Source organism: Endozoicomonas sp. 2B-B (genome assembly GCF_053470045.1).
Window position 1 is genome coordinate 4529448 of record NZ_JBLZMU010000001.1, and the last position, 230686, is coordinate 4760133.

Here is a 230686-nt window from a genome sequence, read left to right on the forward strand (position 1 = left end):
TTCATTATCGCAGCGTCTGCAATCCGCTTGACGCCCCGTGAATTCATATCTGCTGAGAATTCAGCGTCACGGAATACAGTGAAGCCTTCTTTAAGGCTCAGCTGAAACCAGTCACGACAGGTGACTCTGTTGCCAGACCAATTATGGAAATACTCATGGGCAACAATCGCTTCTATACGCTGGTAACTGGCGTCAGTAGCCGTATCAGGGCTTGCCAGTACGCAGGAAGAATTGAAAATGTTCAAACCCTTGTTTTCCATCGCCCCCATGTTGAAATGATCTACCGCTACGATCATGAAGATATCCAGATCGTACTCACGGCCATACACCTCTTCGTCCCACTTCATGGACTTTTTCAGAGAAAGCATGGCGTGGTCGCACTTGTCGATATTGTGAGACTCGGTGAAAATACGCAGTGCCACTTCCCTGCCGTTCATGGTGGTGAAACTATCTTCCACCATTTCCAGATCACCGCCTACCAGGGCAAACAGATAGCTGGGCTTTTTGAACGGGTCTTCCCAGGTCACCCAGTGTCGTCCACCTTCAAACTCGCCACGGGCAATATCATTACCATTGGACAGCAGTACCGGGTAACGGCCTCTGTCGGCAATCACCTTGGTAGTGAATTTGGACATAACATCCGGACGATCCAGATAGTAGGTAATTTTGCGGAAGCCTTCTGCTTCGCATTGGGTGCAGAACATGCCGTTGGATTTATACAGTCCTTCCAGAGAAGTGTTTTCCTGAGGACGAATACGGGTCACAACCGTCAGAGAGAATGAGAGACGGGTGACCGGTACAGTCAGGCTTTCAGAACCGAGGATGTACTGATCAGAGGTCAGTTCGGAACCGTCAATAAAGACACTGACCAGCTCCAGGTCGATACCAACCAGAGTCAGGTCGGGGGTATCTTGTCCACGATCTTCATTACGGCGCAAGCCGAGTACCGAGGTCACCAGTGCGTGATCTTCGAACAGGTCGAAGGTCAGGTCGGTGGTATCAATCCAATAATCCGGAGCCTGATAATCTTTCAGGTAAATAGCTCTGGGTTGGGCGTCTTTCATTTTCAACCTTCCTTTACCATGGTCGTGCTTTTGTTGTTAGAGCTTTTGGCTCAATTTGCGGAGAGGTATATTTCCTCTCCATGCCGATCAGGCTGCAACTGATACGTTGACTTGATAAGAAGTGTGCTTGCGAATATTGATAACACCGGTATCAAGGATCAGGTATTGCCCCTTGATACCCATCAGTACGCCTTCAATAAGCGGTTTTTTATCAAAGGACATGGAAGTCACTTTGACAGGATATTGCTCGACGGGATAGCGAATATCGACGACTTCCGGATCGACCACCGGTGTTATGGCCTGTAATCCAAACTGTTCCTGAAGCGCTTCCAGCCGTGAAGCGTTCATCTCCAGCAGATCACTGGCCTGTGTTTTGAGATCCAGAGGTTCTGCCGTCCCTTTCAACATGGCACGCCAGTTGGTTCGATCATTCACAAACGCCTTGAACAGGGTTTCGATCAAACCGGACTGCTGTCGTGTAGAGACTCTGACAAAAGGCAGGGCCTGGGTCGCCCCCTGATCCACCCAGCGGGTGGGTACCTGAGTTGCGCGGGTGATACCGACCTTCAGACCCGAGGAGTTGGCGAGATAGACGACATGATCGGTCATACAGAACTTTTCACCCCAGGCGGCATCGCGACAGGTGCCTTCGTGATAATGGCACTTTTCGGGACTCATAATACAGCTGTCACACTGGGGCAGCTTTTTGAAACAGGGATAACAGAAACCCTGGCTGAAACTTTTCCTGGTCTTGCGGCCACAGTGGCAGCAGTTGATTGCGCCTTGGTATTCAAGGGTCAGCTTTTTTCCCATCAGTTCATTCAGGGGCAGCCGATCATCGCCCACAGGCAGCTGGTACTCCACCGGCTGGCCTTCTTTCAGTAGCGATTCCATTTTGCGCAGTGCGCCACTCAGACGTTGAGTCAAGTTCTATACCTCAGTCTTTAAAGCGCAGAATGGTGGTTTCAGACTCATCCTGTCTGGATGCACTTTTGCAATTCACAGGCATGTAACCAATGCGCTCTTCTTCGGGCAGGTTATCGTGCTCCCAGGCGATCAGAGCCTCCAGGATGCCTTCTCTCTGGTCTGGTGTCAGCTTGTCACCATTGGGCCAGCGGCTCAGCTCCAGTGACTGTTTCATGTTCTGGTAAATTTCTGGCGTCATCTGAGCCAGAAAGTCTTTAAGCTGCATCAAATCCACTTATCCTCATCTGAATAGTTCCTGGTGGACAGTTAGCAATCCAGGAAAAGAATTTTGCCTTTCAGGCTTTTTAGCCCGTTACAAGGCAAAACAAATATGGAAGGATAATACTATCAAATCGCCACAAGCGAAAAAACGCAGTCTGCATCACCTTACCGGGATGTTTGCTGTAATTTCCGATAAAAAAAGCCTTAAGCGGAAGGTGCCACCAGCTCTGTATCACGAAGTCGGGGCATTTTCTTAATAAAGAGGACACACTCATGACTAACCAGATTCCTGTTATGCAGCGTTTGTCACCCATTCGCAACACTACCCGGGCTCAGGATGCCGATGCGCTGGCCGCTGAGCAGCTTCAACATTTTGGTATTCAACCTGACACGCCCTTTGGCCAATCCTTACTCAGCGCCGCCAGCAGTCTTTATCAGGCAGGTTCCGATATCAGCCAGTTCGAGAGCCTTTGTCAGGCCATAGCCTCACTGCCTGAGTCGGACAAAATCAGTCATTTTAATGCCAAAAAGTTTCTCTGTTTCCAGCTGGCCAAGCTGATCGACATGCTGCAACCCAGCATGAAGCAGGATTATCATGCCCTGGGAATGGATGTCAGTAGCCGGGTTGTCAAAGGTGACTACCCTCTGTTTGCTAATGTCGGCGCCCTGTTCTCGGCCACGCCCGCCGTTGTAAAGACTGCCACTTATCTCTATGCCTGTACCGAGTGGGTCGAAGATGCCTTTCACGGCAAGGAAAGCACTCACCCGATCTACAGCCGCCTGCTCAACCCTACATCGATCTCTCTGGCCAACACCCTGACCGCTCTGGAAGCAGGAGAAAATGCCGGTGAATACATGACCTGGAACTTCAACAGCGGTATGGCTGCGATTGATGCCCTGCTGGCAAACCAGCTCAGGCATGGCGACATTCTGCTCAGTTCCCGCAATGTTTATGGCGGTACTTTCCAGCTGATGCAGGATTTCTATGCCCGCCCTGACCGCATGGCCGTCAAGCTGGAATGGTTTGACGGATTTTCTGGCGAGGCATTCAGTGAGAAGCTCAAGCAGGTCGAAGAGAAATATAAGTCAGCCCTGAAAGATGGCAAAAAAATCCTGGTTTATCTGGAATCCCCCTGCAATCCCCACGGCAATGTGATTGATGTCGCCAGCATCTGTAAAAAAAGTCATGAGAAAGGTTATCTGGTGGCTCTCGATTCAACTCTGGCCACGCCCTTCCTTCATCGCCCACTGCGCAATAAGGACAAGAGCAAGCGACCTGACTGGGTCATCCACAGTTACACCAAAGACATCTCCGGCTCTGGCAGCGCCACTGCAGGTGGTATCGTTGCTGAAAGCCGTCGTATGTTCCTGCCCAAGAACACTGAGCATGAAGGCGTAAGCTGGCATGAAACCCTGTTCTGGGACGTTTACTACATCAAGGGCGCTTTCCTGGATGCCGATAAATCTCTGGACATTATCAATGGTCTGAAAACCCTGGAAAACCGAATGCTATCCAAGTGCATTAATACTCTGGTGTTCAGTCACTATCTTAATGCCCACGATCAGATCCAGGTCAACAGCCATGCCCTGAGCAGCCACCCTAACTCAGACTTGCGGGAACAGCAGCTCTATCTCGGCCTGCCCAGCCCGCTGTTCAGTATTGATATGGAGAAAGCCCGGATTCCGAGAGAAGCTTTCATCCGTTTCTTTGATGCCCTGGAACCGGCTTTTGGTCATATGGTCAGCCTTGGTCAGAGCAATACTTTGGTACTCTGTCCGGCCTTAACGTCTCATTCAGAAATGGACGAATCCGCCCAGAGAGAAGCGGGCATTTTTCTGACCACCATTCGTGTCGCCATGGGCGATGAAAACCCGAGAGATCTGATAAGACAGTTCAAGGCGTGTGCAAAACTTCATCTGGACCCGGTGATGCCGGGATTCTCCGAACAGTTTATGTCAGACGAAGAACTGGATAAAACGATACGGGAGACCCATCTGGATGTGCATTCCAGACATCTGGAATTCATGAGCAAAGAATAAAGACGACGATTCATTTATATCTGAAGGAACGGAGAACAATGCTGGATGAAAAGGCGATGATGGATTCTTTTCATCCTGTTCCTGAACTGTTGAAGCAGCGTGGAGCATTGACATGACGTCATGGCCTGATGCTCATCGACCAGGGTGCCTCCGGGCTGACCTGCCGGTTCGTTCAACAAGCCCTCATCGTAGCGTTGCAGCCAGAGAAAGGTCTGAGTATAACGACTGACGATTCCAACCAGCCCCCTGCCTGCCTCTGCTTCCAGTTCCGGCGTTGCTGCTGCTTTGCGAATCAGCGCTAAAGCAGCTTCCAACTCTTTGGCGTTTTCTTCAAAACGTTGCTGGTTGATGGAGAAACCGTGAGTGAGATGGTTATTCAGAACACCGGTTGCCCATCTACGGAATTGAACCGCCCTTTTTGAATTGACTCGATAACCAACAGAAATAATGACATCAAGATCGTAATGTTTTAGGTTTCGGCGTACCTCTCTTTTGCCCTCCTTTTGAACAACTAAGAAATCCTTAGAAGTTAATTTCTCCTCAAGCTCCTGATTTTTATAAATATTTTTCAGGTGCATTAAAATATTTTCTGCTGTTGTTCCAAATACCTCACCCATTTGACGTTGGGTTAGCCAAACGCTTTTTTGAGCAAGCTGAACATGGATGCTTCCTGAATCAGTGGTAAAGATCTGAACCTCATTAGAGTCCGAGTTCATTGATTATCCTCTTTTTTGATTGTTAGAGTTGCATCAAGAATAGTCATTAATTGCTCATGAGGTTAAGTACCTGGCCAGGTACTTATGCCATTTCCTTTTGCTGTTCGGCTTACTGACTGATCAGCTTATCCAGATCATCACACACCGACGCTGGATCATGGAAGCAGGGAAAGAATGGTTTGTATCCTGCCATCCCGGATCGGGTCTTTTCCATAAAGCATAATCTGAATACATTGCCGGTCAGGCTGCTAGCAAAAACACCAGAGTGTCCTAGAATACTCACTGTCGTTATACGGCAGTAGGTTCGATTATGTTGAAGCAAAAGACAAGCCAAAGCTTTCTACACGCGCTATTGGTAGCTGTGTTCTTGCTCTCTGCCCCGGATGCTTCTTCCGATGGTTTCGGGCACATAGAATTCTTACAGAAAGTCGGGACCGATAAAGATGTTTACATAGCTAAGCCAGTGCAGGATCCATCGGATGCATGCGTTGATTGGGTCTCACCGGCCTCTGTGCAAACGGTTCCGGGTTATGAGAACGGACAAACTATGAATATTCATTACGTTGATACGGGGATCTGTGACAGGTCCTGGGCTTCCGTGCTGTTCAAGGTAAAAAGTGAAAATCATTTTGGAAGATCAGCCCAACTTTTGTGGTTTAAAGATTTGCATCAGGATCCGTATGCAACGATAGGCGAAGATGCAGATCCAGACGGATTGTTATGGATTGACAATAGCGATAGCAGCAAGATTAAAGTCTGGGTCAGTTATGATCACTAGCAGCCTGACCAAGAATAGCGCCCTTAGCGAGGACGGCAGAAACACGATGGTCCTGCCCACTTTGCAGAGGGGACCTGTCATCATTGGCACAATCACCGGATTTTGTAGCGGGCATGGAGGCACAGCAGGACTTGGCAGATTCTTATAACGAGGCCCCGGATATCAGTTCCTCACAAACGACTTATTTCGGGGAGGTCTCAGAAACAATCATCGAACCTGCAGCTTCTTTCACCAGCCTTCTGCATACGAGTTCTGCCGACGGCAACCGACAGCACCCAGGCCAGCCCTCCTTAACCATTAAGTCTTAATTCTGGACTTGAACATCAAAGCGGCCAGCCCACCCAATAAAGCCCCGGATACCAGTCCTCCGAGGTGTGCAGCGTTTGCCATCTGTCCCAGCAATGGCCCCAGAACACCGGTATAACCAATCACCAGCCAGACAAGCATAAAGCCGTAGATCGCCGGTGGCAGTCCCATATAAAAACTTTTGTCCAGCCTTTCACGTACCATGCTGTAACCCATCAGACCGTACACCACACCGGAAAGACCACCAAACAGCACAGAACCCTCTGACATGGCATATTGGGCAAAATTTGACAGAACCCCGGTCAGCAAAACCAGCCCCAGCAAATGGATACCACCCTGATGCATTTCGATTCTGCCACCCAGCACGTAGAACATCAGGGCATTGAACACCAGGTGTAGAATCCCGAAATGAATGAAGATCGGAGTGATCAGACGCCAGTATTGATGACTCTCCAGAGTATGTTCCAGAGTGGCATAATAGATGTAGCCATTAGCTAGCTTGAAGTCTACGAAGGTGAAACTGGAAATAGCCTGAATATTCTCGCCCAGATGAGTCAGGACAGCCACCAGCAGACAAACCGCAAGAATCAGGAAGGTGAAGGGAAAGCGTTTCCAGGGAATGTTTTTGAAAAAGTTTCCCACTTCAGGTCCTCTTCGGGGAGGCGCCACTTCCAGCTCAAGTTCTCCGGACTGCCAGTCCCGGTAAAACTTTTCTACCGCTTCTCCCTGCTGCTCATTCTGGGTCCACAGTACCTGCTTCCCGGATTCCTCGGTAATTCTGTGGGGCACTCCCTGCCGGTAAAGAAAGTGGGACAATGCACTCAAATCCTTATGTGCAGAAAGCTCAAGCGCCCTATACATAGTCAACTCTTGTAATACTCAAACGAGTAATTGTAGACAAAAATGTCACTCTGCATCCTCATTGGGATACCATCTTAATTTGGATCGACAGGCTTCGTAAAAATTGTGATTTAAAGGATGCAACAATCTCAGGCTTTGCTTCTTTTTACGAATCAGGATGACATCATCAGGCATCAGCTCGATATCCACCTGCCCGTCAAAGCTGATGCGTGGATGGATTTCATTGCCTTCATGAATCACAAGCTTCAACTGACTGTTACCATCCACAACCAGGGGCCGGTTAGTCAACATATGAGGATACATGGGGACCAGCACAATAGCATCCAGCTTTGGATGCATGATGGGTCCACCACCCGACAGAGCATAAGCTGTTGAGCCTGTAGGCGTTGCCATAATCAGACCGTCAGAACGCTGGCGATAGACAAACTGGTCTTCAATAAACAATTCAAACTCTATGATCTTGGTGGACACCCCCGGATGCAGCACCACATCATTGAGAGCATCGCCACAACCAATGGTTTGACCCTGGCGCTCAACCTTGGCTTCCAGCAGAAACCGCTTCTCCATTCGGTAATGGCCATTGAGCATTTCGCCAATACAGGTTTCCAGCTCATCGGGTGAAACATCGGTCAGAAAGCCCAAACGTCCAAGGTTGACACCCACTACCGGAACATCATGGACAGAAAGCTCTCTGCCTGCCCCTAATAAACTGCCGTCACCTCCGATGACTACCACCAGATCACAGGTTTTACCCATGCTCGCCCGGTCGCAGATCTGAAAACCATGCCCCGGCAAAAGATCCGACAATTGCTCATCCAGAGAAACAGTCACTCCCTGCAACTGCAGAAAATCGGTCAGACGCTTCAAGGTGTCTTCGATATGGGCCTTACCCTGACGCCCGGTAATCCCAACCTGCTTGAATTCTTCCATCGGTCTAAATCACTTATCGTTGGTGAATTTATCCTGCCCGGATGACACCACACCCAGAATTGGGTGACCGTTGTTATCCTTTGAATGTAAACACACCGATTTGAATCTGTTACTCTTAGTCATCACCTGTCGGCTTCTCACAGTCGGCAATGATCAGCCATCATTTTATTATTCAAAGCCATCGTTCGGACACCATGAACTGCCAAAAATGATTCGCCTCTCTCATCAGCAGATAGCCCGGGATGTGCAATGGTTACTCAGCAGCCCTTCCATCATTAACCCTGATTATGATGCGAGGTTTATCTGCCCGGCAACCTGCCCGGTGCATAATGCCCAGATTACAGGCTCTGGCTATTCAGAGCTAGTAGAGATTCTGCGTCAGCGACGGAGTCATCTGCTGGGTATCTATTATGAATCACTCTGGCAATACATCCTCAGACATTCAGAAAACTATCAGCTGATTGCCTGCAATCTTCAGATTCAGAATAATCACCAGACACTGGGTGAGTTCGACCTGATTCTCAAGTCCCTCAAGGACGAGGTTTTTATTCACCGGGAACTCGCCGTCAAGTACTACCTGGGTCTTCCCTCCCACACTCACTCGGCCAGCCCGTGGCACCATTGGATTGGACCAGGTCTGCACGACCGCATGGACAAGAAGCTCAACCATATGTTGCACCATCAGATCAGGCTTTCACAGACGCTGGCTGGACAACGTGCACTCAACGCTCTGGATATCTCAGGGATAGAGACGGAAATACTTTTTCAGGGATACCTTTTTTATCCGGTCACAGGCATCTGCCCACCCCCTGAAGATTGCTCTGTTTATCATCCGAGAGGACACTGGCTACCCTTTAATCAGCTGTCGTCCTGGCTGGAACTCGAGGAAGGCGAAGTCTGCTACCTGCCTCTGCCAAAATCGCTCTGGCTATCGTCCTACAGAGGCCTGTCTGATGCAGCGACTCATCTCTCCGGAGACGAACTGATCAAGCGCATGCAACTGCAACTATCCAACAGTGCCCGCCCTCAAATGGTGGTTCGATGCCATGAAAAAGAGGGTGAATTGTGTGAAAACAGTCGTTTTTTTGTGGTGCCCGATGACTGGGAAGCCAGGGCAAGAATAGCCGCTGAAATATAAACGACTCTTGTTAAACAATCATTTTTATATAACAATTTGTAACAACTATTTATCGGCATTGATAAATAATTAAAGGATTACTTTTGCTAATAGGGTATTGTTTTATGAAACGCCGGAGCTTTTTCATTAACCGTTTCTGCAGTAGACTGTTCTTTCTTCTTGCCACTCTTTTTATTCTGCAATCACCGGCCGGTCATGCCATGGGGTTGATTGATACCCTGACCAGCCAACTCAATGTCAGCAAGATCCAGGCCGAAGGAGGTGCAGGCGCCCTTCTGCAGTTAGCCAACGCCCAATTATCAAAAGAAGACTTCAGTGTAATCAAGGAAGCTCTACCGGAAACATCGGACTTATTAAAGGCAGCTCCGCAATTGACCCCTGACAAAAACTCATCGTCGCTTTTAGGCAGTACCAGTTTACTGGGCCATTTCGACACCCTGAGTCAGCAGTTTACAAAACTGGGTCTGAAGGACGAGATGATTTCAAAGTTTTCAACCATACTGATCGATTATCTCAAGGCTAGCCCCAGTGGCGAAGCCGCCGGGCTGTTAAGTTCGGCTCTTCCTTCAGGGTTAACCGATACCGTGGGCTCGCTGATTAATAAATTCAAGTAGCCCACTCCCTGAAGCCACGACGCCCCTGGAGGCCGCCGGTATGAATGAGCAGCAGCCTGCTGATCCCCGACAGTCCTCCCGACCGGGCCATCTTTTTCAGAGCGAAAAATAGTTTACCCGTATAAACAGGGTCCAGAGGGACTCCGGTTTCCCGCTCGAATTCCAGAATAAACTGAATAAGACCGGGGGTGGTTTTGCCATAGCCGCCACAATGGTAATCGAGTTCAAGATTCCATCGTGTTGCGGCCGGGGAGAGATACTGCTGAATATCATCCTTCAGAAAGCCTGCTCCCCTGAGCACGGCAACCCCCCTCACGCGGGTGTCACTGCCTGCACTGCGAATAATGCCGGCCATGGTGGCTCCGGTACCACAGGCGAGCCAGATCTCATCATATTCCGAAGCCCGGATGGAGCCTGCGTCAAGAATATCCTCACATCCCCTGACACCCTCTTCGCCCGAGCCTCCTTCGGGAACAATCATCAGCTGATCCAGGGAGAGCGACAGTTGTTTTAAAAGCGCCTGCTGATATTCAGTCTCGTATCGCTTCTTATAGTCAGCACGACTGACATAGATCAGTCTCATACCCCAGCGTTCTGCATCCTGCAACATGGCAGAAGGTTTAGCCGGTTTCTCACCGCGAATAATGCCTATTGTCTGAAAGCCAAAACGATGACCTGCCGCCGCCATAGCATGAAGATGATTAGACCAGGCGCCACCAAAACTTAAAAGTGTTCTGATCTTTCTTGAATGCGCCTCAATGAGAAAGTATTTAAGCTTGAACCACTTGTTACCGCTGATTAGCGGATCAACTTGATCAAGGCGAAGGATATCAACAGCAATAGGGCAATTACCTACGAGATAAGTATTTATTCTTTCAACAGGTACACTATTACCAATAAAATTTAAAAAACACATAACCCTGTTTGCTCTTCTGGTTTAACTCTGAGTAAACGAAGATGGCGCAATATGCCAGTGATACAAACGATATCAGTAATAAATAATAAATATAACAAGCCTTCATTCCACTGATCTACGTGCTACAATGGAATCTCACTTAAACATTGTACTCTTACCTGATACCCGAAAAGACAGTGTCTCTAACGACACTTGGTGCTTTGAAAGGTCGCAGAAAAGCAGCTACAGCGTCCCCGGAGATAGAGGAAAAATGGCAAACAAACTGTTCGTTGGTAACCTGGCCTTCGCCGCAACAGAACAAGATCTGGAAGAGGCTTTTGGTGCCTTCGGCGAAATCGAGGAGGCGAAAATTATCCTTGATCGTGAAACCGGTCGTTCTCGTGGCTTTGCTTTCGTAACTTTCAGTTCCGCAGATGCTGCAGAAGCAGCTCTTGCTCTGGATGGTCAGGATGTGGCGGGTCGCAGCATCCGCGTCAGTATCGCAACCGAACGTCCCCGCAACAACAACGGCGGCGCTCGTCGTGGCTTTGGTGGTAATCGTGAAGGCGGTCGTCGCTTTTGACAAAAAGCACGTTCCGCTTCCAAAAAAGCTGGTTCAGTACTAGCTTTTTTTTTCGCCTGAAACCTGGCCATCTGTCAATAAAAAAAACGACTGCCCAAAGATAATCGTTTTTATGTATGGCGGTGGGTGGGGAGCCGGTGGCACAATTTTTTGATAACTTACCACCCTATCCACTATCTCAAAACCATCATGCCATATCATTTTCCTTGGCCGATAGGATCTTCTCTAAAATCAAATAAACTCGCGTACCCAGTTCGTTAGGCCAGCGAGATGCTGGGTCTTTATCCAGCTTTTTCGCGTGATCAATCGCCTGCTCTGTCAAAACCCAAAAATCATCTACCGAATTCCTTCTTGTAGGTATTCATCTGTTGCAAGACGTATTTAGGAGCACTGAGATTAGCCTCCCGAGGGGGTAAAACCTTCAGTTTGAGACGCGAACCCAAGGCATCAGACTTATCCGCAACTCCCCGGAAATAGACCGGCTCAGTTGCTGCACCTTCGCAGGCGATGACAATTAAAGAGGGATCACGAACACCGCTAATGCGTGTAAAAGAGCGGGATTCTCTAGCCATTGCTTAACCCTTTAACCAGATTATTCAAGCCATCTTTAATCACAGGGACACCACCAAAACGCCCTATCAGGTAATCTTTTCGAATGTCTTTATCCGGTCTGGACTGGTACTCTTCCAGCGAGTAAAAACTGGATACGCCTTCTGCATTTTTTTGCGCGAACCATATCTCATCCCGCCGTATAAGGTTCACATCCAGAAGGTTGGACTCATGAGTTGTGACAATTAGCTGGCTATGTTTTCCGGTAGTTAACGATAGAAAGTGGCTCAGAATCGCCATTGTTATTTCTGAGTGTAAACTTCTATCTATTTCATCGATTACATAAACCTTGTCTTGCGAAAAAAGCTCTAATAATCCGGGAGCAATATCCAAAATACGTTGGCTGCCATCGGACTCCTGATTGATATCAAAATCGACGGAGTCACCCTGGTGATTTTTATGAGATGTCATCAGTTTAAAAGTACTGATTTCACCTTCTTGATTTTTCAAAATCTGGTAACGGGTACTATCAGGCGTTGACACCAAAGAAGCCTCACCTGCTTCTATGGTTGACACAATATCCTGTTTAATGTGGTCAGGAACATCATAAACATCTTTCATCAAATCGACCTGTTTTAACGACAGATCATTGATACCTGTATCTAAGCTTCTAAGTATACTGGCCAGAAGGTTGCTAACGGTATCATCAGAATGAACCGCCATTTCCAGACCATGATACTTTGAATTAGGAAACACAATATTAAGCCTGTGATGAAACCAATCATTAACCTCCGTCAATGGCCTAATATAATCTAATGACTTGGTTACATTACGATCCTGGCATTCAAACAGAAACAGGCGATGCTGCGGAGTTGCTTTGGCAGTAAATGATAAAAACTGCTTATCTTCCTTACTCTCGAACTTAAGGGCAGGAAATGAAATCCGCTGTTCATTCGTTCGAACAAATACAGGGGACTCACCCTTTTTATCGATTTTGTACAGCCATTCCTCCTGAATGGATTTGCTATCTGCCATAAAACCATAGGCATAATTATTCTTGCCACATTTGATCTCAAACTCAAAGCGCGATGGCTGTTGAGAGCACGCCTTATCCAGCAGGAATGGGTCATAGTGTAGATTTTTTCCCTGTGGGCTGCCCTGGGTAATCATTAGCCGGGCAAAATGCATCGCCTTAATCAGATTGGATTTGCCTGACGCATTGGCCCCATAGATAACAGCGGCTTTGAGAGCACCGATATCTTTTGAGCTGCCAGGGGGGATAACATGACCAGGATGGGTGCGTACCCGGCTTGGAACCATGGATAGCTCCACCCTATCCCTGAAGGATCGATAGTTTTCAACAGAGAATCGCAAGAGCATAATAAGTTCTTTAGGTGATATTTTCTCCCAAGATTAGCACGACTATCATAAAAAAATAGTTTTTTGAGCTTTATAAGACTGATTTTCGCACAAAAAAACATACCAAACAAAACCATCAGAAATTGGAACATCTCTCTGATACTTCCTGCTTAACAGCGAGGAGCTGTGTCGCATGCAAGCCACAAAACAGCTTGTGGAGCACAGAATCGATATAGGCTCCATAAAGTCTTTTGATTTGAGGAGCCTGCAGACTCCTCAAAAATTGGCACAGCTTCACCACTATTACCGATAGCCTTGCTTACCGGTAGTAGCCAATTAAGGCCATCGCTCCCTCACCGGAGCGGCTTGCCTACCCGAGTCACATGATCAAAGGTATAAACGTGCTCCACCGGGTTTTCATTGCAGCGTCCCACCAGTCGTCCGGGAAAATGCCAGCCACCCTTTCCAACCGTGACTTCACCTGAACACACCTTACAGTCTGCAATATAATGAACCAGCGCTATTTTTCGGTGACTGTATTCTCCAGCATCATTTTTCGTTGGCCGGTATTCCAACAACCAATATTCCGGACTCAGTGAAATCCAATCTGGTAGCATGGCCACTCGTTTATCCACCAGCCTGAATATAAAACCAAAAAAAGCGAAAAATGCCCCAAGAAACATGGCTCCCCAAATCGAAAAAGTAAACATGATCTCTTTAAGAGAGGGAAAGAAAATTGAAAGCAATGGCGTGAGCATCAAACCAGAGAATATCAGCAATGGGAGGATGACCATTGACAGAAATAAGAAAAGTCGCCAGCCTTTCATACCGACACCATCGAGTACTCGCGCCAGAAATGGACCTTTCTTCCTTTTCTGCTCCTTATAACAGATGTAAGCCTCTGGTATTTCTGCATGCTGCTCCAATTGACGGCTTTGTCTAGCTTCCTCAGAAATAGGCCTTAGCTCCAGATAATATTGATTCTTGTTGTATTGCCCACCCCCTTCAACCTTGCAGGGAAAACCATAGCCTTGCAGCTCGTGCTTCAAAGCAATTGTTTCAAGGCGAACATCATCCTGGAGCGTTTTTTTCATCAAATCTCGATATTGCTTGCTGATGTATTGAGTCTCATTCTCTGGTTGTATATCCCTTTCAATATTGTCCTGCATCCAATGGATCAGCTCCTTTGCTTCGTAGATCAACTTATCGTGAGATATGCCTTTCAGGGCCTGCTCTTTCGTGAGCGTGGCCAGCGATTTAAAAAACAACAAAGGCAGTGAAAGGCTCCTTCTCTCCTCCCTCTCTGCAATAAACAGCAAAACACTCTCAGCCGCATGAAGACTAGCCTGACAGACAGTATCCGTAACCATTTCCTTACCCCTACCAACCCCTTTAAGTGGGGTTTATCTCTGTTTGGGACGACTATGCCATACCAGTATTAACCTCACCAGCACTCGCTGGCTCAATGATCAGAATAGATACAAGAGGATTGGATCATGGATATCGAAAGCACACTGAACAAGCACCAGGCTGAGTTAAAATTCGGAGAACAAAACGGCCAGCTTCTCCACATTTCAGAAGTTAAAAGCGGACTGGACTGTGACTGCATTTGCCCGGGCTGCAAAACGCCCCTGATTGCCAGAAAAGGTGAAGTCAGGACGCACCATTTTGCTCACCACCAGGGTCAGGAGAGCGAAAGCTGCATAGAAACCACCCTTCACCGCTTTGCCAAACAGGTCATTGCATCTCATAAAAAAGTTCGCATACCTGAAGATCATATTTCTGCCAGTTCAGTGGATAAAGCGGGAAAAATTCACACAGCCAGAGAACGGGTCACCAGTGAAATGATCGATTTTGAAGAGGTAGGACTCGAGGTACTGAAACCCGGTTACCGATCTGATGCAACCGGCTATCCCTATGAACAACAGGATCTGGATATAGAAATCCGGGTCACCCATGAGGTAGATGGCATCAAAAAACAAAAAGTGCAGGAAGCCAATACCTGCATGATGGAAATTGATCTCTCTGGTCTGGACAGGGACGCATCTCCAGAGGCCATTGCAATAGCTGTAATCTCAGAAGCGCCCAGGAAATGGATTCACAACCCTGTCCACCTGCAGCTCCAAAAACAGTTACAACAAAAAGCCGACTTTATGATGATGGAGGCAAATCAGGCAATGGAAGAACATGAACGACAGAATGATGCCCCCTTAACCCCGAGCCATCCAGATCACTTTATCTTGCTCGGCTATAAGACAGGCCACGGCTATTCACCCAGATATCAGAAGAACTTCGAACTTTCCAAGCTTTATACTGTACGACAGGTGGTTTCGACTAATACCCGTAATTTCACTGTAACTGGCTCAGGCGGTTACGAGATGGAAGAGTTTGATCTGGATGAAAGCTGTATCAGAAAGTTGGAAAGCCTCGACTAACCCGTTGAGGTGAGCTTGACTATGGGTAGTAAACTTCAGGGTAGGAAATTTGTGCCCGTAGTCCTGGATGTAAAAGCCCGCTGACGCGCAAGGCCCCTGTTATCTCAGGGGCTACTAACGCCCACTCACTCTGATCCGCAAACATAACTAAATTTATTCACGTTTAAATTCAATCATCTATTGAGCTTACAATCAGTCTCCCAAGCTACCGTGTCAAATATAAGGGTGTCCTATTATTTTGTTCTCCTATCTTGTAGGCCATGGGTTAATCATGGGAGGGTTTTACATGTTAGAAATGCTGTTTGAACAGCTCAATGTGCTTGGTAGACATTTAGAGGTTTGTTGTCAGAGTCCAATGACTGGCTTCTTTCGGAACGGATATTGCCATACCTGTCCACAGGACGCCGGCAGTCATACAGTCTGTGCCCGGATGACCGATGAGTTCCTGCAATTTTCCCTGTCCAAAGGTAACGACCTCATCACACCTAATCCTGCGTTTGGCTTTCCCGGCCTGAAAGCCGGTGACCGTTGGTGTCTGTGTGTAAGTCGCTGGGTGGAGGCTCATAAGGCAGGTGTTGCTCCGCCGGTTTACCTGGCCGCGACCAATATGGCAGCGCTTGAAATGGTTGACTTGGCGACGCTGGAGCAGATGGCATTGGATTGCTATTAAACGACGACTTCAATATGTAGCTGCAAGTCAGCAAACGAAAAATGGGCATTGCTTGGGGCAATATCAAACCGGGTTTCACTGAAGCTGATATTTCGGGCTTCTGGAGTGAAGCGTTGCCCGGTGGTGAATAGCTCACGGATAGCAGTATTGGTGCCAACCAATGTCAGGTAGACCCCTTTCATGTTTTTGGTTTTGGGAAATGTGGCGATAGGTTTGCCTGCCTGAGATGAACCCTTAACTGGCATTTCATCGATCATCGGAGCAATGCGCTGCTTGGAGGCTCGCTTTTCCATATCCAGCGTGGGCAGCACATACATCATCGGACCCGACGTATGGTCAATCACATAGCCAAGCCAGTTATTGCCACATTCAGTGCCGTCTACCTGAGCACCTTTCATAAATACCACCTGCTCAACAGGTGACGATGGTGAGAGACAATCCATGATCTCTTTCAGATACGGTGTGCGGGAAGTTCGCCAGCGTCCTGCTTCTTTGGTGGCTTTTGCTGGAAGAATCCGCTTTTGATCAGCCCATTCGGAAACGGTCAGGCGAGTGTCTGGTCTCAGCCTTTGAAGAAATCTATTAATAGGTCTATTGTTTGATCTTTCAATGAACCGTAAAAGGAGCTTGCTATGGCATCAGTCCATCCTATTCTCGCTGACGTCAGTGCCGGGATATCCGAACTAAAAAAGAACCCGATGGCCGTTCTGAAAGAAGCCAATGGTGAAACCGTGGCCATCCTGAATCGCAATCAACCCGTGTTTTATGCAGTACCAGCCCATCTTTATGAAGCCATGCTCGATGCTTTGGACGACCTGGAACTCGCTGCCATCGTCGAAGAACGCAAAAATGATGAGCGGATTCGGGTAAATATTGATGACCTATGAGCTGGATTTTTCTGCACTGGCGTGGAAAGAATGGCAGAAACTCAACTCCACGATGAGAGAACAGTTCAAAGCCAAGCTGCATAAACGCTTGGAGAACTCCAGAGTCCCCAAAGATAAGCTGTCCGGCTAAAGGTGGGGTATGAAAACTCGGGCAGGAGTGAAAAAACCGTATTTTTTAAGGCTGAACAACAAAAAAAACCTAGCGACAGAAATCACCAGGTTTTTGATGTATGGCGGACCGGACGGGACTCGAACCCGCGACCTCCGGCGTGACAGGCCGGCATTCTAACCAACTGAACTACCGGTCCGCGTTCTTTTTAATAAAGAACAGTATTTAATCACTGCTCTCTATAAATCTGGTGGGTGATGACGGGATCGAACCGCCGACCCTCTGCTTGTAAGGCAGAAGCTCTCCCAGCTGAGCTAATCACCCTGATCTGAAGCTTTTGGCTTCAGAAATCGATTGCGCCTGTCGTGCAATCTTTGCTTTCAATCAAGAAACCTGGCGGACCGGACGGGACTCGAACCCGCGACCTCCGGCGTGACAGGCCGGCATTCTAACCAACTGAACTACCGGTCCGCATTCTTTTTAATAAAGAACAGTATTTAATCACTGTTCTCTATAAATCTGGTGGGTGATGACGGGATCGAACCGCCGACCCTCTGCTTGTAAGGCAGATGCTCTCCCAGCTGAGCTAATCACCCTGATCTGAAGCTTTTCGCTTCAGAGATCGATTGCGCCTGTCGTACAATCTTTGCTTTCAATCAAGAAACCTGGCGGACCGGACGGGACTCGAACCCGCGACCTCCGGCGTGACAGGCCGGCATTCTAACCAACTGAACTACCGGTCCGCATTCATTTAATAAAGAGCACATTTAATCACTGCTCTCTATAAAAACTGGTGGGTGATGACGGGATCGAACCGCCGACCCTCTGCTTGTAAGGCAGATGCTCTCCCAGCTGAGCTAATCACCCAAAGTATTTTTTAACGACCCCTGGCTGACGAGTCGGTACCGACTATACATGAAGACATTTGTCGTTCAAGTCCTGATTGAGAGAAGTAATGAAAAAGAAATCATCGACTACTGCATCCTGAATCAGATGGCGGACCGGACGGGACTCGAACCCGCGACCTCCGGCGTGACAGGCCGGCATTCTAACCAACTGAACTACCGGTCCGCTATACAGCTCAATTAACCTGCCACTTTGCGTCTTAACATTCAAAGTGGTGGGTGATGACGGGATCGAACCGCCGACCCTCTGCTTGTAAGGCAGATGCTCTCCCAGCTGAGCTAATCACCCTTCGGTCATGGCCGTGTGTCTCTCAACAACGCGGCGCATTATAAGCAGCGAACCGAACCTCACGCAACCGCCTTTAGACACTTTTTTTATAAGTATCGATAACATAGCATTGCAAAAGGATATTCAGGCTACAAGAAACCTTCCCGGTTAAAGCAGCTTTATGAATACTCAATACCGGAAACAACACACATTCTCTCACTTAGCGTAAGCCTGATGCGTATAATGCAGACACTCAATTTTGCATGGACTCAATCATGTGGTTTAAAAACCTGATTTTCTATCGTTTCACCAAACCCATTGCATGGAACAGCGAAGAGCTGGAAGAAAAGCTCTCTGAAAAACGCTTTCGTGGCTGCAACAGTCAGGACATCAGCTCTTATGGCTGGGTGCCACCTTTGGGTCGCCATGGAGATATGCTGACTCACACCAGTGGTGATTTTGTCATGATCTGCGCCAAGAAAGAGGAAAAGATTCTTCCCGCCAGTGTTATCAAAGATGCCCTGGAAGAAAAAATAGAAACGATAGAACAGGAAGAACAACGGGAAGTGTTCAGTAAGGAAAAAAAAGCGCTCAAGGACGACATTATGATGGAGCTGCTGCCCAGAGCTTTCACCAAACATCAGAAAACGTTCGCTTACATGGATACAAGAGAGGGCTGGCTGGTTGTGGACGCTTCTTCTTTCAAGAAAGCAGAAGAACTGACCAGTTGTCTGAGAGAATGCCTCGGTAGCCTGCCGGTTATTAACCCCCCCTTAAAGAACCTGCCCTCAGCGTCCATGACACAATGGCTTTCAGAAAACCCTGCTGTCCCAGCTCCCTTTATGCTGGGTGACGAATGCGACCTGCGAGAGCCTGGTGATGAGGGTGGGCAAATCAATGTCCGTCGGCAGGCATTGATCACAGAAGAAATTCAGGCTCACCTGGAGGGCGGCATGCAGGTGAGCAAATTGTCCCTGCAATGGGATGAAGCACAAACTTTTGTGCTCAGTGATGATCTGATTGTACGAAAGCTGAAGTTCACTGAAGTGATCCAGGATCAACTGGACGAAGTAGAAGCAGAAACTGCGGCGGAACAATTCGATGCCGATTTCGCAGTCATGAGCCTTTCCCTGAGAAAGCTGATCAATGACCTGGCAGAGGCGCTAGGCGGACTTACAGAAGGGACAACTGAATCTTAAGCGACGGTTCAGGTAAGAAAACCCGCCACCGGGCTTCCCTTTCACAGGAAGCCCAACTCATACCAACTCACTAATCCGTCAATGCATCAACCCAAACAGCTTGCCACGATAACGCTTGGCCAGTGGGTCTCCAGCCCCCAGCTGATCAAAAACCTTTAGCATTAGCAGTCTGGCTCCGTCTTCACGGAAGGTACGGTCTGTTCTGACAATCAACAGAAGGTTTTCCAGGGCCTGCTCATTGTCATCGGCAATCACCTGACGGATAGCAAGCTGATAACGAGCCTCATGATCGTTTTCATCATCATGAAGGCGAACTTCCAGTTCTGCCATTTGCGGTGCCCGGACCACCATCTCATAGAAAGCCAGTTTCGCCCTGGGCTGGGCAATGCCTGCGGCATCGGCAGGCAGTGCAGCCATCAAGGCTTTGGCATCGTCAACACGATCCAGTTCCAGCAGAAGGTTAACCTGAAGTACCTGAAGCGCCTGATTTTCCGGCTCTTCCTGTAAAATCTGCTGCAACAGCAGCAGCGCCTGCTCGTGCTGCCCTTCGTCAATCAACTGATCGACCTGCAAACGGATACGCTCCACAGGGCTCATTGTCAAAGGATCCAGCACTTCTTTCAGAGCCACCTCAGTCTGTAAACCGGACAACACCTGCACAGGTTGTCCCTGATGGAAGAAAACCAGTGTCGGGACACTGCGGACACCCAGCTGAGCCATTAACTGCTGACCCAGAGGTTGATCTGCATCCAGTTTGGCCAACAAAAACTTACCCTGATAGCTCTCTACCAGATTGGCCAGAATCGGTAGCTGACTTTTGCAGGGCTCACACCACTCAGCCCAGATATCCAGTAGCACCGGTCGCTGGGCCGACTGTTCAACTAATACTTCTCGAACATTTTCTTCTGTCAGATCAACAATATTCGGCAATTCGTTCATACTCAGATTCTCTAGCCGCCTCGTCAGGAGCGCAGCATTCTTTAATAAAAAGTTGTCATAAAGGGCGTTAAAGGCAGCTCATATGACTTGTTAGTGAAGCATTACTGCAATCTTACCCACAAAATCTGTGGATAACTTTGTGGAAGAACCTGCCAAATCATTCAGAAAGACTGATTCTTACTGCCTCACATACAAATCGATCACTTTTTGATCAATTATTTTTCTTTAATTTTCAATAAGTTACAACTCATCCTTATAAAATCAATTACTTAGACCCGATGCGTTTTTTTGACGTCAAGGGCTTGACATTTGTGCATAAAAAACAGATGACGTAAGCCTTATTCAGATCATCTATTGAAAAAAGAGGGCAAATTACCGTCATGCCGCAGGTTTTCGCTAATAACCAATCGCTATTAAGCGGCCACCCCCCGTCAACCGGCTCAAACGACTGAAGAACGCCCGACTAAAACCCTTAATCAATCAAACCATATTGATCCTTGAGAATGGCTACAATTTCAGCTTTGGGGCTGTCTGAGAGTTGAACAGGCTCGCCTGTAATGCGCTCAGCAATATCCAGATAGGTTCTGGATACAGCCATCATAATGGATTGAGGCAGCTCGTTTTCTTCGGCCAAGGCCCGTCGCTCGTCCATTCTGTCCTTGTTGAGCAGAATGTCAGGGTCAGGAAAATAATTCAGCAACTGTTGGCGAAAACCTTCCTTGGAGTTTTCCACCACCTTACCCACTCTGTATGACGCGCCGTCCCAGATTCTGGATGAATCCGGTGTTCCTACTTCATCCATGTAAATTAGCCTGTCCTGACCACTGGCAGTGGTGACATACCCAAACTCAAACTTGGTATCCACAAACACCTGATCCAGCTTGCCAAGGGCTTCGGAAATGACATCAAAGCCTTCTTTAAGAAGCCTTTCATAACGATCAATATCTTCAGGCTTGTGAAAGTTAAAAGACCTGTAATTTGCCTCAAGGTCAGCACGAGTGATATTAACATCATCCACTTCCGGCACACCGGGAATCCCTTTCAGAATACCCTTGGTGGAAGGTGTTATCAGCAACTCCGGTAATTTCTGATCCTTCTCAAGACCATCCGGAAGCCGGATACCACAGAAATCACGCTCACCCTTGCTGTAGGCACGCCACATGGATCCTGTAATGTATTGACGACAGATCGCTTCAATCATCACTGGCCGGGCTTTTTGAACGATCCAGACGAAGGGATGGGGAATATCCAGTATGTGGCTGTCAGCCAGCCCCGATTCCCTGAACAATTTGAACCAGTGATTGGAGATCGCATTCAGGGCAGCCCCTTTTCCGGGTACACCCTGCATGTTTCTTTCACCCTTCCAGATGCAGTCAAAGGCACTCATCCGGTCAGAAATCACCATGATAGCCAGAGGCGTATCACCGGCTACATCATAGCCCTTTTCCCTGATCAGACGACGGCTGTCCGCCTCTGTCAACCAATAAACAGAACGGACCTTACCTGAGTGCACGGGAAGCTCTGTTCGAATAGGAAGGTCGTTATTTACGGCCAGTACTTTATCAGCAAAGCTCATTGCCAACATCCTGCATTCTACTAATGGACAATCAACTGAAGCGAATAGGAGCCGCTCCATGGAACTGTTTCGTTGCCTGGCAAACAAAACAAAAAAGCCAGTCATGGAGACTGGCTTTTACAATGCGATTCTACCCTATTTGAGGTTTTCCTTCACAAGATTCAGCAACTTACGACTGATCTCGGCAGGTGCTGAGGTATTGGCATCCTTTTCTACCGAGACCCTGACGACCCCATTCAATTCTGAAACTCTCATTAACAGAACATCCTTGGGTGCCTCTTTCTTTTCATCGCCGCCAAACCAACCACTGAACCAGCCACTGGATTCTTTGTCTTTTTTGACCACTCCTTCAGGATCTACCTGCAGGTAGAAAATACCTGCGGTGCGGTTCTTATCGGTGACATCCACCCCAGCCTGTTGCAGTGCAGCATCAACAGCAGACCAGCTACGGGCATAGGAGAGCTGATCCATTCTCAGTAGCGGATTACCAGCACCGTCCTGCTCCATAACAGCCAGGTTGCCCAGATTCAGATCCTGAGCCAGATAAGAGACGGATTTTTCACTGCCATCACGCACCATAAACAGCAGCAGTTCATTCAATATACTGTCAACCATCTTCTGACTGCGCCCAGCAAAGTTGTTCCACCCTGGCTCAGTGGTGATTCTCTGGCCTTCTTCAGGAACGGCGCGAGACTTGATCTTCAAACGCACCTCAGAGGAATCTGGTTTCACACCCTGGCGCACTTCGAACTGGAAACGATCTTCAACAGGACCGGTCACCTCAGCACCCATCAACTTACTGAAGGCACGGGAGACATAACCTTTTTCCGGGTCTTTGCCCAGATCAGTCCACTCTGTTTCAAGAACGCCCTGTTTGACATCCCGGGATCTGGCCGGAATGTTGTTTTCTTCCAGGAAAGCCAGAACTTTTGGCCAGACTTCACCGGGCGAATGCCCTACCAGCAACCACTCTTCATCACCTGCCCTTTCGATGGTATAGACGCCACCTGCTTCCTGAGTCAGGCGCTGGTCAGGTCTGGGCACATCAAAATCGGATTCCAGTTGCGAGTGGTCCGCAGAAATGGGCGGAATAGACAAGGATTCCACCATGGGCTCTGCATTCATCTGCTCAGGTATTTCCAGCGACCTGGTCACCCGTGCCTGAGTATAATCACCGGATTTATCCCGGAAATAACCCTCCTTGCCGAATGGATTGGAACAACCTGCCAGTGCCAAAGCACAGGCCATAACCGGCAAGGTTTTCATCGCTCGCGACATACGATCTCCATTCTGAAAAGTGCCATAACAATCCCCCGGATGATACCTTTCGTTTCCCGGGTTCAGTCATAATCAGGTGCCGGGATCAGGCTCAACGCCTGGTCCCTTGAATAATTAAATCAGTTCAGCCTGCTTCAAGGCTTCACGCAGAACCGGGTGGCAACCTTCGGACAAGGGCGTCAGTGGCAGGCGTATACCCTCTCCAATCAGTCCCATTTCCGACAGCGCCCATTTCACAGGAATCGGATTCGCCTCAACAAACAGATTCTGATGCAATCCGTCCAGTTTAGCGTTAATCGCCTCGGCTGTAGCGCGATCTCCATTAAGAGCCGCTACACACATTTCATGCATTTTCCGAGGAGCCAGATTATTGGTTACAGAAATAACACCGTTAGCGCCCTGCAACATCATCTCCATGCCAGTAGCGTCATCACCGGAGTATATAGCAAAGTCATTACCGCACAGTTCACGAATCTGGATGCCACGCTCGACAATGCCGGTGGCTTCTTTTATACCCACGATATTTTCGTGACCGGAAAGACGCGCCACAGTTTCAGGCAACATATCCACGGCGGTACGACCGGGTACATTATAGAGAATCTGAGGAATGGCCACAGAGTCAGCAATGGTTTTGTAATGCAGGTACAAACCTTCCTGGGTTGGCTTGTTGTAATAAGGAGTCACCAGCAGGCAGGCATCAGCCCCCAGGATTTTTGCCTCTGCTGTCAATAAAACAGCTTCCTGGGTAGAATTTCCTCCGGTACCGGCAATCACCGGAATACGGCCACTAACCTGTCTGACAATCCGTTTAATCACTTCGCAGTGTTCCTGCACGGTCAGAGTAGCAGATTCTCCGGTAGTACCCACTGCCACGATGCCATCAGTACCTTCCTCTATATGAAATTCAACCAGTTTCTGGAGACGTTCCCAGTCCGGCTCTCCATCGTCCTGCATCGGGGTCACAAGCGCTACAAGGCTACCGGTAATCATCTATCCACTCCAAGAGATCAGTCATAAGCTGTGCATAATGTTACTGACGCGCACCGGCATTAACAAGAGCAGCGTTGACATTCTGCCCGACTCAGTCCAGCTTTATAGACCATTGTCAGTCATTCGCACTATGCTACAGGTTCGCTGCATCTGAAAACAATCTGTTGATCTGGCCGTTTTTGTGGCTGAATATAAAATTCTGACATCTATTAAAGCCAGCTGAAGCAGAAACAACCGTTTACTATTCAGACTTACTATCAAAGACAAGAGAATCGAAGGAAGAACAATGAGTTTTACCCTAGGCCAACCCGTTACGGAATTCACCGCCCAGGCAACCAATAACACCACCGTCACCCTGTCCGAACTGAAAGGCAAGAAGGTCGTCATCTATTTCTACCCCAAAGACAACACTCCGGGCTGCATCAGTGAAGGCCAGACTTTCCGGGATCTGTTCCAGGAATTTCAGGAAGCTGACACCCTGATTTTCGGTGTCTCCCGTGACAGCCTGAAATCTCACGAAAATTTCAAGGCTAAACATGAGTTCCCGTTCGAGCTGATCTCCGATCCGGACGAAGAACTCTGCAAACTGTTTGATGTCATCAAGTTAAAGAATATGTACGGCAAAGAGTACATGGGAATTGAGCGCAGCACGTTCCTCATTGATCGTGAGGGCACCCTGCAACACGAGTGGCGTAAGGTACGGATCAAAAACCATGTAGAAGACGTTCTACAGGCTACTCAGGCACTGGGTTAATCATCCAAACGGGCCATCTATCCGTGATGGCCCTCAAAGAAATATTCCAATGATAATCAGATGGACCGGTTTCGTTGTATTGATGAAAGGCTAGCTGACCTTTTCCACATCATGCACACTGGGCCAGGCATTCATCACTGCCTTTAGCAGGGTCGCCAGCGGAATAGCAAAGAATATTCCCCAGAAGCCCCAGACTCCCCCAAACACCAGAACCGCAACAATAATAGCAACCGGGTGCAGGTTAACCGCCTCGGAAAACAGCAGGGGAACCAGAACATTGCCATCCAGAGCCTGAATGATGCCGTACACAATCATCAGCATCATGAACTCATGTCCCACACCCCATTGAAACAGACCAATCAGGGCAATAGGAATGGTAACCACAGTGGCACCGATATAGGGAACCACTACTGAAAAGCCCACCAGTACAGACAGCAGAACGGCATAGTTCAACCCCAGCCAGGCAAAAGCCACAAAACTGACTCCACCAACAATCAAAATTTCAATAACCTTACCCCGTATGTAGTTGGCAATCTGGTCATTCATTTCGTCCGCCACCTGAATAATCAGGCGACGTCGCATAGGTAAGCGGTTACCAATCCAGCCGAGCAGTTCAGTTTTATCCTTAAGAAAAAAGAATACCAGGATGGGCACCAGAATCAGATAAACCAGGATACCCAGGGCACCAGGCAACCTGGAGATAGAGAACGACAACGCCCAGGGTCCGAACTTGGCCAGATGCATATTGATAGCACTACTGAGAGCCGCTGTCTGGGATTCCGAAATAAAGGCTGGATAGAGCTCTGGCAATTCTTTCAGAATCATCTGTCCCTGCCTCACCATATTCGGCAGCTCATTCAGTAAGCCGGTGACTTGCTGCCAGATCAATGGAATCAACAGGAATATTGAAATAAGCAGAACCGCCATAAAGAGAGTGAAAATGAGGCTGACGGCCAGGAGATGGGGTACCCCCCATTTTTCGAGTAAGTTCACCACACCTTGCATCAAAAATGCCAATACCATTGCCGCCAGCAGCGGGGCCAACATATTCCCCATAAAGATGATGACCAAAAACCCGGTCACCAGCATCAACAGCAGCACCAGAGCCTCATGATCTGACAGGTAACGGTTCAGCCAATCCCTGATGATATCCAGCATATTTTCTTCCTTATGACTTACTCAGAAAACTGACCAGGTTGTCTATTGTCAGTCAGGCTCGGGATATTAACAATCCGATCTTATTTATGCTCGAGAGTAAAGATAAATACCCCTGAAGCTTCATCACTGGCCAACAGTTTATGCCCACTGATGCAGGCAAAGCTGGCAAAATCCCGAACCGAGCCCGGATCTGTGGCCTGAATCCGCAACACTTCGCCCTGATCCATTTTACTGAGCGCCTGCTTGGCTTTGAGCAGAGGGAGCGGACAACTCATTCCCTTCAGATCCAGTTCAACATCCACTTCTATCATAATGAAACTCATTCTCCCTCAGCGAAGCTGAAATTCAGCTGTACAGGAACTCTGCTGCCAATGTTATGCTGCACTGACTGATAATTAATAAACCAGTAAAGCGCTTACAGTGTAAAAATGTTTCCAAGTGCCATGCATACACTTGCCCAAAAACGGCAGGCAAGTTGTTACCACACCCGACTCTCACTAAAAGGCTCTGGTGCAAACGTCGCTGACCTGTAGAATAGAGAGATGACTGCTCTTTCCATCGCCAGAAGTTGCCAGTCATGATAAACGCACTACCGGCCTCACCCGAAAGGTAAGGAGGCCGTAAAATGCTGTGTTTTTTTTCACGGCTGTTTGAGCCAGCACCTCTATGACGATACAGTGTACCGCAGATTATACGAGTATGGATATTCTATGAAGCAACCGGGTTTCCTGATGGCAGCCCTGCTAAGCACCTGGCTCGGAACTTCTTCCGCAGTGGTAAGCGCGGCCCCAATTGAACTGCCCAGACTGGGGGACAGCACCTCCGCAGTCGTCTCGCCTCAACAGGAGTATGAGCTGGGACAGACTTATCTGAAATATATACGTAGCCGAACCCGTACGGTGAGTGACCCCGAGGTCAAGGAATACCTCGAAAGACTCACCTATCGCCTGGCTGAATTCAGTGAGATTAAAGATCACCGATTAAACACCATAGTGATAGACAGTAGCGTATTGAACGCTTTTGCAGCACCGGGCGGAATCATCGGCGTCAACTCCGGACTGTTCTTCAACGCGGACACAGAAGCTCAATTTGCTGCCGTACTCGCTCACGAATTAGCACACCTGAGCCAGCGCCATTACGCCCGAAATGTTGAAGACGCCAAAAACAAGAGCCTGCCGACCGCTGCCGCTGTTCTTGCATCGGTTGTCCTGATGGCAACAGCAGGAACTGAAGTAGGTGCCGCAGCACTATCAACAACGATGGCCGGCATCCAGTCCAGTCGTTTACGCTTCAGCAGACAATTTGAGCGCGAGGCAGACAATATTGGCATTCTGACTCTTGCCAGGGCGGGCTTTGATCCTCAAGCCATGCCTGAAATATTTGAGAACATGAACAAGTCCAGGCGTTATCAAAGCAGACCTCCGGAGTTTCTATTGACGCACCCTGTTACCGACAACCGTATTTCAGACTCCAGAGCCAGAGCTGCACAATTGCCTTCCAAGGGTTCCCAGGGCAGCAGCCTTGATTATTCTTTAATTCGAATGAGACTGTTCGTACTCAGCACCGAAGATCCGGCCCGTTACGCACATCAGTTACAGAAGGAGCTGGAGTCCAGTCATACCAGCTCGGAAGACATTACCCGCTATGGTCTTGCACTGGCGAGCATTGAAGCACGAGATTACAAAACAGCAGAAAAAGAACTGACTGCGCTGCTGAAGAAACACCCTCGCAACCTGCATTTGATTATGGCTCAGGCCAGACTCGAATCAGTTACCGGAAAATCCGATGAAGCGATTAAACGACTGGATGCGGCGCTTTCAATTCATCTGGATAACTATCCGTTGATGGCGACCAAAGCGGATATTCTGATTCAGGCAAAAAAATTCAGCGAAGCCAGAGACCTTCTTCTGAAACTGAGTCGCAGTCGACCCGACGACCCGGATATCTGGTATGAACTGGCGGAAGCCCAGGGTCAGTCCGATGACATTCTGGGCTTACATCAGGCTCGGGCAGAGTACTTCTTCTTAACAGGCAATCTTGACGATGCCATCAAGCACCTTCAGTTTGCTCGAAAAATGGTGGGAGATAATTACGCCCTGAGAGCCAAGATCGACAAAAAGCTAAACGACATATTCGAATATCGTAAGAAACTTGAAAAAAGCTGATCAGAAAAGGCCGTCATTGTCGGCGGCCATACCTCAGGCTGATAGTGATGCCGTGAAGTCGAGCATACGATTCAGAGGAATCAGAGACTTCTTTCGCAACTCATCATCGACATTCACCAGATTCAACTTGCCTGGTTTTTCCAGACACTGAACCAGTGCTTCCAGAGAGTTCATTGCCATCCACGGACAATGGGCACAACTCTTGCAGGTAGCACCGCTACCCGCAGTTGGAGCTTCTACAAAAGACTTGTCTGGGGAAGCCTGTTGCATTTTGTAGAAAATACCTCGATCCGTTGCCACGATAAAGGTTGAGTTTGGCATTTCCTGAGAAGCTTTCAGCAATTGGCTGGTAGAACCAACGACGTCTGCCACCTGGACAACAGAGTCTGGTGATTCAGGGTGCACAAGAATCGCAGCATCCGGGTAAACCCGTTTGAGGTCTTCAATACCCCTGGCCTTGAACTCTTCATGAACGATACAGCTACTGTTCCAGAGCAGCATGTCTGCCCCGGTGTTCTTTTGGATGTAACTGCCCAGATATTTATCCGGCCCCCAGATGATTTTTTTGCCCTGATCCATCAGATGCTCAACGATGTCCACAGCACAACTGGAAGTCACAACCCAGTCAGCCCGTGCTTTCACCGCCGCAGATGTATTGGCATAGACAACCACTTCACGATCGGGGTGCTGATCACAAAAAGCCGAAAACTCATCGACCGGACAACCAAGATCAAGAGAGCACTCTGCCTCCAGCGTTGGCATCAGAACACGTTTTTGAGGGCTGAGAATCTTGGAAGTCTCACCCATAAAGCGAACGCCAGCAACGACCAGAGTATCCGCAAAGTGATCACGTCCAAAGCGAGCCATTTCCAGGGAGTCCGCTACATAACCACCGGTTTCTTCGGCCAGCGCCTGAACGACAGGGTCAGTGTAATAATGAGCAACAAGAACAGCGTTTTCCTGTTCCAGAAGCTCTCGCACTTTCTGCTTCAGTGCTTGCTCTTTTGCTTCGTCCAGGCCCTGAACGGGTGCGCTACCGAGATGCTCCTGAACAAATGCTCTATCACTAAGTACACTCATAAAAATTGTTCTGAAAGTCTCTAGAAGACATTATTAGGCAAATCCACGCGATTTTAACACAAATGAAAGATTCAGACAGCCGGGAAAAAGAGAAGTGGAGTTGGTGGGTCGTGTAGGATTCGAACCTACGACCAATTGGTTAAAAGCCAACTGCTCTACCAACTGAGCTAACGACCCGACGCGGCGCCATATTACTCAGTCGGTTAAATCTTGCAAGTTTTTTCTTCAGCCTTCCCTGCCTGTCAGGTATCAGGCGCTAACGCATCTGTTTAGTCACTGAATACTCATCTGCGAATGATTCCAACCCTGAAGTATTCCACTAAAACTGACCAGTTGACCCTCCGGTAACGTCCTGAATTTAGACTAGGATTATACCAGTTTCTATAAACCTCCTTTAACTAAGGTAGCCTCATGTCATCCAAAGGATTATGGCCTCTCTCCCTTTTTTTTACCTACGCTTTGTTATCCTCTGAAGCTGCCATTGCCAGCCAGAACGGAGTAATGCTTCTCGGCAGTAAAAAGCTGGATTACAGTGAAGATCAGCCAATCCTGGGAATTTCTTCCATCCGTTACGACAAAGCCTACAATCAATTCATTCTGCTTTCAGATGATACCGGGGCCATTCCCAACTATTACAACAAAAACGGCTTGCCCCGATACTATCTCATCCCGGAAGAAACCCTGATTACCAGGAAAGGCATTCCAAAAAGCAAAGGTACTTTCCTGCAAGAGTCTGGCAGACGGGTCAGAGAAGTTGTCATTGAACCTAATGACTCTGTTTTTTGGACAACCCATGGGCATATTGATACAGAAGGCTTTGACTTTCTTGGCGACAGTGCTTTTCTGGTCGCTTCGGAACAAAACGCGACCTTTCTGTTCAACCTGGTCTGCCCCTGGATTCGATTCCCTGGATGGAATATTCACAGCTCTCTTCTGAAAGTAGGAAGAGACGGATCTCTTCTGGGCGCATACCAATACCCCAGAGAATTTTCCAATATCGGCTGGCGCTTTGACTGGAAGATACCTCACTGGGTACCCGGCATCTATGACACTCAGTTCAACTGGCACAGTGAAGACCCCAATAAAAAGGGGGTCAAGCGAAACCGGGGCTTCGAAACTGTCATCCACCTTCCGGGAACCCCTGATTATCTTGCTATATCTGAACAGGGGATTCTTCAGGATGAACAACATCATAAAGGCCCTGTACCTGGTCGGGTATTGCGTTTCTCAATGGCTGAAGCGGTCCATCAGGTTTCAGCTTCTGTGAAACCAGACATTCAATACCACTATCAGCCCACTTCTGTTCCTGCAGAGCTTTACAACCCCGAGGTAGACGTCATTGTACAGAGCATCAGCGACGCCCAGGCCGTCAACAATCACCAGTTTCTTGTCATCGAAAAAAATTTCATCAGGAAAGCCGACAGAAAAACCGTAAACTATACATACACGGAAGTTTATCTGGTTGATCTGGATAACCCTCTTCCCCCAACCCAAGGCAATAAATGCACCTGTCCAGAAGAGCAACCGAAAGAGACTGCTAATACGTCTCTGCCTTTACTGAGAAAGAAGCGTCTGCTGAGCACCCGGGACTTTGAAAAAACCTTCCCGGACTTTAAAAGAATCAATATCGAAGGGGTGACGATTGGACCTCACGGGACTGACGACAGCAGGCTACTGGTTCTGGTTGGCGATAATGGTGCCAATTTTCCCAAGCCAAGAAGCACTGATGTTATCTTCTTCAGAGTGCCTGAAAAACTGTTCAAGATGCAATAGATCTCCTGACTGCCGTACTCAGGACTGGCTTGAGAACGACAGTATGAACTTGAACAGACCTGCAAACGTTCAGCGGTCAGGTTGGATCACTCAAGATTCTACATAAGGCGTTGGGTCGGCGACAGAGGCTTCGGCAAAGCCCTTTTTACGATAGCGGCAGCTGTCACAGACACCACAGGCGCGACCTTGTTCGTCAGCCTGATAACAAGAAACGGTCATCCCGTAATCAACCCCCAGACGACTGCCTTCCTTTATGATCTCAGCCTTGGTCAGCTCCAGCAGTGGAGCGCGGATATGAAAGTGATCCCCTTCAACTCCCGCTTTGGTGGCCAGGTTAGCCATTTTCTCGAAAGCCTCGAGGTACTCAGGACGACAATCCGGATAGCCGGAATAATCTACATCATTAGCGCCAATGAAAATGTCCCGGGCACCGAGAATTTCAGCCCAACCCAGTGCCAGTGAAAGAAATACAGTATTTCGTGCTGGTACATAAGTTACAGGGATACCCTCGCCCAGATCCTCAGGGACATCAATATCATCATCTGTCAAAGCAGAGCCACCAAGATCACGCAAGTCCAGTTTCAGGGTTTTATGATCCCTGGCACCCAATGCCTCAGAAACACGAATAGAGGCTTCGAGTTCTGCTCTGTGTCGCTGACCGTAATCAAAGCTGACGGTATAGCACTCATATCCCTGATCTCTGGCAATGGCGAGTACTGTGGAAGAATCCAGACCACCGGACAGTAAAATGACTGCTTTTTTTGTCATGCTCTTTATTCCTATTTTTCTTCGCTCATGGCCTGCTTTTCTATAAATGCGGCCAAGTCGAGGGTTACAGCGACGCTCGCGACAATCGACGATCCAGCGCTGACCAGACTGTTATAAAACGCTTACGAGTTAACTTAAATAGCTTGCAGCCTACCTGATTAGGATTTTGACTCAAACACCGGCTTTGTCGCCCCAGATCACGCGATGTAATTGCACCTGAAACCGAACCGGAAGCTTGTCTGAGATGATCCAGTCAGCCAGCCGATCAGGAGCCAACTGGTCGTTGACGGGAGAAAACAGTACATCTGACACCCGGCCCGCAAGGTTGTACTGCAACATTTTACTGACCGACCACTCATAATCTTCCCGATTGGCAATGACGAACTTAACCTGGTCATTAGCGGTAAGGTGTTCAATATTCTCGTACAGATTCCTGTGACTTTCACCAGATGCCGGTGGCTTGAGGTCGAGCACTTTGACCACTCGCTCATCCACCAGGGAAACATCCAGAGCACCACTGGTTTCCAGTGATACTTCATAGCCTTTGTCTACCAGCTGCTCAAGCAGAGGCAGACAATTTGGCTGCCCAAGAGGTTCACCGCCTGTTACACAGACATATTTAGCGCCATAGTCGTCTACCTCCTTTATGATCTCGTCGAGAGACATACGGGTGCCACCGTGAAATGAGTACTCGGTATCACACCAGACACAACGAAGTGGACAGCCCGTCAGCCGGACAAACACTGTAGGCAGGCCCGAGGTACGGGACTCTCCCTGCAGGGAGTGAAAAATTTCAGTAATTCTGAGGGTATCAGCAGTCATTGAGCTCTCACCAGACATTCAGGTCGGCAATACTAGGAGCCCATCCTACTTAAGTCAATTTTGGTTTAACTGCCCGAGCAGAATGCAAGATCCCCTCAAGGGAGAAAACAGGAAATGGATGAAATACCCAAACAGAGTCGACGCCCACCCGGAGGCAGGCAGAATTAATCAGGAATCGGACATATTCCTGAGATAGGTATCTGACAATCGGGCAGCAGCACTGCCGGGGTATTGACTGATCACTGATTCAAGGTGTTTCCTGGCAGCGTCTTTTTCGCCTTGCAAATCAAGAATACGACCCAGCTTGTAGGTAGCGTCAGATACTTTCGGACTGTCCGGATAATTGTCAATCAGAGACTGAAAGTCGCCCAGAGCTTCCTTGTATTTGCCCTGAGCCATCTGAACTTCACCTAACCAGTATTGGGCATTATCCGAAAACTGACCTTTGGGATAGTCTTTCAACAACTTTTTCAAGGCCGTAATAGCCTCATCAAAACGCTTGTCCTTGATCAGGGAGAAAGCAGCCTGATAAGCAGCTTCCTCGCGGGCACCAGTCTCAGACACTGAAGGCTTGTTACCGATAGCAGGTAAAGTCACCGGGGAGTTTGAAGCGCCTCCTGCGGCAGCAGGCGCCTCACCAGAAGAGTCACCCAGACGAGAAATGCGCTGATCAAGATCCAGGTAACGCTCCCGGTTCTCTTTCTGCAGCTGCCTGATCTGATAAGCCTGCTCTTCCAACTGCCCTCTGAGGGTCATGGTCTCCTGACGAAGCTCATCCACCAGGTTCAATAAGTGGGCAGTACCTCCTGCCGATGATGCCACTGAAGTCGATTCACGAGTTTGTGAACTCTTGACAGAATAAGCATTTCCAGAAGGCTGGGAGTCCACCACCGGCACCTCTGCCTGAACATAAGAGGCCAGGCCGACAACAACAAAAGCAGAGCAAACAGATCGTTTCAGAGGCATTCAGTCTCATTCCCTGTCGGGCAGCCATGAGTCTGAAATGCTGCCCACCCAAGGGCTTTGCACCAGTGAATGGGCCATGGCTGCATTATGAAATCAATATTTTTCTAAAACTATGGGCATCAGTTGATCACAATGTGAGCACGACGATTCATAGCCCAGGCAGTTGCATTGTGAGCCGGGTCCAGAGGCTTCTCAAAACCAAAGCTAATCACTTCAATACGGCTTGGAGATACACCCTTGCTAACCAGGTAGTTCTTAACTGCATTAGCACGACGCTCGCCCAGAGCCAGGTTATATGTGCGAGTTCCGCGCTCATCCGTATTACCCTGAATGGTGATTTTCTTGCCACGGCCTTCAGAGGAATTCAGATAAATAGCCTGTACGTCCAGAGCCTTATAATCGCTCTCTTTCAGCTTGGAGCTGTCAAAAGCAAAGTGATAAGTTTTATGCGCCAGCAATTGTTCGATCTCTTCAGGGGTAGCCTGAATCTCACCGCTATCAATTACGGCTTGAACAGCAGGGCTATAAGCAGGGAAGGTTTCAATCACAACTTCTTCAGTCGCGAAGTCAGTGTTAGATTCAACATCAGAAGTACTCTGACCACCTGTAGAGGCACAACCAGCCAGCCAGAGTGCAGTGGCAGTGAGTGCGGTGGCTTTGACAAAATTGGCAAAACGCATGACAAGCTCCAATTGTTCGTTCAATGTTGGTAAATCAAAATCAATGTATTGATTGATGCAGTACAGTATCAGAACTGCAGACTCCGGACTAGCCCGAATACCAAGGGGGTCAGCTGAACTTGCAACTTCTTCGGCCTGAAATCCGGAAAGAGCGTCCAGCGCTACAGATGAATTTGATTGAATAAATTAACTATTCGCACAAGACCATTTGAAGAGCTGGCTCACTCTACTGAATTTTATGCTCGAATGCCAAGTTCGACTGACTCCAGCGAACCAATCCAACCCGATTTAGCGCTGTGTAGCTATTGATGGTCCCCAAACCGGCTCTCTGACATCACCCTCGGCCGATGGCAAGCGATATTTTACCCGACCATCCGCTGTAACAATGCCAAGCTCCCCGTTTTTGCCTCCCGATACCGCATAGATTAGACGACGGCCCCCAGGGGAAACACTGGGCGAATCTTCCAACCGGGCAGACGTAAGCTGACGCAGTCGTCCAGTATCAAGATCCAGAATGGCGATGTTAAATTCTGTGGCTCCCTGACCTTTATGGACTAGTGCCAGAGATTTACCATCAGGGAATACTTTAGCACGGGCATTGAATTTACCAGTAAACGTCAGCCGTTTAGGTTTGCCTTCAGCAACCACAGTACCGTTCGACAACCTGTCAAGCCCGATCTGATAAATCTGGGCACTGCCTCCCCGGTTAGATGTAAAGATCAGACTTTTCCCATCTGGCATCCAGTCTGGCTCAGTATCAATCGAGAAATGTGATGTAATCTGACTGAGTTTGTCAGTGGCCAGATCCATCACATAAATGTCCGGATTCTGCTCCTTGGACAGAACCAGTGCCAACTGCCTGCCATCAGGAGAAAATACCGGAGAGCTGTTCAACCCTTTGAAGTCAGTTATCTTCTGACGTTTACCGGTAGCCAGTTCCTGAATATAGATAGCCGGACGACCGGTTTCAAAAGAAGCATAGGCAACACGACTGCCGTCGGGTGACCAGCTCGGTGACAGTATAGGCTCTCTTGAACGAAGTATCTCGCGCTGGCGCTGACCATCGGCATCGGCATAGTTTAGACTGTAATCCGTATGTTCAGCACTTTTACGATCAGCAGTGACATACATGATTCGGGTCGAGAAATCGCCGGGAATACCGGTGATCTTTTCGTATATCGCATCACTGATATGATGAGCCAACCCGCGCAGCTGACTTTCATCGCCTCGAACCCTGCCTTTCATAATGCTTTTCTGGCGAACAATATCAAACAGCTGATAGTCCACTTCAAACGTATTGCCTTCCTGTTTAACCTCTCCGGTAACCAGGTAGGAAGCACCCAGTATATTCCAGTCACGGTAAACAACATCTTTGGCACTGGATGGAAAGCTGAGCATATCCTTTCTGGGCAAAGCTGCAAACAGGCCGCTGAAATGAAGGTTATCTTCTACAACAGAAGCCATATCTTCGGGCAGAATTTTCTTACCATTCCAGCTGAAGGGTGGTACTGCCACCTTGACGGCCTTGTCATTACCCTGGGTTACTTCGATTGTGAGAATGGCCTGAGCACTCTGCATTGATAACAGCAGGGCAACAAACAGAGATGAGACCAAAACGCTCCTACTTCGGAACCATGAAAATATTGCAGAAGAGATTAATAGGTAAACACGACGACAGGTGTCTTCCCTGAAGACAGTCTGCTTACTTTTAAAGCTGCCCGACAATCCGGCAGAAAACCATTGCAGTTGTTGCTTCATCTCACCAGATCCTCTGGCCTGAACCTAAAGTTAATGCGCTTGAATTTATTATCGAACACACGCCGTTCCAGCTTTTTCAATTCAGGAAAAGGCGCCGCCCTCTGTATCGCCTGTACGACAGAACGATCATAGGCATCATTACCACTGCCTTCAAGCAACCTTACTTCCAGCAAGTCACCAAAAGGCGACAGACTGAGCTGAACCAGAGCCACCATATTGTTACGGGCACTGGGCGGTCGGTTCCAGTTCCGGGCAATAAGGTTTTTCAGCAGTTCGGAGTAGTAAGCTACTTCTCCAGCCTCTTGTTCTGCCTGCTCGGCAGCAACTGCCTGAGCCTGTTCGCGGGCAACCCGCTCCTGCTCAAGCTGTCTGAGTAACGCTTCCTGTTGCTTTTTCTTCCTGTTTTCTTCAGCCAGACGCTGCTGTCGCTCTTGCTCTTTACGAGCTGCTTTTTCCTTTTTTGCTTTCTCTTTGGCTGCATGCTCTTTTTTCAGAGCCAGCTCTTTCTGTTTTTTAATTTCTGCCTGTCGGCGGGCTTCTTCTTTGCGCTTCTGAGCAGCAAGCTCACGAGCTTTTTGTGCCGAGTTGTCTACAACAGGCTTGGGCGCTGGCGGTATTGGCTTTGGCTGGGCAATTTCAACGACACTGGCTTTGATACTTTTTGGCGCTACAATCCTCAACTCATCTGCAGTTGACCAGTCCCAGGACACCAGACCCAGTATCAGAACGTGCAGCAGTAAGGAAAACACCACTGCAAACCCGTAACCCTGAAAAAGCTTATGATTCAATAAAGCACCGATCAATGGAATTTTCTTCATTACAGCCCTGCGTTCCACAACACCATGATCATGATTTGTTCTGACTGACAGTCAAACCAGCGGATAACACTTTCTATCATCAGCGCTTCGTCCGTTCATTGAGCAACGCAGGATCTGTAATCAATCCCACATCATTAACACCCACTCCCTGTAATCTGGCCATCAGCTCAACCACTGAGCCATAGTCAACTTTACGATCCCCCTTTATCAACACCCGGGTCTCGGGACTGGCAGAAAGAACCTTACCTACCTTCTCACTGATTTCATCCATTCCTTTGGCACTTTCCTGATGACCGCCCAGATCAATAAAGAACTTGCCATCGGACTGGACAGAGATAATCAGAGTCTTGGCATCATCAGGCAGTGGCATCGGATTACTGGTTGCCTTCGGAAGTTCTACCTTTACCCCCTGAGTCAGCATCGGGGCACTGACCATAAAGGCCACCAGCATGACCATCATGATGTCGATAAACGGCACCATGTTGATTTCTGACATCGGCTTGCGCCGGGTTCTGGATCGAGCCATGATTTTTTACTCGCTCCCTTAGCCTGCACTGTGACGACTGTGAACCTTGCGATGAAGAATACTGGAAAATTCATCCGCAAAGGTCTCGTAGTTCGACAGCAGGGCTTCCACTCTGGATGCGTAACGGTTATAAGCTACCACCGCAGGAATCGCAGCTACCAGACCAACCGCTGTCGTCATCAGAGCTTCAGCAATACCAGGAGCAACCGATGCCAGAGTGGCCTGCTGCACATTTGCCAGCCCACGGAAAGAGTTCATAATGCCGACTACGGTACCGAACAGGCCAACATAAGGACAGGTCGAACCGACACTGGCCAGAAAGGGCAGATGCGTTTCCAGTTTTTCCTGCTCACGGGAGATGGCCACTCTCATGGCTCTCTGTGTGGCTTCCATGACAGCATCAGCCTCTCCAGTACCCTGAGAACGCATGCGGGAAAACTCACTAAAGCCTGAACGGAAAACCAATTCCAGACCACCCAGGTCTTCTTCTTTGTCCAGCTCTTTATAGAGCTGGGTCAGATCCATCCCCGACCAGAAGCGATCTTCAAAGGCCATCATATTGCGTTGAGCGGAACGAATGAGTACGCCACGCTGAACGATCATCACCCAGGAAACAACAGATGCCACCACCAGCAGTATCAGCACCAGTAAAACGATCCAACTGGCATTGCCTACCAGTGACCAAATGGACATGCTATCTGCCACTGAAAACCTCGCTTTTAATTTGATTAATACTTGTTAGAGAAATGATCATCGACAATCATTCTGGAATCGGGCCAGACGCTGTGACTGCATTTTCATGATAAACAGGCAGTTATGGATAGTACCACCAATCTCAGGGCGAATTGCTGTCAGGACTTAATTTATTCCGTAAGGATTCTGTAATCGCTGTGGGTTTTCTGCTCTGACTGTTCAGGCAAGCCACCACAAACCGACCTTCACATATCAAAAGACCTTCACGAAAACACTGTTGCAGAAAAACCATCCTGGCTTTACCCATACTTTCAACTGCGACAGTCACGTTAAGAGAGTCATCCAACCGGGCAATGTGTTTGAACTGAACAGAAGCATCAACCACTACCAGCTGCTTCTTTTCCTTCAACAACTTCTGGTGGTCATAACCGGTAGTTCGCAGATATTCGGTTCTGGCTCGCTCCATAAACTTCAGGTAATTGACGTGATATACGATGCCGCCGGCATCGGTATCTTCATAATAGACTCGAATGGAAATAGAAAAGGTATCAGTCACAGAGCAGTTCACATAACATTAAACCAGATCAGAGACTGCCAGAGACGCCGATACCCTGGCAAGTTAATAACACGATGAACGACCACAATGAGGGAAATTATGAGGCGGAGGATAGGAGCCTTTATTGAGTTTTTCCTCATCCAGTCTCTGCTTGTTCAGGCGTTGCTCCTGCTCTGTTCTGCGTTGCAGCAAATCAGGAGCTGGAACGGGTTTGTGCAAACGTTTCAAGGCTTGGGTGGCTTCCGGAATCCCCCATCGAGCCGCCATGGAGTAACGCTCAACAGCCTGGGCTAAGGAAGCTGTTGTACCCACTCCCTGCTCGAAGCAGACTCCGGCATGATACAGATCAATCGGCAGCTGGCTGGAACCATGAAGCACCTGCGAGCAACTTGCTGCCGAGACAGAGAAAGGTGCAGAGTAGAACCCTGGACGCATTGGCGTCGCTTCCGTAGTAATAGTCTGACAACCACTCAGAGGAGTGAGCGACAGAACAAATAGACAGTAGATTCCTAAAATTCTCATGAGCATCAGCGTTTCCTTAGCCACTCGTTTTTCAAAAGAACGATCCAGATATTAAACCGGAAAGACTTATTCTTCTATCCGGTAGTCAAGCCCAAAATGCAAGTATGCGTGCTTGGTGACCATCCGCCCTCTGGGGGTTCTCATCATATAGCCCTGTTGAATAAGATAAGGCTCCAGGACATCTTCGATGGTATCCCTCTCCTCACTGATGGCAGCCGCCAGACTGTCTACCCCGACCGGCCCACCATCAAACTTTTCGATCATGGCTAACAGCAGCCGTCTGTCCATATGATCAAAACCGCTGGCATCAACATCCAGCATATTCAATGCGGCATCGGCCGTCTCCTTGTGGATCACACCATTCCCCTTTACTTCGGCAAAATCACGCACCCTTCTCAGCAATCGGTTGGCAATTCTGGGCGTTCCTCTGGAGCGTCGGGCAATCTCTCCTGCACCTTCCTTATCAATCCCCACCCCGAGAATTCCGGCAGAACGTTCTACGATATGAGTCAGGTCCTCAATATTATAAAACTCCAGCCTCTGTACAATACCAAAACGATCCCGGAGCGGAGACGTCAGCAGACCCGCCCTGGTTGTAGCTCCCACCAGGGTAAAGGGAGGCAGGTCCAGCTTGATAGATCGCGCAGCAGGGCCTTCACCGATCATGATGTCCAGCTGATAATCTTCCATCGCCGGATACAATACTTCTTCAACTACCGGACTGAGGCGGTGAATTTCATCAATAAACAGAATGTCATTGGGCTCAAGATTGGTCAGAAGAGCTGCCAGGTCACCCGCTTTTTCCAGCACCGGGCCAGAAGTCGTTCGAATATTGCTGCCCATCTCATTGGCAAGGATGTGGGAAAGCGTGGTTTTACCCAGCCCCGGAGGTCCGAATATAAGGGTATGATCAAGGGCATCATTACGAAGTCTTGCAGCCTGGATAAAAATTTCCATCTGCTCCCTGACTTTTGGCTGTCCCACATAATCAGCCAGTTTTACCGGGCGAATAGCCCGATCCAGCACCTCTTCCAGAGGGCGTTCTGAGGAGGATATCAATCGATCTGCTTCAATCATGTTCTAGCTCGTCTACCATTACTCTCAGCGTACCATCTCCAGTCTGTTAAAAAAATAATCCAGCTTTGGGAACAAAACGCTACATTTAATCGTCCAAGCACTCTGAACGTAAAAAGAGCACTTGCGAGCACTTAGCTGCCCGGGGGTGCATTACCTTTTAAACTTCGGAGTCATCGGACTCCTACACTCTCTGTTTTAAATTCTGATTAAAGGAAGTACTCAGAATGAATACACATTTGGTTTCTGGAAAAGGCCTGACTAACTCGGTCATGGCCTCCGTGATGTTCGGGCTTGTGCCCATTTATGTACAGTTTATTAAGCTGTCCGGAAATACCCTGTTCTGGAACAGGGTCATTTTCAGCGCTCTCTGCCTGACAATGGTCTGCTATCGCATGGACCGGCTTCGGGGCTTCAGGGCGGTTTTTCTCTGCCGGAAAACTGTGCTGATGCTATCCCTGGGTGGTTTGATTGTTGGCTTTCAGTGGTGGCTGTTTGTCTGGGGCCCCGTGAATGATAAAACACAGGATCTCTCCCTTGGCTACTTTTTGCTGCCACTCACCCTGGCATTAACCGGCAAGCTGGTATTTAACGAGAGACTGAACAAGGCTCATTACTTTGCCATGGGGTCTGCGTCATTGGGCGTGCTTGCCATGATTTGGCAACAGGGCTCATTACCCTGGGTCAGTCTGGCAGTGGCCGGACTTTATCCGGTGTATTTCATCATCCGTAAACCTTTGCAGGTCGATACCTTGCCAGCCCTGCTTTTTGAGCACCTGTTGTTCCTTCCGGCTGGTATTTTCATACTGATGAGTGATCAGAGTTTTATGCAAAACCTGACCCATTCCGTCACTCTTTGGTATCTGCTGCCAGGTCTGGGGCTTCTCTGCAGCCTGTCACTGATCTGCTACATCAACGCCTCCAGGCATCTGTCTGTCAGTTTGTTTGGCCTGTTGAGCTACCTGGAGCCTGCTTTGATATTTGTGGTGGCTGTCACCGTTCTCGGAGAAGTCTTCACCTTACAGCAGTGGCTCAGCTATAGCTTTATCTGGCTGGCAACGGCAGCCATCTGCGTCGACTCGGTCAGGAAGTTCATCCGGTAAACTACAAAGCAGACAAGCAGGTGAGACTCAATCATCTCACCTTTTAAAGTAAGACGCGGTGTTATCAGATCATACTTTTCAGAGCCTGACGAATCAGCTCTTCACTGGTCATGCCATCCTTGAGCAACTTACCAATGACTTTGCCGGCTTCCTGGGGCTTATAACCCAGGGCCACCAGAGCACTGACGGCTTCCTGTTCAATATCTTTTGCTCCGGCAGCCATTTCGCCACCGACAACCAGAGGCTTACCTTCCAGCAGAGGTGCTGACTGCCAACGATCCAGCTTATCTTTCATTTCAACAATCAGCCGCTCGGCTGTTTTTTTACCCACACCCGGCAACTTCACCAAAGTGGCACTATCACCTTCCTGCACACAGCGCACAAAAGCATCAGCTTCTATACCGGACAACAGGGTCAGTCCGAGCTTGGGACCAACCCCATTGACCTTGATCAGAGTTCTAAACAACTCCCGCTCATCACGATTGCTAAAACCGTATAGGAGCTGAGCATCTTCGCGCACTACAAAGTGGGTATATAACACGACCTCCTGACCAACGTCCGGCAGTTTATAAAAAACCGACATCGGAGCTTCCACTTCATACCCGATACCATGGGTCTCTATCAGCAAATGAGGGGGCTGTTTGTCAGCCAGAAGGCCCCGAATTCTTCCAATCATCCTGTTTTCCAAATCTTTTATTTTCTGACTATAAGGTCAGAACGCCTAACAATACGACGAGGGCGTAGAACTCCTGAGAATTGTCACTCTCTAATCACTAAGAGAAGTTCAATTCGATGATCTGAAGGAGCTGCCCCCTTGAAGAAACTTCGCACATTTCTGGGATCACTCTGGCAGATCCTGCCCGAGGCTGGCCTGGCCAGTGAATACCACCCAGCTGTACCCGGTGGCCCTATTCCCATCCCTTTCATCAAGTCACAAAAATCTTTGTTAAAGGAAGATTTCCCGGGACGCCCGGCAAACTCACCTGAGCTTGATAAGCCTGCTCGCAGCTTCATCAGTTATATACAAGGCTACAGCAGCCTCCCGATGAGAGATCGCGCTCTGGTTGCCCTGAGAAGTGCGTACATTTGCAATACCAGACACCTGATCCCGGATATTGCTCAATGCGCACTGGATACGGGACTGAAAGCCAGTGATGTACAAATGGTTTCCCGTGGCCATCTGGCACCGGGCTGGGACAACAAACAACGCCTGTTACTGAAAACCACTGAAGAACTCTACAAAGAACAGATCATAAGTCCGGAGAACTGGAAAGAACTGAAGAAAATCTACACGCCACAACAGATCCTGGATCTGGTGTTTTGCATTGCTTCCTTTCACCTTTGTGTCCACCCAAACTAAGGAGGCTGACCGGGAATAGACTGCCCTACTGCGGCGGCAGCAAATTGGTCTAAAAATCCGCTTTTGTTCGTCAAATAGCTCGCTATTCTCCTCACAAAACCGAATTTTCATCCTCAATTTTCTGCCGTCCTCGCTACGGGCGCTATTCTCGGTCAGCCTCCTGACTGCCCCGTAAGACGACGACGTCGAGTACCCGTAGCACCCGCCATCCTGACCAGACTGGAACGAGTATGAGCATGACAAAGAGCAACCGCCAGAGCGTCCGCAGCATCGCCCTGAGGGGTATCATTCAAGTCAAGGATCGACTTCACCATGTGCTTTACCTGGTACTTATCCGCAGAGCCTTTACCAACCACAGCCTGCTTGACCTGCCGGGCAGAGTATTCCGACACTTCAATATTGTGATTAACCACAGCCACAATGGCCGCAGCCCTGGCCTGACCCAGTTTCAGTGCCGAATCAGCATTTCTGGACATGAACACTTGCTCCACACCGACGGACTGCGGGATGTAACGTTCGATCAAAGTGCTGATGCCTTCATAAATCTGCTGCAACCGCTCAGGTAGAGGCGCCTCCCGGATGCGAATACAACCGGACGCCACATAATGTGTTTTATTGCCTACTTCTTCAATTAATCCATAGCCGGTAATTCTTGAGCCCGGATCTATCCCCATCAGGATGGCCATTCAGAATGTATTCTCAAGTCAGATATCGCTATTTTCAATGACAGCGTTTGATGCCCCCCGGGGTCAATGAGTGTGACAGCTTCTGCCAAAAAAATCTGACAGGCGAGGGTTCAAAGTCATGGTTATGTCAAAAGGATACTGTACACCCATACAATATACCAGCGGTGCCGGTGGGTATCAGAAACTTACAATTCAAGAACACTGAATTACCAAATTTGCCTGTGAGTAACGATAGAAGCAGCTTAGTATTTCTCTGGTAATACTTTCGTGGCGAGAACCGCAAAGATCATTGTTCTTGCTCAAGACTGTTTTACTCCACAAGATGATCCGGAAACGATTAATGTCCGACCTGCTAAAAACATTAATGATTATCACAGGCATCATTATTCTATTGTTTATGCTGCTGGTAGGCTTCAATGTCTGGGCGTTCACAGATGTTCCAGCCGGGCTGGTATCTCCGGAACAGAAACAAAAAACCCCGACACTTTCGTTATCGAGGCTCTTCACACCGACAGAACAACTTAGTCCAGCTGCGCCATCACTTCGGCAGGAATGTCAGCGTTAGTGTAAACATTTTGCACATCGTCCAGGTCTTCGAGACGATCCACCAGCTTCATGATTTTTTCCGCACCGTCTTTGTCCAGTTCAGTCCGGGTAGAAGCGATCATCGCTACTTCGCCGCCCGCTGGTTTCAAACCTGCAGCTTCAATAGCTTCTTTTACCGCCATGAACTCAGTCCACTCAGTGACCACTTCAATGGAGCCATCGTCGTTAGTCAGTACATCTTCAGCACCGGCTTCCAGAGCAGCTTCCATGACAGTGTCTTCATCCAGACCCGGTTCGAAGAAGATTTGCCCCTTACGCTCAAACAGGTAGGCTACAGAACCGTCAGTACCCAGATTACCACCATGCTTGGAGAAAGCATGGCGTACTTCTGCAACGGTACGGTTACGGTTGTCTGTCAGACATTCCACCAGCACCGCGATACCGCCAGCACCATAACCTTCGTAGGTCACTTCTTCCATGTTGGAATCGTCATCACCACCGGCACCACGAGCAATCGCCCTGTTGATGGTGTCACGGGTCATATTGGCACCCAGAGCCTTGTCAACCACCTGACGCAGCTTGGGGTTATCCTCGATATTCCCACCGCCCTGCTTGGCCGCCACCACCAACTCACGAATGATCTTGGTGAAGATTTTGCCACGCTTGGCGTCCTGAGCCGCCTTACGGTGTTTGATATTGGCCCATTTACTATGACCTGCCATAGAAAATACCCTTTATCTCTTCTTGAACAGGCCGGTAAAAACCGGCCTCAGCAATTTATAAAATGGTCGCAGACGTTTTCTGGAACAGCCGCAGACGCTCAGTGACTGGTTGCAGACGCCGGATCACGACGAATACGGATATTCAGATCGCGTAGCTGGGTAGCATCCACTTCGCCCGGAGCCTGAGTCAGCAGACAGGCTGCGGACTGAGTTTTCGGGAAGGCAATAACGTCACGAATATTATCGGTCCTGCACAGCAGCATAACCAGACGGTCAAGCCCAAACGCCAGACCACCATGGGGAGGTGCACCGTATTTAAGAGCGTCCAGCAGGAAGCCAAACTTTTCCTGCTGCTCTGCTTCCTCAATTTTCAGGATACGAAATACTGTCTGCTGCATTTCCTGGTTGTGAATACGAACAGAACCACCACCAACTTCATAACCATTGATAACCATGTCATAGGCACGGGAAAGTGCTTCAGCAGGATTTGCTTCAAGCTCTTCAGGTGAGGTCGTTGGCGCTGTGAATGGATGGTGCAGTGCGGTCAGTTCACCGTCGTCTGTTTCTTCAAACATTGGAAAGTCAACAACCCACAGTGGCGCCCACTCTTTCGTATACAAATTCAGGTCAGCACCGACTTTACAACGCAATGCACCCAGAGCTTCGTTGACTACCTTCTCTTTGTCTGCACCAAAGAAGACGATATCGCCATTGCTGGCATCCAGACGCTTCATAATCTTCATGGTGACATCGTCGCCCAGGAACTTGATGATCGGAGACTGTAGACCGTTTGCGCCGTTTTCGATTTCGTTGACCTTGATCCAGGCCAGACCCTTGGCACCGTAGATGCTGACAAACCGGGTGTAGTCATCAATCTGCTTACGGGAAAGTTCAGCTCCACCGGGTACTTTCAGCGCGGCTACACGCCCCTTCGGATCTTCAGCCGGTCCTTTGAAGACCTTGAATTCAACTCCGGCCATCAGATCAGCAACGTCCACCAGCTCCAGAGGGATACGCAGGTCTGGCTTGTCAGAACCATAAAGGTTCATGGCTTGTGCAAAAGTCATGTGCGGGAATTCACCCAGCTCAACACCACCTACCTTTTTAAAAGTGGTCTTAACCAGGTCTTCAGCCATACCCATGATCCGGGACTCGTCCATGAAGGAGGTTTCGATATCGATCTGAGTAAATTCTGGTTGACGGTCAGCACGCAGATCTTCGTCACGGAAGCATTTTACAATTTGATAGTAACGATCAAAACCTGCCACCATCAGCATTTGCTTGAACAGCTGGGGAGACTGTGGCAGCGCAAAGAACTTACCTTCGTGAGTTCGACTGGGTACCAGGTAATCGCGGGCACCTTCCGGGGTCGCACGGGTCAGAACAGGGGTTTCAACATCCAGATAACCCTGCTCATCCATAAAGCTGCGAACAGCACTGGTCAGCTTGCTGCGAAGGATCATTTTTTCCTGCATTTCCGGACGACGCAGGTCAATAACACGGTTTTTCAGACGAACTTCTTCACCTACATCGGTGTAGCCTTCGATCTGGAAAGGCGGTGTCTGGGCTTCATTCAGGATTTCTACCTGCTTACCCAACACCTCAATTTCACCGGTGCCCATATTGGTGTTTACAGTGCCTTGGGGACGGGGGCGTACAAATCCGGTGATTTTCAGCACATATTCACTGCGTGCTTTATCAGCGAGAGCAAACGCCTCTTCGGTGTCAGGATCAATAACAACCTGGGCGATACCTTCACGGTCTCGCATATCCAGGAAGATCACACCACCATGGTCGCGACGTCGGTGTACCCATCCACACAGGGTAACCTCATGCCCGTCATGGGAGAGATTCAGTTCGCCGCAATAATGGCTGCGCATAACATACCTCGAAACTGGGGGGCTGTTCAGGTTCAGCACAGAATTATCTGAAATTTTGTGCCTGAATTTATGGTTTTGAGTCACTCCGGGTGAAGCACAACCTCAGCGCTCAAATGACCGAATTATTCACTGGCGGCTGCAGCGCCGCCCGAGCCCTTGGCAGGGCCCTGATTATCATTGCAGGACAGATTCTTCTTATTGCCACTCTTGAAGTCTGTTTCATACCAGCCGCCACCTTTCAGCCTGAAGGCCGGGGCACTCAACATTTTTTTCAATTCAGGCTCACCACAGACACCACAGTCAGTCAGAGGTGCATCGCTGAACGCTTGAATCACTTCCTGCACACCACCGCAACTTCCGCACTGATATTCGTAGATCGGCATTGAATCTGTCTATCCTTTGTTTGCCATTGTCAGAACTGGGGCATTATACCTGAACCCTTGATTTTCACCAGATAGTGTCCAGACCAATAATCAGAAAATAGAGACGGGATCAGGGATATTTTCGATGACTGTGCAGACTTTACGAAAGACGAGGAAGGGAGCCCCTCCCCGCTGCTCTCAAACTCGATTACTTTTGCTGATTTGAACAGCTGCCTCCTGCTGCTTTTCCAGCGACTCAGCGACTTCCAGTAGAATCGACTCAAAATCCTGCAAATGCTCAGCAACACTCTTGCGTTGAGCATCCACATTCTCAGCCACTTCATCGAGGTGATCTTCTTTCACATCCTGAGTTTCCTGACCTTCTTCCAGCTTTGATTCCATCCAGAGGCGGGCAAAAACCTGAGGACTGCTTGCACCTTCAAAACTGAGATTATCACCCCGGTGAGTCTCCGCTGCAGGGTTGACTGCATCCTCCAGCGCCTTTTCTGAGGGGACGCTATGCAAAGCAATAGCGAACCCTTCTTCCACTGCAGGAGAGTTTCTTGCCTGAGGTTTATCGTCAAGGAGCTGAACAGCACTTCTCAGCTCTGCAGGGTCAGAGGGAGAGAATACCTGTTGCAGAGTCTCCAGATCCTCAGTGGCAAGAAACTGGTTAGCACCCTCCTCAAGCTCAATCCGGTCATCCTCTGACCGGATTTCACCTTCTTTGTGCTCTTTATCCAGCGACTTTACTCCGTCCTCGTTCTGCTCCCTTCTTCTGAACTCCCTTACCTGCTCTTTCTGAGCCCTCTGTTCGAGCTCTTTTACGGCTTGCACACCTTCTTCACCGGTTTTCATAGCAGCAGGATCGAACCGCTGACGAATTCGCCCCAGCAGACTGTTAACACGCACAAACTCTGAGGTCACTGTATTCAGCTGCCTGTTAGCTTTGAGTAATGCGGCATGATCTGCGGTATTACTGGCTTCCAATGTCTTCATCTGCTGGCTCAGAGCACTGATTTCTGTGGCAACACCTGCAATTTGATACTCGAGCGCTGTAATTTCATTCATCAACCGGTTTATTTGACCACCGCTGCTATTGTTACCGGCTTGATTAGACTGAGCACTGGCCAATTCAGCCTCTTTCAGGGTTTTATGAAGATTTTTGCTGGCCAGGAGTTCTACATAGACGTCCCGCTGAGCCGCTATGTCATTTAAATCCCTGGTTCTGGATCGAATAGTTTCTCTTAGATTAAGGGCATTGACTGCACTATCCTCCCTCCTGCTTTGCTGATAGAGCCGATTGCTGAAATTCTGATCGATAGAAGCAGCACTCACCATAGCCTGAGCATCACTGATCATCCCTTTAACAATAAGAATGAGTGACTGAGTGTCACTAATATCTATATCCTCAGCATTGAAGCGACGATTGAATTCATGCACTGCTGCCCTGAAGCCATCCAGTCTGGCGTCAAAAGCTCTTTGGAGAAAGTCACGGCTGTCGGCATTGGAGACGCCTGGCTGATCTGGACTGACACTGACCGCCTGTCCGCTATTGCTATTTTGCGAGCTGGAAATCGAATTCGAATGACTGAATCCCTGGCTCACCTGCGCCTGTGCTGGAGTTTGAGATACCTGCCCACTCTGTTGCACAGGAGTCTGGGATATTCCGGAATTGGGATCGACTGGATTCATAGTCACTTCCTCCCTGAAGGTTCTATAAGATAGTGCTTTAGTTGTTTGGCCTGTTTTCGCTCTTCTTCCCACCCTTTGGATGATTTCAGAATTTTCGCTGCATTTGACAGTGCTTTCACCGCCAATTTTCGATTTTTCAGACGAATAAAGCACTCCGTCATACAAATTGAAGGACGAGGATCTTCATTATCCAACCTTTCGGCATAACTCAGTGCGGGGATTGCAGCTGCATCCTGGTTTAAATGATGAAGTGCCAGCCCTATTCCCAGATAGTAACGAGAACTGCGATGATCCAGAAGAGCCAGATAACGGAAGACTTTAAGAGCTTCTGCATAGTGACCAATACCAAAATGACTGAATCCGAGCTGATAGATGGCTTCCATCTGGCCCTGATCCAGCCCTCTTAATTCACGTATCGTTCCGCCCCGTCTTAAATAAGTCAGCCAAAGGTCTTTTCCTGCTTCAGCATTTTGCTGCAAGCTGTTCATATTTCATCCCTGAAAAATAAATGATCTCAATTCATTATAAACATTCATTTTTTTCTGACTTTCATTCATTAATCCTGTCAAACCAACAAAAAGAAATTAAAAGAACTAATTTTTATTCATTAAGATAATTTGCAAAATATCAGATCGCTGTTTTACTCAAGTACTCATATTGCCTAAACACTTAATCAAAAAGGGCTGGGCCTGATAATTTCAAGTTTCATGTCTTCTTACGTTTGAAACTTGTCGTTATAACTACGATGAGTGCTGCTCTAATGTTGGCATTCGTTTAGCTGGCAAGTCGGCTGATGGAGATAGTTGTGGCATATTAGGTCTGGAAAATATCATAGGCGTTGCCAGAATTGAGCAAGACACTGTTCATGTTCGGTTCTGCGGCACTTCTATGAGTACGAGGACATGACTGTTATTCACCTCGATGTCGGTTATACAGTCGGTGCCTTTAGGGGCGGGATTGCTGGATAGCTTTATCATACAAGGATGCGGCCCCGCTAAACGCTTGTACAAAAGATGTGAGATTTTTCTAAACCCTGTTGCATCCTGTTAAGGATTGTATAAGAATCACTCTTAGCCCTATGGGGAGGTTTCGCAGTACATTCCGTCCGAGCAGTACAAGGATTTTTGAAACCAGGGCTAGAACACACATCGAATGCAGCAAGGAGCTGAACACTAATGAAACTCGCACAAATCAGTGCACTGAGTGCTGCCATTTTTATGGCTACCTCTGCTCAGGCTAACGCCTTCCTGGACGAATCAAGCCTGAATCTGGAGTTGCGCAACTTCTATCAAACCAAAACCAAGGATGACGGCTCGACCGACTCCTCCAACTCTCAGTGGGCTCAAGGCGTTCGTCTTGACTTCTCCTCTGGCTACTTTCAGAATATAGTCGGACTGGACTTGGGTGGTTACTACTCTCTGAAGCTTGGCGCTTCCGATATTGACGATTTTGTTGGCAACCCTGGCTTGCTCAGAGTGGATAGCGACGGCGATTCCCACAGCTACGGCAAAACATCCTACGCAATTAAATTCAATCTTGCTGACATGGGTGTAGCGAAATACGGACGCATGTTCCTGGATACACCTCTGGTCAACGACTCTGACAGCCGTGTTCTGCCAAGCCTGAGCGAAGGCTTCTATGCAGACATCACCTTATCCGGCTTGTCTGCTCATACAGCCTGGATTACAAAAGGCAATGGTAAAACCGAGTCAGGCTTTGAAGATTACGAGGTAGGCGACGACAGTGAAGCAGTAATGACACTGGGTGGTGCCTACGACTTTGGTAACGGTCTGGAATTAAGCGCAGACTATGCCAGCCAGAGCAACTATGCCAAGAAATACTTGGGCGAAGCCAGCTTCTCTACAGAAGTTGAAGGTGTTGAAGTGGGTGTGGCTGGTCAGTACGGGCAAGTCGAACTTACTGGCGACAGCAAGCCAGCGACTGGAGACAAGAGTCAGTACACTTATGGCCTGAAAGTGGCCGCTGGTGTAGGCCATGCCGACTTTGGCATTGCGTACACAAAAGTTGAAAGCACAGACTTGGGCCCATACAAAATTGGCTGGGCTGGCGGTGACGATGACACCGGTTACTTTGGCTATAACTCTATCCAGATCTCTGACTTCAACAGCAATGGCCAAAAAGCCTGGGGCTTCTCTGCAGGATATGATTTTGAAGGCGTCGTTGACGGCCTGAGTGTCAAGGGTATTTACGTCATGGGTGAAGTTAAGTCTGAGGACGAAACTGAATACAACCTGGACATCAATTATGCAATTCCTCAGGTTGAGGGTCTGACTGCCCGCCTGAGATACGCAAATAATACTGTTGAAGCCAAAGGTGCAGACGATGTTGTCAAGACCGACACACGTGTCATCCTGAAGTACAACGTCGCTGTATTCTGATCTAACCATCAGAAGAGCAATCTTATGAAGCCTCTGCACATGCAGGGGCTTTTTTATTGCCGAAAGCAGCAAACCGACTTAAACAGCACCCCATCAAAAGGCAATCATTGCTAAACAAATACACCAGACACTAAAAAGGGAGGCTGAATACCTCCCTTGAAGGACTGAGAAGAACTCAAAGAGTCAACACCAGCGTCATCACGAAGCGGCGTATTCCTTAAGCTTTTTCAAAGGACGCACCTTGACCTGAATACTGGCCGGCTTGGCGGGCACATCCATTAACTCGCCAGGCTTGAATGGATTGGGTACGCCTTTCTTGGCTTTCTGAGCAGGTTTTTTCCTGGTCACGATCTTGAGCAGTCCCGGAAGAGTGAACTCGCCACAGCCCCGCTTCTTGATATGACGTTCTACCAGTATTCCCAACTCTTCCAGCACAGCGCCCACTTCTTTCCGACTCAAACCGGTACTCTCTGAAATATCAGCAAGAATCTGGGTTTTACTGTACTTATCCTTGATAGCTGTGGCTTTCTTCGCTGCCATACAATTACTCTCCTGATGGATTTTCCCTGTAGGTTACCTTCCGCACCAACGGATTGTGATCTGCCACTTCACCAGGCTGATTTAATGTTTCACGAGGCAAGTCCGAAAAATCGGACATTAAACTTCCCTAACCTCAGAGAGCCTGCAAAACCAGACTTTTGAAACATCTGAAATCACTATAACAAGTGATTTTTTACAGTGGTAGTCTTTTTTACACCCTTTTAAGCATTGCAATAGCCCACTATATAAGGGGCATAGAAAGAGTTTGAGATAGAGGCACAATGACGTTACATTAATCCTTACAGCAGTGTTACGCTGTGGCTTTTTGTTGCCCGTTTGTTTGCGCGCTGAATTGACCGCATTACTGATTTCAAAGCATTCCCATAATTTCGGGAGGCAGTCACTTCATAGAGAGCTTGCAGCAAGGAGCTTTATTGATGTTTAACCGGTTTAAGGCGCTTTTTAATGCAGTAATGCCTGAAATCGGCATATTTTTACAGTCACACACATAACAACCAAAAGGACTCAGCACTTGAAACATCTTAAATTTATCCACATGATCTTAGGCATCCTTTCACTGGCAGCATTAATTGTGGAGGGGTCTGTCCTCAATGTGCTGCTGGGTGGCGCACTGGCTATCGCCTCAGCTACCATGCTGCTGCTCACTGCCGCACTGATTCACCTCTGCCTTGGCTGCTATCTGACAGTCTATCGTGGCAAGAAATCCTTTTTGCAGGCAATGGCTTCAGTTATGCTGATTGCAGCGACTGCACTCAGTGGCTGGGCAATATTTTCTCACCAGACACCTGAGATTCCATCCTCACTACTCCTTGTTGCCGGGGTTCTGCTGCACGTCGTAATCAACCTGAGATCCTTCAACCCCACAAGCCCAATGGAAATCGTAGATTCCGATAGAGAAACAGGCACCGTCAAGTGGTTCAACGTTTCAAAAGGCTTCGGCTTTATTACCCGGGATAGTGGTGAAGATGTCTTCGTCCACTACCGCACGATACGTGGAGAGGGTCACCGGACACTGTCTGAAGGGCAAAGGGTAGAATTTATCGTGGTGGAAAAAGATAAGGGACTGCAGGCAGAAGACGTGATTGCTGCACCCAAAGGCCGCTAACATCAATACTTTTAATGAATGGGGCTCTTTCCGGCCCCGTTAAGGCTTCTGACCCTTATTAATAATGAGGAGGAGCAGTCTCCTTCTGTTCTTCCAACCGAGAGCTGGACATAGCCATTAATTGCTTCTTCAGCTGAATCATTTCCTGCTTCAAACGATCAATCTCCTGCTGCTGACGGGTGACCACCTCATTAAGCTGGGCAACGGTATCTTCCTGAAAACTGAGCTGGGTCTGCAGCTCAATCAATTCCTCTTTCATTTCACTCCCCCCACTCATTCAAAGCAGCTGAACAATGATTCCAGCTTCTTTTTGATCTCAGCGACCTGCGCCTGCCCGTATGGCTTGGCTGGCAACCTGCCCCAAACAGGGTTTGGCCAGGCAACATCACTTTCATAACGGACAATATGATGAACATGCAACTGTTTCACAATATTACCCAGAGCCGCCACATTCATTTTATCCGCCTCAAAGACATCATTCAGAATGGCTGCCGTCAATGACGACTCACAGGCCAGCTGTAGCTGCTGCTCTTCATCAAGATGAAAAGACTCATAAACCCCTGCCACCCTGGGCACCAGAATAAACCAGGGATACTGACTGTCATTCATCAGCAAAACCCGGCAGAGGGGCAGATCCCCCATGACAAAGCAGTCCTTATCCAGTCTGTTATCCAGCTGAAATTCGCTCATAATTACTCCGATTAAGCCGAGTTGCCAGTAATAATTTGCAGCACTATAGCTAACCTGCCGGTGAAATTCGACTGTGTTTCACTCAGTAGCCATGACGTCTCTGCACAACCGTAGTAATATGCAGCTTTTGCGTTTTGATAATCGGATAACTGAGCACATGCGTACTAGTCAATCCTTGATCTCCACCCTCAAGGAAACACCTTCTGATGCCGTCGTCGTCAGCCACCAGCTGATGCTGCGAGCAGGCATGATCCGTAAACTGGCATCCGGTCTCTACAGCTGGATGCCGATGGGTCTGCGCGTTCTCCAGAAGGTAGAGAACATTGTTCGTGAAGAGATGAACCGCTCTGGCGCGCAGGAAGTCCTGCTGCCTGCCGTGCAACCGGCTGAACTCTGGCAGGAAACCGGACGTTGGGATCAATTTGGCCCCGAACTGCTTAGATTTAAAGACCGTCATCAGCGCGATTTCGTCATTGGTCCTACTCATGAAGAAGTCATCACCGATATGGTTCGAGACACTATCAGCAGCTACAAACAGCTGCCCATGAATTTGTACCAGATCCAAACCAAATTCCGTGATGAAATCCGCCCCCGTTTTGGCCTGATGCGTGGTCGAGAGTTCATTATGAAGGATGCCTATTCATTCCATTCCAATGACCAATGCCTCGGTCGTGAATACGAAAACATGCACGATACCTACAACCGTATCTTTACTCGTCTGGGCCTCAATTTCAGGGCTGTAGAAGCGGATACGGGCTCCATCGGTGGCAGCGCCTCACACGAAATTCATGTCCTGGCCGAATCTGGAGAAGACGCCATCGTCTTCAGCAACCAGAGCGAATACGCAGCCAACATTGAAAAAGCAGAAGCTGTGGCACCTGCTCACGAGAGAGCAGCTCCGTCTGAAGAAATACGCCTGGTTGATACCCCCGAAGCAAAAACCATTGCAGACCTGGTTGCGCAATTTGATCTACCCATTGAGAAGACGGTCAAGACTCTGATTGTTGCAGCAGACGAAGAATCAGAAGCGGACTTTGTTGCCCTGATGGTTCGTGGCGATCATGAACTGAATGAAATAAAAGCGGAAAAACTGCCTGAAGTTGCAGCACCTCTGCGCTTTGCAACAGAAGAAGAGATCAAGCCCGTCATGGGAGCCGGACCCGGCTCTCTGGGCCCTGTTGGCATCAGTATCCCATGTATTGTTGACCGCACAGTTGCGGTCATGTCTGACTTTGGGGCTGGCGCCAACACAGATGGCAAACATCAATTAGGTATCAACTGGGAGAGAGACGCATCTTTCGACCGCATCGCCGATTTGAGAAATATTGTAGAAGGCGATCCCAGCCCATGCGGTAAGGGCACCCTGGAAATCAAGCGCGGCATCGAAGTGGGCCATATTTTCCAGCTGGGCACCAAATACTCTGAGTCAATGAACGCGACCGTTCTGGATGAAAACGGAAAAGCCGTGACTATGGCAATGGGTTGCTACGGGCTGGGCGTTTCCCGGGTCGTCGCAGCCGCCATTGAGCAAAATCATGACGATCGGGGAATCATCTGGCCCGCAAGCATTGCGCCTTTCCAGATCGCCATTATTGGTCTGAAGATTGAGAAGTCTGAAGCCGTTCGGGAAGCCGCCGAGAACCTCTATAAGGAACTGACTGAAGCGGGCTACGACGTCCTTCTGGATGATCGTAAAGCCAGTCCGGGCGTCAAGTTTGCCGACATGGAACTGATCGGTATTCCACACCGGGTGGTCCTGAGTGATAGAGGGCTGGCAAACGGTCAGGTAGAATACAAATATCGCAGGGCAGCAGATCGCGAAGACGTGGCACTCAGTGAAATTTCCGACTTTCTTAAGGAACGTCTGGCCTGAACCGTTTATCAAACGGCCGTCGTTTTATAATAAAAACAGCCTGATTACAGGTTTCACCCTCGCACTTTTGTTGACTCCGACAACCGGCTGGAGTCAGCAAAAAGTGGATGAAGGGCTTCGGATCTATCTTGAAGAGGCTCTCAGCACCACTGAGAGCTTTTCAGATCGTTTCGAGGCAGAAGTCTGGCTGGTCGATATGTCCAGCCGGCTAACGCCGTTCATGAAACATCAGAGTCCTCGACAGCGCCTGGAGCTGCTCAAAAAAATTCACAAAAAGGCCACTGCCGCTAAACTCTCCCCCGAACTGGTGCTGGCATTAATTCAGACAGAATCCTCTTTTGACCGATTTGCTGTTTCTTCTGCCGGAGCCCAGGGCCTTATGCAGGTTATGCCATTCTGGAAAGACGTCATTGGCCGCCCACAAGATAACCTGACCGACGTAGAGACCAACCTGAAATATGGTAGCCATATTCTCAGTTATTATCTGGAAAAGGAAAAAGGCAACCTGACCCGGGCATTAGCCCGTTACAATGGCAGCCTTGGCAAAACCTGGTACCCGGAGCGAGTGTATAAAAACTGGGATCGTCACTGGCGCAATGACTGAGATGTACTTCATAAAACTATGTCGGCACCTGATCAGCCCGTAGTAAATTCGGAAAACTCCTGTTCAGGTTCGAGGGAAACACTAACGCCAGTAACTCGAGCCATGGGAGGACCGCTTTGCAGCCAGGCTTCCAGCTTGTCCAGCTCTCTCTCTTCACCACACATTAAAACTTCAACCCTCCCGTCTGGCAAATTCTTTGCCCATCCGGTAATCCCCAGCTTTCTGGCCTCTTGCTGGGTTGAGCCGCGATACCAGACGCCCTGCACCCTCCCCTCAACCATTGCACGTCTGCACTGATTAGCCATTTTCATCAACCATATTCATCAATACCCGGATGCTCTCTTCAAGGCTTTCCTTTGTCTGAGGCCCATACAATATTTCTATCAGTTTTCCCTGTGGATTAACAATCATGGTCGCAGGCAATACCTGAGGACTTCTGGTCTCCAGCAACACCAATGGACTCTCGGTAATAACAGGAAACCGAATACCCATATTTCTGGCTTTTTTTATCAGTTCTTTTCCCTGACTGTCATCAAAATCATACCCCAGAACCTGAACCTTTCCGTCACTGGCCAGGGCATTCAGCTCCGGAATCTCTTCACGACAGGGCCCACACCAGTGAGCCCAGATGTTTATAGCAGTCCACCGACCCTTATCATCTTTGAGAAAAACGCCTTTTCCCTGAGTATCTGTCAAATCCGGTTTAGAGCAGGCAGACAGAAACAGAGTGGTCAGTACCAACGGAAAGAAGCGGAAAAAAAATTGTCGCATTAGCCTCAGACCCTGTGATGAGTTTGTTCTGATTCTAGCTGGAATATCTCATAAAGTCGCACGGAAGCCTGTTGGAGCGAGACTGCAACACAAAAATAATGGCAATAACAGGCATCAAGGATTCAAAACAACGGGCAATGACTGGTAACACCTGTTACGAAAGCCTGATGATCAGCTTGCGGCTGTGCATGAAACCTAACCGATCACATTCATTAAATGAAATTTTGACTGAGGTCAGTATTTTCAGGATTCAGTAAAGAGGTCATCCAAAGGGCAATCGAGTACAACCCGCTGCTGTTCATTCAACTGTTTCAGTCGATCAACCAGTTGACCATACCATACAGGCTTATCCTGAGTCACAACAGACTCCAGCTGCTGATCCGATGGATATGACCAGGGGAGCTGCTGGCAAAGGTTATTGAGTTCCAGATGTCTGAGATCCCTGGCCAGTATCATTTCACCCAGATCATTTTTACTGACCACTCCCTCCTCCAACAGGCAGCTGGTGTAAAGCTCCCAATCCTCAAGAGAGAGATTCCATCCCGACTGGTGCAGCTGTTCGAGCTTGAAACTCAATCCTTTTTGAAACTGCTCATTAAATCCGTTCAGGATCACCAGAACACCCATTAAAGGTGGAAGCGCCTCGTTCCGGGTCTGGTTGGATAAAGCGAAACTCCTGACCAGTACGGCACCAAAAAGAACCAGTATCCAACTTAAATAAATCCAAAGCAGGAACACGGGAACGGCCGCAAAAGCACCATAGATCAATTTATACGACGGTGACAGAGTAATAAACAGAGCAAAGCCACTCTTTGCCATTTCAAGCAAAAAAGCTACGATCAGCGCTCCTGTAAAAGCGTGACGAAAAGGTACATATCGATTGGGTACAGCCATATAGAGTAAAGTAAAAACAATGCTGCTCAACAGAATGGGAGTTAAACCTAAGAGCCACTGATCAACCCCAAGATAGGCAGTGGTATCAGCTATCAGCTTAAGGGACGCCAGATAAGATGTCAGCACAAAACCAACACCGAGCAGGAAGGGCCCCATGCTCAGAATCGCCCAGTAGAGCAGGAAGCCGACAATTCCCCGGCGAACCCTGTCTACCTGCCAGATCTGATTAATGGCACCATCAATGGTCCTGAGCATCATGAATGCCGTGACCACCAGGAAGGCAACGCCCAAGCCAGTCAACTTTCGGGCCTGCTGGGAAAAGCTGGAAAGATAAGATTGGATCTGCTCGCCCGCTGTCGGAACAAAGTGACTGAATATAAAACTCTGAACTATCTCGCCAACCCCCTGGAAAGAAGGAATAGCCGATAACATACTATAAGTAACCGTCATCATCGGCACCACAGCAAACAGTGTCGTATAAGTCAGAGCAGCGGCGTTATTGAGGCAACGGTGCTTAAAGAAAGTATCAGAGACAGACAGGAAATAGGCACGGAGCCACTGAACATATTGAGCCTGTGAAGAAGTGGAAAAAAGCGAGTCTGGCATAACGAATCCCTGATATTGAAAAGAGCCTGACCCGAGGATTTTCAGCCAGGCTCCAACTCAGAGAAGCGTATCAGTTCTTATGCCCCGGAGGAAAGCCATTCAGTATCCCCTCAACTGCGGCATTAATTTTTTCACTCCGCTCTTCGGGTGTGGCACTGTTGGAAAGGGTTTATTGTTAGATCTGCGTCCACCAGCCAGCTCTGACAGTAATCGGTGGAGAATTATAGGGTTGATTTGGTTAGAAGTGTGTGAATTTACAGAATATTTGCGGGCTACATGACTTCAATTGCACCGAACCCCATTCAACGATAATCTTCCCATCACAGAAATAATACTTCAGGCATCAGCCTGTCGAAACAACTGCCTGTTATGAAAATAGTTCGAGAGCAAAGCCATATGAGCGTTACGATTTACCATAACCCCCGCTGCTCAAAGTCCAGACAGACTTTGGCCCTGATCGAAGCAAAAGGTATCAGCCCTGAGGTAGTGCTTTACCTGGATACCCCGCCCAGCGAAGCCGCTTTGACTGACATTCTGAAACAACTCGGTAAGAGCCCCGAAGAACTGATGCGCAAGGGCGAACAGGAGTACAAGGACCACATCAAAGGCCAGGAACTTTCAGAGCAGCAGCAAATTGCAAAAATGATTACCTACCCCAAAATGATTGAAAGACCCATCGTCGTAAGCAACGGTCGGGCGCGTGTCGGTCGCCCGCCAGAATCCGTTCTGGAGATCCTTTAATCGTGGACCTGAATCAAAAAGCCAGGCTATGCTATCGGCTGAGCCTGCTACTCTACTTCTGCCTGCTAGCTTCGCAGATCGCAAAAGTGCTCTGGCTGCACCCACCTCAAAATTCGCTATGGATGATTGCGTCTTTCACGATTGTTCCACTGTTGCTACCTCTTTACGGGTTGATCAGGCGACAGCCAAGGGCATCGGCCTGGTTATGCTTCATTCTCTGTTTTTACTTTATCAGCGGTGTGCTTGACGCCTGGTTTATCAAAAACTCCATACATGGATGGCTGATTACCGCATTCAGCAGTGCGCTGTTTGTATCTGCCATGATGTTTACCCGCTGGCAGGGGCAGTTAAACAATCAGCCCGCTGACTGAACCTTTCTCAGAAAGACCGACCTTTTTCTTCTCAAAAAAAAGCTCCTGCGTTGGCAAGAGCTTTATTTTTCGTCAACCGATTCTAATAGGACAGCTGAACTTCGATGGCTGAACCGGCCTCTTCCACCGTTGAGGGTGGACTGCTGATGATACGTTTCTCGCTGACACCTTCATTCCGCAGAAAATCATAAACCAGATTAAGACGGTCAGTGGCCAGCTTATTCATTTTTTCCTGATTCGCTGGCCAGTTTATCAACAGCCATTGCTCTGCCTCTTTGATACGCTTGCTCTGACTGGCATCACCCACTTCGGGTAATTTTCGATTGTGGGCCCTGAGATACATTTGCTCAATCAAATGCCCTCTGACGTCAGCCGGAATCTCTGTCACCTCTCCCGGCTTTGTTTGATGGATGGCCGAATAGAGTTCAACCAGATCGGACTCAAGCTCTGACCTGGAGAGACTGGGCCAATCTTTATTCTTGCTGGCTATTGCTTTCAGAGACAGACTGAGTTCAGGCCTTATTCTGAGCACTCGACCCCAGCCCTTCAATTGTGTTTTGTCGTTTTCTGTCAACACAGCCTTACCCGACGGCATCTGTATATCACCGGATAAAATTGGCTTGATACCGGCCTGGCTGGAAAGGTACTGCAGGGGCTGTTCCAGCACACGCTCCCATGCCTCCCTCGTAGCTTCCGCTGCCGCAACCTGCGGCGACAGCTCGTCGCGATTCGTAACGTCTATGGAAATGATGGACTGAGGGTTAGCCATCAAAGCTTTCACGTGATTGATATCCAGCTCAGGCTTGACAGGCTTGCCTGTAAGCTTTGAAAAAGTCAACTTGCCCTTGCTGCCTCCTCCTGCAGAGGAAGTAAGATTAAGGTTTACACGACTTCCGGCCAGATCATATCCGGCAACAGACCGATCTGAAACAGGCAGCAAAGACAAATCCACATCCCTGGCAGCAATGTTAAGTCTCGAGGTTACTGCATTCTTCAGATCGACACTGCCTTTCATAGAGAGTGGAACACGCTCAAGCCATTGCCCATTGAGCTGAAAGGTGAATTGTTCCGGATTCATCACTGCCAGCTCCACCCGACTGTTACTGAATAGTTTACGATTCTGCTTTTGGGATGACTGGACAGCGCCATTGAATTCGATATTTTTTACGGTGAATGGTACAGAACCATCAGCGGATAATGAACGATTAAGCGTTTTTGCGACTTGCTCCAAAGGACTGCCATTGATCGTCAACAAGCCACCCCTGAATGAAAGGTCTTCGACAAAAGCTTTCCGGGATCTGAATTGGAAACCCTCTGCAAATAATTCTTTCCAGCCCAGATCAAGACCGGAGTTCAAATCACGATATTCACCCTCCAGCACTTTCGCCGTGCCAGTCAGTTCCACCCCGTGATCCTCGGACCATTCAACAGATAAGTCTGTCGAAAGGCGGCCTTCCAGCGAACAATTTGAACATTCAAGAAAGTTCTGGCTGACAACATCAGCCAGTGGAAGCTCATCAATGGATAACTGACCAGACAGTGCCAGTTTCTTTAAATCAATAATACCACCCAGTGACCACTTGATGTGACTTGAATCCCTGACAACTTCAACATCTATTTGATCAGGACGATAGGTTTTCAGCTCCATTTTACTGAAATCAATACTGACCACTTTACTGGAACCGGTCTGTTCGGAGTTCACTACTCTCATCGATCCGTCTTCGAAGACAAACTGCTCCGTTTCCCTGAGAAATTGATAAAGGTTGGGCATGGGTGGTTTCTGACCGATGATCGCCAGATCAATAAAAATTCCGGGCTTTTTAAAGTCGATTCGATCCAGGTCAATGGCTTGTTTCCACAGGGAAGTCCAGGCAACATTGACAACCATAGATTCTGACTTAAGAGTAATTCCGGGCGAGATTCTGAGCTCCGGATTGGTGAGCAGGAATTTACCGGATAAGAAAGAGTACTCTTTCTTAACGGGAAGGACTTCAACCCCGGTTTGATTTTCTATTTGCTGGAGCAGCTGGTCTGTATACCGACCAGGTACCATTAGCATCACTGAAATCAGAAACAGCAGAATGGCCAGAATAACAACGACAAAGAGCACAAACCGGATAGCCGGCTTCTGGGTTTGCATACTTCTTCTCTTGATTACCAATTCATGACTTGTTTGACGAAGGGTATGGTCAACTTCCTTTTGGCCCTCAATGAAGCACTGTCCAGCTTCTGCAGCATCTTGAATAAATGCCCCATATCCCTGTTACTGCGGTATATGATATACCGGGCCACATCTTCATTCATATCCAGCCCGCGCAGGTGAGCCCGAAGCTGCAATGCCGACACTTTGTCCCTGTCGCTGAGAGGCTGAACCTGAAACACCAGGCCCCAGCTTAGTCTCGAGACCAGGTCAGGCAACAGGATAGAAAGTCTTTTGGGTGGGCAATCAGCCGCCACCAGCAGGCGAGTCCGGGAATCCCTGAGGCGATTGAACAGATCAAAAAGACCTTCTTCCCACTCTGGTATGCCTGCTACAGCATTCACATCATCAACACACACCAGTTGCAGTCTTTCCATGCCCTCCAGCAGCTTTGAAGGATAGTGAACAAGCTCTTTCATAGGCAGATAGATACTACGACCTTTTCTGCGATCAACCTGGTGACAGGCAGCCTGAAGAAGATGACTGCAACCAACGCCGGGAGCTCCATAGAGATAGATAAACTGTTCTGAGTCTATCCCACTGACCTGCTGATCCATATCCAGCATGTTGACCAGCGCAGCATTATCTCCGCTGAAAAAATTTTCAAAGGTGGCATCGTCCCTGATCTGAACACTGAGCGGTAATTGCACAGGCTGGCTCATATACGACATTAAACAGCCTTGAGCGGGAAATGCCGCTCAACCTTAACAATGGATAGACATTCCGAACCCTCTGTTGCGGCATTTGTATTGAAAAATGCCAGCTTCAGCGGGTTGATTGAATCTGCAAGAGACAGCTGCAACAAAATCATTTCACTTACCCCTCGTCTGAATGGCATGGCAAAATGGATTTCTGTTCGCTGCGGGCATAGATCACCTTACTCCCTCGGCTCACCAGCATTATACAGGTGGCTCGCCTTATAATTTCGATGCAGATGACGCAAGAGTACCATAATAATGGCTGCTAATGGCAGTGCTATTAGCATCCCGACGAAGCCCAGAATCTGCCCACCTGCCATCAGCGCAAAGATTACAGCCACCGGATGCAGACCAATCCGGTCACCCACCAGATAAGGTGTCAACACCCAACCCTCAAGAGCCTGTCCCAGGGCAAACACACCGGTCACCAAAAGTAACGGCAGGTAGCTGTCAAATTGAAAAATAGCCACCATGATGGCTGTGGTGAAGCCGACCACAAACCCCATATAAGGAATGATACTGACCAGCCCCGCCAGTAGTCCGATCAACAACGCAAACTGCAGGCCTACCGCCCAGAGTCCTATACCGTAGATCAACCCCAGGGCCAGCATGACCATAAGTTGACCCTTGAGGAAAGCACCCAAGACTTCATCGCATTCACTGGCCAGTTCAACCACAATAGGTTCAAGGTTGACAGGTAGCATTAAGCGGATATGTTCCATCATATGATCCCAGTCGCGCAAGAGGTAAAAAGTCACAACCGGAACCAGGAACAGATTCACAAGAAAACCTATTACTGCCAGACTCGAGCTGGTGACTGAACGACCCAGCTGAGCCAGAAGCCCACCAGCTTTTTGCCACTCACCCGCCATCGCCTTGACCAGATGACTGATATCAAACCACTCAGGGTCCAGACCAGTGTATTCAACCAGTTTTGGGATGGCATTGATTCTGACCCACTCTTCCCAGACCGGAAGCAACTGCATAAGGGTTTTAACTTGCTGGAATAATGCCGGTACCAGAATGAGCAGCATCAGTACCAGAAAAGTAAAAATTACCAAAAAAACCAGTGCCACCGAAAGTGACCGGGAGAGCTTCAGCCTTTCCAAACGATCAACCAGCGGATCGCCTAAATAGGCAAGCACAGCACTGATCGCAAAGGGTGTCATGACCGCCCCGACAAAATTAATCAGCACTACGCCAACCAATACGATGCCTGCTAGCATCCACTGTTGCTGTCTGGTCATTTTCTTCCTTCTATTGCAACTCGCCTTGCAGGGTGCATGCAAAAAACGCACTCCGGAATTTAATATCTGACTTCCTGTCAGCCTCCCAGCCAACGGTATTGCAACGTCTGGTTGGCCTCATCAGTACCAGTCGCTCTCATCTTTCGTCCCAGGGCAATAGCATCCGATAATTGACTAAGCGTACCATCAATTAACAGCTCCAATTGAATTTTATTACCGCCGACCTTGACTGCCATCACATCCCTCACCGCCGTCAAACCTTTCAGGTATTTAATTAATCCTGCATAGTCCTGTGTGCTGTCAATACCCTCCACTTCAAGCATCGGATTGACACTGCTGCCACTAGAGATGACTGCATAGTGCCGGGAGAGGGAATTACCAATAAGATCAGCAATAGCCAGAGCCAGTCCTTCTGCAGAGAGGTCCTGGACTGTGGCATCAAACTGCTGATTTTTGAAGAGAAGAACCAGGCGGCCATTATAGCGTCCGCGCACTTCACTCAGACGCCCCCCTAATACAGCCTCAGAGCCATATCTTCTTGACGCCTGAGCCAACTTGTCCGAAAACAGTCCCCAGACATCAACATCAGAAATCGCGGCACTGTCTTCAAAGTCCATAAGAGGGAGAGTCACTGGCAATGAGCGGGCAGCCATAACATGCTCCAGATTATTCACCAAAGGTGAGTCTGCCAATTCTCTCAGAATCTGCCTGCCTCCCTGCTTTTCAATGGCTAACCAGACAATGGTATCTGGTCGGTTGGAACCCCAGATCCCCAAATCATTTTCTCGCAGCAGTCGATTAACTGCCGCTTCATTAAAACGCACCTGAAGAAAAAGTTGCCGTCCTGACTCGGTATCACGGCGTTCATAACCAAAACTCCGAACCAGCGCAGAGGCATTCTTAAGTGACTGTAACACCCCCTCATTACTGAGGGTACTGCGCTGCCCGGTTACTTTAACCAGGACCTCAGACAGAGCCCGCTTAATGGCTGTTTCCCTTTCCTCATTACCCTGACTGGTGACAGGTACGCCGACACGATAAAGTCCGCTCATCTCTGCAGCAGGCAGCTGAAAAGACAACAGGGCCAAAAGAAGGGTGAATATCAGTCTGGAAAGGGGGAACAATCGTTCCAGCTTGCATGTTTTATACATAATGTCCGGAATCAAAAACAGGCACTCTTCGTGAACAAACCGTCATAAACATCAATACAGCCAAAGGCCGGTTTACAGATGTCAGCGACTTCCGACAAGACTGCTTATCTTTGTAAAGAGTACTAATTACCCAGACGAAACGCCCGGAGCCGATTATCCCTTCATTTTGCCATAACTTTCTGGTTTTGTAGAAAATCTTTCTAAAACAACAGGAGGCCAACCATAAAACCTGAGCAATAGCAGGCGGCTTTATGATTTTTTCGGGTTACGTTAGAATGCGCGCTCTGATCAATCCACTTTAGATTCCACGGTGCGGATACATCTCCGATGAGCAAAAGCGACCGCGATACAAATTCCCCTGTTTCTTCCCTGAGCTATAAAGACGCAGGTGTCGACATCCAGGCAGGCAACGCCCTGGTAGATCGCATCAAGCATGTAGCCAAAGCCACCTCACGTCCCGAAGTCATGGGCGGCCTGGGAGGCTTCGGTGCCCTGTGCCAGATACCATCAGGTTATAAAGAGCCGGTTCTGGTTGCCGGCACTGATGGTGTAGGCACCAAGCTGAAACTGGCTATGGATCTGGGCAGGCACGATACCATTGGTATTGATCTGGTGGCCATGTGCGTCAACGACCTGCTGGTTTCTGGTGCCGAGCCCCTGTTTTTCCTGGATTACTACGCAACCGGAAAACTCAATGTTGACGTTGCTGAGCAGGTCGTTACCGGTATTGGTGCAGGCTGTGAACAAGCTGGCTGCGCACTTATTGGTGGTGAGACCGCAGAAATGCCCGGTATGTATCAGGGCGAAGACTATGACCTGGCGGGCTTCTGCACTGGTGTCGTTGAAAAGTCCAATATCATTGATGGCAGCAAAGTTGCCGCCGGCGATGCTCTGATTGGCCTGAAATCCAGCGGCCCGCACTCTAACGGATACTCCCTGATCCGCAAGGTTCTGGAAGTCAGCCAGTCAGACCTGAGCAGTGAAGTTGATGGCAAGCCACTGACTGAAGCCCTGATGGCTCCAACCCGAATCTACGTCAAACCCTTACTGCAGCTCCAGAAAGAACTGCCAGTCCATGCCATGGCACATATTACCGGCGGCGGTCTGACTGAAAACCTGCCAAGGGTTATTCCTGAAGGCTGTGTCGCCGTCATTAACACCAAAAGCTGGGAAATCCCGGAAGTTTTCAAACATCTGCAGCAAGCGGGCAACATTGCCCAGTCGGAAATGTACCTGACCTTCAACTGCGGTGTTGGCATGGTGGTCTGTGTTCCTCAATTACAGGCTGAACAGGCCGTAGCCAGACTGAATGAACTGGGTGAAGAGGCCTTCATCATCGGTCATATGGAATCAGGTTCTGGTGACAAAGTCGTTTACCGTTAAGTTAAAAAAAGGCTTGGTCAACATTTTCCTGGTGTTCTTCAAGCCTTTTACCAAAGCAGATAAAAATCTTGAGAGCGGAAATGACGGATAACCATCGAGTCGTCGTATTGCTATCGGGCAGTGGTACCACTTTACAGGCCATTCTTGATCAGCAGAAACAGTATTGCTATCAGGTGGTCGGGGTGCTCAGCAACCGTCCTGATGCCTATGGCCTGGAGAGAGCCCGGAAAGCGGGGCTTGACACCTTTAGCCTTGACCACAAAGGTTTCTCAAGCCGGGAATCATTTGATCTTGAGCTGGTGCAACGTATTGATGATTTTAAACCTGACCTGGTTGTACTTGCAGGCTATATGCGCATACTCAGCCGTGCTTTTGTTAAGCGCTATCAGGGAAAACTGATCAATATACACCCTTCCCTGCTCCCCAGGCATAAAGGTTTGAATACCTATCAGTCAGCACTGGATGCCGGTGACAAAGAGCATGGAACATCGGTTCACTATGTCACGGAAGAGCTGGACAGTGGTTCTGTTGTGATGCAGGCGACGCTGGATATCACTGATGTTGATACAGCGAAGACGCTTGAACAGAGAGTCAAGGTCATGGAACACCACCTTTATCCCAAGGCTATAGACTGGATTGTTTCTGGCCGGATAACAATCCAGAACGATGCCATATTACTTGACAAAAAGCCGCTTGGCCCTCAAGGATATCGTATATCTGAAAAAAGTATCGCCACGGCAAACTGATTCCGTTTTAGACTTTTCTTGTTGATTCGAGCATTAAAAACGGTTTCATTGATGAGTGGCCATAAGCTGTGAATACCTCGCTGTTCCTGGCAGGAGGTATTCCCTTAAAAAGGAATTATCCTGATGACCCCTTTCAAGACCGTCTCAGCCATTTTGGCTTCTGGCCTTTTGATCGCCAGCACTCCTTCCATTGCACAACCCACAGAAGCTACGTTAAAGCCATTCACAGCGGAGTATAAAGCGGAAGTTTCCGGTATCAGTGGCTCAGGTACACGCAGTCTGAAAAAAGAGGGCGACCAGTGGGTTCTGGATTTTGGGGCCAGTGCATCGGTCATCATTGCCTCCATCAGTCTGGATGAAACCAGCCGCTTCAATTTACAAAAGGGTCAGGCACTTCCCGTGGATTACCAATACGAGCGAAAGGGGGTAGGCAGCAAACCGGCTAAAACTGCCCGATTTGACTGGAAATCTATGGAAGCTTCCTGGCAGCAGGCTGAGAAACAATCAAAGATACCATTTAAATCTGGCGCCCAGGACCCACTCTCATACCAGCTTCAACTTCGGCTGGACTTGAAGGCTGGAAAAAAAGAGTTGGTCTACCCGATTGTTGAGGATGATGAAGTCTACGAGAGACGGTTCGTGATTGAAGCCGATGAAATGCTGAAAACACCCGTCGGCCCACTCAATACGACCCGCGTAAAAGTGGTTCGCGAAGATAACGACCGCGAGACCTGGATCTGGTTTGCCAAAGACTGGGATTACGTTCTTGTGCAACTCCATCAGAAAGAAAACGGCTCAGACTATCTGATTCAGTTCAAAGGTGGTGAACTGGACGGCAAAACGATTAAAGGAATTACTCCCAAGCCATCCAAATAGATCTTGCGGGGGATCTCAGCCAGTCCCGATACAAAGGCTTCATAAAAGACTATCTGGTTTTGTGTTACGGATATAACGAACCCGCTGTCTGTTGCTTCGGGTTTCCGATAAAATGGCAGTTTCTGTTGCAACAGTCCTTTACCTCAATGTCAGGAGCTTTCCGTGAGACTTCTCCACACTATGCTTCGAGTGGGCGACCTTGATCGCTCCATTGCTTTTTATACTGATATCCTGGGTATGAAACTGCTTCGCAAGCACGATAACGAGCAATACAAATACACTCTGGCTTTTGTTGGCTATGCCGATGAATCAGAACAGGCCGTTATTGAACTGACGTATAACTGGGGTACCAGTGAGTATGAGCCTGGTACAGGTTTTGGTCATATAGCCATTGGCTTTGATGATATCTATGCAACCTGTGAGACCATCCGTGCCAACGGCGGCAATATCACCCGTGAACCGGGTCCGGTCAAGGGTGGAACGACAGAGATCGCCTTTGTAGAAGACCCCGACGGCTACAAAATCGAAATGATCCAGAACAAAAATGCATCCCGGGGACTTCAGGGATAAGGAAAAAACACAGGGAAGTGAACCAGTCAATGCCAGACAATTCTGAAAAACCCTCCGATACCTCTATCAAAAAGACTCAGAAAATAGCTGCCCTCTGTCTGATGATCCCTCTGCTTTCAAGCTGCTCCAGTCATTCAGCCCTTAACTATGCGACTGATGTTGTGGTTCGAGAGTTGGGTGGACCAGCAGCTGAAGTCTACTCAACGGTTAAGGCCGTCAAGAGTGTCCAGAAAGATGTAATCGCCTTTGAAGCCCTGGTTCGGATTCTGTCAACAGAGGCCCGTGTTAACTGGGGTGACGAAAAAAGTGCCAGCAGGAAGGAATACGTCAAATACACCAACCATTACCGCACCCGGGTATTTGTTAACTTCGAACAGGGCAAGGTTCACGTTGAAACGCTGGATAGAGAAGACCTGAAACAGGCGATTATTGTCACCCTGCTGACGCCTTACAATCCTGATGAAGTTGACCTGTTCAGCGACAAAGCCGTCCCCATCGGGGAAGAGCCCATGCTTTATGGACAGGTTGTGGACCATCAGGGGCAGCCCATACGCTGGGAGTGGCGAGCCAGTCGGTTTGCCGACTACCTGATCGACCATCAGTTAACCACTCGTGCCAGCAGCAAGGGTACCGTTTACTCTGTTGATCTTGATCTGGTTGGCGACCATATGATCAAAAGACAGTATCAATACGCCGGTATCGTTCGACAGATGTCGCAAAGATACAAGATTAAGGAAAGTTTGATCTATGCGATCATGAGGACAGAGAGCAGTTTCAACCCCTACGCGGTGAGCCATGCTAATGCCTACGGTCTTATGCAGATTATCCCATCAACGGCAGGAAGAGATGTTTTCAAGCTGGTCAAACGTCGCAGTGGACAGCCCAGCAGACACTATCTTTTCAACCCGTTTAACAATATTGATGCAGGCACCGCTTATCTGCACCTTCTTGAAACCCGCTATCTGAAAAATGTCAGAGATCCACTGGTAAAGCATTACGCTATTATCTCTGCTTACAACGGTGGAACAGGGAATGTTTTGAAAACCTTCCATTCCAATCGCACCCGGGCTATAGAAATCCTCAATGAGATGGAACCAGAAGAAGCGTATTGGTCTCTCACCCGCAAACACCCCAGACAGGAATCAAGAAACTATCTGAAAAAAGTCACCAAAGCTCAGAAAGACTTTTATAAAGGCGATGTCTGAATTTATTTTTTGACAGCAAAACACGCTTACTTTCTTGAATTACCACCGCCCTGCTCTACCTTTCCTTACGCCACAATTAGTAACCTATGAATCGAATAATGAAACGATCGTTTTTTGCGAAACCCCTGTTGCTGCTTTTGTCTTTGTCTACCATCTGTCAGGCAGACTCGTTAACAAGACGTTTTGTTGTCGAACATAAACAGACTACTCAGAGCTTTTCTGTTAAGCGCAGCCTGAATCCATTGTTGAACAATCCGATGTACCCTGCCGACACAAACGGCTACGCAGTTTTTTTGCCGCCTGATGACAAACCACATAAATCTGGCGGTTACAGTCTACCAATGACCTTTATTGAGTCTATTTACACCTCCAACGTGCTGGCTGCATACGAACTGATCCTGACCAGCAGGGACCCTGCCATGAAATGCAAACCTTATTCATGGATAACTGAAGAAGTGTTTGTGGCTGTCGGCTGGCTTGTAAAAAGTTACTGGAACCCCGATTCATTGCTGTTTAACCCGAGGGATCAACTGAGTCGGGATGATCCGTTTACGATCAACACTATGACGCTCCCCGGAGAAAACAAACAACAAAGTGACCAACAACAAAGCAACAAACAAAATCCGCCATCAGAATCATCTGGCAAGCAAGCCTCAGGGGCAACCAGCCATATCAGCGGCTCTATCACCAAAACCCTGTCGTCTGGCTCTGACGATGGTAATGAAGGTCCTGAACAAGACCAGCATACGTTGGGTTTAGATTGTTACGTCGACTCCTGTCGTGGCATTTGTAAAATCCGACAATCATCCAATAGTAGTGAGCTAGCTGAACATCCCCTTAAACCAGAGACCCATGAGGCTGTCGCAAAAGACGCAGGCAAAGCTAATGTCCTTGTCTCAGAAATCATAACGCACGTTAATCGATTAATATATACTCACACCTTAAACGATGTGCATGCCAACGCGAATTCCCCATGTCCGGATATTCAGGTATTCTGGAATGCCATCGAGTTACTTGAATTACTTGACCCTTCCGATATTTCAACAGACTTGGAACCGTTTAGTCTCTATCCAGAGATTGATTTCTATGATGCCTATCACCTCAATCATGCCTGTGGTGATAGCGATAGCGATGACGATATCGATGACTATGCTTATTATCACGTCTATTATAAAGGCAAGAAGCTGTTCGCTATAATACGCACTGCAAATAAAACAAGCTTTGCATCTCCTCTGACATGTGGGATTTCAGTAAGCATTAAAACCGAAGTCTTATTTAATGAATTATATTATGCGCCTGATGGCCCGGGTTACCAATCTGCAAAAAGGGAATTTGAGGAACAAAGGAAAAAATAGAGCAGTCAGGTAAACTGGAAAACAACTCCTGTGAATGTTCAGGTGCATAAGAAGGCTGATGATCAAGACAGCTCTTCCTCAACTCTTTCTTACGCTCCCAATGGGAATCGATACGCCGTGAAAAATGGACTCTACTACTTGAGCTAAGGTATGGGCTCCCACGCAGCAGCATGGGAACCAGAGCTTTAAACACCGACCTTGAAACGAGGATTATCTCCTCTTATATTCAGGCTGATCTGCAAAATCCTCCTCAAGCAACAACAGATCATCACCATTGGTAAAGCCACGATTTTTAACCTTCACAAAAGACCCGTTTGAGTCCATAAATGAAATAGAAGCCCCAACAATGCTGCTATGAACCTGCATGTCATTTGGTAGCAGATCCGGATCGATCATAGCCACAGGCATTGGCACAAAGCTGGACACATGAGTGCCATAACCATAACGGGCAGCGCCACGGATAGTAGTTACATCCTCTTCACCATTTTCACCGCCGACCAGCAGATCCAGACCCAGGGCTCTAATCAAAGGGTCTGTACCACCCAGAGGCATTTCATCACTCTGGTTTACAATCACAAAGTCACCCGGATTGTATTCATTACCCTCTGTCGCCAGAGCAATACCAAGACCCAGTATATTCAGATCATTTGAACCATCACCGACAGCCTCTGTCAGCAGAATGGGCTCATCGGGATATTGAGCCAGCACCCTGGCGTAACTGATTGGATCGGAAGGGTCAGTAATCGCCTGATAAGCAATCTCGGCCGGGGTTTCGTAGGCTACCCAGACTTGCTCTTCAAATTCAGCAAAGTCAGCCGGTGCCGAGTTGCCCATGACTGTACTGGCAGCCAGCACTTCATTAGCCAGTTGACGGATCTGTTCATCGGTAATCTGCTCAGGCTGGGTCAGATCAACATCTTCCAAGCCATTGCGATACTCATCGGTTTTATTCAGAGCAGTCACTTTCTCATCTTTCGAAAGCTGTGTTACAGGATCATATAAACCCAGTTTTTCAGCCATAAATAAACGGAAAGCAGCAGAGTGCAGAATGTCTTCTTTCAATTCTGGCAGTAGAACGGGAGACTGCATCAATACAGTGGCTACACCTGCACCGGGTACATTCAAAGTTGTTGTCTTGAGATCCAGCTGCTCTTTGTAACCGGGAATATTCTCCTGAGCATCTTTGATCATTCCAGAAATAATCGTGCTGTGAATCCCCCCCAGTGACCCCCCTAGCATGTGCACATTATTGGTATCAAGAAGTATATTTCCCTGATCGTCCTCCACACCATTGGCTATCGCCATTCGAATACCCAAATAATCCAGGGCAGACTGCCACATAAAACCACGGGTAGTTAACAGATTTTCAGGGCTGGCATAGTCAGTCCGACGCACCGAAGCATCCAGATCAGCGACACCGTCACCATCAATATCCACCACTCTGTCACCGTGCAGGGGATGGTCGATGGCAATCACAGCGTAACCGGACCCTAAGAGTTGTTCAGCAAACAGCTCAGCCTCATCTTTTGAGCTACCGAAGCCATGGCTATGCATAACTACTTTAAATCCAGCCTCGGGAACTTCACCAACAGGTAAATAGATTCTGGCATTTATGGAATTTTGATCAGACTCTTTAAACACCCGGATATCAGCAGCATTGCTGACATTTATAGGCGTACCGTCGTTTGTCTGAAAATAGCTGAATGCACCTGAGCAGAATTCCTGTGGTGCTACCCTGTATTCATTGAAGTTTTCAGGATGACTGTCATGGCTGCCACCTTCCTGCATACTGTCAACATATTCATTGTAATCACAGTTCACCCCCATCTCAGGTGTGTCCAGATAAGCTGGCAAGTTGATGGTCGCTGAGAAGACCCGATATTCAGGCGCTTCTGTCGACTCTGGCTCTGGAATTGATACGCCTTCCTTCTCCAGCAGATCAGAAAACTCAGTAACCAGCGTATTTTTCTCAGTACTTGTTGGAACAGCCTCTGGTACTAAATTTGTGATTTTGGTTTCTGCAGAGTACTCACTAAGGTAACTTTCAACAACCTGTCGAATCACACTGACATTACTGCCCGTAGTAAAATCAGCTGCATAAATAATGCTGCTATCAGAGATACCAGCGCCTTCCAACTGATCTATGACTTCTTGCAAATGCAGCCCCATTTCATCATTACTGCTTAATAGCTGCTTATAAGCAGATGAAGCCTGCAAGGGTTTACCATGAACGTCCTGAACGCCCGTTGTCAGAGCGATAAAATAGCGGCTGGCTTCATCAAAGGGCTTTAGAGGCTCGATATTGATACTGCCAGCTTTTGCCAGAATTGCCCGGAAATCTTTGTTCCAAATCAACTCTTTAAGGGTACCATTCTTTTCCCTGAACATTTTAATGCTTCCCTCGAACGTAGCCGGATCGATACTGGGCGAGCCGCCTGACTCTTCAGGAGCCTTGTCAAATTCCAGAACTATAGGTACGGATGTTCCCCAGCCCTGCTGAGTGCCGTAGTAGTTCCAATATGTATTGGGGCTATCTTTCGGATTATGAACCCAGTCCGTCTCCCCGGGTACTTTCAGCGTGCCATCTTCATCAAATCCGACAATATCATTGGGGTAAGGAATAACACCATTGGCCGGATCAAACTTTAACGTCTGGGGTTGCAGTGTCACTTCTTCAACATCGTCGTTCAGAACGTCATCACAGCCTGCCAGCAATATCACGGGTAGAGTCAATGAAATAGCCCTGGCTAAACGTGTGTATTGCATCATTTTTTCCTTGTAATTATTTTGCATCATTCTCTGCGAGGGGGATTTAAAATAAGTTTTATCAACAAAAATTATTCATCTCAGTTCGCCCATGACTGTTCGCACTTACATCTTTAAAGAAAGGAAACGAACAAGAGCGATAAGAGGATCAATTTACAGCAGAAAGGATATTGAATTAAAACAATTGTCTTAACCCATAAGACCATAAAAAAACAATTCATTGATTCAGGTCATCTTATTAAAGAGCCTCGGTTTTCTTTTGTTACTCAATATTTCAGCCCATTAACAAAAAAATCTAACTCAATAAGAAGCTAAATATTCTGCATTAATCCTATTGGGTCAAAAACATTAATCTGATGAATAACAAAAGGCAGTTCAACACATTTCTTCGCTGCAGAGGCTATCGCAAAAGTACTCCACTTTATCAATACGGCATTAAGTGGCTTAGCTTTGCCTGCTTCATTGGGTGATCTATCCTTTCTTCCTGTAAACCAGATAGCAAGGATAGAATTATTAAACACCCACTCTTTGTAGTAGCGTTTCTGCTGTTCCTGTCATTGTCCGCCATCTGTCAGGCCAAACCGCTGACAAAACGTTTGGTGGTGGAGTTTGAACAGCATACAGGCTTTCAAAAACAGAGCCTCTCTATAAAGCTTGACCGGCACAAACAGCCGGGTAGCCGATCATCAGACATCACCGACTCAAGCGGCTATGCAGAAGCAGGTTCACCGCCCGATGACAAACCACAGAGACCCGATGCTGATGGGGTAAAAACGCCCCTTATTGAGTCGATTTCCTGGCCATTGCTTTTCGCCACTCATATGTTGGTTGATTACAAACTGATCCTGACCATCAAAAAGGCTCCCTTGAGATCCCCTTTTTCACGACTATCTCCAGAAGTGCTTGCATTAGTCGGTTGGCTTTTGCAAAGCTATTGGAACCCTGATTCACCTCTGTTTAACGCCAGAGAACAACAAGCTCCGAGTCATTATCACCCGCATCAGGCCATTACTGTAATGTTTGGCTCCGGACACGACCAACATCAATACCAGCCGTCAGAATCGTCCGACCAGCAAGCTCCGCAAGCCAACACCCGCACTGCAGGCTCTTTTATTGCTCCTCAGAATACTGACCATCGGGGCGGTAACCAAGGCCCTCATCAAGACTCACATACTTTGGGTTTAAATTGTTTCATCCATCCCTGTCATGGCGTTTGTCAATTCCGACCATTATCCGATCCCGGGGGGCGCGCAGAACGGACGCTGGATATCGAAGAAGTTTCGATAGCCGGAAATAGCTTTTGCTCTCATTTGGTCAATGGATACTGTTTTATTTGCATGGACTATTTTGATCCTCCAAACACTACATATTCTCAAAACAACTCAATTTTCAGGTTATTGAGTAATTGCCCTTACACTCCAGTATTTGATTCTTATAAAGTATTTAAGGCAGAGGCGCATGACATTGATGTCAACCCGGCTAATAGCTGCAACCCTATAGACGGGGTCGCCCTGGACGAGGTCGCCCTGGATGGGTTCGCTTTAGACTCAATGAGCGCAGGGGCCGCCTATACAAATGCATCTACCGGACCAGTCAGTGATGATCTGGCAATACCAGAGAATGATTGCCTTGCTCTCGAAGCCACTGCCCATTGCCAAAAGGCTCTGTCGGGTCACAAAAGCAAGCACCACCACAGGCAATTCATCTGTAACAAGATCGTGGCCTCAGAGGATTGTTATCTGCGGCCATGCGCAAAGATCTTCAAAAACTCTCCAACTCTGTCGACTCACAAAAGCAAAGTTCACACCGGGCAAAAAACCTGTGACGTGACCCTGGTCAGGGAGGATGGCCAGTCTGGTCCATGCGGGACGGTCTGCAAGAACGCTCAAGACCTGTCGGAACACAAAAACAGATGCCACTCTGGGCAACAAATCTGTGACACGATCGTGGCCGTAGAGGATGGTCAGCTGCAGCCATGCGGAAGAGTCTTCTTACATGCTCGCTCCCTGCGGCAACACAAAAGAACATACCACAGCGTGGAAAAAACCTGTGACGTAACCCTGGTCGGGGAAGATGGCCAGCCGCAGCCGTGCGGGACGCTCTGTAAAAGTGTTCAAGTCTTGTCAGATCACAAAAGAAGTCACCATACCGGGCAACAAACCTGTGGCGAAACCCTGGTCGGAGAGAACGGCCAGCCTGATTCCTGTGGGACGGTCTGCAAAAACCCTCAAGACTCATCGGGTCACAGAAACAGATACGACTATCAGCAAAAAATCTGTGACGCGATCGTGGCTGGAAAAGATGGTCAGCCGCTACCATGCGGTAAGGTCTGCTTACATGCTCGCACCCTGCGGGATCACAAAAAAAGAAACCACGGCATGCAAAAAATCTGTGACGTAACCACGGTCGGGGAAGATGGCCAGCCGCAGCCATGCGGGATGCTCTGTAAAAGTGTTAAAGTCTTGTCAGAACACAAAAGAAGACACCATACCGGGCAAAAAACCTGTGCCGAAATCCTGGTCGGAGAGGATGGCCAGACGCGACCATGCGGAAGGATCTATAAGAACGGTAAAGCCCTGTCAGACCACAAAGCCGGATATCACACCGGACAAAAAACCTGTAACGTAGCAGTGCCCGGGGAGGATGGTCAGCTGCAGCCATGTGCAACGGTCTGCAGGAATGCTATAGCCCTCATGGATCACAAAAAAATAAAACACACCGGGCAAAAAACCTGTGACGTAAAAATGATCAGGAAGGATGGCCAGCCTCAGCCATGCGGGACGGTCTGCAAGAATCCTAAAGCCCTGTCGGATCATAAAAGAAGAGAGCACACCGGGCAACAAACCTGTTACGAAAAGGTGGTTGGGAAAGATGGCCAACTGCGGCCATGCGGAAAGATCTGTGACAATGCTCAAGCACTTTGTTGTCATAAAAGAATACATCGAAAGCGCAAAAATGTTGATGTGTTCAAGAACGATGAATTCAGCAATCCAGAAGGTAAAGTGCACAAGTAACGGCCTGATCTCCGCCCCTTCGAGGCTGTCGTAAAAGTGCTACGGCAAAAGTGCTGTGTTTCGCTGATACTGCGTTAAAAAGTGGCTAAAAATGCTCATTTACTCGCTGTAAACTGCGCTTTTTCGCCACTTATTGCTTTGTCTCAGCTTTGCTTGCACTTTTGCGATAGCCTCTGAAGCATGGGAACCAAAGCTTTAGGACACCCGAAGTAGGGGGCGGATGATGAACTGAGTTCAAAAAGCAACATTTTACTCACTCAATTAACCAGGATTACGCCCCTTATTGGCAGCAATTCTCAGCCTCAATGCATTCAGCTTGATAAAGCCTTCAGCATCTGCCTGATCATAAGCACCGGCATCATCTTCAAAGGTGGCAATATTCTCATCAAACAGGGAGTCATCAGACTGACGACCAACAACCGTTACATTACCTTTATAGAGCTTCAGACGTACGACACCATTCACGTAATCCTGACTTTCATCAATCATCCTCTGAAGCATCTCACGCTCGGGAGACCACCAGTAACCGTTGTAAATCAGTTTCGCATACCTGGGCATCAGTTCGTCTTTCAGGTGTGCCACTTCACGATCAAGAGTAATGGACTCAATCGCCCTGTGCGCTTTCAGCATAATGGTTCCACCCGGAGTCTCGTAGCAACCACGGGACTTCATACCGACATAACGATTCTCAACGATGTCCAGACGACCCACACCATTCTCTCCACCCACCTTGTTCAGGTAAGTCAAAACGGTTGCGGGTGTCATTTCCTGACCATCGATGGCAACGATATCACCTTTCTTATAGGTCAGCTCAAGATACAGTGGCTGATCCGGGGCATTTTCCGGAGATACACTCCAGCGCCACATATCCTCTTCGGCTTCAGCCCATGGATCTTCCAGGACTCCGCCTTCGTATGAAATGTGCAGCAAGTTAGCATCCATAGAATAAGGAGACTTACCTTTCTTCTTCTCAACCTGAATACCGTGCTCTTCACAATAGGCCAGCAGTTTTTCACGGGAATTCAGATCCCACTCACGCCACGGAGCTATTACCTGTACACCTGGCTTCAGAGCATAAGCGCCCAGTTCAAAACGCACCTGGTCATTACCCTTGCCGGTAGCACCGTGGGAGATAGCATCGGCTCCCGTCTCATTGGCAATTTCAATCAATCGCTTGGAAATAAGAGGACGGGCAATAGAAGTACCCAGCAGGTACTCGCCTTCATAGATGGTATTGGCCCGGAACATCGGAAACACAAAATCCCGAACAAACTCTTCACGCAAATCTTCGATATAGATCTCTTTGATGCCCAGTGCCTCTGCTTTGGCCCTGGCAGGCTCAACTTCTTCACCCTGACCCAGATCTGCGGTAAATGTAACAACTTCGCACTGATAAGTATCTTCCAGCCATTTGGCAATGACTGAGGTATCCAGTCCACCCGAATAGGCCAGTACCACTTTTTTGATCTCTTTCACCGTGCACTCCCAATTCCCGATACGGTAAACCTGATTGATTGAAGAGTATTGATGATCCAAAATTGAAAATCAATATTTATTCAAAAAACCTACATATTAATTCAATATTCCCATTTTTTATGGCTACCTCTTAACTCTGAAAGCCCGATGTGGAAATTACCCAACCGACTTCCGATAGCCACAGAGCGGACACCATTATTCTCGAATGCTTCCCTATTTTCCAGACCGGGGAATCTCAAAAGCACTTCACCTGAACTGATAAAGACCGAAAATGTGCAAACAACTGAAAATCAACGCCTTTGAAGTCCTGCAAATTGATCGAAGGGCATGCTCTGAACGGCAAATATTACTACCAAGCCTGCATGATTTTAGATACGATGCTAGCCCGGTGAAGGGGGTCTCCTGAACTCTCCAATCTACTCCATTTTATTCACGTGCTTTTTTGATCATCCCGTGCTGTATTTAGCGGACTCAAGATAAAAACGCGATTAAACTGTTGCTATTTAGCAGTCAACCTTTCTTTTCCGGAACAGGTACTCTTCAGAAGATGACGCAAATGCCCATAGCGAAAGAAAAGCTCTCCCTGACACGTCCTGATGACTGGCATATCCACCTGAGAGACGACGCAGCCCTGGCTGAAACAGTGCGTTCAGCAGCCAGAAACTTTACCCGGGCTATTGTCATGCCTAATCTGCGTCCACCGGTACTGGACGCCGATGATGCTGCCGCTTACAAGGCCCGAATCCTTGAGCATGCGCCTGCTGGTAGTCAGTTTGAACCACTGATGACACTTTACCTGACGGATAACACCACCCCCGAAATGGTTCGTGAAGCCAAGGCCAGAGGCGATGTCAAAGCTCTGAAGCTCTATCCAGCCGGAGCGACCACCAACTCTGACTCAGGTGTCACTGATATCAACAATATTGAGGAAAGTCTGAAGACCATGGCTGAGGTTGGCCTGCTGCTGCTGGTACATGCTGAAGTCACTGACAAAGACATTGATATCTTCGATCGTGAAAAAGTTTTCATTGATCGTTACCTGCGAGACATTACTCTTCGGCACCCTGACCTGAAAGTGGTCATGGAACACATCACCACCGCTGATGCGGTCGAATTTGTCAAAAGCAGCCACAGCAATGTCGCCGCCACGATTACTGCACACCACCTGCTTTACAATCGCAACGATATGCTGGCAGGAGGCATTCGCCCCCATTATTACTGCCTGCCAATCCTGAAGCGTAATAGCCACCAGCAGGCCTTACTGGAAGCCGCAACCAGTGGCAATCCGAAATTTTTCCTTGGCACCGACTCTGCACCTCATACGGTAGATGCAAAAGAAACCTCCTGTGGCTGTGCAGGTTGCTATACCGCACCGGCAGCTCTGGAATTGTATGCTGAAGCCTTTGAGAGCATGAATGCACTGGATAAACTGGAAGGATTTGCCAGCCACTTTGGTCCGGATTTTTACGGTCTACCCAGAAACCAGGCTTCTGTCACCCTGATTAAAGAAGAATGGCAATTGCCAGAGTCTATCCCCCTGGGCGACAATCAGGTGATTCCTCTGCGTGCAGGCGAAACCCTGAACTGGCGTTTACAAACCCAGAACTAACACTGAAGACCGGAAAGTCAGCCCTCAGAAGGCTGACTTTCCATTGACTCTGAATGAATTAAGGAGATTCCGTGGTCGATGATAGCCATTTGATGGCCAACCGCTTTCGTGGTTTTTTGCCTGTTGTGGTGGATGTAGAAACCGGAGGTTTCAATTCCGCCACCGATGCCCTGCTGGAAATTGCAGCTGTGGTCATTGAAATGGATGAAAGCGGCTATGTGCACCCCGGTAAGCCTCAGTCTTTCCATATCAAACCATTTGAAGGCGCCAATATTGAACAGGCGGCGATAGAGTTTATCGGTATTGATCCCTTCCACCCGCTTCGCATTGCCACAGAAGAAGAGCAGGCACTGAACGGTATCTTCAAAACAGTGCGCAAGGAAGTTAAAAAACAGGGTTGTAACCGGGCAGTGCTGGTGGGTCACAATGCATCATTTGACCTTGGCTTTCTGATGGCCGCAGCAGAGCGCTGTGATATCAAACGCAACCCTTTTCATCCCTTCTCCTGCTTTGATACAGCCACCCTGTCCGGACTGGCATACGGGCAGACCGTGCTGGCCAGAGCCTGCGAGGCCGCAGAGATTCATTTCGACAAGGGTGAAGCCCACTCTGCCCGTTATGACACAGAGAAAACTGCCGAGCTATTTTGCTCTATCGTCAACCGCTGGAAGGATCTGGGCGGCTGGTTATAAAGAGGCTTATAAATCGTTTCCGGAATTTTGAGAGAGTGGCTTATGGCAACCACTCGACCAAATTATCAGGGCTGAGTTAATCTCATGATGTGAATAGTCATTGATGGCGAAATTCCGGATATTCCGTTTACTCTTCCTGCCCGGGCTGGTTGATTTCCAGCAACTCAATATTCATTTTCATCCACAGCAGAGTAGCAGCCAGGTTAATGTTGCTATTGCAGACTCCCCCATTGCCGGACAACAAGCCCCGTGTTTCATCAACTACCTGGTCAACCTCTTTTTGTCGTTCTTCAGGGAATTTTTCAAGCAATCGCTTCAGTCGCTCCTGCCCTTGGGTCAGATGTGCAAACCTCTGGGGAAACTGAAGCAACTGATAAAATTTAAACAAATCCGGTTCCAGACCCGTTGTAGTCCAGGTATGGAGCGACATAAGAATAAGGGTGTTCAGGTCATGTGTAGCAGATGCAGGTTTATCTGCAGTGTCCGTAAATGACTTAATCTCCCCATTGATTCGCAATCGACCGAGTTGCTCACCTTCCGGATCATACGTTATGTTCAAAAAAAACCTGAACATATTGTCATTAGTAAGAGGTTCTTTGTCCGAATAATAACCGTTACCAGCCAACATTGGGAATTCCAACAACGTTTTCAGGTCGTGCAACATGAATGACTCACTGCCAAGGTTAGGACCTTGACGTTCAGGCAGGAAGTAAAACCGGGAATCAGTAAAGCCATGATATTTTAACGCCAGTGCCAAAGCTGAAGTGACAAAATGTGCCAGGGGCGAATAAATTTGACCTTCGTCGTAGCGCTTAAAAACACTTAAACTATCAACGACAAAAACACGATAACGCCCTTTAGCATTTTTCCGGATAAAAAAAACGTTAATGTGACTCGTATGGTCCTGAAAAATAAACTTTTTAGATTCACCTTTTGCCATTAGCGGTAGCTGGGTTATAAATAACCTAAGCAGCTGTTGAAGACACTGAGGATGGCCCAGATGAGTTTGCATATACCATAGAGTTATCGGATTGACAGAATTCACAATGAAGTGAACTAACGTCTCTTTGGGCACCCCCTGAGGTAATACAGTTTCCGGGAGCACTTCTCTGGCAAGTAATCTGATTAATTCTTCTGGCTGGCCCTCAATACCGGGATATTCGAGTAAAACGTGCGACATTTCACCTTCTTCCAGCTTGTCGGAAAAATGATGCTTAAGCAACCTCAGAATCGCTTTCCAGCTGTATTCTCTGTTCACCAGTGAGCCCTTTTCCTCGAGAAGATCAGGGAATGCCGAATACAATCTTTTCAATTCTGCAATAAAGCCATCAATATTTTTTTTCTGATCCATTGTTTTCAATGACTTTTCAGCGGCTTTGAGGATTTCTTTCAGTTTTTCAAGATGCCTGGCACGACTCTCATCGTTACCGGAAGCTGATGCTGATGCTGATGCAGCACCGGAGCCTGAGGAGCCAGAAGAGCACTGCCCTTTATCGCTTTGCTTTTTGCTTTGTTGCTTTTGCTGCGGTGGCGAAGATTTACCATCGGTTTTAGACTGTTCCTTGTTTTCGTTGCCATAACGGTTTAATTGGAATGGATAGCCAGTAAACGTCGTACCTTTATTCGGCTGCAGCCACCCCCTTTCTGAGACAGGCAAACTGATTATCGAACCTTTTTTCCTCTTATGTAACAGCAACAGCGGGGCAACGTTAGATTTTGGTAGACGAATGGGAGGTAAGAAAGAAGAAAGAATTGCATCGATACTGTAGCCGGAAACGAATGATGAAGTGAGAGGAACTGAAGCCTGACTACTACACGACAAAAGCAGGACAGGCAGAATAAAGACGATAGTCATAAAATACTGGAGCTTCAAGTAAAGATAAAAAGATCATTCTAGAAAAGAAACTCAGATTTTGCTGACTCCATGATATTTAAATCGTTCGAAAAATTCACTCAGGTTAAAAATGAGTACAATTTGAGTATTTATCCCACTATCACAAGCAGAATCTGAGATGTCCAGTCTCAGAGTTAGCTAAAAGACGACTTTGGACACCTGAGTGGCAGGTGAAGCGGTACCGGATTTTTTGTGAGAGCTGCTTATGGCAACTACTTGAACAAATCACGAAGGTTGAGTTAATTTCATGCTATGAAATTGATCATAACCGATGATGGTGAACTTACGGATATCTTGTTTATTCTTCCTGCCCGGGACGGTTGTTCATTTCCAGCAACTCAATATTCATTTTCATCCACAGCAGGGTAGCAGCCAGATTAGCATTGTTATTGCAGACTCCATCATCGCCGGACAACAAGCCCCGTGTTTCATCAACGACCTGTTCCACCTCTTTTTGCCGTTCTTCAGGGAATTTCTCAAGCAATCGCTTTAGTCGCTGCTGCCCTTGGGTCAGATGTGCAAACCTCTGAGGAAACTGACGCAACTGATAAAATTTAAACAAATCTGGTTCCAGCCCCATTGTAACCCAGGTTTGCAACGACATAATAATAAGGGTGCTTAGGTCATGTGCATTAAGTTCAGGTTTATCTGCTGTGTCCGTAAAATACTTAATCTCCCCATTGACTCGCAATCGACCGAGTTGCTCAGCACTCTCGTCAAATGTTATTTGCAACGAAAACATGGCTACTTTGTCATTAGGAATAGGTTCTTTATCCGCATAATAACCGTTACCAGTCACCATAGGGGATTGCAACAATGTTTCCAGGTCGTGCAGCATGAATGATTCAGAGCCAAAGTCACCAGCCTGACGTTGAGACAGGAAGTAAAATCGGGAATCAGTAAAGCCATGATATTTTAAAGCCAGTGCCAAAGCGAAAATGACAAAATGTGGCAGAGATGAATAGACCTGATCTTCGTAGCAACGCTTAACAACACTTAAACCATCAACGACAAAAACACGATAACGTCCTTTAGCATTTTTCCGGATAGAAAAAACACTAACTTGCCCCCCTGTATGATCCTGAAAAATAAACTCTTTAGATTCACCCGTTGCCACTAAAGACAGCTGGGTTATAAATAGCCCAATCAACTGCTGAAGACAATAGGGGTAGCCCAGATGAGCTTGAATATACCTCAGGATTGACGGGCTGGCAGCATCCACAATGCTGTCAACTAACAACTGTTTGGGCAAACTTTCAGCTAATGCAGGTTCTGTCAGCTTCTGTCTGGCAAAAAATCTGATCACTTCTTCTGGCAGGCTCGCTAGACCAGGATATTCAAGTAAAACGTGTGACATTTCACCTTTTTCCATCTTGTTGGGAAAATGAAGCTTAAGCAGCCTCAAAATCGCTTTCCAACGGTGTTCACCACTCTCCAGGGAGCCCTTCTCCTTCAAAATATCGGGGGATTCCGCATACAATCTTTTCAATTCTGCATGAAACTCATCAATATTTTTTTTCTGATCCATTGTTTTCAATGACTTTTCAGCGGCTTTGAGGATTTCTTTCAGTTTTTCAAGATGCCTGGCACGACTCTCATCGTTACCGGAAGCTGATGCTGATGCAGCACCAGAGCCTGAGGAGCCAGAAGAGCCCAGCCCTTTATCGCTTTGCTTTTTGCTTTGTTGCTCTTGCTGCGGTGGCGAAGATTTACCGTCGGTTTTAGACTGTTCCTTGTTTTCGTTGCCATAACGGTTTAATTCGAATGGATAGCCAGTAAACGTCGTACCTTTATTCGGCTGCAGCCGATCCCTTTCAGAGACAGGCAAACTGATTATCGAGCCTTTTTTACCCTTTTGTAACAGCAACAGCGGAGCAACGTTAGATTTTGGTAGACGAATGGGATCAGGTAAGAAAGAAGCAAGAATTGCTTCGACACTGTCGCCGGAAACGAAAGATGAAGCGAGAGGAACTGAAGCCTGACTACTACACGACAAAAGCAGGATAGGCACAATAAAAACAAAAGTCATGAGATACCTGAGCTTGAAATAGAAATGAAGAAATTATTCTAGACAAGAAACTCAAATTTACCTGACTCCGGGATATTTAAATCGTTCGAGAAATTTGCTCGCATTAGAAATGAACACAATTTGAGCATTTACCGCAATATCACAAGTGGAACTTGAGATTCCAGTCAGAGCTAGCCAAAACATGACTTTTGATACTGATTTTCAGTGTTTTTTGGCTGTTTCGAAAGAATTTCGTAAAGGCATTGATTAATGCTCACCGGGACACCGGTGAGCTTGTTCGCAACTCAATTCAGGTAATGATTTTCGAGGTATTGAGCCACAGCATCATCATTGCATTGGCCAATCACCTGATGATCAGGCAGTTTCGCTTTCAAACGCTCTGTCGCATTCCCCATAACCAGTCCTTTGCCTACCACCTGTAACATCTCAACGTCGTTCATGCCGTCACCAAAAGCTACTGCGTCTTTGGGCTCCAGACCTTTGAGTTTCATGACTTCTTCCAGAGCTGCACCTTTGCTCACCGCTGGCGCCATGATTTCAAGGCAGGTATCCAGAGAGAAAGCCATATTCACGGAGTCACCAAAGGTCTCATGAATATCCCGCTCAAGATCAAGCAACTCATCATGCTTTTTGGCTACAAAGAACACTTTGATAATCTTGTCGACAGGAATCGTATCCAGATCCTGCACAGTGTAGCTGAAGCCTGTGTCTTTATGAAACTCCAACAAGCTTTCATGATGCTGCTCGACATACCACTTATCTTCGCTGTACACACTCAAAAAAACGGTATCACTGTATTGACGGCCAAGCGCAATTAAGGGCTGAATAAACCTGGGATTAAGATCATGACTGACAATCGTCTCTCCCTTGGGGTTGTGTGCTCGTGCGCCATTAGAAGTAATGGTGAACATATCGATGTCCAGCTGTGCTCTTATCTCTTCAACATCCAGGTAATGTCTGCCCGTGGCAAAAACAAAACGGATTCCCTGATTGCTTAAACGACGAATAACTTCTTTGGTGCGAGGTGCCAGCTGGTGCTGGTCATTAAGAAGGGTACCATCAAGGTCTGAGACAACAACGGGATACATGTATACCTCATAAGAGAGTACGTTTTATCTGTATCCTGATGCTATTTCATGACACAGTGATGAACAGACAAAACAGGTGGCTTAGCCCCTGTAATTATGCACACTTGTCTCACTTTATGGCAATAGGCGCATCTACGAAAGTTAATGAGCTAACTATCCCCAGACTGCTACACGCAGAGGGGTTAACCCTGAAGGAATAACAAAAAAAGGAAGCCGCTGGATAGCGGCCTCGACTGAAGAGCATTACTCAAACGTAATCTCACCCTCTGTAAGTATTGCCTTGATGACATCACCGGGAGAGTACTGACCTGACAGTATGGATTCTGCCAGAGGATTCTCGATACTGCGCTGTATGGCCCGTTTCAACGGACGGGCTCCGTACACAGGATCAAAGCCCACTTCAGCCAGTTTTTTCATTGCTTCATCAGAAACTTCCAGGGACAGACTATTTTCCGCAAGACGTTTGTTCAGTCGGCTCAACTGAATAGCCGCAATGCCTTCTATCTGCCTCTCTGTCAGGGGATGAAAGACCACCAGCTCATCGACACGGTTGACAAATTCAGGCCTGAAGTGAGCTCCCACTACATCTATAAGCGTTGATTTCAATGCTTCAAAATCTTCACCCTGCATGGTCTGAATAACATCAGAGCCGAGGTTGGAAGTCATGACAATCACAGTATTTTTAAAGTCTACCGTTCTTCCCTGGCCATCAGTTAAACGACCATCCTCCAATACCTGCAAGAGAATATTGAAAACGTCCGGGTGAGCCTTTTCTACTTCATCCATCAACACCACCGAATAGGGTTTACGGCGAACAGCCTCTGTCAGATAACCCCCTTCTTCATACCCCACGTAGCCGGGAGGCGCTCCCAGCAGGCGGGCAACAGAGTGTTTTTCCATAAACTCGGACATATCGATGCGAACAATAGCGTCTTCGGTATCAAACAGAAATGCTGCCAGCGCTTTGCAAAGTTCTGTCTTACCCACACCGGTTGGCCCAAGAAACATGAAGGAGCCATTAGGTCGGTTGGGATCGGCCAGGCCTGCTCTTGAGCGGCGTACAGCGTTAGAAACAGCAACTACTGCTTCGTCTTGACCAATTACACGACCATGAAGTGCGTCTTCCATCTTCAAGAGCTTTTCACGCTCACCTTCCAGCATTTTGGAAACAGGTATTCCAGTCCAGCGAGAGACCACTTCAGCAATTTCTTCATCCGTGACCCGGTTGCGAAGCAGCTTGGTTTCTCCACCTGACTTGGCAGCATCCGCTTCAGCCAGCTTCTTTTCCAGCTCGGGAAGCTGGCCATACTGAATTTCTGACATTTTGGCGAGATCACCAGAACGCTGTGCAGCTTCCAGGGCAATGAGTAATTGCTCACGCTCCTCCCGTAACTTCTGAGACCCCTGAAGGACGACTTTCTCGGCCTTCCAAATGTCTTCAAGGTCTGAGTACTCTCTCTCAAGGCGGCCCACTTCTGTATCCAAGAGTACCAGCCTCTCTTTGGATGCGTTGTCGTCTTCTTTTTTAAGTGCTTCCCGTTCGATTTTCAGTTGAATCAGACGACGCTCCAGGCGATCCATTTCTTCTGGCTTGGAATCCATCTCCATCCGTATACGACTGGCTGACTCATCAATCAGATCGATGGCCTTATCGGGCAGTTGCCTGTCAGTGATGTAGCGCTGGGAGAGTTTTACGGCAGCGACAATGGCCGGGTCGGTAATGTCAACACCGTGGTGGGCCTCATAACGCTCTTTCAGACCACGCAAGATAGCAATAGTGTCTTCTTCTGTAGGCTCATCCACCAGTACTTTCTGGAATCGACGCTCCAGCGCTGCGTCTTTTTCGATATATTGCCGGTATTCATCCAGTGTCGTTGCTCCAACACAATGGAGTTCACCCCGGGCCAGAGCGGGTTTAAGCATATTACCGGCGTCCATGGCACCTTCTGCCTTACCGGCACCTACCATAGTGTGGAGCTCATCAATAAACAGGATGATCTGCCCTTCCTGTTTGGACAGCTCATTGAGTACCGACTTCAGGCGCTCCTCGAATTCACCCCTGAATTTGGCCCCGGCAATCAACGACCCCATATCAAGCGACAAAAGCCTTTTACCCTTGATACCGTCAGGCACTTCACCATTGATAATTCTTTGAGCCAGCCCTTCCACAATGGCAGTTTTACCAATACCGGGCTCGCCAATAATCACCGGATTATTTTTGGTACGGCGTTGCAGCACCTGAACAATGCGTCTTATCTCATCGTCCCGGCCAATGACAGGGTCCAGCTTGCCTGCTTCAGCACGCTCAGTTAGATCAATGGTGTAGGTGGCCAGAGCATTGCGATTATCTTCAGCATTGGGATCATTGACGGATTCGCCTCCCCTGAGATTGTTGATGGCATTTTCCAGAGCCTGCTGACTCACCCCCTGCCCTTTCAGGACACGGGAAACTGACGAACTCCCGTCCATCATCACCAGAAGGACAGTTTCACTGGAAATAAACTGATCCCCCCTTTTCTGAGCCTGTTTATCGGCCAGATTAAGCAAGCGAATGGTTTCCTGTGACGGTTGAATATCGCCGGTTGGATTATTAATGACTGAAACCTGATCAAGCAGCTTCTCGAGCTCATCAGCCAGCTGTTGCATATTAAAGCCCACTTGACTCAAAAGAGGCTTGATAGAACCACCCCGCTGATTAAGCAGCGCCATTAACAGGTGGACAGGTTCTATCTGATTGTGATCCTTACCCACAGCCAGTGACTGAGCATCTGACAATGCGGACTGCAGCTTACTGGTCAGTCTGTCTGCTCGCATAGTGAGTTCTCCCGCGTTTTATTACTTGCCGATAGGGCTGCTTCTGTAATCCTATATTGCGGCAGAATCGATCTTTTCAAGAGCTGGCTTTCCTGCCCCTCGTGAACTAGCTAATCTCTTGATGTCTGCTAGATTGAGAGGTTTTGATTTAATCCGGGATAATCTTCAATATTATGAAAAAGTTATGGAACCCAAACAATAAAGAACGTCAGCCAGTCCCATCTAATCCGTTGTATGCAAGGTTTTTTCTGACATTTTCATTTCTATTTGCCCTTTCTTTTCAGGCAATGGCGACCTCCCCCAACCCGGAAGATAGTCTCGTTATCATTTACGATGGCTTGTCTTCGACCGGCTTTTGTCTTGGCGTTGTGACAGGAGAGAAAGAGGTCACCACTACAGTTCCTTGCGCAAAACACGGTGGATTTGGCAATTACACCATCTACAGAAGCCCGCAGGAACTCAGTTATTGGGAAGGTTTCAATCAACATGACTGGCAATCAGGTAGAAGCCCAAAAAAAAACATTGATGAGAAACAGATAGTAACGATCATTTTAGAAGAGCACCCGGAAAATAAAAGCATTGCCAAAGTTTCCAAACAGGCAACCCCAATCTGGTGGACGCCTCTCTGGAAGTGTCTTGCAATGACCGGAGACTGGAATGATGTTCACTGGCAATGGCAAAAGCATTGGTTAAAACCTAACGTCACCAGACAATCCTACGTACTCTCCCTGAACAATCACCTGCCTGCAAGTTTGCGGCACTGGTACTTCAATAACACTGTTGCAATATTTGACCAGGATGGCGCACTGGCAGGCTTTTCCTATTGTCCTGAGGCCGCCTACAGCACTTCTTCAGATAAGTTCAGGGTATACTCGGTTGACTATCGATCAGGAATACTTAAAAACTATCAAGAGCTCTATCGCTGAATCCAAACCGGTATAGCTGGACGTCAAGACGGGTCGCCATCAGTCTTCAACAGGATCAAAACCATTGTCTGTGTTTGAGGGCAGCATGATTGTGACTTTTTCAGAACCGGGTCTTGAACAGCAAAGCAGGAAGTCACCTTCAGGAGGTGCAATGGCAATCTCGCGGTCGTAGTAAGTACGTCCCGCTACCAGCCGGGAGGTGCAAGTATGGCATACACCCATACGACAGGCGTTTGGCGGTGTCAGCCCGTAAACTTCAGCCAGTTCCAGCATCGAAAGATTGGAACCTGCATCCCACTTTGCAACAACCCCATCGGGTAAGAAAGTGACCTCAGCAGTTTCCACTATGGCTGGAGGCGGTGCTCCCGGCTCTGTTCCAAAGCTTTCGGTGTAGATCTGATGAGCGTTGGCTTCCAGTGCCAGCAGAGATTCTCGAACATGAGTTTGAAAAGCTTGTGGACCACAGAGAAAATACAGCAATTCACAGGGTGGCATATCGATCCGTTTATCTCCATCCATGATGTATAGCCCATCGAGCTTCCTGGCAATTATGTCCTTCGTAATATAGCCCTGATAATCGAAACGGCCAGACGAAATGTCGTTTTCGTTGGGCCGTGAAAAAATATGAATAACGGTCACATTGGGAAGCGTCCCAAGCTGATCAAGCTCGTCCCGGTGCGCCTGATGAAGGCCATCCTGAACGGCGTGAAAGAATAATACAGGTGGGTAGTTTTTGACAGAGGTGTGTGCTTTCAGCATGGCCAGAAGCGGGGTCAAGCCAATCCCGCCCGCAAACAAAACGACGGGTTTTGGATTGCCACGAGCAAGGGTAAACTGGCCCAGGGGAGAAGACACGCGCAAGCCGTCTCCGACCACCAGAGTCTCGTGCATATAGGCACTTCCGGGTCCGCTGGGCGAGCGTTTAATCGTTATGCGGTAGTGGTCAGGGCCATCCTGATAGTCACTAAGGCTCCAGAGTCGGGTAATTTCTTCTTCTGCCTGCGGAATCTTCACGGCCAGAAACTGACCTGCCAGCGCTCCTGCCAATGGCGCTGTTCCATCCGGAGCTTCAAGCCAGACAGATTTTGTGTCTGGTGTCTCCTGACGGATCTCTTTAACCCTCAATGCCCGGGAACCTGACCACCGACCTTTTGATAGCTGACAGCGCTCCCGCTCCGCAGCGATTTTTGAGGTTAAGAAAAAAGCAGACATCGGGCTCAGACCTTCAAGTTCGGACATCGCCTGCATCTGATCCAAACTGGCAGCGTCGGCAAAGAGCGCTTTGGAGATGTTCAGCACCAGAGTGCGAGGCTCTGATTTGGCTTCGACCTTAACGTGATCGCCGGGAGTGATAGTGCCTGTTTTGACTACATTCAGGTAAATGCCACTGTGGCCTGAGATGGCAAACTCCGGAATAAAGCTGTCTGGTTGCCCCAACCGCCAGCACACTTTGAAGCATGGAATACGAGGTCCTGACACGGATAGCACCACTTCATCGCCAATGCGCAAGACATCACCCACTGCCAGAGCGACCTCGTCCAGTCCGTCTATGATAAGATTTTCGGCAAAACGACCCTTTGGCCAGTCTTCATCGTTGCCACCCAGACGATCTTTCCAGTAATCATAAGTGGTTGTTGAAACGGCATAGATGTGGTCATTATGAACAGCCACCTCATTGCCCTCAATACCACTGGCATGAATCTTTACCGGACCCCGCACTTCAGACTTAAGGTAAGCCGTTGTGACATCATGGCCACGTATGTTATGACGCTTTGTTTTACCAATGCAGATCGCAGTAAGTTTCATTTTTTTTAGCCAGCCCTGCTTCAAAACCTCGTAAGCCATGAATCACTCGAAACAGATATTCGACAACAGATCAGATCGACGGCTTTGATTTTTGATTAATAACCCATTTTGATTTTTGCTCTTTCTCAGACTTTGTCAAAAAACCTTCTTCATACTGACACATTGCGCTTTTATCCTGCCATGACAATTTTAAAAAACACCTGTCATGGATTGAATATGGCTATAACAAGAAGACGTTTCTTTCAGGGAGCCGCCCTGGGGATTGCTACATTGCCGTTGCTCAAGACGTTTGCGAGCAGCCACCAACCTTTTCAGCACGGAGTAGCCAGTGGCGATCCTCTGGCTGATAGAGTGATCCTCTGGACCCGGATCACACCCGATGCAGACCCGGACTTTCAACAGGCTATCGTTCCCTATTCCTGGGAAATGGCCCTTGACCCACAGATGAACCAGATAGTCCGGTCCGGCGAAGGCGTTACCGGACCACATGTTGACTACACCGTTAAGGTTGATGCAGACGGTCTGGTGTCTGGCACTGTTTACTACTACCGATTCTTTTCCAATGGAAAACCTTCGCCGGTGGCCAGAACACGAACCTTGCCAGAAGGCCACCTGAACAGTCTGCGACTGGCATTCTGCTCCTGCTCCAACTACCCGGCGGGCTACTTTAACGTCTACCGGGAAATAGCCCGGAGACCTGATTTGGATGCCGTACTGCACCTTGGAGACTACATCTATGAGTACGGTCCTGGTGGTTATGGGACAAACAACGGCCTTGGCCGGAACCCGATTCCTGCGAAAGAAATAACAGTACTTCAGGACTACCGACAACGCTACGCCCAGTATCGATCCGATCCGGATTTGCAGGAAGTTCACCGTCAGCATCCTTTCATCTGCGTCTGGGACGATCATGAATCCGCCAATGACTCATGGCAAGGTGGAGCTCAAAACCATAACCTGGGTGAAGGAGCCTGGGAATCACGCCGCAATGATTCAGTTCAGGCTTACTTTGAATGGATGCCTATCAGAGAGAGTGGCATTGTTGACCAGTTTGGACAAAGAACCATTTATCGAAGGTTCCGCTTTGGTGACCTGATGGATCTCTTTATGCTGGATACCCGACTGACTGGCAGAGACCGGCAGGCTCTGCCATTGAATGCCAAAGCCGCTAAAGATCCATCAAGAAGCCTGTTGGGAGCAGATCAGGAACAATGGTTGCATAATGGCTTAAGTCAATCCATGAATGAAGGGGTTCGCTGGCGGGCACTGGGACAGCAGGTCATGATGTCACAGCTCACTCTCAATCCGGACCTTCCTATCCTTATGGATCAATGGGATGGTTATCAGGCATCCCGACAGCGTCTGTTTGATCATATTCAAAATCAGGGCATCAATAACTTGATGGTACTGACCGGCGATACTCACAGCTCGTGGGCATTTGATCTGGCACCTGAACCGCGCTTCCCTCACTACGGACGGATTTCAGGTTTTGGCGCACTGGGTGGAGAATTTGGAACCCCCGCAGTTACATCCGGATTTTCTGAAAAGACGGGTCTTGCCAAAATAGCGTCAGCGGCCCTTGACGGTGCTCTGCCAAACCTTAAATGGACCAACCAGAGCGAGAAAGGCTATGTGCTGCTGGATATCACTCATAGTCGAACGAAAGCCCACTGGTATCATGTAGACACTGTTGCCAGCAGAAACTACAACCACTACCTGAAGAGAGTTTATAAGCAGAATGATGATGCCAATCATATCCACAGATCCTGGTCAGAAAGCGCTCCCGCAGAGTCACCTGCTCCAGCACCTGATCTGGCCAATTTATTTGAAGGACTGAGGCAGCGCTATTACAGCTAGCAGTCAATGACAGGAAGAACTCTCATTGAGAGCTCTTCCTGCCTATTCAATCCAGACCACTGTGGCTAAACGTCCGGACTGGACGCCATCCCTTCGGTAAGAGAACCAACGGTCATTTTCCTTATAAGTACAGAAATTGCCGCCACTGACTTCTGTTACACCCAATTTATGTAACCGAAGCCTTGCCAGTTCATAGAGATCCCCATACCAGCGATCACCCTGACCGGGAATAAAAGCCGTTTCCATTTGCGGATCAGAATTCAGGAAAGCGTCGCGAACTTCAGGTCCCACTTCAAAATGAGACTGACTGATAGCTGGACCCAACCAGGCCATCACCTGGCCAGGCTCATCGCCCATAGCTTTAACTGTGGCTTCCAGTACACCAGCCTGAAGCCCTTTCCAACCGGCGTGAGAAACGGCAACACGGGTGCCGGACGAGTTGCAAAAAATAACCGGAAGACAATCTGCAGTTAAGACGGCACAGGGTAACCCCTGCTTATCTGTCCAAACCGCATCACCTTCTCTTTCTGAGTTATCCGGCTGGGCCGTTATTACATCAGTACCATGAACCTGTTTGAGCCACTGCGGCCTGTACCGCCATTGATAATGGTCGTCGAGCAATGCTCTGTTTTTTGCTACCACATCAGGATCATCACCAGACCGCAGCCCCAGATTTAAGCTGCTGAAAGCTCCCTGACTGTACCCGCCGGTTCTGAGGGTGACAAAAGCCCTGACACCTTCTGGCGCAGACCAGTCCGGGAGCAGGTAACGATCTTCAGACATGTTCAGTTCTCTCTATTGCAACGCCCTGGGAGCATGAGTTCACTCATAAAACAGCAAATCCTGCTCAGGACTCTTTAACATCTTCTTTTAATACTTCCAGAAGCGCTGAAAAGTCATCCGGTAAGGGCGCTTCCCACTCCATGTAGTCATCGGACACCGGGTGCATAAGACCCAGCTTTCTGGCGTGAAGCGCCTGATGTTTGAAGCTCCTCAGAGTCTCTTCCAGGATGGCAGAACACCCCTTGGGAATTCTCAGACGGCCAGCATACAGATCATCCCCTACCAGCGGGAAGCGAATATAGCTCATATGCACTCTGATCTGGTGAGTTCTGCCCGTTTCCAGTTTACAGCGGACATGGGTATGAGCATTAAACTTCTTCAGAACCCGGTAATGAGTTACAGAGGCTTTGCCACCGGGCATCACCGCCATACGAAGACGATGGGTCGGGTGACGGGCAATGGGTTCATTAACCGTCCCGCCCGCCGTCATAACACCTTGAGTCACGGCCTCATACTCTCGACTTACACTTCGGTCCTGAAGCTGAGCCACCAGATCGGTATGAGCGGCCAGAGTTTTGGCTACCACCATCAGTCCTGAAGTATCTTTATCCAGACGGTGCACGATTCCGGCCCTGGGTACAGAGGCTATCTCCGGATAATGATATAACAAGCCATTCAACAAGGTACCTGAGTAATTTCCTGCCGCAGGATGAACAACCAGTCCCACCGGTTTATTAATGACCAGGATGACATCATCTTCGTAAATGATATTCAATGGAATATCTTCAGGTTCCCAACGTTCTTCATCATCGACTTCAACGCTGAGAGTCAGCTTCTCGCCACCGACCAGCTTGTCTTTAGGCTTTTTCTTCTGGCCATCCACTCGCAGATCGCCATTCTTGATCCACTCCTGAAGGCGTGCCCTGGAAAAGTCCGGAAAGCAGCTGGCTGCAATCTGGTCCAGTCTCTTGCTCCCCAGTTCATCAGGTACGACGACCTGCTGATTGATCCGCTCACTCATTAACTACTTCTCAAGTAACAGGAGCCTGAGCGGGCATTATTCCCGACCCTGCTCCCGGACAAAAAATCTCAGCCGCCGAAGGCCAGATGCTGCACCGGAACAGGTTAATAAAAATTTCCAACCTCCCGAAAGCAGTTGAATGATTATTAATAGAACCAGTTTCTTTTCGTTTTACAGCGGACTGTGTTTAAATTAGTTGATCAAAGGCGGGTAGTTTATCACATCATCAGGTCTGGCTGAGCTATGCTCAAAACTTTATCGGCCTGCCTCCCTGTTATAAGTTCAGGGGAGGCCTGTACGCCCTATTTCCTCACAATCATGCCGGAGTACGGAAACTGTAAATACCATGACAATACTGAAAACCACATATTCGCGCCTGATATTTCTGATCCTTGCTGCGGTGGTTCTGGCAGGATGCTCATCAAGCCCCGAAAAAAAGACGCTTCCGGAATCCCTGACTGAGGCCGAACTCTACCAGATGGCCAACCAGTCCCTGAATAACCAGAGTTATACAAAGGCTGTAGAGTATCTGCGGACACTGGAGTCACGCTACCCCTTCGGCTCTTTTGCAGAACAGGCTCAGCTGGACCTGGTTTATGCCTATTTCATGAATGTAGAGCCTGAAGCCGCCAGAGCAGCAGCGGATCGTTTCCTTCGCCTGCACCCGCAGCACCCCAATGCAGACTATGCCTATTATATGAAAGGTCTGGCTTCTAACACGGCCTCCATGGGTCTCATCGAGCGCTACCTGCCATTAGACAACACAAAGCGTGATCCTGGTCAGGCTCGCCAATCCTTCAATGAGTTTCGTGAATTGCTGACGCGCTACCCGGACAGCAAATACGCACCAGATGCCCGTCAGCGGATGGTAGCCCTGAGAAATCGTCTGGCTGATTATGAGATTCATGCAGCCAATTACTACCTGAAACGCAAAGCCTATGTAGCGGCTGTGAACCGTGGCAAGTATGTTGTTGAAAATATGCAGAAGACCCCGGCGGTAGAACCCGCACTGGGTATCATGGTGGAAGGTTATCAGCGACTGGGCCTGATAGAGCCCGCGAATGAAACCCTTGAGGTCTTAAAGCTGAATTTCCCGAATTCGAATCTACTCAATGAACAGGGTGAATTCATCGGCTACCAGTCCTTCGGTGATGTCGATCCCTCGCTGCTTTATACCGTGACCTTTGGCCTGCTGGGTGATTCAGGTATTGAAAAGCAGAAAGCGCAGACCCCGGTTGCTCCCCAACCTCCCGGGAACAAACAGTAATTCCCTGTGGCTTCCAGCAGGAGGCCACTCCACCTTCTGGTTTAGTAATTCAATGCCAACAACTGTGAAGTGCCCGAAATGCGGCAAAAAAGTAGAATGGAAGAAAGAAAACGGGTTTCGACCCTTCTGCTCCCAACGATGCAAGCTGATTGATCTTGGAGCCTGGGCGAATGAAGAGCGTTCGATACCCGGAAACCCTGCTTTCGATGATCTGATGACCAGCGACATTGATGACCATTTAAAGCACTGATAAGCCCCCACCAGCTCCTGGTTTCACAGGCCAGGATCTCAGGTTCAACAGGGCTTCTGCCTGAGCACGTTTGAACTTGAGGACTTGATACATTACCTCACGAAGCTCTGGCTGGTGCATATGTTCAGCCAGCTCGCTCAACTGCTGATCCGACAGTCTGGTAATTCTCTCCAAAGCTAACTTTATCGATCGTCCCACTTGCTCTGGCGGCATCTGCTCAACCATTGTCAATAGTGTCTTCTTACCTCGATATTGAAACCTGTGCAATTTTGAAGGACGCAAAAGACTCTGGCTAAATTCATCAATGGAACAGTTCCTGGGGAGGGAAAATCGATTATAAAAGGACATACCGAAATCAATACTGACTAACTTACCAGTCAGCAGCTCGTCATCTTCGGCATGCTTGAAGAGGTAATTATCAAGTTTCAGATAGTCCTGATCGCCCAGAAGAAATCGCCTCATGACAAGATTGGTAACCGGGTTATGATCATCAGTAAACTGACAAATAGAAGGGAATAATGTTTGTTGAAAGAAGGTATTGCCAGGGTAGAAGCCTTTCAGGTCTTTAGAAGCTACACAATGATCCTGATTTTTTTCGTCCAGACTGTAGCGATGAATGTACTCTTGCCCGTAACCCATGACTTGTTTGTAGGCTGCGGCAGCAAGGCACTCCCTCTGGGCCAACACTTTTCGATCATCATAAAAACGGGCTTTGTAAGATTTTCCAGTGATCAGGTGGATCACTTTTTGCAGCAACCGTTTAAACTTTTCAGCACCCGATTCATACCCGAGTGTTTTGACATGCCAAAACTCTTCCTTTTTTTCAGCTTTAGTAGAATCTGATTCTCTCCCGGCCCCTCTCGAATCTGTTTTGATCCGCATGAACCGGTGAGCAACAACTCCCCGGTGAATCTGTCCGGGGAGCTCCTCCCAATATTCACCAAAGGGCCTGTCATTAATGGATGGAAGAATATTTCTGCCAACCTGCCCGGTCTCTTCGAAATAAGCAACCGCCCGATCCTGAACAGGACGCTGCCCCAGCATTGAGGCCTCTTCATCCAGCCCTTCGGTACCAGGCAGATTCCCCAGTGAACCTACTGTTCTACCCAGTGAGTCACTGCCAGCAGTTGACGGGGATTGGAATGTTGAATCAGCGGGCAAAACTGATGTTGATTTGTTGCCACCAGGTCCGATATTAGAGTGAGACATTTGCTTCCCTGCAAGAAGTCTTTAATCTTAAATTAAGACTAGTATACGGCCTCAATAAGTTTGCGACCAGAAAGCACCGATGGCAGCCAACCCCTGGGCTCCCCGGTCTATGAACTGCTCCTGATCAGCAAGCTGCATCCCCCCCAACCAGAACACAGGCAATGGGCAACGCTCTGTCAGCTCTGCAGCTTTTTCCATTCCTAAGGTTTCACAGCCCGGATGCGTCTGTGTCGACATAACCGGAGAGAGTGTTACAAAATCGACACCCAGTGATACCGCCCGATCGATTTGTTCCTGATTATGACAGGAAGCTGCCAGCCACTGACCAGAACGAGAAGCACTTCGCCAATCAACACCCTCCTGCTGAAGCTGTTTCGAGGTAAGATGGATACCGTCACACCAGCTATTGGCCAGTAGTTCAGGCTCACCTTTAAGAAGCAAGCTGGCCCCGGTTTCCCGACAAAGGTGATGCAGCTCTCTGGCTAAATGCTGATAGGTTCCTTTATCCAGCCATGGAGCCCGAAACTGTATCAGCTCTACTCCCTGCTCAAGCTGGTAACTCACTTTTTCCAGAAGCTCAGCAGCCACATCAAACTTACCGGTGATCATATAGCGATTTGGTAACAGGACTGCCGTAACGATGGGACCATTAGCCGGAGGAAAGTTCAGCTCGGGTAACTCTTTCAGATCGACCCATCGGATCTCCTGACCCTCATTACCACGAGGCTGGCCAATGATATCGTTCGCCCACCAGGTATCGAGACAGACAGACCTGTCCGGGTAATCATGCCGAATCGAAATCAACTTTCGGAACTGATTTGCCTCAACATCCAGTTCTTCCTTAAGTTCACGATTCAAGGCTGCCGTAACGAACTCTCCCTCTTCCACCTTGCCACCCGGAAACTCCCAGTAGCCACCCATGTGCTTATCATTCGGTCGCCGTGCTATAAGAATTCGTCCATCATCCCCGCGAATAACTGCCACCGCAACATGCACCACCTTCCTGACACTCGCCTGATTTTCTGAAGACATCACCTACTGCCCTGTTTTCAAGTTCGATATTCAGCATTGATTCGAACATACTCATGGGAAAGATCAGTAGTCCAGAGTGTTTCCGTGATAGTACCTGCCCCCAGCTGAACACGGATCAGTATCTCTTCCTGATTCATTACACGCTCACCTTCCGCTTCGGTGTAAGAGCAGGCAACACCCCCATCTTGCACAATGCAAACGTCGTCTAGCCAGATGGAAACCTTATCAATCTTTAGCTCTTCGATCTCAGCTCTTCCCACAGCAGCAAGAATCCTGCCCCAGTTCGGATCACTGGCAAATAATGCAGTCTTGACGAGTGGAGAGTGGGCAATGGTATAAGCAACTTCAAGGGCATCAACGACACTGCTCGCCTGTTCAACCTGAATGGTTACAAACTTGGTAGCGCCTTCTCCATCTCTGACAATAGCCTGTGCGAGTGTCATAGCTACCTCTTCAACAGCCTCTTTCAGAGCTTGGTACAAAGGCCCCTGAGACTGCATTATGGATTCATTTCCGGCCTTGCCCGTGGCTACCAGCATGCAGCAATCATTGGTGGAAGTATCACCATCTACTGAAATTCTATTGAACGACAAATTAACAGCATCAGACAGAAGGCTTTGTAAAACAGTCTCATCTACGGAAACATCTGTGGCCATAAAAGCCAGCATGGTGGCGATATTCGGCTTGATCATGCCCGACCCTTTGCTGATTCCCGTTACCGTGTAACGTTTACCGTCAACTTCAAACTGTCGGCTGGCACCTTTGGGGCGGGTATCGGTCGTCAGTATGCCTTCTCCGGCTCTGTGCCAGCCATCTTCACTCAAATCCGAGAAAGCAGTGGGCAGGCCAGAAACAATTTTGCCAACGGGGAGAGGCTCGCCAATCACACCGGTTGAAAAAGGCAGCACCTGATCTTCCTGCACCCTGGCAAATTCAGCCAATGCACGACAGACCTCGGTGGCATCCGCCATTCCCTGTTCACCGGTACCCGCATTAGCATTGCCAGTATTAATAACAAAATACTCAGGCAAACGGTTAATGCGACGCCTGGCCAGATGGACAGGAGCAGCACAAAAACGGTTTAGAGTGAAAACACCGGCAACAGAAGCACCCTGATCCCAGTTCATAATCACAAGATCCTTACGATCCTGCTTCCTGATACCTGCCTCTGCTGTCCCCAGACGAAAGCCTTTTACTGGATGCATTTCCGGCCAGCTTCCTGATCCTACTGCCATGGTTTCTCCATCTCCTCTTTTTTCATTCCAATTCGCTGCCCACGCCATCCCTTCAACCCGGCTACCTCCCGGGTTCAATAATCCTGATAACGGACACAGAGAATCGGGCCAGAGAGCATTGATTCAACTGACCTATGCGAAATACACTTATAGCTAACCATTTACATTTTGTTATTCATTATCCAACGATTTTTTCAAATATCTCAAAATAAGTCGGGAAGGTCTTTGAGGTGCACCCAGGATCATTGATGGTAATTGGACTGCCACCGAATGCCGCCAGGGAAAAACACATGGCCATTCTGTGATCATCATAGGTATCAATGACTGCAGACTGAATCTGCTCAGGGGGATTAATCACAATGTAATCTTCACCTTCTTCAACTTCAGCTCCCACTTTACGAAGCTCGGTCGCCATCGCTGAAAGCCGGTCAGTCTCTTTGACCCGCCAGTTGTAAATATTTCGAATAGCCGTCTGGCCCCTGGCAAACAGAGCAGTAGTAGCAATGGTCATGGCTGCGTCTGGGATATGGTTCAGATCAATATCCACACCTTTAAGCTCACCTTTTTCTACTTCAATCCAGTTGTCACTCCAGGTGACTTTAGCGCCCATTTGCTCCAGTACTTCAGCAAATCGGGCATCGCCCTGCACACTGGCATTACCGGTTCCATGAACTTTCAGCTTACCTCCGATTGCTGCAGCTGCCAGAAAGTAAGAAGCCGAGGAAGCATCTCCTTCTACCATAATTTCACCCGGGGATCGGTAAGCCTGCCCCCCTTCTACGACAAAGTTCTGGTATTCATTATTCTGGACATTAACACCAAAGCGCTCCATAACCGAGAGAGTGATATCGATATAGGGTTTGGAAACCAGTTCACCTTCAATCGTGATGAACGTTTTATCTGATGCTAATGGTGCTGCCATGAGCATTGCTGTCAGAAACTGACTGGAGATATCTCCCCTGATGCTGACTTCTCCTCCCTTCAGGCCCGAACCAAGGACTTTCAGAGGTGGAAAGTTTTTCTCACCCAGGTACTCGATGTTTGCACCGGCCTGCTCAAGACAGGAAGTCAGATCGCCGATAGGTCGCTCATACATTCGGGGTTCACCCGTCAGGGTGTATTCTCCTTGCCCCAGGCACAAGGCTGCCGTCAATGGCCTCATGGCAGTGCCGGCGTTTCCCAAAAACAGAGTCAGGCTTTCACCAGAACCGAGCGGGCCAGCCAGTCCGATGACTTTGCAAACTGTATTGTTATCTGACAGTCGATACTGGACACCCATTGCTTTCAGAGCCTTCAGCATATAGCGAACGTCATCGCTATCCAGAAGATTGGTGATGGTGGTTGTACCTTCTGCCAGTGCAGCAAGCAGTAAAATACGGTTGGACAGGCTTTTTGAGCCAGGAATAGAGACTTCCCCTTGCACGCGGGAAATGGGCTTTAAAACAAGTTGCTCCATTGGACTTCTTAACTGGCCGAATGATAGTAAAAATTAATTATACCCCAATGCCTCGATAAATCAGCCGGTTTAAAACAGTCCATAAAAGAAAACAGGCCGCAAAGCGGCCTGTTTTCTTTAAAATAACGGGTCAATATCAAACTATTTTACCGTGACACTGTTTATACTTCTTGCCGGAGCCACAGGGACAGGGTTCATTTCGGCCGACTTTGCGACTTTCTCGAACGAAAGGTTCGGTTACACCTTCTGGCAGTTCACCTTCTTTCCCTGAATGATCTTCCATAACATGCGCCTGCTCATGCTGAAACTGCATACGACGAATCAGTTCCTGACGACGCTGCTCCTCCATTTCCTCGGTTTTGTCATCCTGCTGAACCTGAACATGAGAAAGGATACGAATGGTGTCCGTTTTGATATCTTCCAGCATGGACTGGAACAACTCAAAGGCTTCACGTTTGTATTCCTGCTTGGGGTTCTTCTGGGCATAACCTCTTAAGTGGATGCCCTGACGCAGGTGATCCATGGTCGCAAGGTGTTCTTTCCACTTGTCATCCAGTACACGCAACAGGATATGTTTCTCGAAGTTCCTCAGGGACTCGCCACCCGCCAGTTCTTCTTTCTGCTTGTAGTTGGAGATGACCTCAGCCAGAATCTTCTCTCTCAGACCTTCTTCTTCCAGCTTGTCATCTTCATCCAGCCACTTCTGGATCGGCAAATGGATAGCCAGTTCAGCCCCAAGCTTCTGCTCGAGACCTTTCACATCCCATTGCTCTTCAAGACTCTCGCGTGGGATGTGCTGGGAAATGACATCGCTGACCACTTCAGATCTCATGCTATCAATGCTGGATTGCACGTTTTCAGAATTCAGAAGCTCATCACGCTGTTTGTAGACCACTCTGCGCTGATCATTGGCGACGTCATCATATTCCAGCAACTGCTTTCGAATATCGAAGTTACGACCCTCAACCTTGCGCTGGGCTTTTTCAATCGCATTGGTCACCATTCGGTGCTCGATAGCTTCACCTTTTTCCATACCCAGTGCTTTCATAAAGTTCTTCACCCGGTCAGAGGCAAAGATACGCATCAGGTTATCTTCCAGAGACAGGTAAAAACGGGAAGAACCTGGGTCCCCCTGACGACCGGACCGGCCACGCAGCTGATTATCGATACGGCGGGATTCATGACGCTCAGTACCGATAATATGCAGACCACCGGCTGCCAGAACGGCCTTGTGGCGCTTCTGCCATTCAGACTTGATCTGGTCTTCCTGCTGCTGATCTGGATTTTTAACGGCTGATAGCTCGGCCTCCCAGCTACCACCCAAGGTTATGTCAGTTCCACGACCCGCCATGTTGGTAGCAATGGTAATAGCACCCGGACGCCCCGCCTGGGCAATGATCTCGGCCTCCTTCTCGTGAAATTTGGCGTTAAGAACATTGTGAGGGATCCTGGCCTTATTCAAGGCATTGGACAGGAGTTCGGAAGCGTCAATAGATGCAGTACCCACCAAAACAGGACGCCCCTGCTGAACGGTTTCCTTGATGTCTGCAATGATCGCTTCGTACTTTTCTTCAATGGTCAGATAAACCAGATCGTTACCATCCTCACGTACCATTGGTTTATGGGTCGGGACAACAATAACGTCCAGACCATAAATCTGGCGAAGCTCGAAAGCTTCTGTATCCGCTGTACCGGTCATACCAGAAAGCTTTTCGTAGAGTCGGAAGTAGTTCTGGAAGGTTGTCGAGGCAAGGGTCTGACTCTCAGCCTGAATATTCAGTCCTTCCTTAGCCTCCAGTGCCTGATGCAGACCTTCAGAGAGACGACGGCCCGGCATGGTTCTTCCCGTGTGCTCATCAACCAGCAGCACTTCGCCGTCGGCCACAATGTACTCAACATTTCGCATGAACAGGACATGAGCTTTCAACGCTGCATTCACATGATGAAGCATATTCAGGTTATGGGCAGAATAGAGACTCTCTCCTTCAGGCAGGAGTCCCAGCTTCTGCAATTGCTCTTCAATAAACAAATGGCCGATCTCGGTCAGCTCAACCTGACGGGTCTTTTCATCCAGCAGGTAATGACCGGTTGGCTCTTCACCTTCTCCGAGTTCTTCTTCCTGTTTTTTCAGCTGAGGAGCCAGTTTGTTCATCTGTTTGTAGAGTTCAGAGGAATCTTCCGCCGGACCGGAAATAATGAGTGGCGTTCGGGCTTCATCAATCAGGATGGAGTCCACTTCGTCGACAACAGCATAGTGCAATTCACGCTGAAACTTATCTTCCTTGCGAAACGCCATATTGTCACGAAGATAATCGAAGCCAAACTCATTGTTGGTTCCGTAGGTAATGTCAGCTTGATAAGCAGCCCTTTTCTCTTCAGGAGACTGCTGGGGAACAACTACTCCGACTGTCAGGCCAAGAAACTCATAAAGAGCACTCATCCACTGGGCGTCTCGACGAGCAAGATAGTCATTAACGGTAACAACATGAACACCCTTACCTGTGATGGCATTCAGGTAAACAGGCAGTGTCGCCATCAGTGTCTTACCTTCACCGGTTCTCATCTCGGCGATGCGACCTTCGTGAAGAGTAATGCCACCGATCAGCTGGACATCAAAATGTCTCATGCCCATGCTGCGTTTACTGCCCTCTCTGACGACAGCAAAGGCCTCGGGCAGCAAGTCATCAAGATTTTCGCCTTGCTGATAGCGATCCTTGAGGGACTGAGTCCGCCCCCTGAGCTCTTCATCATTGAGACCAGACAGTTGATCTTCCAGAGCATTGATCTGTTTGACCAGCTTGCCCATGCGTTTCAGCTGGCGATCATTCCGGCTGCCGATAATTTTTTTGACTAACGAAGCTAACATAGATTGGTTACAGTCTCACTCTGATTCCGGGGCTGCCTCTCTTGCCGACAATCCCGGGTGGGCAGACAAGCTTAAGAACAGCCAAATATTCTATGACAATCACACAAAAGTCTCATCCATATTAGCTATAAATCTGGCCCTTAATGTTTTATAAGCCATAAACGTAAAGCTTAAGATGGTTTTTTATTGACTGACGTCAACGCCAGACGTTTGCAACAATCTGGATTAAAGGCAGAAAAATCCAAACCTTACAGACATTTACACTCATCAGTAAAGGATATAGGGACTGGAAAGAAGTCTTTCAAGGGAAGAGCGCTACTTTTTCGCTGACAACTCGCAGGATCAGCACTGAATAATCGGGCAGTGAGATTCATCGAAAAACAAGTCATGAAAAAGGATCGGAAATACCAGCAATATGAGGAGCGCTTTGTTCTTGTCAGGAAAGATCACTTGCTTGCCCGATAAATGTAGCGCTGTGGATCCACATGCTTACCATTGCGAATCACTTCAAAGTGAACATGCGGCCCTGTTGAACGACCTGTGCTTCCTACTTTAGCAATAACCTGACCTCGAGTAACGATGTCGCCCACCTTGACTTCGTTGGAATAATTGTGCGCATATCGTGTCACATAGCCATTAACATGGTTAACCTCAACCATAAGCCCATAGCCAGAGCGATCACCTGACCAGGTCACGACACCGGCAGCCACAGCAATAATGTCAGAACCATTTACAGCGGCCATATCAATACCTGAATGCCAGGATAATTTTCCGGTAAAAGGATCTGCTCTCTGACCAAAACGAGAAGAAAGCCAACCTTTCTTGACAGGAAGCCCTGCCACAAAGACATCATTACTCATGGTCCTGTTAGAGACCAGGCTGGTCAGAATATCAAACTGCTGCTCTCTGCTGTCTATCTGCTCAGAAAGTTGATCAATAGCATCAATAAGCGGGGGCATTGAATAGATAGATTCATTGGAAGGCAGCGCTTCCGGGCCACCAATAGCCGGCACTTCATCGAAGAAAAACTCGCCATCATCCAGTTTCGCAGCAATGGTTAGTCTCTCGCCAACAGCATCCAGTCGGGTAATCCGCCCTTGTAACTCTGCCAGACGAATGGTCAGGGCATCAATTTGACGTTCTGCAGCAAGACGAACATTTTCAACTTCTTTTCTCTGTCCGCTCAGGACTGTCCGCCATTCTTGCAGGCCCTCTTCAGTCAGGACAACGCCAGATTTCGAATTGAGGAAAAGATAGGTAATACCTCCACCCAGCATCATGCAGAGAAAAACCGCCGAAAAAGCAGCCAGTGCCAGCCGCTTGCTTGTGACTCTGAACGATTGTGTTCGAGAGTGATCTTGCTTTACAACAATGACTTTCATTCTAGGAAGCCCTGTACTCCCAATGATTCAACCTTATTAACTCATTATCATGGAAATCACTGCTCATCACCCGGGCTTCAATGCAAAAGGCGATAGAGCGTCATATCCACATCCTGTCTTGAAACAGGATAGCGCTATTCAGTCATGGAGAATCGACACAACCATGTCAGCAATATTTGACCCTGGTAAAAAAGTCACTTTGCTGTCGTTCTCCCACATTCTTGTTTTCTTCACTCTTGATGGTTTTCAGATTCAGGTAAATCTTTAAAAACCAGATGCCTCATTTAACCAGTATAGATTCCAAAAAAGGTCGCTTCTGTGACCTTCAATGAAAGGTGACTATATGAGTTAAGCAGTAACCGCAGCCGGCTTAAGGTAGGAAATCGGTGCCACTTCAGTATCCTCAAATGTCACTACTTCCCAGGCTTTTTCATTCTCCAGCAGAGAACGGACCAGCTTATTGTTTAATTCGTGTCCGGACTTGTAGCCAACGAACTGGCCAACCAGACTATTACCTAATAGGTACAGATCACCGATGGCGTCCAGAATCTTGTGTTTAACCAGCTCATCATGGTAGCGCAATCCGTCTTCGTTCAGAATACGGTAGTCATCAACCACTACAACGTTGTCAACACTGCCTCCCAAAGCCAGATTCTGTGAACGCAGATACTCAACGTCACGCATGAATCCGAAGGTACGGGCACGGCTGACTTCTTTTACGAAAGAAGTACTGGAAAAATCAATCTCAGAGGTCTGTGAACGACCTTTGAAAACAGGGTGGTCAAAATAGATAGTAAAACTGACTTTGAAGCCGTCATAAGGCTTGAAAGTAGCTGTTTTCTCACCATCAGTGACGGTCACTTCTTTCTTGATACGGATAAATTTCTTGGCTGCCTCCTGCTCCTGAATACCAGCAGACTGGATAAGGAAAACAAAAGGTCCCGCGCTACCGTCCATGATCGGAACTTCATGGGCGCTCAATTCGACATAAGCATTGTCGATTCCCAGACCAGCCATTGCCGAAAGCAGGTGTTCAACGGTGTCTACCCGAACACCGTCTTTCTGCAAAGAGGTACACAGGGTAGTTTCTCCGACATTTTCTGCACGAGCAGGAATTTCCACCACAGGATCAAGATCTGTGCGACAGAAGATAATGCCGGTATCGACGGGAGCCGGCTTAAGAGTCAAATAGACCTTCTCACCGGAATGTAACCCCACTCCCGTAGCTCGAATAATATTTTTCAGGGTACGCTGTCTGATCATGATAACGCTATTCCGCGACCTCAAAGGCCCCTGTTATTTGAATTCAACGACTTATTGTAACAAAAGTTACACATGACACAACCGGTCATTGATTCAATCAGCCTGTCGGCGCAAAAACGCCGGTACATCCAGGTAATCCACATTGTCAGTTGATGGTGCTTGCCTGCGGGGCTTTTCAGCTTCCTCTACCTCGGGCTGTTCAGCTGCTTTCTTGCGAACATGAGGAGGAATATCAAGCTCCTTGAGGTTCAGGGTACCGTCTGGACGGGTCGCCCTTGGCTTGGAACCATCAACCACCTTAAGGGACTGTTCCTGCTTTTCGTCACTGTCTCCCAGACCAGTGGCAACAACAGTCACTCTTAATTCATCCGTCATTTCCGGATCGATAACTGTACCTACTACAGTGGTGGCATTATCGGAAGCAAATTCACGAACAGTGTCACCCACTTCATGAAATTCACCCACAGAAAGATCGAGACCAGCAGTAATATTAACCAACACTCCGCGAGCCCCCTGAAGGTTGACGTCTTCCAGGAGAGGACTTCGGATAGCTCGCTCGGCCGCTTCAATCGCTCTGTTGCTGCCTGTGGCTGAACCTGTACCCATCATAGCCATGCCCATTTCAGACATAACAGTCCGGACGTCAGCAAAGTCAACATTAATCAGGCCGTCACGGGTAATCAATTCTGAAATACCCTGAACTGCGCCCAGCAGTACGTCATTTGCTGCACCAAAAGCGTTCAGCAAACTGACATCACGACCCAAAACAGGCAGAAGATTCTCATTAGGAATACAGACCAGGGAGTCTACGCTCTCTTTTAACTGATTCAGCCCCTCTTCAGCCACTGTCATTCTGCGGCGACCTTCAAAAGAAAACGGCTTGGTCACCACCGCTACGGTCAGAGCCCCCATCTCTCTGGCAATTTCAGCCACAACCGGAGCAGCACCTGTACCTGTACCTCCTCCCATACCGGCAGTGATGAAAACCATGTCAGAGCCCGCCAACACTTCAGAAATACGGTCTCTGTCTTCCATCGCTGCATCACGACCGACCTCCGGATTTGCTCCAGCCCCGAGGCCACGAGTAATATTGGCTCCCAGTTGCAGATGGGTATGAGCCTGAAGGTGCTGTTTTTTCAGAGCCTGGGCATCCGTATTAGCACAGATAAACTCAACACCTTCCAGCCGACTGTTCAACATGTGGCAGACTGCATTACCGCCACCGCCACCTACGCCTACAACCTTTATCACCGCTTCCTGCGGAACATTATCCACCAGTTCAAACATGGCTCTCTCCTTTCTGTCACCGTAAACAGGATATTTTCTGAATATTAAATGCCATTAAACTTCAATCACTTTCCTGCAGGAACACCCTGCATGCAGTGTGCCCCTGTTTAGCCAATGACAATCAAGCCATTGCCTTCTGCAGGATTAATTCTGTTGATTGCTACCCAACCCTCAATCAGAATTGACCTTGAAACCATTTTTTAAGCCGATTGAACAGACTTTCTTCCTGTCTGCTGAAACTGGCCGTTTCCCTTCGCCCTTCCTGTTGAGCTTTCAAACCATAGTGAAGCAGGCCGACACCTGTTGCATAAATAGGATTACAAACGACATCTGTCAACCCCTGAATGGCCTGAGGCATGCCGAGCCTGACCGGCATGTGAAAAATTTCTTCTGCCAGATCTACGGCACCCTCCATTTTGGACGTACCACCCGTCAGCACGATACCGGCCGGAATGAGATCTTCAAAACCACTTCGTCTCAATTCCGCCTGAATCAGTGTAAACAGCTCGTCGTATCTTGGCTCAACCACCTCTGCCAGCGACTGTCGAGATAGCTCTCTGGCTGCCCTGTCTCCAACACTCGGAACCTTGATCATATCTTCAGCACGCGCCAGTTGGGTAAGAGCGCAGGCATATTTGATCTTAAGTTCTTCAGCATGCTGAGTGGGTGTTCTCAGAGCCATGGCAATATCATTGGTGACCTGATCACCCGCTATAGGAATAACTGCCGTATGTCGTATGGCTCCCTCAGTGAAGATAGCAATATCGGTGGTGCCACCTCCAATATCAACCATGCACACACCGAGCTCTTTCTCATCTTCTGAAAGCACTGAATAGCTCGAAGCCAACTGCTCCAGAATAATGTCGTCTACTTCAAGACCACATCGTTTAATACAGTTCTCAATATTCTGCGCTGCATTGACAGCACAGGTCACCAGATGCACTTTCGCTTCCAGACGCACTCCTGACATGCCCAATGGTTCCTTCACACCTTCCTGGGTATCAATCACATATTCCTGAGGCAAAATATGAAGAATTCGCTGATCTGCCGGAATGGCAACAGCCTGGGCGGCATCAATCACCCTGTCAATATCGGCACTGGTAACCTCTCTCTCCCTGATAGCAACAATTCCGTGGGAGTTCAGGCTGCGTATATGATTACCTGCGATGCCGGCGTAAACGGAGTGAATCTGACAACCGGCCATCAACTCAGCCTCTTCCACAGCCCTTTTTATGGCATGGACTGTAGAGTCAATATTGACAACAACACCACGCTTCAGACCCCGTGAGGTATGTGAGCCGATCCCGATCACTTCCAGCTGGCCATCTGCGGTTATCTCACCGACGATCGCTACAACTTTGGAAGTTCCAATGTCGAGTCCGACTATTAAATTTCCGTTATCTGCCGCTGTCATGGCATCTATCATCCCAAACCACTCTGACCAAAATAGTCAGTGCGCCGAACCCACTACTCCAGTGTTGCCACGAAAACGCATAATGACGTTTTCATGACTATTTCCAGGCCACCGAAGCCCCATTCAAATAGCGCAAGTCAACGCGCTTTACATCCTGCCAGCGATCATCGAGCCTTGCATAATACAACCTGATAAAACGCTGCAATCTTTCCATTCTGCGATCACGCCCGAGATTGACATCAACGTGATCTACTTTCAGCCACCAGGAATCCGTTGTACTGAGCCGCAACTCTCTAACGGCAACTCCCAGGGGCCTGATCACCTGACTAAACGCCAGGTATTGCTGCATTATATCCTGAGAACGATCCTCCACCCCTGCCAGCTTTGGCAGCTTACTGAAGGCCTCCAGAGATCCGGGTCTGAAAACTTCTCCGTCTTCATCAATCAAACCGTCATCCTGCCAACGGGCAATCGGTTTTCGCTCTTCCAGACTGACGATCAGAGTATCCGGCCACTCACGTCGCAGACTGGCTTCCCTTACCCAGGGCATATCCAGGACAGCCCTTCTCATCTCTTCCAGGTCAAGGTAAAAAAACCGATTGACCAACCAGGGGGCCAGCTGTTTTTCAACATCACCACGTTCCAGATAATTGAACGTAGAACGCACTTCCACCCGTGCTATCGGCTGATTAACCCACATCATCAATGTCGGCCAAATCCAGAGCAAAGACACGGCCAGAACACAGATGACAGTCAATCCTAACCAGCGTCTCCACAATCCGGGCCGAGCCAGCTTTTTCTCTATTCCCCGACTCGCCCCACGACCGCGCCTGCCAGAGTCGTCAAGTGGCTTCTGATTCAGTTTGAACAAGCTCTTTGCTTCCCTTTATTCCTCCACCCTCTTTCTGACGAGCCGGTAACAGGGACGACTTCAGAATCTCCAGAACCAATATTTCAAAGCTCAAACCCACTGACTTTCCGGCCATAGGAACAAGACTCGTTTCAGTCATACCAGGTACAGTATTTGCTTCAAGCAGCCAGAAGCGTCCTCTTTCGTCCTGCATAAAGTCGACTCGACCCCAACCAGAGCAACCCAGTGTTTCGAAAGCGGTCAGTGCCAGAGCCTGAAGTTCTTGCTCCTTGCTTTCAGACAGACCACTGGGTAAGTGGTATTGAGTATTTCCTGAAACATATTTAGCGTCATAATCATAAAAAGACTCTGCCGATTCGATTCGAATAGCAGGCAAAGGCTGACCATTGAGAATCGAAACCGTATATTCAGGACCATCAATAAACTGCTCCACCAGCACAGAACCACCGTATTTTGAAGCCTGCTCCCAGGCTGGCAACAGATCCTGCTCCCGATCAACCCTTGTAATCCCTACACTGGAGCCTTCCAAACTGGGCTTTACGAAAGCCGGCAATATTTCTGCACAGCAATCAAGGCTTTCAGCCTGCTCAATCAGCATAAAGTCCGGGGTGGGTAAACCAACCGCTTGCCAGAGCAGTTTGCTTCTGTATTTGTCCATGGCCAATGCTGAAGACATAATGTCACTGCCCGCATAAGGAATATCCATTTGATCAAGCAGTCCCTGCACCGTACCATCCTCACCGCGGGGACCATGCAAAGCAATAAAAACGCGATCAGGCTTCTGTTCCACCAGCTGTGAGACCAGCCCCTCGATTGGATCAATAAGACAACAATCTATGCCACTGGTTTTCAGGGCTTCAAAGATTCGTTTACCAGATGCAAGACTTACTTCCCGCTCAGCTGAACAACCACCCAGTAATACCGCGACTTTACCGAATACTCTTTTTAGCTCATCACTGTCTGCATCAATGGCAACTTGACCCTGGTCCTGGCTATACATCTTTAAGCTACCTTTCCGTCCTGAATTATATCGTCCAGTTTTTCACCCAGCTCTGTTGTCAGTCTCACAGCCAAAGCACCGATATCTCCGGCCCCCTGGGTCAAAACCAGGTCATTGTCTTCAACAACACCTTGCAAAACAGTACTAACTTCATCAGGACTGGAGATAAAGATAGGCTCCAGCTGGCCTCTTTGACGAATACTTCGACAGAGGCTTCGTGTATCTGCACCCGGAATCGGCTCTTCTCCTGCCGGATAGACTTCCATCAAAAGTAAGACATCCACCTGGGACAGCACCTCAACGAAATCTTCGTAAAGATCCCGGGTTCTCGAATAGCGGTGTGGCTGATAAACCATAACCAGCCGCCTGTCTGGCCATCCAGCGCGGATAGCCTTGATCGTTGCCGCCACCTCTGTCGGGTGGTGCCCATAATCATCAACGAGCATCATCTGGGCAGACTCAGTCTGAAAGTACCCCTGCACCTGGAATCGTCTGCCAACACCCTGGAACTGCCTGAGTCCTTCACAGATCACTTCATCAGGCATTCCTTCATCCGATGCAACTATAAAAGTGGCAAGTGCATTGAGAACATTGTGACGGCCTGGAATATTCAGCTCAACTTTTACCTTTTTATTGCCTTTAGATTTCCGCTCCAGCTCAAAAGAGGTCTTCATACCCTTTTGCTGAATATTAACAGCCCGGAAATCGGCCCCCTCACTTTCACCATAAGTAATAACTTGTCGTTTAATTAATGGTAACAGTTCTTTTACCACAGGACAGTCTGTACAGACCACAGCCAGACCATAAAATGGCAGGTTGTGAAGAAAACTCACAAAGGTTTTCTTTAACTTGTCAAAGCTTCCTTCGTAGGTAGCCATATGATCTGCATCAATGTTGGTGACAATAGAAACCATCGGTTGCAGATGCAGGAAAGATGCATCTGACTCATCCGCTTCTGCCACGAGGTAGCGACTGCCTCCCAGCTTGGCATTGGTACCGGCTGAATTCAGACGACCGCCAATCACAAAAGTAGGATCCAGACCACCATAGCCCAACACCGAGGCCAACAGACTGGTCGTGGTAGTCTTGCCGTGGGTGCCTGCCACTGCGATACCATGACGGTAGCGCATCAGTTCCGCCAGCATCTCAGCTCTGGGGACTACGGGTACACGCAGCTCTCTTGCCGTAACCACTTCCGGATTCTCCGAAGCGACTGCTGCAGAAGTGACCACTACATCCGCCCCCTCAACATTCGCAGCTTGATGACCAATAAAGACTTTAATTCCCTGATCTTCCAAACGTTGGGTTACCGGTGAGCGTTGAATATCTGATCCAGAGATCTGATACCCCTGGTTCTTAAGCACTTCTGCGATGCCGCACATGCCCGAACCACCTATGCCAACAAAATGAATATTTTTTATACGACGCATTTCAGGTATAGGAGCCACAGGAAAAATAGGCTTATTAGCGGGCATGAGCCACCTCCAGACAATGATCAACTACTTCCACAGCCGCCATAGGCCTGGCGACACTGCCTGCAGCCCTGGCCATAGTCACCAGCTGCTCAGGATTGCCCACAAAATTCTCTAACATATTGATCAGACAGGTTTCGCTCAGTTCTTTCTGCTGCACCATCATGGCGGCCCCCTGATTAACCAGGTACTGACCATTGACCGTTTGATGATCATCAACAGCATGGGGATAAGGCACCAGCAGGGCCGCTCTTCGGGCCATCGCCAGCTCTGAAACGGTGAGGGCTCCAGAGCGACAAATCACCAGATCAGCCCACTCATAGGCACCAGCCATATCATCGATAAAGGGTTCTACGCGCCCCTCCACACCCAAAGCACGATAAGACTCACGGGTAGCATCGAGATTATTTCTGCCAGTTTGATGCCAAACCTCGAAGCGACCTTTAAACCGGGTGAGTACTTTTGGAACCAACTCGTTGATGGCTACAGCGCCACTACTGCCACCAACCACCAACAGCCTTAGAGCCCTGCCATTCAGTTGGGAAGGTAAATCCGGATTTGCAATATCGGCTCTCACCGGATTACCGGTCAGAATAAATTTGCCAGAGCCACTCTCTGGACCAAAAGCACCGGGAAAAGCCAACAATACTTTGCGGGCAACTCTTGATAAAACCTTGTTCGTGAAGCCTGCAATCGCATTCTGCTCGTGAACCACCAGGGGAACACCCGACAAACGTGCGGCCACCCCACCCGGTCCTGTTGCAAAGCCACCCATTCCCAGAACACACACAGGCTTGCAGCTTCGAATCACTTTCAAGGCACGAAACAGTGAAACAGCGAGCTTCCAGGGCGCTTTTAGTAAAAAGCTCAAGCCTTTACCTCTCAATCCGGTGACCGGGATAAAGCTGATTTCAAATCCGTGGCGCGGCACCAGTTCAGCTTCCATACTGTTGGCCGTACCCAACCAGTGAATAGTGTAGCCACGCCTCTCAAGTTCTCTGGCAGTGGCCAGCGCCGGGAAAATATGCCCACCGGTACCACCCGCCATTATTAAAACAGTAGGTTTGTCAGTAGTACTCATGACACTCCCCTGCTTTTATTATCTGTTTTGACATTAAACTGCCGTCGTTCATAATCAATCCGCAGCAACAATCCAAAAGCCAGGCAGTTTATCAACAGGCTACTACCCCCATAACTGATCAGAGGCAACGCCAAACCTTTTGTGGGCAGCAACCCGGTATTTACAGCAATATTGATCAACGCCTGACTGCTATACAACAAGCCGATTCCATAGGCAACGTAGCCATGAAACAGAAGTTTTTTTGCTTCTGCCCGGTAACCGATTTGCAGCGCTCTCCAGGAAATAAACAGAATCAGAGTCAGGACAGAGACTGCTCCAAGGACACCAAACTCTTCAGCCAGAACGGCAAAGACAAAATCTGTATGAGCTTCCGGTAAATAGAACAGCTTTTGCAGACTATTACCCAATCCCTCACCAAACCATTCACCTCGCCCAAAAGCAATCAGGGACTGAGTCAACTGATAGCCACTACCAAAAGCATTAGCCCAGGGGTCCATATAAGAAGCCAGGCGTGCCATGCGATAAGGTTCAAAAACAATCAGGGCGGCAATAGACCCAACCAGCACCAGGAACAGAATAACGAATTGCCAGAGTCTGGCGCCTGCCAGAAAAATCATTCCCATGGAAGCGCCCATCAACACCACAAGCGCTCCAAGGTCTGGCTCCATCAGCAACAGTAGAGATGAGACAAAAAGAATAGTCATAGGCTTGAAAAAGCCTGTCCATCTGGTTCTGACTTCCTCCAACCGACGCACCAGGTAGGCCGCAAGGTAAACGACAATCATCAATTTGGCCGCTTCTGATGCCTGCAGATTGAAAAAGCCCAGAGGAATCCAGCGAACACTGCCATTGACCTCCCGACCCACAACCAACACAGCCAGCAGCAGCCCCAGACCACCAAAAAGTGAAAGCCAGCTGTATTTCTCAATAGTTGTCACCGGAACCATCAAAATGACACCCATCAGCGACAGTCCGACGAAAACAAAAAAAGCCTGCTTGATGAGGATATAAAACGGATTGGAATAAAGACTGCCCGCCACTTCCATAGAAGCGGAACTGACCATAATCAAACCAATCACAAGAAGTCCCAGCACAGCACCCAGCAGCGGCAGATCAAGAACACTGCCACGGCGGCCTGTAAAAGGCGATCTTATTTCGCTGAGAAACTTCTGGTGTAAAGTCATGCAAGACGCTCCCTGACCAGAGTCATAAAGGTATCGCCACGCTGCTCGAAACTCTCGAACATATCAAAACTGGCACAAGCAGGAGCCAGCAGGACCGCATCACCGCTTTCACTGACTTCGCAGGCACGATCTACTGCAGCAGCCAGACTCTTAACATATTGAACCGGGATAACGCCATTGACGGCTTTATCAATATCAGGTGCGTCACGCCCTATCAGCACAAGCTCACGACCGAACTTTTGTAATGGCTGTTTCAGCTGATTAAAGTCCGCCCCCTTGCCGTCCCCACCGGCAATGAGAACAATTTTTCCGGTCAGGGTCTCACCCAGACCTTCAATGGCCGCAACCGATGCACCGACATTGGTGGCTTTGGAATCATTAATCCAGACCACACCGTTTTTTTCCGCTACCCATTGGCATCGATGAGAAAGACCTGTGAAGCGGCTCAGAGTCTTCAGCATGGGTGTCATCGGGATACCCACTGACTCACCCAGGGCCAGTGCAGCCAGTGCATTCAATTGATTGTGACGACCCGGCAACTTCATGACCGCTGTATTGATGAGTCTTTCGACACCTTTACAAAGCCACATACCTTCTTCATCCCCGATCAGGCCATAGTCGTGTAAATCAGGCTTGCCGGAAGTAAACGCTGTTGCGGGAGTAGCCTGGGGAAGAAGAGGCACAGTCAGAGCATCCTGCTTGTTGTATACCGCATGCATACAACCGCGGTATATACGCTGCTTTGCCTTATGGTAGTCAATCATGGTCTCATAACGATCCATATGATCAGGACTGATATTCAGTACCGTCGCGGCGGCTGCACGTAAAGAATGAGTGGTTTCCAGCTGGAAGCTGGACAATTCCAGGATATAGAGATCGACATTTTCTTTCTCAAGAAGCTCAAGAGCTGGAGTACCAATATTGCCACCCACAGCAACACCCAAACCGGCCTCTTGAGCCATCTCTCCCAGCAGAGTTGTGACCGTGCTCTTGCCGTTAGAGCCAGTTATGGCAACGACAGGTTTATTCACCTCGCGACAGAACAGCTCAATATCACCAACGGCTTCAACACCTCTACTTACAGCCTCAGCAATCTCAGGAGTAGCCAGAGCAATACCGGGACTGAGAATCAACTCATCGGCTCCATTCAGCCACTGAGTGTTCAATCCACCCAGATGGACAGGAACATTCGGAAAAGCAGTTTTGAGTTCGTCTATGCCTGGCGGGTTATTCCGGGTATCCATCACTTTAAATGGGCGTTGTCTTTCAGCAAGATATCGCACACAGGACATTCCGGTCTTGCCGAGTCCTACGACTACCCTTGTACGATTTGAGCTTATCAGTGCTGACACGCGGATTTTTTCCCGAGCAAAGTGTGTTAACGAATCTTCAGTGACGCAAGACCAATCAGGACCAGAATCAGGGTAATAATCCAGAAGCGGACAATCACCCGGGGCTCAGGCCAACCCTTCAATTCAAAATGATGGTGCAGTGGAGCCATACGGAATATTCTGCGCCCGGTGAGCTTGAACGAAGCCACCTGGAGAATCACCGATACCGTCTCCATCACAAAAACCCCCCCCATAATGACCAGCACAATTTCCTGACGCACAATGACCGCCAGTACACCTAATGCTGCTCCGAGAGCCAAAGCACCTACATCCCCCATAAAAACCTGTGCGGGATAGGTATTAAACCAGAGAAACGCCAGACCCGCGCCACCGATAGCGGCACAAAAAACCACCAACTCTCCCGAGCCAGGCACAAAAGGAATGAGCAGGTACTGGGCAAAATTCACATGACCGCTGGCATAAGCAAAAACTGCCAGTGCAGAAGCCACCAGAACGGTAGGCATGATCGCCAGACCATCCAGACCATCTGTCAGATTCACAGCATTACTGCAACCGACAATGGTCAGGTAAGCCAGTACAATAAAAAAGGGCCCAAGATCAATGACGATATTTTTGAAGAAAGGTACAATCAGACTGGTCTCTACCGGTGAATTAGCCGTAGCGTAGAGGAAGACAGCTGCTCCCAATCCAGCGACCGACTGCCAGAAAAACTTCCAGCGCGCTGGCAGGCCCCTTGAATTTTTTTCCACCACCTTACGGTAGTCGTCCACCCAGCCAACAATTCCGAATACCGCTGTTACCAGCAAAACTACCCAGATATAGCGATTGCTCAGATTGGCCCATAGTAGCGTACTGACTGCAATACAAACCAGAATCAATGCCCCACCCATAGTCGGGGTTCCAGCCTTGCTGAGGTGAGATTGTGGACCATCATCACGCACTGCCTGACCAATCTGGTGGTAGCTCAGCCGACGAATCATGTAGGGCCCGAGACAGAGCCCCATTCCCAATGCAGTAAGCACACCCAGAATAGCTCTGAGTGTGAGGTATTTAAAAACGGCAAAGCCGTGATAGTATTGCGTTAGAAATTCCGCAAGCCAGAGCAGCATCAGCAGCGCTCTCCCTTAAATTCTGATCCCACCAGGGATCTGACTACATCCAACATTTTCATTCCATTCGATCCCTTGACGAGAACCGTGATGGGACAATCCGCCTGTTGCTCTCTGAACGCCTGTATCCGACTTTTTACCCAGTTCGAGAGAGCCTCTTTATCATTTAAATGTTTTGCCTTCATGCCTCGTTGAGCCCCGCGAAGTTCACGACTGAATGCATCAACAGAGGCGACAGTCGCCTCACCATAGGCAGCAAAACAATCAATATGCCGGGTAGCAGCATACTCACCTACATCAACATGCCGGGCTTCACTCACCTCACCAAGATCCAGCATGTCTCCCAGTACCATGATGGTTTTACCCTCGCAGTCTGCCAGCTGGTCGATGGCAGCAAGAGTGGCAATCGGACTGGCGTTATAACTTTCGTCGATGACCAGAAGGCCCTCCGACAGGGGGTAACGAGTCCCTCTTTGTTGATAAGGCCGGGCATTTTCCAATCCACTGACAATAATGTCCAGCCCTAGTCCGACAGCAGACGCCGCTGCGGCCACACAACAGGCATTCTGAACCTGATGTTTCCCCCAGAAAGACAGCTTCACGTTTGCCTCTTTTTCGATGCCTCCCTGAACAACATGCAACCTGAAGCTCATACCTTCAGACGTTGAAGACACCTCTGAGGCAAACACATCGGCTTCTCGCTTATTCAGACTGAAGGACAACACTTTTCGATCAGGCTGTCTCAAAGCTCTCTGTTTCCAGCGTTGAAAGCTGGGATCATCTAAATTCAGTACGGCAATACCATTTTTTTTGAGACCGTCGAGAATAAAACCCTTCTCATGAATAACGCCCTCAAGCGTTAACAAATCTTTGAGATGGTTCTCTGAGGCATTGGTAATGATGGCAACATCCGGTTCGGTCAGGCGAGTGATGTAATCAATCTCTCCAGGGGAACTGGTTCCTAACTCAATCACTGCATGCTGCTGATCTGCTTCCAGCCTGAACAGGGTCAGAGGCACACCATAAGCGTTATTTAAATTCCCCCGGGTGGCCAGAACCTTACCAACCTGCTCGAAGACAGAGGCCAGCATCTCTTTGACCGATGTCTTGCCACAGGTTCCTGTTACTGCCACGACAGGGCCATGAAAACACTCACGATTAAACTGCCCCAGTCGTCCCAGTGCCTGATCAGTGTCCTGGACCTGAATCTGGGGAATTCCCAGACCTGGAACTGGCACCTGAACCACGACCGCCGCAGCGCCTGCAACCTCAGCCTGATCCGCATAGGCATGACCATCAAACCGAGGGCCCTTGATGGCGACAAAAAGATCACCTTGCTCGAGGGTTCTGGTATCAATGCTTATACCGGTTATAGTGGTATCAGCACCAGAATCCCCCCTCAGAAGAATCCCCTGAAGCTCATGGGTTATTTCAGAAAGGGTAAATGGACGAATCATATTACCCTCTCACCGGCTGAACACGTTGATGACTGCCAGAGATTCAAGGCTTTTGCAGCTTCTTCACTGTCATCAAAGTGATGCCTGACGCCGTTAACCTCCTGATAATCCTCGTGTCCTTTGCCTGCGATAACAACAATATCGCCGACAGCAGCCTTGTTGACAGCCTGTCGAATAGCCTCTGCGCGATTGATGACAGATGTCACTGGCCTACCTGCCAGATCTACTCCCGTCAGTGTATCTCTGATTATTTCTTCAGGATCTTCACTTCTGGGATTATCACTGGTCACGATCACTTCATCTGCACCCTCCATAGCAGCTAGGGCCATGAGAGGCCTCTTACCCCGATCACGATCACCACCGCACCCAAAGACACAGATTAATTTTGCAGCGCCGTGCTCTCTCAACGCTTTCAGGACACTCACCAGGGCATCCGGAGTATGAGCATAATCCACCACTACCACCGGTTTCTGACCACCACCCAACCTTTGCATTCTTCCCGGTACAGTGCTCAGTTGAGGGACCTTTTCAAGCACTCGCTCCAGGGAATAACCCTGACAGCATACCGCCCCGATAACAGCCAAAAGATTTTCGAGACTGAAACGACCCAGCTGAGTCGTCCTCAACTGTCCCTTACCCCATGGCGTATAAAGGTCAGCCTTGACTCCACCTGAATCCAGGAGGATATTTCGAGCCGTAATATCTGCCTGATCAGAGGTCATAGAGAAAGTAAACACTTCAGTAACACCGGAACAACTGGACAGCATCAGTTCGCTATAGTCATCATCCCGATTAATCACCGCTTTTTTGACACGACCGTTGGCAAAAAGCAGAGCCTTGGCTTTTGCATAAGCGTCCATCGTTTTGTGATAATCAAGATGATCACGACTGATATTTGTAAAAACGCCTACTTCAAACGCTAATTGATCTGCGCGCCCCTGATGCAGCCCATGAGAAGAAACCTCCATGGCCATGGAAGACACATCTCTGCTCACCAGTTCAGCCATAAAGCCCTGTGTCGATACAGGGTCTGAAGTAGTATTCAGACAGGGTTCCAGCTCAGTTGGAAGACCTTTACCCAGGGTTCCCATCACCGCACAAGGCTCACCCAGAAGAGAGAGTAGCTGCGCTGCATACCAACAGGTTGAGGTTTTGCCATTGGTTCCTGTCACGCCAATCAGCTTCAGCTTTGTGGACGGCTGTCGATAGAATCGATCGGCAAGAAAGCTAATGTGCGTTTTTAAGTTTTCGATAAAAATAACAGGTTTACCGACCAGAAATTCAGTCTCAGAAAATGACTCCCCACTTGAATCAACCAGCACTGCAGAGGCGCCCGCCTCCAAGGCCGCACCAATAAACGCCCGACCGTCAGAACTCAGCCCTGGCACAGCCAGAAACAGCTCACCCCCGATCAGCTTGCGGCTGTCGAGGGTCAGTCCTGTGAGGGTCTTGTCTTCATCCAGTGGAGGATGATTCAGCTCCGCCAGCACTTCATTTAAAGACGTCATTTGACACGAGGTCATGTTCCATCCTGTTTCATTTTCATAACTCCGGTCTGCTCCAGACCGGGTCTTTTAGCTGTCAGTACCTTTTCTTCACTGGGTCTGACACCCAGCATCCGCAAAGCCTGACCATTGACCCTGGAAAACACCGGACCGGCTATGACGCCACCGTAGTAATCCTGACCAGCCGGGTCATCAATAATGACAACAGTAGCAATGCGAGGATTTCCCACAGGAGCCACACCGGCAAAGAGACCCACGTAACGATCTTCAAGGTAGCCACTGCCACCCACTTTTTTAACCGTTCCCGTTTTGCCACCCACATTGTAGGACTTGACGGCACCGCGCCAACCAGTCCCTCCTTTACCCACCACTTTGCCAAGCATTTCCATAACATCGTGTGCTACATCTTCATCCATAACCCGAACACCATCAGGTGCCACATCACGCTTGATCAGTGATGCTGGCCTGAGTAAGCCACCAGACCCCAGCACAGAATAGGCTTGCGCCAGCTGTAATGGCGTGACTGTCAAGCCATAACCAAAGGACAGGGTAGCCACTTCAATGTCGCTCCAGCGATCCTTGTAAGGGAGAAACCCAGCCCTCTCTCCGGGAAAACCCGTTCCCGGGCTCTGCCCGATACCCACGCGGCGCAGCAGATCTACAACCTTATCGACACCGATATCCAGTGCCATCTTGCTCACGCCGATATTGCTGGACTTTTTCAAAACAGTTTCGACATCAATGGTTCCAAACCCCCTGACATCCTTAACCGCATTTTGTCCAACACGCATGTAGCCAACGCCGGTTTTAATCCGGGTATAGCGATCATACTTGCCGGTCTCCATGGCTGCCGCGACAGTAAAAGGCTTGAGAGTAGAGCCCGGCTCCACCAGGTCAGTCATCACCCGGTTTCTCATTCGGTAAGGCTGAAGCCCGGTACGATTATTCGGGTTGTAGGACGGCTGATTGACCATAGCCAGAATCTCTCCGGTCTGGACATCCATCATCACCAGCGAGCCCGCTGTGGCTTTGGCCTTTTCTACAGCACTTTTCAGCTCACGATAAGCCATATACTGGAGCCTGGAATCAATACTGAGCATCAATTCCTTACCGGGTTGGGCGCTTTTCACGAGTTCGGCCTCTCTGGCAAGGCGACCCCGGCGATCTTTCAGCAGCCTGCGAGTTCCCTCGGAGCCGGTTAACCAATGATCATATCCCAGCTCCAGCCCTTCCTGACCTTTATCATCAATACCGGTAATGCCTACCAGATGCGATGTCACTTCACCCATAGGGTAGTAACGTCGCTGTTCGTCAAGAATATGCACGCCGGGCACTTTCAGAGCTTCGACTTTCTCACTCTGCTCCGGTGTCATCTGACGTTTAAGATAGATAAATTCCTTTGCTGCGTTGCTTGTTATCTTTTTTGCCAGCCAGCTTTCATCAACCTTGAGCGCAAATGCCAGCTTATGCCAGTGCTCTGGTGCCTTGATCAAGTCCTGAGGGTCAGCCCATACGGTCATCACAGGGGCACTTACCGCCAAAATCTTACCGTTTCGATCAAATATGACGCCCCGATGAGCCGGTATGGACTCATGGCGAACAGCGCGTTTATCACCTTCGCTCTGAAGAAAATGACGATTTAAAACCTGAAGATCTACGAGACGATAACCAATCACCAGGCCAGCCATTATAAACAAGATCTGCAAAAGCTTTACTCGCCAGCGGTAAGGCAGAGCCTTTTCCTCGCCAGCCTGTTTTTTCCTGCTGGCACTGGCCGGTCTTGCTGCAGTCTTCACGGCATCACCATTTTTATACTTCCAGCATCAGGCACTTCCATGTTCAATTCATCCCTTGCAATTCTTTCCACTCGCCCCGGACTGGTCAGGGAACTGTGCTCCAGAAGCAACTTCCCCCATTCAACCTGGGCTTTGTTTCTCTGCTCAAACGCCTGTTGAAGTTCATTGTGAAGCAGTCTGTTTTCATGCTTGACAAAGCTCACAGCCACCCCTGACACAAGAACACCGGCCAGCAACATCACACTGACTAAACCAGATTTGCGAAACAAAGCCTGCAGCGGTTGTCTGTCCATTTTTACAGCCTTGTCAGATTAGCTTCTCAGCAATTCGCATGACGGCACTCCTCGCTCTTGGATTAGCTTTGACCTCTTGCTCGCCGGGCTTGATCGCTTTACCGACGGGCCGCATTCGTTTGTTAAGCTGATCTTCCGTCACCGGAATCCAGCGCGGCAACTCATCGCCTCTGGACTGCTTTCTGATAAACCTTTTGGCAATCCTGTCTTCCAGTGAGTGAAAACTGATAACCACCAGACGCCCACCTGGTTTGAGCTCTTCCAATGCAGCATCCAGACAATCCACCAGATCATCCAGTTCGCGATTGATATGGATGCGAATGGCCTGAAAAGCACGGGTAGCCGGATGCTTGTTCTTCTCTCTGGAAGGGCTGGCAGAAGCAATAATTCCTGCCAGACGTTTCGTGGTCGTAATAGGCTCTCCTTCCCTTTCCCTGACGATGGCCCGAGCAATTCTGCGCGAAAAACGATCTTCGCCGAGTTCCCAGATCACCTTGCTGATTTCTTGCTCTTGCGCACGATTAATCCAGTCAGCTGCACTTTCTCCCTGCGTGGTATTCATCCGCATATCCAACGGACCATCCTGCATGAAGCTGAAACCTCGCTCGGCGTTGTCCAACTGCGGCGAAGAAACCCCCAGATCAAGCAGAACACCTTCTACTTTCTGACCATCAAGGGCCTCTTCCAAATCAGCAAAAGAGCCATGATAAATGGAAAAACGGCTATCCGTTTCAGCCAGCTCCCGGGCTGCAGCGATCGCTCTCGGGTCCTTGTCGATGCCTACCAGCCTGCCTCTGTCAGACAGCTTTTCCAGGACTGCACGACTGTGACCGCCACGACCAAATGTCCCGTCGACATAGAGCCCGTCAGGATCTGTAACCAAAGCTTCAACCGCTTCTTCTAGCAGCACAGTAATATGCTGATCTGATTGCTCTTGCAATGTCATCTATCTTGTCCGGGCAAATACCCATCAGAGGGACAAAGACTGGAGCTCAGCGGGCACTTCAGCGGACCCACTGGCTTCGTGAAGATAATCATCTCGTCTCTGGTTCCAGCAGGCTTCATCCCACAGTTCAAATTTTTTGCCTTGTCCCAGCAAAATGCAGCGCTTATCCATACCCGCATAATCCCTGAGCAAGGGAGGCACTAAAACTCGTCCACTGCCATCCATATCAATGTCGGTAGCGTGACCAATAAGAAGTCTTTGTATTCGGCGTGTCATCGGATGAAAACTGGGCAGGGCTTCAATCTTTGCCTGAATAGCCTCCCACTCATCCTGTGGATAAATCAGGAGACAGGGCTCATCGGTATCAATGGTCGCCACCAGACTGCCCTCACAACGATCTTTCAACACCTGCCGATAACGGGTAGGTATTGCAAGACGCCCTTTGGCATCGAGGTTGATGGCATTAACCCCACGAAACAAACCGCTTCCCTCTAGTCAATTCAGCCAGAATGGCAGGCCACAGTCCGAAGAGAAAACGTGTTAACCGACATCCCTTTTCTCCACGTAATGCACACTTAACTCCACATTTATCCACTTTACTCCACTGAAGCACACTATAGAAACCTGAAAAACCCACGTCAAGGTCAGAATCTGTCTGATGGGTCAAATAATTGACTCCTCCAGAGACCTCACACACAGTGCCCTGCATTAAAAAAGTGCATAAAAATGAGCAGCTTGAAGAGGAGAGCTGTTTAAGCCCATGAAGCAGGAAAAGCGCCCGAAAAAAATTGTAAAAATTTCAGACAATTGACGATTTTGATACCCAAAGCACCAGCGATCTGCTGACCGGTCAGTGACACCTGAAAAAGCCGTTTCCGGTTAGATTCGGGTAATGGATAGCGGAAGAAAAAGTAAATCTCGAGTTGGCCTGTAAGCCGGGTTCTGTCCAACCTGAAGACAGGTCTGGGCAATCATTCATCTGGGATGCCTGTCACCAGACACCTCAAGCAACCTACCCGAATCCAGTGCGGGTCACACCTTCAGGATTCCTATTTGGTCTTGCTCCAGGCGGGGTTTACCATGCCGTGAACTGTTACCAGTCACGCGGTGCGCTCTTACCACACCCTTTCACCCTTACCGGTCACCGCATGGTGACTTAGGCGGTCTGCTCTCTGCTGCACTTTCCGTAGGCTCTCGCCCCCCAGGCGTTACCTGGCGCCGTACCCTTTGGAGCCCGGACTTTCCTCCACCAGATACTGAAACAGTAACTGACAGCGACTGCCCGGCCAACTCGAGGCGGCGAATACTACCGAATGATTCCCCTCACTGCAATTCGTTCATTTCACAAACTTATTATCTGAATCAATTACAACTTATTTCATTGCGAGTGACAGCTCATAGAGCTGCTTCTTGCGATACCCGGAAACATCTGCAATCACGGCAGCGGCTTTTTTAGCGGGCAACTCCTGCAGCAGCCGTTGCAGTAATTTAGCGGTTTCAGGATCAACAGCCTCTTGCTTCTGCTCCTCAGCCCCCTCTACCAAAACCACAAACTCGCCACGACACTGATTGGAGTCTTCCTGCAGTATTTTCTCCAACGCTTCTACCTTGCCCGCCAGCACCGTCTCAAATGTTTTGGTCAACTCCCTGGCCAACACAACGTACCGGTCTCCACCCAACACTTCCCGAAAATCAGCAAGGCTATCGAGAATTCGGTGTGTAGATTCGTACACAGCCCAGGTATTGGTCATCGCACCCAGCGCTTCGAGCCTTTTCTTCCTACCAGAGGATTTGGCCGGTAGAAAGCCTTCAAAGTAGAACCTGTCTGTTGGCAAACCACTGACCGAGAGAGCCGCCACAAGCGCACAGGCACCTGGCACAGGCACCACTTTAATACCCTGCTCCCTGACCATTCGCACCAATACAAAACCCGGGTCTGAAATCAGGGGCGTTCCGGCATCACTGATTAATGCCACAGAATCACCCTGCTGCAATCGAGCCAGCAACACCTCTGCCTGATGCCGTTCATTATGCTCATGACAGGGAATCATGGGGGTATCGATCCCGAAGTGATTGAGTAACTTGCGACTGTGTCGGGTATCTTCCGCCGCAATCACTGACACCTGCTTCAGCACCTCAATGGCTCTTGGTGTCATATCATCGAGATTACCAATGGGGGTCGAAACAACAAAAAGTGCACTTTCAGACATATCCTGCCAGCCAATTTATCCAGTATGAAGGTCGTTCATAGCAAGGGAAGTATTAAGAATCAAACGACCATGAGTTTACTCTTATCATATCGTCGTTGACAGAATCCTTAGCTAACTGATTTCTCAAACCACGTCCATCAGGCTGACGCAATGACCCTGTTGAGGTAGAATAGGGAGATCAAAAACAGTTCGGTCGTTGACTCCGATTTTATGAGCCAGAACCTTTCCAAACGCATTCTCATCAATACACTGCTGATCAGCGCAGTGCTTACGGGGTGCTCATTACAGCCCAGCAAAGTTGCTGAACTGCCTGCACCCACCCACGAACTGGCCCCGGAAGGAGCAGACCAACTGCTGGAACGAGCCGAACGCAGCTCATTTCCGGAGAGTGCAAGACTCAAAATCAAGGCCGCCGGGCAATTGATCAACAACCAGATGGGCAGGGCAAAAACCATTCTGAACAGCCTGAATTATGAAGAGCTACCCGAGACTCTGAAAGCAGAAATGGCCGTGGCAAGAGCCCGCATTGCTGAGCAGGCAGGGCAGAACCGGGAAATATTTGTCTGGCTGGATCGAGCTGTCGTCATTAACAGCAGCAATACCGGGCTTCTGGATCAAAGCCATATCCTCAAAGCACGCGCGTATAACCGCTTCGGGGAGTACGTTGCAGCGCTGGATGAATGGAGCATGCTGTCCAACATAAGTGAACTCGACCAACAACCCAAGAGCCGCAACGCCTTCTGGGAAACCCTGCTTAACGCACCTGAAGAGCGCCTGATCAGCCTGGACAGTCAGACTAACAACAGAACCATGAAAGGCTGGCTGCAACTTGCCCTGATTTACCGCCCGGGCAAATCCGTGAGCGAGCAACTGGCCGACTTGAGCCACTGGCGAACTCGCTGGCCTGGCCACCCTGCAACAACCTACCTGCCGAAAGACATCAGTGCGCTTCAGACAGCCAGCACTCAGCAGCCCGACAAAATTGCTCTTCTTCTTCCTGTCAGCGGCCCACTGGCCTCTGCAGGCAGAGCCATTCGCGACGGCTTTCTCGCTGCTTATCACCAGAATCTTGCTGATGAGACCCTACCCGAAGTGAGCATACTGGACACTCACGGCAAGAACGTTGTCGAGCTGGCTAACCAAGCCAAAAATGAAGGTGCCAAACTGATCATCGGTCCTTTGGATAAAACTAACGTCGGCCTGTTAAAAGAAAATACGCCCGACAACCTTACAATTCTTGCACTGAACAACCTCGAAGACAGCAGGAGCAACCCCGGACAAAACAACAGCTTCTTCGAGTACGGTCTATCCATCGAAGATGAAGGCAGAGCTGTGGCCCGTCGCGGCATTCTGGATGGACACCATCGTGTACTGATACTTCGCCCGGAGACTTCATGGGGTGACAGAGCCTCCAACAGCTTTGTGTCCGAATGGACAAAACTCGGTGGCGAGGTGGCCGGTGTTACTAAATTCAACAACAAGACCGAATTCAGCCAACTGGCTGGTCAGGCGCTGCTGGTTGACGAAAGCCAGAAACGTGCCAAAGAGTTGAGCAGAGTTCTGAGAGAGCCACTGGGCTTTACTCCCCGCAGAAGACACGATATTGACATGATCTACATGCCTTCCCACCCCAAGGAAGCTCGCCAGCTCAAGCCTGCCCTCTCTTACCAGTTCGCTGGCAAGCTGCCTGTTTATGCCACTTCCAGCGCATACTCCGGTAGAGTCGACCCTGGCAGAGATCAGGATCTGAACAACCTCAGAATCCCTGTAATGACCTGGTACCTGCCTGGCCAGAAAAGCAGTCTCGAGTCCAATATAAAAGCCACCTGGAGCAGCTCAAAAGGCCAGTATGGCAGTCTTTACGCCATGGGAGCTGACGCTTTTAAGTTGTATCCCCGCCTGCAACAACTTGCCAGTCTGCCAGGCAGTCGTCTGGAAGGACTGACAGGCATGCTTAGCATTAACAACAAACACCATGTGGTGAGGGAGCTTTCCTGGCAAATCTTCCGGGATGGTCGACTGAGAGCACTGCCTGTTTCGATTCAAAGGAAAGCTGATGTTCTGGCAATTAAAGCTTCTCAATAATAAGGGGCTTTGCGCAGAAAACCGGGCTTTGGAATACCTCAAAGCCCGGGGCATGAAGCTGGTCAATAGAAACTATGCCTGCAAAGCAGGAGAGATAGATCTGATCATGCTCGAAAAAGAAACACTGGTTTTTGTAGAAGTCCGATTCAGATCACAGTCACAATTTGGTTCAGCTGCCGAGTCCATTACCTACCGCAAGCAAAATAAAATCAGAAAAGCAGCCAATCACTTTCTCGCCCTGCACTCGAACCACCAGCACAGGCTTTGCCGCTTCGATGCACTTTTGCTCAAAAATGCATCCATCCATGATGACGCAAACTCCGAAAAGCCTATAGAATGGATCAAAGGTATTTTTTAAACCTGTATGCAACCTGACAACTGATAAAATGCGTAAACATCACTCGCTCTTAACTTCCCCAATGGATGATGGTATTTAAAAGGGGTAATGAAAAAAAAATCACGGTAAACTAACTGATCTATTAAGTACCTGGCTAGCCATGAACTCATGAGGCTTTCACGGTTTTCTAATGCCCATAGCGAAAGAAAATGCCAGTTGCGAAACGCACGGCGTCGAACTATTCGGGATTTTGAGACATGCATGAGCGCATTACACAACATTTTTCAGACAGCATTGACGCCAAAATTCGTGCCGCTGACTGTTTACCTCCCCTGATCGCCCAGGCATCCGAGCTTATGGTGCAAACCCTTCTTAACGAAGGAAAAATCCTGGCCTGCGGAAACGGCGGCTCCGCAGGAGATGCCCAGCATTTTGTTTCCGCGCTGCTCAATCGTTATGAACGAGAAAGACCTTCATTACCAGCCATGTCTCTGTGCGCCGACAATTTGATATTAAGCTCAATCGCTAATGACACCAGCTTTCACGAAGTTTTCTCAAAACAAATCAGGGCATTGGGGCAACAAGGCGACATTCTTTTAGCGATCTCGACATCGGGCAATTGTCCCAATATCGTTCAAGCTATTCAGGCCGCTCATGATCGCGATATCCAGGTCATTGCCCTGACGGGTAAAAGCGGTGGCGATATGGCGAGATTACTGCATCCGGAAGATATTGAAATCCGGGTTCCGGATAATAGCTCTCCACGTATTCGGGAAGTTCATAAACTGGTCGTTCATTGCCTGTGTGACCTGATCGATGAGTTCCTGTTTTCCGGAGAGTAAGTCTCGATGAAAGACTATTTTGACTATAAGACTGACTACGTTTAATTCATCCCCCACCAGGAGGTAACAAGGTGAAGCGTTTAAACGCTCTGATTTTAACTAGCTCACTCTTTCTGCTGGGGGGCTGTGCGACCATTGTCGGCAGCGTCAATGAAGACCCCATCCGAACAGACCCCACTGAACGCTCATGGGGCAACTTGATAGACGACCAGACCATCGAAACCATAGCCGCCGTTAACATTAATAAAGCCGATGAACGGTTTAAAGACAGCCGGATTAAAATCGTCAGCTTCAATGGCACAGTGCTTTTAATCGGACAGGTATCCAGTAATGAACTTAAGCGCCTCGCAGAAGAAACCGCCGGGAATGTGAAAGAAGTTGACAAGGTCTACAACGAACTCACTCTGGGCAGTAATGCCAGCCTGCTTGAACAGAGCAATGACTCCTGGCTGACCACCAAGGTGAAAGCGAACCTGATCCAGAGTGAAGAAGTTTCTGCAGACCGCATCAAGATCAATACAGAAAAAGGCACTGTCTACCTGATGGGACTGACTACTCCCAGACAGGCACAGGCAGCAGTGGATATTGCCAGAAACACTGGCGGTGTTCAGAAAATAGTCAAAGTCTTTGAATATATTCAGTAATCGAATGAGGGGAAAGCCTTGCGCCTTGCTCCCTCTTCCTTTATTTCTTCCCAGTGACATCTTCAGCGCAATAGGGAGTCAGAAAGTTCAATTGGTATAAAGCCCCTGATAAACGCTCATCCTTATTTCCCGAGAGTATGATGAATCAGATCAAAACCAACCAGGTCATCGTTATTGATTGCGGCAGTAACACAACTCCCGAGATAAAAAAGACCCTTTCCAGTCTGGGCACAGCTTCCAAAACTATTGCTTTGAAAAGCGCCAATCAATTCAATTTCAAACAGGCAACAGCCGTCATTATTTCCGGCGGTCCATTCCTGTTTACTGACAGCCCTGAGAAAACAGAGGCGTTAATGCAACAATTTGAATTCCTTCGGGAACCTCTCCCACCCACCCTCGGTATATGCCTTGGTCATCAGGCAATCGCCCTGATACATGGTGGCCAAGTCTTCAGGGGACAGGAAAGACGAGATCAAGACAGCATCATTATTCTTGAAAAGCATGGCCTTTTTGAAGACCTTCCAGCACCCCCTCTCTTTAAAGAGGATCATTGCGAGGGCATTCAGGCAGGAGCGAACACAAGGATCCTGGCAGAGTCGGAGTTTTACGACGTAGAAGCGATCAGCATCAATGACCGCCCGATACTTGGCGTACAGTTTCACCCTGAAGTGTCCGGCGATAACGGCAAGCAGCTTTTTTTAAACTTTATGAGATGGGCGTCCAAGCAGAATAAAGGCTAGTGAGTTCAACCAAGAGACTACTGCAGAGTTCCGAAAAAGAATCCATAAGATTCATACGAGGAGCGTCTTTCGTCGTAATTGAACGACTATCTTTGGTAACAGGGCTTGATCGTCCGATCAGGAGAACGATGATAGCCAGAATGAGAAGCAGACTGCTGCGCTTCATAAAACACTCCTGCATAACCATGACCATAGCTTAGAAAAGGATTTCAGACCTGCAACCAAAAATCCGGGATTTCTCAGCCTATCAAGCGCACATTTTCAGACGAGAGAATAACCACCGAAGAGGAGGGGGAAGAGCGCAATGAACGCACTCTGAATGAAACTCACATACCGTTCCGGAAAGTCTTGTGATCAATAACACCGCTTTCACGCACACCTTTCAACGCAAGAGCATACTCTTTCAGGACAACAAGACTGTAATCCATACGCTCTTGCATTTGGCGATCAGCTTCTGCATCTTCACCCGTCATAACAGAAGCCACATTTCGTACAATAAGGTGATCTGGAATGTAGCAGAGACGACAATTTTTATAGCTGCTTGAGCGCAACTCCATAACGGGATAAGAACCGCCCTGCTCAGCAGACACAGCTGTGATCAGGCCTGGCTTATGTCCTAACTGCTGCGCCCCGAAGATCAGGAAAAAGTTTTTCAGACCTGAAGGAACCATGCCATTCCACTCCGGCGACACCACTATAATCGCATCACTGTCGTTTAATCTGGCTTTCCAGGGAGCCAAAAGGGACTTCCACTCTTTATTGCCAGAAAAGATGGACTCATCCCACAATGGCAGAGGATTTTCTGCCAGATCAAGAATATCTACCTGATCAAACAGCGCCAGTGCCTGTGCACGCAGTTTGAGCACATGACTGATACGAGCACTCTGGGATTCCTTACGGTGGCTTCCGCTAATAATAGTCAGGTTCATCAACACCTCTTCTAATACCAATCGAACTTTCTAACTCCCTGTTGCGCTGAAGATTTGAGCCTTAATCCTGCGTTGGCGACGTCGCCATAGCTAAGGCTATGACGCCTCACGCTCATCACGGGAGTTAGAAAGCACGACTGGTATAACTATTCCGATTACCAAACACCGGGAAATAATAACCAGAACACCCTGCTAAAGCGAAGCCAGCCTGGTCAGAAAAACCAAACCAAAAAATAAACCGCAGAGTTTTAAGCCCCGACTTACTTAACAACTTTCAGATTCGGCTTGCCAGGCTTACGGGGAGTTTTTTCGGACCGCTCTTCTTTTTCAACGGAGGCTTCCTGAGACTCCGGACCCGACACAGCCTCCAGCTCAAAATGAGGAGACACATGCTCTTCCGACTCGGCAACAGGCTCAACTTCAAATACCATACCCTGACCGTTCTCACGGGCATAGATGGCCATCAACGATTCAACAGGAACCACTATGGTCAATGCCTCACCACCAAAGCGACCATCAAAGGTAATAACATCATTTCCCATATGCATGGCACGCACTGCTGCCGGGGAAATATTGAGGACTATTTGATTATCCTTAACATACTCTCTGGGCACCTCTACCCCTTTACGGGCAGTATCCACCAGAATGTATGGGGTGCAGTCATTTTCAAGAATCCAGTCGTAGATTGCTCTGGCAATATAAGGGCGACTGCTGGTCATTGTCATAATATGTCTCCATCCAGACTAACTCCGGACAACTGTCTGACCCAGGAGCCATCAATAGCCACTATAGAAGAAGTCCCCTGACCCTCTCCGTGGATAAGGGTTTCGAAAAGCAGCAAGCAAAGCAGGTCACTTTTTAACACCGTATCGGCGAAGTGCACCATTTTTGCGACAGCCCCTGAAACAGAGAAAACACTTCTAATCTGCCAAGAGCATCGGCTGCCTGGAACAATCGTCTGACAGTCAAAGATTCGAACATACTCTCAGCTCATGACTGCTTGGCCAGATTATTTAGCCCTGGCAGCCAGACTGCCAGGGTCTAGTTTAAATCAAAGAGTTTCACGCATCTCTTTTTCAATTTCAGACAGGCTTTCTTTGAAGGATTCGCGCTCGAACAAACGTTCAGCATAATCCAGGATCGCCTGCCCCTGCTTGGGCAGTTCAATGCCCATCGCGGGGAGCCTCCAGAGAATTGGGGCTACACAGCAGTCCACCAGGGTGAACTCATCACTCATAAAGAATGGCTTTTCAGCAAAAATAGGCGCTACGGACAACAGGCTTTCACGAAGCTCTTTACGAGCACGGGCCGCAGGCGTCTCTTTGGTTTTTGGATCCGTAATAGCATCTACCAGGCTGCACCAATCTTTCTGGATGCGGTGCATCATCAGACGGCTCTGGGCACGGCTGACCGGATAAACCGGCAACAGTGGTGGATGAGGAAAACGCTCATCCAGATACTCCATCATGACGCTCGGCTCATAAAGCACCAGCTCACGATCAACCAGAGTTGGAAGGCTATTATACGGGTTGAGATCAGACAGTTCCTGAGGCAGATTTTCAGGGTTCACATCCTGAATATCTACCGCGACCCCTTTTTCGGCCAGAACAATACGAACCCTGTGACAGTAGTGGTCAGATGGATCCGAGAAAAAAATCATGGATGACTTTTTGGCAACTACAGCCATGAAGTACCCCCGCCTCATGCAAAGGAAAAGAGCTCCCGAGCGAGCCAGCTTACTCATTCGATCCCATAATTCGGATGAGCAGCGCTGACTTGACGGGCCGACACAAGAAAATAACGGGTTATCTTAGCAAACTTTACGCCCTGCGGAATAGGCACCACGGAAACTTTCGTAAAACAAGAGCAAATAACCCAGAGAACAACCCTAAAAATCCGAACAAACAAGCTAAAGCCCTCTGAAATCAGCGGGCTTTCTCACAAGCTACTCAAGATCTTTTGAGGAAAACAAATTACTTCCAGCCAGGAACTGCACTGCCTTTAAACAACTCCCTGGCTTTTTCTTCCACTGCCGGAGTATGGTAAGACTCAACCAGAGTCTGAATGCGAGGATCCCCTTTATTATCCTCACGTGCCACAATCAGATTGACATAAGGTGAGTCCTTACCTTCAACCAGCAGTGCATCTCGCCCTGGCAGCAGACCTGCAGGCACAGAGTAGGTTGAATTGATGAAAGCCAGGTCAACATCATCCAGAGAGCGAGGCAGTTGGGCAGCATCCAACTCAATGAACTGAAGGTTTTTAGGATTTTCAACAATATCAGCCGGTGTCGCCTCAAGATTACTGACGTCTTTGAGTTTAATGAAGCCCTTGTTATCCAGCAGGATCAGTGTACGGCCTTCATTACTTGGATCGTTTGGAATAGCCACTTTGGCTCCATCTTTGAGCTCGCTGATATCCTTGATTTTTCTGGAGTATGCGCCAATCGGATACACAAAAGTATTACCTACAGCCGCCAGCTTGAAACCACGATCACGAATCATGCTGTCCAGATAAGGTTTGTGCTGGAAGGCATTAGCATCAATAGAACCATCTGCCAGAGCCACATTGGGAGAGACGTAATCAGAAAATTCGACCAATTCAACATCCACTCCATGATCTTTTTTAGCAATGTCAGCGGCCACTTTCATAACGTCAGCCTCCGGACCTGCCATAACGCCTACCTTCAAAGGACCTTCCGGGGAATTCTCAGAGCCACACCCCGCCAGCAGAACACTGGCGACCATAAGCACTGCGCCTGCAAGTGCTTTTAATTTATTGACTGCAAACATTCTTCACTTCTCCATTCAACCAGTTCGGGACAAAGCACTGAAACAACCTGTCCCATTCAATGGTTTAATTCACAAACACTCAGCGAGTTCTGTCGTAATAATTTTGCAAACGGTCGCCAATGCTCTGTATCAACTGAACCAGCACAATAAGCACCACCACAGTGGCGAGCATGATGACGCCATCAAAACGCTGGTAGCCATAGCGGATACCCAGGTCACCAAGACCACCACCGCCAATGGCTCCCGCCATGGCCGAATAACTGACCAGGGTCACCAGAGTAATGGTCATACCATTAATCAGCCCGGGACGTGCTTCGGGCAACAATACCCGACTGACAATCTGCAAAGGCGTTGCGCCCATGGATTGGGCTGCCTCCACCAGTCCAGAAGGCACCTCATTGATAGCACCTTCAGCAATACGGGCAACAAAAGGGATAGCTGCCAGGGTCAGCGGCACAATCGCGGCCGTTGTCCCGATAGAGGTTCCTACCAGCAGGCGAGTCAGAGGAATAATCGCTACCAGCAGTATAATAAACGGCACAGAACGTGTAGCGTTAACGACGGCACCCAGCACTGAGTTTAAAGCTGCATTTTCTTTAATACGTCCGGGCTTGGTAATATATAGCAACACACCCAACGGAATACCAAAGAGGAAACTGAGTCCGCCAGAAACTACTGTCATGTAAAGGGTTTCCCAAAGCGCCTTCCCCAGGAGAAGCCAGGAATCAGCTGACATAGCCCACTACCTCCACCTGCACATTGTCTTTAAGAAATTGCATGGAAGCCTCAACGTCTGACTCCTCGCCCATAATTTCTACCATCAGAAACCCCATGGACTTACCATGAACGGTTTCAATGTCAGCTTGCAGAATGACAAAATCAGTACCAAACTGCTTCGCCGCCCGGGTAATCAGAGGCTCCACTACCCGCTGCCCGACAAAGGTAATCCGCACAACCGGCCTTGAGCCTTCTTTTGGCTCTGATTGAAAACGACTTTCCACTTCAGCCGCCGGCTTTTCGTGGATAGCACTGCGGACAAACTCTCTCGCCAGTTCCGTTTCTGGATTCAGGAAAAAAGATTCGACATCATTTTCTTCAATCAGCTGACCATGGCTTAGTATCGCAACCCGATCACAAATGGTTTTAACAACATCCATCTCGTGAGTAATAATCAACACAGTGATTTTCAACTCACGATTAATATCCTTCAAAAGTGCCAGAATCGATCGCGTAGTCTGAGGATCCAGTGCCGAGGTAGCTTCATCACACAGGAGAACTCTGGGCTTACTGGCCAGGGCACGGGCAATAGCCACCCTCTGTTTCTGCCCTCCTGAAAGCTGGGATGGATAGCTGTCCCGCTTTTCTTTCAAACCGGTCAAATCCAGCAGAGGAGCCACCGCCGTTTCTATTTCAGGCTTACTGGCACCGGCCAGTTCCAGTGGCAGAGCAATATTCTGATAAACCGTTCGGCTCGACAGTAGATTGAAGTGCTGGAAAATCATCCCTATATTGTGACGAGCCAGGCGCAGGCCCTTTCCGGCCAGATGAGTAAGATCCTGACCGTCCACTATGACCTGACCCGAGCTGGGGTGCTCCAACATATTGACACAGCGAATCAGCGTACTCTTGCCAGCACCACTTGAGCCAATCACACCGTAGATTGACCCTTCCGGGACACTGAGATTAATGTCATCCAGAGCCCTGACCTCCTTGCCTCCTGCTTTAAACACCTTGGTAAGGTTTTTCAGTTCTATCATCATCACTCCTGCCTGATTCAGATACAATCAGTGCATGACTGCCTGAGTTATACTCAGTCAGTTCAATCAGTTCTTCTGCCTTGGCGGGTTGCGTGAGAGCTGGTTATAAATACCTGATCAGGTATCTACTGCCCACTCGAAAGTTTCAGCCTTCAGATCGATTAAACGACCTCTTTTTCAAGGGCAAAAAAAAACCACCCTGTGCTAAACAGAGTGGTTTTTCATGAATTCGTTCATAAACCCTTCTTTTAGCGGTATTTCTATAGCGCCCGCAAGCCAAGACAAATCAGCGCATCCTCAGAATCGTAATAGACACCAAAACTAAAGTCAACCAGCCGCTACCAGCAGAACACGCAGGCTCTGCACGACCTGAAAAGATCGATTATCGAACACCGGAAGCAATAGCACTGACACCGGCAATGCTGCAAAGAACCAGCAAGGCATGGCGAATCATTCTTTGATCAATCCGGTGAGATAGATGGGAAGCAATTTTACTCCCCAACAATACGGGTGGAACCAGCATCAGGGCATCCTTAAAGTCATCGAGCCCCACCATGCCACCCGCTGATAGAAATATCAGTGAGATCGCACTGCTAAAAACAAAATAAATGGACATGCTGGCCCGAATTTTGTCCCCGGTTTCATTCTGCATGACCAGAGCTATCGGAGGTCCGCCAATAGATGATGTTGTACCTGTGATGCCAGAAATAACACCGGCAACAAACAAACTGGACCTGCTTGCCCGAACTTTTACAGAAAACAGACTCACAATGACAGCCATAAGAACAGCCACACCTATAAAAAGGCTCATATGCTCTCTGGAGGCCACTACCAGAAGATAAGCTCCCAGCAGTGAGCCCGGAACTCTGCCAGCCACAGCATACTTCATCTCTGCCAGATCCAGTGCCCCCCGATACTTTCTGACCGTCAACAAAGACAGCAACATTGCCATGCAGATCAGAGTGCCCGGCACCAGAGATGGCGCAACAACAAAGAGAATGGGAGCGGCTACCACTGCCATACCAAAACCAATCATGCCCTGGATCAAAGCTCCCAGGAAAACAACGGCCATGGCTATTAATTGCGGGTACAGGCTCAGATCCATAACATCACAGAAATATCAAATATACCGATAGGGGATATAAATATAACCGTTTGTTATGTGCAGAATCCACTGTCATTTATACCCATAAGGGGTTTAGCACGACATTAGACGTTTACTATCCAAACAACTGCCTGTATGAAAGTCACTGGGTCAGGCGCTGACCGTACCAGATGTTTTAATTGATTGTATGTTCAATCAAAAAAAATCAACAAATTGCATAATTTCATTTATTCATTAATCAAGCTCAGAGTCTGGAATATGCACTCCATTTTTCATTGTTTCCCGAAGAAAAACTGGCCATTGCGACTGATCCAGTTTAACCGATGGATTCAGCGGTTCAATCAACTTTTTACTTCTGGCCAGGTATTTCTGTTTCTCTTCTTTTGAGAGATGCTTTTTGGAACCAGAACTTATTTCCGAATCAATCTTGCGGCAGAAATGATTATACAACTCCAGGGGATTAGACAAATTACCGGAAATCAACGGAATAATGCACTGACCGACAATACCAGCATCGGTTTCACTCAGTAACTCACTCCAGGGTTTTCCCGAACCGCTGTTCAATTGAAGCAGAATATTTGACAAGTGCTCTCTGCATCGTTCTTTATCATAATTATACGAACTTATATCCCACGTTGGTTTATGGGTATCCAGATCTTCAAGGTTAAATGCAAACTGGCCCAGGGCTTTTCTGGTCCGTTTCAGATATTCGAGTGTATTTTTTATACTGACCACCTCTTCACTCTTCTGCCAATCTTTTCTCATTCTGCCCCGTTGTTTCTGTAGCTGGTTGGAAATAGAGTGTTCAAATTCTTCTTCCCGCTGCTGAAAAAGCCGGGTTACCCTGTGGTACTCATTGTTGAAGGATGCTTTGATCTTTTTCACAACATCGGCAATAGCAATGATTAAATGGATATCCACATTTTTTAACATGCTGGCTCGCACTGCATGATAAAAATCATGCTGCATAAACTCGAGAATCCATCGAGCAACTATGTGGTCAGCAGTTTTTGGCAAAGGGTGACCAGGAAACGGAATAGCCATGTCTCTGAATCCTTTCAGCCCGCCGGTTCTGATATCTTCAAGCGAACTGGCCCCGATCACTGGATTGATTTTATGGGCTTCTTCCTGACAAAAACTGTCAATAAAAGCCTGTCGCAACGTGATGGATGGGCATATCACCCAACCAGTCCACCACCAGTCAACTAATAAAACGTTGAAGTTTCTGTTTGACAGGACTTTATACATCGTACGCAGCCCTTTGTCTTTATCTGAGGAATCCGGATACGTGCAGCTCCAGAAACTTGCCTCAACCGGAGGTGCTTTTTCAAGCAAACGCTTCATTTTCTCGATGATGGAACTCACATCAAAAGAAGAACCGTTAAAAAACCACTTTGACCTTTCTAGTGAAAGCGCAATGATGCCCCAGTTGGCTTCATTAGCGTTTCTGTTACCGTCAAACAGCTTGTGATGAACAATTTCAAATGATTTTATATTCCGGATACCTTCCAGGTAAACGCCCTGCAGGGTGACCAGGGTTGCAAATTCATTGCCGCTGATTTTCTTTTCCCGAAATGCACGGAGCGCTGCATAGGCAAAGGTATCAGTTTTAAAAAAGCTGAGGTGTTCATCAGTGATTTGTTCTGGCTTGCGACAACACTGGACAATTTGTTTGAGATGATCTTTGGTAATGGCATTAACCTTTTCCATGATCAATGATTGTTGGTCTGTCTTAATTCTGCGAACAACTTCTTTAAACGCCTTTGCATGGTCATCAGTGCCTGGTAAATCCAGGGGGTTTGAAGATATTCCCTTAACGTCTCTGTCCTTCAAATCCGTTGGAGGACCTGCTGAATATCTCTGGTTACCGGGCAACACAGCATCATCACTCGTGCAGCCAACACATCTGAATGCGCCGGTGATGGTGCACCAGATAGCACCAACGCGACTTGGCGCAGTATTTTCAGGCCTTAAAGACACCGGGTATCCGCTTGCCCCGGCTACACAGGAAGGGTTCATAATTCTAACCTCCATGTTAGATTTCTCGCTAATCGTTATAATTTTGACCCGGTAGAGAATAAAAAGTTCCGGGCCATAAGCCACAGAAGTTACTCTTCACTGTTACTTGATAAGATGACTCGGAACCCTGTCAGACTGCTATCCATTCAAGGCCCGTTATGCAAGAATACTTTTCCTGATTGTTTAGCTTTATCTACCAGAAGTCATTTTCATGCCCGATATTTTCGTAGCCGATTATTCAAACCCTGATCATGGTCAGGCCATTATTGAATTGCTCGACCACTACGCCAGAGACCCCATGGGTGGAGGAATGCCACTAAGCAGCTTCACCAGAGAACATCTGATTCAGGAACTGTCAAAACGTCCTTTCACATTTTCGGTGCTTTGTCTGGTTGATGGACAACCAGCCGCTCTGGCCAACTGTCTGGAAGGATTTTCTACTTTCGCCTGCAAACCTCTGATCAATATCCATGATGTGGTCGTTAATGAGTCATTCAGAGGTCAAAGCCTTTGCAGAAAACTTTTCGAAAAAATTGAACAGATCGCCAGAGAAAAAGAGTGCTGCAAAATCACGCTGGAAGTTGTGGAAGGGAATCATGTAGCACAGGCTGCTTACCGAAAGCTTGGCTTCTCGGGTTTCGAACTGGATGAACAGCTCGGACACGCCCTGTTCTGGGAGAAAAAACTCTGACTTCTCACCTTTCGCTCAAAGGCACAGATATGTCCGGAAAATACGTTAAAGTTGGCCAGAAAAATCGCCTGAAAGTCGTCGGTAAAGCAGGCTTCGGCGTATTTCTGGATGGCAGACAGTTTGATGAAATCCTGCTACCCAAAAGGCATGTCCCTGCAGACTGCAATATTGGAGATGAACTGGATGTCTTTGTCTACCTTGACTCCGACGACCATTTGATCGCAACGACAGAAACACCACTGGCCTGTGTTGGTGAGTTTGCAGCGCTGAAAGTCAAAGAAGTCAATCCGATTGGAGCCTTTCTGGACTGGAATCTGGGCAAGGATCTGCTGGTCCCCTTTCGTGAACAAAAAACCCGTATGCGCGAAGGTGGACACTATATTGTCTATCTCTACCAGGACGAAGAAACAAGACGCATCGTAGGATCCTCAAGGCTGCATAAGTTCATTGATCGCTCAGCAGGAGAGTACCAGAACAGCCAACCTGTATCCCTTTTGATTTACGATAAAACCGACCTTGGCTATATGGCCATTATTAATAACAGACACCAGGGACTGCTTTTCAGCCAGGAAGCAAACGACTCAGTCAAACCGGGTGATAAAGTACAGGGTTATATCAAGCGTATCAGACCGGATGGAAAAATAGACCTCTGTCTGAAAAAGCCCGGCTTTGATCAACAGGCGCTGGACTCTCTCAGTCAACAGATTATGGACAAACTGGCAGTTGCCGGAGGTTTTCTTCCTCTGAACGATAAAACCGATCCTGCTGAAATCAAACGGGTCTTCGGAGCCAGCAAACGTGCCTTTAAAATGGCACTGGGTGGGCTGTACAAGCAGCGTCTTATTAAAATTGAAACATCCGGTATCCGCAGCAGCCAGTGATTAACTTTCTGGCTGCAAGCTTTCTATGGCCCGGAAGATACTGGAAAAATCTTTCTTGCCCATTCCCCCGGAAACATGGCGGTTATACAGCTCATAAGCAAGGCCACCCAAAGGGGTCATAGCCTCACTGCTAGTGGCAGCCGCCATTGCCAACCCAAGATCTTTCAACATCAGCTCGCTCATAAATCCCGGCTCATAATTCCTGGAGGCCGGAGCGTTTTCCATCAGACCAGGACATGGATTATAAACCTCCAGTACCCAGTTTTTTCCTGAACTGGCCAGCATGATGTTAGAAAGTACCTCTGGGTCAAGGCCATTTTTGGTTCCAAGATTAAGCGCCTCCGAGGTACCAATCATTGAGATGGACAACAACATGTTATTGCAGGCTTTGGCCACTTGACCAGCTCCTGGTCCACCGGCCAGAAAAACATTCTTACCCATGTCCAGAAGTATCGGTTTCACCTTTTCAAACACTTCAGGGTCGGCGGCTCCGCACATAAACGACAGAGTACCTTCAGTCGCACCAGCAACGCCACCGGACACAGGCGCATCAATCATTGACCTCCCTCTCCCGGCAGCAGCAGCCGATAACTTTCTGGCGGTGTCCGCATCAATGGTACTGGTGTCGACAAGAATGGCAGAAGTGGGAGCGGAATCCAGCAAACCCTGATCCAGGTAGAGACTTTCTACATGCTTACTGGCGGGCAACATAGAAATAACAAACCCGGCTCCGGAACATGCCTGCTCTGCACTGGCTGCTGCTCTTGCTCCCAGAGTGGCCAGAGAACTCACTGCCTCGGGAACAAGGTCAAATACACTCACATCGTGACCGCCCCTGATCAGATTAGCCGCCATGGGCGCTCCCATATTACCAAGACCGATAAAGGCTACCGTTGCCATGATCAGCACTCCCAAGTGTTTGTTGTTGTCATGTCAGCGCAATCAAAAAGAGTGATACCCATATAATATGCAGGATTCCGATTGAAACTAAAACCCAGGTATTTAACGACCTGAAGTCTGCTTCAATATATCAGTATCGTCCAGAACTGCACACCCATTGATTATTTTTCACACTATCAGGCCAGGAGCCTGTACTTCAGAATATACTCATCCGCACGTGTACAATCCTGTATATTTCCGACACCCCCCATGAAAGCGAACACTCCGGCCACATCCCCCTTTAGAGAAACGACTATGATTACCTGTAGATTTTTTCGAGTACGGATAAATACGGTGTAATTAATTACATCATTGTCTTGATTATCCTGAACAAGATGCACACAATCCGCCAATCATAGTTATTAGCTGTAAACTGAACACGATGCGCAAGTACGAAGATTCTCTACCACTCAAATTGCTTAAGGCCAGAGAGGCTGCCATGAGCTTCTTCCGTCCCATGCTGCAAGAACACTCCATTACCGAACAGCAATGGCGCGTGATGCGGGTTCTGAACGACACCGACGAGATGGAGACCAAACAGCTGGCTGATGCCTGCTGCATTCTGAGCCCGAGTCTGACAGGCATTATCCAGCGTCTTGAGCAACAGGATTATGTCAGCCGCCGCAAATCATCAGAAGACCATAGACGTATTTTGGTCAAAGCTACTCCTAAAGCCAGGAAACTGTTGGACGAGATGACCCCTATGGTGGAAAACAGTTATAGCCGTCTAACCGAGGGTTTAAGTCAGGAAAAAATGGAGCGACTGAAAGAACTGCTTGATGAAGTCAGTCTGTTGACCAACTGAGATCTGTTATTTTAATTTTGTGATCGGCAGGATATCGGCTGAATAAGCCTGTCAGTTATGTCCTTAGGGCTACAAATCCCCCCTGTCGATACCGCACTGATCAATACCAACAAATAGACTACTGTGCCTGCATAAGGATAATTAAAATTGCCAACCCCCCTGCACCTGAACAGGTCAGAATTCATCTTTATTTGATGTAAAATTATTAAACTTCCCCAGAGTAAAATCATAATGAAAACCGTTTTCAGAAGCGCGGTTCTATTTCTGACTCTTAGTAGTTCTTTCACTTTTTCTGCTGGCAAGTCTTCTACTGAAGTGCTGGCTCACAGCACAACCAGCTGGGATGGTACCCTTCTGAAAAGTGTCACCCTTGAGAACCCTGAAGTCCGTGTACTGCGTATTACCATCGCCCCACGCTCAAGACTGCCCATTCACAAGCACCCTGTTATCAATGCAGGCTACCTGGTTAAAGGTGAATTAACGGTGATTCGATTGTCTGATGGCAAGCAACTGAACTTGAAAGCCGGTGATGCGCTGGTTGAGATGGTAGATGAGTGGCATTACGGAGTGAACACATCGGATGAGCCTGCAGAAATCGTTGTTGTTTATGCCGGTGATGAAGGCCAGGCTATAACGGTGTTTAAAGAAGAAGAACAATAACCTGTGAGTTCTCGCGCTGAAGCAGCCGCTGCCTGCAAACCACTCAAATGACGATCCTCCGGCAGCGCGACGTTTCTTGCACTGATTGACCCGATTCCGCAACCGGCTAGAGCGATCGCTTCTGCCGCCCCCTGTAAGCTGAACACAAGAGCCACACCAGAAATTATGCCAGAAAAGTTTCTCGATAGACGAACCCGGCTAAGGTCTAAACTGAGCAGGCTATTGCACTTATTGCTTGAATCCATCTGAGCTCTTTTAGCAAAAAAGGTATAGTCAATGAAGAATTATAATGTTTTTGCGTTGATAATCTTTGTGTTAGGGGTTTTGGCTGCAGTTAATGTTAGCCACAAATATGAAGGCAATCACGAATTGCTCGAGCCGACTTTTCATTATGGCTTTTGGTCGCTTCTTCCCGGATTAGTAACAATAGCCTTGTGCCTGATCACCAGAGAGCCACTAACAGCCTTATTGGGTGGCATCATTGTTGGTGCAATTATGCTCGGTCAATACGATTTGACTGACAAAGTGATTATTCCCAACCTGGCTAAAAAAGGCACTGCATCAATACTATTGCTGTATTTATGGCTTCTTGGCGGCCTCTTGGGGGTTTGGTCCAAAACGGGCGCTGCACAGGCATTTGCCACCTTTATGACCAAACACTTTGTAAAGGGTGAACGTTCCGCAAAAATAGTCGCCTGGCTACTGGGTGTTCTCTTTTTCCAGGGGGGGACAATAAGTACCGTACTGGTAGGTACTACTATACGTCCGATTGCTGATAAAGCGAAAGTCAGCCATGAAGAAATGAGTTACATTGTCGACTCAACGGCTTCTCCCATTGCTTCTGTACTGGCATTCAACGCGTGGCCTACTTACGTGCAGGCATTAATTTTTGTGCCCGGTGTATCATTTCTGGCAACGGAAGCGGATCGTTTAGCTTTTTTCTTTAGCAGTGTGCCTTTCAGCTTTTATAGTATTTTGGCCGTTACCGGAACACTTTTACTGTGTCTGAATATTACTTGTTTTTCCGGTTCCCTCATGAAAAAGGCACATAGAAGGGCTCTGGAAACCGGTCAGCTGGACGCTCCAGGTGCAACCCCCCTCAGCACCACCGAACTACAAACACCGAAAGTCCCCGAAAATTACAGGCCGAATGTTCTGGAATTCATTATTCCTCTGGTCAGTCTGATTGCTATCGCTGTCTTAACGTTCATCTACCTGGGCACTCCAAAAGTTAACTGGGCCTTCGGAGTCGCTTTATTGCTCTCTGCTTCCATTGCCATCGCTAAAGGTATGTCATTAACCCATGTCGTTGAAGGTTTTGGTGATGGGTTAAAAGGTGTGGTGGTTGCTTCGGTCATCCTGATGCTTGCGGTGATCATTGGCAGTATCAGCAAGGAAGTTGGCGGAGGATCATATGTCGTGTCGCTACTCGGCGAGCAGCTTCCCTATTGGTTATTGCCGGTAATTTTACAGCTGATGACTATGATCATTGCCTTTTCAACGGGTACCAGCTGGGGAACCTATGCAATCACCTTCCCCCTTACCATGCCTCTTGCCTGGGCCATCGCGCAATCACAGTCATTAGCAAATCCAAAGCTGTTTATGATGGTATGTTTCGCCACAGTATTGAACGGAAGTGTGTTCGGAGATCAATGTTCACCTATATCTGACACAACCATATTAAGCTCGATGACCACTGGCTGTGACCTGATGGATCATGTTAAGTCTCAGATCATTCCGGCAATATTTGCTGCTTCACTAGCGGCTTGTTTATGGACAGCAACCGCCTATTTTTTTGCATAAGTCTTTTACAGTCAGCAAAGCAACCCTGCAGAGAGCTCATGCGTCGAAATCCGGCAGGTAAACGTTCATTCCAGGCGCTCATCAACCTAGCTGTCGAACTTGAGCGACCGTAGCGAGGATTGCGAGAAATTTTTAGACCAATTTATCGCAACCGCACGACTGCATGGATGCAGGAGCTAGAGAAACGCAGGAGCAGTTACCGACGACTGCATGGATGCAGGAGCTAGAGAAACGCAGGAGCAGTTACCGACGACTGCATGGATGCAGGAGCTAGAGAAACGCAGGAGCAGTTACCGAGTAGGACCGTCTTAAGTCCGACAGGCTGCTAGCAATTCAGGTGTGTTAGATGAGTTTAAGAAAGCTCTTTTTGGCATCAGTTTTTCTTATATCATTACCTGTATACGCATACCAGGTCTACAAAGTTACGTCTCCCTTATCTTATGAATCATGTTCTTGTGAGACGGCAACCATTTTTAAACTGGATGATCTGCATTTTATGGCACACAGGTGTGGTGGGAGGTATCTGAGCACACGGATTAAGATCGAAAGCTTCGATGTTGAAGCTCAAACGCTTCGAATTCGTATTGGTTCCGTTTGGTATAAAGTTGCAATTCTTGGACAGGAATCAAAATGACCGTAGTAATGTACGACTGTCTCCTTCCGACAATCCGGGTGTGTCAGATGAGTTTGAAGTTACAATTCTTGAAGATTGTTTAATGTGAGAGCCGTGAAGAAGGCACGAAATCAGTGGAGAACAGCGCCACAGTTGCTACATTATTGCGAGTAGCTTTTTATTTTCTGAACAAACCACGACTCCCTCCAGTTGAAAAACCTCGAGAGTCAGACATACCCATGGTGCTGGTAGCCTGCCTCTTCGGAGAAAAACTTTCGCTCGCGCTTCGTAACGGTGAAACCAGATGATGCCGGGAGCCTGAGACAAAAACAGCTTTGAACCGGTATTACCGCCTCCCCGGATCACTGAATGCTGCTGAAGCCCTAAGGGGCGGTATTTCACAGTAAGAGTGCCTACTTCTCATGTCTGAGTTAAAACCTGTAGAACCCGAAATCTGGAACGGATGGGTAGATTACGATGGCGACCCGCAGCAGACACAACGCTGGCACCAGAAGATTAAACCCTTCTCAGAACACTCAGGCTCCAGCGGCCTGGCATTGCTGGGGCTCGCCTGTGATGAAGGCGTCAGGCGCAATCATGGCAGGGTGGGTGCCGCCAATGGCCCGGACCTGATTCGAAAATGCCTCGCCAATCTCCCCTGGAACCGGGACGATGGACTTTATGAGCTGGGTAACGTCCACTGTCAGGATGGCGATCTGGAGGGTGCACAGAATCAATTCAGTCAAACACTGGTGAAAGCCCTCAAGGAAGGCTTGCTGCCTGTTGGTCTGGGGGGGGGACACGAAATAGCCTGGGGAAGCTTTAAAGGTCTGGCAGACTTTCTGACCCAGGATCACAAGACCCCCAAAGGATTGAATATTGGCGTGATCAATTTTAATGCCCACTTTGATCTGAGAAAGCCAGAGAAAGGCGCCAGTTCCGGAACCCCCTTCTGGCAGATGGCTCAGTTCTGCGAGCATCAGAATCTCGATTTTCACTGTCTGTGTCTTGGTATCAGCCGCAGCAGTAACATTCAGGCGTTGTTCGAACGGGCCGATGCGCTCAATGTGGCTTACATCACCGATGATCAGATTCATCGGGATAACCTCGATTTTCTGATCGAAGAACTCACTTGTTTCACCTCTATGGTGGATCATGTTTATTTAACCATTGATCTGGATGCCTTTCCCTCTTACCAGGCTCCGGGGGTCAGTGCTCCGGCTGTAAGGGGCATTCCACTGGACCTGACAGCAACCCTTCTGCAGACCATCAAGGACTGCGCAAAAGTCAGGGTAATGGATATTGCTGAATACAACCCTGAATTTGATCAAGACCTGCGCACAGCCAGACTGGCTGCCTGGTTGATTAATCAACTCACCGATCAACCCAACGAATAAAAAGTATGCACCAGGGATCACAGCGACTATTACGCCTTAACAGCTTGGCAACATTGTGCGAGAATCAAGACTCCTAGACAAAGACTTTATGAGCGCATAATGGAGAAACCCCGTCGCATTTGGGTGACCACGTTACTTTTTTCGCTAACGTTTTTTGCCATGGTCACCCTTGTTCCCTGGTACGGTATTACCCATGGCTTTGAACTCCGTGAATGGATCGTTGCCGGCTTAATCCTGATGTTTAATGGCACTGCTATCACTGCTGGCTACCATCGCCTCTGGTCTCACAAGGCCTATGAAGCTCACTGGTCAGTGCGCCTCTGGTTTGCAATCTGGGGTGCCATGGCGATTCAGAACAGCATCATGAACTGGGCTTCTGGTCATCGCCGCCACCACGCCTTTGTCGACGATCACGACAAAGACCCTTACTCTGCAAGTCGTGGTTTCTGGTTCTCCCACATTGGCTGGATGCTTCGTGACTATGACCCAAAAGCCGGTGATTTTTCTAATATCAAGGACCTGCAAAGAGACCCCATTGTAGTCTGGCAGCATAAATACTATGTGCCACTGGTACTGTTGATGAACCTGTTTATACCAACACTGGCAGGATTGCTGATGGGCGATATTATTGCCATGCTTCTTCTGGGCGGGGTATTGAGACTGGTGCTGAGTCATCACTTCACTTTCTTTATCAACTCTCTGGCTCATATCTGGGGCAAGCGCCCTTACACCGATAAAAATACCGCCCGGGATAACGGCATCCTGGCTCTGGTGACCTGGGGTGAGGGTTATCACAACTACCACCATATTTTTCAGTATGATTACCGCAACGGCATACGCTGGTGGCATTTTGATCCCACCAAGTGGCTGATCTTCGGCTTCTCGAAAATCGGCCTGACTGGCAAACTGAAGCGGGTCAGTGATTATCGGATTGAAAAAGCCCGGATCGATATGCAGTACAAATATGCCAGCCAGAAACTGACCTGCCAGATTGCCCTGCAAAAGCTGGAAGAACAGTATGAACTGGTGAGCAGCACCTGGCATGACTGGAACAAACTTCGTCAGAAGTGGGTTGAACACAAAGCCCGGGAGCTGAAACAGAACTGGGAAAGCTCAGAGCTTCATAAGCAATATGAAGAGATGAAATCGTCCATGCAGGAACAGCAAAAACGCTGGCAACTGGCTCGTGCAGGTCTGTTAACCTGATCATCAAAATATACCAGTGCCATCCAGGCGTTAGCTCGCGCCAGGTTTGTTGAAGCAGAGTGCCACAACCTTCGACAAGCCCGGTGCACTGACACCTCACCACTTTCCAACCTCTCTTCAAAGCCCTTGCAGGCTTCGGTCCTCCATAAACCATTTCCATCCAGACTGCCAAAGGTGGCTAAGCTCCGGATAAGAAGCTACGGACGGAGAATTCCGTGAGTTTCGTTAAAGTATTTAAAAGTTTGCTAAAAAGTCACTTGAGTAACGAACCAAAAAATAAATTAAACATTTACAATCCTATTCGGTGAAAGACTGGTCTAATCTGGAGTGTTCATAAATATAAATTTTTGACCGTTCAAGGATACACGTGGCATTAGGTAGCAGAACCGAAGGGAAACTTTCTAAAGGCAAGCTAAAGGCCAGGCATCAATAAATAACGACTGAACTATCTGCGGTAAATTGACTAAATTATTTTCGGGATCCATGGCTATTCTGGGAAAGATCACGGTTTATGTGCTCTTCCTTAACCTGTTTCTGTCCCGTAATTATTGGAACAAATATACCAAATTCGTAGTTTTCCTTCTTTTCTCTTCGACGTTAGCTTCAGCTTCCTCGGGCAGCCTTCTGGAAAATGTCGAACAGGTCAAAAAGTATGAACATTATTTCAAAATGCTGGGAGATATTGCCCAGAGCTCGAGAGAGACCTCTACCACCCGTAATCAATATTGGCGGGTGCATATACTGCGCTCTCGTATTGATCGCACAGAATATATGCTCATCGACCCTGAACTGAGTTCTACTCCTGTGGGTAGCCCTTTGCTGGGATCACCCAAGTCTCCTGACGCTTTCGAACTTCATTCCTTGTCTGCAAGCAACCCATTTTTGGGTAGCAGCCAACACTTTATTTCCTGGCGCATTGACTACCAGAACCATACTCTGGTCAATGGCCCGCCATTTCAAAGAATGGGACTTTCTACCTTCAGGCAACTGAGTGCGAGCGGTAGTCCCATTACGTTTAATCTGGACGATGAGACTTTGCTCAGTGTCAGAATGAGGGTACAGAACCACAGAACCGGAGACCCCAGGCCCAAGCAGAGAACGTTTATTCTTGTGCCCTATGATGCAACTCACACTGCAGCCATGCTCAAGCCAGAACACAAACCCGACCAAACCTTTTTCTGTCACTACATCAACAGTCAAAACTCAACCTGTGAGGTCTGCGTAGAGTTTGAGACTCAGGAAGACGAAAAGAGCATCCATGACCTGAGGACAGCGAGCCACTTTTATGACCCGAGAAGCATTTTCAATAATCCTGTTGAGCAAGAATTATCAGGCGCTCCCTATACTTCCACACTCAGAGATGTTGACTATCAGAGGTTCCTTCAGGTCTTTGAACAAAATATCCATGCTGAATTCCTTAATGTCGAGGACGAAATGAGCGTAGACGTTTCATCAGCATACAAGTCTATAGGACATGCCGATGCCCGAGTGATTGGAAGAGGCCAGTTTTCTGTTGTTTTTACCCTCGATGTTCTGCCCGGCCTGGCTTTGCGACGTTTCCCCGGTTACACGAACAAGAGGGACGCTGACAATTTTCTGCTAACCCACGAAGCAGCACTGAAGCTTTACAAGGAATTGGGTGTCAACCTCGAGCCCACCCGGCTTCTGAGGATCAGAGCCAGAGAGGGTTTTACCATCTACATGATCCAGCGTCACCTGAAAAAAGATGAACTGGCCCAAAATTTCATCGAAGGTTTGCTGGACTTTGGCCCTGATGAAATTGCCATGTCAATCAAATCCCAGGGCAGCATTGGTGAAGTTCACGAGATGGGATACGCAGAAGCGGTTAGCCGCATTCTGCATGCTGTAATCGCCGCCATCTATAAAAACCTGGTTAAACTGGGCAACGAAGATTGTGCCCACAGAATCTGCTGCGATGCCAAACCCGATAACTTTGCCGTTGGCTTTTCATACCGTAAGGAGTGGAAAAGAAACAACCTATACCTTCGTGACGTGATCACTCAGGCTGATCTAACGGATTTTCATCCCTGCTCTCTGGTGTTATTTGATCAATTGCTTTTCGATGGCGGCCCTGAAGCTGCATTGCTCACCTACATCCTGGGCTACAACCCCTACCAGGGGTATCAAGAGAAGATTAAAAACTGGGCTGATGCCAAACAGCTGATTGTTAAATCGCTGGCAAACATTGCCTATCACGCCGGCGATATGGCGTATGAGATCATGCCAGAGCTGGTAGACCGAACGCGTGTGATGCTTCTGGATGAGTGGCAATCCAGCCCGGAACTCAGTCGACGTTATATGGACTACCTGCGTCAGGGCCCCGTTCCACAGTTTGATGCCGGTAAACTGCCATTGGACCGACTGTTCTTTGATCCCGATGAAATTACGGCTGAGAGTGTGATTCAGTATCGAAACAATAGCTCGAGAAATAATCTCAAGCTAAAGCTTCACCATTACCTTTTAAAACTGACCAGAGAGATGCGACCTGAACAGTTCAATCATCAGCTCTATCTACCCGTTGACTATCAACAGGACTGGTGGTTGCGTATCGTGGACAAAAAATACCGGGATGATTTTTCAAAAGCGCTGGAAAGTCGCTTCTCTGAACTCGAAGCCAATCAGACGAATGATAGTGAGCCCAGTAAGGTGGCCAGCGACTTTCTGAGAACACTGGTCAATTCGGTAGCGGCCGACCGCACATTGGTCGATGAAGCAAAATTAAGCCGACTTATCAACTGGCATATCATGGCCGGCAGGATACCCGAGCATGAGCAAGAACAAAGAAAAAAACATGAAGGCGAGTTAAAAAGAATCGAAAGAGACTACCTCATTCGAAGAGTCAACCACTTTTACTCAAGTCGACTCCAAAGCCTGCATAGGAATCAATGGCCAGGCTTGCCGGCTAATAAATTATTTGAATTACAAGCGGTTCGTGCCAATGAAATTTATGAAGACAGCCTGAAAGCTTTCAAAAAGGGATTCAGCAAACTACAACAACTTTTTTGGTCGCACCTGGTAAACCGTCACCAGCCACCCCTGTCAAAAGGCGAGCAGAAACAGCTTGATACCATCAAAAAAGATGAGTGGATACAACAGGTCAATCAGAAGTATTCAGAAAAAATACAAGCCACCCTGCACCGCGCACTAGGAGAGCAAGCTTTCGAAGATAAAATACCGCTATTGGCCAACGACTCCCTGCTTGAGGTACTCATCCGGGAAATTTTATCCGATCCCCGTATTCCTCTGTTTACTGATGAATGCGCTTCTGCCACAGAGCAGGAACGGGATTATATGGTCATCGATGAACCGGACAATGCGCCTGTAAAAAGAAGCAGTTCTCCTGTCAGCCAACAATCAAAACGGGTAGAGCTGACACAGCCGTCCCCGGCCAGTGAATTACTGACAACAGGAAACGGGGCCATTAGCCTTAGCCGAAAAGGCCTTGCCGAGCTGATGAAAAAATGGGGTGTTTACCCTATGGACGTCGTGCAGGCGGAAGCCACGACCTTTCCTGAGGCCTATAGCCGACTGAAATCCCAGAGCTGGGCCAAAGCGTTGAATAATCTTAATACTTCCTTTCCCATTTCTGCGGTTTACCCACTGCCGGAAACCGTCAGATTGCGTTTAAGACCCCGGGTTTATGAACGTCACTACCTGGCCAGAGAGCTCAGACTAATATCCAGCCATGACAAAGTGCAATTTCCAAGTTACACCCACAGGGACACGCTGATTCAAGCGATCAAGGAAGTCATGGAGCATAGAAATCAGAGTCGCGAGCCAAAACCTCTGGTGATTATTGACTTTTCCTCATCTATTGATGAAACGATATCCGGTGCCACCTATCACTCCGCACCTCCACCCTCACCGCCCAGAATCATCGTGATTCAGTCAAGCCCTAGTCCTCACGAGTCCGAAAAATTGAGTCAGGTTAAACAGGTGAGCATCCCCCTTGCACAATTAAACCAATGGATTGTTGAGAACAGAAATTACGACTATCTCCTCAGGATTTTAAGTGTTAGCGATGAAGATCGATGGTTCACCCTCAAACTGCCTGAATCCGTCAAAAGTAAAAGAGACAGAAGAAAAACTCTCACCGATAACCAGATGTTGCGGGATCAATTACCCCCCCCCCTGACTTCGCAGTCGTTCCACCCTTTTAAGCGAACCAAACCGGAAAACCTTCCCCTGACCCCCCATGAATACATAGAGCTGGAACAACGGGGAGTCACGGAATTATCACTGGCAGAACTGACCCGGCTCAGAGCCCGGCAGGCTGCATTACAGGCGAACCTGAATCAGCTGGAACAAGAGGCTATCAATGCCCTGAAATCACAACGATGGCAAACTGTAAACGTAGCTCCAGACCACTTCTGCCTCTACAACAGCCTGGTTCACTTGTTGAATATGAGGCCTGAAACTGCCAGTAAGCTCATTGACCATATCATCGCCCTGCTGAGAAAACTGGTATTAACCCGACCTGATGGCATGAATTCTCAAATTATTGACGGCCTGTTTCGAAACATTATCTTTCTGGCTTTAAAAAACAATGTAATCAGCCATCATCTTCTGTTCCAGCTGAGACACCTGCTCTTTAATGATACTCCCCTGCTCAAGAATACGCTCAAAGGATTCCTGAGCCATCTACCCAGACACCTTCGTGAACATCTGCCTGCGAGCTACCAGGAGACCCTGGACACACTCGACACCATGGATAGCGATGAACTATGGTCCCTCTTGAATCAGCTGATCACCCATTCAGGTAACAATACCGCTCTTGATCTATTGTTAGCGGACCTGATTAACCAATTAGCGGTTTTTGCCGGTCAAACCCAACAAATACAACTGATTAATGACCTGGTTCAGCATCTGAGCAACCAATGGCATCAGGATGGCTCCAGGTTAACGCCTTATATTTTGTTTCTCGGACTGGGAGCCCAGGCCCTTGACGATCTCATGGACAACCCCACTCAGGCTGGCTTACAGATGCTTCAGGGTCTTACGCCTATTCAGCCGGGACAACATATGTGGGGGGATAACAATGTCGTAGAACACCTTCTGATGCCTTTGCTACGCGCAGCGAATACGCCGCTGAACGTCATGATTGTTACTCCTGCCGTTCACAACTTTCAAAACCCGCTGGGTGCCATGTTTATACCGGCAATGGCTGGCAACCCCGCCCTTGGGGCGATGCCGGTGCCCAGCCATGACTCCTCGCAGATCGCAGAATGGCTTGATGATCGGGGCACCATCACACTGTTCCATGGCAATCTGCAAGCGCCACTGATCGCAGACAATTTCATAAACGCTGGCAATCACTGGCAGCCTGTTGTGCGAACACCGCAACCGAAGACATTAGCTCCAGCGGTAAGCCTTAAAACGAAGGACTCCTCTTCTGAACAACAGCCTGTTATCTCTCTCATTGACATAAAAACCGAGCCTGAATCCCCGCCTCCCCTGTCCGCATTCAGGAGCGATTACTCTGACAATGATGGCATTGAGATCCCTGAAGATTACCTGCCCGGGGACTATGGAAGTCTGATGGCAACAAGGGCACCCAGTGTACTTGAAGGAATTTACTGGGTTCGCTGGCTGGTGATTATTATGACTCTGGTCGTGCATAACGTCTCAGACGGTTGATGGAAACGAAACATTTAGCCGCCAACTTCATCTCCCTTGGCTATTCTGAACAGGTTGCTAAGATTTTGCTTGAGGCAGGGCGTGGTCAAACCCTCTATTCGAAAAAAAATCATTCTTTTCACCGTAGTGCCCGTCACACTCTTCTATAACCTGCTGAGTGCCTTGCACATCTATACCTCTTTCAAGGAGTCCTCCCATGAGATAGAGATACAGATGCGCAACAACATTGTGCACTTTGCCCGTAACCTTGATGCCTACACTCAGGAGATCATGTCCCAGGCTAAAGCCCAGATTCGTTTATTACAGACTGAAAGCTACCCGACCTACCCGTTGCTACACAGTATTCTCGCTTCCAGCCCCTTCCTGACCAGAGTCTGCTGGATTGACACTAAAAATATAGCGACTTCAGCGTGTATCAATAAACGCAAAAACAAGGCAGAACCCACCCAACTGCCCGCAATGCCGCCCACCGAACTGGGCAGCAACTGGCTGCAGCTGCTCAAACAGAATGACTACTGGAGCAAGCTCTATCGGGATGCCAAAACCGGCAAGAGACTGGTCAGTTTTATTGTCCCGAGCTCTCAAAAGGGCGATGGGCATCTGCTTAAACTGGATGTTGATATCAATCGTATGGTTCACGATGTCATCAATCCAAAGCTGTTTGAAGGACGCAATATCGGGATCAACCTCTGGAAATTCAATATGGTCGACCGCAGCGGTGACTACCTCTACAGCGACAGCATTCAGGCGAACCGCTTTGGCCATAAAAACCTGCGCCAGACCGGTGAAGTTTATGGTATCGAAGGGTTCGGCAACAAGATCGAGGAGTGGATTGATTCCGGGCGGGCCGAGACCTTCCGGGCCTGGCTGCCAAACCCTCAGTATCAAAAAGAATACTGGTTCTTCGGTGCCCCGGTGTCTTCTTCCCAGTGGTGGCTCTATACCTCAGTCAGTCGACAACATGCTCTCCAGGGAGTGCTCGACATAGCCTTGCTGGACATTGCTATTATGCTGATCTCCCTGCTCTTGATTCTGGGTGGCATCTGCTATGCCTCCAAAAAAATCACCAACCCCCTGATTACCCTGAAATCCTGCATGGATAACTTTATCGAGCATCATAAGCTTGTTGAACTGCCCGACACCCATTCCAGGGACGAAGCCGGCTCCCTGGCCCGTTCATTTGTAAAACTGACTCAGTGGCTTGATGCCAGGGACCTTGCCCTGCACCAGGCCAGAGCCAACAATATGGGGCATATCGTTCAGGGGTTGAAAGGACGCTACTTTTATTTCCAGCTCAACACTGACGGCAAAATTGTTCATATCAGTCGTTCGGTGAAATCGGTCCTGGGCTATCGCAGTGAAGAGTTTTCCGGCCCACTGGAGAACTTTTTGAGTCACGATCCGGGCAATTGCAACTACAAAGTCAATTTTGAGAAAGCACTGAGAGGAGAGCCGGTAGAAGCTTTTGAACTGGATATCCAGAATAAACAGGGACAGTCCCGAAGGATTGAACTGTTCTGGAACGCCATGACTTCCGGACAGCAAAGAGTGATTGAAGGACTGGCCAATGATGTCACTGAACGGGTTAGTGATACCCTTAAATTCAAGGCTTTGCTGGATTCTGCACCAGATGCCATGATCATCCTGAATCCGGATGGCATTATCGTCATGGTCAATACCAGAGCTGTCGAACTACTGGGCTTCCTTCGCGATGACCTTATCAATATGCCCCTTTCTCTGCTTGTTCCTCCTCAATCCCGGGAGAACCATCCTTTGATCAGCCCTCTGCTAGAAAGAGCCTGGAAGCGAACACAACTGTTTCGTCGGGAGACAGAAGCCGTTGACCGACGTGGGCGCACCTTTCCAGCAGAGTTAACCAGTAATCCACTGATTACCCGCGACGGTATTCTTATATACGTTGTCATCCGGGATATCACGGAAAGCAAACAGATTGAGCTGGCCCTGCTGAGAGCAAGGGACGAAGCGATTACCGCCAGTCGCTCAAAAAGCCTGTTCCTGTCGTGCATGAGTCATGAGTTACGAACACCATTGAATGGTGTCATTGGCTATGCGCAGGTGTTACAGCGGTCAGGAGGACTGAACCCCGGACAGCACCGGAAGCTGGCCATTCTTGAGCGGTGTGGCCAGCATCTGCTAACCCTGATTAACGACATTCTTGATCTTACTAAAATTGAGACTCAGGGTGTGGACCTGCACCCGGTATCAATTAACCTCAGACGGTTGCTGTTGGAAACCCGGGAGTTTTTTGTCCCAAGGGCAGAGCATAAAGATTTACAGTTAATATTGACCATTGATGAGCAGGTTCCGGAGTGGATAGAAGTTGATGATGTCAAGCTAAGGCAAATTTTGACCAACCTTCTGGGCAACGCCATTAAATATACCGAAGAAGGCTCCGTTGAAATCCGCATTGATGCGGTGGATGAACGACTCTGCTTTTCAGTGAAAGATACCGGCGTAGGCATTGATCCGGATAATTTTGAAATTATCTTTGACCCCTTCAGACAGTTGGATGAAAGCCTGAAGTCAGGAGGCACCGGATTGGGTCTGGCCATTAGTCGCCACCTGGTTAAAGCCATGGGAGATGACCTGACTGTTACCAGCCATGTCGGCCAGGGTAGCAGCTTCAGGTTTTCGATCCCGTTGAAAGAAGTTCCGGCCCTGGATACCGATAATGTTTTTTCTTCCGACCAGGTGGAACTGATACTGGCTGACAATCAGACCTACACCGCACTGATTGTTGATGATCTGGAAATAAACCGTGACCTGCTTAAAGTCATCATGGAAGAAGCCGGCTTCAAAACCCTGCAGGCCTGTGATGGGCTGGAAGCTCTGGCTCGCCTGGAAATCCAGAAACCGGAGCTGGTCATGATGGATATCAGAATGCCCAAAATGGATGGAATGGAAGCACTCAAACATATCCGTCTGAATCCCGAACTGAAAAACCTGAAAGTGATCGCTGTGACCGCCAGCGCAGGCTCTGACATCCAGACAAGACTCAAGCAGGCAGGATTTGACGGCGTGCTGGCCAAACCCTTCAAGGTGAATTACCTGCTACAAGTAGTGGCCAGCCTTTTGAATCTGGATATCAGGAAGTCTCGCGTAGCCGCCGATAAAGCAGAAGTTTCTGAACTGCCGCAACTGGATGAGACTCATAAAAAAGCATTGCTGAGAAAGGTCTCCCGGGTGCTTGAATTCGGTGATATACAAGAACTGACGTCCATAACGGATGAGTTCAAAGAAGCACATTTACAGACCTATTGCCAGTACCTTCTGCAAATTGCCGAGGCCTGTGATGTGGACGAGCTGGAAAAGTTCTACGAGCAACTGCAGAGCCAGTCTTCAGAGAGCCCGGTCTGAAGGTGCAAATCACTACAACAGAGCTCAGTATTAACCTATACTGCGCCATTATTAATCCCATCGAGTAACCCATGAATTCAACTTCAATTATTCAGGAAATTCAGGCCAAACTGACTCTCACCCTGAAAGACATCTACACATTGGCACTCAATGCCGATGAACAGCTGGAGATTCTGCAAAAACAAGAGAAAGGCAACTTTTCTGCCATTTTTCAGAAGGACTCAGGCTTCAGTGCCTCCGCTAACCGCTTTCTGCCCTATCTGATCGAATTAAATGACGAAATTGAAAGTCTGCCCATTATGGAACCTGAAAACCAGAGAGCCACGATTGAGGGCATTATGAAGAAAATGAGAATGATGCACGAAGTACTGGCCAGATTTCATAGCATCAAAGACGAAACCCTGCACTGAGCAGAGGACGGGCTGCCGACACGCGGCTGGAGCGAATCCGTCGCAGATACCCCTTGCAAAATAAGGTCGACAGGTTAATATACGACTTCGTCAGCGGGGCACTTTCAGAAACCCCAAAGCGAAAGTCGGAGCGTAGCGCAGCCTGGTAGCGCACCACAATGGGGTTGTGGGGGTCGGAGGTTCGAATCCTCTCGCTCCGACCAGTTTTTCCGGACACTATTCCACGTTTGTTTGTGAGCTTGAACCATCAGAGCGATTTACTCTTTGACGAACTGTGTTATCAGGCACACATTCTTCATAGGATGGTGGAGGATTCTCTAAGTCTTCATCGATGAAGTCCCGCTGAGGTTGAAAAGCAACTACTGCATTTCGAATAGCTTCAGATTCTAATCGATCAAGTTCCTTAAAAAACTCTTTCCCGATCGAGTGACTTATCTGAGAGCCAGCTAACCACCCAGCTGCAGTTGCTACCGCAATCCCTAAATTACTACATGACATATATTTCGCAACAGAAAAACAGAAAGCGGAAACAGTCAATGGAGGGACTACCGCCATTCGTTGTCGTATATAAAACTTTCCATCATTGGAGTATTTATTATAATGATCAACATCCCAGAGAATATTTCTGATGGATAATTCTTTTACGGACCTCGTCAGGAATTGACCAACACTTGAACCCGTTTCTGGTTCTGCTTGTCTGCCTTGTTCAACAGTTGGATGACCGACTGCTTGACTATTTACATTCATAAGATACCTCCTTTTTTTAAACTATGAATCGTTCAAATTACTTTATCTTTAAAGAGAATCAGTTTCCCTGACATTTGCGATAGTGCAACTGACAAAATCCATTGGATATTTGGGATTGATAATCTGTCGAAAGAATTAAATTTGCTTCCTATAAATTAAGACCATAAAAATAAACGATAGTTCCATTCACTGCATTTTCAGATTCAAATAATTTATTATTCCTGACCAGTCCGCTTTCAATCCCGCCAACAAGTGATCAAACCGCTGCGCAGCTTTTCTCATGCTGCCAAAGAAAGCATGCCAAGAAAGATAGCCGTGTTGAATAACTGTGAACTTTTATGTCCATTGACTGTCGAAAAGCAAAGATTTCCATGGAAGTTATAGCTATGAGTCACGGTTTAACCCCAATCAACACCACAGCCGATACAAGCACGAGCCCTGCAGATTCCACAACATCAAAGCCAAAATCTACATTGAACCCTGAGGCGCCAGCATTTATTCCACGTACTCAGAGTACTCAGCAACATTGGAATCCACCCGCCAATATCAGAGACCGGCAAGCAACTGCAAGCCAGGACCTTTCTACGCCGACGTTTCAACAACACAGAAAAAAACATCATAACGCTTATTCAGGCATGATTGATGATGCTTACAAAGAACTCAGAAAACACAAATTCACAACGGCAGAAAAAGCATTTCGGACCCTCCTCAAAAACTCTGAGGAGACACTGAGTCAATTTCAGCGCCATTCTGTACTGATGGGGCTTGCAAGGTCGCTAAAAGAACAAACCCAAGAAAAACAGTTAGAAGCCTGTTCTCTTCTGGAAGAACTCAGATCAAATGGAACATTCTCTCAATCCGGAGCTTCGACCATACCCTACCTTGAGCTGACCCTGAGCCAATGCGAACAGACGCTGGGAAGGTACCTCAAGGCTGAAACACGACTTTTAATTCTGAGCAACAAAAAGCCCAATGCCAACGAGTGGGCACTGTGTCAGCCTTCCGGGGATTATACCGTTGATATTGCACTGGCCCGGCTATGGGAGATTATGAACAAACGCAAGCTGGCTGAAACACTGCTACTGAAAATCCTGGCAGAACTGACTCAAAAACTTCAGTCACGTCTATCCGCTCGCGCTGCCAATAAATTTTGCAAATACCTCCACGACGCAAATATGACTCTGGTACTACTCTGGGAGCGGATGGGCAAACAGCAAGGGGCTGAAAACCTGCTTCTGGAGATGAGTGGCAAGCCCCCCAATGCCAGCGAAGACATTCTATGCAGGCCCTGTGAGCATCTGGACATCAACCTGAGCCTGGTGCAAATATGGGAGGTAATGGGCAAATATAAACTGGCGGAAAAACTGCTGTTGAATATGAGTGGCAAGCGCGCCGATGCCAATGAGGACCGTCTGTGTCAGCCCACAAAGCATGACATTGATCTGGTACTGGTACGACTCTGGCAGTTGATGGACAAACATAAACTGGCTGAAAAACTGCTGCTGAAAATGGCTGGCAAGGATCCTGAAGCCAGTGAGGAAGTCCTGTGCAGCCCCTGTGAGCATGAAAACCTCAATCTGCCCCTGGCACGACACTGGGAGGTGATGGGCAAATATAAACTGGCTGAAAAACTGCTGCTGAACGTCAGTGGCAAGCACCCTGATGCCAGTGAGAAACACCTCTGCAAAATCTCTGGAAAGTTTGCTATTGATCTGGCTCTGGCAATACTCTGGCGAGTGATGGGCAACATTGAATGGAGTGAAAAACTGTTGCTGAACATCAGTGGCAAGGACCCTGATGCCAATGCGGAAGTCCTTTGCAGGCCCACAGGAGATCATAAAATTGACCTGGCTCTGATGCGACTCTGGGAGATGACAGATGGCAAACATGAATGGGCTGAAAGACTGCTGCTTAACATGAGTGGCAAGCCCCCTGACGCCACTGAGGAAGCCCTGTGCAAGCCTTGTGGAAATAAAGAAATTGATCTGGCTCTGGCGCGACTCTGGGAGCTGACAGAGAGCACACATGAACGGGCTGAAAGACTGCTGCTGAACATGAGTAACAAGAGCCCTGATGCCAGTGAGGAAGACCTGTGCAAGCCCTCCGGGAATCATGATATTGATCTGGCTCTGGCGCGTCACTGGAAAGCAGTGGGCAAAATTCAACGGGGCAGGAAACTGATTGAACGTTGCAGTGGACTCTATCATTCGCTTGAATGTGAATTGTTACTGTTGAACTTCCATGTCGGGCAAGCAGGATTTATGGAAATGATTACCCGGTATCCGAAAAATGCCAATACACTGCTGACGACTTCGATCCATTATTTCATCCTGGCATGTGTGCAGATAACAGAGGGTGGCCCGGAATCAGGAAAAGATACTCTCAAAACGGCTCTTGAGTTCGCAGAATCAGCATTGCAGAAGTGTCCCACAAATGCGGGCGCGGTGTCGCAAAAAGCGCACTGTCTGAGAATGATGAGCGCCGATCAGCAAGTATGGAAAGGATTGTTCCAAAGAGCCCGTCGCCTTGAACCCAGTCGAGAGCATAAAGATAAAACCGATCATTGGCAAAGTGCAGAAACCGCAGCTCTTCGGAAGGTGCGAGGTCGCGCAGAGTTAAAATGAACTTCTGTCCCTGTGAACAGTCAAAAAGCATGTTTCCATGAGAGTTATATCGCTATGAATCACGGACTGACTCCAACCAGCGCCACAGCCAATACAAGTTCGGCCCTTGCAGATTCCATAACATCAAAGCCACAATCTAAATTGAACCCCGAGGCGCCAGCGTTCATTCCACGTGTTCAGAGTGCTGAGCAACATTGGAATTCACCCGCAAATATCAGAGACCGGCATACAACGGTAAACCAGAAACCTTCTTCCCTGAGGTCTCAACAACTCAGTCAGAAGAAAGGTTCTGGCCCTTATTCAGACATGATTGATAATGCTTACCAAGAATACAAAGACCGCAAATACGCAACGGCAGAAAAAGCGTTTCGTACCATCTTGAAAAACTGTATGAAGTCACTGAATCAATACCAGCGACATGAGGTACTGCTGGGGCTTGCAAGGTCGCTAAAAGAACAAAACCGCGAAAAACAGTTAGAAGCCTGCTCACTTCTGGAAGAGCTCAGATCAAATGAAACATTCTATCCATTCGGAGCGTCGACCGTTACCCACCTTGAGCTGACCCTGAGCCAATGCGAACAGGCGCTGGGGAGGCACCTCAGGGCTGAAAAACGACTTTTAATGCTGAGCAACAAAAAGCCTCAAGCCAACGAGAGGGCACTGTGTGAGCCCTCTGGCAACTACACCGTTGATATTGCCCTGGCCCTGCTATGGGAGACTATGAACAAAATCAAGCTGGCCGATGGACTGCTACTAAAGGTCGTAGCAGAGCTGACTCAAAAGCGTCGGTCGTGCCCATCCGCCAACGCTAAAAAAAAATTGGGTAAATTCCTCCATAACGCCAATATTGCTCTGGTGCGACTCTTACAGGCGCAGGGCAAACATGAACGAAGTGAAAAACTGCTGCTGGAAATGAGTAACAAGCACCCCAATGCCAGTGAAGACACTCTGTGCAGGCCCTGTGAGGATCATGTCACCAACCTGTCCCTGGTGCGAATTTGGGAAATAATGGGCAAGTACAAACTGGCTGAAAAACTGCTGCTGAACATGAGTGGCAAGCGCATCAATGCCGATGAGGACAGTCTGTGTCAGACCACCAAGCATGACACCGATCTGGCACTGGTGCGACTCTGGCAGTTGATGGACAAAAATAAACTGGCTGAAAAGCTACTGCTGAACATGAGTGGCAAACACCCTGATGCCAGTGAGGAAGTCCTGTGCAACCCCTCTGAGAATGACGACATCAATCTGACCCTGGCACGACACTGGGAAGTGATGGGCAAATATAAACTGGCTGAAAAACTGCTGCTGAACATGAGTGGCAAGCACCCTGATGCCAGTGAGGAAGTCCTGTGCAAGGTCTCTGGAAAATATCTTGTTGATATGGCTCTGGCAATACTCTGGCGAATAATGGACAAGGATAAATGCTGTGAAAAACTGTTGCTGAACATGAGTGGCAAGCACCCTGATGCCGATACAGAAGTCCTTTGCAAGCCCTCTGGAAATCATAAAGTTGACCTGACTCTGGCACGCCTATGGGAGACGATAGATGGCAAACATGAATGGGCGGAAAGACTGCTGCTGAACATGAGTAACAAGCCCCCTGATGCCACTGAGGAAGTCCTGTGCAAACCCTCTGGAAATAACGAGACTGATCTGGCTCTGGTACGACTCTGGGAGCTGATGGAAGGCAATAAACATAAATGGGCTGAAAGACTGCTGCTGAACATGAGTGGCAAGTGCCCTGATGCCAGTGAGGAAGAGCTGTGCAAGCCCTCCGGGCATCATGATATTGATCATACTCTGGCACATCACTGGGAAATAGTGGGCAAATCTCAACAGGCCATGAGACTGATTGAGAGTTGTTGTCAACTCTATCATTCAACTGAATGTGAATTGTCACTCTTGAACTTTCATCTCGGGCAAGCAGGATTTATGGACATGATTGCCCGGTATCCGGAAAATACCAACACACTGCTGTTGACTTCGATCCATTATTTCATTCTGGCACGTGAGCAAATAATAAAGAGTGGCCCTGAATCAGGAAGTGATAGCCTCAAACACGCTCTTGAGCTTGTAGAATCAGCGTTGGCGAAGAGCCCTACAAATGCAAGTGCGGTGTCACAAAAAGCGCATTGTCTCAGAATGATGGGTGCCAGTGAGCAAGTATGGAAAGCATTGTTCAATAGAGCCCGATCCCTTGAACCCATCCGGCAACATAAAGATAAAACCGATCATTGGCGAATCAAAGAAGCCGTTGCCCTGGCTAAGATGAAAAGTCTCACAAAGCAAACATGAACCTCTGTCCCCGCTGATTATCTGGAGGTATGAGTTTTATAGCTCTTCCGACTCATGGTGATAACGAGCTTCATCGCCTTTTGTCTCGCTGATTTTTGACCAGGCAACGAATCCGCTACCCCGCTCATAAGAAAAAAAATCTGACAAGATAAATAGATAAACATGAACTTTCACAACCGTTTACTGTCCAACAGATTAACTTTTCCATGGAAGTTCTATTGATATGAGGTATGTAATAAAACCAAAAACTGGCGCTGCGGCCAGTAGTGCAACAAAAACAACAAAAAAGAGCCGATCCAATTTAAACCCGGAATCTTCATCAATTAATGAGCGTGTTCATGAACATTCGAACAGATCCTCAAATACCAGAGTCCAGCAAAGTGCCAGGCCCTCCTACCCTGAAGCCACCAGAGAGAGGATCGATAAAGCTTTCGAAGAACTAAAAAAACAAAATTTCACAAATGCAGAAAAAGTGTTCCAGATCATATTAAACGAAGATCAGGACATACTGAGTCTGTTCCACTACCAAAACATAGTCATTGGGCTGGCAAGGTCACTAAAAGAGCAAACCCGCAAAAAACAGATAGAAGCCTGCTCTCTTCTGGAAGAACTCAGGTTGACTGGATCATTCACTGAGTTCGGGGCTTCGACCATTCATAACCTTGATCTGACCCTGAGTCGTTGTGAAGAGGCACTTGGAGAGTACTTTAACGCTGAAGCACGACTGTTAGCATTGAGAAACATAAAGCCCAATGCCAATGACAGGACCCTGTGCGAACCTTCAGGGAATTTCAACGCAGATATTACTATTGCACGACTTTGGCAGTCTATGGACAAACACACACTGACTGAAACACTTCTTCTGAACATAAATTCAGAGCTGACCAGAAGGTTGCGGTCAAAACCACACGCTCCCTCTGTGCAAAGACTGAGTAAGCACATCCCTACCGTTAATATGGCTCTGGTGCGAATATGGCAAGTGATGAGCAAATATGAGCAGGCTGAAAGACTGCTACTAAAAATGAGTGACAGGCACGAAAATGCAAGTGAAGACAGCGAACCCTCCGGGCATCATGACATCGATCTGAAACTGGTGCGACACTGGGGGCTAGTGGGCAAATATCAACTGGCTGAAAGGCTGCTGTTCAACATGAGCGGCAAGCAAGCCAATGCCAGTGAAGACATTCTGTGCACCCCCTCTGAACAGAGTGACACTGATCTGGCTCTGGTGAGACTCTGGTCACTGATGGGCAAACATCAACAGACTGAGAGACTTCTGCTGAACATGAGCGGCAAGCAACTCAGTGCCAGTGAAGACATTCTGTGCATCCCCTCTGAAAACCGTGACATTGATCTGGCTCTGATCAATCTCTGGCGAGTGATGGGTAAACATGAACTGGCTGAAAGGCTGCTGAAACGATGCAGTGAATTGTATCAGTTGGATGAATGTGAATTGGAGCAGTTGAAGCTATCTCCTGGCTAATCAGCAGAGCCCTTTTTAAGGTGCATGACATGAGAGCAAATATAAACGTGTCATTCTGAGAGGTATGGCGGTTCACCCCTGCAGGCACAGGGAACACTTTTTCATACCTCTCGAAGTAGCAGTCAATGCCAATTAAGCGTCATAACCAGTAGCAACAGGCTATTTTATTCCTAAGATGCTCTAACCGCCCAATCATTTAGCCATGGTCGTACGGTTAACAGAAGCACTTTATCGGCGGTTACTCTTACACGTGCAATGATTTACCACAATCTTGGGAACAGGATATCCACTGAGTTTGGAGACAAAGAGAGAGATACTGGCTTTCTGGGAGGGGCGCTGACCAAACGCTCATCGACCATTTGAGATAAAATAGTTCTTATTGTTCTCTCTCCAAGATTGAACATTCCTTGTATCTCAGTTCTTTCTAATTCGCCTGTTCTTGTTGTCAGCAGTTCTTTATATATTGTCTTAACTTCAGGCCTCATCGGAGTTTTTCAAGATAGTTGTCCCGAAAACTGAATTTTAGGCTGCCTTTTTCTCGTTAATTCTTGCTTCAGACAACCGCTCAGGATTCAGTGCAACCGCACCTACAGGCTCCCAGTTTCTGATAACTCCTGACCAGCGCGTTGGATTAGCTTCTCGCGCTTTGGTATACACCTGTTTCCGGTGATTCAGGATTTCCTGATCTCTTTTCTCATGCCGTTGCGCAGGTGTCACAAAGCGGATTGAGCTATGGCGGTGTTCATTGTTATAAAAGCGCTCAAACTTCAGCATCCACTGTCGACTGTGTTCTAACGTCAGAAAACCTTGAGATGGCCACTGAGGACAGTACTTCACCGTTTTAAAGATCGATTCTGCAAATGCGTTATCATTACTCACCCTTGGGCGACTATGAGAGGGAATAATGCCCAATTCCTCAAGCTTGGCCTTAAAGGTACTCGACGTCATTGGAGCCCCATTGTCTGAGTGCAGTACAAGCGGTGTTTTAGTGCATTTTTCAGCCACCATTGTCCGGTTAATCAGTTCACTGGCTAACTCACCAGACTCACGGCTATGAATCTCCCAACCAACAATCTTACGACTGTAAACGTCCAGTATCAGGTAGAGGTACCAGAACTGGCCGCGTACCCTGGAAGGTATGTAACTGATGTCCCAACACCAGACCTGGTTAGGGCCAGTAGCAACATAGGTTGTCGGCTTGTTGCTTTTCGATCGCTTTCTTGAACGACCGCGGTGGTGCAACTGACCATACTTTTTCAACACACGGTAAAAGCTAGATTCAGAAGCAACGTATACTCCCTTGTCTGCAAGGGCTGGCACGATCTGCGATGGTGGCAGGCTCGCATACTCATCTTCATTACTGATAGTCAGAATACGTTGCTCCTCTTCCTCAGTCAGTTTGTTAGAGGGTACCGGGCGCAAGGCATCCGGGCGTTTGTCCGTTAACACTGCACCATTGTCATCGCGCCAGCGATTCAGTGTTTTCAGGGATATTTCCAATTGTTCAGCAGCCTTCCAGCGAGAAGCGCCGTTTGCTATAGCCTCATCAAACCATGTCAGCAGTTGGCGGCGCTTATCGACAGGTGTCAGTTGTCCTCGCTGTCTATCCCGTAGAAGGCATCGAGCTTTTTTGATAGCACCAGCAGGGCTGCAGCTTCTGCCAACGCCTTGTCTTTACGGCGAAGCTCTTTTTCAAGGCTCTGATTGCGCTTACGCTCTTGTTTTAATTGCTTGCTTTCCTGGTCTGCACGCTGAGAAGCCTGAACAGCACCTGAAATACAAGCGTGCTTCCACTCCTTGACTTGTTGAGGATAAAGCCCTTTTTTACGGCAGTATTCACTTAACTCTGTTTCTGACAAAGCAGCGGTTTCGACGACCACGGCAAACTTGCTTTCAGCAGACCATTGTTCTGATTTTTGTTCGTTCCCTGGCACAGGTAATCCTTTGTCCCGTAGTTTTTTACGCCAATTATACAGGGTTTGTTCGCTGATACCTTCCTCTCTGGCAACATCCGGCACAGAGCGATTGTGTGGTGGTAACAGTTTTTTCAAAACAGCTGATTTACGTTCCTCTGAAAAACGAGGCATATTCAACGTCCATCGCCCACTGTCTAGCTTTTATTGGTTAATCAGTGAGCGGGACAACTATCCTGACACAGCGGGTCATTTTTGGAAGATGGCTACCATCCAAGCCTGTTATAGCCTGCCTGTTTCTCATTTCAAAATAAATATCTACTCGCTCAACCAAGCGTTTAGGGTCGAGTAGTTCATAAAAGAACTTAACTTGATCCAATGCGGTTTCAATAAAATAGGTCATGAATTTTAATAAGCCTCTATCTGATAGCATCCCTCTGCCATCACTTGAACCCTGTCGCTCCATGTCAGCTGCTGCAAGAGCTTGGTAATAAGAGTCAACATCCCTGCCAAAACCACGGCTAATCGACCACAAACCATACCCACCAAGGTTGGCACAGTGTTTCATATAGTTATCTGTGAATAGCCTGCCCACTCTACCATTTCCATCCATAAAGGGGTGAATCCACATTAGTCTGTGGTGTGAGGCAGCGGCAGCAAAAATGCGGTTGGTCCCAAAAATCCTATCTGGGCTGTAAGCGTTCGAAAACCAGTTTAGAAGGCGTGTGAGTTCTTGGTATTCGGGAGCAATATGTTTTCCTACATGAAAATCTCTTGTGCGAAACTTACCAGGTTGAATGTTGATTTTCTCACCGGTTTCTTCGTTGTCAATCTCAAGAAATTTCTTAGGCATCCCTTCATAAAAGGATCTGTGAAGTTCTTTTAAAAAATCAACAGTGCAAATTTCATTTCTATCTAACGACTTTTGATTTAAAAATTTTTGAACATCAATATGATGCTTTATTTCAAATAAATCATCTTTTAAATCTTTTTCTTTGTTTAATTGTGCCTTTCGTATTTCTGCTGGCTGAGTTGGATTTCCTTCTATGCGGTTACTGTAGAAAGAGTCTACAACTCTAAGCATAAATTTGAGCGACTCTCTGAGAGATTCAGGTATATGGGCATTGATTGCTGCATCAAGTTGCATCAGCTCAACCGCAGCACCTTGTAGCTCCCCTGGAGCACTATCCTGAAGTAAAAATGGTGTTATAGAAGTCATTTTTGCCGATCTTTTTGCCGATCTTTTTGCCGATCTTTTTTCCAATCTAGCATAGCTAAACAAAGGGTTTTATGGATATTTTCCATTATTTTTTGCCGGTTTTTGATAGAGTAAAAATTCCGGAATAGAGGCTTGCCAATGATCGAACCAAGAAGGGGCACCGCTTTGGGGTAACCTACTTACTTAACGCATTAAAAGCAAACTCTTTCGTAAGCGCCAAATAAACCAGCGTACTGGCTGCCGCCCCCAAGATTTCTTATTCTTTGCCTGTCTTAACATTCCAGGGGAGAAGCTGTTCCAGTTTCTCAACGGTATCGGCGTAAGGCAGCTCTTTTAAAATATGGTTCAGGTAATTGAAAGGCTCCAGACCATTCACCTTTGCGCTTTCAATCAGGCTGTATAAAAGGGCACTGGCTTGCGCCCCTTTTGGCGTGTCTGCAAACATCCAGTTCTTGCGGCCAATAGCGAAGGGGCGGATGGTGTTTTCCGCTGCGGCATTACTGATATCCAGGTGGCCGTTGTCACAGTAAACGACCAGTTTTGGCCATTGGTTCAATGCATAGCTCATGGCTTGGTGCGACAGGCTGCCCGGGTCTAGCCTGGTTATGTTTTTCTCCAGCCATACATGAAAGTCGTCCAGTAGTGGCTTACTCTTTTGCTGACGCAGGATGGCTTTTTCTGATGGAGGAAGATCTCCTATTTCTTTCTCAATGGCGTAAAGCTTACCGATTTTGCCTAAAGCGACATTCGCCTTGCTAACGCGGGTGTTTTTCACCTTTTTGCCCGGTTTGGCTTCGCCCTTCCTGGCATCCAGAAATTTCCTGCGAACGTGGTCGAAGCAACCCGCCTGGGTGATGCCTTCTTGTTTGCATACAGCGTCGTAACTGGCATACCCGTCAGTTTGCAGGTAACCGCTGAACCCTTCGAACAGACGCAGGGGAACCTCCTTGCCTCTTGAGGGATCGTATTCAAACACCACCGATGTTTGTCCGGGTGGCCCACCAAGGCTGACCCACATATATTTGTCAGAGTTGATGGACTTGCTGGTTTCCTTGATCACCTGAATTCGGGTTTCGTCAGCATGGATCACCGAACCGGTCTTTTGATGATCTCTCATCAAATTGATGAGTGGCCGCAGTTCTGTAGACAGCCGAATCAAAGAGTTGGCCATCGTCGTCCGGGTGACAGAGCCACCGTATCGCTTGAGGATATTCTCTTGCCTGTACAAAGGCAGTGCGTCGCAGTACTTGGAGACAATGATCCAGGCCAGTGTGCAAACAGAGAGTGAAGATTTGGGCAGTGGGTGTTTTGGCAGCTCTGCAACTTTAATGACCCGCTTCTCCTGTCCATGCTCATCGACTTCTGGAAAGACTGCTTTCTCTTGCAGAATTTCTTTCACCTGAACCTTGGTCGGAACGATATCAAGCTCTTCACGGACTTTGACAAAGAAGGTATCAATGGCTCCGGCTTTTTCTTCTTCACTGAGTTCAGAGCGTTCCTGCACTCTGGGCAGAGACTCTGAAAATGACTTGCGCCCTGTTTTCTTTTTGCGTGGTTTTGGAGGCTCTTGCTCTGGCTGACCTTCAGCTTCGTCTTGCTCTCCGGTGCAGCCTTCCAGCTCCACCTCGTTGAAAATGTCGACCTGGCTGTTGTTTTTTTCAGTGCTTCTTCCGTACAGGCGGGATCGGGAGAGCCTCAGGTACTCTTCCAGTTGCGCAATGCGTTTTTTTTGAGAATCGATGACCTCTGACTTCTTTTGAATAATGTCGTCTTTTTCAAGAAGGGCATTTTCTTTTTCAAGAAGGGCATTTTCTTTTTCAAGAAGGGCATTTTCTTTTTCAAGAATGACACTTTCCTGCGAATGGATCGCCTCAAACAAGGCGACCATTTCAGGGTTAGTCTCAGCCTGATGAAAGGGCAAATCCAGTGCGGATTTCGGCTGAAAAATCAGAGTGTCGGCGGTCGATTTCATGGTCGCTATTTTACCATAAAACCCTGAAAAACAGGACTAAAAACAGCTCTCATAATGCCTTTTTTTATGGGGTTGCATGGCATTGAGATTGTAGCCGTCCAGCAGCCAGTTTAATTGTTTCCCGGTTAATGTAACCAGCTCTTCGTCCGGTTTGGGCCAGTGGAATTTGTCCTCAGACAGGCTCTTGTAATAAAGCACAAAACCATTATCTTCCCAGAACAGGCACTTGATTTTATTACGCTGCCGGTTGGTAAACGCATATAAATAGCCGTCAAAGGGGTTGTGCCCCAGCTCTTGTTCAACCAACACAGCAAGCCCACGAAATGACTTGCGAAAGTCAATCGGCTCCCGGTAGAGAAACACCTTTGGTAATACCTCTGACGGTCGCATAACCGGGGTGTTCATAGCATATCCCTCACCAGTTGCTCACAAAGCGACAGGTTACTTTCATCAATACCGGACACTGTTACACCACTGGGTAGGGTGATGGAGAGTGGTGTTATCCGAGAAGGCGCACCAGGTTCTGGTTGGGGTGTTACCTGGACAAAGCCAGAGTTGTTCGGGGTCGGTTTTACGCTGGGGGTTGTGTCGAGTTTACGCTTCCAGTATCCGAATTTGGATACCCTTATACCATGCTGTTGGCACCACGCACTCTGAGTCAAACCTGAATCCCGCCACGACTGAACACGCTCTAGCCATTCACTGTCTGCGGGTAATTTCTTTGACATATTGGCCTCCTTATATCGGGAGGCTAATCATTTCAAATGGGGTTTTGATTCTGAAGGGCGTGGGTTTATTTGGCGTTTACACTCTTTCACGTGCCAGTGGATCAGCCAATTATGGAGGCAGACTTGAATCTGAGACTCTATAAAAAAACATGATCAGCGACGTATATGAAGAATAACACCACCAAACCACTCAAATTCGAATTGCCAGTTTAAGGTCGCTGGAGGCTTGATAATCACAACTGGGACATTAACTCTAAGTTTACGTTTCCAGTTTGTGAAATATTTGGAGACCTTTAGTTTTAATGCGGTTCATCCCTGCGGGCGCAGGGAACACCACCATGACTACTACTACTACTATTAAAGCGGTTCATCCCTGCGGGCGCAGGGAACACTAACAAATTTCCTCTCTCTCTCTCTCTTTTGGCGGTTCATCCCTGCGGGCGCAGGGAACACTGCTGCACAGTCTACAGAAAGTGGTAAACCTTCGGTTCATCCCTGCGGGCGCAGGGAACACCTGTGACCGACAATAATTAAGCCTCCGTCGTACGGTTCATCCCTGCGGGCGCAGGGAACACTATTAGCGCTTTATTTAAATATTTGGGCTGTGCGGTTCATCCCTGCGGGCGCAGGGAACACTTACCCCCCAGTGGTCATAACGGCTACGCTAACGGTTCATCCCTGCGGGCGCAGGGAACACCTAAGGAGGAGCTGGTAAAAGTCGGCTGGAAACGGTTCATCCCTGCGGGCGCAGGGAACACTAAACACAATAGAGAGAAATCCTATGGACAATCGGTTCATCCCTGCGGGCGCAGGGAACACCAAAACACGTACATCTATCCAGAAAGGTGACACGGTTCATCCCTGCGGGCGCAGGGAACACGGAGGCTCTATATGCCCCCCTACCATATGTTACCGGTTCATCCCTGCGGGCGCAGGGAACACATGCAGTACTTAGTGTCCTTAGATCAAAAGGCCGGTTCATCCCTGCGGGCGCAGGGAACACATGCGAACGTACCACCCACCTTTAGAAAAGAGCGGTTCATCCCTGCGGGCGCAGGGAACACCTCTCCAGTTCCAGTTACAGCCCCACTGACATCGGTTCATCCCTGCGGGCGCAGGGAACACATAAGACTTATCTACTAGACACAAGCCTAATGCGGTTCATCCCTGCGGGCGCAGGGAACACACAGAACGAAAACTGTAATTTAAGCACCTCGCCGGTTCATCCCTGCGGGCGCAGGGAACACTCTACAGGTGGGATAAAGGTGGGTCTCTAAGGCGGTTCATCCCTGCGGGCGCAGGGAACACATGGACAGTTCTATGGCGTCTGGAAAGTTGATCGGTTCATCCCTGCGGGCGCAGGGAACACTCCTGTGAAACCTTTATCACTCCAAGTTCTGGCGGTTCATCCCTGCGGGCGCAGGGAACACACGATAGAGGGGCATATAAAGCCTCTCTATTGCGGTTCATCCCTGCGGGCGCAGGGAACACGTTTTTTAGTATGTAGCTCTATCATGCCTGTGCGGTTCATCCCTGCGGGCGCAGGGAACACAGTCTATCCCTGCATCTGTAGATAATCTATTCCGGTTCATCCCTGCGGGCGCAGGGAACACTATAAATTAAAACAACAGCGACTATCCAATAGCGGTTCATCCCTGCGGGCGCAGGGAACACCGGAGCTGAGCCCCTACAGGGGCGATACCTTCCGGTTCATCCCTGCGGGCGCAGGGAACACAAGCGGGGGGTTAAGGCTGCATTTTAAGAAATCGGTTCATCCCTGCGGGCGCAGGGAACACTAAAGCCTTCCCTTCAGACTCCCTACCGTGATCGGTTCATCCCTGCGGGCGCAGGGAACACATTGACAGAGAGGATTCGTAACCGTAGCCCTGCGGTTCATCCCTGCGGGCGCAGGGAACACGTTAGAGAACAAGGGGAAACAATAGGATAACCCGGTTCATCCCTGCGGGCGCAGGGAACACAATACCCAAGTGTTGTAGTTCAGGGAGAGGTGCGGTTCATCCCTGCGGGCGCAGGGAACACCTGAGGCATTATGCCGCCAAGACTTACAAAGGCGGTTCATCCCTGCGGGCGCAGGGAACACATGCAGATGGTGAGTATAAGTTAAAGTTAAACCGGTTCATCCCTGCGGGCGCAGGGAACACTATATACTAGGAGGTAATTAAAAGACGATGTGCGGTTCATCCCTGCGGGCGCAGGGAACACAATAATATCGATATCAGCCCGCAGATTTGCGGCGGTTCATCCCTGCGGGCGCAGGGAACACTTGCCAAACTCGTAGCCCCTATTTAACATTTCCGGTTCATCCCTGCGGGCGCAGGGAACACGAATGGCGGTGTAGACCCTTTTTAACTCTAGGCGGTTCATCCCTGCGGGCGCAGGGAACACTTCTGGTACCGTATCGAAACTGTTTACCATGGCGGTTCATCCCTGCGGGCGCAGGGAACACATGGACAGTTCTATGGTGTCTGGAAAGTAGATCGGTTCATCCCTGCGGGCGCAGGGAACACATCGAATCACGAAAAAGCTATAAGGCAATAGACGGTTCATCCCTGCGGGCGCAGGGAACACCTAAATGACTCCTACCTGCATCCCAATAATGCCGGTTCATCCCTGCGGGCGCAGGGAACACTGCAACAGCCCATGATTAATTCTACTGATAGTCGGTTCATCCCTGCGGGCGCAGGGAACACCTCTTATTGTGTCACGTCTACTATATCCTAACCGGTTCATCCCTGCGGGCGCAGGGAACACAATATGCAGATAAATTAATACCTGAATCATGGCGGTTCATCCCTGCGGGCGCAGGGAACACCACCTGCTCTTCGCCCTGCTTTACCTGAACTCGCGGTTCATCCCTGCGGGCGCAGGGAACACACTTTCAACTTCCACTGTAAACAAGGTAATCGCGGTTCATCCCTGCGGGCGCAGGGAACACTGCTGGTGGGACATCATAAGGAGCATTAGAGTCGGTTCATCCCTGCGGGCGCAGGGAACACTTGCGTTTCCCAGATTTGAAAGTGTGAGTATACGGTTCATCCCTGCGGGCGCAGGGAACACAGTAGTAGTAGTCATTACAAACCTATAGACTCCGGTTCATCCCTGCGGGCGCAGGGAACACATAGTCGGAAACTCTACAGGGGTTAGGAATAACGGTTCATCCCTGCGGGCGCAGGGAACACACAGGGAGTAGCAGGAGAGCTGCAGGAGAGGTCGGTTCATCCCTGCGGGCGCAGGGAACACTCATGCACCCTTCCGCTGTTGGTACAGTTAAGCGGTTCATCCCTGCGGGCGCAGGGAACACTAATAATAATAATAATATGAAAGGTATTAAAACGGTTCATCCCTGCGGGCGCAGGGAACACGATACTGTTCATAGCTCTAGATAAAGCCACTCCGGTTCATCCCTGCGGGCGCAGGGAACACTTGAGGAGGTCTTGAGGAAGTCTTGAGGAGGTCGGTTCATCCCTGCGGGCGCAGGGAACACATTATGTATACCTCATATGTGCCTATGTGTATCGGTTCATCCCTGCGGGCGCAGGGAACACTTCGTTTCAATATCGAATATTAAGTAATTCATCGGTTCATCCCTGCGGGCGCAGGGAACACAGAGAGGGCGGTGCTAATGCTAATGCTGACGGCGGTTCATCCCTGCGGGCGCAGGGAACACATACACACTCAGAGAGAGAGAGCTATGTTTAACGGTTCATCCCTGCGGGCGCAGGGAACACGCTGCAAACCGTTTCAGTAAGTATGCCGGAGGCGGTTCATCCCTGCGGGCGCAGGGAACACCAGCACCAAGAGTGTTAACCCTACCGTGAATCCGGTTCATCCCTGCGGGCGCAGGGAACACAATGGCGTTAGTCAGCAACCCTATGCACTCCGCGGTTCATCCCTGCGGGCGCAGGGAACACAGTCACAGGTTTACAGGCGGAGAGTTTCAGAACGGTTCATCCCTGCGGGCGCAGGGAACACTTAAGTCGTTTCTAGACATTCTCCCCATAGTCCGGTTCATCCCTGCGGGCGCAGGGAACACGACTTCCTGCAGCCAGTCCATAGCCTCCCGAGCGGTTCATCCCTGCGGGCGCAGGGAACACAACAATTGATATTGTTAATGACTCTTATCTCCCGGTTCATCCCTGCGGGCGCAGGGAACACGGCAGAGCTACGCCAGTCATGAGTAATGGTCAGCGGTTCATCCCTGCGGGCGCAGGGAACACCAGTCTCCAAACTGTTCCTGTGGTGCCCAGTGCGGTTCATCCCTGCGGGCGCAGGGAACACTAATTAGTATATAGACAGACCAGTAGCTAAAGCGGTTCATCCCTGCGGGCGCAGGGAACACTAACCGAGCGAGTTGTCGAAGTTTACGAAAACCGGTTCATCCCTGCGGGCGCAGGGAACACTATACGACTCTTGCCGGGGTTCTCGGCCTTTGCGGTTCATCCCTGCGGGCGCAGGGAACACAATTGACGCTAAATATGAGCAGGATAAAGTGGCGGTTCATCCCTGCGGGCGCAGGGAACACAGAGGATAAAATAACATTAGAACAGCGGATCGCGGTTCATCCCTGCGGGCGCAGGGAACACATTGAACACCTTTAGTGTAACCTTTCGGATTGCGGTTCATCCCTGCGGGCGCAGGGAACACTATTGCTACAGTATCCGCGAAAGTCAACAGACCGGTTCATCCCTGCGGGCGCAGGGAACACAGGGAAACGTTGGCCTTTATGATGAACGATGGCGGTTCATCCCTGCGGGCGCAGGGAACACTGTCGCTCCAAACTGGGTCCATAGCATGGATGCGGTTCATCCCTGCGGGCGCAGGGAACACTATACAATCGCATAGGGTAGTCTTTAAAAGTCGCGGTTCATCCCTGCGGGCGCAGGGAACACCCTCTTGCTTTAAGGTACAATGCCATCCTGTTCGGTTCATCCCTGCGGGCGCAGGGAACACTATTGAAGCTGCAAATGATCCGTGTTCGAATACGGTTCATCCCTGCGGGCGCAGGGAACACGCGATAGGAGAACATACACCGCCCAGAGCGATAGGTTCATCCCTGCGGGCGCAGGGAACACTTAGTGTCTTCTGTTAATACAGTAGATCATAACGGTTCATCCCTGCGGGCGCAGGGAACACCCTTTTCCATGGCCGCTTAATAAGACGTTTAACGGTTCATCCCTGCGGGCGCAGGGAACACGTGCTGTTGAACAGTCCGTGAGATGGTATTAGCGGTTCATCCCTGCGGGCGCAGGGAACACCTTTAAACAGAATAATCACAATATCGCATACACGGTTCATCCCTGCGGGCGCAGGGAACACGCGCTTAAGGGGAGATGGACAACCCCTAAGACCGGTTCATCCCTGCGGGCGCAGGGAACACTGGCTCAGGTCTCACCAGAGTTCACTGCAAGACGGTTCATCCCTGCGGGCGCAGGGAACACGTGTAAATAACTGTACGGAGCCTGAAAGGTTCGCGGTTCATCCCTGCGGGCGCAGGGAACACCACCTATTGAAGGTGTATGCGCTGATGCGATACGGTTCATCCCTGCGGGCGCAGGGAACACCACAGCGGTTAAACATATAAAACGGTTAAAATCGGTTCATCCCTGCGGGCGCAGGGAACACTTTCCAAGCTGTCGATTGAATGATGTTCAAAGCGGTTCATCCCTGCGGGCGCAGGGAACACCCACCAGTAGCAGAGCTACCGCTAGCTACAAACGGTTCATCCCTGCGGGCGCAGGGAACACAACAATTCACTAATGTATGCATTCTACTATGCCGGTTCATCCCTGCGGGCGCAGGGAACACGGGCGGCACAAATGCCTATCTACGTTGAGAATCGGTTCATCCCTGCGGGCGCAGGGAACACTGTCTCTGAAGACGAAGAGAAGGAGTTGCTGGCGGTTCATCCCTGCGGGCGCAGGGAACACTTCCATTGCATGAGCCTCAAAGACATCTTGAGCGGTTCATCCCTGCGGGCGCAGGGAACACAAACCATATTCCTAACACACTGTAGAACACTGCGGTTCATCCCTGCGGGCGCAGGGAACACGCCATCTTTCATTTTACGAAACAGTTTATAAGCGGTTCATCCCTGCGGGCGCAGGGAACACCTTACCCGAATTTCGGTGGATGCCGGGGCAGACGGTTCATCCCTGCGGGCGCAGGGAACACCTACTGAGACTTTCATAGGAGCTCTCTAAGCGCGGTTCATCCCTGCGGGCGCAGGGAACACCTGGATAAGCTTGAAGAAATACTGCTAGATATCGGTTCATCCCTGCGGGCGCAGGGAACACATAATCTAATGCGAACACAGTAATAACAGGGCCGGTTCATCCCTGCGGGCGCAGGGAACACAACTATACCTTAGTGAATAGTTCAAGCCAAGACGGTTCATCCCTGCGGGCGCAGGGAACACCACTAACGTAGCTCTCTTTCTCTTTTGGTTTTCGGTTCATCCCTGCGGGCGCAGGGAACACGGTCTTGCAAATGAGCTGAGTATCATTATCCACGGTTCATCCCTGCGGGCGCAGGGAACACCTTAAGAACTCCTAAAGAACTCCTAAAGAACTCGGTTCATCCCTGCGGGCGCAGGGAACACGTATTGGCTAATCAAATGAGAGTAACTAAAGTCGGTTCATCCCTGCGGGCGCAGGGAACACCAATCAATAACACAACGCTCAGCACTAATGGACGGTTCATCCCTGCGGGCGCAGGGAACACCATTCGCGCTGGATTTAGGTTCTAATGTATGCCCGGTTCATCCCTGCGGGCGCAGGGAACACGGAGGAAGCTCAAAGAGCAAGCTACGAATATCTCGGTTCATCCCTGCGGGCGCAGGGAACACACTCACAAAAGAAGTTGGTATCAGCCAGCCAGCGGTTCATCCCTGCGGGCGCAGGGAACACAGTGCATATCAAACTTCCCCTAGAATCAATAACGGTTCATCCCTGCGGGCGCAGGGAACACAAAGGTTTCTGTAGTGGTCTATGAGCTGGTGGCGGTTCATCCCTGCGGGCGCAGGGAACACTCAATCCGACACTTATCTAATGGCTCTGAATTCGGTTCATCCCTGCGGGCGCAGGGAACACTTGAGGAGGTCTTAAGGAGGTCTTAAGGAGGTCGGTTCATCCCTGCGGGCGCAGGGAACACTTCTTTGATAGTCTGGGATGAGATACAGGATACGGTTCATCCCTGCGGGCGCAGGGAACACAAAGTCGTCTACTGTCTTATTGATCATCATTTCGGTTCATCCCTGCGGGCGCAGGGAACACTTCTAAACTATCACGTTTCCAGATATTCAAAGCGGTTCATCCCTGCGGGCGCAGGGAACACTGCGGCAGTGAACATAGCGCAGTAGAACCATGCGGTTCATCCCTGCGGGCGCAGGGAACACGGGCTGATTAACCATGGAGCGAAGCGGCGCTGCGGTTCATCCCTGCGGGCGCAGGGAACACAATATAAAGAATTTTTATCAGTTAAATCTATTCGGTTCATCCCTGCGGGCGCAGGGAACACTTAACAGGGCAAAAGAGCTGTTTGATAGAGATCGGTTCATCCCTGCGGGCGCAGGGAACACAGGATACGTTATGTATATACATTTGTGTATACCGGTTCATCCCTGCGGGCGCAGGGAACACTCTAAAAAAATACACCATTAAATCAAAAGGTTACAATACCTAAAATTTCCACCAGCGAATTCATCAAAAAATCACTGTAAATATTCCATTGTTAAAGAACGGTTTAATTACTCTCCCGATTGAAAAAGAACCAGCCTTAAACCATCTTCTTCAATAGGTATTCTTCTGTTCGTGCCGTAAGTTTGAAAATCAAATCCGGATTCTGTGTTGGTGGCCCAGGCCATGGCCACGTTGCCATCTTCAGCCAGCGCATTTATTTGCTCCCATATCATTTCCCTGATTCTCATAGATACATCTCCAACGTATACGCCAGCTCGAATTTCCAGAAGCCAGACGGCCAACCTTCCTCTTAATCTTGGTGGTACATTTTCTGTCACCACAACCAACATACTCATTTCAACTGCTCCTATGACCTGTGTCACCAATAGAAACAGGCTCAGGAATCGCCGGTGGCTGTGAATCTTCTGGCGGTGGAGGTGGCGTAATTTCTCCTGCCGCCAGAATCTCTTCAATAGTGGGAATGATCTTTTTTAGTAGTCGTGTTTTACGAAAACTGTCGCGACAGGTAATACGTACATCCCTGTCTGGGTTATGAGTACCCTTGGCAGCAATCTGAAACGCGACAGGCACTACTGTTTCAAATTTGAACAGATCAGCAATGTCATACACAAATGCTTTGGGCTTACCAGAATGAATAAATCCAATGGCTGGTGCATAACCCGCCGCTAACACCGCCGCCTCAGTAACGCCATAAAGACAGGCTGTAGCAGCACTTAAACATTTGTTGATGGTGTCACCTGACGCCCAATCCTTTGGGTCATAACTTCGCCCCTTCCATTCCACACCATATTGTTTTGCCATTAGCTGATACGTTTTTCTGACCCTGGCACCTTCTATACCTCGCAGTTGATCCACTGAACGGCGAGAAGGGGCTGGTTCGCCAAAACGAAATTCGAACATCTTGCGAACGACTTTCAGTCTCAGTTCTTCATCCAGAGCCAGTTTTGCCTGATAAAGCAATTTATCTGACCTTGCTCCACCCGGCTGTCCGGCAGAATAAAGTCGTACACCGGACTCACCCGTCCAAATCAAGAGTGTCCCGGTCGTTGCCGCAAGTTTGACAGCAGCATGTGATACTCGTGTACCCGGCTCGAGCATAATACAAACGACAGAGCCCACAGGGATATGTTTTCTGTCACCGTTGACTTCATCAACTACAACAAAAGCGCCATCACGGACATCTATTCGGCCTTTGCTGACAAATACCATGGACAGCCGGTCTTTGATTGGGATGGGTTTTAGTGGAATAAACGACATCTAATCTCCCTGTTATCGTTAGATTTCAGACTTAACAAGCAGCCAGACTCATCAGCCCCATGCCAAAGGATTTTGCAGGCCCTATGCCTTCAGCCACAGCCTTCTGTAATGCTGATGGATCGTCCACCAGTAATACACCCTCAAACAGCACCGGCTGCACCTTGCCACTGCGCATTTCCCGTGTTTTATGAAAGTAAATTGGATTTTCCTGCACTATATTGATCGTCTGTAAGCGGGCTCCAGCCCGTTTGAGTTTACTATTCAACCATTGCTGCTGCTCTTCTTCTCTGTACAAAGGCACTCTGACCGAACGAATATGTGTTCTACCGTTACGAGTTACCGTGCCTTTACGCTCATCCTTAACCGCCTTGACCGGATTACATCGCAGTCGAAACCGCAGTTGCTGACCTTCCTGGAATTTATAATTAACTGCTTTGGTTGCCAGACAACGAGCATGTTCACTGCCGTCAGCTGGTTTTGAGAGTGATTGCATTAAGACCTGAGCCCCGGTTGCACGACTCCAGCTTTCTACACGAAACAGAAAGGTACGGTTGTCATCCGGTCGATCAGGAAACAATTGCCATAAAGCCCGGTGCAGTTCGTAAGCATTGTTACTCTTTGTGGGGGCAATATGCACTTTAGCCAGATACATCACATCCCTCCTCTATCGTCAGCACCTGCACATGGACTCTCCGATTAGCAAACTGCCTTGGTTGTTCAGAGATAGGCACATCCCTGAGCTGAAGCTGGCGACTGCCTGATTTTTCTTCGTTGTAAACCGTACCTGCTGTAGGTTCAATTTCTATCAGTGCGGCCAGCGCGTCTTCGGCTTCAATCATATTTTCAAACAAGGGTCGAACCAGTGGACAACTGCGTCGGCCCAATACCGGAGTGAAGATGGGTTTGCATACGGCTTGCTGCAATTGATGCAGAGAGATAGTAGCTTCTGCCAGATTCCAGATAACAATCGTGTATTTGGCATCTTGCCAGTACTCACGCCAGGTCTGAATGGTCTCATGGCTTTTCAGCCCCTGATAATCCACCCGAGCATCCTTAACGGTGTGGTAGTCAGTCATTTTTATCGGCCTGTGTTTGCCCTGATCAATACGCACTGCAAAGCCTACACTCGTCGCCAGTTGGCGCTGCCTTTCAAAGTCCGCACGATCAATACCAAGACAGGCTCCCAACAGTCCCAACAAGGCACTACGCCCCGGAAAAGCCTCCGATGGTCGTAATCCTTCAAAGCTGTGTTTACCCCAGCTTTGCAAGGGACCTTCAAGCTTCAGAATCAAATACTGTCGCATAATTAGTCCTCACCATTGTTTTGAACCCATTGCTTCAGTACGGATAAGGACTCAACAGCATTAATACCTTGAGGAACTTCAACATCTTCAAGCACAAATTCGGCACAGTTATCATCCAGACCAAACCCTGCTGTCAGTTTTTTCCAATAGTCATGGAGCTCCTTTATAGAAGGACGGCGGAAACCATCTCCTTTTTCCTTCACAGGACTTTCAAAGGCGTTGGCCAGTGACAGTGGCTGGTCAGAAAAACTAACCAGTGCCAGATCAGCCAGATTATGGGCAGCAAAACTTTGTTGTTTGGCAGAAGGCACTTCAGTAGCAAGCATATGCAATACATGGGCAGCAATTTCCAGCGCCTGTTCACGGGTAGCGTCACCCAGATTTTTTTGTAACTGCTGCAGGTTCAGACTGGCATAACGATAAAAAACACCAGAAGAAAATTCCTGTGTATCCAGGTGGCCCGATCCCATTTCCTGCAAATCATCAACGGCAGTGAACCAATCGATATCAGCATCAACTGCGTGGGTGGTGATGGAATGGGCCACTGCAAGGGCACCGTCCACTTTGCCTACCGCACTCATCAACCCCGAAGTTGCCATCCGCCCAGACAGAGCAATATCCACCGCTTGTCCCAGAGCTTGTCGGAATCCCTGACTGTCTTTTTCAATCAGCTTTTGCAGTTTTTTTTCATCCAGCCCTTCATTTTCAGGGGATTGAATCTGACCACATACATAGGCAATTTCTTCAATAACCCAGGGAGCAACGGCATCACCTTTGGTGCTCGTTTCAATGTCTTTTTTACCGGATACCCAAGTCATAGCCTTTTTGATTAAATCCAGTGCAAATCGCTCTTTTAACTGTTCAACAACAAAATCCTGATATTCTCCCAGCTGTTTTGTCCGCTGGCTGGGGTTACCAAGATGCTCCCGATAATAATCACTTTTACGCAAGGTTCGCTTCAGACTCTGGCTGGAAACTCGCACCCGGCGTTTACCACCGAAAATAGCCGACTTCTGCATATTCATGTCATCCCGGTTCAGGCAGGATGGGCTATGAGAAATCAGGATATGAAAGTTAATGAAGTTCTTATTCATAAGATTGTCCTTTTAAAAGTCGAGTAAAAAAATGATTCAAGAAGATTCTTTCTGATGCAGAAAGAAAGTTTCCAACAATTTTTGCTTTTGTTCAGGATTATTCCAGCGCAGTAGCAACCAAGCTGTTTGATAAAAGTCGACCACTGGGTTTACCTGTTGCAATAACCTCCGCAACTGAATCAGATCATTAGGTTCCTGTGAACGAATGATCATAAACAGGCGTTTTTCTCTGACACATGCCTCAGCCAGAGCTTTACCCAGTGAATCACCACCATCCTGATGTTGCAGATATGGCAGACAGTAAACCAACCGCCGGATATTTTTATGGCTGGCATAACCGCGTGTTAACCGGTAAAAGGCGGGAACTTCAATGAGAGCATCGGGTGTCGAAACCCTGCGTAACTCGGCTTTGTAACCAGCACTCAAATCGCCATAGCGATTCCACAGCTGGATAAAATCCTGAGACTTTTTGTTAGAAGGTTGCATCTAATTCTCCTCTGTCACCACAGCCTGAAGTTCAGCCAGTGATTTATTCAGGCTGCGCCGGGCCAATGCCAGTGCTTTGAGCATTTTGGGTTCCTGCCGGTAGGGTTTTGTGAGCTGATCAAATAATTGCAATACTGTTTGTTTTAATTGAACGCGCAGGCAATCTATAGTGGGTAGTGGCTCCTTGAAATTGATATCAGCAAAGGTGCCCCGAACCCACTGATCTGTTTGTTGGAAGTAGAGGTCGTCACCCGACTGGCAGAGATTAACACCAGAGCCTTTGATCTCTTTGTTTTTATCTTTAATACCTTCTGAAAAGAGATAGAGCGCCTTGCGCAAAGCCGTTTTGTATGCCAGACCTGTCTTTATGATATTGTGGATCACCTCACCGTGTTCAGCCCAGCCATCCGCTAGACTGAAAAACTCGTGGCGCCGTTCCAGTACCGTTGCCTGATTGTTTCTATAACCGCCGATAACAAATCGTAAGTGCTTCTGCTTGATCAACCCGTCATCCCTGATCTGTAACAGTACAGGAGCAGGAATTTGTCCTTCTTTACTGGATTCCATTGCCACAACCAGACGGCTTAGTTGAGTCCAGCCAGGTGCGGTGGTGGTAAACGACGGAAACTTTTCTTCTTTCTTGCCTTTGACAATCTTGAAGGTTCGGGCTGACAGTGGGTGCGGCCAGTTACCCTCCACTGTGTAATTAAATTTGGCTTTATTAAAACCCTTATACAAGGGTGCAGAAGCATTACAGACACTGCAGCAACCTGTGTCTTCAGCAGGCATGAGTTCAAAATGTGCGGGTTGCCATAATAAACCACGGGCAAGGCCGATGTTCGTTGCTTGAATTTTTTCTCCTGCTTTGACAGGCTCAACATAGTTTGGAGCTTGTTTTGCAGTAGCCTGATACCATGGCATGACAGAATTATTCAATCGCTCCTGATGCAGCACATTCAGCCATACTGTCGTGCGCAGATCAGGCCCGGTAATCAGTTGCGTAATCGGAGTACTACCGCGCAGGCTTCCCTTGAAGCCACCGCCCATACTGGGGCAGTTGTTAGCCATGTTAAACAAGGCGATCGCCGTACAGCTGCCACAGAGCCCTTCTGCCAATCCATGAGGATTAACAAAGGATTTATTGGTTCCGTCTGCCACGCCTGCCAGCAACTTATCCATCGGGGTCGGTTTGCTCGCCTTAACCCCGCGGATTTGCATAAACGGCGTCTCTGGGTGATTTAGATCAAACCAGGCCATTTTATCCTTCACACCCTTCAGAAACTCATCGGTAGACAAGGGCTTTTTGAGTCGGGCCAGCAGCTCTTTTCGATCGGATGGTGTGAAGCAAACCTGAGTTATGGCAACCAACAATTGCAGACAAGCCAGCTCCAGGTCATCGCGGGGTAGGCAGAGTTCACCTTTTTTCTCCCCACACAAGAGTTCCCGATAGGTGATCCAGATTCGGGTCCCTTCGTACTGAAGGGGAATCCACGCTTGGTCAAGTAATGAAAATGGCTTCAATTTTTCATACCTCTCCAAATGACAACCAGTGTAAAAACCAAGGTTCGCGCAGCAAGCCCATGGTCATTGAAGAGTTCAAAATCGCAACGTCTGCTTCAAGCCAGCCCAGCAACCACAACAACCTGCTACAGGATGAAGAGCATAATAAAGCCTAGATGATATTATTCAAGTAGTTCGTCTATATAAAACTTCAGAACGATCAGATGGTTTAAGGCTGTTATATCTGACCGCCTGGCCTTAATACAGGATGACCATCTGTATCAAAACAACTTTGAGCAGTACCTGGCAAAGCACGAATCAGACGATTGAGCATATCACTGTCATTCACAAACACAGTCATCCAGATGCTCCAGTAAGCATGACCAACAGCCGCTTCAACCACCTGATCCCTGAAGTCTTCATTGTCATTGCGCTGCAACCGTTGCCTGGCTCGCTGGGCAATATGCCAGACTTCTCTTCTCTGTTGCCAGCGACGATCAGAAGCTGTTGCTTGCAAAGGCGTTTTATCCAGGCCAGTTAGTCGGATAGTTCGCATAGCTTTTTCTCTTTCAGCATCAGAGAGTGACTGATTCGGGCGAACAACCCCGTCCTCTGAGTACTCAAAAGCTCTGAAAGTATTATCTGCATCAGGCCAGAAGCAGCTGTTTATAGCGGGATCATTATCACCCTTGGTTGAATTACAATTCGTACAACCCAGCAAAAAGTTTGACCAGGATAACGCCGAATCTTTGTGATGTTTTTTCGACAGAACATGCTCAACTGCCAAAGATGCGTCAAGCTTCATTTCACAATAAGAGCAATAACCACCCAGTCTTTCAATTAAATCTCTTCGGGCATTTTGGTATTGACTGAATTGCTTTGGATTTCCGTACGCATCCAGAGGCTCAGCCCCCTTATCCACTGGCCTCATGAATTACTCCTCAACAGTTTTTCCTTTGCTCAGACCGGCTGCGGCTCGCTCCATCTCAAGAAAGGCATGGTAGGCCACATTATCACTAAAGGGTGCACTCAGCTCGTCCAGCTCCTGCTTTAACTGCTCTTTTTCTTCCTTTGAGGCACCGTTCGCTTGCTGAAGCAACGTGTAATATTTTTTAGCGGTATCATTCATTGCCTGCCAACGCTGACTCCGAGAAGGCACCTCAACACCCATCACCCTTTCCACAATATCTTCAACACTCTGATCACTGAATGGCTCAGTTGGTGCAGGTGACGCTGTTTCAGAGCTTTCATCCGTGGGCAGAACAGAGTTTAAGTCAATCACTTCACCGGGTCGTAAAGATTGAATGATAAAAGGAGAGTGAGTAGTAACAATAAACTGCACTTTCGGGAATGCTTCCCGCAGATCATTTAATACCCGACGTTGCCATTTGGGATGCAGATGTAAATCGACTTCATCAATCAGCACAATGCCGGGAGTTTCTAATGGGGCTCTATCCATCAGATGAGGATTCAGGCGACCCGCTCTGTGTGCTATATCTGCCACTATAGCCAGAGTATTACGATAACCATCACTCAGATTATCGAAGCTGAATAGCTGTCCGTTTTCCAGCTCAATCATCAGCTGTTGCAGTTCAATATCAAAATAAAAGTACCTACACTCAGGTATACAATATTGAATCGACTTACGAACCGCTTCGAGCACGCCGAATTTTTTACCCTTCTGGAACGAAGCCTGCTCCAACTGAGCAAACCATCTAAGAAACAACTTGTGGCTGGAAGCTGGATCAAGGCAATCACGATAGCCTGCCGATCTGGATTCAGGCTTCGTCAGCTTTACAGCTTGTTTAATATGCCAGAGACGGCCAGTGCCGTAATAGCCAAAAACAGGCAACAGGACTTTTTCGCCTTTTTCCATCCTGGCTCTGGTATCTTTCCCCAATTTGGCAATGTTCTTTGCCAGGATACGGGTGGTTTTACCTTTCTCGGATTTCAGTTCCCGAGTCCAGTGCAAGTCTTCAAGAAGAGATGAATCATTATTACTGGCTAACTCCGCCAGAGAGGCACGACAAGAAAGCGAAACCCCTTCGTCCCACTGCGGCTCAAGAGTCACTGAATCACCCAGATTGATCTGCTTTAGCCGTACCTCTTCCTTGCGGATATGCCGCCCTACACCAGCTTTGAAATCCAGCAGATAACTCCCCATCATAATGGACAGAGCATCAAGAATGGCGCTTTTACCGGTTGCATTATCACCGATGAGAACGGAGACATTCGTATCAGTATTAAACTTGAAGACCGAGTCCTCAAACTTCCGAAAGTTTTTGAGCCTGAGCTCGCGTATCTTCATACATTCACCTGAACCTGTGAACCCTTGTCAGACCTTGCTAAACAAAGGCTCTGGATAAACCAGAGACCTCAATCATAACCCTTAACAACCCTTTGTGCTCGTGTATCTAATAAACTCACAAAGGTTACTGACTTTAGTGAAAAATGTATTTAGTTCTGTATGCAGGTCAGACTAAGGAAAGATGATATAAACCCCTGAGGTAACAGGACTTCCGACAATCAGCGATTCTACAATATCTTTCTGATAACAACTCCACCAAAAAGAGCCGATGTTATATAATGGAAGTTCCCTCTCACAGAGGGATGAACCATAGTTTGTTTAAATAAAGCTCAGTTCACTACCCTGTTCCCCGCGCCTGCGGGGATGCCTCGTTTTTTGATGCGCTGGAAACCAGCCTCCGCAGAATAGCTGTACTCTGCATCTCCCCAATGCCCATGGTGGCCTTGCTCATCGGCTTTCATTTCCAGCCATATTAATCCGACATCATCCATATCGGGCAACTGCCCTTCATTTTTATTCCAACTGGCTGGTATTCCAAGACTATTCAGGCTGATTTTTTCAAAGCGGTTACTTTTATCCAACTCGTCAACCACCGAGCCATCCAGCAGGCAACGTTTACCCTTAGCATTGGAAATAACTGGAACGAGTGTCAGATTCATTTCACCATCACGGGTAACTGCAGAAATTTTATTATTAGTATCTTCCAGCGTATTCATCGCGGATTTAATTAATATTTCTGCACCCATACGCTGACTTTGCTGATGATCAGCAAAATCTTGATGAGACTTCATAACCCAATCAGGCTCACTCCCCCAGTCTTCTTTATCATAAACTGACTCAATCCATTTCCGGTATGCATCAGGAAATTCAACGATACTTCCAGAACCCGCCAACAACTGTTGAGTTCGCCATAGTATGCGACTATCACCATATATTAACTCATGCAGCTGATAATCTTCAGATTCCGGAGGCACCAACACAGTACAGAGAGGCTGATCAAATCCGTCAGGACGATTGTGCTTGTTTTGATGTCGATGCAGCCGACCCCAGCGCTGGAATAACAGGTCGACGGGACAAAGTTGAGTAATCATCCAATCCATATCAGCATCAATAGAGCACTCAAAAACCTGAGTACTGACCAATATATGCCCCTGCTGTCGCTTACCATCGGGGCCAAACAGATCAAGGACTTTGACCTCTTTCTTCTGACGATCAGCAAACACAAAGCGGGAGTGAAACAGAATCAGCTGCTCTTCACTCAGTCGCCCAGCCGCTTTTTCCCGTAACTGCTGTAAGGACTCCTGTGCCACATCAACGAGGTTGCAGATAAAACAAACCTGAGCCCCCTGCTCTGCAGCAGTGATCATTCGCTCCAACAAGTCATCATCAGGCAACAACTCGGATACGGTTTGCAGTTCGATATTGACATGCGTTTTGGCGGGCTGCTGACGGACATCGAGCGCGAAGTGTTGCTGCTTTTGTCCGTAGCTGGTTATGAGTGGATAAGGAGCATCAACGGGGTTTTCAAAATGGCTGGGCACTGTGTTACCGGCCCAGGCCACCATTAGTTGCTGCTTTTGGTAGTCCGGCAAAGTTGCAGACAACAAAATGGCCGACCCTCCCACAGTCCGCTGCTGTTCCAATACTTCCTCTAACAGGCCGTACATATAGGCATCATAAGCATGCACCTCATCAATGATGAGCACACTGCGCCCAATACCAAACCCGCGAACAAACTTGTGTCGCACCGGCAACACTGAAGCGAGCACCTGATCGACTGTACAAATGCCGATTTGCCCTAAAAAAACTCTTTTTTTACTTTCAGCCAGCCATTGCGCACATTGAACTCTGGCTTCCTTTTCCCCCTGTGCAGGGCGTGAATTGAATGCTTGTTTGAGATCGATAAAATCCTGCTGAAATCCAGCCCGCCCATGAGCTAACACCGCATTGACTTTCCCCCGAAAAATAATAGGTGCAACCTTTTCTATACGCCCCAACATAGCATTGGCTGTTGCCTGAGTCGGCAGTGCGAAGACAATACTATCGGCAAGGTTCTGTTGGATTAATTGCCAGGCATGAGCCAGCGCGGCTTCTGTTTTTCCTGAGCCGGTTGAGGCCTCTATTAATGTTAAGCTCTCAGTGAGTGGTAGTTGATCCACCAGACACTGAACTTGTCTTGGCTGATACCCTTTCTCAAGCAAGTTCTGAATAGTAGGATTGTCACGAGTTTGATAACCAATAATCCCTGCTCGATGAAGCAAACGTCTGGCGATCGTCAGACGCGATTCAAACCACTCCTGAAGATCACCTGTCGGCTGGCTTTGAAATTCAAAATTACCCTCACCACTGGCTGAACCCAACCAATCAGAAACCGAACAAAAACCAGCCAGCAAAGTACCATCAGCCAGAACTGGCGGGTCATCTTTCAGTGTCAGCCCGGCGGGTTTTAAAAATAGAGACTCAAGTGCTTTCAACCAATCCTGTCGAGCCTGTTGCAGTGATTCCAACCCCTGGGCACTGACCATACCCGGTGAAAAACCAAAGCTGCAGTCATCTTTGTCGGAGTTATCTGCCAGGGTTCCATGATGCCCTGCAACTGGTCCAAGCCAACTCAACCACGCCTTCCAGCTTTCATTTTCGTCATCATCACAAAAAATATAACTGTCATCCTGCTCACCTGCAAAACGATCCTGCCAGTCTTGATACAACCAATAAACACCGGCGGGCCCGTGATAATAATCATTAATGTTTTCTTGAAGAAAGTGAGGCTTAAAGCAATTTGTCTCAGGATTAACCTGCCGCCAGACATCCTTTGCTTTTAATTGAAAACGGATATCAAATTTGCCCAGGTCGTGTAAGGCAATAAAAAAAAGTAGCCAGGCCCGAGTCTGTTGATCTGGCAGGCCACTTTGATGACAAAACTGACGGCGGAGTGACGCAGATGCTTGCCACCAAACCTTCGCAACCGCAGCCACATCCAAACAGTGATAAACCAACAAATGATAACTGGCATTATCACCTTCAGATTGATTACCTGCTTTGCCCCAATAGTTATAGAAAGACATGCCTGCTTCCACTTTCTGACAAGAGTTTCACATTATAGGGGCAGGCTATATGAGTAACATGATAAACATCAACAGTTCATAACCTTTCAACCCCAACTCCCACTGTAGTTTTTGACAGCAAGTGAACAGGCTTCACTTTTGTTATGGTCAATAGGGCATTGACTTAACAACGAACCCACTGTTTTTTTAGGTTCGGGGTCTGACAAAACAAACATGAGCCTGAAAACCAGACGACAAGCCGAGCCTTTCCTCATACCCCCACCGAATTCGTAGATTAAGAATCTTACCCAATCTAAACCTTCTGACTTTTGTCATCGTCTACTCTTTAAAGCTGTCGGTCAGTGTAGCAATTTATTCGAGCTGATGACTTTAGCTCGCTTCACGATTTTACTTTGGTGTTGTTATTATGTTTCGTCTCGTTTTTTATCATTATTATCAGCTCTTCAAGTTGTTGGCCCTGGCTTTTGTCTCTCTGCTCATGCAGGTGAGTGGCTCCTATGCTGACGAATGTTCGGGTCATAAAGACCCGGGGGCAGCGACTGAATGTAATCCGTCAAGCGCCCCTTCGGCATCAAAAGACAAGGCTGAACCGGAACCTGGGTATTCTTTTGTGGGCAATGAGTATGTGGGATTCTTTATAAAAGGCTCCGTTCCCCGGGACAAAGCTATTGAGCTGGCCGGTGAGGCTTTTCAATTCGTTTCACCGGCAGACTCACCGGAACGAGTAAGCTGCGCTATGCTGGTGGTCACCATTAACATTGATAGCGCCTTCAAGATTCCATTGCCTAACTTCTTTCAACCAGTTTACACCGAGGCTATCTGGATGCTGGAACTCAGCAAAGGCTCATATCTGGCAATCAAAGCACATACTGATTCATTGAAAATGAAATATGTTCTCAAATATTTCGACAAATACAATACATCTTATGGCTCAATGACAGTCAAAAAAGTAAATGGGAACGACACTTTTTCTCTCCGTTCAGAGGAGGGCCTTTTATTTTCAGCTACCTTTGGCGACTCAATAGAGAGTGATGATACATCGCTAATAGAGAATTTATGGACAAGAAGCGCTAATGGTGACTATTACAAGATTCCATGGGGGACTGCCAAACCTTCTGAGGCCTATTCCATAAAATGTCAGGTAGACGACAACCTTGACAAAAGTATCTTTGCAGACGTCATCTGGGACAATACTGCACAGCTCTATATGAAACGCAAACATGAATGTTCCATGGCGATTTCCGCTGAATTACCACTATTGTCCGATTAAGCCTGCGCCAAATCTGCTTAAATACCAGGCAGGGGAATACCCTTCCCCGCTCGCGCAGGGCACCCGGTACAGCAGCCTGGTGATATTGAAGCCTTATGGTTCAGTTAATGCTCTGCCACTCCCAGCGCACTGCGCTGCATCTCAATACTGGTGGTGCAGAAATCCCCTGAACCATCTCTGGCTGAAAGCCTATTAATTACTCTCACTGCCTTGTGGGAGCGAAAGGTCATATCCAGACCGGCATTACTGTGTTTAACCGGCGCAGGCTCTCCCCGGTAGACTGTGGCTGAGACGGTGATCTTGTTCAGATCTTTCGGATCGACTTCAAACGGGCTCTCGTCCAATACAGTGAAGTTGGCGTACTTCCCGACATCAATGGTGCCAATCTGGTTTTCTAAGCGGGCAGTATAGGCCGCGTTGATAGTGATGGCCTTGAGTGCTTCTTCGACACTGATCCGCTCCAGAGGCCCAAGTGTTCTACTGCCGGATAAGCCTAAGCGGTTAACTGCTGCCCAAGCCAGGCTCAGTGGCTGCGCCGGTGCCATGGGTGCATCAGAGTGTAGGGAAAGTACACCGCCTGCATCAATGAACGATTGGCCACGGGACATGGTTTCCGCCCGCTCTTTCCCGATTCCGTGCACGCTATAAAGCTCACCCAGTATGTGGGTGTAGTAAGGATTAACGCTGAAGTTGGCGCCCTGGTCAACGGCTCGGGTAATATCGTCTTTGCCGGTAAAGCCCAGGTGGTGGTATCCGGTTCGGTGATCTTCTCTGGGCGCTTCATTGTTTAGCGTTTCAACAATATCGATAGCGGTTTCAAACCCGAGGTCACCATTTGCATGGACAATAACCGTGTAATCGTCGTACCAGTAAGGCCTCATGCTGTCTTCGAGTTCTTCCGGTTTTTGGATCCATTCGCCTTTGTGGCCATCGGTATAGCCATCTTTCATATGCATTAACTGGCTATACATTGCCCCGTCAGAAAATAATTTGACGTACTTTGGCAGCCAATTGATTTGGTCAGATTCTTTGTAGGTCCGGGTTTGTTGTTCTGCCATGGCTTTGCCTTTTTCGGCATCATTTTGCGATAGCATGTAGGTGAAATTGCCTGCCGGGATCAACCAGTAGTCCATCGGAAAGGTATCATTGGTCAAGACATCCACCATTTCGTTATACATCTGCGCAGAGAGCAGGACACCCGGGTCAATCACCGTGGTGATACCGCCTGAATGGACATAGTCTTTAGTGCGTTTAACCCCTTTGGCAAATCGTCCCGAGTCCAAGAAATACATAAAGAGCTCGTTCATGATCGCTTTCAGACCCGTCTCGTAGGCGTGACCTCTATCCCAATTAAGCTGGGATATTTGTTTTTTCTTCCAATCCGTTTCGTTCCAGCCCAGCATCTTAAGGGCAGCATCGTTAAAATAAACCTCGTGAAAGCTACGGTGCCATACAATAATTGGCCGGGTTTCGGAGAGCTTATTCAAGGCCTTTTTGCTCATGTTCTGACCATGAAAATAGTTGTGATATCCCCAGGTAATAAGAGGTTCGTTCTCAGGCAGAGACTGTTCCAGTCGAGCAAGCTGGTCAAAGTAGGCTTTCTCATTTTGGACACCATTCACATACCCCCAGGGGAATGCCCAGTCTGCGGGGGTGATGAAATCCATACTCAGTAACAGACTGCTCATCCAGATATGCATATGAGGCTCGACAAAACCCGGCAGAATCGTTTTATCGATGTATTGTGTATCTACCACCAGATTACTTTCGTTTTTGTAGGCTTCTATCAACGCTTCCTGATGGCCGATATTGATAACCTTCCCGTCCTGAACTGCAATGGCGGTGGGTTTGTCTTTAATGGTCTCTGAGAGGGTAATGATGTCATTGGAGACAAATACAGTGATGGGGCTGGTAACAGACTCATCTGGACCCCCTCCGATTGAGCACCCTGCCAGGATGGATAAGGACACAGTTAATGCGGAAACTTTGAAGATATTTTTCATATTACAAACCGTCAATGAAAAAGGCAGAGCATCCCCGGGTTAACCACTCCACCAAAAGGCAAGATGCAAAAAATAGCAATATTAAACGGCCATGATAAATGCATTATGATGGGCAATTACATTCATTTTTTATGGGCAGCAGGAGAAAGATAAATGTTCTCATACGAGCACTTAGCCGCATTTTGCGCCACGTTTGAAGAAGCCAGCTACAGCAAAGCAGCGAAGAAACTGCACAAAGACAGAACCACCATTCGTGAGCAAGTGAAGGCGTTAGAAGACAGTTTTGCAATCCGTTTGTTTGCCATTGAGGGAAAGAAAGCCGTGGCAACAAACGAAGCTGATGCCCTCTATCGTCAGGCAAAGGTGCTGGTTAAAAACAGTAATCTTCTCTATCGCCGAATGATCGACAGCTACAAACAGACACTTGAATCTCTGATTGTTTACCATGACAACCTGGTACCCAATAGCTTGATAAGACTGGTTAATCAATCAGTCAGGGATCAGTTTCCGATGTTGCGCCTGCATTGGTTGCATCGAAACCGGGATGAGACGCTGGACGCGTTAGTGAGCAACCAGCATTGTGTTGCCATTATGCAAAGCCGGCTTAGAAACATGCCTGAGCGTACCTTCAGTTTTATTAATCTGGGTACCAGTGAACACGGTTTTTATTGTCATCCTGAGCACGCACTGGCAAAGCGAGATTGTATTCAAATGGATGAGCTTGAACTGGCCACGCAATACTTAAGCGAAAACCACCATAATAGTAATCCTGAACTTTATTCCATTTCTACCCATGTATGCTTAGTGAGTAATAATGATGTACTACTGACTCTGCTGCTTGAAGACGGGTGGGCGATCCTGGAGCACTCTTTAGCTGCGCCCTTGTTGCAAAGTGGTCAGTTGGTGCAACTCAATGTTAATGAACTGGCTAACGCGCTTCGGGTACATTTATCATTTTATTGTCCTCCGGAATTAGAACGTTATCCGGAAGTTGCAGCTGTTAAATCTGCATTACAGGTATTTGCCAAGAGTAATTTCCGCTAGTTGCAAGGTACTCACACTCCAGAGAAATAGCGGAATCAAGAACTCCGGACTGGATAACCATGAACTTTTATGCCTGTTTACTGTCGAATGGCATAGATTTCTTTGGATGTTCTATTGCTATGAGTTACGGATTACCAACAACAACCCATGCCGCCGCCAGTTCGAGTACCACTACGACATCGCAACCATCACAGTATTATTCGTCAGGTTCAAGTACCGATACTGCACCAAAGCGTAAATCTGACTTAAACCCGGAAGCTCGACCGTTTGTGCCACGTGCTCAAGGTGTTCAGGAATGTACGAACACACCTCCAGATATCGGGCACCGACAAGCCACTGAATACCCAACGTCTACTCCCCGGAGGTTTGGCCAAAGAGCAAATAGCTCTCGCCCTGAAGCGACTCAACAAGCGATTAAAGAAAAGATCAGTAGCGGTTTCGATACATTAAAAGATAAGGACTTCATAAATGCAGAAGCAACATTCCGGGCCATCTTAAACGAAAACCAGGGCAAGCTGACCCTGTTAGAAGAGCAGAACACAACCATAGGGCTTGCAAGATCGCTAAAAGAGCAAACTTATGAAAAAAAGAGAGAAGCCTGCGACCTTCTGGAAAAACTCAGGTTGAAAGGAAAGCTCACCACGCTCAGGGCTTCGACCATTAAAAGCCTTGATCTGACCCTGAGTCAATGTGAAATGGCACTTGGAAGGTACCCTGATGCTGAAGCACGACTTTTGAGACTGAGAAACATAAACCCCGATGCTGATGAGACGAGCCTTTGTCAGCCTTCTGACAATTTTGACGCTGATATGTCTAATAGCAAGCTGTGGCAGGTTATGGAAAAACACACACTGACTGAAACATTGCTGCTCAACATGCGATCAGTGTTGACTATTAATTTACAGTCGGTCCGATCCGCTTACGCCTTACAAAAACTGCATAAAAACCTCCATACAGTTAATATGACTCTGGCAATATTCTGGCAGGAGAGAGGCAAAAATCAATGGGCTGAAGGTCTGCTGTTGAGCATAATGGGTGAAGCCGCCAATGGCAGTGAGGAGTTCCTGCACCGTCCCTGTCATCATGACATTAAACTGGCGCTGGCAAGACTCTGGAACCTGATGGACAAAAATTATCAATCTGAAAGACTGCTGCTGAGCCTGAGCAACAAGCCTCCTTATGCCAGTGAGGAGATTATGTGCACCCCCTCTGATCATCGTAAAATTGATCTGGCTCTGGTGCGGCTTTGGCAGAAGATGGGTAGATATGATCGGGCTGAGAGACTGCTGCTGAATATGAGTGGCAAGCACCTTGGTATGAGTTCGGACATCCTTTGCAGGCCATGTGGGCAGCATGTCATTGATCTGGCTCTGCTGCGTCTATGGCAGGATATGGACAAACATGAACTGTCTGAAAGACTGCTGCTGAACATGAGCCACAAGCATCCCGATGACAGCGAAGACACCCTGTGCAAGCCCATTGGAAATCATGTTATCGACATCACTCTGGCACGACATTGGGAGCTGGCGGGCAAATATAACCGCTCTGAAAGACTGCTGCTAAACATGTGTGGTATAGACCCAAATGCCAGTGAAGACACCCTTTGCACACCTGGTGAGAATCAGGAAATTGACCTCACCCGTATGCGACTCTGGCAGCTGATGGGCAAATATGAATGGTCTGAGAGACTGACCCTGAATATGAGAGGCAAGCCCCCCAATGCCGATGAAGACACCCTTTGCTCGCCTTCCGGGAATCATAACATTGACGTGTGTCAGGCACGAATCTGGCAAAATATGAACAAATATGAACTGTCTGAGAGGCTGCTGCTGAACATAAGTCACAAGCACCCTAATGCCGATGAAGACAGGCTCTGCACGCCTTCCGGGAATCGTGAAGTTGATCTGGCCCTGGTTCGACTCTGGAAGATAACGGGAAAAAATAAAATAGCTGAAAGCCTGCTGCTGAACATGAGAGGTACTCACCTCTATGCCAGTGAGGAAGAACGATGCAGCCCCTGTGGAAATCTGGAACTAGACATGACTATAACGCGACACTGGGAGGAAACAGACAAACTGTATCTGTCTGAAAGACTCTTGCTGAACATGAGTAACAAGCACCCCTTCGACAGTGAGGATCGTCTGTGCATGCCTTGTGGGAATCGTAACGTTGACCTGGCAATGGTTCGACTCTGGCAAAAAACAGGCAGATATGAATGGGCTAAAGTACTGATCACTCGCTGCTATGATTTATACCACTCGAGTGAGTGTGAATTAGCAATGTTGAGCTTATGTGCCGGAGAAGCAGGATTTTTCGAAATGACCAGCAGTTATCCGGAGAGCGCTAATACCCTGCTGGCTAAATCGATCCATTATTTCAGACTGGCATGTGAGCAAATAACAGAGGACGTCCCGGGTTTAGGAAAAGATAACTTAAACAAGGCGATCGAGCTTGTTGAATCTGCATTGGCAAAGTTCCCCCCAAGTGCAGGCGCTTGTTCGCAAAAAGCGCATTGTCTCAGAATGATGGGTGCCAGCGAGAAAGAATGGAAGGAATGGTTCCAAAAAGCCAACCTCCTTGACCCCAACCGATTACAAAAGAGTAAAACTGATTTTTGGCGAAGCAAAGAATCCGCTGCTCTTCAAAAGTTATGGGATCTCAAAGAGCAAACAGACATTTTTGAACCTTTATGCCTGATGACTCAGGCCAGCCTGCCGGGCAAGAAGGATTTATGGACATGATGAGTCGCTATCCGGAAAGTGCGAACCTTGCAGGCTCTCAATATAGACGAACAAACATGAACTTTAATGTCCGTTTGCTGTCCAAGGAGCACAGTTTTACAGAGATGTATTGCAATGACATACGGACCAACATCAACCAACAGCGCCACGGTCAGTTCCAGCGCTCCGACATTTACGACACCCCAAGCGAGTAAATCTTCCTTAAACCCGAATGCAGAACCGTTTATTCCACGCTCTGAACAGGTTAAGCAAAGCCCGGACACACCCTTATCTGTCAGATACCCACAAACGACTGCAGGCCAGAACATCACTCCTCAGACGTTTCAAAAACAGAGGATAAAAAATTATTCCAAAGAAACTGCAATGAAGGTTAATAACGCTTACGAAGCACTAAAAAAACAAAATTTCATAAAAGCAGAAGAAATATTCCGGACCCTCTTAAGCGAAAACCAGGGCATACAAAGTCAGTTGGGCTATCAAGACATAATCATAGGGCTTGCAAGGTCGCTAAAAGAGCAAGCGGTTAACAAACAGATAGAAGCCTGCAATATTCTGAATCAACTCAGATCAGAAGGACCGCTTAATGCATTTGGGGCTTCGACCATTCATGACCTTGATCTGACCCTGAGCCTTTGTGAAGAGAAAATTGGTTTGCCACTGAACGCGGAAGCACGACTTTTGATGTTGAGAAACAAAAGGCTCAATGATAATGAAAATGCCCTGTGTGCGATTTCTGGCAATTTTGACGCAGACATTAACATGGCCCGAATATGGCAATTTTTACACAAATGGTCGCTGTCTGAAAAACTCCTGTTGAACATAAGAGCAGCGCTGATTAATAGCCTGTTGTTGAATCCATACGATGTAGAAAAATTGCGCAGACACCTCCATCTCGTAAATTTGGCTCTGGTTCGACTCTGGCAGCTTATGCAAAAATTCCAACTGTCTGAGGGCCTGCTGCTGGAAATGATGGGCAAACATCCCGATGACAGTGAGGACATTCTCTGCAAGCCCTCCGCCCATGATGACATCAACCTGGCTCTGGTGCGTCTCTGGCAGGATATGGGGAAACATAAACAGTCCGAAAGACTGCTGCTGAAAATGAGCAAAAAGCATCCTGAGGACACTGAGGACATTCTCTGTCGGCCCTCTGGGGATCATGACATTGACCTGGCTCTGGCAAGATTATGGATAATTATGGGCAAACATAAGCTGGCTGAAAGACTGCTGCTGAGCACTTGTGGCAAGCGCCCCGATGAGAGTTGGGACTACCTGTGCAAGCCCACCGGGCATCATGTTATTGATCTGGCTCAGGTACGCCTCTGGCAGGAAATGGACAAACATGAACTGTCTGAAAGACTGCTGCTGAACATGTGCCACAAGCATCCTCATGACAGTGCAGACAGCCTGTGTAAGCCCACTGGGCATCCTGTTATCGACATCGCTCTGGTGCGACATTGGGAGCTGGAGGGCAAATATCAACTGGCTGAAAGACTGTTGCTTAACCTGTGTGGCACGCACCCGGATGCCAGTGAAGACAGCCTTTGCAAACCTTGTGGGAATCAGGAAATTGATCTGGCCCGGATGCGACTCGGGCAGCTAATGGGCAAACATGAACGCTCTGAAAGGCTGCTACTGAATATGATTGGCCTACACCCCAATGCCGATGAAGACAGCCTGTGCAGGCCCTCAGGGAATCATGACATTGATATGGCCCGGGTGCGAGTCTGGCAAGTTATCGGCAAAGATGAACTGTCCGAGAGGCTGCTGCTGAATATGATTGGCCTGCAGCCCGATGCCGATGAAGACAGCCTGTGCAAACCTTCCGGGAATCATGAGATTGATCTGGCTCGGGTGCGACTCTGGCAAGATAAGAGCAAATATGAACTGTCTGAGAGGCTGCTGCTGAACATGAGTGGTAAGTACTTATGTGCCAGTGAGGAGGAACTCTGCAGGCCCTGTGGAAATCATCTCACTGACCTGTCCCTGGCGCGACTTTGGGAGTTCATGGACAAAGATTACCTGACTGAAAGGCTGTTACTGAACATGAGTGGCAAGCACCCCAATGCCGACGAAGGCAGCCTGTGCAAACCTTGCGGGAATCATTTCATTGACCTGGCTCTGGCGCGACTTTGGGAGTTCATGGATAAAAATTATCTGGCCGAAAAGCTATTGCTGAACATGAGTAGCAAGCACCCCGATGACAGTGACGATCGTCTGTGCATGCCTTGCGGGAATCATCATATAGATCTGGCACTGGTACGACTCTGGCAGAGAATCGGCAAATATGAATGGGCAAAAGAACTGATCACGCGCTGCTGTGATGTATACCCTTCGAGTGAGTGTGAATTAGCACTGTTGAGATTATCTGCCGGGCAAGCAGGATTTTTGGAAATGATCAGCAGGCACCCGGAGAATGCTAATACCCTGCTGACTTGCTCGATCCATTATTTCAGGCTGGCATGTGAGCAAATAACAGAGGGCGTCCCGGAGTCAGGAAAAGATAACTTAAACAAGGCGCTCGAGCTTGTTGAATCAGCATTGGAAAAGTACCCCCCGAGTGCAAGAGTTTGTTCGCAAAAAGCGCATTGTCTCAGAATGGTGGGAGCCAGGGAGAAAGAATGGAAGGAATGGTTCCAAAAAGCCAACTTCCTTGAACCCAACCGATTGCAGAGGAGTAAAACTGATTTTTGGCGAAGCAAAGAAGCCGCTGCCCTTCAGAAGTTATCGAATCTCAAAGAGTAAACAGACATCCTTGAATCTTTATGCCTGATGACTCAGGCCTATCTGCCGGACAAGAATGATTTATGGGTATGATGAGCCGCTATCCGAAAAGTGCGAATACCTTGCAGGCTCTCAATATAGACGAACAACCATGAACTTTAATGTCCGTTTGCTGTCCAAGGAGCACAGTTTTACAGAGATGTATTGCAATGACATACGGACCAACATCAACCAACAGCGCCACGGTCAGTTCCAGCGCTCCGACATTTACGACACCCCAAGCGAGTAAATCTTCCTTAAACCCGAATGCAGAACCCTTTATTCCACGCTCTGAACAGGTTAAGCAAGGCCCGCAAGTACCCTTATCTGTCAGATACCCACAAACGACTGCAGTCCAGAACATTGCTCCTCATACGTTTCAAAAACAGAGGATAAAAGATTATTCCGATGAAACTGCAATGAAGGTTGGTAAGGCCTACGAAACACTAAAAAAACAAGATTTCATAAAAGCAGAAGAAATATTCCGGACCCTCTTAAGCGAAAACCAGGGCATACAAAGTCAGTTCGGCTATCAAGACATAATCATAGGGCTTGCAAGGTCGCTAAAAGAGCAAACGGTTAACAAACAGATAGAAGCCTGCAATATTCTGAATCAACTCAGATCAAAAGGACCGCTTAATGCATTTGGAGCTTCAACCATTCATAACCTTGATCTGACCCTGAGCCTTTGTGAAGAGAAAATTGGTTTGCAACTGAACGCGGAAGCACGACTTTTGATGTTGAGAAACAAAAGGCTTAATGATAATGAAAATGCCCTGTGCGTGCTTTCTGGCAATTTTGACGCAGATATTGCTATGGCCCGGGTATGGCAACATTTACACAAATACTCGCTGTCTGAAAAACTCCTGCTGAACATAAGAGCAGAGCTGATTAATAGCCTGCTGTTGAATCCATACGATGTACAAAAATTGCACAGACACCTCCATCTCGTTAATTTGGCTCTGGTGTTTCTCTGGCAGGATATGGGTCAACATAAACAGGCCGAAACACTGCTGCTAAAAATGAGCAAAAAGCATCCTGAAGACACTGAGGTCATTCTCTGCAGGCCCTCTGGGGATCATGACATTGACCTGGCTCTGGCAAGATTATGGATATTTATGGGCAAACATAAGCTGGCTGAAAGACTGCTGCTGAAAATGAGCAAAAAGCATCCTGAGGACACTGAGGACATTCTCTGCCGGCCCTCTGGGGATCATGACATTGACCTGGCTCTGGCAAGATTATGGATAATTATGGGCAAACATAAGCTGGCTGAAAGACTGCTGCTGAGCACTTGTGGCAAGCAGCCCGATGAGAGTTGGGACTACCTGTGCAAGCCCTCCGGGCATCATGTTATTGATCTGGCTCTGGTACGCCTCTGGCAGGAAATGGACAAACATCAACTGTCTGGAAGACTGCTGCTGAACCTGTGCCACAAGCATCCTCATGACAGTGAGGACAGCCTGTGTAAGCCCACTGGGCATCCTGTTATCGACATCGCTCTGGTGCGACATTGGGAGCTGGAGGGCAAATATCAACTGGCTGAAAGACTGCTGCTTAACCTGTGTGGCACGCACCCGGATGCCAATGAAGACAGCCTTTGCAAACCTTGTGGGAATCAGGAAATTGATCTGGCCCGGATGCGACTCGGGCAGCTAATGGGCAAACATGAACGCTCTGAAAGGCTGCTACTGAATATGATTGGCCTGCACCCCAATGCCGATGAAGACAGCCTGTGCAGGCCTTCAGGGAATCATGACATTGATATGGCCCGGGTGCGAGTCTGGCAAGTTATCGGCAAAGATGAACTGTCCGAGAGGCTGCTGCTGAATATGATTGGCCTGCAGCCCGATGCCGATGAAGACAGCCTGTGCAAACCTTCCGGGAATCATGAGATTGATCTGGCTCGGGTGCGACTCTGGCAAGACAAGAGCAAATATGAACTGTCTGAGAGGCTGCTGCTGAACATGAGTGGTAAGTACTTATGTGCCAGTGAGGAGGAACTCTGCAGGCCCTGTGGAAATCATCTCACTGACCTGTCCCTGGCGCGACTTTGGGAGTTCATGGACAAAGATTACCTGACTGAAAGGCTGCTGCTGAACATGAGTGGCAAGCCCCCCGATGCCGACGAAGGCAGCCTGTGCAAACCTTGCGGGAATCATTCCATTGACCTGGCTCTGGCGCGACTTTGGGAGTTAATGGACAAGCATTATCTGGCCGAAAGGCTATTGCTGAACATGAGTAGCAAGCACCCCGATGACAGTGACGATCGTCTGTGCATGCCTTGCGGGAATCATCTTATAGATCAGACACTGGTTCGACTCTGGCAGAGAACCGGCAAATATGAATGGGCTAAAGAACTGATCACACGCTGCTGTGATGTATACCCTTCGAGTGAGTGTGAATTAGCACTGTTGAGTTTATCTGCCGGGCAAGCAGGATTTTTGGAAATGATCAGCAGGTATCCGGAGAATGCTAATACCCTGCTGACTTGCTCGATCCATTATTTCAGACTGGCATGTGAGCAAATAACAGAGGGCGTCCCGGGGTCAGGAAAAGATAACCTAAACAAGGCGCTCGGGCTTGTTGAATCAGCATTGGAAAAGTACCCCCCCAGTGCAGGCGCTTATTCGCAAAAAGCGCATTGTCTCAGAATGATGGGTGCCAGCGAGAAAGAATGGAAGCAATGGTTCCAAAAAGCCAACTTCCTTGAACCCAACCGATTGCAGAGGAGTAAAACTGATTTTTGGCGAAGCAAAGAATCCTCTGCTCTTCAAAAGTTACGGGATCTCAAAGAGTAAACAGACACCCCTGATATGCCTGATAACTTAAGCCCATCTGCCGGGCAAGAAGGATTTATGGAAATGATGAGCCGCTATCCGGAAAGTGCAAACCTTGCAGGCTCTCAATATAGACGAACAACCATGAACTTTAATGTCCGTTTGCTGTCCAAGGAGCACCGTTTTACAAAAATGTAATAGTTCTATGGCATATGGACCAACACCGACGACCGGCACTGCGGTCAGTTCCAGCGCTCCGGCAGCAACGCCTGAAGCGAATAAATCTTCCTTAAATCCGAATGCAGAACCGTTTATTCCACGCTCTGAACAGTTTAAGCAAAGTCCGGACACACCCTTATCTGTCAGATACCCACAAACGACTGCAGGCCAGAACATTCCTCCTCAGACGTTTCAAAAACAGAGGAGGAAAAATTATTCCAAAGAAACTGCAATGAAGGTTAATAACGCTTACGAAGCACTAAAAAAACAAAATTTCATAAAAGCAGAAGAAATATTCCGGACCCTCTTAAGCGAAAACCAGGGCATACAAAGTCAGTTCGGCTATCAAGACATAATCATAGGGCTTGCAAGGTCGCTAAAAGAGCAAACGGTTAACAAACAGATAGAAGCCTGCAATATTCTGAAACAACTCAGATCAAAAGGACCGCTTAATGCATTTGGGGCTTCAACCATTCATAACCTTGATCTGACCCTGAGCCTTTGTGAAGAGAAAATTGGTTTGCAACTGAACGCAGAAGCACGACTTTTGACGTTGAGACACAAAAGGCTCAATGATAATGAAAATGCCCTGTGTGCGCTTTCTGGCAATTTTGACGCAGATATTACTATGGCCCTGGTATGGCAACATTTACACAAATACTCGCTGTCTGAAAAACTCCTGCTGAACATGAGAGCAGGGCTGATTAATAGCCTGCTGTTGAATCCATATGATGTAAAAAACTTGCGCAGAAAACTCCACACCGTAAATTTGACTCTGGCTCGACTCTGGCAGCATCTGGAAAAATTCCAACTGTCTGAGAGCCTGCTGCTGGATATGATGGGCAAACATCCCGATGACAGTGAGGACATTCTCTGCAAGCCCTCCGCCCATGATGACATCAACCTGGCTCTGGTGCGTCTCTGGCAGGATATGGGTAAACATAAACAGGCCGAAAGACTGCTGCTGAAAATGAGCAAAAAGCATCCTGAGGACACTGAGCACATTCTCTGCAGGCCCACAGGAGATCATAACATTGACCTGGCTCTGGCAAGACTATGGATCATTATGGGCAAACATAAGCTGGCTGAAAGACTGCTGCTGAGCACTTGTGGCAAGCACCCCGATGAGAGTTGGGACTACCTGTGCAAGCCCTCCGGAAATCATATTATTGATCTGGCTCAGGTTCGCCTCTGGCAGGATATGGACAAACATGAACTGTCTGTAAGACTGCTGCTAAACATGAGCCACAAGCATCCTCATGACAGTGAAGACAGCCTGTGCAAGCCCTCTGGGCATCCTATTATCGACCTCACTCTGGCGCGACATTGGGAGCTGGCGGGCAAATATCAACTGGCTGAAAGACTGCTCCTTAACCTGTGCGGCACGCACCCGGATGCCAGTGAAGACAGCCTTTGCAAACCTTGTGGGAATCAGGAAATTGACCTGACCCGGATCCGACTCGGGCAGCTAATGGGCAAACATGAACGCTCTGAAAGGCTGCTACTGAACATGATTGGCCTACATCCCAATGCCGATGAAGACAGCCTGTGCAGGCCTTCAGGAAATCATGACATTGATATGGCTCGGGTGCGACTCTGGCTACGTATCGGTAAAAATAAACTGTCCGAGAGGCTACTGCTGAATATGATTGGCATGCAGCACAATGGCGATGAAGACAATGCCGATGAAGACAATGCCGATGAAGACACCCTGTGCAAACCTTCCGGGAATCAAGACATCGACCTGGCTCGGGTGCGACTCTGGCAAAATACGAGCAAATATCAACTGTCTGAGAAGTTGCTGCTGAACATGAGTGGTAAGTACTTTTGTGCCGGTGAGGAAGAACTGTGCAGGCCCTGTGGAAATCATGCCGTTGACCTGTCCCTGGCGAGACACTGGGAGTTAATGGACAAATATTACCTGACTGAAAAGCTGTTACTGAACGTGAGTGGCAAGCATCCCGATGCCGATGAAGGCAGCCTCTGCAAACCTTGCGGTAATCATCTCATTGACCTGGCTCTGGCGCGACTTTGGGAGTCAATGGACAAATATTACCTGACTGAAAGACTGTTACTGAACATGAGTGGCAAGCACCCCAATGCCAACGAAGACAGCCTGTGCAAACCTTGCGGGAATCATTTCATTGACCTGGCTCTGGCGCGACTTTGGGAGTTAATGGACAAACATTATCTGGCCGAAAGGCTATTGCTGAACATGAGTAACAAGCACCCCGATGACAGTGACGACCATCTGTGCATGCCTTGCGGGAATAATGTTATAGATCTGACACTGGTACGACACTGGCAGAGAATTGGCAAATATGAATGGGCTAAAGAACTGATCACACGCTGCTGTGACTTATACCCTTCGAGTGAGTGTGAATTATCACTGTTGAGCTTATCTGCCGGGCAAGCAGGATTTTTGGCAATGATCAGCAGGTATCCGGAGAGTGCTAATACCCTGCTGACTTGCTCGATCCATTATTTCAGACTGGCATGTGAGCAAATAGCAGAGGACGTCCCGGGGTCAGGAAAAGATAACTTAAACAAGGCGCTAGAGCTTGTTGAATCAGCATTAGAAAAGTACCCCCCGAGTGCAGGCGCTTTTTCGCAAAAAGCGCATTGTCTCAGAATGATGGGTGCCAGCGAGAAAGAATGGAAGCAATGGTTCCAAAAAACCAACTTCCTTGACCCCAACCGATTGCAGAGGAGTAAAACTGATTTTTGGCGAAACAGGGAAGCCGCTGCCCTTCAGAAGTTATCAATCTCAAAGAATAAAAAAACTTCTTTGAACCTTTATGACTGATGACTGTCCAACAGCATAGATTTTCAAGGAATCTACATCATTATGAGTTACGGGCCAACACCTACAACCAGCGCTCCAGCCAGTTCGGGCACTGAGACATCGCAATCGCCTCAATATTGTGCGCCAGTTTCCTATGCCGATGCGGCAAAAAAGCCTCCATCTACCTCAAATCGGCAAGCTAAACCTCTCAATCCACCGACTCAACTTCCAGAAGGTGTTCGTCAACATTCGAACAGACCCTCAAGGCAAGCAACTGCATACCAGAGTTCTACTCCCCGGACCTTTCAGGCGAAGACCTGCCCTCCTCAGGCGCTTAAAAAAGCGATCGATAGCGCTTTCGCGATGCTCAACAATCAAAATTTCACAGCTGCAGAAAAAGCATTCCGGGCCATCTTAAACGGCAAACATGGCATACCGAACCGGTTCGACAAGCAGGAAGCAACCATAGGGCTTGCAAGATCTCTAAATGAGCAAACCCGCGAAAAACAGATAGAAGCCTGCTCTATTCTGGAAGAACTCAGGTTAGATGGAAAACTTAACAGGTTCGGAGCTTCGACCATTAGTCACCTTGATCTGTGCCTGAGCCTCTGTGAAGAAGCACTTGGAAGATACCTTGATGCCGAAACCCGACTGTTGAGACTGAGAAAAAAAATGCGCGATGCCAATGAGAGAGTCCTGTGCGAACCTTCTCACTATTATGCCGCAGATATTAGTAATGCACGACTGTGGCAGCTTATGGGCAAATACACTCTGGCTGAAACATTGTTACTGAACTTAAAGACAGAACTGATTAAAAACCTGCAGTCAAAACCCTATTCTCCTGCTATATCAAAACTGCGTAAATACCTCGATACCGTCAACATGACCCTGGTGCGACTCTGGCAGTTGATGGGCAAACATCAAAAGGCTGAACTTCTGATGCTCGGCATCATTGGCAAGCACCCCAATGACGATGAGGACGTCCTCTGCAGGCGATCTGATCGTAAAGACGTTGATCTGGCTCTGACGTTTATCTGGCGGGGGTTGGGCAAGCGTGGGCGCGCTGAGAGGCTGCTGCTGAACATGAGTCGCAAGCATCCCGATGACAGTGAGGAGATTCTGTGTCGCCCCACTGGCCATCGTGCCATTGACATGGCTCTGGTGCGAACCTGGGAAGAAATGGACAAACTTGAGCTGGCTGAAAAGCTACTGCTGAACATGAGTGGAAAGCGCCCCGGTGACAGCGAGGAAGAACTGTGCAAGCCCTGTGGGCATCATGACATTGATCTCTCTCTGGCACTAGTCTGGCAGAGGAAATACAAATATATACGAACTGAAAAGCTACTGCTGAACATGAGTGGAAAGCACCCCGGTGACGGCGAGGAAGCACTGTGCAAGCTCTCTGAGAATCGCGAAATTAACCTGGCTCTGGTTCGATTTTGGGAACTGAAAGGCAAATATGAACTGGCTGAAAAGCTGCTGTTGAACATGAGTCGCAAGCATCCCGGCGCCAGTGAAGAGATCCTGTGCAAGCCCTGCTGGCAGCTGGAAATTGATCTGACACTGGTGCGACACTGGGGGATCTCGGGCAAATATCACCTCTCTGAAAGACTGCTGCTTAACATGAGTGGCAAGGACCCCGATGACAGTGAGGAGATCCTTTGCAAGCCTTGTGGAAATCATGATGTTGATCTGGCGCTGGCGATGCTCTGGGAGATGATGGATAAACCTGAACAGACTGAAAGACTGTTGCTGAACATGGGTGGTAAGCAGCCCGGTGACGACGAAGACAGCCTGTGCAAGCCCTCTGGCAATCATGAGATTGACCTGACTCTGGCACGCTGCTGGGAGAATACAGGCAAATTTGGACGGGCTAAAAGACTGCTTGAGCGTGGCTGTGAATTCTATCATTCGATTGAATTTGAACTCTCACTATTAAAGTTACCTAGCGGGCAAGAAGGATTTATGGAAATGATCAGTCGCTATCCGGAAAGTGCCAATACTTTGCTGGCTAACTCGGTCCATTATTTCAGCCTGGCTTGTGAACAGATCATTCAGGATGACCCGGAGTCAGGACAAGACAACCTTCATAAGGCTCTGGAATTTGTGGAATCGGCACTGAAAAAATACCCACCGAGTGCGGGAGCTTTTTCCCAAAAAGCGCACTGTCTCAGAATGCTGGGGAAAAATGAGCAAGAATGGAAGGAATGGTTTGATCGAGCGAGAGCCTTTGACTTCAGACGGGCACAGAGGGCTAAAACTCATTTTTGGCGAAACAGGGAGGCCGCTGCCCTTCAGAAGTTATCGAATCTCAAAGAATAAAAAAACATCCTTGAACCTTTATGACTGATGACTGTCCAATAAGTACCTAACCAGTTGGTTTCGCATATTCTGGACGGCGGCTTTTTCCATCCTTCTGCGTTCCAACTCTGGTTGCGTAGCTATGGCTACGCGCCCGTCGTTGCGCCTTGAAGGATGAAAAAATCCACTCGCCAGAATATGCGAAACCAACTGGCCAGGTACTTAAGCATAGATTTTCAGGGAATCCACATCATCATGAGTTACGGGCCATCACCTACAGCCAGCGCTCCAGCCAGTTCGAGCACTACGACGTCGCAATCGTCCCAGTATTGTGCGCCAGTTTCCTATGCCGATGCGGCAAAAAAACGTCCTTCTAATTCAAGTCGGGAAGTTAAACCTCTCAATCCACCAACTCAACTTCCAGAAGGTGTTCGTCAACATTCGACCAATCCCTCAGATATTTCAGGTCGGCAGGCATCTGTCTGCCAGCCTGCCAAGACATCTCAGCCATCACGGTATTGTGCGTCAGGTTCCTATGCCGATGCGTTAAAAGGGCGTAGATCTACCTTAAATCCGAACACTGAAACGTTTATTCCACATTCGCAACTTCCCCATGGTGGTCATCAACATTCGAACAGACCCTCAAGGCCAGCAACTGCATACCAGAGCTCTACTCCCAGGACGTTTCACCCAGAGGCGAAGACCTGCCCTCCTGAAGCGCTTAAAAAAGCGATCAATAGCGCTTTCGCAATGCTCAACAATCAAAATTTCACAGATGCAGAAAAAGCATTCCGGACCATATTAAACGGAAATCATGGCATACCGAATCGGTTCGACAAGCAGGAAGCAACCATAGGGCTTGCAAGATCTCTAAAAGAGCAAACCCGCGAAAAACAGATGGAAGCCTGCTCTATTCTGGAAAAACTCAGGTTAGATGGAAAACTTACCAGGTTCGGAGCTTCGACCATTCATAACCTTGATCTGTGCCTGAGCCTCTGTGAAGAAGCACTTGGAAGAGACCTTGATGCCGAAACTCGACTGTTGAGACTGAGAAGAAAAAGGCGCGATGCCGATGAGAGAGCCCTGTGCGAACCCTCTAGCTATTATGTCGCAGATATTAGTAATGCCCGACTGTGGCAGCTTATGGGCAAATACACTCAGGCTGAAACACTGTTCCTGAACATAAAAAAAGAACTGATCAAAAACCTGCAGTCGAAACCCTATTCTCCTGCTACATCAAAACTTCGTAAACACCTCGATACCGTCAACATGGCCCTGATGCGACTCTGGCAGTTGATGGACAAACATCAAAAGGCTGAACTTCTGATGCTCGGCATCATTGGCAAGCGCCCCGATGACGATGAGGACATACTCTGCAGGCCATCTGATCATAAAGACGTTGATCTGGCTCTGACGTTTATCTGGCGGGCGTTGGGCAAGCGTGAGCGGGCTGAGAGGCTGCTGCTGAACATGAGTCGCAAGCATCCCGATGACAGTGAGGAGATTCTGTGTAGCCCCACTGGCCATCGTGCCATTGACATGGCTCTGGTGCGAACCTGGGATGAAATGGACAAACTTGAGCTGGCTGAAAAGCTACTACTGAACATGAGCGGAAAGCGCCCAGGTGACAGCGAGGTAGCACTGTGCAAGCCCTGTGGGCACCATGACATTGATCTCTCTCTGGCACTGGTCTGGGAGAGGAAATTCAAATATATACGAACTGAAAAGCTACTGCTGAACATGAGTGGAAAGCGCTCTGGTGACAGCGAGGAAGAACTGTGCAAGCTCTCTGGGAATCGTGAAATTGACCTGGCTCTGGTTCGATTTTGGGAGCTGACGGGCAAATATGAACTGGCTGAAAAGCTGCTGCTGAACATGAGTCGCAAGCATCCCGGCGCCAGTGAAGAGATTCTGTGCAAGCCCTGCTGGCAGCTGGAAATTGATCTGACACTGGTGCAATACTGGGAGGTCTCGGGCAAATATCGCCTCTCTGAAAGACTGCTGCTTAACATGAGTGGCAAGGACCCCGATGACAGTGAGGAGATCCTTTGCAAGCCTTGTGGAAATCATGATATTGATCTGGCTCTGGTGATGCTCTGGGAGGTGATGGATAAACCTGAACAGACTGAAAGACTGCTGCTGAATATGAGTGGCAAGCACCCCGGTGACGACGAAGACAGCCTGTGCAAGCCCTCTGGCAATCATGAGATTGACCTGATTCTGGCACGCTGCTGGGAGAATGCAGGCAAATTTGGACGGGCTAAAAGACTGCTTGAGCGTGGCTGTGAATTCTATCATTCGATTGAATTTGAACTCACACTATTAAAGTTACCTACCGGGCAAGAAGGATTTATGGAAATGATTAGCCACTATCCGGAAAGTGCCAATACCTTGCTGGCTAACTCGGTCCATTATTTCAACCTGGCTTGTAAGCAGATCATTCAGGATACCCCGGAGTCAGGACAAGATAACCTTCATAAGGCTCTGGAATTTGTGGAATCAGCACTGAAAAAATACCCACCGACTGCGGGAGCTTTTTCGCAAAAAGCGCACTGTCTCAGAATGCTGGGGAAAAATAAGCATGAATGGAAAGAATGGTTTGATAGAGCGAGAGCCTTTGACTCCAGCCGGGTATACAAGGCTAAAACTCATTTTTGGCGAAACAGGGAAACCGCTGCCCTTCAGAAGTTGTCGAATTCCAAAGAATAAAAAAACTCCCTTGAACCTTTATGACTGATGACTGTCCAACATGTCAGCAGCATAGATTTTCAGGGAATCTACATCATTATGAGTTACGGGCCAACACCTTCAGCCAGCGCTCCAGCCAGCTCGAGCACTTCGACATCGCAATCGTCTCCATATTGTGCGTCAGGTTCCTATGCCGAGGCGGTAAAAAGACGTCTATCCACCTCAAATCGGGAAATAAAATCTCTTACTCAAGCGGCTCAACTTCCACAAGTTGTTCATCAACGTTCCACCAGTCCCTCAAACATTTCAGGTCGGCAGGCATCTACCTGCCAGCCTGCTACGACATCGCAACCATCACTGTATTGTGCGTCAGGTTCAGATATCGGTGCATCAAAAGGGCGTAAATTTACCTTAAATCCAAACGCTGAAACGTTTATTCCACGTTCGCAACGTCCTCATGGTGATCATCAACATTTGAACAGTCCCTCAAATATTCCAGACTGGCCAGCAACTGCAGACCAGAGTTCTACTCCCCGGACCTTTCAGGCGAAGACCTGCCCTCCTCAGGCGCTTAAAAAAGCGATCGATAGCGCTTTCGCGATGCTCAACAATCAAAATTTCACAGCTGCAGAAAAAGCATTCCGGGCCATCTTAAACGGCAAACATGGCATACCGAACCGGTTCGACAAGCAGGAAGCAACCATAGGGCTTGCAAGATCTCTAAATGAGCAAACCCGCGAAAAACAGATAGAAGCCTGCTCTATTCTGGAAGAACTCAGGTTAGATGGAAAACTTAACAGGTTCGGAGCTTCGACCATTAGTCACCTTGATCTGTGCCTGAGCCTCTGTGAAGAAGCACTTGGAAGATACCTTGATGCCGAAACCCGACTGTTGAGACTGAGAAAAAAAATGCGCGATGCCAATGAGAGAGTCCTGTGCGAACCTTCTCACTATTATGCCGCAGATATTAGTAATGCACGACTGTGGCAGCTTATGGGCAAATACACTCTGGCTGAAACACTGTTACTGAACATAAAAACAGAACTGATTAAAAACCTGCAGTCAAAACCTTACTCTCCTGCTACAGCACAACTGCCTAAATACCTCCATACCGTCAATATGGCCCTGGGGCGACTCTGGCAGTTGCTGGACAAACATCAAAAGGCAGAACTCCTGATGCTCGACATCATTGGCAAGCGCCCCGATGACGATGAGGACATACTCTGCAGGCAATCTGATCATAGAGACGTTGATCTGGCTCTGACGTTTATCTGGCGGGGGTTGGGCAAGCGTGGGCGCGCTGAGAGGCTGCTGCTGAACATGAGTCGCAAGCATCCCGATGACAGTGAGGAGATTCTGTGTCGCCCCACTGGCCATCGTGCCATTGACATGGCTCTGGTGCGAACCTGGGATGAAATGGACAAATTTGAGCTGGCTGAAAAGCTACTGCTGAACATGAGTGGAAAGCGCCCCGGCGACAGCGAGGAAGCACTGTGCAAGCCCTGTGGGAATCGTGAAATTGACATGGCTCTGATGCGATATTGGGAGCTGACGGGCAAATATAAACTGGCTGAAAAGCTGCTGCTGAACATGATTCGCAAGCATCCCGGCGCCAGTGAAGAGATCCTGTGCAAGCCCTGCTGGCAGCTGGAAATTGATCTGACACTGGTACGACACTGGCAGGTCTCGGGCAAATATCACCTCTCTGAAAGACTGCTACTTAACATGAGTGGCAAGGACCCTGATGGCAGTGAGGAGAGCCTTTGCAAGCCTTGTGGAAATTATGATATTGATCTGGGTCTGGCGACGCTCTGGGTGATGATGGATAAACCTGAACGGGCTGAAAGACTGCTGCTGAACATAAGTGGTAGGCACCCCGGTGACGACGAAGACAGCCTGTGCAAGCCCTTTGGCAATCATGACATTGACCTGACTCTGGCACGCTGCTGGGAGATTACAGGCAAACTTGGACGGGCTAAAAGACTGGTTGAGCGTGGCTGTGAATTCTATCATTCGAATGAATTTGAACTCACACTGTTAAAATTATCTGTCGGGCAAGAAGGATTTATGGAAATGATTAGCCGCTATCCGGAAAGTGCCAATACCTTGCTGGCTAACTCGATCCATTATTTCAGCCTGGCTTGTGAGCAGATCATTCAGGATAACCCTGAGTCAGGACAAGATAACCTTCATAAGGCTCTGGAATTTGTGGAATCAGCACTGACAAAGTACCCACCGAGTGCGGGAGTTTATTCCCAAAAAGCGCACTGTCTCAGAATGCTGGGAAAAAGTGAGCAAGAATGGAGGGAATGGTTTGATAGAGCGGAAGCCTTTGACTCCAGCCGGACATACAGGGCTAAAACTCATTTTTGGCGAAACAGGGAGGCCGCTGCCCTTCAGAAGTTATCGAATCTCAAAGAATAAAAAAACATCCTTGAACCTTTATGACTGATGACTGTCCAATAAGTACCTAACCAGTTGGTTTCGCATATTCTGGACGGCGGCTTTTTCCATCCTTCTGCGTTCCAACTCTGGTTGCGTAGCTATGGCTACGCGCCCGTCGTTGCGCCTTGAAGGATGAAAAAATCCACTCGCCAGAATATGCGAAACCAACTGGCCAGGTACTTAAGCATAGATTTTCAGGGAATCCACATCATCATGAGTTACGGGCCATCACCTACAGCCAGCGCTCCAGCCAGTTCGAGCACTACGACGTCGCAATCGTCCCAGTATTGTGCGCCAGTTTCCTATGCCGATGCGGCAAAAAAGTCTCTAACTACCTCAGGCCGGGAAACTAAATCTCTTACTCAACCGGCTCAACTTCCACAAGTTGTTCATCACCGTTCCACCAATCCCTCAGATATTTCGGGTCGGCAGGCATCTGCCTGCCAGCCTGCTACGACACTACAACCGTCAGGGTATTGTGCGTCAGGTTCAGATACCGGTGCATCAAAAGGGCATAAATTTACCTTAAATCCAAACGCTGAAACGTTTATTCCACGTTCGCAACTTCATCATGGTCATCAGCATTCGAACAGACCCTCAAATACTCCAGACTGGCCAGCAACTGCATACCAGAGCTCTACTCCCCGGACGTTTAACCCGGAGGCAGAGACCTGCCCTCCTGAAGCGGTTAAAAAAGAGATCAAAAGCACTTTCGCAATCCTCAAAAATCAAAATTTCATAGATGCAGAAAAAGCATTCCGGACCATCTTAAACGGCAAGTATGGTATACCGAATCGGTTCGAGAAGCAGGAAGCAACCATAGGACTTGCAAGATCTCTAAAAGAGCAAACCTGCGAAAAACAGATGGAAGCCTGCTCTATTCTGGAAGAACTCAGGTTAGATGGAACACTCAACAGGTTCGGGGCTTCGACCATTAACAACCTTGATCTGACCCTGAGCCTTTGTGAAGAAGCACTTGGAAGACACCTTGATGCCGAAACCCGGCTGTTGAGACTGAGAAGAAAATGGCGCGATGCCGATAAGAAAGCCCTGTGCAAACCTTCCCGCTATTATGACGCAGATATTACTCATGCACGACTGTGGCAGTCTATGGGCAAATACACTCTGGCTGAAACACTGTTACAGAACATAAAAACAGAACTGATTAAAAACCTGCAGTCAAAACCCTACTCTCCTGCTATAGCACAACTGCCTAAATACCTCGATACCGTCAATATAGCCCTGGGGCGACTCTGGCAGTTGCTGGACAAACATCAAAAGGCAGAACTTCTGATGCTCGACATCATTGGCAAGCGCCCCGATGACGATGAGGACATACTCTGCAGGCAATCTGATCATAAAGACGTTGATCTGGCTCTGACGGTTATCTGGCGGGCGTTGGGCAAGCATGAACGGGCTGAGAGGCTGCTGCTGATCATGAGTCGCAAGCATCCCGATGACAGTGAGGAGATTCTGTGTAGCCCCACTGGCCATCGTGCCATTGACATGACTCTGGTGCGAACCTGGGATGAAATGGACAAATTTGAGCTGGCTGAAAAGCTACTGCTGAACATGAGTGGAAAGCGCCCCGGAGACAGCGAGGAAGAACTGTGCAAGCCCTGTGGGCATCATGACACTGATCTCACTCTGGCACTACTCTGGCAGAAGAAATACAACTATATACGAACTGAAAAGCTACTGCTGAACATGAGTGGAAAGCGCCCCGGTGACAGCGAGGAAGCACTGTGCAAGCTCTGTGGGAATCGTGAAATTGACATGGCTCTGATGCGATATTGGGAGCTGACGGGCAAATATAAACTGGCCGAAAAGCTACTGCTGAACATGAGTCGCAAGCATCCCGGCGCCAGTGAAGAGATCCTGTGCAAACCCTGCTGGCAGCAGGAAATTGATCTGACACTGGTGCGATACTGGGAGGTCTTGGGCAAATATCACCTCTGTGAAAGACTGCTGCTTAACATGAGTGGCAAGGACCCCGATGACAGTGAGGAGAGCCTTTGCAAGCCTTGTGGAAACAATGATTTTGATCTGGCTCTGGCGATGCTCTGGGAGATGATGGATAAACCTGAACGGACTGAAAGACTGCTGCTGAACCTGAGTGGTAAGCACCTCGATAACGACGAAGACAGCCTTTGCAAGCCCTCTGGCAATCATGACATTGACCTGACTCTGGCACGCTGCTGGGAGATTACAGGTAAACTAGGATGGGCTAAAAGACTGGTTGAGCGTGGCTGTGAATTCTATCATTCGAATGAATTTGAACTCACACTGTTAAAATTATCTGTCGGGCAAGAAGGATTTATGGAAATGATTAGCCGCTATCCGGAAAGTGCCAATACCTTGCTGGCTAACTCGATCCATTATTTCAGCCTGGCTTGTCAGCAGATCATTCAGGATAACCCTGAGTCAGGGCAAGATAACCTTCATAAGGCTCTGGAATTTGTGGAATCAGCACTGAAAAAGTACCCACCGAGTGCGGGAGTTTATTCCCAAAAAGCGCACTGTCTCAGAATGCTGGGAAAAAGTGAGCAAGAATGGAGGGAATGGTTTGATAGAGCGGAAGCCTTTGACTCCAGCCGGACATACAGGGCGAAAACTCATTTTTGGCGAAACAGGGAGGCCGCTGCCCTTCAGAAGCTATCGAATCTCAAAGAATAAAAAAACATCCTTGAACCTTTTTGACTGATGACTGTCCAACAGCATAGATTTTCAGGGAATCTACATCATTATGAGTTACGGGCCAACACCTACAACCAGCGTTCCAGCCAGTTCGAGCTGTACGACATCGCAATCGTCTCCATATTGCGCGTCAGGTTCCTATGCCGATGCGGCAAGAAACCGTCAATCCACCTCAAATCGGGAAATAAAATCTCTTACTCAATCGGCTCAACTTCCACAAGTTGTTCATCAACGTTCCACCAGTCCCTCAGATATTTCAGGTCGGCAGGCATCTGCCTGCCAGCCTGCTACGACATCTCAGCCGTCAGGGTACTGTGCGTCAGGCTCAGATACCGGTGCATCAAAAGGGCGTAGATCTACCTTAAATCCGAACGCTAAAACGTTTATTCCACGTTCACAACTTCCTCATGGTGGTCATCAAGATTCGAACAGACCCTCAAGACCAGCAACTGCAGACCAGAGTTCTACTCTCCGGACCTTTCACCCAGAGGCGAAGACCTGCCCTCCTGACGTTTTTAAAAAAGAGATCAAAAGCGCTTACGCAATGCTCAACAATCAAAATTTCATAGATGCAGAAAAAGCATTCCGGACCCTCTTAAACGGCAAGCATGGCATACCGAATCGCTTCGACAAGCAGGAAGCAACCATAGGGCTTGCAAGATCTCTAAGAGAGCAAACCCACGAAAAACAGCTGGAAGCCTGCTCTATTTTGGAAGAGCTCAGGTTAGATGGAAAACTTACCAGGTTAGGAGCCTCGACCATTAGTCACCTTGATCTGTGCCTGAGCCTCTGTGAAGAAGCACTTGGAAGACACCTTGATGCCGAAACCCGACTGTTGAGACTGAGAAAAAAAATGCGCAATGCCAATGAGAGAGCCCTGTGCGAACCTTCTCACTATTATGCCGCAGATATCAGTAATGCACGACTTTGGCAGCTTATGGGCAAATACACTCTGGCTGAAACATTGTTACTGAACTTAAAGACAGAACTGATTAAAAACCTGCAGTCAAAACCCTATTCTCCTGCGACATCAAAACTGCGTAGACACCTCGATACCGTCAACATGGCCCTGATGCGACTCTGGCAGTTGATGGGCAAACATCAAAAGGCTGAACTTCTGATGCTCGACCTCATTGGCAAGCGCCCCGATGACGATGAGGACATACTCTGCAGGCAATCTGATCATAAAGACGTTGATCTGGCTCTGACGTTTATCTGGCGGGCGTTGGGCAAGCATAAGCGGGCTGAGAGACTGCTGCTGAACATGAGTCGCAAGCATCCCGATGACAGTGAAGAGATTCTGTGTCGCCCCACTGGCCATCGTGCCATTGACATGGCTCTGATGCGCACCTGGGATGAAATGAACAAACTTGAGCTGGCTGAAAAGCTACTGCTGAACATGAGTGGAAAGCGCCCCGGTGACAGCGAGGATGAACTGTGCAAGCCCTGTGGGCATCATGACATTGATCTCTCTCTGGCACTAATCTGGCAGAGGAAATACAAATATATACGAACTGAAAAGCGACTGCTGAACATGAGTGGAAAGCGCCCCGGTGACAGCGAGGAAGAACTGTGCAAGCCCTGCGGGCATCATGACATTGATCTCTCTCTGGCACTACTCTGGCAAAGGATATACAAATATATACGAACTGAAAAGCTACTGCTGAACATGAGTGGAAAGCGACCCGGTGACAGCGAGGAAGAATTGTGCAAGCTCTGTGGGAATCGTGAAAGTGACCTGGCTCTGGTTCGATTTTGGGAGCTGACGGGCAGATATACACTGGCTGAAAAGCTGCTGCTGAACATGAGTCGCAAGCATCCCGACGCCAGTGAAGAGATTCTGTGCAACCCCTGCTGGCAGCATGACATTGATCTGGCTCTGGTGCGATGCTGGCAGCTTACAGGCAAATATAAACTTTCTGAAAGACTGCTGTTGAATATGATTGGCTGGCAACCCAATGACAGTGAGGAGATCCCGGGCAAGTCCGGTGGTCATGATGTTCTTTACCTGGCTCTCGCACGGCTCTGGGAGATGATGGATAAACCTGAACGGACTGAAAGACTGCTGCTGAACATAAGTGGTAAGCACCCCGGTGACGACGAAGACAGCCTGTGCAAGCCCTCTGGCAATCACGACATTGACCTGACTCTGGCACGCTGCTGGGAGAATACCGGCAAACTTGGACGGGCTGAAAGGCTGCTTAAGCGTGGCTGTGAATTTTATCATTCGAATGAATTTGAACTCACACTATTAAAGTTATTAACCGGGCAAGAAGGATTTATGGAAATGGTTAGCTACTATCCGGAAAGTGCCAATACCTTGGTGGCTAAATCGATCCATTATTTCAGTCTGGCTTGTGAGCAGATCATTCAGGATAACCCTGAGTCAGGACAAGATAACCTTCATAAGGCTCTGGAATTTGTGGAATCGGCACTGAAAAAGTACCCACCGATTGCGGGAGCTTTTTCCCAAAAAGCGCACTGTCTCAGAATGCTGGGGAAAAGTGAGCAAGAATGGAGGGAATGGTTTGATAGAGCGGAAGCCTCTGACTCCAGCCGGACATACAGGGCTAAAACTCATTTATGGCGAAACAGGGAAGCCGCTGCCCTTCAGAAGTTATCGAATCTCAAAGAATAAAAAACGCCCTTGAACCTTTATGACTGATGACTGTCCAACAGCCTAGATTTTCAGGGAATCTCCATCATTATGAGTTACGGGCCAACACCAACAACCAGCGCTCCAGTGAGTTCGAGCACTACGACATCGCACTCGTCTCCATATTGTGCGTCAGGTTCCTATGCCGATGCGGCAAAAAAACGTCCATCTAGCTCAAATCAGCAAGCTAAATCTCTTAATCCACCGGCTCAACTTCCACAAGTTGTTCATCAACGTTCGACCAGTCCCTCAAATATTTCAGGTCGGCAGGCATCTGCCTGCCAGCCTGCTACGACATCGCAACCGTCACGGTATTGTGCGTCAGGTTCCTATGCCGATGCGGCAAAAAAGCCGCCATCTGCCCCAAATCGGGAAGCTAAACCTCTTGCTCCACGCGCTCAAATGGCAAAGGGTGTTCATCAACATTCGAACAAATCCTCAAATATTTCAGGCCAGCAGGCATCAGCTTACCAAAGGTCTACCCCCAGGACGCTTTATCCAGAGGCAAAGACCCCCTCTCCTGCAGCTATTAGAAAAGAGATCAATAGTGCTTTCGCAATACTTAGACATCAAAATTTCACAGACGCAGAAAAAGCATTTCGAGTCATCTTAAAGAAATACCAAGGCAATCTGAGTCCATTCAACAAACAGAACACGACCATAGGGCTTGCAAGAGCGCTGAAAGAACAGACCAACGAAAAACAGTTAGAAGCCTACTCTCTTCTGGAAGCGCTCAGATTGGATGGAACATGCAATAAGTTTGGCGCTTCGACCATTCACAACCTTGATCTGAACCTGAGCCTCTGTGAAGAGGCACTTGGATGGCACTTTGCCGCCGAAACACGACTTTTGAGGCTCAGACGGAAAAGCACCAATGCCTATGAGAAGACCCTGTGCAAGCCTTCTGGCTATTATGCTGCAGATATTACTAATGCCAGACTGTGGCAGTCTATGGGCAAACACAGGCTGGCTGAAACACTCCTCCTGAAAATAAAAGAGGAGTTGATTAAAAAGCTGCAGTCGAAACCGGACTCTCCTGCGGCACAAAAACTGCGTAAATACCTCGGTAAGGTCAATATGGCCCTGGCGCGACTCTGGCAGCTGATGGAGAAATATCAACTGGCTGAAGACCTCTTGCTGGACATGAGCGGCAAGCACCCCGATGACTATATGGACATTCTCTGCAAGCCCACCAAGTGTGAAGACATTGACTTGGCTCTGTCGGTACTCTGGCGGTTAATGGGCAAATATGAACAGTCTGAGAGACTGCTGCTGAACATGAGTAACAAACGTCCCGATGACAGTGAGGACACTCTCTGCAAACCTTCCGGGAATCATGACATTGACCTGGCTCTGGTGCGACTCTGGGAAGAAACGCGTAAACATGAGCTGGCTGAAAAACTGCTGATACTCATGATTGGCAAGCACCCCAATGACAGTGTGAAGGTTCTGTGTAAGCCCTTTGGGAAAGCTAACATTGACCTGGCCCTGGTGCGGCTCTGGCAGATAATGGGCAAATTTAAACAGTCTTCAGAACTTCTGCTGAACATGTGCGGTTCGCGACCCGGTGCCAGTGAGGAAGAAATGTGCATGCCCTCCGGGCATTGTGACACTGACCTGACCCGGGCTCGATTCTGGCAGATGGAGGGCAGACACAACCTGGCTGAAAGGCTGCTGCTGAACATGGGTGGCAAGCATCCCGGTGCCAGTGAAGAGATTCTCTGCAAGCCCTGCTGGCAGCAGGAAATTGATCTGACACTGATGCGACACTGGGAGGTCACTGGCAAATATCACCTCTCTGAAAGGCTGCTGCTGAACATGAGTGGCAAGGACCCCGATGGCAGTAAGGAGATCCTTTGCAAGCCCTGTGGGAATCATGATTTTGATCTGGCTCAGGCGATGCTCTGGGAGATCATGGATAAAACCGAATGGACTGTACTCCTGCTACTGAACATGAGCAGCAAGCACGCCAATGACACTGAAGACAGCCTGTGCAAACCCTCTGGCAATCATAACGTTGATATGGCTCTGGCACGCTTTTGGGGGAGGATAGGCAAACATGAACAGGCTGAAAGACTGCTTAAGCAAGGCTGTAAATTATATCATTCGAATGAATTTGAACAGGCACTACTCAGCCAATCTGCCGGGCAAGAAGGATTTATGGAAATGATTAGCCACTATCCGGAAACGATCAATACCCTGTTGGCTACCTCGATCCATTATTTCAACCTGGCTTGCAAGCAAATAATCGATACAGGTCCAGAGTCAGGACAAGATAACCTTCATAAGGCTCTGGAAATTGTGGAATCGGCACTAAAGAAATACCCTCCTAGTGCGGGAGCTTTTTCGCAAAAAGCGCACTGTCTCAGAATGCTGGGGAAAAATGAGCAAGAATGGAGGGAATGGTTTGATAGAGCGGAAGCCTTCGACGTCAGCCGGGCATACAGGGCAAAAACTCATTTTTGGCGAAGTAGGGAAGCCGCTGCCCTCCAGAAGTTATCGAATCTCAAAGAATAAAAAAACATCCTTGAACCTTTATGCCTGATGACTGTCCAACAGCATAGATTTTCAGGGAATCTATATCATTATGAGTTACGGGCCAACACCTACAACTAACGCTCCAGCGAGTTCGGGCACTACGACATCGCAATTATCTCAATATTGTGCGTCAGGTTCAGATACCGGTGCAGCAAAAGGGCGTGAATTTACCTTAAATCCGAACGCTGAAACGTTTATTCCACGTTCACAACTTCCTCATCGTGGTCATCAACATTGGCACAGACCCTCAAATATTCAAGACCGGCCAGTAACTGCATGTCAGCGCCCTACTCCCCGGACGTTTCACCCAGAGGCGAAGACCTACTCTCCTATAGCCCTTAGAAAAGAGATCGATAGCGCTTTCGCAATGCTCAACAATCAAAATTTCATTGATGCAGAAAAAAAATTCCGGGTCATCTTAAACAGCATACATGGCATACCGGATCCATTCGAAAAGCGGAACGTAACCGTAGGGCTTGCAAGATCGCTAAAAGAGCAAACCTGCGAAAAACAGTTGGAAGCCTGCTCTATTCTGGAAGAACTCAGGTTAGATGGAACACTCAACAGGTTCGGGGCTTCGACCATTTATAACCTTGATCTGACCCTGAGCCTCTGTGAAGAGGCACTTGGAAGACACTTTGATGCCGAAACCCGACTGTTGAGGCTGAGAAAAAAAAGGCTCGATGCCGATGAGAGAACCCTGTGCGAACCTTCTCGCTATTATGCCGCAGATATTAATAATGCCCGACTGTGGCAGTCTATGGGCAAATACACTCTGGCTGAAACACTGTTCCTGAACATAAAAAAAGAACTGATTAAAAAGCTGCAGTCAAATCCCTATTCTCCTGATACATCAAAACTGCGTAAATACCTCGATACCGTCAATATAGCCCTGGTGCGACTCTGGCAGTCTATGGACAAACATCAAGAGGCTGAACTCCTGATGCTCGGAATCATTGGCAAGCGCCCCGATGACCATGAGGACGTACTCTGCAGGCAATCTGATCGTAAAGACGTTGATCTGGCTCTGACGTTTATCTGGCGGGCGTTGGGCCAGCATGAGCGGGCTGAGAGGCTGCTGCTGAACATCAGTCGCAAGCATCCCGATGACAGTGAGGAGATTCTCTGTCGCCCCACTGGCGATCCTGCCATTGACATAGTTCTGGTGCGAACCTGGGAAGAAATGGACAAATTTGAGCTGGCTGAAAAGCTGCTGCTGAACATAAGTGGCAAGAGACCCGACGACAATGAGGAGCTCCTGTGTGAACCCTTTGGGCATCATGATATTGATCTCGGTCTGGCACTGCGCTGGCAGAGGAAATACAAATATATACGAGCTGAAAAACTACTGCTCAACATGAGTGGAAAGCGCCCCGGTGACAGCGAGGAAGAACTGTGCAAGCTCTCTGGGAATCGTGAAATTGATTTGGCTCTGGCACGACATTGGGAGCTGACGGGCAGATATAAACTGGCTGAAAAGCTGCTTCTGAACATCTGTGGCATGCACCCCAATGCCAGTATAGACAGCCTGTGCAGCTCCTGTGGGAACATGGAAAATGACCTCGCTCGGGTGAGACTCTGGGAAATGATGGGCAAACATGAATGGTCTGAAAAGCTGATGCTGAACATGATTGGCATGCCCCCCGGAGCTATTGTGGAAGAGCTGTGCAAACCATTTGGGCATCATGACATTGACCTGACTCGGGCGCGACTCTGGCAGGAAATGAAGAAATTTGAACTGTCTGAAAGGCTGCTGCTGAACATGAGTGGCAAGCACCTTGATGCCGATGAAGACAGCCTGTGCAAACCTTCCGGGAATCAACAGATTGACCTGACTTTGGTAAGACTATGGGACACTTCGGGCAAATGTGAAGAGGCTGAAAGACTGACCAGGCGTTGCTGTGAGTTATATCATTCGAATGAATGGCAATTAACCCTGTTGTGCTTATCTACCGGGAAAGCGGGATTTCTGGAAATGATCAGCCGCTGTCCGGAAAGTGTCAATACTCTGGTGGCTACCTCGATCCATTATTTCACCCTGGCTTGTGACCAGATAAAAAAAGACGGCCCGGAGTCTGCAAAGGAGAACCTTGAAAAGGCGCTTGAGCAGGTTGAATCAGCGTTGCAAAAATACCCTCCGAATGCGGGAGCTTATTCACAAAAAGCCCATTGTCTCAGGATGCTGGGTCGAAGTAAGCAACAATGGACAGAATGTTTTGCTAGAGCGCAAGCCCTTGACTCCAGGCGAAACCAAAAGGAGAAAGCCGATTTTTGGCGGAGGCACGAATACATTGCTCTTGAGATAGTAAGAGGTCTCACAGGTTAGATGGCCTTGTACTTTATTACGTCCACTGCCTGTCAAAAAGTCTAAGTTTCAGGGAATTAATGAGGCTATGAATTACGGATTACCAACAACAACCAGTTTCGCGACCCGTTCGTGCACCGCAACCGTTGCCACACCTCAACCGCTGCAATATTGTGCCTCAGGTTCAAATGCTAACACTGAAACAACAAAGCCTCCGTTTAAATTAAACCCGAAAGCGCCAGCGTTTATTCCACGGATGCAACCTGATCAGCCTGTTCAGAAAGATCCGGGCGTACCCTCAAATATCCTGGACCGGCGGGCAAAGGCATACCAGTGTATGTCTCCCCGAACGTTTCAGCAAAGGGTGAATAAATCCTGTCCTGAAACGGCTAAAAGGATCGATAGCGCTTTCAAACTATTAAAAAAACAAGATTACATAAATGCAGAAGCAGCATTCCGCACCATCTTGCAAGATGAACAACTGAATGAATTCGATCACCAGAGAACCGTCATAGGGCTTGCAAGATCGCTGAAAGAACAAACCTCGGAAAAGAAGAAAGAAGCCCTTACTCGTCTGGAAGAACTCAGGGTGAATGGTACGTTCACCGAGTCTGGAGCTTCAACCATTCGTAACCTTGATCTGACCATGAGCCTCTGCGAACAGGCACTTGGACGGTTCCATGATGCGCAAGCACGACTTTTAAGGTTGAGAAACAAAAAGCCCGATGCAGACGCGGAGACACTTTGCCAGCACTCTGGCTATTTTGACGTTGATATCGCTAATGCACGACTATGGCAGCATATGAGAAAATACCAGCTGGCTGAAAAACTGCTGTTGGGCATGAAAGCAGGGCTGATTGAAAAGCTGCAGTCGGACCCACACGCTGGCATAGTGGAAAGGCTGCATAATTACCTCGATAGTGTAAATATAGCTCTGGTGCGATACTGGCAAGAGGTGTGCCAATATGATCGGGCCGAAGATCTGCTGCTAAACATGGGTGGCAAGCACCCGGATGAAAGTATCGAAACCCTGTGCAAGCCCTCTGAGCATCACGACGTAGACCTGGTAAGACACTGGCAGGTGATGGGCAAATATGAATGGGCTGAAAAACTGCTGCTCAACATGATTGGCAAAGACTCCAAAGACAGTATCGAGATCCTCTGTACAGCCTCTGAGCACCCCGAATTCGATCTGTCTCTGGCGCTTCTCTGGCATGCGACAGGCAGATATCAACTGAGTGAAAAACTGCTGCTCAACATGATTGTCAAGCATCCCGATAACGCTGAGGAGATCCTGTGTACGCCCTCTGGAAAACATGAGATTGATCTGGCTCTTGTACGACTCTGGCAGGAGATGGGCGAATATCAAAGGGCTGAAATACTGCTGTTAAACCTGAGTCTCAAACACCCCGATGAGAGAGAGGAGTCCTTGTGTCAGCCCTGTGGGCATCATGACATTGACCTGACCCTCGCTCGACTCTGGCAGAAGTTGAACAAACATAAACAAGCAGGAATACTGCTGCTGAACATGAGTGGCAAGCGCCCCGATGCCGCTATGGAAGAACTTTGCAGGCCCTGTGGCAACCGTGACATTGACCTGGCTCTGGCGCTGCATTGGGAGATAGTGAATAAACATCATCTAACTGAAGGGCTGCTGCTGAACATGAGCAACAAGGACCTCAACGACAGTGAGGACAGTCTGTGCATGCCTTGCGGGAATCATGATATTGATCTGGCTCTGGTACGCCTCTGGGAGCTAATCGACAAAGGTAAACAGGCTGAAAGACTGATTGAGCGTTGCTGTGAATTATACCATTCGGATGAATGTGAATTATCCTATCTGTCCTTATCTGCCGGGAAAGCAAAGTTTATGGAGGTGATTAACGGGTATTCGGAAAGTGCCAATAAGTTGCTGCTTATCTCAATCCACTATTTTGTGATGGCGTGTAAGCAGATATCAGAAGCCAGTCCGAAGTCAGGAGAAGAAAACCTCATTAAGGCGCTTGAGCATGTGCAATTAACACTTGAGAGGTACCCCCCGACTGCGGGAGCTTATTCACAAAAAGCGCACTGTCTCAGAATGCTGGGCGCCAATGAGCAAGAATGGAGGAAATGCTTCCAAAAAGCCCAAGCCCTTGACTCCAACCGAAAACAGAAGGGTAAATCGGATACCTGGCGAAGCAACGAATACGCGGCTCTTCAAAAAGTACTGGCTCAGACATAAGCATGAACTTTTATATCCGTTGACTGTCCAATGGCACAAGTTTCAGAGGAAGTTTCATGACTATGAATGACGGATTACCACCAACCTACAACTGCGCATCCGGTACGACATCGCAACCGGCGCAAAATCGCTTTACTGACTCCAATGAGGAAGCAAAGCCTCCATTTAAATTAAACCCGAAAGCTCCACCGTTTATTCCTCGTGCTTCTGGTGTTGATCGACTTTCGAACACACCCACAACTATTAATCGCCGAAAAACAACTGCGTGCCTGACACTTTCTTCCCAGACATTGCACCCATCGGTGAAGAGGACATCTCCTGAAGCGGCCAGTGAAAAGATCAATAGCGCTTTCGATTTATTGATGAACCAAAATTTCATTGACGCGGAAAACACATTCCGGGCCATCTTGCAAGAATACGCGGACTTACTGAGAACATCCGACTACCAAAGATCAATCATAGGGCTGGCAAGATCACTCAGAGAGCAAACCTGTGAAAAGCAAAAAGAAGCCTGTTTTCATCTGGAAAAACTAAGGTTGACTGGAGAGTTAAACGAATTCGGGGCTTCGACCATTCGTAACCTTGATCTGACCCTGAGTCTCTGTGAACAGACACTTGGGAAGAACCCTGATGCTGAAGCACGACTTTTGAAACTGAGAGACAAAAAGCCCGGTGCTGATGAAGAAACCCTTTGCCAGCATTCTAATTATTTTGATGCTGACATGGCTAATGCACGACTATGGCAGTTTATGAGGAAATACCAGCTGACTGAAAAACTGCTGCACAGCATGAAATACGGGCTCATTGACAGGCTGCAGTGGAACCTGCACGCAGCGCTTGCAGAAAAACTGCAAGATTTCCTCCATAAAGTCAATATAGCTCTCGCGCGATGCTGGCAAGAGACAGGCCAATATGAATGGGCTGAAGATCTGCTGCTCAACATGAGTGGCAAGTACCCCGGTAACAGTATCGAGCTCCTGTGCAAGCCCTCCCGTCATAATGACGTGAACCTGGCCCTGGTGCGACTCTGGGAAGTAAAGGGTAAACATGAGCTGGCTGAAAGACTAATGCTGGCCATGAGTGGCAAGTGCCCCGATGACAATGAGGAGACCCTGTGCACGCCTTTTGGAAAACATGAAATTGATCTGACTCTGGCACAATTCTGGCAGGTGACAGGCAAACATCAACTGAGTGAAAAACTGTTGCTCAACCTAATTGACAAGCACCCCGATGACGCTGAGGAGATCCTGTTCACGCCCTCTGGAAAACATGATATTGATCTGGCTCTTGCACGACTCTGGGAGGTAACGGGCCAATATCAACGGTCCGAAAAACTGCTGTTGAGCATGAGTGTCAGGCACCCCGATGTGAATGAGGAGACCTTGTGTCAGCCCTGTGGATATAATGACATTGACCTGACTCTGGTTCGACTCTGGCAGAGGTTGAACAAACATAAACAAGCAGAAATACTGCTGCTGAACATGAGTAACAAGCGCCCCGATGCCGCTATGGAAGAACTTTGCAGGCCCTGTGGAAACCATGATATTGACCTGGCTCTGGCGCTGCATTGGGAGATAGAGAACAAACATCATCTAACTGAAGGGCTGCTGCTGAACATGAGCAACAAGCACCTTTTCGACAGTGAGGACAGCCTGTGCATGCCTTGCGGGAATCATGATATTGATCTGGCTCTGGTACGCCTCTGGCAGATGATCGACAAAGATAAACAGGCTGAAAAACTGATTGAGCGTTGCTGTGACTTATACCATTCCGATGAATGTGAATTATCACATTTGTCCTTATCTGTCGGGAAAGCAAGCTTTATGGAGGTGATTAACAGGTATCCGGAAAATGCCAATCAGTTGTTGGTTATCTCAATCCATTATTTTGCACTGGCGTGTAAGGAGATATCAGAAGCCAGTCCCAAGTCAGGAGAGGAAAACCTCATTAAGGCGCTTGAGCATGTGGAATTAACACTTGAGAGGTACCCCCCGACTGCTGGAGCTTATTCACAAAAAGCGCACTGTCTCAGAATGATGGGGAAAAATGAGCAAGAATGGGGGGAATACTTCCAAAAAGCCAATGCCCTTGACTCCGCCCGTAAATATAAGGGTAAAACGGACGCCTGGCGAAGCAACGAATACGCGGCTCTTCAAAAAGTATTTGCTCAGACATAAGCATGAACTTTTATGTCTATTGACTGTCCAAGAGCGTAAGTTCCCAGGAAGGTCATTTGGCCATGAGCTACGGATTACCCACAAAAATTGCCTCGACCAGTTCTAAAAGCACCACGACATCACAGCCGTCAGAGTATTCTGCATCAGGTTCAGATACCGGTGCGTCAAAAGGGCGAAAATTTACCTTGAATCCGAACGCTGAAACATTTATCCCACGTTCGCAACTTCCTCATGGAGATCATCGTGGTCATCAGCATTCGAACAGACCCTTAAATATTCCAGACCGGTCAACAACTGCATGCCAGAGACCTACTCCCCGGACGTTTCAACCAGAGGCGAAGACCTACCCTCCTGACGCTCTTAAAAAAGAGATCAGTAGCGCTTACACAATGCTCAACAATAAAAATTTCATAGATGCAGAAAAAGCATTCCGGGTCATCTTACACGGCAAGCATGACATACCGGATCCGTTCGACAAGCATAACGTGATCATAGGACTTGCAAGATCGCTAAAAGAGCAAACCTGCGAAAAACAGCTGGAAGCCTGCTCTATTCTGGAAGAACTCAGGTTAGATGGAAAATTCACCAGGTTTGGGGCTTCGATCATTTATAACCTTGATCTTACCCTGAGCCTCTGTGAAGAGGCACTTGGAAGACTCTTTGATGCCGAAACCCGACTGTTGAGACTGAGAAAAAAAAGCCGCAATGCCGATGAGAAAACCCTGTGCGACCCTACTTGCTATTATAACGCAGATATTAATAATGCCCGACTGTGGCAGTCTATGGGCAAATACACTCTGGCTGAAACACTGTTCCTGAACATAAAAAAAGAACTGATCAAAAAGCTGCAGTCAAATCCCTATTCTCCTGATACATCAAAACTGCGTAAATACCTCGATACCGTCAATTTGGCTCTGGGGCGAATCTGGCAGTTGATGGACAAACATCAAATGGCTGAAGAAGTGCTGCTGGAGATGGTTGGCAAACACTCCGGTGACAGTGAAGACACGCTCTGCAAGCACTCTGGTCATAAAGACATTGACCTGGCTCTGGTGCGAGTCTGGCAAGCAAAGGGTAAATATGAACAGGCTGAGAGACTGCTGCTGAGCATGAGCCAAAAGCATCCCGATGACAGTGAGGAAACTCTGTGCAACTCCACCAGCCACAACGACATTGACTTGGCTCTGGTGCGAATCTGGCAAGTGAGGGGTAACTACCAACGGGCTGAGAGACTGCTGCTGAACATGAGTCGCAAGCGTCCCGATGACAGTGAGGAGATTCTGTGCAACCCCATTAACCATCGTGACATTGACCTGGCTCTGGTGCGACTCTGGGAAGTAATGAACAAACAAGAGCTAGCAGAAAAACTGCTTCTGAACATGAGTGGAAAGCGCCCCGGTGACAGCGAGGAAGAACTGTGCAAGCTCTCTGGGAATCTTGAAATTGATATGGCTCTGGTACGACATTGGGAGCTGACGGGCAAATATAAACTGACTGAAAAGCTGCTGCTGAACATGAGTGGAAAGCGCCCCGGTGACAGCGAGGAAGAACTGTGCAAGCTCTGTGGGAATCGTGAAATTGATATGGCTCTGGTGCGACTCTGGGAAGTAATGAACAAACAAGAGCTGGCAGAAAAACTGCTGCTGAACATGAGTGGAAAGTGCCCCGGTGACAGCGAGGAAGAACTGTGCAAGCTCTCTGGGAATCGTGGAATTGATATGGCTCTGGCACGACATTATGAACTGACGGGCAAATATAAACTGGCTGAAAAGCTGCTGCTGAACATGAGTGGAAAGCGCCCCGGTGACAGCGAGGAAGAACTGTGCAAGTTCTGTGGGAATCGTGAAATTGATTTGACTCTGACACGACATTGGGAGCTGGCGGGCAAATATAAACTGGCTGAAAAGCTGCTGCTGAACATGTCTGGCAAGCACCCCAATGCCAATATACACAGCCTGTGCAGCTCCTGTGGGAACATGGAAATTGACCTGGCTCTGGTGAGACTCTGGGAAATGATGGGCAAACATGAATGGTCTGAAAAGCTGATGCTGAACATGATTGGCATGCCCCCCGGAGCTATTGCAGAAGAGCTGTGCAAACCATTTGGGCATCATGACATTGACCTGACTCGGGCGCGACTCTGGCAGAAAATGAACAAATTTGAACTGTCTGAAAGGCTGCTGCTGAACATGAGTGGCAAGCACTTCAATGCCGATGAAGACAGCCTGTGCAAACCTTCCGGGAATCAACAGATTGACCTGACTTTGATAAGACTATGGGACACTACGGGCAAATGTGAAGAGGCTGAAAGACTGACCAGGCGTTGCTGTGAGTTATATCATTCGAATGAATGTCAATTAACCCTGTTGTGCTTATCTACCGGGAAAGCGGGATTTCTGGAAATGATCAGCCGCTGTCCGGAAAGTGTCAATACTCTGGTGGCTACCTCGATCCATTATTTCACCCTGGCTTGTGACCAGATAAAAAAAGACGGCCCGGAGTCTGCAAAGGAGAACCTTGAAAAGGCGTTTGAGCAGGTTGAATCAGCGTTACAAAAGTACCCTCCGAATGCCGGAGCTTATTCACAAAAAGCCCATTGTCTCAGGATGCTGGGTCGAAGTAAGCAAGAATGGACAGAATGTTTTGCTAGAGCGCAAGCCCTTGACTACAGCCGAACCCAAAAGGGGAAAGCTGATTTCTGGCGGAGGAATGAATACATTGCTCTTGAGATAGTACGAGGTCTCACAGGTTAGATGGCCTTGTACTTTATTACATCCACTGCCTGTCATAAAGTGAAAGTTTCAGGGAATTAATGAGGCTATGAATTACGAATTACCAACAACAACCCGTTCCGCGCCCCTTTCGTGCACCGCAACCGTTGCCAGATCTCAGCCGCTGCAATATTGTGCCTCAGGTTCAAATGCCACCACTGAAACAACAAAGCCTCCGTTTAAATTAAACCCGAAAGCGCCAGCGTTTGTTCCACGGATGCAACCTGTTCAGGAAGATCCTGGCGCACCCTCAAATATCCTGGACCGGCGAGCAAAGGCATACCAGTGGCCGTCTCCCGGGACGTTCCACCAAAGGGTGAATAAATCCTGTCCTGAAACGGCTAAAAGGATCAATAGCGCTTTCAAACTATTAAAAAAACAAGATTACATAAATGCAGAAGCAGCATTCCAGACCATCTTGCAAGATGAACAACTGAATGAATTCGACCACCAGAGAACCGTCATAGGGCTTGCAAGATCGCTGAAAGAACAAACCTCGGAAAAGAAGAAAGAAGCCCTTACTCGTCTGGAAGAACTCAGGGTGCATGGTGCTGAACATGGGTGGCAAGCACCTCGATGAAAGTATCGAGACCCTTTGCAAACCCTCTGGGCATCATGACATAGACCTGGTACGACACTGGCAGGTGATGGGTAAATATGAATGGGCTGAAAAACTGCTGCTCAACATGAGTGGCAAAGACTCCAAAGACGGTATCGAGAGCCTCTGTACACCCTCTGTGCACCCCGAATTCAATCTGGCTCTGGCGCTTCTCTGGCAGGAGACAGGCAAACATCAACTGAGTGAAAAACTCTTGCTCAATGTCATTTACAAGCACCCCGATGACACTGAGGAGATCCTGTGCAAGCCCTCTGGAAAACATGAGATTGATCTGGCTCTTGCACGACTCTGGGAGCTAATGGGCCAATATCAACGGGCCGAAAGGCTGCTGCTGAACATGAGTAACAAGCGCCCCGATGCCGCTATAGAAGAACTTTGCAGGCCCTGTGGAAACAATGACATTGACCTGGCTCTGGCGCTGCATTGGGAGATAGAAAACAAACATCATCTAACTGAAGGGCTGCTGCTGAACATGAGCAACAAGCACCTCAACGACAGTGAGGACAGCCTGTGCATGCCTTGCGGGAATCATGATATTGATCTGGCTCTGGTACGCCTCTGGCAGATGATCGACAAAGATAAACAGGCTGAAAAACTGATTGAGCGTTGCTGTGACTTATACCATTCCGATGAATGTGAATTATCACATTTGTCCTTATCTGTCGGGAAAGCAAGCTTTATGGAGGTGATTAACAGGTATCCGGAAAGTGCCAATCAGTTGTTGGTTATCTCAATCCATTATTTTGCACTG

178 protein-coding genes, 10 tRNA genes, 1 other RNA gene and 1 CRISPR repeat array (2 of these 190 only partly in view) are annotated in these 230686 nt (G+C 48.4%); of the genes, 74 read left to right on the forward strand and 115 right to left on the reverse strand.

Annotation, left to right across the window (positions count from 1 at the left end; translation table 11 throughout):
• The 3 genes from pepN to ACOMHB_RS17625 form a co-directional block, all read right to left on the reverse strand.
• Nucleotides 1-1064, reverse strand: the 5' portion of a protein-coding gene (gene pepN / locus ACOMHB_RS17615) for an aminopeptidase N (RefSeq protein ID WP_448217611.1). Its footprint begins 1573 nt before the window's first position; the window shows 1064 of its 2637 coding nt (coding positions 1-1064); the start codon lies at nucleotides 1062-1064; the stop codon falls past the left edge of the window.
• Nucleotides 1065-1151: 87 nt separating this feature from the next.
• Nucleotides 1152-1991 carry a DUF2797 domain-containing protein gene (locus tag ACOMHB_RS17620; protein WP_448217612.1) on the reverse strand — a complete coding sequence of 280 codons (840 nt, stop codon included), beginning with the start codon at nucleotides 1989-1991 and terminating at the stop codon, nucleotides 1152-1154.
• Nucleotides 1992-2001: 10 nt separating this feature from the next.
• The gene (locus tag ACOMHB_RS17625; RefSeq protein WP_422138430.1) at nucleotides 2002-2256 is read right to left on the reverse strand and encodes a DUF1315 family protein; all 255 of its coding nucleotides are present in this window, start codon (nucleotides 2254-2256) and stop codon (nucleotides 2002-2004) included.
• Between the two features lie 269 nt (nucleotides 2257-2525).
• Between ACOMHB_RS17625 and ACOMHB_RS17630 the strand changes: the two genes are divergently transcribed.
• Complete coding sequence (locus ACOMHB_RS17630) at nucleotides 2526-4292, forward strand: trans-sulfuration enzyme family protein (protein ID WP_448217613.1); 1767 nt, start codon at nucleotides 2526-2528, stop codon at nucleotides 4290-4292.
• Between the two features lie 14 nt (nucleotides 4293-4306).
• Here the strand turns inward: ACOMHB_RS17630 and ACOMHB_RS17635 are convergent, their stop codons facing one another.
• On the reverse strand, nucleotides 4307-5008 hold the full coding sequence (locus ACOMHB_RS17635; RefSeq protein ID WP_448217614.1) for a virulence RhuM family protein: 702 nt from the start codon (nucleotides 5006-5008) through the stop codon (nucleotides 4307-4309).
• Between the two features lie 310 nt (nucleotides 5009-5318).
• Here ACOMHB_RS17635 and ACOMHB_RS17640 point away from each other — a divergent pair, with 310 nt between their 5' ends.
• Nucleotides 5319-5786: a hypothetical protein gene (locus tag ACOMHB_RS17640; RefSeq protein ID WP_448217615.1), complete on the forward strand. Its 468-nt coding sequence runs from the start codon at nucleotides 5319-5321 to the stop codon at nucleotides 5784-5786.
• A gap of 297 nt (nucleotides 5787-6083) precedes the next feature.
• Here ACOMHB_RS17640 and ACOMHB_RS17645 read toward each other — a convergent pair whose 3' ends face one another.
• Both ACOMHB_RS17645 and ACOMHB_RS17650 read right to left on the reverse strand, forming a co-directional pair.
• The gene (locus ACOMHB_RS17645) at nucleotides 6084-6953 is read right to left on the reverse strand and encodes a rhomboid family intramembrane serine protease (RefSeq protein ID WP_448217616.1); all 870 of its coding nucleotides are present in this window, start codon (nucleotides 6951-6953) and stop codon (nucleotides 6084-6086) included.
• Between the two features lie 45 nt (nucleotides 6954-6998).
• Complete coding sequence (locus ACOMHB_RS17650) at nucleotides 6999-7883, reverse strand: NAD(+) kinase (RefSeq protein ID WP_448217617.1); 885 nt, start codon at nucleotides 7881-7883, stop codon at nucleotides 6999-7001.
• Nucleotides 7884-8091: 208 nt separating this feature from the next.
• Between ACOMHB_RS17650 and ACOMHB_RS17655 the strand changes: the two genes are divergently transcribed.
• Both ACOMHB_RS17655 and ACOMHB_RS17660 read left to right on the forward strand, forming a co-directional pair.
• A complete protein-coding gene (locus ACOMHB_RS17655; RefSeq protein WP_448217618.1) occupies nucleotides 8092-9021 on the forward strand; it encodes a DUF1853 family protein in 930 nt (309 codons plus the stop codon).
• A gap of 104 nt (nucleotides 9022-9125) precedes the next feature.
• Entirely contained in the window at nucleotides 9126-9635 is a 510-nt protein-coding gene (locus ACOMHB_RS17660) for a DUF2780 domain-containing protein (RefSeq protein ID WP_448217619.1), read from the forward strand.
• Here the strand turns inward: ACOMHB_RS17660 and ACOMHB_RS17665 are convergent.
• Nucleotides 9628-10551 carry a 1-aminocyclopropane-1-carboxylate deaminase/D-cysteine desulfhydrase gene (locus ACOMHB_RS17665; protein WP_448217620.1) on the reverse strand — a complete coding sequence of 308 codons (924 nt, stop codon included), beginning with the start codon at nucleotides 10549-10551 and terminating at the stop codon, nucleotides 9628-9630. The two genes, ACOMHB_RS17660 and ACOMHB_RS17665, sit on opposite strands and share 8 nt — an antisense overlap.
• Nucleotides 10552-10678: 127 nt before the next feature.
• Between ACOMHB_RS17665 and ACOMHB_RS17670 the strand changes: the two genes are divergently transcribed.
• The gene (locus ACOMHB_RS17670) at nucleotides 10679-11113 is read left to right on the forward strand and encodes an RNA recognition motif domain-containing protein (protein WP_422134428.1); all 435 of its coding nucleotides are present in this window, start codon (nucleotides 10679-10681) and stop codon (nucleotides 11111-11113) included.
• A gap of 332 nt (nucleotides 11114-11445) precedes the next feature.
• On the opposite strand, the gene ACOMHB_RS17675 is transcribed toward ACOMHB_RS17670, so the two are convergent.
• From ACOMHB_RS17675 to ACOMHB_RS17685, 3 genes are all read right to left on the reverse strand, one after another.
• Complete coding sequence (locus tag ACOMHB_RS17675) at nucleotides 11446-11685, reverse strand: hypothetical protein (RefSeq protein WP_448217621.1); 240 nt, start codon at nucleotides 11683-11685, stop codon at nucleotides 11446-11448.
• On the reverse strand, nucleotides 11678-13042 hold the full coding sequence (locus tag ACOMHB_RS17680; protein ID WP_448217622.1) for an AAA family ATPase: 1365 nt from the start codon (nucleotides 13040-13042) through the stop codon (nucleotides 11678-11680). The genes ACOMHB_RS17675 and ACOMHB_RS17680 overlap by 8 nt, the downstream gene beginning before the upstream one ends.
• A gap of 332 nt (nucleotides 13043-13374) precedes the next feature.
• Nucleotides 13375-14391 carry a hypothetical protein gene (locus ACOMHB_RS17685; protein ID WP_448217623.1) on the reverse strand — a complete coding sequence of 339 codons (1017 nt, stop codon included), beginning with the start codon at nucleotides 14389-14391 and terminating at the stop codon, nucleotides 13375-13377.
• Between the two features lie 126 nt (nucleotides 14392-14517).
• On the opposite strand from ACOMHB_RS17685, the gene ACOMHB_RS17690 reads away from it, so the two are divergent.
• Both ACOMHB_RS17690 and ACOMHB_RS17695 read left to right on the forward strand, forming a co-directional pair.
• The gene (locus ACOMHB_RS17690) at nucleotides 14518-15456 is read left to right on the forward strand and encodes a competence protein CoiA family protein (protein WP_448217624.1); all 939 of its coding nucleotides are present in this window, start codon (nucleotides 14518-14520) and stop codon (nucleotides 15454-15456) included.
• A gap of 286 nt (nucleotides 15457-15742) precedes the next feature.
• Complete coding sequence (locus tag ACOMHB_RS17695; protein WP_448217625.1) at nucleotides 15743-16126, forward strand: DUF2237 family protein; 384 nt, start codon at nucleotides 15743-15745, stop codon at nucleotides 16124-16126.
• Here the strand turns inward: ACOMHB_RS17695 and ACOMHB_RS17700 are convergent.
• Complete coding sequence (locus ACOMHB_RS17700; protein ID WP_448218651.1) at nucleotides 16123-16737, reverse strand: phage terminase large subunit family protein; 615 nt, start codon at nucleotides 16735-16737, stop codon at nucleotides 16123-16125. The two genes, ACOMHB_RS17695 and ACOMHB_RS17700, sit on opposite strands and share 4 nt — an antisense overlap.
• A 21-nt stretch (nucleotides 16738-16758) precedes the next feature.
• On the opposite strand from ACOMHB_RS17700, the gene ACOMHB_RS17705 reads away from it, so the two are divergent.
• On the forward strand, nucleotides 16759-17013 hold the full coding sequence (locus tag ACOMHB_RS17705; protein WP_422134437.1) for a type II toxin-antitoxin system Phd/YefM family antitoxin: 255 nt from the start codon (nucleotides 16759-16761) through the stop codon (nucleotides 17011-17013).
• Nucleotides 17003-17143: a type II toxin-antitoxin system RelE family toxin gene (locus ACOMHB_RS17710; RefSeq protein ID WP_448217626.1), complete on the forward strand. Its 141-nt coding sequence runs from the start codon at nucleotides 17003-17005 to the stop codon at nucleotides 17141-17143. The genes ACOMHB_RS17705 and ACOMHB_RS17710 overlap by 11 nt, the downstream gene beginning before the upstream one ends.
• A 101-nt stretch (nucleotides 17144-17244) precedes the next feature.
• Here ACOMHB_RS17710 and ACOMHB_RS17715 read toward each other — a convergent pair.
• From ACOMHB_RS17715 to ACOMHB_RS17750, 8 genes are all read right to left on the reverse strand, one after another.
• Nucleotides 17245-17321 (reverse strand) — tRNA-Asp (locus ACOMHB_RS17715).
• Between the two features lie 49 nt (nucleotides 17322-17370).
• Nucleotides 17371-17446, reverse strand: a tRNA-Val gene (locus ACOMHB_RS17720).
• Nucleotides 17447-17516: 70 nt separating this feature from the next.
• Nucleotides 17517-17593, reverse strand: a tRNA-Asp gene (locus ACOMHB_RS17725).
• A gap of 49 nt (nucleotides 17594-17642) precedes the next feature.
• A tRNA-Val gene (locus ACOMHB_RS17730) sits at nucleotides 17643-17718 on the reverse strand.
• Nucleotides 17719-17788: 70 nt separating this feature from the next.
• A tRNA-Asp gene (locus ACOMHB_RS17735) sits at nucleotides 17789-17865 on the reverse strand.
• 48 nt (nucleotides 17866-17913) lie between these two features.
• Nucleotides 17914-17989: transfer RNA gene (locus ACOMHB_RS17740), tRNA-Val, on the reverse strand.
• Nucleotides 17990-18116: 127 nt separating this feature from the next.
• A tRNA-Asp gene (locus tag ACOMHB_RS17745) sits at nucleotides 18117-18193 on the reverse strand.
• A 47-nt stretch (nucleotides 18194-18240) separates the two neighbouring features.
• Nucleotides 18241-18316, reverse strand: a tRNA-Val gene (locus ACOMHB_RS17750).
• 254 nt (nucleotides 18317-18570) lie between these two features.
• Here ACOMHB_RS17750 and rdgC point away from each other — a divergent pair.
• A complete protein-coding gene (rdgC, locus tag ACOMHB_RS17755; protein WP_448217627.1) occupies nucleotides 18571-19494 on the forward strand; it encodes a recombination-associated protein RdgC in 924 nt (307 codons plus the stop codon).
• 78 nt (nucleotides 19495-19572) lie between these two features.
• Here the strand turns inward: rdgC and ACOMHB_RS17760 are convergent, their stop codons facing one another.
• The 4 genes from ACOMHB_RS17760 to dapA all read right to left on the reverse strand — a co-directional run bounded on the left by ACOMHB_RS17760 (nucleotide 19573) and on the right by dapA (nucleotide 24277).
• A complete protein-coding gene (locus ACOMHB_RS17760; protein ID WP_448217628.1) occupies nucleotides 19573-20433 on the reverse strand; it encodes a tetratricopeptide repeat protein in 861 nt (286 codons plus the stop codon).
• A gap of 472 nt (nucleotides 20434-20905) precedes the next feature.
• A complete protein-coding gene (locus ACOMHB_RS17765) occupies nucleotides 20906-22009 on the reverse strand; it encodes a phosphoribosylaminoimidazolesuccinocarboxamide synthase (protein ID WP_448217629.1) in 1104 nt (367 codons plus the stop codon).
• Between the two features lie 135 nt (nucleotides 22010-22144).
• Nucleotides 22145-23287: an NlpB/DapX family lipoprotein gene (gene bamC, locus ACOMHB_RS17770; protein ID WP_448217630.1), complete on the reverse strand. Its 1143-nt coding sequence runs from the start codon at nucleotides 23285-23287 to the stop codon at nucleotides 22145-22147.
• A 114-nt stretch (nucleotides 23288-23401) separates the two neighbouring features.
• Nucleotides 23402-24277 (reverse strand): 4-hydroxy-tetrahydrodipicolinate synthase, encoded by an 876-nt coding sequence (gene dapA / locus ACOMHB_RS17775; protein ID WP_422134442.1) that lies wholly within the window; start codon nucleotides 24275-24277, stop codon nucleotides 23402-23404.
• Between the two features lie 286 nt (nucleotides 24278-24563).
• On the opposite strand from dapA, the gene ACOMHB_RS17780 reads away from it, so the two are divergent.
• On the forward strand, nucleotides 24564-25031 hold the full coding sequence (locus ACOMHB_RS17780; RefSeq protein WP_422134443.1) for a peroxiredoxin: 468 nt from the start codon (nucleotides 24564-24566) through the stop codon (nucleotides 25029-25031).
• Nucleotides 25032-25121: 90 nt separating this feature from the next.
• Here the strand turns inward: ACOMHB_RS17780 and ACOMHB_RS17785 are convergent, their stop codons facing one another.
• Together ACOMHB_RS17785 and ACOMHB_RS17790 are read right to left on the reverse strand one after the other, a co-directional pair.
• The gene (locus ACOMHB_RS17785) at nucleotides 25122-26189 is read right to left on the reverse strand and encodes an AI-2E family transporter (protein ID WP_422134444.1); all 1068 of its coding nucleotides are present in this window, start codon (nucleotides 26187-26189) and stop codon (nucleotides 25122-25124) included.
• An 80-nt stretch (nucleotides 26190-26269) separates the two neighbouring features.
• The gene (locus ACOMHB_RS17790; RefSeq protein WP_422134445.1) at nucleotides 26270-26512 is read right to left on the reverse strand and encodes a sulfurtransferase TusA family protein; all 243 of its coding nucleotides are present in this window, start codon (nucleotides 26510-26512) and stop codon (nucleotides 26270-26272) included.
• A gap of 387 nt (nucleotides 26513-26899) precedes the next feature.
• Between ACOMHB_RS17790 and ACOMHB_RS17795 the strand changes: the two genes are divergently transcribed.
• Nucleotides 26900-28354 (forward strand): M48 family metalloprotease, encoded by a 1455-nt coding sequence (locus tag ACOMHB_RS17795; RefSeq protein ID WP_422134446.1) that lies wholly within the window; start codon nucleotides 26900-26902, stop codon nucleotides 28352-28354.
• A gap of 33 nt (nucleotides 28355-28387) precedes the next feature.
• Here ACOMHB_RS17795 and nadA read toward each other — a convergent pair whose 3' ends face one another.
• Both nadA and ACOMHB_RS17805 read right to left on the reverse strand, forming a co-directional pair.
• Nucleotides 28388-29434: a quinolinate synthase NadA gene (nadA, locus tag ACOMHB_RS17800; protein ID WP_448217631.1), complete on the reverse strand. Its 1047-nt coding sequence runs from the start codon at nucleotides 29432-29434 to the stop codon at nucleotides 28388-28390.
• A 101-nt stretch (nucleotides 29435-29535) separates the two neighbouring features.
• Nucleotides 29536-29611, reverse strand: a tRNA-Lys gene (locus tag ACOMHB_RS17805).
• Nucleotides 29612-29845: 234 nt separating this feature from the next.
• On the opposite strand from ACOMHB_RS17805, the gene ACOMHB_RS17810 reads away from it, so the two are divergent.
• Nucleotides 29846-31207: an esterase-like activity of phytase family protein gene (locus ACOMHB_RS17810; protein ID WP_448217632.1), complete on the forward strand. Its 1362-nt coding sequence runs from the start codon at nucleotides 29846-29848 to the stop codon at nucleotides 31205-31207.
• Between the two features lie 90 nt (nucleotides 31208-31297).
• On the opposite strand, the gene queC is transcribed toward ACOMHB_RS17810, so the two are convergent.
• From queC to ruvB, 11 genes are all read right to left on the reverse strand, one after another.
• Nucleotides 31298-31975: a 7-cyano-7-deazaguanine synthase QueC gene (gene queC / locus ACOMHB_RS17815; protein WP_422134449.1), complete on the reverse strand. Its 678-nt coding sequence runs from the start codon at nucleotides 31973-31975 to the stop codon at nucleotides 31298-31300.
• 171 nt (nucleotides 31976-32146) lie between these two features.
• Nucleotides 32147-32797, reverse strand: coding sequence for a 7-carboxy-7-deazaguanine synthase QueE (gene queE, locus ACOMHB_RS17820; RefSeq protein ID WP_422134450.1), 651 nt, complete (start codon nucleotides 32795-32797; stop codon nucleotides 32147-32149).
• A 168-nt stretch (nucleotides 32798-32965) separates the two neighbouring features.
• Nucleotides 32966-33763, reverse strand: coding sequence for a tol-pal system protein YbgF (gene ybgF, locus ACOMHB_RS17825; RefSeq protein ID WP_422138446.1), 798 nt, complete (start codon nucleotides 33761-33763; stop codon nucleotides 32966-32968).
• A 119-nt stretch (nucleotides 33764-33882) separates the two neighbouring features.
• Nucleotides 33883-34443 carry an OmpA family protein gene (locus ACOMHB_RS17830; RefSeq protein WP_422134452.1) on the reverse strand — a complete coding sequence of 187 codons (561 nt, stop codon included), beginning with the start codon at nucleotides 34441-34443 and terminating at the stop codon, nucleotides 33883-33885.
• 288 nt (nucleotides 34444-34731) lie between these two features.
• A complete protein-coding gene (gene tolB, locus ACOMHB_RS17835) occupies nucleotides 34732-36201 on the reverse strand; it encodes a Tol-Pal system beta propeller repeat protein TolB (protein ID WP_422134453.1) in 1470 nt (489 codons plus the stop codon).
• On the reverse strand, nucleotides 36198-37019 hold the full coding sequence (gene tolA, locus ACOMHB_RS17840; protein ID WP_422134454.1) for a cell envelope integrity protein TolA: 822 nt from the start codon (nucleotides 37017-37019) through the stop codon (nucleotides 36198-36200). Before tolA ends, tolB begins: the two co-directional genes overlap by 4 nt.
• Nucleotides 37020-37098: 79 nt before the next feature.
• Nucleotides 37099-37545 carry a protein TolR gene (tolR, locus tag ACOMHB_RS17845; protein WP_422134455.1) on the reverse strand — a complete coding sequence of 149 codons (447 nt, stop codon included), beginning with the start codon at nucleotides 37543-37545 and terminating at the stop codon, nucleotides 37099-37101.
• Between the two features lie 18 nt (nucleotides 37546-37563).
• Nucleotides 37564-38238 (reverse strand): protein TolQ, encoded by a 675-nt coding sequence (gene tolQ / locus ACOMHB_RS17850; RefSeq protein WP_448217633.1) that lies wholly within the window; start codon nucleotides 38236-38238, stop codon nucleotides 37564-37566.
• A 142-nt stretch (nucleotides 38239-38380) separates the two neighbouring features.
• Nucleotides 38381-38794, reverse strand: coding sequence for a tol-pal system-associated acyl-CoA thioesterase (ybgC, locus tag ACOMHB_RS17855; protein ID WP_448217634.1), 414 nt, complete (start codon nucleotides 38792-38794; stop codon nucleotides 38381-38383).
• Between the two features lie 63 nt (nucleotides 38795-38857).
• Nucleotides 38858-39316, reverse strand: coding sequence for a hypothetical protein (locus ACOMHB_RS17860; protein ID WP_448217635.1), 459 nt, complete (start codon nucleotides 39314-39316; stop codon nucleotides 38858-38860).
• 66 nt (nucleotides 39317-39382) lie between these two features.
• Nucleotides 39383-40393: a Holliday junction branch migration DNA helicase RuvB gene (ruvB, locus tag ACOMHB_RS17865; protein ID WP_448217636.1), complete on the reverse strand. Its 1011-nt coding sequence runs from the start codon at nucleotides 40391-40393 to the stop codon at nucleotides 39383-39385.
• Nucleotides 40394-40617: 224 nt separating this feature from the next.
• On the opposite strand from ruvB, the gene rarD reads away from it, so the two are divergent.
• Complete coding sequence (rarD, locus tag ACOMHB_RS17870) at nucleotides 40618-41493, forward strand: EamA family transporter RarD (protein ID WP_422134460.1); 876 nt, start codon at nucleotides 40618-40620, stop codon at nucleotides 41491-41493.
• A 64-nt stretch (nucleotides 41494-41557) separates the two neighbouring features.
• On the opposite strand, the gene ruvA is transcribed toward rarD, so the two are convergent.
• Nucleotides 41558-42169, reverse strand: coding sequence for a Holliday junction branch migration protein RuvA (gene ruvA, locus ACOMHB_RS17875; RefSeq protein ID WP_448217637.1), 612 nt, complete (start codon nucleotides 42167-42169; stop codon nucleotides 41558-41560).
• A 138-nt stretch (nucleotides 42170-42307) separates the two neighbouring features.
• Here ruvA and ACOMHB_RS17880 point away from each other — a divergent pair, with 138 nt between their 5' ends.
• On the forward strand, nucleotides 42308-42853 hold the full coding sequence (locus ACOMHB_RS17880; protein ID WP_448217638.1) for a carboxymuconolactone decarboxylase family protein: 546 nt from the start codon (nucleotides 42308-42310) through the stop codon (nucleotides 42851-42853).
• A 152-nt stretch (nucleotides 42854-43005) separates the two neighbouring features.
• On the opposite strand, the gene ruvC is transcribed toward ACOMHB_RS17880, so the two are convergent.
• Entirely contained in the window at nucleotides 43006-43539 is a 534-nt protein-coding gene (gene ruvC, locus ACOMHB_RS17885) for a crossover junction endodeoxyribonuclease RuvC (RefSeq protein ID WP_448217639.1), read from the reverse strand.
• A gap of 267 nt (nucleotides 43540-43806) precedes the next feature.
• Here ruvC and ACOMHB_RS17890 point away from each other — a divergent pair, with 267 nt between their 5' ends.
• Complete coding sequence (locus ACOMHB_RS17890) at nucleotides 43807-44064, forward strand: hypothetical protein (RefSeq protein WP_448217640.1); 258 nt, start codon at nucleotides 43807-43809, stop codon at nucleotides 44062-44064.
• Here the strand turns inward: ACOMHB_RS17890 and ACOMHB_RS17895 are convergent.
• The 5 genes from ACOMHB_RS17895 to ACOMHB_RS17915 form a co-directional block, all read right to left on the reverse strand.
• Nucleotides 44061-44807 carry a YebC/PmpR family DNA-binding transcriptional regulator gene (locus tag ACOMHB_RS17895; protein ID WP_422134464.1) on the reverse strand — a complete coding sequence of 249 codons (747 nt, stop codon included), beginning with the start codon at nucleotides 44805-44807 and terminating at the stop codon, nucleotides 44061-44063. The genes ACOMHB_RS17890 and ACOMHB_RS17895 overlap by 4 nt on opposite strands.
• A gap of 98 nt (nucleotides 44808-44905) precedes the next feature.
• The gene (gene aspS, locus ACOMHB_RS17900) at nucleotides 44906-46687 is read right to left on the reverse strand and encodes an aspartate--tRNA ligase (protein ID WP_448217641.1); all 1782 of its coding nucleotides are present in this window, start codon (nucleotides 46685-46687) and stop codon (nucleotides 44906-44908) included.
• A 122-nt stretch (nucleotides 46688-46809) separates the two neighbouring features.
• On the reverse strand, nucleotides 46810-47070 hold the full coding sequence (locus ACOMHB_RS17905) for an FmdB family zinc ribbon protein (protein ID WP_448217642.1): 261 nt from the start codon (nucleotides 47068-47070) through the stop codon (nucleotides 46810-46812).
• A 177-nt stretch (nucleotides 47071-47247) separates the two neighbouring features.
• Nucleotides 47248-48744, reverse strand: coding sequence for a coiled-coil domain-containing protein (locus tag ACOMHB_RS17910; RefSeq protein ID WP_448217643.1), 1497 nt, complete (start codon nucleotides 48742-48744; stop codon nucleotides 47248-47250).
• A 2-nt stretch (nucleotides 48745-48746) separates the two neighbouring features.
• Nucleotides 48747-49232: a hypothetical protein gene (locus ACOMHB_RS17915; RefSeq protein ID WP_422411400.1), complete on the reverse strand. Its 486-nt coding sequence runs from the start codon at nucleotides 49230-49232 to the stop codon at nucleotides 48747-48749.
• 687 nt (nucleotides 49233-49919) lie between these two features.
• On the opposite strand from ACOMHB_RS17915, the gene ACOMHB_RS17920 reads away from it, so the two are divergent.
• Nucleotides 49920-51143 carry an OprD family outer membrane porin gene (locus ACOMHB_RS17920; RefSeq protein WP_448217644.1) on the forward strand — a complete coding sequence of 408 codons (1224 nt, stop codon included), beginning with the start codon at nucleotides 49920-49922 and terminating at the stop codon, nucleotides 51141-51143.
• A gap of 198 nt (nucleotides 51144-51341) precedes the next feature.
• Here ACOMHB_RS17920 and ACOMHB_RS17925 read toward each other — a convergent pair whose 3' ends face one another.
• On the reverse strand, nucleotides 51342-51683 hold the full coding sequence (locus tag ACOMHB_RS17925) for an HU family DNA-binding protein (RefSeq protein ID WP_317142335.1): 342 nt from the start codon (nucleotides 51681-51683) through the stop codon (nucleotides 51342-51344).
• 532 nt (nucleotides 51684-52215) lie between these two features.
• Here ACOMHB_RS17925 and ACOMHB_RS17930 point away from each other — a divergent pair.
• Entirely contained in the window at nucleotides 52216-52809 is a 594-nt protein-coding gene (locus tag ACOMHB_RS17930; RefSeq protein ID WP_422134470.1) for a cold-shock protein, read from the forward strand.
• Between the two features lie 58 nt (nucleotides 52810-52867).
• Here the strand turns inward: ACOMHB_RS17930 and ACOMHB_RS17935 are convergent, their stop codons facing one another.
• Nucleotides 52868-53068, reverse strand: coding sequence for a SlyX family protein (locus ACOMHB_RS17935; protein ID WP_448217645.1), 201 nt, complete (start codon nucleotides 53066-53068; stop codon nucleotides 52868-52870).
• Nucleotides 53069-53082: 14 nt separating this feature from the next.
• Entirely contained in the window at nucleotides 53083-53499 is a 417-nt protein-coding gene (locus tag ACOMHB_RS17940) for an HIT domain-containing protein (protein WP_448217646.1), read from the reverse strand.
• A gap of 157 nt (nucleotides 53500-53656) precedes the next feature.
• Here ACOMHB_RS17940 and ACOMHB_RS17945 point away from each other — a divergent pair, with 157 nt between their 5' ends.
• On the forward strand, nucleotides 53657-55372 hold the full coding sequence (locus ACOMHB_RS17945; protein ID WP_448217647.1) for a proline--tRNA ligase: 1716 nt from the start codon (nucleotides 53657-53659) through the stop codon (nucleotides 55370-55372).
• Between the two features lie 70 nt (nucleotides 55373-55442).
• Complete coding sequence (locus ACOMHB_RS17950; RefSeq protein WP_448217648.1) at nucleotides 55443-55976, forward strand: lytic transglycosylase domain-containing protein; 534 nt, start codon at nucleotides 55443-55445, stop codon at nucleotides 55974-55976.
• A 32-nt stretch (nucleotides 55977-56008) separates the two neighbouring features.
• Here the strand turns inward: ACOMHB_RS17950 and ACOMHB_RS17955 are convergent, their stop codons facing one another.
• From ACOMHB_RS17955 to ACOMHB_RS17965, 3 genes are all read right to left on the reverse strand, one after another.
• Nucleotides 56009-56281 carry an acylphosphatase gene (locus tag ACOMHB_RS17955; protein ID WP_422134475.1) on the reverse strand — a complete coding sequence of 91 codons (273 nt, stop codon included), beginning with the start codon at nucleotides 56279-56281 and terminating at the stop codon, nucleotides 56009-56011.
• A complete protein-coding gene (locus ACOMHB_RS17960) occupies nucleotides 56274-56747 on the reverse strand; it encodes a TlpA family protein disulfide reductase (protein WP_422134476.1) in 474 nt (157 codons plus the stop codon). Before ACOMHB_RS17960 ends, ACOMHB_RS17955 begins: the two co-directional genes overlap by 8 nt.
• A 243-nt stretch (nucleotides 56748-56990) precedes the next feature.
• Entirely contained in the window at nucleotides 56991-58247 is a 1257-nt protein-coding gene (locus ACOMHB_RS17965; protein ID WP_448217649.1) for a YihY family inner membrane protein, read from the reverse strand.
• 396 nt (nucleotides 58248-58643) lie between these two features.
• Here ACOMHB_RS17965 and arsC point away from each other — a divergent pair, with 396 nt between their 5' ends.
• Nucleotides 58644-58988: an arsenate reductase (glutaredoxin) gene (gene arsC / locus ACOMHB_RS17970; protein WP_448217650.1), complete on the forward strand. Its 345-nt coding sequence runs from the start codon at nucleotides 58644-58646 to the stop codon at nucleotides 58986-58988.
• Nucleotides 58989-58990: 2 nt separating this feature from the next.
• Nucleotides 58991-59359, forward strand: coding sequence for a DUF2069 domain-containing protein (locus ACOMHB_RS17975; protein ID WP_422134479.1), 369 nt, complete (start codon nucleotides 58991-58993; stop codon nucleotides 59357-59359).
• Nucleotides 59360-59441: 82 nt separating this feature from the next.
• Here the strand turns inward: ACOMHB_RS17975 and ACOMHB_RS17980 are convergent, their stop codons facing one another.
• From ACOMHB_RS17980 to ACOMHB_RS18000, 5 genes are all read right to left on the reverse strand, one after another.
• Nucleotides 59442-61499, reverse strand: a complete 2058-nt coding sequence (locus tag ACOMHB_RS17980) for an AsmA family protein (protein ID WP_448217651.1) — start codon at nucleotides 61497-61499, stop codon at nucleotides 59442-59444.
• Nucleotides 61500-61513: 14 nt separating this feature from the next.
• Nucleotides 61514-62230, reverse strand: coding sequence for a DnaA regulatory inactivator Hda (gene hda, locus ACOMHB_RS17985; RefSeq protein WP_422134481.1), 717 nt, complete (start codon nucleotides 62228-62230; stop codon nucleotides 61514-61516).
• Nucleotides 62230-62370, reverse strand: coding sequence for a hypothetical protein (locus ACOMHB_RS17990; protein WP_448217652.1), 141 nt, complete (start codon nucleotides 62368-62370; stop codon nucleotides 62230-62232). The genes hda and ACOMHB_RS17990 overlap by 1 nt, the downstream gene beginning before the upstream one ends.
• Nucleotides 62371-62436: 66 nt before the next feature.
• Complete coding sequence (locus tag ACOMHB_RS17995) at nucleotides 62437-63504, reverse strand: AI-2E family transporter (protein ID WP_448217653.1); 1068 nt, start codon at nucleotides 63502-63504, stop codon at nucleotides 62437-62439.
• Nucleotides 63505-63581: 77 nt separating this feature from the next.
• Nucleotides 63582-64655, reverse strand: coding sequence for a DUF2066 domain-containing protein (locus ACOMHB_RS18000; protein ID WP_448217654.1), 1074 nt, complete (start codon nucleotides 64653-64655; stop codon nucleotides 63582-63584).
• 327 nt (nucleotides 64656-64982) lie between these two features.
• On the opposite strand from ACOMHB_RS18000, the gene purM reads away from it, so the two are divergent.
• From purM to ACOMHB_RS18030, 6 genes are all read left to right on the forward strand, one after another.
• Nucleotides 64983-66038 carry a phosphoribosylformylglycinamidine cyclo-ligase gene (gene purM / locus ACOMHB_RS18005; RefSeq protein ID WP_422475859.1) on the forward strand — a complete coding sequence of 352 codons (1056 nt, stop codon included), beginning with the start codon at nucleotides 64983-64985 and terminating at the stop codon, nucleotides 66036-66038.
• 80 nt (nucleotides 66039-66118) lie between these two features.
• The gene (purN, locus tag ACOMHB_RS18010) at nucleotides 66119-66784 is read left to right on the forward strand and encodes a phosphoribosylglycinamide formyltransferase (RefSeq protein ID WP_448217655.1); all 666 of its coding nucleotides are present in this window, start codon (nucleotides 66119-66121) and stop codon (nucleotides 66782-66784) included.
• A 123-nt stretch (nucleotides 66785-66907) separates the two neighbouring features.
• Nucleotides 66908-67660, forward strand: coding sequence for a DUF3108 domain-containing protein (locus tag ACOMHB_RS18015; RefSeq protein ID WP_448217656.1), 753 nt, complete (start codon nucleotides 66908-66910; stop codon nucleotides 67658-67660).
• A 162-nt stretch (nucleotides 67661-67822) separates the two neighbouring features.
• The gene (gloA, locus tag ACOMHB_RS18020) at nucleotides 67823-68230 is read left to right on the forward strand and encodes a lactoylglutathione lyase (protein WP_448217657.1); all 408 of its coding nucleotides are present in this window, start codon (nucleotides 67823-67825) and stop codon (nucleotides 68228-68230) included.
• A 29-nt stretch (nucleotides 68231-68259) separates the two neighbouring features.
• Nucleotides 68260-69435 (forward strand): membrane-bound lytic murein transglycosylase MltC, encoded by a 1176-nt coding sequence (gene mltC, locus ACOMHB_RS18025; protein ID WP_448217658.1) that lies wholly within the window; start codon nucleotides 68260-68262, stop codon nucleotides 69433-69435.
• Between the two features lie 98 nt (nucleotides 69436-69533).
• Nucleotides 69534-70790, forward strand: coding sequence for a hypothetical protein (locus tag ACOMHB_RS18030; RefSeq protein WP_448217659.1), 1257 nt, complete (start codon nucleotides 69534-69536; stop codon nucleotides 70788-70790).
• A 210-nt stretch (nucleotides 70791-71000) separates the two neighbouring features.
• Here ACOMHB_RS18030 and ACOMHB_RS18035 read toward each other — a convergent pair whose 3' ends face one another.
• Nucleotides 71001-73556 carry a hypothetical protein gene (locus ACOMHB_RS18035; protein WP_448217660.1) on the reverse strand — a complete coding sequence of 852 codons (2556 nt, stop codon included), beginning with the start codon at nucleotides 73554-73556 and terminating at the stop codon, nucleotides 71001-71003.
• A gap of 557 nt (nucleotides 73557-74113) precedes the next feature.
• Between ACOMHB_RS18035 and ACOMHB_RS18040 the strand changes: the two genes are divergently transcribed.
• Nucleotides 74114-76570 carry a hypothetical protein gene (locus tag ACOMHB_RS18040; protein WP_448217661.1) on the forward strand — a complete coding sequence of 819 codons (2457 nt, stop codon included), beginning with the start codon at nucleotides 74114-74116 and terminating at the stop codon, nucleotides 76568-76570.
• Between the two features lie 261 nt (nucleotides 76571-76831).
• On the opposite strand, the gene ACOMHB_RS18045 is transcribed toward ACOMHB_RS18040, so the two are convergent.
• A complete protein-coding gene (locus tag ACOMHB_RS18045) occupies nucleotides 76832-78046 on the reverse strand; it encodes an argininosuccinate synthase (RefSeq protein ID WP_448217662.1) in 1215 nt (404 codons plus the stop codon).
• A gap of 556 nt (nucleotides 78047-78602) precedes the next feature.
• Here ACOMHB_RS18045 and pyrC point away from each other — a divergent pair.
• Both pyrC and rnt read left to right on the forward strand, forming a co-directional pair.
• Nucleotides 78603-79655, forward strand: coding sequence for a dihydroorotase (gene pyrC / locus ACOMHB_RS18050; RefSeq protein ID WP_448217663.1), 1053 nt, complete (start codon nucleotides 78603-78605; stop codon nucleotides 79653-79655).
• A 92-nt stretch (nucleotides 79656-79747) separates the two neighbouring features.
• Nucleotides 79748-80347 (forward strand): ribonuclease T, encoded by a 600-nt coding sequence (gene rnt, locus ACOMHB_RS18055; protein WP_317146564.1) that lies wholly within the window; start codon nucleotides 79748-79750, stop codon nucleotides 80345-80347.
• 127 nt (nucleotides 80348-80474) lie between these two features.
• On the opposite strand, the gene ACOMHB_RS18060 is transcribed toward rnt, so the two are convergent.
• The 4 genes from ACOMHB_RS18060 to clpB all read right to left on the reverse strand — a co-directional run bounded on the left by ACOMHB_RS18060 (nucleotide 80475) and on the right by clpB (nucleotide 88172).
• A complete protein-coding gene (locus ACOMHB_RS18060) occupies nucleotides 80475-82004 on the reverse strand; it encodes a hypothetical protein (protein ID WP_448217664.1) in 1530 nt (509 codons plus the stop codon).
• A gap of 535 nt (nucleotides 82005-82539) precedes the next feature.
• Entirely contained in the window at nucleotides 82540-84270 is a 1731-nt protein-coding gene (locus ACOMHB_RS18065; protein WP_448217665.1) for a hypothetical protein, read from the reverse strand.
• 284 nt (nucleotides 84271-84554) lie between these two features.
• Nucleotides 84555-85358, reverse strand: coding sequence for a Cof-type HAD-IIB family hydrolase (locus ACOMHB_RS18070; RefSeq protein WP_422138467.1), 804 nt, complete (start codon nucleotides 85356-85358; stop codon nucleotides 84555-84557).
• Nucleotides 85359-85601: 243 nt separating this feature from the next.
• Nucleotides 85602-88172 carry an ATP-dependent chaperone ClpB gene (gene clpB / locus ACOMHB_RS18075; protein WP_448217666.1) on the reverse strand — a complete coding sequence of 857 codons (2571 nt, stop codon included), beginning with the start codon at nucleotides 88170-88172 and terminating at the stop codon, nucleotides 85602-85604.
• Nucleotides 88173-88345: 173 nt separating this feature from the next.
• On the opposite strand from clpB, the gene ACOMHB_RS18080 reads away from it, so the two are divergent.
• Nucleotides 88346-89098 carry a hypothetical protein gene (locus ACOMHB_RS18080; protein WP_448217667.1) on the forward strand — a complete coding sequence of 251 codons (753 nt, stop codon included), beginning with the start codon at nucleotides 88346-88348 and terminating at the stop codon, nucleotides 89096-89098.
• 39 nt (nucleotides 89099-89137) lie between these two features.
• Here ACOMHB_RS18080 and ACOMHB_RS18085 read toward each other — a convergent pair whose 3' ends face one another.
• On the reverse strand, nucleotides 89138-90943 hold the full coding sequence (locus ACOMHB_RS18085) for an MOSC domain-containing protein (RefSeq protein ID WP_448217668.1): 1806 nt from the start codon (nucleotides 90941-90943) through the stop codon (nucleotides 89138-89140).
• Between the two features lie 177 nt (nucleotides 90944-91120).
• Here ACOMHB_RS18085 and ACOMHB_RS18090 point away from each other — a divergent pair, with 177 nt between their 5' ends.
• On the forward strand, nucleotides 91121-92761 hold the full coding sequence (locus tag ACOMHB_RS18090) for an alkaline phosphatase D family protein (protein WP_448217669.1): 1641 nt from the start codon (nucleotides 91121-91123) through the stop codon (nucleotides 92759-92761).
• A 42-nt stretch (nucleotides 92762-92803) separates the two neighbouring features.
• On the opposite strand, the gene pgeF is transcribed toward ACOMHB_RS18090, so the two are convergent.
• Together pgeF and rluD are read right to left on the reverse strand one after the other, a co-directional pair.
• A complete protein-coding gene (gene pgeF, locus ACOMHB_RS18095) occupies nucleotides 92804-93544 on the reverse strand; it encodes a peptidoglycan editing factor PgeF (RefSeq protein ID WP_448217670.1) in 741 nt (246 codons plus the stop codon).
• A 64-nt stretch (nucleotides 93545-93608) separates the two neighbouring features.
• Nucleotides 93609-94565, reverse strand: a complete 957-nt coding sequence (gene rluD, locus ACOMHB_RS18100) for a 23S rRNA pseudouridine(1911/1915/1917) synthase RluD (RefSeq protein WP_448217671.1) — start codon at nucleotides 94563-94565, stop codon at nucleotides 93609-93611.
• 346 nt (nucleotides 94566-94911) lie between these two features.
• Between rluD and ACOMHB_RS18105 the strand changes: the two genes are divergently transcribed.
• The gene (locus tag ACOMHB_RS18105; RefSeq protein WP_422134505.1) at nucleotides 94912-95832 is read left to right on the forward strand and encodes an outer membrane protein assembly factor BamD; all 921 of its coding nucleotides are present in this window, start codon (nucleotides 94912-94914) and stop codon (nucleotides 95830-95832) included.
• A gap of 52 nt (nucleotides 95833-95884) precedes the next feature.
• The gene (yacG, locus tag ACOMHB_RS18110) at nucleotides 95885-96082 is read left to right on the forward strand and encodes a DNA gyrase inhibitor YacG (protein WP_422134506.1); all 198 of its coding nucleotides are present in this window, start codon (nucleotides 95885-95887) and stop codon (nucleotides 96080-96082) included.
• Here the strand turns inward: yacG and ACOMHB_RS18115 are convergent.
• The 24 genes from ACOMHB_RS18115 to rsmI all read right to left on the reverse strand — a co-directional run bounded on the left by ACOMHB_RS18115 (nucleotide 96071) and on the right by rsmI (nucleotide 125502).
• Nucleotides 96071-97291 (reverse strand): hypothetical protein, encoded by a 1221-nt coding sequence (locus ACOMHB_RS18115; protein WP_448217672.1) that lies wholly within the window; start codon nucleotides 97289-97291, stop codon nucleotides 96071-96073. The genes yacG and ACOMHB_RS18115 overlap by 12 nt on opposite strands.
• A 51-nt stretch (nucleotides 97292-97342) precedes the next feature.
• The gene (locus tag ACOMHB_RS18120; protein ID WP_422138473.1) at nucleotides 97343-98323 is read right to left on the reverse strand and encodes a Nudix family hydrolase; all 981 of its coding nucleotides are present in this window, start codon (nucleotides 98321-98323) and stop codon (nucleotides 97343-97345) included.
• Nucleotides 98324-98340: 17 nt separating this feature from the next.
• Nucleotides 98341-99558, reverse strand: a complete 1218-nt coding sequence (argJ, locus tag ACOMHB_RS18125) for a bifunctional glutamate N-acetyltransferase/amino-acid acetyltransferase ArgJ (protein WP_448217673.1) — start codon at nucleotides 99556-99558, stop codon at nucleotides 98341-98343.
• Nucleotides 99559-99736: 178 nt separating this feature from the next.
• Nucleotides 99737-101014 (reverse strand): 3-phosphoshikimate 1-carboxyvinyltransferase, encoded by a 1278-nt coding sequence (gene aroA / locus ACOMHB_RS18130; RefSeq protein ID WP_448217674.1) that lies wholly within the window; start codon nucleotides 101012-101014, stop codon nucleotides 99737-99739.
• A gap of 136 nt (nucleotides 101015-101150) precedes the next feature.
• Nucleotides 101151-103880, reverse strand: coding sequence for a preprotein translocase subunit SecA (gene secA, locus ACOMHB_RS18135; RefSeq protein ID WP_448217675.1), 2730 nt, complete (start codon nucleotides 103878-103880; stop codon nucleotides 101151-101153).
• Between the two features lie 446 nt (nucleotides 103881-104326).
• The gene (locus ACOMHB_RS18140; RefSeq protein WP_422134512.1) at nucleotides 104327-105262 is read right to left on the reverse strand and encodes a M23 family metallopeptidase; all 936 of its coding nucleotides are present in this window, start codon (nucleotides 105260-105262) and stop codon (nucleotides 104327-104329) included.
• A 348-nt stretch (nucleotides 105263-105610) separates the two neighbouring features.
• Nucleotides 105611-106525 carry a UDP-3-O-acyl-N-acetylglucosamine deacetylase gene (lpxC, locus tag ACOMHB_RS18145; RefSeq protein WP_422138477.1) on the reverse strand — a complete coding sequence of 305 codons (915 nt, stop codon included), beginning with the start codon at nucleotides 106523-106525 and terminating at the stop codon, nucleotides 105611-105613.
• 93 nt (nucleotides 106526-106618) lie between these two features.
• Nucleotides 106619-107812 (reverse strand): cell division protein FtsZ, encoded by a 1194-nt coding sequence (ftsZ, locus tag ACOMHB_RS18150; protein WP_422134514.1) that lies wholly within the window; start codon nucleotides 107810-107812, stop codon nucleotides 106619-106621.
• Nucleotides 107813-107987: 175 nt separating this feature from the next.
• Nucleotides 107988-109226: a cell division protein FtsA gene (ftsA, locus tag ACOMHB_RS18155; protein WP_422137126.1), complete on the reverse strand. Its 1239-nt coding sequence runs from the start codon at nucleotides 109224-109226 to the stop codon at nucleotides 107988-107990.
• 97 nt (nucleotides 109227-109323) lie between these two features.
• A complete protein-coding gene (locus tag ACOMHB_RS18160) occupies nucleotides 109324-110097 on the reverse strand; it encodes a cell division protein FtsQ/DivIB (RefSeq protein WP_448217676.1) in 774 nt (257 codons plus the stop codon).
• Nucleotides 110069-111097 (reverse strand): D-alanine--D-alanine ligase, encoded by a 1029-nt coding sequence (locus ACOMHB_RS18165; protein ID WP_448217677.1) that lies wholly within the window; start codon nucleotides 111095-111097, stop codon nucleotides 110069-110071. The genes ACOMHB_RS18160 and ACOMHB_RS18165 overlap by 29 nt, the downstream gene beginning before the upstream one ends.
• Before the next feature lie 2 nt (nucleotides 111098-111099).
• Nucleotides 111100-112572 carry a UDP-N-acetylmuramate--L-alanine ligase gene (gene murC / locus ACOMHB_RS18170; RefSeq protein ID WP_448217678.1) on the reverse strand — a complete coding sequence of 491 codons (1473 nt, stop codon included), beginning with the start codon at nucleotides 112570-112572 and terminating at the stop codon, nucleotides 111100-111102.
• Complete coding sequence (gene murG, locus ACOMHB_RS18175; protein WP_422134518.1) at nucleotides 112562-113650, reverse strand: undecaprenyldiphospho-muramoylpentapeptide beta-N-acetylglucosaminyltransferase; 1089 nt, start codon at nucleotides 113648-113650, stop codon at nucleotides 112562-112564. Before murG ends, murC begins: the two co-directional genes overlap by 11 nt.
• Complete coding sequence (ftsW, locus tag ACOMHB_RS18180) at nucleotides 113647-114834, reverse strand: putative lipid II flippase FtsW (RefSeq protein ID WP_448217679.1); 1188 nt, start codon at nucleotides 114832-114834, stop codon at nucleotides 113647-113649. Before ftsW ends, murG begins: the two co-directional genes overlap by 4 nt.
• Entirely contained in the window at nucleotides 114831-116186 is a 1356-nt protein-coding gene (gene murD, locus ACOMHB_RS18185) for a UDP-N-acetylmuramoyl-L-alanine--D-glutamate ligase (RefSeq protein WP_448217680.1), read from the reverse strand. Before murD ends, ftsW begins: the two co-directional genes overlap by 4 nt.
• Nucleotides 116187-116212: 26 nt before the next feature.
• Nucleotides 116213-117295: a phospho-N-acetylmuramoyl-pentapeptide-transferase gene (mraY, locus tag ACOMHB_RS18190; protein ID WP_422134521.1), complete on the reverse strand. Its 1083-nt coding sequence runs from the start codon at nucleotides 117293-117295 to the stop codon at nucleotides 116213-116215.
• The gene (locus ACOMHB_RS18195) at nucleotides 117295-118752 is read right to left on the reverse strand and encodes a UDP-N-acetylmuramoyl-tripeptide--D-alanyl-D-alanine ligase (RefSeq protein ID WP_448217681.1); all 1458 of its coding nucleotides are present in this window, start codon (nucleotides 118750-118752) and stop codon (nucleotides 117295-117297) included. The genes mraY and ACOMHB_RS18195 overlap by 1 nt, the downstream gene beginning before the upstream one ends.
• A complete protein-coding gene (locus ACOMHB_RS18200) occupies nucleotides 118749-120275 on the reverse strand; it encodes a UDP-N-acetylmuramoyl-L-alanyl-D-glutamate--2,6-diaminopimelate ligase (protein WP_448217682.1) in 1527 nt (508 codons plus the stop codon). Before ACOMHB_RS18200 ends, ACOMHB_RS18195 begins: the two co-directional genes overlap by 4 nt.
• A complete protein-coding gene (locus tag ACOMHB_RS18205) occupies nucleotides 120272-122053 on the reverse strand; it encodes a peptidoglycan D,D-transpeptidase FtsI family protein (protein WP_448217683.1) in 1782 nt (593 codons plus the stop codon). The genes ACOMHB_RS18200 and ACOMHB_RS18205 overlap by 4 nt, the downstream gene beginning before the upstream one ends.
• Complete coding sequence (gene ftsL / locus ACOMHB_RS18210; RefSeq protein WP_448217684.1) at nucleotides 122050-122346, reverse strand: cell division protein FtsL; 297 nt, start codon at nucleotides 122344-122346, stop codon at nucleotides 122050-122052. The genes ACOMHB_RS18205 and ftsL overlap by 4 nt, the downstream gene beginning before the upstream one ends.
• A gap of 13 nt (nucleotides 122347-122359) precedes the next feature.
• Nucleotides 122360-123292, reverse strand: a complete 933-nt coding sequence (gene rsmH, locus ACOMHB_RS18215; protein ID WP_422134526.1) for a 16S rRNA (cytosine(1402)-N(4))-methyltransferase RsmH — start codon at nucleotides 123290-123292, stop codon at nucleotides 122360-122362.
• Nucleotides 123293-123316: 24 nt separating this feature from the next.
• Nucleotides 123317-123772 carry a division/cell wall cluster transcriptional repressor MraZ gene (gene mraZ / locus ACOMHB_RS18220; RefSeq protein WP_422134527.1) on the reverse strand — a complete coding sequence of 152 codons (456 nt, stop codon included), beginning with the start codon at nucleotides 123770-123772 and terminating at the stop codon, nucleotides 123317-123319.
• Between the two features lie 435 nt (nucleotides 123773-124207).
• Nucleotides 124208-124586: RNase P RNA component class A (gene rnpB, locus ACOMHB_RS18225), an RNA gene on the reverse strand.
• 79 nt (nucleotides 124587-124665) lie between these two features.
• Nucleotides 124666-125502: a 16S rRNA (cytidine(1402)-2'-O)-methyltransferase gene (gene rsmI, locus ACOMHB_RS18230; RefSeq protein WP_422409359.1), complete on the reverse strand. Its 837-nt coding sequence runs from the start codon at nucleotides 125500-125502 to the stop codon at nucleotides 124666-124668.
• Nucleotides 125503-125712: 210 nt separating this feature from the next.
• On the opposite strand from rsmI, the gene ACOMHB_RS18235 reads away from it, so the two are divergent.
• The 5 genes from ACOMHB_RS18235 to ACOMHB_RS18255 all read left to right on the forward strand — a co-directional run bounded on the left by ACOMHB_RS18235 (nucleotide 125713) and on the right by ACOMHB_RS18255 (nucleotide 130150).
• The gene (locus ACOMHB_RS18235; protein WP_448217685.1) at nucleotides 125713-127587 is read left to right on the forward strand and encodes a penicillin-binding protein activator; all 1875 of its coding nucleotides are present in this window, start codon (nucleotides 125713-125715) and stop codon (nucleotides 127585-127587) included.
• Nucleotides 127559-127945: a YraN family protein gene (locus ACOMHB_RS18240; RefSeq protein ID WP_422134530.1), complete on the forward strand. Its 387-nt coding sequence runs from the start codon at nucleotides 127559-127561 to the stop codon at nucleotides 127943-127945. The genes ACOMHB_RS18235 and ACOMHB_RS18240 overlap by 29 nt, the downstream gene beginning before the upstream one ends.
• 236 nt (nucleotides 127946-128181) lie before the next feature.
• Nucleotides 128182-128766, forward strand: a complete 585-nt coding sequence (locus ACOMHB_RS18245; protein ID WP_448217686.1) for a phosphoheptose isomerase — start codon at nucleotides 128182-128184, stop codon at nucleotides 128764-128766.
• 71 nt (nucleotides 128767-128837) lie between these two features.
• Entirely contained in the window at nucleotides 128838-129410 is a 573-nt protein-coding gene (locus tag ACOMHB_RS18250) for a BON domain-containing protein (protein WP_422134532.1), read from the forward strand.
• A 137-nt stretch (nucleotides 129411-129547) separates the two neighbouring features.
• The gene (locus ACOMHB_RS18255; RefSeq protein ID WP_448217687.1) at nucleotides 129548-130150 is read left to right on the forward strand and encodes a glutamine amidotransferase-related protein; all 603 of its coding nucleotides are present in this window, start codon (nucleotides 129548-129550) and stop codon (nucleotides 130148-130150) included.
• 326 nt (nucleotides 130151-130476) lie between these two features.
• Here the strand turns inward: ACOMHB_RS18255 and ACOMHB_RS18260 are convergent, their stop codons facing one another.
• The 8 genes from ACOMHB_RS18260 to ACOMHB_RS18295 all read right to left on the reverse strand — a co-directional run bounded on the left by ACOMHB_RS18260 (nucleotide 130477) and on the right by ACOMHB_RS18295 (nucleotide 138752).
• A complete protein-coding gene (locus ACOMHB_RS18260) occupies nucleotides 130477-131079 on the reverse strand; it encodes an NADPH-dependent FMN reductase (RefSeq protein WP_448217688.1) in 603 nt (200 codons plus the stop codon).
• Nucleotides 131080-131339: 260 nt separating this feature from the next.
• A complete protein-coding gene (locus tag ACOMHB_RS18265) occupies nucleotides 131340-131804 on the reverse strand; it encodes a ClpXP protease specificity-enhancing factor (RefSeq protein WP_422134535.1) in 465 nt (154 codons plus the stop codon).
• Nucleotides 131805-132130: 326 nt separating this feature from the next.
• Nucleotides 132131-132766 (reverse strand): glutathione S-transferase N-terminal domain-containing protein, encoded by a 636-nt coding sequence (locus ACOMHB_RS18270; RefSeq protein ID WP_422134536.1) that lies wholly within the window; start codon nucleotides 132764-132766, stop codon nucleotides 132131-132133.
• Between the two features lie 286 nt (nucleotides 132767-133052).
• A complete protein-coding gene (locus ACOMHB_RS18275) occupies nucleotides 133053-133871 on the reverse strand; it encodes a MetQ/NlpA family ABC transporter substrate-binding protein (protein ID WP_422138486.1) in 819 nt (272 codons plus the stop codon).
• Between the two features lie 79 nt (nucleotides 133872-133950).
• Nucleotides 133951-134607, reverse strand: coding sequence for a methionine ABC transporter permease (locus ACOMHB_RS18280; RefSeq protein ID WP_422134538.1), 657 nt, complete (start codon nucleotides 134605-134607; stop codon nucleotides 133951-133953).
• Nucleotides 134597-135628 carry a methionine ABC transporter ATP-binding protein gene (locus ACOMHB_RS18285; protein WP_448218652.1) on the reverse strand — a complete coding sequence of 344 codons (1032 nt, stop codon included), beginning with the start codon at nucleotides 135626-135628 and terminating at the stop codon, nucleotides 134597-134599. The genes ACOMHB_RS18280 and ACOMHB_RS18285 overlap by 11 nt, the downstream gene beginning before the upstream one ends.
• 382 nt (nucleotides 135629-136010) lie before the next feature.
• Nucleotides 136011-136733, reverse strand: a complete 723-nt coding sequence (locus ACOMHB_RS18290) for a sulfite exporter TauE/SafE family protein (RefSeq protein WP_448217689.1) — start codon at nucleotides 136731-136733, stop codon at nucleotides 136011-136013.
• Between the two features lie 234 nt (nucleotides 136734-136967).
• Complete coding sequence (locus ACOMHB_RS18295) at nucleotides 136968-138752, reverse strand: hypothetical protein (protein ID WP_448217690.1); 1785 nt, start codon at nucleotides 138750-138752, stop codon at nucleotides 136968-136970.
• Nucleotides 138753-138963: 211 nt separating this feature from the next.
• On the opposite strand from ACOMHB_RS18295, the gene ACOMHB_RS18300 reads away from it, so the two are divergent.
• Nucleotides 138964-139443 (forward strand): GNAT family N-acetyltransferase, encoded by a 480-nt coding sequence (locus ACOMHB_RS18300; protein WP_422138489.1) that lies wholly within the window; start codon nucleotides 138964-138966, stop codon nucleotides 139441-139443.
• A gap of 29 nt (nucleotides 139444-139472) precedes the next feature.
• Nucleotides 139473-140324 carry a CvfB family protein gene (locus ACOMHB_RS18305; RefSeq protein WP_448217691.1) on the forward strand — a complete coding sequence of 284 codons (852 nt, stop codon included), beginning with the start codon at nucleotides 139473-139475 and terminating at the stop codon, nucleotides 140322-140324.
• Here ACOMHB_RS18305 and mmsB read toward each other — a convergent pair whose 3' ends face one another.
• Nucleotides 140325-141224 carry a 3-hydroxyisobutyrate dehydrogenase gene (mmsB, locus tag ACOMHB_RS18310; RefSeq protein WP_422138491.1) on the reverse strand — a complete coding sequence of 300 codons (900 nt, stop codon included), beginning with the start codon at nucleotides 141222-141224 and terminating at the stop codon, nucleotides 140325-140327.
• Between the two features lie 421 nt (nucleotides 141225-141645).
• On the opposite strand from mmsB, the gene hpaR reads away from it, so the two are divergent.
• From hpaR to ACOMHB_RS18355, 9 genes are all read left to right on the forward strand, one after another.
• Nucleotides 141646-142068, forward strand: coding sequence for a homoprotocatechuate degradation operon regulator HpaR (gene hpaR / locus ACOMHB_RS18315; protein WP_422134544.1), 423 nt, complete (start codon nucleotides 141646-141648; stop codon nucleotides 142066-142068).
• 231 nt (nucleotides 142069-142299) lie between these two features.
• Nucleotides 142300-142728, forward strand: coding sequence for a cupin domain-containing protein (locus ACOMHB_RS18320; protein WP_448217692.1), 429 nt, complete (start codon nucleotides 142300-142302; stop codon nucleotides 142726-142728).
• A 276-nt stretch (nucleotides 142729-143004) separates the two neighbouring features.
• Nucleotides 143005-144531 carry a Na+/H+ antiporter NhaC family protein gene (locus ACOMHB_RS18325; protein WP_422134546.1) on the forward strand — a complete coding sequence of 509 codons (1527 nt, stop codon included), beginning with the start codon at nucleotides 143005-143007 and terminating at the stop codon, nucleotides 144529-144531.
• Nucleotides 144532-145566: 1035 nt separating this feature from the next.
• Nucleotides 145567-146541, forward strand: a complete 975-nt coding sequence (hutG, locus tag ACOMHB_RS18330; RefSeq protein WP_448217693.1) for a formimidoylglutamase — start codon at nucleotides 145567-145569, stop codon at nucleotides 146539-146541.
• Between the two features lie 99 nt (nucleotides 146542-146640).
• Complete coding sequence (locus tag ACOMHB_RS18335) at nucleotides 146641-147747, forward strand: acyl-CoA desaturase (protein ID WP_422134548.1); 1107 nt, start codon at nucleotides 146641-146643, stop codon at nucleotides 147745-147747.
• Nucleotides 147748-148206: 459 nt separating this feature from the next.
• Complete coding sequence (locus ACOMHB_RS18340) at nucleotides 148207-153405, forward strand: hypothetical protein (protein WP_448217694.1); 5199 nt, start codon at nucleotides 148207-148209, stop codon at nucleotides 153403-153405.
• Between the two features lie 81 nt (nucleotides 153406-153486).
• Nucleotides 153487-156783: a PAS domain S-box protein gene (locus ACOMHB_RS18345; protein ID WP_448217695.1), complete on the forward strand. Its 3297-nt coding sequence runs from the start codon at nucleotides 153487-153489 to the stop codon at nucleotides 156781-156783.
• 71 nt (nucleotides 156784-156854) lie between these two features.
• Entirely contained in the window at nucleotides 156855-157193 is a 339-nt protein-coding gene (locus tag ACOMHB_RS18350; protein ID WP_422134551.1) for a hypothetical protein, read from the forward strand.
• Between the two features lie 126 nt (nucleotides 157194-157319).
• Nucleotides 157320-157396 (forward strand) — tRNA-Pro (locus ACOMHB_RS18355).
• A gap of 13 nt (nucleotides 157397-157409) precedes the next feature.
• Here ACOMHB_RS18355 and ACOMHB_RS18360 read toward each other — a convergent pair.
• Nucleotides 157410-157940, reverse strand: coding sequence for a hypothetical protein (locus tag ACOMHB_RS18360; protein WP_448217696.1), 531 nt, complete (start codon nucleotides 157938-157940; stop codon nucleotides 157410-157412).
• Between the two features lie 386 nt (nucleotides 157941-158326).
• Here ACOMHB_RS18360 and ACOMHB_RS18365 point away from each other — a divergent pair, with 386 nt between their 5' ends.
• The 3 genes from ACOMHB_RS18365 (at nucleotide 158327) to ACOMHB_RS18375 (ending at nucleotide 164345) form a co-directional block, all read left to right on the forward strand.
• Nucleotides 158327-160564 carry a hypothetical protein gene (locus ACOMHB_RS18365; protein WP_448217697.1) on the forward strand — a complete coding sequence of 746 codons (2238 nt, stop codon included), beginning with the start codon at nucleotides 158327-158329 and terminating at the stop codon, nucleotides 160562-160564.
• Between the two features lie 54 nt (nucleotides 160565-160618).
• Nucleotides 160619-162862 (forward strand): PABP-interacting PAM2 motif-containing protein, encoded by a 2244-nt coding sequence (locus ACOMHB_RS18370; RefSeq protein ID WP_448217698.1) that lies wholly within the window; start codon nucleotides 160619-160621, stop codon nucleotides 162860-162862.
• Nucleotides 162863-163085: 223 nt separating this feature from the next.
• Complete coding sequence (locus ACOMHB_RS18375; RefSeq protein ID WP_448217699.1) at nucleotides 163086-164345, forward strand: hypothetical protein; 1260 nt, start codon at nucleotides 163086-163088, stop codon at nucleotides 164343-164345.
• A 522-nt stretch (nucleotides 164346-164867) separates the two neighbouring features.
• Here ACOMHB_RS18375 and ACOMHB_RS18380 read toward each other — a convergent pair.
• The 12 genes from ACOMHB_RS18380 to casA form a co-directional block, all read right to left on the reverse strand.
• Nucleotides 164868-166432 (reverse strand): IS3 family transposase gene (locus ACOMHB_RS18380; protein WP_448215008.1). Its coding sequence is split into 2 segments (ribosomal slippage): nucleotides 164868-165979 and nucleotides 165979-166432, totalling 1566 coding nucleotides; the frame shifts between segments, so codons are not numbered across the junction.
• A 37-nt stretch (nucleotides 166433-166469) separates the two neighbouring features.
• Nucleotides 166470-167522 carry a Fic family protein gene (locus ACOMHB_RS18385; RefSeq protein ID WP_448217700.1) on the reverse strand — a complete coding sequence of 351 codons (1053 nt, stop codon included), beginning with the start codon at nucleotides 167520-167522 and terminating at the stop codon, nucleotides 166470-166472.
• A 211-nt stretch (nucleotides 167523-167733) separates the two neighbouring features.
• On the reverse strand, nucleotides 167734-169449 hold the full coding sequence (tnpC, locus tag ACOMHB_RS18390; protein WP_448215655.1) for an IS66 family transposase: 1716 nt from the start codon (nucleotides 169447-169449) through the stop codon (nucleotides 167734-167736).
• Between the two features lie 36 nt (nucleotides 169450-169485).
• A complete protein-coding gene (gene tnpB, locus ACOMHB_RS18395) occupies nucleotides 169486-169854 on the reverse strand; it encodes an IS66 family insertion sequence element accessory protein TnpB (protein ID WP_448215654.1) in 369 nt (122 codons plus the stop codon).
• Nucleotides 169851-170177 carry an IS66 family insertion sequence element accessory protein TnpA gene (gene tnpA, locus ACOMHB_RS18400; protein ID WP_448215653.1) on the reverse strand — a complete coding sequence of 109 codons (327 nt, stop codon included), beginning with the start codon at nucleotides 170175-170177 and terminating at the stop codon, nucleotides 169851-169853. The genes tnpB and tnpA overlap by 4 nt, the downstream gene beginning before the upstream one ends.
• A 305-nt stretch (nucleotides 170178-170482) precedes the next feature.
• Nucleotides 170483-177835: a CRISPR direct-repeat array (repeat unit 29 nt; unit sequence CGGTTCATCCCTGCGGGCGCAGGGAACAC).
• 107 nt (nucleotides 177836-177942) lie between these two features.
• Complete coding sequence (gene cas2e / locus ACOMHB_RS18405) at nucleotides 177943-178230, reverse strand: type I-E CRISPR-associated endoribonuclease Cas2e (RefSeq protein ID WP_422134558.1); 288 nt, start codon at nucleotides 178228-178230, stop codon at nucleotides 177943-177945.
• A 1-nt stretch (nucleotide 178231) separates the two neighbouring features.
• Nucleotides 178232-179152, reverse strand: coding sequence for a type I-E CRISPR-associated endonuclease Cas1e (cas1e, locus tag ACOMHB_RS18410; protein WP_422411486.1), 921 nt, complete (start codon nucleotides 179150-179152; stop codon nucleotides 178232-178234).
• Nucleotides 179153-179183: 31 nt separating this feature from the next.
• Nucleotides 179184-179804, reverse strand: coding sequence for a type I-E CRISPR-associated protein Cas6/Cse3/CasE (cas6e, locus tag ACOMHB_RS18415; protein WP_448217701.1), 621 nt, complete (start codon nucleotides 179802-179804; stop codon nucleotides 179184-179186).
• Nucleotides 179791-180456, reverse strand: coding sequence for a type I-E CRISPR-associated protein Cas5/CasD (gene cas5e, locus ACOMHB_RS18420; protein ID WP_448217702.1), 666 nt, complete (start codon nucleotides 180454-180456; stop codon nucleotides 179791-179793). Before cas5e ends, cas6e begins: the two co-directional genes overlap by 14 nt.
• Before the next feature lie 2 nt (nucleotides 180457-180458).
• Complete coding sequence (cas7e, locus tag ACOMHB_RS18425; protein WP_448217703.1) at nucleotides 180459-181550, reverse strand: type I-E CRISPR-associated protein Cas7/Cse4/CasC; 1092 nt, start codon at nucleotides 181548-181550, stop codon at nucleotides 180459-180461.
• A gap of 36 nt (nucleotides 181551-181586) precedes the next feature.
• Nucleotides 181587-182036: a type I-E CRISPR-associated protein Cse2/CasB gene (gene casB, locus ACOMHB_RS18430; protein ID WP_448217704.1), complete on the reverse strand. Its 450-nt coding sequence runs from the start codon at nucleotides 182034-182036 to the stop codon at nucleotides 181587-181589.
• Nucleotides 182037-183557, reverse strand: a complete 1521-nt coding sequence (gene casA, locus ACOMHB_RS18435; protein ID WP_448217705.1) for a type I-E CRISPR-associated protein Cse1/CasA — start codon at nucleotides 183555-183557, stop codon at nucleotides 182037-182039.
• Here casA and ACOMHB_RS18440 point away from each other — a divergent pair.
• The gene (locus tag ACOMHB_RS18440) at nucleotides 183548-183712 is read left to right on the forward strand and encodes a hypothetical protein (RefSeq protein WP_448217706.1); all 165 of its coding nucleotides are present in this window, start codon (nucleotides 183548-183550) and stop codon (nucleotides 183710-183712) included. The genes casA and ACOMHB_RS18440 overlap by 10 nt on opposite strands.
• Before the next feature lie 62 nt (nucleotides 183713-183774).
• On the opposite strand, the gene ACOMHB_RS18445 is transcribed toward ACOMHB_RS18440, so the two are convergent.
• From ACOMHB_RS18445 to cas3, 3 genes are all read right to left on the reverse strand, one after another.
• The gene (locus ACOMHB_RS18445) at nucleotides 183775-184467 is read right to left on the reverse strand and encodes an HNH endonuclease (protein WP_448217707.1); all 693 of its coding nucleotides are present in this window, start codon (nucleotides 184465-184467) and stop codon (nucleotides 183775-183777) included.
• Between the two features lie 3 nt (nucleotides 184468-184470).
• On the reverse strand, nucleotides 184471-185844 hold the full coding sequence (locus ACOMHB_RS18450) for an AAA family ATPase (protein ID WP_448217708.1): 1374 nt from the start codon (nucleotides 185842-185844) through the stop codon (nucleotides 184471-184473).
• Nucleotides 185845-186173: 329 nt separating this feature from the next.
• Entirely contained in the window at nucleotides 186174-188909 is a 2736-nt protein-coding gene (gene cas3 / locus ACOMHB_RS18455; protein WP_448217709.1) for a CRISPR-associated helicase/endonuclease Cas3, read from the reverse strand.
• 406 nt (nucleotides 188910-189315) lie between these two features.
• Between cas3 and ACOMHB_RS18460 the strand changes: the two genes are divergently transcribed.
• Nucleotides 189316-190179, forward strand: coding sequence for a hypothetical protein (locus ACOMHB_RS18460; RefSeq protein ID WP_448217710.1), 864 nt, complete (start codon nucleotides 189316-189318; stop codon nucleotides 190177-190179).
• 104 nt (nucleotides 190180-190283) lie between these two features.
• Here ACOMHB_RS18460 and ACOMHB_RS18465 read toward each other — a convergent pair whose 3' ends face one another.
• Nucleotides 190284-192182 (reverse strand): amidohydrolase, encoded by a 1899-nt coding sequence (locus ACOMHB_RS18465; protein WP_448217711.1) that lies wholly within the window; start codon nucleotides 192180-192182, stop codon nucleotides 190284-190286.
• 153 nt (nucleotides 192183-192335) lie between these two features.
• Here ACOMHB_RS18465 and ACOMHB_RS18470 point away from each other — a divergent pair, with 153 nt between their 5' ends.
• The 18 genes from ACOMHB_RS18470 to ACOMHB_RS18555 all read left to right on the forward strand — a co-directional run.
• Complete coding sequence (locus ACOMHB_RS18470; protein WP_448217712.1) at nucleotides 192336-193226, forward strand: LysR family transcriptional regulator; 891 nt, start codon at nucleotides 192336-192338, stop codon at nucleotides 193224-193226.
• A 119-nt stretch (nucleotides 193227-193345) separates the two neighbouring features.
• A complete protein-coding gene (locus ACOMHB_RS18475; RefSeq protein ID WP_448217713.1) occupies nucleotides 193346-195967 on the forward strand; it encodes a hypothetical protein in 2622 nt (873 codons plus the stop codon).
• Nucleotides 195968-196081: 114 nt separating this feature from the next.
• Nucleotides 196082-198712, forward strand: coding sequence for a PABP-interacting PAM2 motif-containing protein (locus ACOMHB_RS18480; protein WP_448217714.1), 2631 nt, complete (start codon nucleotides 196082-196084; stop codon nucleotides 198710-198712).
• A gap of 188 nt (nucleotides 198713-198900) precedes the next feature.
• Nucleotides 198901-201531 (forward strand): PABP-interacting PAM2 motif-containing protein, encoded by a 2631-nt coding sequence (locus ACOMHB_RS18485; protein ID WP_448217715.1) that lies wholly within the window; start codon nucleotides 198901-198903, stop codon nucleotides 201529-201531.
• 15 nt (nucleotides 201532-201546) lie between these two features.
• The gene (locus ACOMHB_RS18490; RefSeq protein WP_422134575.1) at nucleotides 201547-201708 is read left to right on the forward strand and encodes a hypothetical protein; all 162 of its coding nucleotides are present in this window, start codon (nucleotides 201547-201549) and stop codon (nucleotides 201706-201708) included.
• Nucleotides 201709-201715: 7 nt separating this feature from the next.
• Nucleotides 201716-204535, forward strand: a complete 2820-nt coding sequence (locus tag ACOMHB_RS18495; protein ID WP_448217716.1) for a hypothetical protein — start codon at nucleotides 201716-201718, stop codon at nucleotides 204533-204535.
• A 42-nt stretch (nucleotides 204536-204577) separates the two neighbouring features.
• On the forward strand, nucleotides 204578-206836 hold the full coding sequence (locus ACOMHB_RS18500) for a hypothetical protein (protein WP_448217717.1): 2259 nt from the start codon (nucleotides 204578-204580) through the stop codon (nucleotides 206834-206836).
• A 234-nt stretch (nucleotides 206837-207070) separates the two neighbouring features.
• Nucleotides 207071-209524 carry a hypothetical protein gene (locus ACOMHB_RS18505; RefSeq protein ID WP_448217718.1) on the forward strand — a complete coding sequence of 818 codons (2454 nt, stop codon included), beginning with the start codon at nucleotides 207071-207073 and terminating at the stop codon, nucleotides 209522-209524.
• A 78-nt stretch (nucleotides 209525-209602) separates the two neighbouring features.
• Complete coding sequence (locus tag ACOMHB_RS18510) at nucleotides 209603-211927, forward strand: tetratricopeptide repeat protein (RefSeq protein WP_448217719.1); 2325 nt, start codon at nucleotides 209603-209605, stop codon at nucleotides 211925-211927.
• A gap of 234 nt (nucleotides 211928-212161) precedes the next feature.
• Nucleotides 212162-214624, forward strand: coding sequence for a hypothetical protein (locus ACOMHB_RS18515; RefSeq protein WP_448217720.1), 2463 nt, complete (start codon nucleotides 212162-212164; stop codon nucleotides 214622-214624).
• A 70-nt stretch (nucleotides 214625-214694) separates the two neighbouring features.
• Nucleotides 214695-217283, forward strand: a complete 2589-nt coding sequence (locus ACOMHB_RS18520; RefSeq protein WP_448217721.1) for a tetratricopeptide repeat protein — start codon at nucleotides 214695-214697, stop codon at nucleotides 217281-217283.
• A gap of 69 nt (nucleotides 217284-217352) precedes the next feature.
• The gene (locus ACOMHB_RS18525; RefSeq protein WP_448217722.1) at nucleotides 217353-219818 is read left to right on the forward strand and encodes a hypothetical protein; all 2466 of its coding nucleotides are present in this window, start codon (nucleotides 217353-217355) and stop codon (nucleotides 219816-219818) included.
• A 70-nt stretch (nucleotides 219819-219888) separates the two neighbouring features.
• Nucleotides 219889-222165 (forward strand): tetratricopeptide repeat protein, encoded by a 2277-nt coding sequence (locus tag ACOMHB_RS18530; protein WP_448217723.1) that lies wholly within the window; start codon nucleotides 219889-219891, stop codon nucleotides 222163-222165.
• Between the two features lie 67 nt (nucleotides 222166-222232).
• Nucleotides 222233-224368: a tetratricopeptide repeat protein gene (locus ACOMHB_RS18535; RefSeq protein ID WP_448217724.1), complete on the forward strand. Its 2136-nt coding sequence runs from the start codon at nucleotides 222233-222235 to the stop codon at nucleotides 224366-224368.
• A gap of 62 nt (nucleotides 224369-224430) precedes the next feature.
• Nucleotides 224431-226545: a tetratricopeptide repeat protein gene (locus ACOMHB_RS18540; protein ID WP_448217725.1), complete on the forward strand. Its 2115-nt coding sequence runs from the start codon at nucleotides 224431-224433 to the stop codon at nucleotides 226543-226545.
• A gap of 62 nt (nucleotides 226546-226607) precedes the next feature.
• Nucleotides 226608-229298, forward strand: a complete 2691-nt coding sequence (locus ACOMHB_RS18545; RefSeq protein ID WP_448217726.1) for a tetratricopeptide repeat protein — start codon at nucleotides 226608-226610, stop codon at nucleotides 229296-229298.
• A gap of 67 nt (nucleotides 229299-229365) precedes the next feature.
• Nucleotides 229366-229896 carry a hypothetical protein gene (locus ACOMHB_RS18550; protein WP_448217727.1) on the forward strand — a complete coding sequence of 177 codons (531 nt, stop codon included), beginning with the start codon at nucleotides 229366-229368 and terminating at the stop codon, nucleotides 229894-229896.
• Nucleotides 229874-230686, forward strand: partial view of a hypothetical protein gene (locus tag ACOMHB_RS18555; RefSeq protein WP_448217728.1) — the 5' portion only. 153 nt of this gene lie beyond the right edge of the window; 813 of the gene's 966 nt are visible here — the first part of the coding sequence; its start codon is at nucleotides 229874-229876; the stop codon falls past the right edge of the window. Before ACOMHB_RS18550 ends, ACOMHB_RS18555 begins: the two co-directional genes overlap by 23 nt.

What these genes read in the sequence shown, in the direction of transcription:
- ybgF (WP_422138446.1), bottom strand. Translation starts at nt 33,763, where the DNA reads ATGCCTCTGAAACGATCTGTTTGCTCTGCTTTTGTTGTTGTCGGCCTG.
- rnt (WP_317146564.1), top strand. Translation starts at nt 79,748, where the DNA reads ATGGCCAACCGCTTTCGTGGTTTTTTGCCTGTTGTGGTGGATGTAGAA.
- nadA (WP_448217631.1), bottom strand. Translation starts at nt 29,434, where the DNA reads ATGAGTGTACTTAGTGATAGAGCATTTGTTCAGGAGCATCTCGGTAGC.
- lpxC (WP_422138477.1), bottom strand. Translation starts at nt 106,525, where the DNA reads ATGATCAGACAGCGTACCCTGAAAAATATTATTCGAGCTACGGGAGTG.
- rluD (WP_448217671.1), bottom strand. Translation starts at nt 94,565, where the DNA reads ATGAGTGAGCGGATCAATCAGCAGGTCGTCGTACCTGATGAACTGGGG.
- murC (WP_448217678.1), bottom strand. Translation starts at nt 112,572, where the DNA reads ATGCCCGCTAATAAGCCTATTTTTCCTGTGGCTCCTATACCTGAAATG.
- ACOMHB_RS18460 (WP_448217710.1), top strand. Translation starts at nt 189,316, where the DNA reads ATGTTTCGTCTCGTTTTTTATCATTATTATCAGCTCTTCAAGTTGTTG.
- ACOMHB_RS17915 (WP_422411400.1), bottom strand. Translation starts at nt 49,232, where the DNA reads ATGAACAGCTTGCAGCAAAATGCTGAAGCAGGAAAAGACCTTTGGCTG.
- ACOMHB_RS18515 (WP_448217720.1), top strand. Translation starts at nt 212,162, where the DNA reads ATGAGTTACGGGCCATCACCTACAGCCAGCGCTCCAGCCAGTTCGAGC.
- ACOMHB_RS18295 (WP_448217690.1), bottom strand. Translation starts at nt 138,752, where the DNA reads ATGAACCCTTCCTGTGTAGCCGGGGCAAGCGGATACCCGGTGTCTTTA.
- queC (WP_422134449.1), bottom strand. Translation starts at nt 31,975, where the DNA reads ATGACAAAAAAAGCAGTCATTTTACTGTCCGGTGGTCTGGATTCTTCC.
- mmsB (WP_422138491.1), bottom strand. Translation starts at nt 141,224, where the DNA reads ATGGCAACGGTAGCCTTTATCGGTCTTGGTAATATGGGAGCGCCCATG.
- pyrC (WP_448217663.1), top strand. Translation starts at nt 78,603, where the DNA reads ATGCCCATAGCGAAAGAAAAGCTCTCCCTGACACGTCCTGATGACTGG.
- ACOMHB_RS18470 (WP_448217712.1), top strand. Translation starts at nt 192,336, where the DNA reads ATGTTCTCATACGAGCACTTAGCCGCATTTTGCGCCACGTTTGAAGAA.
- ACOMHB_RS18235 (WP_448217685.1), top strand. Translation starts at nt 125,713, where the DNA reads ATGAGCCAGAACCTTTCCAAACGCATTCTCATCAATACACTGCTGATC.
- ACOMHB_RS18520 (WP_448217721.1), top strand. Translation starts at nt 214,695, where the DNA reads ATGAGTTACGGGCCAACACCTACAACCAGCGTTCCAGCCAGTTCGAGC.
- ACOMHB_RS17920 (WP_448217644.1), top strand. Translation starts at nt 49,920, where the DNA reads ATGAAACTCGCACAAATCAGTGCACTGAGTGCTGCCATTTTTATGGCT.
- ACOMHB_RS17765 (WP_448217629.1), bottom strand. Translation starts at nt 22,009, where the DNA reads ATGAGCTTTGCTGATAAAGTACTGGCCGTAAATAACGACCTTCCTATT.
- ACOMHB_RS18080 (WP_448217667.1), top strand. Translation starts at nt 88,346, where the DNA reads ATGAAAAAGTTATGGAACCCAAACAATAAAGAACGTCAGCCAGTCCCA.
- ACOMHB_RS18475 (WP_448217713.1), top strand. Translation starts at nt 193,346, where the DNA reads ATGAGTTACGGATTACCAACAACAACCCATGCCGCCGCCAGTTCGAGT.
- ACOMHB_RS18280 (WP_422134538.1), bottom strand. Translation starts at nt 134,607, where the DNA reads ATGTCAGCTGATTCCTGGCTTCTCCTGGGGAAGGCGCTTTGGGAAACC.
- ACOMHB_RS18500 (WP_448217717.1), top strand. Translation starts at nt 204,578, where the DNA reads ATGAGTTACGGGCCAACACCTACAACCAGCGCTCCAGCCAGTTCGGGC.
- ACOMHB_RS17935 (WP_448217645.1), bottom strand. Translation starts at nt 53,068, where the DNA reads ATGAAAGAGGAATTGATTGAGCTGCAGACCCAGCTCAGTTTTCAGGAA.
- ACOMHB_RS18370 (WP_448217698.1), top strand. Translation starts at nt 160,619, where the DNA reads ATGAATCACGGACTGACTCCAACCAGCGCCACAGCCAATACAAGTTCG.
- ACOMHB_RS18035 (WP_448217660.1), bottom strand. Translation starts at nt 73,556, where the DNA reads ATGCAATACACACGTTTAGCCAGGGCTATTTCATTGACTCTACCCGTG.
- ACOMHB_RS17760 (WP_448217628.1), bottom strand. Translation starts at nt 20,433, where the DNA reads ATGAACGAATTGCCGAATATTGTTGATCTGACAGAAGAAAATGTTCGA.
- ACOMHB_RS18335 (WP_422134548.1), top strand. Translation starts at nt 146,641, where the DNA reads ATGGAGAAACCCCGTCGCATTTGGGTGACCACGTTACTTTTTTCGCTA.
- purN (WP_448217655.1), top strand. Translation starts at nt 66,119, where the DNA reads ATGACGGATAACCATCGAGTCGTCGTATTGCTATCGGGCAGTGGTACC.
- ACOMHB_RS17705 (WP_422134437.1), top strand. Translation starts at nt 16,759, where the DNA reads ATGGCATCAGTCCATCCTATTCTCGCTGACGTCAGTGCCGGGATATCC.
- cas2e (WP_422134558.1), bottom strand. Translation starts at nt 178,230, where the DNA reads ATGAGTATGTTGGTTGTGGTGACAGAAAATGTACCACCAAGATTAAGA.
- ACOMHB_RS17860 (WP_448217635.1), bottom strand. Translation starts at nt 39,316, where the DNA reads ATGAGAATTTTAGGAATCTACTGTCTATTTGTTCTGTCGCTCACTCCT.
- ACOMHB_RS18530 (WP_448217723.1), top strand. Translation starts at nt 219,889, where the DNA reads ATGAGTTACGGGCCAACACCTACAACTAACGCTCCAGCGAGTTCGGGC.
- ACOMHB_RS17980 (WP_448217651.1), bottom strand. Translation starts at nt 61,499, where the DNA reads ATGCAAACCCAGAAGCCGGCTATCCGGTTTGTGCTCTTTGTCGTTGTT.
- ACOMHB_RS17695 (WP_448217625.1), top strand. Translation starts at nt 15,743, where the DNA reads ATGTTAGAAATGCTGTTTGAACAGCTCAATGTGCTTGGTAGACATTTA.
- ACOMHB_RS17685 (WP_448217623.1), bottom strand. Translation starts at nt 14,391, where the DNA reads ATGGTTACGGATACTGTCTGTCAGGCTAGTCTTCATGCGGCTGAGAGT.
- ACOMHB_RS17810 (WP_448217632.1), top strand. Translation starts at nt 29,846, where the DNA reads ATGTCATCCAAAGGATTATGGCCTCTCTCCCTTTTTTTTACCTACGCT.
- hutG (WP_448217693.1), top strand. Translation starts at nt 145,567, where the DNA reads ATGTCTGAGTTAAAACCTGTAGAACCCGAAATCTGGAACGGATGGGTA.
- ACOMHB_RS18365 (WP_448217697.1), top strand. Translation starts at nt 158,327, where the DNA reads ATGAGTCACGGTTTAACCCCAATCAACACCACAGCCGATACAAGCACG.
- ACOMHB_RS18195 (WP_448217681.1), bottom strand. Translation starts at nt 118,752, where the DNA reads ATGATTCGTCCATTTACCCTTTCTGAAATAACCCATGAGCTTCAGGGG.
- yacG (WP_422134506.1), top strand. Translation starts at nt 95,885, where the DNA reads ATGCCAACAACTGTGAAGTGCCCGAAATGCGGCAAAAAAGTAGAATGG.
- murG (WP_422134518.1), bottom strand. Translation starts at nt 113,650, where the DNA reads ATGAGTACTACTGACAAACCTACTGTTTTAATAATGGCGGGTGGTACC.
- ACOMHB_RS18320 (WP_448217692.1), top strand. Translation starts at nt 142,300, where the DNA reads ATGAAAACCGTTTTCAGAAGCGCGGTTCTATTTCTGACTCTTAGTAGT.
- ACOMHB_RS18115 (WP_448217672.1), bottom strand. Translation starts at nt 97,291, where the DNA reads ATGTCTCACTCTAATATCGGACCTGGTGGCAACAAATCAACATCAGTT.
- ACOMHB_RS17965 (WP_448217649.1), bottom strand. Translation starts at nt 58,247, where the DNA reads ATGCCAGACTCGCTTTTTTCCACTTCTTCACAGGCTCAATATGTTCAG.
- ACOMHB_RS18200 (WP_448217682.1), bottom strand. Translation starts at nt 120,275, where the DNA reads ATGACCTCGTGTCAAATGACGTCTTTAAATGAAGTGCTGGCGGAGCTG.
- ACOMHB_RS18140 (WP_422134512.1), bottom strand. Translation starts at nt 105,262, where the DNA reads ATGAAAGTCATTGTTGTAAAGCAAGATCACTCTCGAACACAATCGTTC.
- ACOMHB_RS18540 (WP_448217725.1), top strand. Translation starts at nt 224,431, where the DNA reads ATGAATGACGGATTACCACCAACCTACAACTGCGCATCCGGTACGACA.
- ACOMHB_RS18270 (WP_422134536.1), bottom strand. Translation starts at nt 132,766, where the DNA reads ATGGCTGTAGTTGCCAAAAAGTCATCCATGATTTTTTTCTCGGATCCA.
- ACOMHB_RS18535 (WP_448217724.1), top strand. Translation starts at nt 222,233, where the DNA reads ATGAATTACGGATTACCAACAACAACCAGTTTCGCGACCCGTTCGTGC.
- cas5e (WP_448217702.1), bottom strand. Translation starts at nt 180,456, where the DNA reads ATGCGACAGTATTTGATTCTGAAGCTTGAAGGTCCCTTGCAAAGCTGG.
- ACOMHB_RS17655 (WP_448217618.1), top strand. Translation starts at nt 8,092, where the DNA reads ATGATTCGCCTCTCTCATCAGCAGATAGCCCGGGATGTGCAATGGTTA.
- ACOMHB_RS17780 (WP_422134443.1), top strand. Translation starts at nt 24,564, where the DNA reads ATGAGTTTTACCCTAGGCCAACCCGTTACGGAATTCACCGCCCAGGCA.
- ruvC (WP_448217639.1), bottom strand. Translation starts at nt 43,539, where the DNA reads ATGGCCATCCTGATGGGGATAGATCCGGGCTCAAGAATTACCGGCTAT.
- ACOMHB_RS17690 (WP_448217624.1), top strand. Translation starts at nt 14,518, where the DNA reads ATGGATATCGAAAGCACACTGAACAAGCACCAGGCTGAGTTAAAATTC.
- cas6e (WP_448217701.1), bottom strand. Translation starts at nt 179,804, where the DNA reads ATGTATCTGGCTAAAGTGCATATTGCCCCCACAAAGAGTAACAATGCT.
- clpB (WP_448217666.1), bottom strand. Translation starts at nt 88,172, where the DNA reads ATGCGAGCAGACAGACTGACCAGTAAGCTGCAGTCCGCATTGTCAGAT.
- ACOMHB_RS17675 (WP_448217621.1), bottom strand. Translation starts at nt 11,685, where the DNA reads ATGGCTAGAGAATCCCGCTCTTTTACACGCATTAGCGGTGTTCGTGAT.
- ACOMHB_RS17945 (WP_448217647.1), top strand. Translation starts at nt 53,657, where the DNA reads ATGCGTACTAGTCAATCCTTGATCTCCACCCTCAAGGAAACACCTTCT.
- ACOMHB_RS17625 (WP_422138430.1), bottom strand. Translation starts at nt 2,256, where the DNA reads ATGCAGCTTAAAGACTTTCTGGCTCAGATGACGCCAGAAATTTACCAG.
- ACOMHB_RS18445 (WP_448217707.1), bottom strand. Translation starts at nt 184,467, where the DNA reads ATGAGGCCAGTGGATAAGGGGGCTGAGCCTCTGGATGCGTACGGAAAT.
- rarD (WP_422134460.1), top strand. Translation starts at nt 40,618, where the DNA reads ATGAATACACATTTGGTTTCTGGAAAAGGCCTGACTAACTCGGTCATG.
- ACOMHB_RS18375 (WP_448217699.1), top strand. Translation starts at nt 163,086, where the DNA reads ATGAGGTATGTAATAAAACCAAAAACTGGCGCTGCGGCCAGTAGTGCA.
- ftsA (WP_422137126.1), bottom strand. Translation starts at nt 109,226, where the DNA reads ATGACAGCGGCAGATAACGGAAATTTAATAGTCGGACTCGACATTGGA.
- mraY (WP_422134521.1), bottom strand. Translation starts at nt 117,295, where the DNA reads ATGCTGCTCTGGCTTGCGGAATTTCTAACGCAATACTATCACGGCTTT.
- ACOMHB_RS17955 (WP_422134475.1), bottom strand. Translation starts at nt 56,281, where the DNA reads ATGGCTAATCAGTGCAGACGTGCAATGGTTGAGGGGAGGGTGCAGGGC.
- ACOMHB_RS18525 (WP_448217722.1), top strand. Translation starts at nt 217,353, where the DNA reads ATGAGTTACGGGCCAACACCAACAACCAGCGCTCCAGTGAGTTCGAGC.
- ACOMHB_RS17665 (WP_448217620.1), bottom strand. Translation starts at nt 10,551, where the DNA reads ATGTGTTTTTTAAATTTTATTGGTAATAGTGTACCTGTTGAAAGAATA.
- ACOMHB_RS18545 (WP_448217726.1), top strand. Translation starts at nt 226,608, where the DNA reads ATGAGCTACGGATTACCCACAAAAATTGCCTCGACCAGTTCTAAAAGC.
- ACOMHB_RS18240 (WP_422134530.1), top strand. Translation starts at nt 127,559, where the DNA reads ATGTTCTGGCAATTAAAGCTTCTCAATAATAAGGGGCTTTGCGCAGAA.
- ACOMHB_RS18305 (WP_448217691.1), top strand. Translation starts at nt 139,473, where the DNA reads ATGTCCGGAAAATACGTTAAAGTTGGCCAGAAAAATCGCCTGAAAGTC.
- rsmI (WP_422409359.1), bottom strand. Translation starts at nt 125,502, where the DNA reads ATGTCTGAAAGTGCACTTTTTGTTGTTTCGACCCCCATTGGTAATCTC.
- ACOMHB_RS18505 (WP_448217718.1), top strand. Translation starts at nt 207,071, where the DNA reads ATGAGTTACGGGCCATCACCTACAGCCAGCGCTCCAGCCAGTTCGAGC.
- ACOMHB_RS18275 (WP_422138486.1), bottom strand. Translation starts at nt 133,871, where the DNA reads ATGTTTGCAGTCAATAAATTAAAAGCACTTGCAGGCGCAGTGCTTATG.
- ACOMHB_RS17925 (WP_317142335.1), bottom strand. Translation starts at nt 51,683, where the DNA reads ATGGCAGCGAAGAAAGCCACAGCTATCAAGGATAAGTACAGTAAAACC.
- tnpC (WP_448215655.1), bottom strand. Translation starts at nt 169,449, where the DNA reads ATGAAATCGACCGCCGACACTCTGATTTTTCAGCCGAAATCCGCACTG.
- ACOMHB_RS17940 (WP_448217646.1), bottom strand. Translation starts at nt 53,499, where the DNA reads ATGAGCGAATTTCAGCTGGATAACAGACTGGATAAGGACTGCTTTGTC.
- ACOMHB_RS18495 (WP_448217716.1), top strand. Translation starts at nt 201,716, where the DNA reads ATGGCATATGGACCAACACCGACGACCGGCACTGCGGTCAGTTCCAGC.
- ACOMHB_RS17790 (WP_422134445.1), bottom strand. Translation starts at nt 26,512, where the DNA reads ATGAGTTTCATTATGATAGAAGTGGATGTTGAACTGGATCTGAAGGGA.
- ACOMHB_RS18165 (WP_448217677.1), bottom strand. Translation starts at nt 111,097, where the DNA reads ATGTATAGCCAGGACCAGGGTCAAGTTGCCATTGATGCAGACAGTGAT.
- tolB (WP_422134453.1), bottom strand. Translation starts at nt 36,201, where the DNA reads ATGAAGCAACAACTGCAATGGTTTTCTGCCGGATTGTCGGGCAGCTTT.
- bamC (WP_448217630.1), bottom strand. Translation starts at nt 23,287, where the DNA reads ATGTCGCGAGCGATGAAAACCTTGCCGGTTATGGCCTGTGCTTTGGCA.
- ACOMHB_RS18015 (WP_448217656.1), top strand. Translation starts at nt 66,908, where the DNA reads ATGACCCCTTTCAAGACCGTCTCAGCCATTTTGGCTTCTGGCCTTTTG.
- aspS (WP_448217641.1), bottom strand. Translation starts at nt 46,687, where the DNA reads ATGCGCAGCCATTATTGCGGCGAACTGAATCTCTCCCATGACGGGCAT.
- ACOMHB_RS18325 (WP_422134546.1), top strand. Translation starts at nt 143,005, where the DNA reads ATGAAGAATTATAATGTTTTTGCGTTGATAATCTTTGTGTTAGGGGTT.
- ACOMHB_RS17785 (WP_422134444.1), bottom strand. Translation starts at nt 26,189, where the DNA reads ATGCTGGATATCATCAGGGATTGGCTGAACCGTTACCTGTCAGATCAT.
- ACOMHB_RS18480 (WP_448217714.1), top strand. Translation starts at nt 196,082, where the DNA reads ATGACATACGGACCAACATCAACCAACAGCGCCACGGTCAGTTCCAGC.
- tnpA (WP_448215653.1), bottom strand. Translation starts at nt 170,177, where the DNA reads ATGTCAAAGAAATTACCCGCAGACAGTGAATGGCTAGAGCGTGTTCAG.
- ftsL (WP_448217684.1), bottom strand. Translation starts at nt 122,346, where the DNA reads ATGGACAGACAACCGCTGCAGGCTTTGTTTCGCAAATCTGGTTTAGTC.
- ACOMHB_RS17710 (WP_448217626.1), top strand. Translation starts at nt 17,003, where the DNA reads ATGACCTATGAGCTGGATTTTTCTGCACTGGCGTGGAAAGAATGGCAG.
- pgeF (WP_448217670.1), bottom strand. Translation starts at nt 93,544, where the DNA reads ATGTCTGAAGATCGTTACCTGCTCCCGGACTGGTCTGCGCCAGAAGGT.
- ACOMHB_RS18070 (WP_422138467.1), bottom strand. Translation starts at nt 85,358, where the DNA reads ATGTATCCCGTTGTTGTCTCAGACCTTGATGGTACCCTTCTTAATGAC.
- ACOMHB_RS17670 (WP_422134428.1), top strand. Translation starts at nt 10,679, where the DNA reads ATGGAATCTCACTTAAACATTGTACTCTTACCTGATACCCGAAAAGAC.
- ACOMHB_RS18285 (WP_448218652.1), bottom strand. Translation starts at nt 135,628, where the DNA reads ATGATAGAACTGAAAAACCTTACCAAGGTGTTTAAAGCAGGAGGCAAG.
- ACOMHB_RS17645 (WP_448217616.1), bottom strand. Translation starts at nt 6,953, where the DNA reads ATGTATAGGGCGCTTGAGCTTTCTGCACATAAGGATTTGAGTGCATTG.
- ACOMHB_RS18550 (WP_448217727.1), top strand. Translation starts at nt 229,366, where the DNA reads ATGAATTACGAATTACCAACAACAACCCGTTCCGCGCCCCTTTCGTGC.
- ACOMHB_RS18465 (WP_448217711.1), bottom strand. Translation starts at nt 192,182, where the DNA reads ATGAAAAATATCTTCAAAGTTTCCGCATTAACTGTGTCCTTATCCATC.
- ACOMHB_RS17795 (WP_422134446.1), top strand. Translation starts at nt 26,900, where the DNA reads ATGAAGCAACCGGGTTTCCTGATGGCAGCCCTGCTAAGCACCTGGCTC.
- ACOMHB_RS18105 (WP_422134505.1), top strand. Translation starts at nt 94,912, where the DNA reads ATGACAATACTGAAAACCACATATTCGCGCCTGATATTTCTGATCCTT.
- ACOMHB_RS18260 (WP_448217688.1), bottom strand. Translation starts at nt 131,079, where the DNA reads ATGAACCTGACTATTATTAGCGGAAGCCACCGTAAGGAATCCCAGAGT.
- ACOMHB_RS17905 (WP_448217642.1), bottom strand. Translation starts at nt 47,070, where the DNA reads ATGCCGATCTACGAATATCAGTGCGGAAGTTGCGGTGGTGTGCAGGAA.
- ACOMHB_RS17995 (WP_448217653.1), bottom strand. Translation starts at nt 63,504, where the DNA reads ATGACCAGACAGCAACAGTGGATGCTAGCAGGCATCGTATTGGTTGGC.
- ACOMHB_RS18245 (WP_448217686.1), top strand. Translation starts at nt 128,182, where the DNA reads ATGCATGAGCGCATTACACAACATTTTTCAGACAGCATTGACGCCAAA.
- ACOMHB_RS17630 (WP_448217613.1), top strand. Translation starts at nt 2,526, where the DNA reads ATGACTAACCAGATTCCTGTTATGCAGCGTTTGTCACCCATTCGCAAC.
- tnpB (WP_448215654.1), bottom strand. Translation starts at nt 169,854, where the DNA reads ATGAACACCCCGGTTATGCGACCGTCAGAGGTATTACCAAAGGTGTTT.
- ftsW (WP_448217679.1), bottom strand. Translation starts at nt 114,834, where the DNA reads ATGACTTTACACCAGAAGTTTCTCAGCGAAATAAGATCGCCTTTTACA.
- arsC (WP_448217650.1), top strand. Translation starts at nt 58,644, where the DNA reads ATGAGCGTTACGATTTACCATAACCCCCGCTGCTCAAAGTCCAGACAG.
- ruvA (WP_448217637.1), bottom strand. Translation starts at nt 42,169, where the DNA reads ATGATTGGAAGAATTCGGGGCCTTCTGGCTGACAAACAGCCCCCTCAT.
- ACOMHB_RS18265 (WP_422134535.1), bottom strand. Translation starts at nt 131,804, where the DNA reads ATGACAATGACCAGCAGTCGCCCTTATATTGCCAGAGCAATCTACGAC.
- ACOMHB_RS17990 (WP_448217652.1), bottom strand. Translation starts at nt 62,370, where the DNA reads ATGATTTTGTTGCAGCTGTCTCTTGCAGATTCAATCAACCCGCTGAAG.
- cas1e (WP_422411486.1), bottom strand. Translation starts at nt 179,152, where the DNA reads ATGTCGTTTATTCCACTAAAACCCATCCCAATCAAAGACCGGCTGTCC.
- purM (WP_422475859.1), top strand. Translation starts at nt 64,983, where the DNA reads ATGAGCAAAAGCGACCGCGATACAAATTCCCCTGTTTCTTCCCTGAGC.
- hpaR (WP_422134544.1), top strand. Translation starts at nt 141,646, where the DNA reads ATGCGCAAGTACGAAGATTCTCTACCACTCAAATTGCTTAAGGCCAGA.
- ACOMHB_RS18030 (WP_448217659.1), top strand. Translation starts at nt 69,534, where the DNA reads ATGAAACGATCGTTTTTTGCGAAACCCCTGTTGCTGCTTTTGTCTTTG.
- ACOMHB_RS17650 (WP_448217617.1), bottom strand. Translation starts at nt 7,883, where the DNA reads ATGGAAGAATTCAAGCAGGTTGGGATTACCGGGCGTCAGGGTAAGGCC.
- ruvB (WP_448217636.1), bottom strand. Translation starts at nt 40,393, where the DNA reads ATGATTGAAGCAGATCGATTGATATCCTCCTCAGAACGCCCTCTGGAA.
- ACOMHB_RS18090 (WP_448217669.1), top strand. Translation starts at nt 91,121, where the DNA reads ATGGCTATAACAAGAAGACGTTTCTTTCAGGGAGCCGCCCTGGGGATT.
- ACOMHB_RS18290 (WP_448217689.1), bottom strand. Translation starts at nt 136,733, where the DNA reads ATGGATCTGAGCCTGTACCCGCAATTAATAGCCATGGCCGTTGTTTTC.
- rsmH (WP_422134526.1), bottom strand. Translation starts at nt 123,292, where the DNA reads ATGACATTGCAAGAGCAATCAGATCAGCATATTACTGTGCTGCTAGAA.
- ACOMHB_RS18490 (WP_422134575.1), top strand. Translation starts at nt 201,547, where the DNA reads ATGCCTGATAACTTAAGCCCATCTGCCGGGCAAGAAGGATTTATGGAA.
- ACOMHB_RS17895 (WP_422134464.1), bottom strand. Translation starts at nt 44,807, where the DNA reads ATGGCAGGTCATAGTAAATGGGCCAATATCAAACACCGTAAGGCGGCT.
- ACOMHB_RS18120 (WP_422138473.1), bottom strand. Translation starts at nt 98,323, where the DNA reads ATGTCTTCAGAAAATCAGGCGAGTGTCAGGAAGGTGGTGCATGTTGCG.
- casB (WP_448217704.1), bottom strand. Translation starts at nt 182,036, where the DNA reads ATGCAACCTTCTAACAAAAAGTCTCAGGATTTTATCCAGCTGTGGAAT.
- ACOMHB_RS17660 (WP_448217619.1), top strand. Translation starts at nt 9,126, where the DNA reads ATGAAACGCCGGAGCTTTTTCATTAACCGTTTCTGCAGTAGACTGTTC.
- ACOMHB_RS18255 (WP_448217687.1), top strand. Translation starts at nt 129,548, where the DNA reads ATGATGAATCAGATCAAAACCAACCAGGTCATCGTTATTGATTGCGGC.
- ACOMHB_RS17635 (WP_448217614.1), bottom strand. Translation starts at nt 5,008, where the DNA reads ATGAACTCGGACTCTAATGAGGTTCAGATCTTTACCACTGATTCAGGA.
- tolA (WP_422134454.1), bottom strand. Translation starts at nt 37,019, where the DNA reads ATGAAGAAAATTCCATTGATCGGTGCTTTATTGAATCATAAGCTTTTT.
- ACOMHB_RS18065 (WP_448217665.1), bottom strand. Translation starts at nt 84,270, where the DNA reads ATGACTTTTGTTTTTATTGTGCCTATCCTGCTTTTGTCGTGTAGTAGT.
- secA (WP_448217675.1), bottom strand. Translation starts at nt 103,880, where the DNA reads ATGTTAGCTTCGTTAGTCAAAAAAATTATCGGCAGCCGGAATGATCGC.
- ACOMHB_RS18360 (WP_448217696.1), bottom strand. Translation starts at nt 157,940, where the DNA reads ATGAATGTAAATAGTCAAGCAGTCGGTCATCCAACTGTTGAACAAGGC.
- ACOMHB_RS18300 (WP_422138489.1), top strand. Translation starts at nt 138,964, where the DNA reads ATGCCCGATATTTTCGTAGCCGATTATTCAAACCCTGATCATGGTCAG.
- ACOMHB_RS17680 (WP_448217622.1), bottom strand. Translation starts at nt 13,042, where the DNA reads ATGCTCTTGCGATTCTCTGTTGAAAACTATCGATCCTTCAGGGATAGG.
- ACOMHB_RS17830 (WP_422134452.1), bottom strand. Translation starts at nt 34,443, where the DNA reads ATGCGTTTTGCCAATTTTGTCAAAGCCACCGCACTCACTGCCACTGCA.
- tolR (WP_422134455.1), bottom strand. Translation starts at nt 37,545, where the DNA reads ATGGCTCGATCCAGAACCCGGCGCAAGCCGATGTCAGAAATCAACATG.
- aroA (WP_448217674.1), bottom strand. Translation starts at nt 101,014, where the DNA reads ATGGAGCAACTTGTTTTAAAGCCCATTTCCCGCGTGCAAGGGGAAGTC.
- ACOMHB_RS18085 (WP_448217668.1), bottom strand. Translation starts at nt 90,943, where the DNA reads ATGGCTTACGAGGTTTTGAAGCAGGGCTGGCTAAAAAAAATGAAACTT.
- ACOMHB_RS18485 (WP_448217715.1), top strand. Translation starts at nt 198,901, where the DNA reads ATGACATACGGACCAACATCAACCAACAGCGCCACGGTCAGTTCCAGC.
- cas3 (WP_448217709.1), bottom strand. Translation starts at nt 188,909, where the DNA reads ATGTCTTTCTATAACTATTGGGGCAAAGCAGGTAATCAATCTGAAGGT.
- ACOMHB_RS18440 (WP_448217706.1), top strand. Translation starts at nt 183,548, where the DNA reads ATGGCTTCAATTTTTCATACCTCTCCAAATGACAACCAGTGTAAAAAC.
- argJ (WP_448217673.1), bottom strand. Translation starts at nt 99,558, where the DNA reads ATGGCAGTAGGATCAGGAAGCTGGCCGGAAATGCATCCAGTAAAAGGC.
- rdgC (WP_448217627.1), top strand. Translation starts at nt 18,571, where the DNA reads ATGTGGTTTAAAAACCTGATTTTCTATCGTTTCACCAAACCCATTGCA.
- ACOMHB_RS17910 (WP_448217643.1), bottom strand. Translation starts at nt 48,744, where the DNA reads ATGAATCCAGTCGATCCCAATTCCGGAATATCCCAGACTCCTGTGCAA.
- ACOMHB_RS18350 (WP_422134551.1), top strand. Translation starts at nt 156,855, where the DNA reads ATGAATTCAACTTCAATTATTCAGGAAATTCAGGCCAAACTGACTCTC.
- cas7e (WP_448217703.1), bottom strand. Translation starts at nt 181,550, where the DNA reads ATGAATAAGAACTTCATTAACTTTCATATCCTGATTTCTCATAGCCCA.
- ACOMHB_RS18000 (WP_448217654.1), bottom strand. Translation starts at nt 64,655, where the DNA reads ATGTATAAAACATGCAAGCTGGAACGATTGTTCCCCCTTTCCAGACTG.
- tolQ (WP_448217633.1), bottom strand. Translation starts at nt 38,238, where the DNA reads ATGTCCATTTGGTCACTGGTAGGCAATGCCAGTTGGATCGTTTTACTG.
- ftsZ (WP_422134514.1), bottom strand. Translation starts at nt 107,812, where the DNA reads ATGTTTGAACTGGTGGATAATGTTCCGCAGGAAGCGGTGATAAAGGTT.
- hda (WP_422134481.1), bottom strand. Translation starts at nt 62,230, where the DNA reads ATGTCGTATATGAGCCAGCCTGTGCAATTACCGCTCAGTGTTCAGATC.
- ACOMHB_RS17960 (WP_422134476.1), bottom strand. Translation starts at nt 56,747, where the DNA reads ATGCGACAATTTTTTTTCCGCTTCTTTCCGTTGGTACTGACCACTCTG.
- ACOMHB_RS18510 (WP_448217719.1), top strand. Translation starts at nt 209,603, where the DNA reads ATGAGTTACGGGCCAACACCTTCAGCCAGCGCTCCAGCCAGCTCGAGC.
- dapA (WP_422134442.1), bottom strand. Translation starts at nt 24,277, where the DNA reads ATGATTACCGGTAGCCTTGTAGCGCTTGTGACCCCGATGCAGGACGAT.
- ACOMHB_RS17640 (WP_448217615.1), top strand. Translation starts at nt 5,319, where the DNA reads ATGTTGAAGCAAAAGACAAGCCAAAGCTTTCTACACGCGCTATTGGTA.
- mltC (WP_448217658.1), top strand. Translation starts at nt 68,260, where the DNA reads ATGCCAGACAATTCTGAAAAACCCTCCGATACCTCTATCAAAAAGACT.
- queE (WP_422134450.1), bottom strand. Translation starts at nt 32,797, where the DNA reads ATGACTGCTGATACCCTCAGAATTACTGAAATTTTTCACTCCCTGCAG.
- ACOMHB_RS18450 (WP_448217708.1), bottom strand. Translation starts at nt 185,844, where the DNA reads ATGAAGATACGCGAGCTCAGGCTCAAAAACTTTCGGAAGTTTGAGGAC.